Below are 230,686 nucleotides of genomic sequence, written 5' to 3' on the forward strand. Positions count from 1 at the left end.
GGGAAATCCTCGTTCGCCTTCTTTAGGCTTTTCGGCTCGCCGATATCGAGCCAGTATTCATGGACGGGGAATCCGCCGACCCGGGCATTGGCGGCCAGCAGTTTATCGACCACATCCGTCATGTTCATGAACCGGTCTTTTGGAATGTGATCCAACACCGACGGATGCACCGCGTAAAGGCCGGTGTTGATGAATTCCGTGCGCACGGGCTTTTCCTCAATCCTAACGATCCGGGTTCCCTCCAGCTCGGCGACGCCGTACTGGCTCTGGTCGCGTTGTTCTTTCAGCGCCACGGTGACGGCGTTGTCCTCGAAGGCGTGGAAATGCAAAAGTTCCTTCATGGCAACACCGGTCAGCAGGTCGCCGTTGATAACCAGAAAACTTTCGTCAGGGCGTTCGGGGATCAGCGACAGGGCGCCCGCCGTGCCGAGCGGTTCGCCTTCTTCGATAAAGGAAACGGCGCCATCGAATCGCGGCTCCCTGGCGATCGCCTCGCGGATCGCCTCGCCCTTATAGTTCAGCGTGATATGGATGGTCGAGAATTCGGCCTCGAGAAGCCGGTCCATCAGAATAAACAGGATCGGTTTGTCGCCGACGGGGATCAGCGGCTTCGGGGTCGAATCGGTCAGCGGTCGCAGCCGGGTGCCCAGCCCCCCAGCCATGATCACCGCTATTCCGCCCCGTCGCCGCCCGGGCGCCTGGTTCAACAGTTTGTCGATAAGATGAACGCCGACGATGCGGTCGTCTTCATCCAGAACCGGGATCTCATAACACTGGTGATGCTCCATCAGGCGCAGCACGTCGCTCGCCGCCATTGATGCCCGCACCGTCACCGGGTCGGTGACCATGATGTCTTCCACCGGGGCCTGAAAATCGACCTTTTTCAACAAAGCATATCGGATGTCGGCATCGGTCAGGATGCCGAGAAGCCGGCGCCGGTCATCGGCGACCAGAACGATGCGTTTATGGGCTTCGGCCAGAACCTCGACCGCCTTGATGATCGGGACACCGGGCGCGACGATGATGTCGTCGGCCGATTCGGGATAGAGATCGGGATGTGTCATGGCGCTAATACATCATACCTTGTAGAAAGCTTTCAACCAGTCCCACCACCATGTGCGGCTGGTCAGGGCGTACTGGTCGCAAAAATCCTGGCGGGCTTGCCGGGTAAACGGATCAAGCCACCATTTTGTCACGTCACCCCATACTTCGTTGACGTGTTCGGCTGCCGGTTCCGGGCCATCAAAGAGTATCTTGGCCGATCGCAGGGCCCCGAATATGGGTTCCGCTTGCCGACACAAGGGCCAGGCGTCATCAAGCCAGAAGCCAATCGTCGGAACGTTCGCCGCCATGGCTATATGGAGCGTCGTCATGGGGTGATCGAGAACCAACAGCCGACACCCGAGCATCGCCTCATGCAGGTCCCCTCTCTGAATATTAAGGTCGCCGACATTCCCGCGCATGAACGGTTCGTCATCGAGTGCGGAATCGGCTCTGGAATAGGGCCGGTACATAAGGGCGGCACGGGCACTTGACTGCAACGCCTGGACAAAAGCGACTTTATCGCGGCGGTATTCAAGCCATTCTTCCGGTTCGGGCGACGAAAAAATCGCCGGTGTGCCGGGGGTCATTCTGGTGCCGACAAGGATCAACGAGTCGTCGCGGGATGAATGCCTGTCGCGCAACTTGCTGAGAAATGGCGACGGCAGGGGCAAGGCATTGCAGCCGTGGTCTTCCTGCCGTTTCCATCCCCAGGTAATGAAAGCGTGGTGCGGATATTCGGCATGTGGCGCGGTGGCGATAATTCGTAACGTTCCGTAGGCGCCACCATGCTGGCTCATAATAATTTTTTGGCCCCTTTCGGCGGCCATCGCGACATGGAATCTTTCCTTTGTATTGACCGCATCGGGGGCGCCTATTTGCAGGCGGCCTTTTTTGAACTTTTGCTTTGCTGCTTCTTTTTCGAATTTCTCAAAATCCTGGCGCAACGGCCGGGGCATCGCAACATCAAGCAGCCAGTTCAGGATCGCAAGGTAGCCTGCCGGGAAATAGGTTTCGGGATCGCTGTCTCGTGGCAGGATCGACTTGTCCGGCGATTCCCGACACGGCAGGGCTTTCAAAAAAGCCGAAAACAACAGTTTTTCGAAGCCAACGCCGATGACGTTCGTAAAGGGCAGCCTGTCGAGATGGGAACGCAGTATTCGGCGAACAGGAACCATCCCTGACGACGTAATAACACGAGCCGCGTTCTTCCTTGGGAGCGGCACGGAAAGCGGGGCGTTTATGGCTTTCCAGGCTTGCGGTCGCATTTCCTGAAACACCTGCGAAAAAAACCAGGCCGAAAACTCAAGTCCACTGAACCCGCGATAAAAGAAGTCCTCATAATCAACGAAATCCCATTCAACGACCTTTTCATAGGCGGGAAAACTGAGCGCTTCATTGCCGTACCGTGAGATGAATTTCCGGGCATGGATAAATGTCCGCCAGGATTGATGAACAACGGTAATCACCCAGGGTGTTAAAATGATCCGCCAGAAGAGAGGGCCATACTGTCGGCCGTGTCTTTCGTTCAGAATTCGGGCCAGGCGCAAAATTTGATGTTCGATCAGCAGGTGGCAGCGGTCCGATGCGATAAGCTTTTCCGAGCCGTCAAACGTCGGCACGAAGGGCAAATTTTCCCAGCCGCCGTAGACGTCTTCCGCGCCGAGAAAATTCCACGGCCCCAACGGCAGGTCGTGCTCCGGATCAAAATCATTGGTAATTCTGTCGAGAACAATACGTCGCATGGGCGCTGTTGCCGTGATGTCCGACACCCTTAGTTGGCCTGTGTTGTCTTGAAGCGAAGGTTCTGATGGATGTCCCTAATCGCGTTTCGAACGGAATCGTATGCGTCGCCGGTCAGCCACGCCTTGGCACAGATATCGCGAAAGCCGTTAATTTCCCGGACTTCTTTTCCCGGCTCCCTCAGCACGTCAAACGAAGTCACGTCGGGTCGCGCCCGCTGGGTCTTCAGGCCCTCAATATCCGTTACGACGCCCGGCCGTTCCGCATAAAACATCGTGTATGCCACAACCTCCCGGGAGCCTTCCTCGGGCAGCTTATGCCGCCAGTCCGGGTCACCCTGAAGATAGGCCAGCCAGGCCTTGAACCCGTCACCGTTGACTGTCGAGTGGGGGCTTAATTCTAGGAGTGTCAGCTCCGTACCATTGACGATGACGTCAATGGTAAATAAGCCATTTTGAAGTCCCAGCGCCCGTGCCGCTTGTGCCGCCTGTGCATGCAGCGCGTGTTCCGTCGCGGCGGCAAGCGGGGCCGGTGATATGCCAAAAAAATTCTGACAGCGGCCATTCGGATGGATGTGCCGTTCGATGATTGTCAGGGGGTAGTAGCCGCCATCGACCATTAACCCATCGACATTGACAAGGTCGCCCTCGGCAATTTTCTGAATGACCGCCTCTTCGGCATGCTCAAAAACACCATCGAGCGCCTTGCGAATGGAATAGCGATCAGGAACCGAAAGCATACTGACACCACGGCTGTAATCCATGTTTGATGGCTTGATGACGATTGCCGCATCGGGATTTTCCAAAAACGTTGGATCGCCCTCGGGCGTCAGGCCTTCACGCGTTCCGCACCAGATCATCTCGGGAACACGAATTCCGGTTTTTTCCCAGATTTCCGCCGCCGTAACTTTATCGCTGGCCTTGCCGTAGGCCATGGACGGCCCTTGGACAAGACCCAGTTTATCGACGATTTCGCCGATCGCCGGATAAGCATGGTCGGCCCCCGCATAGGCGCCCAGAAGATCATAATCCTCCGCAAGCTTGCCGGCCAAGTCCATCAGGGAATCGGCGTCCGTGGCGCTTATGCCTTCGAACCGGTCGGCATCTTTGCGCGCCGGGGCGTCCGGTGAAATATCCGTCAATACGGACACGATCCCCTGTTCGCTAATGGCGCGGATACTGGCGCTTTGTGCGCCAGATCCCCCGATATACAAAAATGCCGGACGCTTCATCTTCCCGTCAGGCCCTAACGTTTGCAGAACCACAGGGGTCGCTGGGCATGGCCGGTGGCCAACCTGCCGATGCATTCCTCGCCGATAAAGTAGGCGACAAGGCCACTATCGGCATCACGCCGACACCAGATCGATGGCGCCTGATCGAGCTCCTGCGGACCGAAGGTCGCGAATTTCAGTGTCTCCGGCTCGACGACGATTCCGGTGGCCTCGATGGTCCATCCTGCATCTTCAAGCAACTGTCGAATAAACGGCACGGTCTCGCGGCCATCAAAAAGCACCGGAAGGTCGGGCCGGCCCCCTAACAGGTTTCCTGTTTGGAAAAACAGGTGGCTCGTTTTGTCACCTAGAATGTGTAGCGTCTCCAGCGCATACGCGCGCCAGCCGCCCATTTTCTTGACGGTATCGACATCGAACACTTCCCCGGCATGGTGCAGGACACTTAAATGTATCGATAAGTCCGCAACCGATAATTGTTCCGGTAATTTATCGACGATTAATTCGCCGCTTCGGCAAATAACCTTGTCATCCAGTCCGGCCAGGTCAGCAAGCGCCTCACAGGCTTCGGAATAAATTCCAAGCTGTTCGTAGGCGGTCGCCTCGATGCCGTACTCCGCGGCCAGGGAAAGGCTGAAAAACCCCAGATTCGCACCAATATCGATGGCCGAGGAAAGGCCATCGGGAAGCTGCTCGCGCAACCAGGTATAGCGCGGGGAATCGACCGGCAGGGTCGCCTTCCGGAAGTAGGAGCCAATCTGTTCCAGCTCGGGAATTCGCTCAAACAGCAGCGGCGGCAGTTCTTGATAATTGCCGAACCGGCCCTGATCGTTTTCAAGAATATCCTTAAGATGTTCGATGTTTTGTTGTCGTGTCCTAGTCAATTAACTCTTATCTTTCATGCTGATTAGGGCCGCTCACCCAACGACTGGCGGGCGTTATATTCCTTGCGTCACTTAAACGACAGGCGTCCTGGCGACGATGTCCCATGTCGCCAATATGTATCCGGCTTGCGGGAAAACGTGCTGACGTTCGTTGTGTTGCAGGTACTCGATTTCAAAACCTCCAAACAGGTCGCGTAAATGTTTTTCGTCGGAAAAATGAACGGTTCCCGCATTGGCGAACGCATAAGAGCTGTCGTCGTAGCCGGTCCGCGTGAAGCGGTCGTCCAGTTGCTGGCCACCGGTGTATTCCGTGTGCCTGATGGAAAACCAGTCCAAGCCAATGAACACGCCGCCGGGCGCGAGTCGTTCACCGACCAGCTCAAGGCAGCGGCGAATGTCGGCGGTCGGGTTGTGGCTGAGCGAGGCGCGTTCTATGACCGCATCGAACGGCCCGTCGAAGGGGATGTCTGTTGTGAAGTCGCAAACGTCAATGCGGTCCGTCCAATCGGGGAAATTAGCCTTCGCGGTTTCGGCCGCGTTGGCGCTGCCTTCGACCGCCCGGTAGTCTGCATCCAGGGTTTTGAAAAAGGGGATATTGGTGCCCGGCCCGCAGCCCAGTTCGAGAATACGAAAGTCCGGCCTCGCCGGTTTGGCGAAACGGTGGACGTAGGTAATGACGTTGCTCCACGGCCACCGGATGTCATGGCGGCCGGACGCATACAGGTGCTCCCACTCGTCGCGTGAAAAAGCCATTCGGCGCTATCTTTCAATCTGTTTCGAGCTGGCGGACGACCCGGTACGTCTCAGGCGGCGGCGAGATTACCCGACATCAAAATGTCCAGGCTGTCGCCGCCGCAATTGAAGAGCAAGTCGACGATGCTCAGATGGCTGATGAAATCGCCCTGTTGCTGGGCGTATACCGGATGGCGGTAGTCCTGGAACAGCGGCTTAATTCCGGCCGCTTCGAATGTCGCTTCGTCGGCGTAACCCCGACCCTGTTCGCCAAAAATGTATATGTCGGCATCCAGCTTCTTGCACATGTCAAGAACCAGGTCGCTTTTGGCCCCCTGCAGGTCTAGATCGCCCGCCGAAATGATCGGGGCGTTAATGCCTAGTTCGGACAGGAACCAGGCCAGCATCGATTCGTTGAGCTCGGTCAGAGTCTTCCATTGCCGGCTATAGACGTCTTCGAAGTACTCGGCGTAATTGCTGAAATGGGGCGCCTTGCCATAGTTATGCAGCAGAGTGTTCCAGTGCTTGTGCCGCCATTTGACATCGTTGTTGATTTCGATATCGCAAATCTTTTTTTCCAGATAGCCCTTGCGCTTCACCGGAACGGAAAGCCAGACCGGGCCCTGCGGCGTCTTCACCCGGTTCCGGTTGTTCCAGTCCTTCGGCTGATACTGGACCTGGTTGAACGAGACAAAACGGTCGGCAAGGGCGATCTTGTGGAACAACCCAAGCCACGGCAGATAGACCGGCTGGTGCGCCGTCAGAATCATTTAGGAGAAGCCTAAACGCCGGTCTCGGCCAGGAACACACTAGCGCCCAGATTGTGTTTGCGAATCTGTTCCCCGATCAGGGCCTCGACCTCGGCGCACGGAAATTCATCCATTTCCCGCTTTCGCCATTTGTCCTGCGCCAGTTTGACATAGGGCTCGATCTTCCGCCAATCGTCACCGGGGAAATTTTTGCGCGTGTTGTCCATGCGGAAGTTCAGCCCGGCGATCCAGTAGATCGGCGACACCATCAGGCGCAGGTCGCCCCATCCCTGCATCGTCGTCGGCGGCGTGAATTTGGGGAAGCCCTCCACCCCGTTGATTGCGTCCTCGTACATTGGGCTGCCCGGATAGGGCGCATAGTGGTACATCGATACCCGGGCGTCCGGGTCGGTATCGACGATCCAGTCAATCAGGTCGAAAGTATCGGCAAGCATTTCCGGCGTTTCGCGCGGCATGTAGGCGATAAAGCTGTACATAATTGAAATGCCGGAACCGCGAACGTTCCGCGCCGCTTGCTTGATGGCCTCGATGCCGTGACCCTTGCGGATCACTTTTTTCAGGAAATAGTCGTTGCCGGACTCGCAGCCTATTTCAATCGAGAAACATTTTGATTCGACGAGCGCATCGACCATTTCGTGGGTCAGGTAGGGGGAGCGGATATTGCCGTCCCAGCGCACGCCCAGATCATTCATTATTTTGCCGATGTCTCTGATCCGCTGGACCCGATCCATGCGCTGCGTCTTGCCGTCCTCACCCTTCCAGGAGCCGAAGCCGATATTCGGATCGGAGAACGAGATTTCCTTGAAGCCGATATCGTCGTGAATGGTCTTCAGTTCCCGGTCCAGCCGCGACACGTCCTGGGGCTCCCATGGCGAACGCAGGGCGCAGAACGAACACGGCATCGGACAGCCGCGCGACGTGAAGTACTGCATTTCCGTGCGTTCGAAATGAATGCGCGTCTGGTCGTTGTAGGCGAACAGGTCTTCGCCGTAGGTCGGCTCCATCCACACCTTGTCGACGAACGGCTCGGCCAGCACCTCGGCGCCACCGACGGTGCGCGGATGATAGCCGCCGACACCGGTGATAATCGACGGGTTCAGTTGCTTGGCGCGCTGCAGAATGCGAGCCGCGTGGCCGACCTGAAAACCGGTAAACGCGCTGACTCCGATCTCGCTAGAGTCCTTGATCAGGTCATCAAGCATCTCGGGCGAGTCGAAGCGTTCGTCAAAATAGGCCACCGTCTTGCCTTGGGCCTCGAAATAGGCGCCCGGATGCAGGATCGACAGTGGGGTCAGCTGCGTCGGGGAATCATCCGTCGGCTTTGGATAGGCGAGCAGCATATCTATTTTCTTCATCGCACGGTTCCTTACTTTTCTTGTCGAACTAATTTTGGACCAGAAATTCCGGGGCGTTAGTTGACATAGCTATGATCAAAACGGATTTCCATAAGTAAAAAGAAACCCTGAAGCCGGTTATCTTTTTTTCAGGATGTATCCTACTTCCGGGGAATATCCTTCGATGGGGTTAACCCCCATCTTCATCAAGTTTTCGGCAAGCTTATTGATTGGTGCATCGTAGGCCGGCTCCCCGTCTGACAGAACAGCATTAAAAATACGGGAAATAAAGTAGTACAGACTTTCGTAATCGATCTTTTTCTCAATTTCAAAAAGTGGAGACAGGAATTCAAGGAAATCATCTTCAAGATACTCGTTGAAGGAGTTGACCTGTATGGCCTCAAGATCGAGCTTTTCGCGAATTTCGTTGATGCGGGCAAGCGGGCCGCTAAAGCATTCCATCATGATGTACTTTCCGCCGTATTTAAGCAAACTGTGCACAAGTTGCACGGCATTCTTTTTTGCCGCTCCGCGAACATTTACAAGAAGCCTTTTCGTCAGAACGATGTCCTGCGCACCAATGTAATCCGCAACCATAGTGTCTTTTGAAGCATCAAACACATGGAAAGAAACATTGTTCAGGCCCATTTCAAGGCGGCGCTGCTCGGCCGTCTCTATCATGCTCTCGGCAAAGTCAAAGCCGACGAAATAGCCGTTCGAACGGGCTTCGGCAAGACGCAGAAGGGTCCGGCCATTACCGCAACCTAAATCGCAAACCGCCAAACCGTCCGCCACTTCTTCTTCCAGCATCTTGAACGGTAGCTCCTCTCCAATAGGGTCGAAGTTAACTGCCAATTTACTTGCGCCATGTTCGCGGCCCTGCTTTTCCCAAAAATCTTTCGACGAAGTTGAAGGGACAGAAGACATCAACCTTCACCTTCCAGATGATCTAGGCTGAGAAGCGTATTGGCTGCCAGATCCTGTGCAAGCGCTCGGCCCACCACGCGATCAATCTCATAGGGCATCAGGCCATCGCCAGGACGCTGATAGCGGATATCACTTTCCGACAGGATATACCCCGCCGCAAGATCCCGGTTAATGACGATTGAGCGGCGGGCCGCGCGGCGCATTTCAACCTCGCCCGACGTTGGTGTCAGGCTCGCCGAACCCATGCTGGCTTCCAGACGACGTACGTTGCTCACTAAATCGGTTAACTCTTCCGGATCCATTGAAAACCACTGATCAGGGCCCTGCATATTTTTATCGAGTGTAAAATGTTTCTCTATAATGTGTGCTCCCAGCATCGTCGCGCCCAGATCAGCCGTGATCCCTTCACTGTGATCTGAAAATCCGATAACATTGTCAGGAAACATCTCTTTCAGGCTGATTATCTGGTTCAGGTTAGCCTGCTCCGGCGGCGTTGGGTAAAGCGAAATGCAATGCAGAATGGCAATCTCATCGTTACCGACAGAACGAAACGCATCCAGCGCGCGCTTGATGTCATCTACATCTGCCATGCCGGTTGAAATGATCACCGGTTTGGCCTTGGCGCCGATGTATTTTAAAAATGGTGTGTAAACAAGGTCGTCGGAACCGATCTTGTATGCATTGACGCCCAGGCCCTCCAGCAGGTCAGCCGCCGCCGGATCCGTTGGTGTCGAGAACGCGACCAAGCCGCGCTGCCGCGCATGTTCCAACAACTTGCCGAAATCGCCGTAGTTGATTTCCAGCCGGGTAAACATGGCCAGCTGGGATTCCCGAACCACTTTGCCTTGCGAAATGTACTCGTAAATTTCGTCATCTCCGTTGACGAATTCCGAAGCGGAGAAAGTCTGAAACTTGACACAATCAGCACCAGCATCGGCGATGGCGTCGATCATCTTGTGGGCGATGTCCACGTCGCCGTTATGATTGACGCCAATCTCGGCGATAATGAAGCACGGATGGCCTTCACCGATGTTTCGGCCTTCGATTTTAATGTTGCTCATGCTGTTCGTGTGTCCGGCGCTATTGTTTCCTGCTCTGCGATTATCGGGCGGTCGCTCCAGATATTAAGAATCTCGGTGGCGATCCGTTTCGCCCCAAGCCCGTCAACCAGCGCCTTTCCGCAGGCGCTCATACGCCGACGGCTTTCGTTGTTAATCGATAACGATTGGGCGCGATCCCCAATGTCCGTATCGTCAACAGTACTCCAGAAGCCCAGATATTCTGCGGCACCGGCGGCGGCCAAGGCGGTTGCCACCGGAACCTGATCTTCGGACAGGCCCAGCAAAATCATCGGCACGCCTAGACAGGCCAGTTCGAGAGCGGTGCCGCCACTGCTGGCGATAGCCATATGGGACCGAGACATCAGCGTCGCCATATCCATGACATTCCGGTGAAGATGAACTGCGCTGTTTTCCGCCCCCACCGTTTCGGCGCGGCCGCAATAAGCGGGGCCGAGGATGACATCGATCTGCCAGTTGTCATTCAATCCGCTCAGGGCTTCTATGGTGCGCGCGCTTTGGTCGTCGTGATCACTACCGCCGAAGGTAACAACGATGCGGCGTGCATCTTCAGGCATTCCCGTGCGTGGCGGCATTTTGGTGAATTCGTCACGCAACGGCACGTAGTCACTGCCCAGACAAAACCGGCTGTTTGCAAGCCCCCGATAATCCAGGTTCGAAGCACCGGGTGCGGAATCGATGACCAGATTGCACGGGTAATCATCGAGCCGCTTGCCGTCATCGAACATTGCGATCCTGAACCCGGCCTCATGCAAAATACCCAGACCGGCGGTGCCGATTTCATAACTATCAAGCAGTAATGGCCCGTCGGATGGCGACAGGGCGTCAGCAAGACTCTCAATACCGGCATCGGAATTATTCAGGCGCGTGATCTGCAATCCAAGGGATTCTATCGGTGCGGCGTCGCTGTCCGCCGACATGACGAAACGAACTTTTACACTGTCTTCAATCAGGTGACGGCTTACTGCCAGGCACCGCATGACATGGCCATAGCCGACGCGCGCATTGCAATCTACGCGAACGGTAACCGTCGGCTTTGTCATGTCGCTTCTCCGGCGTGGGCATAACGTTTGGCATCGTGCGCCGAAGCGGCATCCGGGTCGTGGTCGGAATCATGGTGCATCTGATTAAGGGCAAAAATTTCCGGGTGCACGTCGAGCAACGCCAGGGTCTGGTCGACGCCGGGAATTTTCCCGGTCTTGGGCATGACGGCGAACAGGTTGCGCATGAATTCCAGGTCTTCGGGGAAATCCAGGGTCCAGCGGTGGTTAAGCATATCGCCGCCGGGACCGTCCAGGTTGGCTTTCAGGGCCTCAGCATGGCGGCGGATGTAGGGCGAGACATGTTCCCGGTCCATGGGTTCTGTCGCCTCGGCCGCTGCCCGTTCCAGCCAGGCAACGGTTATTGCCTCGCAATCCAGGCCATGCGGCCATGAGGGTGGCGTATTGTTACCGGCGTAATCGGTGTCACGTTGCGCGCGAAGGCGCAGCACATCGGCGCAGACATCCGGCGCGATCAGCGGGCAATCGCTGGTCACACGTAGAACGATATCCGCTTTAACCATGCGGGCCGCCTGCAGGTAGCGATCCAGCACGTCGTTTTCTGATCCGCGAAAAACGACGGCGTCGCATTGTTCGGCTTCTGCTGCAATGGGGTCGTTATCCGGGGATTCGGGGATGGCGCAACAAACAACATCGGCCCCGTCGATGGCCTGACAGCGATTCAGAACGTGAGCCAAAACCGTCTTGCCATGCAGATCCATTAGCACCTTTCCTGGCAACCGGGATGACCCGAGGCGGGCCTGAACAATGATGGCGGTGTTAGTCATCCAAACAGTCCTTCAGCGCGGCGACAACCCGTGTCGCGTCTTCAGGCTGCATGGCCGCCGACAGCGGCAGCGACAAGCAGCGTTCGTAGTATCGCTCGGCTCCGGGCAGGGAAAGATCACCATCAAGGTTGCGGTAATAGGGCTGTGTATGAACCGGAATGTAGTGAACTTGCGTGCCGATTCCGGCTTCGAGCAATTGGCGCATTACGTCTGCCCTTGAAACACCAGCCTTTTTAAAATCGATCAACACCACATACAGGTGCCACGCGGGCGTACAATCGACGCTGCGGGCCAGTGGCCTGACTATGGGGTCTAATCCGACCAAAGCCTGATCATAGGCGGCAACAACGGCGGATCGTGCGGTGACGAAGCGATCAAGTTTTCCAAGCTGGCTATTTCCCAACGCACAATGGATATCGCTGGCCCGGTAGTTGAATCCGGGTTCCGACATTTCATAATACCAGGGGTTGGCTTCGCCATTGTCATCGCAAGCCATGTCGCGCTGCCGAAATTCATCGGCGTTGTGGATCATGCCGTGGTTGCGCAACCGGCGCAAGCGAGCGGCCAATTCTGCATCGTTCGTCGTCACCGCCCCGCCCTCGCCCATGGCGATGGTCTTGACCGGATGGAACGAGAAGCAGGCCATTTCACCGTAACGGCAATCGCCAGTGCGCTCTGCATTGCCCCGGCGTGTACCGAAGGCGTGGCTGGCATCTTCGACAACCTTAATTGCATGTTTATCAGCAACCGCGCGAATCGCCGCCATGTCCGCCATCTGGCCCGCCAGATGAACCGGGAATACGGCACTAATACCGCCACCGACCCGCATGATGGCATCTTCCAGGCGGGCCGCATCCAGCAAGCCGGTGTCTGGGTCAACGTCGGCGAACACCACGTCGGCACCGACATAGCGGGCGGCGTTGGCGGTAGCAAGAAAGGTGACTGTCGGCACCACAACCTTGTCGCCTGGGCCTAGTTGCAGCGCCAGTGCCGCCAGGTGCAGCGCTGCGGTGCCGCTGGAACAACTGACCGCATGTGCGGCGCCGGTAGCGGCGGCCAGCGCGGATTCAAACGCGGCGACCGCAGGTCCGGTGGTCAGCAGTGCGCCCTTCAGTGTGGCGGTGACGGCGGCAATATCATCATCGTCAATGATTTGCCGTCCATAGGGAAGGAAAGACTGGTTCATGTCAGGTGTTCTATCAAGGGTGCGGCGTGGACATCAGTTCGCGCAGCGCCTCTGGCCCCAACCACTCATCGTTGCCGTCGCTGGTATAGGAAAAACCATCGGCGACCGGATCGCCTTGCGCTTGAGTATCTTCTTCGCCCGACCAAAATTTATAGGCCGGCATGATGACGTAGCGATCTCCAAGATCAAAGGTGGTGCGTGAATCATCCTCCGAAATCATGACCTCATGTAATTTCTCGCCGGGCCGGATGCCGATGGTATGGTGGGGCAGCTCGGGAGCAACCGCAGTCGCCATATCGGTAACCGTCATGCTGGGAATTTTGGGAACAAAAAGCTCGCCGCCCTTCATAAGTTCCAGGCATGAGAGGACAAAGTTTACGCCCTGTTCCAGGGTAATCCAGAATCGCGACATGCGTGGATCGGTGATCGGCAGGCTGTCGGCGCCCGCGGCAACAAGTTTCTGGAACAATGGCACGACACTGCCTCGCGAGCCGATAACATTACCATAACGCACGACCGAAAACCGGGCACCGGATGCGCCACTTAAATTATTGGCTGCGATAAAAATTTTGTCCGAAGCCAGCTTGCTTGCACCATACAGGTTGATGGGGTTGGCGGCCTTGTCCGTGGAAAGGGCAATCACCTGCGTCACATCTGTGCGAAGTGCTGCTTGAACGATATTTTCCGCGCCAAGAACATTGGTGTGAATACATTCCATGGGATTGTATTCTGCCGCAGGTACCTGCTTTAGGGCTGCTGCATGGATCACGATATTCACATCATGCATGGCCATTTCAAGGCGCGACCGGTCGCGCACATCGCCTATAAAATATCGTAGCGATGGATGGTCGGCGACCTTGGTTTCCTCTGCCATGTCGCTTTGCTTCAGTTCGTCACGGGAAAAAATGATCAGCCGTGATGGCTTATAATTATCGAGAATTTTCCTTAAGAAGCCGCGACCGAAAGACCCGGTGCCCCCGGTTATTAAAATTGATTTCCCGTCAAGGTCAGGTAAATTTTCGTCGAATGTTCTATATGGCGTATTTGCTGTCATGTAGTTTCCAATTTTGTTCCCTGTGCAGATTGGGCCTGAATTCAGGCACGCTACCGCAGTCCGGGTGAAAGGCTCTCCCGGACTGACGATGGGTAAAACGGATAAACGTCAGGCGTAGGCCTGAACGGTCTCCGCCGGGACGCGCACCCTTACCGAGCGTCCCATGATGTTTAGGAGAACAACGATTCTGTTTTCGTCATTCTCGGAATCAAATAAAGCATTGCGGCCGGCAAAGGGGCCGTGGTCGAGAGTGACCGCGTCGCCGGGCCGGAAGCGCTGAAGAGCATTTAGCAAGACCAATCCGTTTTCGGTTTCACGGCCGCGGATTTCGTCGATGATGCCATCGGGAATCGCAGCCGGCTGCGTTCCGTTACGAACAATCGACTGCACGCCAATGGTCGACAACACCGGCGTCCAATGGTCCACTTTAATGTCCAGCCTGACGAATAAATAGCGCGGGAATAGTGGCGCGCGGACGTAATCAATGCGCCGCGCATGTCGACGCTGACGGCTGTATTGCGGCAGATATGTCTCGAAGCCCTGGTTGTTCAGGTGGGCTTGGGCACGGGATTCTGCACGAGCATGGGTGTTGACTGCGTACCAGTCGATCATTGCAACCCGGCCTCCTCGTTCTGAACTATTCCGGCCATGCCCTGGCGGGAAATGTTGAGAATCGGAAGGGTCAGAACGTTGTTCTGCGGGTGTGCGCGCCGGGCGTCGTTATAGGTTTTCTGTGGGTTGGAGTAATTGGTAATTAAGACCGCGTCGACCCCGCCAAGAGCACTGATATCCGATACCACCGGCAGCTCGTGAAAATGTGTCGCCTCAGCGTCCGGCTGGATCAGGCCGACCGGCGTGATGTCATGTTCCGTCGCACAAAGAATGGCAATTTCCGCTAGGTCGCTGACGCCCCAAAAGGCTATTCGCCGCCAGTCACGCTCGACGCAGTGCTCATAGGCCTCGGTGCATTGGTGCCGGGCGATTCGCATGAAATTAAATGATTGGGTTAGATATTCGGCCGTCAGTCGACTTTTTTCGGCAAAACCGCTTGGCGTCAGGTAGTACATATAACGGTTTCGCGGTGCTTGCGAAATCTTGATAAAGCCTTTTTTGGCGCACCGCTTGAGATACGAATTGGCCAAGCCCAGCGCAATTCCCACTTCTCCTGCCAGGGAGCGCTGGGTGACGTTGCTTTTCTCATGTATCGCCCTCAACAGGTTGAGGGTGATTTCGTTCTCCCCCTCGGCGCTCGGTAACGGGGCACTTGTACTGGTCGATTTGGGCATGGTATGACTGATTTCCTTAAGCGTTCACGTGACGAACACTACATCGTTCACGATGTGAACGTCAATGCCGGTGTTGCTTACAGGCCTGTGAAACCGAGTGCTTCTGGTTTTCGACCGTATCGTGTGATAGTGTCCGCCCGGCTCGTTGTTCTCCTTTTATTCCCTGGAATTTTTTTCATCCGTGCTTTTTAATTCCTTTCCCTTCCTTTTTTTGTTCCTGCCGGTGGCATTCATTGGTGGATTCATGTTGTTTCGTGCCAATCACAACCGCGCGGGACTAGCCTTTATGGCGGCCTGCTCACTGTTTTTTTATGGTTATTGGAAACCGGCCCACCTTTGGGTGATTGTCCTTTCAATTCTGGTCAATTACCTGATGGGCGGCGCCATCGCCCCCCGGCGGGAGCCCCTAGTGCGCAGGCTATTGCTGGTCGCCGGAATAGCTTTCAACCTGGGCATGCTGGGATATTTTAAATATCTCGGGTTTTTCTCTCACATGTTCACAGTCGTCCAATTTGACAGCTTTTTCGACAACGTGGTCAACACCGCCCTACCGATCGGCATTTCCTTCTATACGTTTCAACAAATCGCCTTTCTCATAGACAGCTATAATAATATCAAGCACCGAGCGTATTCGTTCGTCGAGTACGTGTTCTTTGTTTCTTTCTTCCCACAGCTGATCGCCGGACCCATTGTTCACCACGCGGAAATCATGCCTCAACTGGAGCATCTGGCACAACGCCTACGTGGCGCGCGCTATGTCACGCGGTATCTGGTACCGGGAATGGCGCTACTTGTCATCGGACTGGCGAAAAAGGTTTTATTGGCAGACACCTTCGGCGTTTACGCCGACGGCGCTTTCGCCGTCGCCAGCCTGGATCGAATGACTTTTTTCGACGCCTGGGCCAGCGCCGTCGCCTACACTTTACAGATCTATTTTGACTTTTCCGGTTATTCGGACATGGCCATCGGTCTGGCTTTTCTTTTCGGATTGCATCTGCCAATTAACTTTAACGCCCCCTACAAGGCGGCCTCGATGATCGATTTCTGGCGCCGCTGGCATATCACTCTGTCGAGATTCCTGCGCGATTACCTTTATTTTCCTCTGGGCGGAAATCGCCGTGGTCCGGCCCTGCGCTATCTTAATTTACTGGCGACCATGATGATCGGCGGGCTTTGGCATGGAGCAAACTGGACGTTTTTATTCTGGGGCTTTTTACACGGTGCCCTGCTGGCGGTGAATCATGCCCTGCGCAGCGTTACCAGCCGCCGCCCGCCCGTCTGGCTTGCTGTCGGGGCGACGTTTATTATTATAGTTTTTACTTGGGTACCGTTCCGCGCTGAGGGGTTCGCGGTGGTGCAACGGTTTTATTATCTGATGCTCGGATTTGACGGTGTCGTAGTACCGCAAACGTACGGTGCGCTGATCCCCGCGTTAGGCGATTTTGCCACCGTGTTCAATATCCGGGCCGGTGATGTCGGCTTTTTCAGCGGCATCCGACAGGTGGCGTTTACCGCCGCCGGGCTAGCGATTGTGTTCTTTGGGCCAGTGGCGATGGCGTTGTTGGAACCGGCCCCGCGGCGACGCGCCTTGCGCTCGAAGCTGGTGCCGGTTGGTCTGGGCATTGCTGCGACATTGGTTTTTCTGGTGATGTGGGTACAGTCGAATGTTACGTTTCTTTATTTCCAGTTCTGAGCGCCGCCGCATCCGCATGCATCCCTTTATGCGCCGGATGATGGTGTCAGCTGCCGCGACGGCTGTCAGCGCCCTGGGCCTTAGCGGCGGGTTTCTTTATGTCGCCAATGAGATTGATGTTTTCTCTCCAGACGTGATCGAGAGGGCAGAGAACCTGTTGTGGGGGCCCGGATTTGGCCAACAGTATGCTGCGTATAAATTAAAACGGGCCGTTTACACGCGCCCCGACTTCCTGATCCTGGGATCGTCGCGTGTGACGCAATTCCGTGACGTCATGGCGCCAAAGGGTGTGCGATTTTATAACGCAGCCCTTGCTGCCTCCAGCCTGGGTGACGCCCGGGCCTTTTTGCTGTCGCTTTATAAACACCATCGTCCAAAAACCGTCCTGCTGGGGGTCGACCCCTGGTGGTTCCGGCCCGGGCGCAGTGGACCAACTCCGGCTGGCCCGGTCATGGATTTTAATTATCAGGCGTTGCTGTCGATGGCTATTACCAAAGGGATGACGCTTCGGGTTTTAAGCAGCCTTGGCGATGCGGCGTTTAATCGCCACGCCGATCCGTTGGGCGGACGCAAGCCGGTCGGTTATCACGCGACGCTGTCCGGCAATGGATTTCGTGCCGACGGCAGCTACCAATACGGCGACATTCTGAACGCACAGAAAACGCCGTCGGCCACCCGGCGGATGGGCCACGGTGAAGATTTCCATTTCTATCGGCAGGAAGTGATCGCGAGTCACGGACGATTTGCCTATACCGGCGCGCCAGACGACGCGGAACGGGATCTGCTTGATAAAATCATCGCTGAGGCCCGCGACCAAGATGTCGCGTTGATCCTGTTTTTTCCGCCGATGGCGGCGGCGGTGGATGAGACCATCAGGAAGACGCCGGCGCAAGATGCCTATTTTGCCGCCGTCAAGAAAACGGTTGCTGGTGCCGCCGCCAAGAACGGTATCGCATTTAACGATTTTCAGGATCTGGCCGTTCTCGGTATTGACGACCAACACACGCTCGACGGTATTCATGTGGACGAAATCGCCTCCCTGGCGATGTTGAATGCTATGATTAAAAGCAATTCAGTACTGGCCGCCCTGTACGATCAGGTGGCGATTGATAAGACGGAGAAACTGTTGGAAAACAGGCAAAATATGGCCGGACCGCATCGGATTATTCCATGACTCTGACGACAACTTGTTCTTATTGTCCAACTATGTAACATTCGAATCATGGTGAAAAAATGAAAATTATTGGCAGTATAGAGGCCCGGATGGGTTCGTCGCGGCTTCCGGGGAAGACCATGCAGCCTGTGTTTGACGACATGCCGCTCCTCGAAGCCGTTTTCCATCGCTTTCGTCAGTGCCGACAAATCGACGGACTGCTGGTAGCGACGTCGGTGGCGCCGGGCGATGATGTCATTGCCATCTGGTGTACCGACAACGATGTCGTTTGCCATCGCGGCTCCGAGGACGACGTGCTCGCTCGTGTTGTCGGCGCGGCCCGAGCCGCCGGTGCCGATGCCATTGTTCAGATGGGCGCAGATTCAGCTTACCTGGATGCCCTGCTGATTGATCAATTGATTGGCTTATACAAAGACGATGCTTACGACCTTGTTTGCAATACGTTGGAACTGACCTATCCCCTGGGAATTTACGGGCACATCGTTCGTGTCTCGAGCTTGGAAGATATAAATCGCCGTGATGATCTATCGCCAGCCGATCGCGAGGACGTGACCCGCTATATCTGGGAGCACAAAGAGCAATTCCGGCTGCTCAATATCAAGGCGCCGCCGGAGCTTCATTATCCGGAACTCCGCTTTACTGTCGACTACCCAGAAGATATGGTCTTGGCGCAAAATATCTACACCCACTTCGGCGGACTCCGCTTCACAACGGCGGACTTGATCGCGCTCTATCGCCGGGATCCGAGCCTGTTCGCCGATACACTCAAACTGAAACAGGAAGCGGCGCCGCATCTAAGTTTAATGCAGCGATGACGACAATGCCAAACAAACAACTTAGCGTCGCGCTGATCGGCGCCGGTCAAATCGCCGGCGGCTACGACACCAACCTCAGAGAAGGAGAGGACGGGGTCTACTCCCACGCGGGTGCCTACAAGGCCGACGGACGGTTTTCGTTGACAACGGTTTATGATCTCGACGACGCAGCGGCGCAAACCTTTCAGAGCTCCTGGAATGTAATAAAAATTGCCGGTGGTATCGATGACATCCTGGGTACTCATCATGACGTGGTCAGTGTCTGCGTTCCTGATGAGACTCATTTTGATATTGTCCACCGATTGATCACTACAGAATGCTGCAAAACGGTGTTCGTTGAAAAACCATTGGCGTCGTCTGCCGGTGACATCGCGACCCTTGATGCCATGTCCCGGGCGGCTGATATCAATGTCGTGGTCAACTTTCAGCGCCGCTTTGATTCCCTTTACGCAGAACTGGCCGCCGAATTCGCCGCCGACCCAACGCGCATTATTACCGTCAATGCCATGTATATGAATGGGTTCGAGCATGTCGGCGTCACCATGCTCGACACCCTGGACGCACTTTTTGGCGCGCCGGGGGCGGTGTATGTCTACAACGCGGTCATAAACCTGGAAAACAATCAACTGACCTATGAATTCGTCCTCTATTATGACAATTTCAACATCACCGTTAAAACGGTCGACAGTTCCATTCACGCCTACAATTATCATATCTTTGACATCGATATTTTTCTGGCCGACGGTCGCCTGACATTGAACCAAACTGGACGCTGGCTGGAACGCCGCACGGTCGGTGATTACGCCTATTCCGGCGTCAGTGTTTTTGAGGAAGACAGCAAACGCAGTGAAAAAACTGGGTGGGATAAGAGCATGATTGCGGCGGTCGATTACATCGCCAGGGTCACCCGCGGCGGTGCTCACACAATCAACACCCCGGCACAATCGCAGCGCACAAGACGTATCCTGGATGCCATCATCAAATCCGCTGAAACCGAAACAAAAATTAATGTGAATGAAATATCATGATCCAGAACAAAACCCTGTCCTTCCCCCCATATAATCCTATCGGCGAGGAAGAGGCGGCTGCCGCCGCCGCAGTCGTGCACGAAGGTATGCTATCGGATTATCTCGGCGCCGCCGACGTCAAGTTCTTTGGCGGTAAAAACGTTCGGGCGTTTGAGTCCACGTGGTCCGATTTTCACCAAGTCAGCCACACGGTCAGCTTCAATTCGGCGACATCAGCCCTTATCGCCGCCGTCGGGGCGATTGGCATCGTGCCGGGCGACGAGGTTCTGGTAATGCCGTACAGCATGTGTATTTCCGCCACAGCACCGCTGTTTTATGGCGGCATTCCAGTGTTCGTCGATATCGAACCCTATACCTTCTGCATGGACCCGGCGAAGATCGAGGAGAAGATAACCGATAAAACCCGCGCCATCCTGAGCGTTGACCTGTTCGGCCAATCTTCCGATATGGCCGCCCTGCGCCAGATCGCTGACAAATACGATCTCAAGATCATTACCGATGCGTCACATGTTCCAGGCTGTCCTTATAACGATGGCTTTGCCGGAACCTTTGGTGATATTGGCGTTTACAGCTTCAACCAGCACAAGATCATTCACTGTGGAGAAGGCGGAGCTGCCGTCACCAATGACGATGGACTGGCGTTGCGCCTGCAATTAATCCGCAACCATGGCGAGGCCATCGTTTCGGATATGAAAGTCAAAAATCTTCGCAATATGGTTGGTGGTAACACGCGATTTCCCGAAATCGAGGCGGCAATCATGGTCGAACAGCTGAAGAAGCTGCCGACCCTGTTGCGCCAACGAATCGATCTGGCCGATCGACTGAGCGAAGGCTTCCGGAAACTCGATTTTCTGACGCCGCCCACTCTTCGTCCAGGCAGCGGCCATGTCTATTACATCTATCCATTACTCTTCAACGAGGAGGCCGCGGGTATGGACCGGACGAGATTTCTGGAAAACGTGAAGTCCCTTGGCGCCCCCGTCTACCGATTTACCGGCGGTTACATCAAACCACTTTACCGGCTGCCGGTATTTTCCCGCAAGAATGAGTTCCAGGCGGGATATCCGTTCAACCTGGCCGACGATTCGGCGTCGGTGAATTATGGCGACGCCGGTTGTCCGGTCGTCGAGCGCCTGCATAACGAGGAAATGATTGTTCTCAGTTGCAACTACCCACCAATGACGGCGGCGGATATGGACCGGATCGTCGGTTTGTACGAAAAAGCCGCGTTGATGAAATAAGGCCCACGGACGATGAGCGATTCTCACGACCAGGTTGCCGACGATGAGGGCCTGCTTGATGCGATGCTGTCGGACTTGGCCGGCGTAGCGCAGTTATACCAGCCGACGAATTATTGGGATTACTACGCCGGGATTCTTGTGCCGGAACTCAGATCGCAAGGACTGCGTGATTTTCGCAACCGGCGCGGCTCCAAACTGGTGTCTTTTGGAGCGTCCGAGCCACGTGAACGCTTCCGCGACGTCAGTCTCGAGGGGATTCGTTTTCTCAACAACAAATTTTCCAAACGGCTACCGTTTTGGAGTAACCTTTTAAAATCCGCAAATGGGATTCTCAATAAAACCCTGGATAATTTGCCCGCAAACACGATTTGCCGGACGTCCATTGACGATATCTACGCCATGGCCTTTGAGCAGGCCCATGCCGTCGGCATGCGACGGGGATCAAAACCTCTTTCGGATATCGAATCTTCACGGTTAGGTCATCCCGGTGCCGGGTTCGAAGTGGATGGAAAGTTCTATACACCAAACTTCCTGCGGTATTATTTACGCTATACTTATTGTTCCCAGCACATGGATTTTTCCGGCAGAAAGGTCATTTCGGAACTTGCTTCCGGCTATGGCGGACAGGCGGAGGTCTTGAAAAAACTCCATAAGGATTTGACCATCCTGCTATTCGATTTGCCGCCGCAACTTTACGTTTGCGAGATGTATTTGAAATCTGTCTTTCCTGATGATGTGGTGTCCTTCCGCCGGACCCGGGAAATGACTTCTCTGGAAAATCTGAAAAAGGGGAAAATATACATTTTCGGCAATTGGCAGTTTCCGCTGCTGGCCGACATTCCCGTGGACTTGTTTACAAGCGCCATCAGCCTGGACGAAATTGATCGCCCCGAGGCCCTGAACTATCTCCGGATCGCATCGACGCGGGCGGAAAACGTCTACCTTGCCCAAAATATCGGCAACGTCACCCTTGCCGCCGCACCGGGAAAACCGGGGGTTTTGGAAAGAGTAGTTTGGCAAGACTACGAGAATTCATTGATGGAGAACTTTGACATACTGGCGAAATCGCCCTTGCTCAATCCTGGCAAGCCGGTCTCGTCCTATGATCCCCTGAACCCTCATCTGGAAGCATTCTGGCGGCGTAAGACAGAACATCAGGTATTCTGACAAATGCCCCGTAAAAGAAAAATTCTTCTTTTCAGTAGCGAGCCCGGGGGCGCCGAAGTGCTAATTCCGGTGTACCGGTCACTGGAATCTTCCGGTCACTACGATGTCACCGTATTGGCTCGCGCCTACGCCAATGACAGATTTGCACGAGCTGGCGTCCCCCATTTCGATAGCGGACAAATTGTCAGGGGACAGGTCGGCGTGCTGGGTGAATACGAACCTGAATACGCCATCACGTCGGCCACGAGTATTCCTGAAAAAGATTCTTCGGAGACTGATTTCTGGGCGAATTGCCGCGCCTATAACGTTCCCACGCTGGCTTTTCTCGACCAGTGGCAGAATTACTTGCTTCGTTTTTACGGCAAGGGGCCAACAGACCCGTCACAGCTTCCCGATCATATCAACTGCATCAACCGCATCGGCGAAGAAGAAATGCTGGCGGAGGGGTTTCCCGCCGAACGACTGGTGTTGTTTGGGCAGCCATACCTGACATCCGTCATCGAGCAGGCGAAAACACTCAGGCCCGCAGACATAAAACAAAAACTGGGCCTGGACAAAGCGCTCAGGACGTCTCTATTCGTTTCCGAGTCCCTTTCGGAATATTACGGAAAATCCCTGGGCTTCGATCAATTCGATGCCGCTGAAACGTTCCTGCGAATCGTTTCGCGATCCAACGTGGACGGGATCGCCCTGGTCAAGTTACACCCCAAGGACAATCTTAAAAAATTCCGCTATCTGGAAAAAAAATTTCCAGCCCTCCGTATAAAATTTCTGCAACAGGAAGTGACCGCCGTCGAAAGCATCGTCATGTCCGACGAAATCTACGGCATGACATCGATCATGCTGCTCGAGGCCTTCCTTCTGGGTCGCCCCGTCGTCTCGCTGCAACCAAATTTGAAAGTTGAAAACAGGCTTGTCCTGTCCCGTTACGGATATATCCGCACGGTCCTTCGTGAAGGCGATGACGCAACGCCGTTTGCGGTTGACAAAGAGCGCCGCAGGGAATTCAAATTTCACTATGATGCAGAAAAACTATTGGGTTTTCTCGACCACCAACTTGCCGATCAGACCATGTAACCGGCGTCGCCGCGGACCCTGTCAAGGCGACTCTTCCACCATTCGATGGTTTTGCTCAGGCCTTCTTCCAGGCTGACGCTCGATATCCAGTCACTGGCCGCCGTAAAGCGCGAGGCGTCCGCCATCAAGGCCATGACCTCGCTCTTCGCTGGTCTCTTTCGATGTTCCTCCTGGATGACCGGCTTATCGCAGCCAGTAATATGCCCCACCATCGTAACCATATCGGCGATGCTGACCATCCGACCGGAGCCCGCATTAAAAGCCTGACCCGTATGGCCGCCATCCAATTGCGCGGCGGCGAGAAAGGCGGAAACAGTGTCATCGACAAAATTAAAATCGCGCGTCGGCGTCAGTTCGCCGACACGAATTGCGCCACAGGACGGGTCGAGCGCCTGGCGGATGACGGTGCTGATCACCGCCCGCTCCGACTGGCGCGGGCCATAGGTATTAAACGGTCGCAAGGTCACCACGGGCAGATCGAACGACCGCGCAAACGAATCGACCATCATGTCGGCGGCGATCTTGCTGGCCGAATAGGGTGATTGCCCTTGCAAGGGATGGTCTTCGTTAATTGGCGTGAACTGCGCCGTACCATAGACTTCGCTGGTTGAGGTATTAACCACACGCGTGACGCCGGCACGCAAAGCCCCCTGCAGAATGTTGACCGTCCCCTGGACATTTGTCTGCACGTAGCTTGAGGGCGCATCGTAGGAATAGGGAATGGCAATCAGGGCCGCCAGATGCATCACCACATCTTGACCTTTACACAGTCCCGCCATTTGGTGCGGATCGCGGATATCGCCACGCACCACGGTCATAGATTCGCGTACGGCGACCGAACTGTCGTCGAGCCAGCCATTAGCGTCGAATGAGTTATACAAGGCCAGGGCCGTTACCTCGGCGCCGAGCCCAACCAGCCGCTCCGCCAAATGAGAGCCGATAAAACCATCGGCTCCGGTAACAAACACGCGGCGATTTTTCCAAAACATTTAAGATATCCTCCGATGCGCCTATGCGCGTTTTTTCACGTTTCCGCGCCGTGTGTCAATACAATGGCCGATTGCCTTGGCAACAGACTAGGAAAGGGATACTGTTCCCCGATTCAAACGGGTGCTCCGACCCCACCAAAGATAATATAGGCCTATGATCTCGACAACGGAACGAATTGCCCATTTGGCCGAGGGCCGCATTCTCGGCGTGAGCGCTTTTTTAACCCTTCCCCTCGCTATTCTTGCACCAAAGGGAGTGGCGTTGTTATTCGGGCTGACGGCTGTGTCCTCTTTCATTGTTGGACTGGCGCACAGACAAAAAAACCGGGGTCCGGTGGGACCGTCGCTGGCCCTTGCCGCCGCTTTCATCTTATTATCGCTCTCTAGCGCGATGTGGTCGATGACCCCAGAATCCAGCTTTAAGAAGGCCCTTGTGCTCGGCCTTGTCTTGTTTGGCGGCCTTGTTCTGACTTTTTCCGCCCGTCGGCTGAAAGGTGAAGCGAGGCGTGTATTTGAGATCGGCCTCATCGCCGGCGGGGTATTGGGATTTGGCGTCATCGCCATCGAAGTCGCCTTCAGCAGTCCCATTCTGGCCCTGCCGGGGACAATCATGGGGCGCCCGACAGAACAGAACATCGTCCTTCTTCGCGGTATCAACCAGGGTGCAGCGGTGGCGTCGGTGTTCATCTTGCCGTGGACAATCGCGCTCTGGCGGCACAAGGGAGTCTTGTGGGCCAGTGCAGGTTTTACGGTCTGCGTAACCGTACTGGCTTTTTGTCAGGCCGATTCCCACAAAGCTGCCCTCGTTATCGGAATGGCAGCCGCCCTCATCGCCTTCGTTGGCGGTAGACCGGTTTTGCGGGGGTTCTCGCTCCTGTGCGTTCTCGGCGTACTGTCGTCGCCCTGGCTCGTATCGGCGTTACCCGACCCGCTTCAGCCTGATAACAACGCAGCCGTCCTTCCGAATTCGTCACAGCACCGGCTCGTGATCTGGCAAACGACGGCGGGTCATATATTTGAACGCCCGTTCTTTGGCTCCGGGTTCGATACGGCGCGGGCGTTTTACGGCCCCGATCAGAAGGTTGCATATTTTTTCGGGGGCAAGGAAGCCGATACAAAATGGAGCAACCTGTTTGAACCAATCCCCTTGCATCCACATAATGGCACTCTCCAGGTATGGCTGGAGTTGGGGGCGGCAGGAGCCGCTCTGTTGGCGGCCGGCCTTTTCCTGATTGTTCGCCGACTGGCGGCGGTTTCAAATAATTTTGAGCGCTCAATCCTTTTTGGCACCTTTGTCACCGGCCTAGTGATTTTTAGCATCAGTTATGGTGCCTGGCAGGGTTGGTGGATGGGGGCCATCTGGCTGATGATGGCTTTTGCCGCCGCTTTCTTTACGGTGAATGCGGAATGAACGGGTTCTCAAACCTCATGTTCGACCTTGACGGCACCCTGATCAACAGCGCGGCTGATATCTGCGCTTCCGTCAATCGGGCGCTGAAAACCATGGGCCGCCCAGCGATCAGTATTGCCGAGACAAAGTCTCTGGTCGGCTTTCCCGCCCCCATCCTGGTCAAAAAGGCCCTGAATATGACCGGCCAGCCCGGCAGCCGAGACGAGATTGACTTCTTGCTATCCGGGTTCCTCGACAGCTACCGCCACAACCCAGGCGAACACACTGTGCTGTTCCCCGATGCGCGCGAAGTGCTGGAGCGTTTCTCAGGCGCTGGCTTCGGCCTTGGTATCTGCACCAACAAGCCACAGGCTACCTGTTTTCCGGTCCTCGAAGCCCTTGATTTGAAGCGTTTTTTCACCACCGTTATCTACGGCGACACGCTTGACTTTCGCAAGCCGGATCCACGCCATATCTTCCACACCCTGGAGGTCATGGACGCCAGCCTTGACAGCGCCGCCTTCATTGACGATAGCGAGGTCGACATTAAGGCCACCAATAACGCTGGCCTGCCAAGTATTCTGGTCACATTCGGTTATTGCCATGTGCCCCTTGATTCTCTTGGCGCCAACGCCCAGATCGATCATTTTAATCAGCTCGACGAAACCCTGAAAGTCATCGCCGGGCATTGAAAAAATAGCCTCTTACGATGACAGGGTGGTTGGTTATAAACTCCGGTCTATGGATATCATCGTGCTCGCCCTATTGTTTACCGTTGCCGCCGTCACTTTTGCCGGTACGGCGGCCCTGTTACCATTCCTTCGCGACCGTGCCATTCTCGATCACCCAAACGAACGTTCAAGCCATCAAACCCCAACGCCTAAAGGCGGCGGCATCGTAGTCCTTGTCGTGGTCCTTGTGGCCTGGATTGGGGTTGGGATTTTTTTCGAAAGCGGCCCCTTCCTGACCTGGATCATGCCGACTACGGTTTTCGTTCTGGCGGCGCTGTCCTGGGTTGATGATCTACGAGGCCTGCCGCCGGCGTTACGTTTGCTTTTTCAAATCACTGCTGTCTGTGTGGTGCTCGCTCTTAGGCCGGAACCCGTGCTCGTTTTTCAGGGGGTGTTGTCGGTTACTCTTGACGTTCTTGCCGCAGGGCTGCTTTGGGTGTGGTTTATCAACCTGTTCAACTTCATGGATGGGATTGACGGCATCACCGGCACCCAAGCCCTCGTCATTGGGCTTGGCATTGGTTTGATCGGCAGCAGCTCGTCTGCTTTGCTTGGCGTTATCATCGCCGGGGCCGCGCTTGGCTTCCTGAAATGGAACTGGCACCCGGCGAAAATCTTTCTCGGCGATGTTGGCAGTGTGCCGTTGGGTTTTCTTCTCGGCTGGTTGCTTCTTGATCTGGCCGCTGCCGGTCACTGGGCTGCGGCCCTTATTTTACCGGCCTATTATCTGACCGACGCGACGGTGACCCTGGTCAAAAGAGCGATCAGAGGTGAGAAAGTCTGGCAGGCTCACCGTCAGCACTTTTATCAGCAAGCTGTGCAGCGTGGCCTGTCTCACGCTGCCGTATCAACCGCCGTTTTTGCGGTTGGCGGCGTCCTTGTCGGTCTGGCGTGGAGTGCGGAACACGGCTGGGCACTGCCCGCCCTGGTCTCTGCCTGTTTGCTCAATGTTGCCTTTTTATGGTTTCTGGCGGTCGGTAAAAAGCCATGAAGATCTTATTCTTAAGTGAAAATTTCCCGCCAGAAAGCAACGCCGCAGCAACCCGGGTTTATGAGCGCGCTTGCTACTGGGCCGAATGGGGGCATCAGGTAACCGTGATAACGTCGGTCCCAAATTTTCCTGAAGGCAAATTGTTTGCAGGGTTTGAAAATAAATGGAAACAAGTCGAAACGATGTCCGGAATCCGGGTTGTGCGGGTCAAAACATACATTGCCGCCAATCGTGGCGTTGCCCACCGGACTCTGGATTTCCTGAGCTTCATGGCAACCGGGTTCCTTGCCGCCCTTAAAGAACAACGCCCCGACGTGATCGCCGCTACCTCGCCGCAATTCTTCACCGCCGTCGCCGGATGGGCGGCAAGCGCCACACGCGGCGTCCCTTTCGTTTTTGAGCTGGGTGATCTTTGGCCCGCCTCGATCAGTGCCGTCGGCGCCATGAAAAAAAGTTTCGCTCTTGGTTTGGTTGAAAAGCTGGAGCTGTTCCTTTACCGGCGCTCCGCCGCCATCGCCGCCCTGACAGGCTCGTTCAAAGACAACCTTGTCAGCCGCGGGATCGATGCTGACAAGATTTCTGTCGTCATCAACGGCGTTGACCTGTCCCGATACGCACCCCGGCCCCAGGATACGGCGCTCGCGGATGAATGGGGCTTTAAAGGAAAATTTGTCGCAGGCTACATCGGCACCCACGGCATGGCCCACGCCCTGGGCAATGTTCTGGATGCCGCCGAACGCCTGAAAGACAATGATACCATCCGTTTCCTGCTGGCCGGGGCCGGGGCCGAGCGCGACGCCCTGATGGCGGACGCCACAAGCCGCGGCCTGAACAATGTGGTTTTCATGCCGCGTCAACCGAAAGAAACAATGCCCGCCGTCTGGAGTCTCTGTGACGTCGCCCTTGTCCATTTAAAAAATTCCCCGGTTTTTGCCGGAGTCATTCCGTCAAAAATATTTGAGGCAGAGGCCATGGGCCTGCCTTTGTTGCTTGCCGCCCCCGAAGGTGAGGCTTCAAGCATTGTCTTAAGCGAAAAGGCAGGCCTTCATGTTGAGCCCGAAGATCCGGACGCCCTGGCCGCAGCGGTCAGACAATTGGCCAATGACGGAACTCTCTGCCAGACACTTGCCGCCGCCGCCCTGGCTGCCGCACCCAGCCACAGCCGCAAAACCCAGGCCCGTGAGATGCTTGATGTCTTGCAGACGGCGGCAAGCGGCGTAGCCCGGGGAGCCCTCTCATGAAGGTTCTGATCACCGGCGGCAGCGGCTTTGTCGGTCGCGCCTTGATCCCGCAACTGAACAAAGTTGGTCATGATGTTATTGTCAGTTCCCGTGATGGGGGGCTGATCTTACCCGGCGCGACGATAAAGTCCGTCGGCGAGCTTGGCCCTGAAACGGACTGGATAGATGCCCTGAATGGCGTTGATGCCGTCATCCATCTGGCAGCGCGGGTCCACGTCATGAATGAAACCGCTACCGATCCACTGGCTGAAAACAGGCGCGTCAACAGCGAAGGCACGGCGCGACTGGCCGGGCAGGCTGTCGAGCGCGGCGTTAAGCATTTTATTTTCTTGAGTACCATTAAGGTCAATGGCGAAGCCACGGGACCAAATCCATTTCACGCCGCAAGTTCCCCCGCGCCAAAAGACCCTTACGCCATTGCCAAGCTGGAGGCCGAGAAAGCGCTGCTCCGCATTGCCGAACAAACGGCCATGCAAGTAGACATCGTCCGCCCGCCGCTGGTGTACGGACCGGGTGTGCGCGGAAATTTTGCTTCGTTGCTGGCTGTATGCGCCAAAGGGCTGCCGCTTCCCTTGGCGAACATCGATAACCGTCGCAGTCTGATTTTCGTTGGCAATCTCGCCGCCCTCATTGGCCATATTCTGGATCACCCCAAATCAGGCGGCGGGGTTTATCTGGCCCGGGATGGTGAAGATGTATCGACGCCGGAGCTGTTTAAACGTATCTGTACAGCGCTTGGCGTAACGCCACGTATTTTTCCGTTTCCTCAATTTTTACTCGCTCTTGGTGGCGCTCTTTGCGGCAAATCCGCCGCCGTTTCCAGACTAACCCAATCGCTTGTTGTTGATGACAAGCCGACCCGAAGCGTTCTCGACTGGACGCCACCGTTCAGCATGGTACAAGGACTGCAGGAAACTGCAGACTGGTTCAAAAGCCAGCCTGAATACGAGAGATAATCCATGCCCGTGCGCATACCCCATCGCGGCTACCTTGTTTACGCCCACGACATTATCATGACGGTGATATCGTTTTACGCTTCCATCTATCTGCGCCTGGGCGAAAGATTCGATACCTTCTTCACCACCGAGACCCTGCTTCTGGCCGGGGGCCTGTTCGGACTCATCGCCGCCGGGGTTTATATGTATCTGAACCTGTACCGGGGCGTCTGGCGCTATGCCTCGATCAATGATCTTTTCGCCATCACCCGGGCCGTGACCCTGGTTATCCTGATTTTCCTGCTCGCCATGTTCTTGTGGTCGAGACTTCATAATCTGCCCAGGTCCTATCTGGCTATCAACTGGTTCGTGCTGATGGCCTTGCTTGGAGGTCCGCGCTTTCTGTACCGGTTGAGTAAAGACCGCCGCCTTGATTTGCGCCTGGAAGATGTCGGAGCCCCGCGTATCCCGGTGTTGCTTGTCGGCGCCGGTGACGCCACCGAAGAATTCATCCGCTCTATAGGCCGCACCGCAGACGCTAATTACCGGATTGTCGGCATTCTGTCTGAATCCGAGGGCCGGGTCGGGCGAAATATCCACGGCGTTTCCGTGCTGGGAACACTCGACAACATCACCGATGTCATCGCTGCCCTTGATAAAAGGGGTGAGCAGCCGCAACGCCTGATCCTGTCGAAGGAAGATCTCGATGGCGCAAAGGTCAGGTCTTTGCTGGACGCGGCCACCGAAGCCGGCATGACCCTTGCGCGGTTGCCCCGCCTGACCGACTTCAAAAGCGGCCCGGTCGACGCCACTGAAATGCGCCCGGTCGCCATTGAAGATCTGCTGGGCCGCCCGCAACACCCCCTTGACCGTGATGCCATGGCATCGCTTATCAAGGACAAGCGAGTGCTGATAACAGGGTCTGGCGGTTCTATCGGTTCCGAGCTTGTACGTCAGGTTTCCGACCTGGAGCCACGTGAACTAACCCTTGTCGATCATTCAGAATTTAATCTTTACACTATCGACATGGAAACCGGGGAACGTCACCCAAACCTTGAGCGCCGCGCCGTCATTACCGATGTTCGGGACGCCGAGGCGATCAGGCGCTTGTTTGAAGCGACCAAACCGGAACTGGTTTTTCACGCCGCCGCCCTTAAACATGTACCGCTGGTCGAAGCCAATCCTTGCGAAGGCGTCCTGACAAACGTTATTGGCACCGCCAACGTCGCCGATGCCTGCGAGGCTGCGGACGTTGACACCATGGTCATGATTTCCACTGACAAGGCGGTCAACCCGACCAACGTCATGGGCGCCTCCAAACGCATTGCCGAGCGCTACTGTCAGGGCCTTGATTTAAAGCGTGGCAAGAATGCCGGGACCCGTTTCGTTACCGTCCGCTTTGGCAATGTTCTGGGGTCAACCGGGTCGGTTGTGCCGTTGTTTCAGAAGCAACTTGCCGTCGGTGGACCGCTTACGGTTACCGACGCCCAGATGAAGCGTTATTTCATGACCGTCGGCGAGGCCGTTGAGCTTATTTTACAAGCCTCGGCCATGGAAGACGGCGAACATCTGCATGATGGCAAAATTTTTGTCCTCGATATGGGCGAGCCGGTTCTGATTATGGATTTAGCCCGGCAAATGATCCGCCTGGCTGGTCTTGTTCCCGATGAAGATATAGACATTAAAATTACCGGGCTTCGTCCGGGCGAGAAACTGTTCGAGGAAATGTTCCATGGCGGTGAGCCATTGGTTGAAACCGGACAGTCTGGCATCCTGCTGGCAGCACCCCGCGCCGCCGATGCCGCCATGATCGCCCTTGCCATTGAAAACCTGACCGCCGCCGCCCGTGATAACGACACCACCCGGGTGATGACACTGATTGGAGACCTTGTGCCCGAATATCAATCCGCGCCCACTGACCCTTAAGTAATTGGAGAAACCCTCGATGCAAGCCCAGATCCGCCGCGCCCTGATTTCCGTTTCCGATAAAACCGGACTCGTCGAATTCGGTAAATTCCTTGGCCAAAGCGGTGTCGAAATTCTTTCCACTGGCGGTTCCGCCGGTGTTTTACGCGACGCGGGCGTTGATGTTGTAGAAGTTTCCGAACACACAGGGTTTCCTGAAATCATGGACGGCCGGGTCAAGACCCTGCAGCCGACAATCCACGGCGGCTTGCTTGCGGTGCGTGGCAATCCTGAGCATGAAGCGGCGATGGAAAAACACAATATCGCCCCCATTGATTTGCTGGTCGTCAACCTGTACCCGTTTGAGGAGACAGTGGCGAGGGGCGCCGCCTTTGATGACTGCATTGAAAACATCGACATCGGTGGCCCGGCCCTGATCCGCGCCGCCGCCAAGAACCACGCCTTCGTCACCGTCGTCGTCGATCCGGATGACTACGGCCGGGTGATGGAAGAAATGAAAGCCGGCGATAGCGCCACCACACCCGCCTTTCGCAAACAATTGGCGGCCACCGCCTACGCCCGCACTGGTTCCTATGACGCCGCCATCAGCGGTTGGTTCGCAGGACAACTGGGCGACACCCTGCCACAACGCATTGCCTTTGGCGGGCTGCGCAAGCAGACCATGCGTTACGGCGAAAACCCGCACCAGGAAGCCGCCTTCTATGGCAACGGCGACAACCGTCCAGGAGTCGCAACCGCCCGGCAACTGCAAGGCAAGGAGCTTAGCTTTAACAATCTGAACGACACCGATGCCGCTTTTGAACTGATCGCCGAATTCACCGACACCGCCTGCGCCATCATCAAGCACGCCAACCCCTGCGGTGTTGCCCACGGGGCAACACTGAAAGAGGCCTACCAAAAAGCATTGGCCTGTGACACCGAAAGCGCCTTCGGCGGCATCATCGCCCTGAACCGGGCCCTTGACGGGGAAACCGCCACCTTGATCGCCGACCTGTTCGCCGAGGTCATCATCGCCCCTGAAATCGACGACGCGGCACGAGAAATTCTTGGCCAGAAAAAAAACCTGCGGGTGCTCGCCACCGGCGGTATGCCCGATCCCGACGCCACCGGTATGACCATCCGCTCTTTATCGGGCGGCTACCTGCTGCAGGGTCGCGACAACCGGGTCCTCGAAGATTTGAACGTCGTCACCATACGCCAGCCCAGCGAGAGGGAAATGACGGACCTGAAATTCGCTTTCACCGTCGCCAAACACGTCAAGTCAAACGCCATCATCTACGCCAAAGATGGCGCCACTGTTGGCGTTGGCGCCGGCCAAATGAGCCGCGTCAATTCCTCGCGTATCGCTGCCTGGAAAGCCGCCGACGCGGCAAGGGTTGCGGGTGACGAAACAAGCTGGGCCATTGGCTCGGTGGTTGCCTCTGACGCTTTCTTCCCGTTTGCCGATGGCCTGCTGGCCGCTGCGGAAGCCGGGGCGACGGCGGTTATCCAGCCCGGCGGCTCCATGCGGGACGACGAAGTGATCGCCGCCGCCGACGAAGCCGGTCTTGCCATGGTGATGACCGGTATGCGCCACTTCCGCCATTAATCGCCAGTCCAGAACGGGACATCAGGAGAGGCCATGTTGCAACCATCGCCAAAAAGTTTTGCTTTCAAGACGATCCGGCTGAAGCTGGTTGTTTATGTTGGTCTTATTTTGTTTGGCGGGTTTCTGGCGACAAATATTCTTAGTTACCAGATATCAAAAAACACCATCCGCAATACGGTTCTTGAAAATGAACTGCCCCTGTCCTCCAACACCATCTATTCGGAGATTCAGACCGATCTTTTAAGGCCGATCTTTATTTCATCGCTAATGGCCAATGATACTTTCCTGCGGGATTGGGTGATCAATGGTGAACAGGACCCGGATTTGATGGTCCGCTATCTTAAATCCATTCGCGATAAGTACAACGCCTTTACCAGCTATTTCATTTCGGCCAGAACCCTTAACTATTATCACTTTTCTGGCCTGGCCCGGACTCTCGTCGTGGACGATCCCAATGACGAGTGGTTTTTACGCGCCGCCAGGATGGACGAGGACTATGAAATCAATATCGACTTTAATGATGAGCAAGATAACGCCCTGACCATCTATATCAATTACCGGGTCCTTGATTTCCAAAATAATTTTATAGGCATCGCTGGCGTCGGCCTTGGCCTTGAGTCCGTCGCCAAAATGATCCGCGCGTATCAGGAAAATTTCAGGCGCACGATTTATTTCGTCGGCAAGGGAGGAGACATATATCTCGATTCAGCTGCCGCAGTTCGCAAAGTTGGGAACATCCATAAAATTCCAGGCCTTATGGATTTAGCCCCGAAAATTCTTTCTACCAATCGCGGCGCCTATACCTACAAACGTGGAAATGACACCATTCTGCTCACCACCCGCTATATCCCTGAACTCAAGTGGCACCTGCTGGTAGAGTTGAGCGAATCCCAGGCGACACAGGATTTGTGGGAAAGTTTCCTCACCAACCTTGTCATAGGGCTGGCTGTCATCATCCTGACTATTGTGCTGATCAGCTATACGGTTAACCTGTTCCAGTCACGGCTGGAGGAAATGGCCAGCACCGACAAACTGACCGGGCTTGGCAACCGTCAGACATTCGAGATTGTCATCAATCAGGCGCTTTCCCAGTTCGCCCGCAGCCCAACACCTTTTTCGCTGATTTTAATCGATGTCGACAAGTTCAAATTCATTAACGACACTTACGGCCACCTGGTCGGTGACCATGTCCTGCAAACGATGGCCGCCCTTACCCGCGAGAAAACGCGTCAGTCTGACATTCTTTGTCGCTGGGGCGGCGAGGAATTCATTATCCTGGCCCCCAACTGCGCCCTGGACGATGCCAATCGCCTGGCTGAAAATATTCGCAAATCGATCATGGAAAGCCGCTTCGTGCTCAAAAACCCGAGCCAGCAAATCACCATCAGTGCCGGGGTCGCGGAAATTATGGAGAATGAAGTGGCCGATCAAATCGTTGGCCGCGCCGACAAGGCTCTCTACGCCGCTAAGCAAAATGGTCGCAACCGGGTCGAAAATGCCTAGAGCCGATCACACTTTAAAAAATCGATCCGTTTTTGACGTTTCGTTCGAACACAATGTGTTCAAACGAAACGTCAACTGATCTAGAACTTGCGGTTGGCGATCAGTCCGGCGGACATCTGTTTCTGGCGAATGAACTGAGCCAATAAGTGCATCAGCGACTGGTGAACGTCCTCGATAACGCCGTAATTATCGGCCTGCACATGCAGGTGCACGCTTGCAAGGTCAGCCATGCGGCCGCCCTCAAAGCCGGTGAAGGCAATCACCGGCATTTTATTTTCACGCGCCCAACTCGCCGCCTTGACGACGTTTTCGGAATCGCCCGAGGCGCTGATCGTCAGCAGCGTATCGCCAAAATTGGCCAGGGTTTGCAGTTGATACTGGAAAATGTCGTCGTAGCTAAGGTCATTGGCGATAGCGGTGATCATCGACATGTTATCGGCAAGACTAACGACCCTGGCGGTCAGGTTGGTATCGGTTTGAACCAGTTTTGAGTGGTCACAGACAAAAGTCCCGGAAATCGCCGCCGAGCCGCCGTTGCCACAAACGAACAGGGTTTTGTTTTCCCGGTAAGTCTGTTCAATAACATCGGCCGCCTGAACAAGTGTGACCCGATCCACCGACGCCGCGGCGCTGGAAATTTGTTCAAAATAGGCATCGGAAAAGGCACCGATGTCTTCATATTTTTCGTCTGGAAACGTCATTTTTCGGATATCCCTGAAGCTAGCCGTAATGTGAGGGATTCTTCGCACCTTCGCAACGCTTTAAGGTTCCGGCACCCGGATTAACAAGATCATACCGAGGGCGAAAAAAACCAATATGGTCGCCATGCCCGCTCGTTGACTATCAAAAGCCACTGCCACCACGCCAAGCAGTGCCGGGCCCAGAAACGCCGTCGCCTTGCCTGAAAACGCGAACAGGCCGAACATTTCCGTCCTTAAATGTTCTGGGGCCAGACGGGCCATCATTGAACGGCTGGCCGCCTGGGCCGGACCGACAAACAGCCCCAGTGGCAATCCAAAAATCCAGAACAAGGTCTTGCCTTCAACAATCAGCAACGCCGTGCTGAGGACCGTCAGCCCAATAAGGGCGATCATGATCGTTTTCTTCGGCCCGATCGCATCGTCGACCCAGCCGAACGCGGCAGCACCGATGCCTGCCGTTACGTTCATGCCAATGGCGAAGATGATGATCTCATTTAGTTCCATACCAAAAGAACCAGCGGCGTAAATGCCGCCAAAAGCGAACAGCGTATTCAAGCCGTCCGTATAAATCATCCGGGCAATGAGAAACCTGACGATATCCCTATAGTCGCGAACCTGTCTTAATGTCGTCATCAGTTCATTAAGGCCGGTTTTCACCGAACACAGAAAAGAGCCGCCCCCCGAGGCCTTGTCCGGAGTGAAAAGAAACAGTGGTATCGAGAAGACCGCGTACCACACGGCGACCAGAACCGCCGCCGCCCGCACATGTTCTGCGGTTTCTTTTTCGAGCCCAAACCACGGCGTTTCGGGCTGAACAAAACCGACCAGGGTGAGGGCCAGGCAGAACAGGCCGCCAAAGTAGCCAAGGCCCCAACCCCAGCCGGAAATTCGGCCAATGTGGCTTTGCGGTCCCAATCCCGGCAACATGGCGTTGTAGAAAACCATGCCGGTTTCAAAGGCGAAATTGGCAAGGCCGACAGCAATCAGCGCCAGCAAAGCGAATGACGGGTCCGGCTCAACCAGCCACAACACCGAACTCAAAATAATACAAAGGGTCGTAAAAAAGCCGAGCCAGGGTTTGCGTCCGCCACCCTTGTCTGCAATCGCCCCGAAGACCGGGGCCGCAATGGCCACGGCCAGCGCCGACAGACTCATGGTGTAACCCCAGTGGGCGGTGCCGATGACTTTGTCGGCGGCGACCGAACTTGTGTAATAGGTGGCGAAAACGAAGGTGATAATCACCGTCGGAAAAGCCGAGTTAGCCCAGTCGTACAAACACCATGAAATCAGGGCGCGACGGTTGATCACTACCCAGCAGGCATTTCAGCCAACGTTCTGAGCTGACGGCTGGCGACGGCGATCATGGACAGGTCATTAATTTCCGTTGCCGACAATTCAGCGATCAGTTGTTCGGTGCGCTCAACGGCGATCCTGGTTTTATTTGCCCAGGCGGAAATGACAACATCAGTGTCGAAGTTCTTTCTCCGGCGCTTGCTGGCATCCATAACCTGCGAGGCGAGGGCCAGCTGATGGCCGTAAATTTCCTCGACCAGGGCCGCGACCGCCAATTTTTGCCAATGACTCCTGGTTTCCAGTTTGTCCGCTGCCGCCCTGAGCGAGCCCAGATGAAAGCGGGTGCCAATGGCAAAGTAAATACGCGCCGCTTCGCTGACGCTGACATTTCGACTGCTCGCCAGACGAATGATATCACAGCCCGAGAACATGTTAACCAGCCCGGTAACCTGCTTGGCCAGGGCCTTTGGCACACCGGCTTTAACGTAAGGCTTGCCGCGTTGGATAATATCTTTTTGATAGTGTTTGGGCAGACAGCTTCCCAGACAATCGTAAAGCGCGCCAAAGCCATCGGCGAATTCCGCAACGTGGCTTGAAATATCAAGGGGTCTGCGGCCATTGCGCAGGAACCAGAGCGTCACCCATTCGACCAGGCGGTTGGTATCGAGGCGCATACGTGTCTGAATAGCCGCCGGTACCTTGTTATCCAGTGCGTCGATTTCGTTCCAGATCGTCCGCATCCCCAAACAACGCCTGGCAATGATATAGGACCTGACCACTTCGCTTGGCGGCATTCCGGTACGTTCGACAAGCTGATGAATAAACGAGCCGCCGGCCCGGTTGATAATCGAGTTGGTTGCCTGGGTGGCGATAATCTCACGATTCAGCCGGTGGTTAATGATTTCCTTTTTGTAAGTCTCACGAAGTGGCGTTGGGAAATAGGTGACCAGGTCATCCAGCAATGCCTTGTCGTCGGGAAGGCTTGAGTCCAGAAGTTCATCGTTCACCCAGATTTTGGCGTAAGACATCAAGACCGCAATTTCCGGCCCGGTCAGGCCGGTTTTTGTCGCCCCGCGTTCGATCAGGGTTTCATCATCGGGAAGGAATTCAACTTCACGGTTAAGGCGCCCGCCCTTTTCCAGCATCCGCATCAAACGCACCTGATTATCGAAGACGCCCATACCTTCAAACAGGATCATATTGATCGCCTGGGTCTGGCGGTAATTATCGACCAGGACCTGCAGACCGATTTCGTTAGTCATTTTTGCAAGCAGGGGGTTGCGTTGTTTGATTGGCAAATCACCGCGGGCGACGACCTTGTCGATCAGAATCTTGATGTTGACCTCGTGATCCGAACAATCAACACCTGCCGAATTATCAATGGAATCCGCATACAGTCTGACTCCGCCCAATGCCGCCTCGATACGAGCCCGTTGGGTAACGCCCAGATTGGCCCCTTCGCCAACGACCTTGCAATTTAGTTCCGCCGCGTTGATGCGGATAGCGTCGTTCGCCCTGTCCCCAACATCAAGATGAGACTCACCGGTTTCCTTGATGTAGGTGCCAATGCCGCCGAACCACAGCAAGTCTGTTTTAGCGGTTAGCAAAATTCGGATCAGCTCATTGGGGGTAATGCTGGTTTTGGCAATGTCGAAACGTTTTCTGATTTCTTCGGAAAGCTGGATGGATTTTGCCGAACGTTCAAAAATACCGCCGCCTTTCGATATCAGTTTGGTATCGAAATCCGTCCACGACGAGCGTGGCAGTTTGAACATGCGTTTGCGCTCGACAATGGTCTTCGCCGCATCGGGATTGGGGTCGATAAAAATGTGCATGTGGTTAAAAGCGCCGATCAATTGGATGTGTGGCGACAGCAACATGCCGTTGCCAAAAACATCGCCGGACATATCGCCAACGCCGATGACATTGAAATCCTGTTTCTGGCAGTTGAAGTCCATCTCGCGGAAATGCCGCTTCACCGATTCCCAGCCGCCACGTGCGGTGATACCCATTTTTTTGTGGTCATAACCAGCCGATCCGCCGGAAGCAAAGGCGTCACCGAGCCAGAACCCGTAATCAATAGAAACCGAATTGGCGATATCGGAAAATGTCGCCGTTCCCTTGTCGGCGGCGACCACCAGATATGGGTCGTCGCCATCAATTCGCACCGTATCGGTCGGTGGCACGACCTTGTTGCCTTTCAGGTTATCGGTGATGTCGAGAAGGCCCGAAATAAAGGCTTTGTAACAAGCAATGCCTTCGGCCTGGAAGGCTTCACGGTCGGACATATCGGGCGCTTTTTTTAGCACAAAGCCGCCCTTCGAGCCAACCGGGATAATGACCGTGTTCTTGACTTGCTGGGCCTTGACCAGGCCGAGAATTTCAGTCCGGAAATCCTCCCGCCGGTCCGACCAGCGCAAGCCGCCACGTGCAACCATGCCGAAGCGCAGGTGGATACCCTCGACCCTGGGACTGTAAACAAAAATTTCCCTTAAGGGCCGGGGCAGCGGCAATTCGTCAACTTTCTGGCTGTCCAGCTTGAACGACAGGGACGGCTTGGGGGCGCCATCAACAGTTTGATAAAAGTTGGTCCGCAGCATCGCCATGATTAAATTGATGTAACGTCTTAAAATCCGGTCCTCGTCGGCGCTTTGAACTTTTTCCAGTTCCCCGTCCAGGCGTTTTTGCAGGATTTTCATACTACCCTTGCTGGCCGGGTCAAAACGGGCCTTGAACAACTCGACAATCTGGCGCGCCAGATGTGGATTATTGGCAAGGGTTTGCTCCATATAATTTTGCGAGAACGCAATACCGGCCTGACGCAGATATTTGCAACATGCACGCAGAACCATGACATCGCGCCAGCCCAGGCCACCAAGCAGAACGAGCGCGTTGAAGCCGTCACTTTCAACTTCGCCGGCCCAAATACGGGCAAAGGCATCCTGGAATTTATGCCTGATTGCGGCCAGATTGACACGCGAACCATCGCGGGTTTGAAGGCCAAAATCGTGAATCATGACAAGCCGTCCGCCATTCACGTCGGGGTGCACTTCATAGGGAAGCTCGTTAAGAACCCTTAGGCCCATGTCTTCGAGCATCGGCAAAACATCGGACAGGGGAATGGCCTGATCGGGTTGGTAAACTTTGAAGTAGACCTCGTCTTCTTCCGCCGCAACCGGGCGGTAAAGACTCATGCCCAGGTTTCCGGTTTCAAGGGTTTCCTCAATTCGCTCGATATCTTCAACCGCCTGGGTGGCGTTATACTGATCCTGATAGGCCGACATAAATGCCTGGCGGTAGCGCATAAAATAATGCTGGCCCTTTTCCTCGCTGTGGGCCGCCGTCAGCTTTTGCTGCAAACGATCGCCCCATGAATGGGCCACTTCGACAAGCTCCGCCTCGATCTTTGCCGCGTCATATTTTGGTATTTCACCGGGCGTTGTCTGAATGTTGATATGCAGGCGGGCAAGCGGCGAATCATCAAGCTGGGTGTAGAAAGACAGTTGCGTACCGTCGAAGGCGCGCTCCAGAACCACCTGAATCTGTTGGCGCAGGGCTGTCGTGTACCGATCACGCGGAATATAAACAAGGCACGATATAAAACGCTCGAAATCATCGCGGCGCAGGAACAGGGCGACCCGCTGACGTTCCTGTAAATGCAAAATGCCCAACGACGTTTCAAGCAACTGATCTTCAGAAACCTGAAACAGTTCATCGCGCGGATAGGTCTCGATAATATTTAGCAGGGCCTTGCCATCGTGGCTAGCTGGTGCAAAACCGGCGCTATCGAATGTTTTCTTCAGCTTCAGGCGCAGCAGCGGAATGTCCCGCGGGCTGCGATTGTAGGCGCTTGATGTAAACAGGCCGACAAAAACCCGCTGGCCAATAACCTTGCCTTTGGCGTCATAACGCTTGACGGCGATGGAATCCATATGGACAGGACGGTGAACCGTGGAAATGGCGTCTGCCTTGTTGACGATCAAAAGATCGCCCTTGCTGACAAAGGCGCGCACTTCGGGCGGCATGGAAGCCAGATTCTGCAGTTCTCTGAACATCACAACCGAGGATTTCCGAAGCACGCCCAGGCCGCTCTGACGGTTGACGATGACCGAGGCCGCCTTGCCATTGCCAATGAAATCGTATTCACGGTAGCCCAGGAAGGTAAAGTGATCACCATGCGCCCAACGCAGGAAGTCCTGTGCTTCGGATACATCTTCGCCAGCAACGCCCTTGGGGGCCGTATCGAGCTCATCGATAAGCGACGACATCGCCTGACGCATACCCATCCAGTCTTCGACGGCGGCGCGCACATCCTTGATAACTTTATCGAGACCCTTCTGAATTTCCAGCAGTCGCTTGCCCGACTGTTCGGTAACCTGCAAATGCATATATGACTCGCTGAGCGCACCCTTCGATGGTTTGCCCAGGGAAACCAGTCCCGTCACCTTGCCATTTTTGGCGCGCGTAACACCGATCACCGGATGAATGACCAAATGCACCGTCAATTCCTGACGGTTTAATTCGGATGTTATGGAATCGACCAGGAACGGCATGTCGTCATTGACGATTTCAATGACCGTATGATCACAATCCCAGCCATCAGCTTTCATGCTGGGGTTATAAACCCGCAACAGGGCTTTGCCGGACTTGCGAACGGATGCCTGTTTCCAATGCGCCAGTGCGGCCCCGAAAAGACTCTCGGGCGTCGTGTCGGCCAGATCACTTGGCGGCACATTTTCGTAATAACTGCGAATAAATTTGCCAACGGTTTTGGCGTTCGTCGCAGACAATCGAGACTTCGCTGCCCTGACCACTCGCGCAATCAACTGGCTCTTATCTTTTTCGGTCGCATCTAGCATAGAACAAGCACTCCCCATCGGATGGATTTTATCCTGCTACATTAGTATCGCCACCCTTACTAAAACATTACAACCAAAAAGAAACTTAGGGGTCGCCCTGTGCTTTTTGCACTGAAATAATACAGTAAAGGTTTGCCCCCCAGTGGGGCGGCGGGGTGAGCAGGGCCCAGCTTAGAAACCGGTGGATAATTGCGTCGGTCGTCATCCGCCTGGAGGAGCCGCGGCGTTGATCATAAAGCGCCTCAACCTGTAATCCGCAAGCTGTCGCCAGCTGCCTGAGGCTTTCCCCGTTATAGGCAGTTTTATGGGTCAGGTCGCCGAACTGGTAATTGATCCCCCAGGGCGAAGAGCCGTTGGGCACCTTAAGGACGATTTTGCCATCAGCGGCAAGCGCCCCCTTGATCAGTGACAACAAACGAAACCCTTCCTCTGGCGTAAAATGTTCCAGCACATCGAGCAGGACAATGCGGTCAAAAGACGCAGCCCCGTTTTGCAAATATTCCCAAACGTCAACGCATTCAAAGTGCGCTGCCACTTGCGACGGCTGCACCGCTTTTAATGCCGGGTCATGGTCGATGCCCTGAAAACTGGTCACGCCCTTGGCCGCCAGATATTCCAGAAAAGCGCCCTCGCCTGAGCCGATTTCAAGGCAACTCATGGCGTTGCTAAAGTCGGCAGGATTCCAGATTTCGCCGTCAAAGCGTGCGCGATCCTTGGCTGCCAGTGTCGGCGTTTGATAATTCTTGTAAGCGCAGTAGCTGGAATAAAAATCTATCGACATGGGCGCATCTTTCCGGGCTTTCAGTGCAAACCGTATCATTTATTAATGCACCATAACCCGAAGGCAAACAAAAGGGGCTAGTGATTTTTTAGTTATCCTTTTGGCCATTCGTTTCAACCACCAGGAAATCGATCAGCATCTCGAGGTCCCGGGGGTCGCTTACTTTCTGGATCGGCATTTTTGTTCCCGGTACAAATTTATCAGGTCCCTGGGAAAACAACTTGCGCACCGATTCGGGCGTCCAGGTGATGTTCAGGGAGCGGAGCGCTGAAGAGTAATTGTAATTGGCGACCGATCCGGATGGCCTTCCGAAAAGGTTTTCAAGATGCGGACCGGAACGATATTTTCCCTTCGATCCCAGGGCGTGACAGATGGCGCATTTACGGAACAATTGGGCTCCCGGATGGTCGCTCTGGAGCCACGGCTCCGGTTCGCGCATGGCCAGCTCACTTGCCTGTGGCCCTATCCTGTCACCGGTTTCCAGGTGCCAGATGCGCACCGTTTCATCCGAGCCCGAGGAAATAGCGAAACGCCCATCGGGGGAGAACGCCACCGCCCAGACCGGCCCGTCATGGGCCTCAATGGACCTCAACAGACGACCGCTGGTCAGGTCCCAGATATTGACCAGGCCATCGCGCCCACCCGAAAGAGCCTTATCGCCTTCGGCTGTGAACGCGGTCGAATAGACGGGCCCGTCGTGAGCGTTGAGGGTCAACATCGTGTTTCTGTCAGGCGGAAACCACAGTCGAATGCTGCCATCGATACCGGCAGACAGCAGGCGCGAACCATCGCCTGAGACGACAAGCCGGGTCACCGCCATTTCATGGCCGATGAACGCGTCGATATATTCCCCGGTTTCAGCCACCCACATGCGTATTCTGCCGTCCTTGTGTCCGGTAAAAAGCACTTCGCCGGCAAGCCCGAAGGCCAGGGTGTTGACATCCGACTGCAACTTCAGCCGCGAACGCTCGTTTCCGTCAGCAAGGTTCCACAGTCTTACCGTTCCGTCCCAACTGGCCGAGGCGAATGTTTTGCCGTCCGGCCGCAGGGCCAGGGCCATGACGTGCATGGTATGGCCGGTGAAGGTGCGCATGACGTTGCCGGTCTTAAGGTCCCACATCAGTACCGCGCCGTCCTTTCCGGCGCTTAAGGCGCGCTCGTCACCCGGCAGAAAAAGCACCGTATTGACCGGCCCGGTATGGGCGTTAAGGAGCTTAAGGTTTTGCTGGGTTCCGAAATTCCACAAGCGGACGCTGTAATCAAAACTCGCTGTCAGCACGTGGCGACCATCGGCGGAAATGGAAATGTCACGAACCATGCCGCCATGGCCAATCAGGTCGGCTTTGGCTGGGCCTGAAAGAAATAGAAACACAGCCATCAAGAAGATGCTCAGGCGGCGGCTGGGACATGTTGCCATCATCTGTTCCCTGTTGATTATCATGGAAGCAGAAAGTGATAATCATTCTAAACAGGAAGCAACGATCGCCTCAACCCAGAAACAAAGCCCGCGGAGGCTTTCCCCCGAGGGCATTGGATTGAGCGAGGGCTGCTTTTGTCCCTATGCAGATATGTTGACGAAAAAAATCACACCACATTTTGACTGGCCAAAAGGGCAATTATTGATCCTAAGCCACTGTTGCCCGCGACAAAGCCGTCATAATCTACTATAATACAGTGTTAATTAAGGGGTTATCCGTCTTAATCTACACGAAGAGGAAAGTCATGGATATCCGCACACTAAGAGAATTTTTCAAGTGGTGTACCGTCATCAATGTCGCCCTTTTTATCCTCTCTGCCATAATGATAATGACGGCCACGGATTTTATTTACGACGTCCATGGCCAATTATTTCACATCCCTCGAGAAGCCTTCGACGTAGTCCTTTATTCGTTCCTTGGGTTTTACAAGATCGTAATTCTGGTCTTCAATCTCGTTCCCTTTGTCGCTCTGCTGATCGTTGGAAGAAAATAGCACCCAACAAACAACTGTACCCGCTTGCCCTGTGGCCGTTGATTTCAATACATACCACCAACGCAGGCATTGCTTATGGTTTCTGACATCCCGAATACCTTAAGGGAATCTGATCCAGGTCAAATTTGGCTGAAGGAATATCCAATCCAATATGGGGGGTGTCGTTTCAATGCGCGAATGACCATCATTAGGTTAAGTGATGGCCGATTAATGATCCATTCTCCCAGCCCAATTGACGCCGTGACAAAAACGGAGATCGAAGCACTTGGGCCCGTGGCCTTCATAATAGCGCAGGGCAATTTCCATTATCTGAACGTCATATCAGCTCAGGACGTCTTTCCGGACGCGCAGACACATATATGTCCGGGCGTCGAGAAAAAGGATCCAAAAACAAAGCCCCCGGAGGCAATCCCCATTTAACCTGATAACAAGTTTGATTTTATCTGGGTTGTATAACAATATGGATTGGAGGCTAGGCCATGCTTTATCTTAGGTGTTGGTTGAAAAAATACCGCAGCGAATTAGTTTCTAGATTGGTTATATTCAGGGAACCGTTATCAATTAGAACTTGATTTCATTCATGTCTACCAACGGCTCAAATTTAACCAATCTTGACGCCATTCGCGACAGGATTGCCAATAGCGTCCTAATCGCGCTTTCATTCATTGTGCCTCCAGCCCTGATTGCCAGTCTGATGCGAATTCCGTCCATCGGTTGGCAGCCGGTCATGGTATTTCATATTGTCGCTGCAATTATTTTGATCTGCGCAACCCTGTTCCGGAATTCGATTACTTACAATGTTCGCGGCATAATCATTGTCGGTATTATTTTTCTGGTCGGAATTGGCGGGTTACTGAATTTTGCTCTTAATGGCGCAGGGGTTCCTGGGCTTATGGCTTCGTGCATTTTTGCCGCGGTTCTGTTCGGTACACGTGGCGGGCTTGTTGTCCTGTTGCTGGGGTTCCTTTCAATTGCAGTGATTGGCATGGCTTATTCGAGTGAGGCCATTACCTTGCATTTCGATTCAAACATTTACAATGTTCAACTTCGGTCTTGGCTGACAACCCTGCTTGGTTTTGCCCTATTTAGCGGCGGCGCGGTGGCGACAGTGATTGGACTCAACAAGGCACTGATGGGGATAATCAGAGCCAATGAGGACAATCTCTCGCAACTCGGGATTCAGGTGAAGGAAAGATCCAGATCCTTGACAGACGAAATCAGGGAAAGAGAAAAGGCCGAGCAAAACTTTCACTTGAGCGAGGAAAGGTACCATAAGATCATTGACGCCCAGACCGAACTAATTACGACGTTCACGCCAGACGGTACATTTACCTTTGTTAGCGATTCCTATTGCCGGTATGCCGGCAAACGCAAAGAAGACCTTCTCGGTCGCTCCCTGTACGAGCCCGTGCCGGAAGCGGAGGTTGAGTCCCTGAAGGAATATTTTACCTCTTTTTCACGGCAACATCCGAACAAAACGAATGAAAACCAGTTGCTATCCGGCGAAGGTGATTTGCGCTACTACGAGTGGTCCAATTCGGCGACGTTCGATGAAAATGACGAAATAATCGAGATTCAATCAGTCGGTCGCGATGTTACGGAACGCAAGGAAGTCGAAATCTTGAAATCGGAATTTATTTCTTTGGTCAGCCATGAACTGAGAACCCCATTAACATCCATTATGGGATCTATCAGCCTTATTGAAGGAGGGGCGCTGGGAAAAGTTCCCGAAAAAATGACCGATCTGCTCGCCATCGCCAAAGGCAACTCCGAAAGACTGATTAGCATTGTTAACGATATTCTCGATTTTGAAAAACTACAATCCGGCGGTATGGACTTTAACTTTAGGGAAATTGATCTGGTTGAATTGGTTGAAAAGGCCGTCACTTTAAACCACGGCTATGCCGATCAGTGTGGCGTCCGTTTCGTGATGGCCGAAACGACAGAAGAGTTCATTGTCAAAGCTGACAGTGAAAGACTGGAGCAGGTGGTATCAAACCTTCTATCCAATGCTGCGAAGTTTTCTGCAAAGGGCTCCGATGTCCATGTATCCGTACACAATAGGGACGGACAAGCCAGGGTAGAGGTCTCAGACACTGGAATTGGCATATCCGAGAAATTCAAAGATACAATTTTCGATCGGTTTAGCCAGGCTGATACCGGCGACAAACGGGCCGTTAAAGGGACTGGATTGGGGTTGAGTATTTCGAGGGCGATCATTGAGTGTCACGATGGGAATATTGACTTTGACTCCTGTGTTGGGGAAGGAACGACCTTCCACTTCACCCTTCCCATCGTCGTCTCTACGGATCATGAAAACGGCAATCAGACCCATGAGACCTAAATGATCGCTCTTCGACAGAATTTCCGTGCTCTATTTTACCGCTTGGAATATTTCCTTATGGCTAATAGCAGACCTATTCAGAGGCTGAATAATATGTCCGCCTTAAGAGGGCAAAGCAGGTTTAATTTTTAATCAAAAAATAGACAGGGGAGCCCCAAAAACAAAGCCCCCGGAGGCTATCCCCCGAGGGCTTTGGATGGAGCGGGCGATGAGATTCGAACTCACGACCTAAACCTTGGCAAGGTTTCGCTCTACCCCTGAGCTACGCCCGCATTTGTGTTGCGGTGGGGGATAATACTTAAAGCAGTGGGCTTTGCAAGCCCCATCATGACAGACACCAAAAAGGGGGGCTGGTCAGGACCTGCACGCGGTCTTATGATCGCCGCCATGGACGCCACATCAGAGACCATCCTCAAGCGATTGGAAGACTTGGGTATTGCTTCCCAAACCCACACCCACGTGCCGGTTTTCACGGTTGAGGAATCCCAGGCCCATTGCAGCCACCTTCCCGGCGGTCATTGCAAAAACCTGTTTCTAAAAGACAAAAAGGGGGCGTTATGGCTTGTTGTCACACTTGATGAGCGGCCCATCAACATGAAAGAGCTGCGCCACAAAATTGGCGCGCATCATCTATCATTTGGTAAGCCCGATCTGTTACGCGATGTTTTGGGCGTCGAGCCGGGGTCGGTCACACCGTTTGCCTTGATAAACGATAACGAGCACCAAGTTCGGGTTGTCCTTGATAAGGAGATGATGGCCATGGATTTGCTTAACTATCACCCCCTGATCAACACCATGACAACGGCCATTAGCCCCAATGATCTGCTGACCTTTATCCGTGACACCGGCCACGAACCCGATCTGGTCGAGCTTTAATAATGCCTTGCCCCTTGCGGCAGCGAAAGAAAGCCGCCATTTATGTGGCGCACTACCGGTTTATGACTTTAAGTGAAAGCGGCGAGAACGATGATTATCGAAGAAGACGGCACCCCAGTAAATAGCGCCCCCGCAGCTGGCGAGCTGATCAAGAACAGTGATGTCTCCACTTTTGTGGTTGATGTAGTTGAGCAATCCAAAACCGTGCCGGTGATTGTCAATTTCAGCTCACCGCGTAGCGAGCCTTGCATACAGCTAACCGCGACGCTGGAAAAACTGGTCAGCCTGGGCGGTGGCATCGTCAAGATGGTCAATGTCAATGTCGATGAAAATCAGCAACTGGCTGCCCAGTTGCAGGTGCAGACGGCGCCAACGGTTTTCGGATTTAAACACGGTCAGCCCATCGACGCCTTTGCCGGGGCCCAGCCCGAAAGTCAGGTCAAAGCCTTTATCAAACGCCTGACCGGTGACGTCAAGGCGCCCATCGAAGAGGCGCTTGAACAAGCCAAGGCGCTGCTTGATGACGGAGCGCCCGAACAGGCCAGCGCCATTTACGCGCAAGTCCTCGCCCAGGAACAATCCAGCGGCCCCGCCATTGCCGGTCTGATCCGTTGCTACCTTGCCGCAGGCGAGCTCGAGCACGCCAAATCCCTTATTGAAGGGCTAGAAGAAGCGACCCTCAAAGACGGCGACGTTCAGGCCGCCATGACGGCTTTGGAGTTGGCCGAAGATGGCGGCGCGGGTGGTGACACTGAAGAATTCCAGGCAAAGCTTTCGGCAAACGAGAATGATCATCAGGCCCGCTTCGATCTTGCCCTAAGCCTGTATGGCAGTGGCAAAGCAGAAGAAGCGCTTGAGCAATTGCTTGAAATCATCCGCCGGGATCGCGCCTGGAATGACGACGCGGCACGCCAACAGATGCTGAAGATTTTTGAAGCCCTGGGCCATTCTGATCCGGTAACCGCCGAGGCCCGTCGCAATCTTTCAACGGTACTGTTCTCATGAGAAAGGTCTTGCAGTCATGACCGGCACCTATGGGGATTTGGGGATCAGCGTCTTTCCTGATGTCATCGCCCTGTTTCCTTTAAGCGGCGCCTTGTTGCTGCCGCACGGCCACTTGCCTCTTAATATTTTCGAGCCACGTTATCTGAGCATGGTTGAAGATGCCTTGGGTAACGGACGCGTCATTGGCATGGTGCAACCGCAAGGCGTTTGCGCCGACCCTGTTCCGGACAACGCCCCGCTTTATCCAATCGGCTGCGCCGGGCGCGTTGTCTCCTTCGAGGAAACCGAAACCGGGCATCTGTTTATCGCCCTGCGCGGCCTTTGCCGCTTTCACATTGATAGCGAGCTTGCCCTGCAGCAGGGCTACCGCCGGGCCCAGGTCGATTACAGCGCCTTTGCCGCCGACATCCGCGAGGACGAAGGGACTATTCCTGATCGCCCGCGCCTGATTGGCGCGGTCCGGCAGTTTTTTGAACTGAAGGATATTGAAGTCGACTGGCAAGCCATTGAAGAAGCCAGCGATGAGACCCTGGTTACCTCGCTGGCCATGATCTGTCCACTGGCATCCAGTGAAAAGCAGGCGCTGCTGGAAACCCCGGGTTTATCAGAGCGCGGTGAATTGCTATCATCATTGATGGAGATGGCCCTGCTTGAAGATAGCGATCAGGCCGGGCTGTTTCGTCATTAATTTCTTTAGTCCAGGGCCTTATATTCTTTTTTTGACACCCTATATAAACGGATCAAAACCATGACCCAGCGTACCGTCGATGCCAAGTTGCTTGAAATTCTGGTCTGCCCCTTAACCAAGGGGCCGCTGACCTATGACGAGCAAGCCCAGGAATTGATTAGCGAGGGGGCCAAACTGGCTTATCCCATTCGCGATGGCATTCCGATCATGCTGGTTGATGAGGCCCGTGAGTTATCGTAACCCCGCCCTTTTTTCAGGACCCCGTTTTTAAATGAGTGACTACAGTCAGCAACACAAGCCCACCGAAATTCGCCTGAAATCCAAAGAAAAAATCCTCGAGCTGGATTTTGAAGATGGTGCAACTTTTTCCCTGCCCGCTGAATTGCTCAGGGTCGAAAGCCCGTCAGCTGAGGTTCAGGGCCATAGCCCGTCGCAAAAGCAGGTCGTCGCTGGCCGCCGTCATGTCGGCATCATGGGCGTTGAACCAGTCGGTAACTACGCCATTACCATCAAGTTCGATGACCTGCACGACACCGGCATCTACACTTGGGACGCCCTGTACGCCTTTGGCGAAAATCAGCAGGCGATCTGGGAAGGTTATTTAAGCGAATTGGAGTCAAAAGGTTTAAGTCGCGATCCTTAATAGTTCGCCCCTCTTTAAGGATCATGCCCCTCAGTCGCCGGGCGCTCACTCCGCTCGCTTGGCTGGGCCTCTGGAAGTCAAGATTCAAATGGCAACAGGAGCCATTTCCTGTTGCTTGGAAACCTGGTTCCCGCACTTTTTTCTTCAAGCCCGCGACTGCGGGCCGCCGCTTATGCGGCGAGCCAAGGGGTCGGAGACCCCGCCCGGCGCCTGAGGGGCCAATCTTAAAGCTCCTCCCCGCGCATCAATCTTGGCAAATCGCCTGCCAATCCCATGGCGTGCTCCATAAACACCTTCTTTAAGGGCGGCATCCTGTTGACGGCAGCGAGCCCCAGATCGCGGGCTAGCCTCACCGGCATGACATCGTTGGAGAACAGCCTGTTGAGGACATCGGTCATGGCCAGCATCAGGGTATTGTCGAAGCGCCGCCAGCGCTCATAAGACTCCAGTACAGTACCGGCACCGGGATCAAGACCCAGACGTCCGGCATCGGTCAGAACCTCGGCCAGCACCGCCACATCACGAAGCCCCATGTTCAGGCCCTGCCCGGCGATCGGGTGCATGGCGTGGGAGGCGTCACCTGCCAGCACCAACCGGTGGTCGGTGGCCTGCTCGGCGTATTGCAGGGACAGGGGATAGGCCCAGCGCGGCCCGACGACCTCGAGCTTGCCCAGAAAATCGCCAAACCGGTCTTTAAGTTCCGCCAGGAAAGCATCATCATCCAGGGCCACCAGTCCGGGCGCCAGGTCTTCACGCTCGGTCCAGACGATGGAGGAGCGATTGTTCGGTAAGGGTAAAATGGCGAACGGGCCCGCGGGCAAGAAGCGTTCGTGGGCAACATTGTCATGTGAGTATTCGTGGGCGACGGTGCAGACGATCCCGGTTTGCCTGTAGGACCAGTTTGTCAGTGCGATCCCGGCCTGTTCGCGCGTTGGCGAGTTGCGGCCTTCCGCGCCAATAATCAACCGCGCCTTGATCTTGCGACCATCGGCCAGGGTAGCGCGCACATTTCCGGGGTTGCGCTCGACCACGTCAATGCGGGCAGGGGCCAGTAATGTAAGATTATCCAATTCGGTAAAGCGACGCGCCAGTGCCGTTCGGATCGTCCGGTTTTCAACCATATAGCCAAAGGCTTCAGCACCAACGTCTTGGCGGTCGTAGTGGAGGAAGAACAGCGAATCACCATCGGAAACACGAATTTCCTTTATTGCCGCGCTCGCCGCCTCCATTGAGGCCCACAGACCCAGACCCTCGAGGACCCGCTGCGAGGAAAGCGCAATTGCCGAGGCGCGGCCATCAAATGCGGCATCCAGGCCATCAGCAGGGTCTTGCGCATCAACGACAAGCACCGACAAACCGCCCATGGCCAGACCACAAGCAAGGGTACCGCCAACCAGACCGCCGCCAGCAATCAGCACGTCCGCTTGCAATTCCTGGCCGGTATCACTGCCTAACATTCTATTTCCTGCCTATGTTTGCATAAAATTTAAGCATAATTATATTTCGCCTAATAAATAGGCAAGTTTGCGTCTCTGCCGGTTCAGAAATACCCGTAAGTATACGCCTTAATGAATTGTTTTTAAACACTATTTACTCGAAATCACGATTCTGGCACGGACCTTGAAATAGAAGACCCTGAAACCACTGTGCAGGGCTTTTACCCCTTGCGCAAGGGAACTTACAAAGCAAGGCCCGCCAACCAGGTGGGGTCGCTAAACCAAATATAGGGATCAAGCGTTATGAAGCTGATCATGGCCGTTATCAAACCCTTCAAGCTCGACGATGTCCGCGAGGTCCTATCTGGTCTCGGCGTCGAGGGCATGACGGTAAGCGAAGTCAAAGGTTTTGGCAGGCAAAAAGGCCACGCCGAAATCTATCGCGGGGCAGAGTACACCGTCCACTTTCTGCCCAAGGTGAAACTGGAAATCGCCGTAGCCGACGAAATGGTCGAGAGCATTGTCGAGGCCATCAAATCAACTGCCGAAACCGGCAAAATCGGCGACGGCAAGATTTTCGTCTACGACATTTCTTCGGCGGTCCGCATCCGGACCGGCGAAACCGACAACGAAGCCCTGTAGGCAAAGGATTAATTCAATGGATATTCAAAAAAACAAAAGCCGCCTTGCTGCTGTTGCCGCGATGGCCGCAGTGGCCACCACGGGGTTAACACTCCTCACCACATCTTCAGCCACGGCCGGAGAGCTCTCCGAAACCCAGTATATTCTCAACACTTTCTCGTTTCTTGTTCACGGCTTTTTGGTGATGTTTATGGCCGCCGGTTTTGCGATGCTGGAATCCGGACTGGTGCGCTCCAAAAACACCGCCACCATCTGTCTTAAAAATATCGCCCTTTATTCAATCGCCGGGCTGACCTTTTACGTTGTCGGTTACAACCTGATGTACGCCGGTGTGGACGGCGGTTATATGGGTAGCTTTGCAATCTGGGGCGGTGACAACGCCGACGCCCTGGCCGGAAACTTCGACGGTGGTTACGCCGCAGAATCCGACTGGTTTTTCCAGATGGTGTTCGTCGCGACAGCCGCCTCGATCGTCTCTGGCACGTTGGCCGAGCGCATCAAGTTGTGGCCGTTTCTGGCCTTCGTCGTCATCCTGACCGCCATCATTTACCCGATCCAGGGAGCCTGGCAATGGGGCGGCGGCTGGCTGGCAGAAGCTGGCTTTTCCGATTTTGCCGGTTCGACACTGGTTCATTCCGTCGGCGGTTGGGCGGCGCTCACAGGCGCTCTCATCCTCGGCGCCCGTAAGGGCAAATACACGTCAGGCGGCATCCACCCGTTACCCGGCGCGAACCTGCCGTTGGCGACGCTTGGCACCTTCATCCTGTGGCTTGGCTGGTTCGGCTTTAACGGTGGCTCACAATTGGCGCTGGCCAGCGCGGCTGACGCCATCGCCATCTCGACCATCTACATCAACACCAACATTGCCGCCGTCGGTGGCGTCCTGGCGGCGATGGTCCTGACCCAGCTTGTCTACAAAAAGGTTGATCTGTCCATGGCCTTAAACGGCGCCATCGCCGGGCTGGTTTCGATCACCGCCGGTCCCGACAGCCCGGCCATGGGACAGGCGTTACTTATTGGCGCGGTTGGCGGCGCCCTAGTCGTCTTCCTGGTGCCGCTGCTTGACAAGTTCAAGATCGACGACGTGGTTGGCGCCATTCCAGCCCATCTGGGTGCCGGAATCTGGGGCACGCTGGCGGTACCGCTTACCAATGCCGATGCCAGTTTTACGGCCCAATTAACAGGCGTCATCGCCATCGGTGGTTTTGTTATCGTCTCCTCAACGCTCGCCTGGCTGGCGCTCAAGTTCAGCGTCGGTATCCGGGTCAGCGAAGAAGATGAAATGCTGGGTCTCGATCAGGCAGAACTGGGCATGGAGGCTTATCCGGAATTTGGCAGGGGTTCTCAGTCCCTCTGACCCCCCCCTGACCCTTCCAAGGAGCACATGGCCCGTAAGGTGTAAGCCTTGCGGGCCATGTTTTGCTTAAATTTTGCCCACGAGGCCGACAGTTGCTTTAATTTTCAGCAATTTTACCCGTTTCGACTTTGCAACGAAGCCTTCTGTTTTTGTACTTTTCCCTTGTCGGCCAAGGGCTATAGGGCTTTGCCTGCGTATTGGCACGGTTCTTGTAATCTTTGCGCGCACAATTGTAATTTAGGTTGACCAAATTTCCCGGGGAGAAGAAACTATGGAAGCGATCAAATCGGGTGCGGATGTTTTTTTCGTGCTCATCGGTGCGGTCATGGTGCTGGCGATGCACGCGGGTTTCGCATTTCTTGAAGTCGGCACCGTGCGGCGCAAGAATCAGGTAAACGCACTGGTTAAAATCATCGTCGATCTGGCGATGTCGACCGTTGTCTACTTTTTTATCGGTTACATGGTCGCCTACGGCGTCAACTTCATGTATAGCGCCAAGGATTTGATCGGTGGTGCGGGGGAAGGTTACGCCTTTGCCGCCAGCGGCTATGATCTTGTGAAATTCTTTTTCCTGATGACCTTTGCCGCAGCGATCCCGGCGATTATTTCCGGTGGCATCGCCGAGCGCGCCAAGTTCTGGCCGCAGCTGGCCGCCACCGCCATTATCGTCGGTATCGTTTACCCGACCTTCGAGGGCATGGTCTGGGGTTCCAAATTTGGCTTTCAGGATATGATTGCCGCCTCCTTCGGCTTCGGCTTCCACGATTTTGCCGGTTCCATCGTCGTCCACGCGGTTGGCGGCTGGATGGCGCTGGGCGCTGTCATTATGTTGGGGGCGCGCATGGGGCGTTACCGCAAGGATGGCCGGATGATCGGCATTCCGCCGTCAAGCATCCCCTTTCTTGCCCTCGGTTCGTGGATACTGTCCGTCGGCTGGTTCGGCTTTAATGTGATGAGTGCGCAAGGCCTTGAAGGCGCCAGCGGTCTGGTCGCCATGAATTCGCTCATGGCCATGGTCGGCGGCATCCTCGCCGCCGTCGTCGTCGGACGCAATGATCCGGGTTTTGTCCATAACGGAGCCCTGGCCGGCCTGGTCGCCGTTTGCGCCGGCTCCGACATCATGCATCCCGTCGGCGCGCTGTTTGTCGGGGCCGCCGCCGGGGCCTTATTTGTCTGGGGCTTTAACCAATGTCAGAGTCGCTGGAAAATTGACGATGTGCTTGGTGTCTGGCCCCTGCACGGCATGTGCGGCCTGTGGGGCGGTCTCGCTGCCGGTATCTTTGGCCTGGAAGCCTTCGGTGGTCTGGGCGGTGTCAGCTTCATGGCGCAATTAGTCGGCAGTCTTGTCGGTGTCGCTTTTGCCACCGTTGCCGGTTTTGTCATCTACGGTGGTCTGAAAGCCAGTATGGGCATTCGCCTGAGTGAGGAAGAGGAATTCCAGGGAGCCGACCTGTCCCTGCACCAGATTGGCGCTTATCCGGAGGATGACGTGAGGAGTTAGATTTTATCCACTCGGATACTAGGTTATTGTCCCCGCATGATAAATTCCCTGCTCGACAACCTGACCGACTACCCCTTCGATCGCCTGCGTGACCTGCTTGATCCCCTGTCGCCGCCTGCCGGGATAACCCCGCTGGCCTTGTCCATCGGCGAGCCCAAACACACCCCGCCGGGATTGATCGGGGAAACCCTAAGCGCCAGCAATGACCTGTGGGGCCGCTACCCGCCAATCGACGGAACCGCTGATTTTCGGGACGCCGTCGTCCAGTGGCTGGGCCGGCGCTACAATTTGGCCGATGGCTTTATTGATCCGGATTGTCAAATCCTGCCTGTCGTCGGTACTCGCGAGGCGCTTTATCTGATCGCCATGCTGGCCGTCGATAGCGTCCGAAAGGGGCCGCGCCCGGCGGTACTGTTTCCCAATCCGCTCTATCATGTCTATTCCGGGGCTGCTGAAATGTCGGGCGCTGAAGCCATCACCATGGCCGCCACCCGGGACAGCGGCTTCCTCCCCGACCTGGACGCCCTTGACCAGCAGACCTTAAGCCGTACGGCATTGATGACACTGTGCTCCCCAGCCAATCCGCAGGGCGCTGTCGCCGATGCCGCCTATCTTGAGCGCGCCATCTCCCTGGCCCGCAGGCATGATTTCGTGCTCGCCATCGATGAGTGCTATAGCGAAATTTACAGTGACCGTCCGCCACCTGGCGGGGCCGAAGTGTGCGCGAGCCTGGGCGGTATGGACAATGTCCTGATCTTCCATTCCCTATCCAAGCGTTCCAGCGCGCCGGGCCTGCGCTCCGGTTTTGTCGCTGGCGACGCAAGACTGATCAAGCGCTTCAAATATTTGCGCAGTTTCGCAGGCGCGACCATGCCCATGCCGATTATGGCCGCGTCGAGCGCTTTGTGGCGCGATGAGGCGCATGTCGAAGAAAACCGCGCCCTTTACCGACAAAAGTTTGATCTTGCCGATCAGCTTATCGGGGGCCGCTATGGCTACAAACGCCCGGCTGGCGGCTTTTTCCTGTGGCTCGATGTTTCTGTCCACGGCGGCGGCGAAGAAGCGGCCAAACGATTATGGGCGGAAGCGGGCTTAAGGGTGCTGCCCGGAGCTTATATATCGAGGACGGAGGCGGACGGAACCAGTCCCGGCGACGATTACATCCGCGTCGCCCTCGTCCACCCCCCCGATGTGACAAAAACGGCGCTTCAGGGAATTCTCAAGGTTCTGCGTTAAGGTCTTGTAAACATTGGTGTCGTAGAACTTAGGGTATGGCTAGAACCCTGACCAATACTGGCGCCGCGTCAATCCTGCCCGAAAGCGTAAGTGCTTTTTTAAGGCGGCGATTTAGCGAAATTATCGGCCTCGCCCTTTCCCTAAGCGGCCTGTTGATTTTCGCCGCCCTGATCTCGTACGCGCCGGGCGACCCTTCGTTCAACAGCGCATCGGATGGCGGGCCCGTAAACCTGCTTGGTTTGGGCGGCGCTTATATGGCCGACCTGTTATTGCAGTCGCTGGGGTTGACGGGCGCGGTCCCGGCACTGGTACTTGGCGTCTGGGGCATCCAGACCATGCGAAAAAATCCGCCCGGTCTGATTTGGGCGCGGATTTGTCTGTTCCTGTTCGCGCTTATCCTGATCTCAATGAGTTTGGACGCCCTGCCGACCCCCGGCGGCTGGCCGCTGGCGACGCGTCTTGGCGGGGTCATCGGATCCGTGTTGCTTGAACGCTCAGCCACCTTACTGAACGCCGCAGCCGCCGGTCTTGGTTTTAAAGCCGCCATTGAAGGCTGGATGCTGGGGTTATTCCTGGCCCTGCCCGCCACCGCTTCGCTTGTCACCGTGCTTGGCTTAAGCGCCGAGGAATGGCGACAGACGGGAAACTGGTTGCTAGGCACAACCTTGCGCGGCTGGCAGTTGCTGCGTCGCGGGGCACGCCGTCTGCTGCCCCTAGTGACCCCGCGCACCGCCACAGAACCTGCACCAACAACGACAAAGCGGGCCGCAGCAAGCCCGCGTGTGGAGCCAAAAAAATCAGCACCGCCAGCGGTTTCCCAAAAAGCGGCGAAACCAAAGGCCGGACGCAAGGCCGCCGCCAAGCGTCAACGCACCCTTGATCTTGTTCCCGGCGAAGAGTTTGAATTACCGCCTCACGATTTACTCGAATCACCGCCTGAAGCGACGGAAGCGACAAAGGTTAACAAGGACGCCCTGCAACAAAACGCCCGCTTGCTGGAAACGGTTCTCGATGATTTTGGCGTTCGCGGCGACATCATCAAGGTCCGCCCGGGTCCGGTTGTCACCCTGTACGAGCTTTCACCGGCACCCGGCACCAAGACATCCCGGGTTATTGGCCTGAGCGACGACATCGCCCGCTCCATGAGTGCCGTATCGGTGCGCGTCGCCGTCGTGCCGGGTCGCAATGTCATAGGCATTGAGCTACCTAATGTCGAACGCGAGATGGTTTACCAGCGCGAACTGCTGGCTTCTGATCCGTTTGAGCGCGCGCCCGGCAAGCTCAACCTGGCTTTGGGTAAAGACATCGGCGGCCTGCCGGTAACGGTTGATCTGGCCCGGATGCCGCACTTGCTGATCGCCGGCACCACCGGGTCGGGTAAATCCGTCGGCATCAATACGATGATCCTGTCCCTGCTTTACCAATTGCCGCCGGACCAATGTAAATTCATCATGATCGATCCGAAAATGTTGGAGCTTTCGGTTTACGAGGGCATTCCCCATCTGTTGACTCCGGTCGTCACCGAACCCTCGAAGGCGGTGATGGCACTGAAATGGGCGGTTCGGGAAATGGAAGAACGCTACCGCGCCATGTCGCAACTGGGCGTTCGTAACATTGCCGGATATAACGCCCGCCTGAGCGAGGCGACTAAAAAGGGCGAAACACTGACCCGGCGGGTGCAAACGGGCTTCGATACGGACGGCAAGCCGATCATGGAAGATCAACCCCTTTCAATGGACCCCTTGCCGTTTATTGTCGTGGTGATTGATGAAATGGCCGACCTGATGCTGGTTGCCGGCAAGGATGTAGAAGCCGCCGTTCAGCGTTTGGCGCAAATGGCCCGGGCCGCCGGTATCCATATGATCATGGCGACCCAACGCCCGTCGGTTGATGTTATCACCGGCACCATCAAGGCCAATTTCCCGACCCGTATCAGCTTCCAGGTGACGTCCAAAATCGACAGCCGGACCATTCTGGGTGAACAGGGCGCTGAACAACTGCTCGGCCAGGGCGACATGTTGTATATGGCGGGCGGCGGGCGGATCACCCGTGTCCACGGACCTTTTGTTTCCGACGAGGAAGTGGAGCATGTTGTCAGCTTCCTTAAAGCCCGGGGAACGCCTGAGTATCTGGATGACGTCACCGAAGAAATCGCCACCGAGAACATTGGCCTGAGCGGCTCCGGCAAACCTTCCGGCGATGAGCTTTACGATGAAGCGGTGGCCCTGATCGCCCGCGAAGGCAAGGCATCAACAAGTTTTATTCAACGTCACCTGCAAATAGGCTATAACCGGGCTGCCCGGATTATCGAACGCATGGAGAGTGAAGGCGTTGTCTCAAAAGCCAATCGTGTCGGCCGTCGCGAAGTCCTTATCGGGGAAGTCGGCGAAACCGTCCTATAAGTCCTTGTTTCTGAAATCTTTCGCCGTCGTTCTGCTGACCCTGTCGCTGGCAGGCAAGGCACCGGCTGAGGTCGCGCCTTTGGCCCTTAAGGGTGCCGACAAAAGTGATGTCCTGCGCGTTCAGAAATATTTAAACGGCCTTATCACTCTGAAATCGCGGTTCCTGCAAGCATCATCGACAGGCAATTTCGCCGAAGGGACCTTTTACCTGTCGCGTCCGGGAAAAATGCGCATCGAGTACGACCCGCCGGTCCAGTTCCTGATCGTCGCCGATGGCACCTGGTTGATTTATCACGACAAGGAACTGGAACAGATCACCCACATTCCCCTCGGCACGACTCCGGCCGATATCCTGGTCCAGGAAAACCTGTCCCTGCTTGCCGGAGAGCTGATTGTCACCAAGATTGAGCGTGGGCCGGGCATTATCGGTGTCACGCTGGTGCGCGAAGAGGACGACGGTGGCCAGTTGACATTAATTTTCAGCGACAAACCGCTACAGCTAAAAAAGTGGATTGTCCTTGATCCACAAGGGATCAAGACGTCCGTCTCGTTGTTATCGACCCAGCGTGATGTTTCTTTTGACCCGAAACTTTTCAACGTCAAGCTTAAGCACGGCACCTGGACTCCCGGTGATAAATAAGCCTTGAAGCGGCATCCGCATATCACCAAATAAGGAAAACGGGAGGAACCTCTCATCCCGCCGGGATGGCTCCCCTGCCATTCTGTAGGGCTCTGTTATTTAGAGACCCCAAACGCCCGGCAAGCCCCCCTGCCGGGCGTTTTTTTATGGGGCCAGCCGATAGCCGCCGGGTTCGGTAAGCAAAATGCGGGCGTTAGAAGGGTCTTCCTCGATTTTCTGGCGCAAGCGATAAACGTGGGTTTCCAGTGTATGTGTGGTAACCCCGGCATTATAACCCCAGACCTCGTCCAGTAGCACATCACGGCCAATAACCTTGCCGCCGGTCCGGTACAGGTACTTCAAAATCGCCGCCTCCTTATCGGTCAGACGAACTTTTTTATTGGTTTCGGTTTCCAGCAACAATTTGGCTCCCGGCTGGAAACTGTAGGGGCCGATGTTAAACACCGCATCATCGCTGCGTTCGTGCTGACGTATATGGGCCCGCAACCGGGCCAGCAAAACGCCAAGGCGGAACGGTTTGGTAATGTAATCGTTGGCCCCTGCGTCCAGGCCCAATATTGTGTCGGCGTCAGTGTCGGCACCTGTCAGCATAATAATCGGCGACTTGACGCCGCCGCGGCGCATCAGCCGGCAAACTTCCCGGCCATCCATGTCGGGAAGGCCAACATCTAGAATGATAACGTCAAAATAATCACTTTTTACAAGTTCAAGCGCCGCCGTCCCGCTGGTCGCAATGACCGGGACGAATTCCTCGTGCAACTGCAACTGCTCGCTGAGCATTTCCAGCAGCGGCGTTTCATCGTCGACAATCAGAACCTGTTTTCCGGTGCTCATATTTTTTCCTGTCCAAAGGATATATAATGGTTTTAAACCGCTTCAAGCCAAGATCACAAAACATTTAATTGCGCCTTTAAGGGTTTTCCTTTTGGGGGTATGGTCCCGGTTACTGGAAATTTGGCCTCATTAACATGCCGCACCGCTTCAAACTCATCCAAATGCCTGCCTCACGCGAACCCGTATCCCTGCTGGCTGTTGACCGCTGTGTGTCGGAGTTGCGCCGTGGTCGCATGGTCTGTGTGCGTGGTGGTGGCGGTGTTTCGGCCCTGGTTCAGGCGGCAGAGGCTGTCACCGATGACGGGCTGGAAAAGCTCAAAACAGTTGCCCAGCAACAACCGGTGCTGGCCATTACCCTCAGGCGTGCCCTGATTTTAAGCCTGATCGACGCCGCAGACCAAAAGTCCCCGGCCATTGCACTAAGCTGTGCCAAGGGCTGGCAAGCCGAAGCTGTCCTTGAATTGGCCGATCCGCTTTCCAACTTTGATTTTGAAAAAGGTCATTCCGGCGATCTAGATGTGAAGAGCGCAAAAACCTACGGCTGCGCCGCCGCCGCCATCGGGCTTGCCAAGATTGCCCGCCTATTGCCAGCCGCCATGGTTGCCGAAATCAGCGATCCCGATGCCGAAGATGTTGATGCCTGGGCGATTCGCCATGGCTTGCTGGTCGTCGATGCCGGGGACGTCTTCCAGTACGAACACACCCAGGCGCGAACCTTGAAAGCAGTCAGCGAGGCAAGCGTACCACTGCTCGATTCCCAGGACGCCCGCATTATCGCCTTCAGGCCCGATGATGGCGGCCTTGAGCATCTTGCCATTATCATTGGTGCCCCGGATGACAAGCGGCCGGTCCTGACGCGTCTGCATTCGGAATGTTTTACCGGCGATTTGCTGGGCAGCCTCAGGTGTGATTGCGGCGATCAGTTGCGCGGCGCAATCAATGAAATCGCCTCTGCCGGTGGTGGCGTTCTCTTGTATCTGGCCCAGGAAGGGCGCGGCATCGGCTTGGTAAACAAATTGCGTGCTTATGAACTTCAAGATCGCGGTTTCGATACCATGGACGCCAACGAGCAACTGGGATTCGACGCGGACGAGCGAATCTATCTACCCGCTGCCGAAATGCTCAACCAGCTTGGTTTTTCTTCGGTTCGACTATTGACCAATAACCCGGCAAAGATCGAAGCCTTAAGCGCCTGCGGTGTGGAAATCGTTGAGCGGGTCGAACACGCCTTCCCCGCCAACCAGCACAATGAGCAGTACCTGAAAACTAAGGCAGCGCGTGGCGGCCACCTGATTTAAGGCCGGACAGGCGCTTTTTGCCCTGGTGTGGCGGCAGTTCTTGCCGCCGGGCCCGGTTTTCTTCGCGATTTTTCCGACAACTTATTGATTTATATGATTTTTTAGTTGGCACGCCGCTTGCGTATTAACAGGCGACATTAAAATGTGATCAAACTGAAGTGAACACAAGAAATGATAGACGGGCCAATCGAAACAACAAGCTCCCAATCCGTATTGCCGACGCCAAGAACGTCGCTGCAAAACATTGGCGAGAAACGCGATAAGGACGAAGAGGGCCGTGAAGGCAATTCGTTCCAGGCCTTTGGTGCGGATGGTTTTACTTTCCTCGACTTCCTCGACATCATCAATCCTTTGCAACACATTCCTGTGGTCAGCACTGTCTATCGGGAAATGACCGGTGACGAGATCGATCCCGGTGCCCGCATTGCCGGGGGCACCCTGTTTGGCGGGCCAATCGGTGCGACCGTTGCGCTGGTTGATGTCGCCGTCGAACAAAGCTCTGGACAGGACATGGGCGATCATATGATGGCCCTGTTCACGGGCGAGGATGAACAAGGTGACGGCGTCGTCCTTGCCAATTCGCCTCCGCCTGCCGATTTTGTTACCGCCGCCGGGGTCAGCGCCGAAGAACTGGCGGACGCCGCAGGACCCATTACCACCAATGCCGAGGTTCTTGAGTGGGCGCGGCGCGAAACCAGCCGCATGTCGGTAAATGATGATCAGGCGCGCCTGAAAACACCGGCCGCAGAGACCGTTGATATTGCCACCAATGTAGAAGTCCTGAACTGGGCCCGCAAGGAAGCCGCCTTGTCTCTTTCCGATGTTGAAACTGCCGATGCGACAACCCTGGATCAACGCAAAGCCGAACAGCAACTGAACACGCAAGACAAACAGGCAGCCCTGAGCACCGCCATCGCCCTGGGCCGCGATCAGTCGCAACTTAACGGCGCTGCCGCCCCGCTTGGTGGCTGGTTCTCCGAAACCATGCTGATTGCCTTGGCTAAATATGATGATAGCGCCCAACTGGGCAAGCCCGCCGCCGACCGGCGCGTCGAGGAATCCAGCAACCAGACCGAATAATCTTCGATCGTTCCCTGATTTCAGATAAAATCCCCATATGGAAATACTTGTCGACAGCCATGGCTTCGCCTCCTGGACCGACGCTGCAGGAACGCCTCATAAAGCACGTTGCGCCCTTGGGCGCAGTGGTATCGGTGATAAGATTTCAGAAGGCGACGGCCACACCCCTATCGGTCGCTTTCCCTTGCGCCGTGTCATGGTTCGAGGCGACAGGGTCCCGGCTGTGCACACTGCACTGCCGGTTTCACAATTAAGCAAAGCCGACGGCTGGTGCGATGATCCGGCCTCTGCCGATTACAACAAGCCCGTCACCCTACCCCATCCGGCGCGCCATGAAGAGCTGTGGCGGGACGACGCCGTTTATGACGTGATCGTCGAAATTGGCTGCAACGATGACCCTGTGGTGGCCGGCAAAGGCAGCGCAATTTTCATGCACGTCGCCAAGCCCGGCTATACCCCGACAGAAGGCTGTGTCGCCTTGGCTCTGAAAGACTTGCTGGCGTTGTTGACGGCTTGTGGCACAGACAGTGTGCTTGTTGTTGATCGTTAGGGTAATTGCCCCTCATTAGAGTTCAAGTCCCTCAAGCGCCCGGCGTTCGCTCCGCTCTCTTGGCTTTTTAGGCCTCTGGAAGTCAAATTTCAATTGGCAGCAGGTACCCGGATTATAAAAACCGGGCTGCTGTTGCCATGCCAGTCTTGACTTCCAGAGGCCTCGCCACCCGAAGGGTGCGAAGCCAAGAGGCCCGAGGCCTCGCCCGGCGCTTGAGGGGCTTAAACACTAATGAGCGGGAACTCTATTCCCTTTCCCCGAAGATCGCCGTGCCGACGCGGACATGAGTTGCGCCAAAACGCACGGCGACAGGATAATCGGCGCTCATGCCCATGCTCAGTTGCTCAAGGCCGTTACGTTCGGCAATTTGCGCCAGCAAGGCGAAATGCAGGGAGGGCTCTTCGTCAACGGGCGGGATACACATCAAGCCGCGCACGGGAAGCTTTAACTGATCACGGCAAAGGGCGATAAAATCATCGGCCTCAAGGGGTTTCACCCCGGCTTTCTGATCCTCCTCGCCGGTATTGACCTGTATCATGCAGTCGGGCCTTAGACCTGTTTCTTCCATAATGCGGGCCAGGGCGCGGGCCAGTTTCGGCCTGTCAACGGTTTCGATAACATCAAACAAGCCAACAGCCTGACGCACCTTGTTGCTTTGCAGCGGGCCGATTAGATGTAGGCGCACATCGCTATGGTCGCGCTTTAATTGCGGCCATTTATCGACCGCCTCCTGAACCCGGTTTTCGCCAAAAATCCGCTGACCGGCTGCCAGCACTTCAAGGATCGCCTCTGCCGGCTTGGTCTTTGATACCGCGACCAAATTGACAGAGCCCGGGTCACGCCCGGCTTCCTGCGCGACGGCGGTAAGTTCGTCGCGGACCCGATCAAGGTTGCCGGGGCGGTCAGTTTCGTTATTATTTTCGCCAGTCATCGGGAAATCTCGTGTCATGAAAGATCAGTAAAAACCGTTGCGAACCCTAACAGACCCACAGCACAGGCGAAAGCTGCCGTTAACGATTTTAATGACTGACAGCGCCCGCCTGAAAAACCCGCTACCGGCGGCGCGCGCCCTCGCCCCCGGTAGCGCCGTCATCCTTCGCCATTACGATGACAAAAACCGGGCCGGGCTGGCGCGCCAACTCATCGCCCTTTGTCGGCCCCGCCATATTCTTGTCCTTGTTGCAGGTGACGCCCGCCTTGCCCTGTCCACAGGCGCTGATGGCCTGCACCTGCCCGAGGCCATGATGGCCCGGCGGCGCCAGCTATTGCGCCCCTCGATGTTGCTTTCGGTCGCCGCTCACTCGCCAAAATCCCTTGCGAAGGCGGCGAAGGCGGGTGCGGATTTCGCCTTGCTATCACCGGTGTTGCCGACAAAAAGTCATCCTGGGGATAGCACAATCGGCATCCTTCGTTTTGCCGCCTGGGCGTTACGAGCCCCACTTGCTGTTTACGCGATGGGCGGTATCAATGATCAAAATGTCCGTCGCCTTGGCGGCTCCGGGGCTGTCGGCTGGGCAGCCATTGAGGGTTTAAGCAAAAATCTGGATGTGGCGCGTTGATAACTGGCTATAGTGCCGCGCAAATCTTTCGTATATTAAAGGGATTGAAAATTGAGGAGTTTGCTTCGGCATGAATGATTTAGTCACAAAGAACCGCGACATGCTCAATTCTGTTGCCTCGACGCGGTACCTGCTGCTCGTTCTGTGCGCCGCCGCCAGCCTGTTTGTTAGCGCTTGCACCGAAGGTGAGCCTGCCGGTGAAGGCCCGACAACAACAAGCGGCGTCAACATGAAAGATCAGAGCACAAATGGCGGCCTTTTTGGAGAAGGCGGCATTTTCGCGGATGATCCTTACGCCGACGGTCGCTCAATCGGGGTGAACAGCTTTTTGTGGCGGGCCTCGCTTGATACGATTTCCTTTATGCCCGTCAGTTCTGCCGACCCTTTCGGCGGCGTCATCATCACCGATTGGTATTCCGCAGGACAGGCGCCCAACGAACGCTTCAAGCTGAATGTCTATATTCTTGGGCGGGCGCTGCGGGCCGACGGGGTCCGGGTCGCTGTTTTTCGCCAAGTTCTTAATGCCCAGGGCGGCTGGCGCGATATGGCCATCGGTGACACGACGGCAACAAAAATCGAAGACTCCATCCTGACCCGGGCGCGCCAGCTCAGGAATGAAATTTTACGGGCCCAATAGCGGAAATCAATCAACGCACATGTCGAACTATAATTCCAGGGAGACCGAAGCCAAGTGGCAGGCGGCGTGGGAAAGCAAAGGCGCTTTCAATGTCACCGAGGATCCTTCCAAACCAAAATACTACGTGCTGGAAATGTTTCCCTATCCATCGGGCCGCATTCACATGGGTCACGTTCGCAACTACACCCTGGGCGACCTGGTTGCCCGCTATAAAAAAGCGCGCGGCTTTAACGTCCTTCACCCCATGGGCTGGGACGCCTTTGGCTTACCGGCGGAAAACGCCGCCATCGCCAACAATGTGCCGCCCGCCCAGTGGACCCGCGACAACATCACATCCATGCGTAGCCAGCTTAAAAGCATGGGCCTGTCTTATGACTGGAACCGTGAGCTCGCCACCTGCGAGCCGGACTATTACCGTCACGAACAAAAAATGTTCCTGGATTTTCTGGAGGCCGGTCTGGTCTACAGAAAGGAATCCTGGGTCAACTGGGACCCGGTTGAAAACACCGTCCTTGCCAACGAACAGGTCATTGATGGCAAGGGCTGGCGTTCCGGCGCCGATGTGGAAAAGCGCAAGCTGTCCCAATGGTTCCTGAAAATCACCGAATACGCCGATGATTTACTCGAAACCATTAAAGAACTGGAACGCTGGCCGGACCGGGTCCGCCTGATGCAGGAAAACTGGATTGGCCGCTCCGAAGGGGCGCATATTCGTTTCAAGATCGTCGATCGTGATGACAGTCTGGAAGTTTTCACAACCCGTCACGACACCCTGTATGGTGCGTCGTTTATGGCCATTGCCGCCAATCACCCGCTGGCCCAGGAGCTGGCCGGGAGCAACCCCAAGCTGGGCGACTTCATTGTCGAGTGCAATCGTCTGGGAACCAGCGAGGCCGCCATCGAAACCGCCGAGAAAATCGGCGTCGATACGGGCCTTGAGGTTGTTCACCCATTCGATCCGGAAAAGAAACTGCCTGTCTATGCGGCCAATTTTGTTCTCATGGATTATGGTACCGGCGCGATCTTCGGTTGCCCGGCCCACGATCAGCGCGATCTGGATTTCGCCCGCAAGTACGATCTGGACGTGACCCCTGTCGTCGCCCCAAGAGATGCCGATCCGGCCACCTTCAGCGTAGTGAGCGAAGCCTTTGTAGAAGATGGTGTGCTGATCAATTCGGATTTTCTTGATGGCATGAGCGTACCCGAAGCCAAGGCCGCTGCGGCGCAAAGGCTTGTTGATACCGACAGCGGAGAATCTACCGTAAACTTCCGTCTGCGCGACTGGGGCGTATCGCGCCAGCGCTATTGGGGCTGCCCGATCCCTGTCGTCCATTGCGACGGGTGCGGCATCGTTCCCGTTCCGGCCGATCAATTGCCCGTCGCCCTGCCCGAAGACGTCAATTTCGACAAACCTGGCAATCCGCTGACGCATCACCCGACCTGGAAGCATGTGGATTGCCCAAAATGCAACAAACCGGCTGAACGCGAAACCGATACATTCGATACGTTTTTCGAATCATCCTGGTATTTTGCTCGCTTCTGCTCAGCCCAGTCTGATCAGGCCTTCACCCGTGAGGCGGCGGATTACTGGCTGCCTGTCGATCAATATATCGGCGGCATTGAACATGCCGTGCTGCATTTACTGTATTCGCGCTTTTTCACCCGCGCCTTAAAACAATGTGGCTATCTGGGCATTAAAGAGCCATTCGCCGGGCTGATGACCCAAGGCATGATCTGCCATGAGACCTACAGGGACGATACGGGTAACTGGTTGTTGCCCGAGGAGGCGGAGGCCGCTTCTGGCCCGATCACCCGTGGCCGTTCGGAAAAAATGAGCAAGTCAAAAAAGAACGTCGTCGACCCGGAAAACATCATTAGTGAATACGGCGCCGATACGGCCCGCTTGTTCATGTTGTCGGACAGCCCGCCCGATCGCGATCTTGACTGGACCGACAGTGGCATTGATGGGGCCTGGCGCTACGTCAACCGTTTATGGCGGATGATGAGTGAACCTAAGGTAGCACTTGCAAATACCGGCAGCCCCCAACCAGACACGCTTTCAGAAGCCGCCGATGCGGCGCACCGGGCCATCCATAAAACCGTCGCAGCTGTTTCAGGCGATCTTGATAAATTTCACTTCAACAAAGCCGTTGCCCGCATTCGGGAGCTGACAAATGTTCTCGACGCCCTTGAGTGCGACGAGGCTGGTGTCGATTGGGTTTTGCGGGAAGGCTATGAAACCGTTGTCCGGTTGATCGGGCCGATGATGCCCCATATCGCCGAGGAGTTATGGCAACAACTGGGTCACGACGTTATGCTGACCGACACCGCCTGGCCGGAAGTTGACGAAACCCTGCTTGTCGAAGACACTGCGACTGTCGCCATTCAGGTCAACGGCAAACTGCGTGGCACCGTCGACCTGCCCAAAGGTTGTGACGCCAAGGAAGCAGAAAAAATCGCCCTTTCTCTGCCACGTGTTGCCGAGGCCGTTGAAGGCAAGGACATTCGCAAAGTGATTGTCGTGCCCGACAGGATTATCAATGTTGTCATCTGAGTCACCCCGCCAGCGCCTTGTTCGGTTTTGCGTCGTCATCCTTGTCGCTCTGCTTGTTGGCGCTTGTGGTTTCCGGCCCCTTTACGGCAGACACGGCGCGGGCATTGTTCCCGCCGAGCAATATCTCGCCCGCATAGAAATCAGGCAAATTGAAAATCGCATTGGTCAGCAGCTGCGCAATAATCTGCTCAGCCGCCTAAACCCAAAGGGTTCGCCGGACCGACCGTTGTATTCCCTGTCAATCACCATCTCAGAGTCCGTTTCCAGCCTGGGGATTAAGAAATCGGCTGTCGTGACGCGTGGGAATCTTAGGGTTTCGGCGGAGTACACAATGGTAAAGTTGCATTTAAATGAAGAGGTGGCGGACGAGAAAGAAGCCCTGGCCAGCGGGTCTGTGCTGGCGACCAGCAGCTACGATATTCCCCAGGCCCAGTATGCAGTCCTGGCAGCCCTTAAGGACGCCCGGGCCCGCGCTGTCAAAGAGCTTGCCGACGATATCAGGACCCGGCTTGCCGTTTATTTTAAACAAAACCCCGAAAGCTTATAGCCTTCAGCAAAAAGGCCCCTTCACGTGAAAATAACCGGCGCTCGCCAAGACAGTTTTATTGCCAAACCCGACCCGGCCATCGTCTGCGTTCTGCTTTACGGGCCTGACCGGGGGCTGGTTAGCGAACGGGCCCGAAAATTATCGGCCACCGTCGTCGAGGCCCCTGACGATCCCTTTCGCGTCGTCGAAATGACGGGCGCCAATCTGAAAGCTGACCCGGCCCGGCTTCTTGACGAGGCCCAGTCTATGGCTTTTGGTGGCGAGCGCAGATTGCTTAAGCTGCGTGACATTGGCGACGCCGCGAGTAAGACACTCAAGGAATTTCTTCACGTCGCAACCGCTTCGGACGCCCTGCTTGTTGTCGAGGCGGCTGAGCTCGGTCCACGCTCAAGCCTTCGTAAACTCTGCGAGAGCGAAAAAAATGCTGCCGCCATCGCCTGCTATAGCGATGATACAGGCAGCCTTACCAGGGTCATCGGCGAAACCCTTGGCGCCCACGACCTGAAACCATCCCGTGACGCCGTGGCCTATTTGACCGGTAGCCTGGGTTCGGATCGCAGCGTCAGTCGTGGCGAACTTGAAAAACTTGCCCTTTATATGGGCGGACCGGGCACTGTTGAGCTGGGTGATGCCATGGCCGCTATTGGCGACAGCGCGGCAACGGCGCTTGATGATATCAGCCTGTCGGCTGGCTCCGGTGATCGGGCCGGGCTCGACAAAGCCTTGTCCAGGGCCTTCGACGAGGGCTCACACCCTGTTCAGATCCTGCGCGCTGTCGCCCGTCATTTCCTGCGCCTGCATTTGGCTGCCGGACTGGTCACTGGCGGCAAAAACCCCGATCAGGCAATGAAATCACTGAAACCGCCCGTCATGTTCATGCAGGCAGATCGTTTTCGCACACAGCTGCAACGCTGGAAACCCGCTCACCTGAACGAGGCGCTGGATATTCTCAGTGAAGCGGAAATGGACTGTAAAACCACCGGCATGCCCGTAGAGGCTGTTTGTAGCCGCGCCCTGATGCGGATCGCCCAGGCCGCGCGCCATTGATTCGGCTACAAAACTAATATTCAGCTGCTGCCGTCGCCGGTAATTTCGGCATCGCGGATCACACCCAGATCATCATCAGGGACACCAGCGCCCAGCAGCGGTTTTTGTTTGTGACTCAGGCGGGCAAGCACATCATCAAGCTGGGCCAGATCTGTGTAATGAACGGTCAGGGAGCCATGGCCGTCTTTAAAGCGAATATCAACTTTCAGGCCAAGCAGGTCCGACATGTCCCGCTCAAGGGCTAAAGTATCGGGGTCTTTCGATACGGTCCGGGCCGCAGGCTTGCTGCCGCCGGTATTTTCTTTTTTCACCAACTGCTCTGTTTGGCGGACGTTAAGTCCTTGTTTTAAAACGGTTTTTGCCAACGCAACGGGATCGTTTGCGGTTAAAAGGGCGCGACCGTGTCCGGCGCTCAGCTGCCCGGTATCAATCATCTTCTTAAGCGCGTCCGGCAAGCCCAATAGCCGCATGGTGTTGGCGACATGACTGCGGCTTTTGCCCATGGCCTTGGCCAGGTCTTCCTGGGTATGGGTGAATTCGTCCATCAGGCGCTGATAGCCCTCTGCCTCTTCAAGCGGCGACAGGTCCTGTCGTTGCAGGTTTTCGACCAGTGCAATTTCCAGGGTTTCCTGATCGTTCAGGTCCTTGATAATCACCGGCACTTCATGCAGCTTGGCCCTTTGCGCCGCTCGCCAGCGCCGCTCACCGGCAATGATCTCGTAAGCGTTTGGCCCCTCTTCGTCGCCAAGACGGCGGACCAGCAAAGGCTGCAGGATGCCCTTTTCAGATATAGAGCGGCTCAGCTCCTCAATCTGTTCGTCGTCCATAATATGGCGCGGCTGATACTTGCCCGGCTGCAGAAATTCGATCGCTATGGTCTTGGTCGAGCGAACCTTGTCGAGAGCGGCATAATCCTCGCCGCCATCACCCAACAATGCCGACAGGCCGCGCCCGAGTTTGCGTTTTTTATCTTCTGGCGGGGTCATTTCGCCTGCTCCTTACGTTCGCGTCTGATCACTTCCCCGGCCAGATGCAGGTACGCCTGGGAGCCGGCACAGGCCAGATCATAAACAAGAACCGGGCGACCGTAAGACGGGGCCTCCGAGATCCGGACATTGCGCGGGATCACCGTGTTGTAGACCTTGTCGCCAAAAAATTCACGGACATCACTGGCGACCTGATCAGACAGGTTGTTGCGCTTGTCAAACATGGTCAGGACAATGCCCTGTAATTCCAGATCCGGGTTAAAGCCGTTGCGGATACGCTCAATTGATTTCATCAGGTGACTGATGCCTTCAAGGGCGAAAAATTCACACTGCAGTGGCACCAGCACCGCTTGCGCCGCAGCCAGGGCGTTGATCGTCAACAAGCCCAGGGCAGGCGGGCTATCAATCAGAACATAATCATAGAGGCCGTTCTCTCCGCCCGCGTCGGCGACTGGTGCCAATGCCCGTCGTAAACTGAATTCACGCCCCTCCACATCGACAAGCTCAATCTCGGCGCCGCTCAAATCCATCCCCGAGGGGACAATGTCAAGGCCCGGAATATCCGTCGGCTGAATGGCTTCGGCAAGGGTAATCTGTTCCATCACCACATGATAGGTATTGCGGGTGCGGGCCTCCCGACTGACTCCCAGGCCGGTGCTGGCGTTGCCTTGCGGATCAAGGTCAATAAGCAGGACCTTCTTTTTGATCGCCGCCAGCGCCGTCGCCAGATTTATCGCTGTCGTTGTCTTGCCGACGCCGCCCTTTTGGTTGGCGATGGCAATAATGCGCGTCTTGCCGCCTTGCCATCCCAAGGGTGTCGTTGCAGCCGTAGAGTGGGTTTTCGCCGTGTTTTCAGCCATCATGTCAGCCAGCACGCCTTGCTATTTTTTCCAATTTGAGGATCGTCCCGGAAGGATCCGTTTGACTCTGGATTTTAGACACCTGCATCATCCAGTTTTTCACCGTAAGGGTCAATTCCTGATCGGCTTTTTTGCCCTTCAAAAACAAACAAACCGAACCATCGCCAAGGAACGGTTCGGCCAGGCCTAGTAATTTGTCCAATGGGGCCAGGGCGCGCGCGGTGACGACATCGACGCAGTCCGGCGCAACCTCTTCAATGCGGCGGCTTTCAAGGCGCACCGTCGCGTCTGTCCCGGTCACCCGCATGGCCTCGGCCAAAAAGGCGCATTTTCGTCCATCGCTCTCCACCAGCGTCACCTGGGGCCCGCCCATGATCGCCAGCACCAGGCCCGGAAAACCGGCGCCGCTGCCAAAATCCATGATCCGACAGTCCGGTTTCGGCAGCAAAGGAAATAGCTGAGCCGAATCAAGCATATGGCGCTGCCACAGGTCGGGGATGGTTGCCGGTCCGACAAGGTTGATCTTCTTCTGCCATTTTTCCAAAAGATCCGCATAAAGCTGCAAACGGCCCAGGGTTTCTGCCGTGACGCCGGTCAATTCCTGAAATTGTTTCACGTGAAACATTACGCTGAAAGCTTGTCACGACGGCGGACATGGGTCAGCAGGGTTGTCAGCGCCGCCGGGGTGACGCCGGAAATTCTTCCGGCCGCCGCCAGGGTTGCCGGTCGCGCCTGTTCCAGTTTGCTAACGGCCTCGCTGGACAGGCCGGGCAGGGCGGCAAAATCAAGGTCACCGGGGAGTTCGAGCGCCCCGTCACGGCGGAAGGCGCTGACATCGGCCTCCTGCCTTTTCAGGTAACTGCTGTAACGGGCGTCAATTTCCATTTGTTCGGCAATCTTGCCCTCAAGTTCGGCCAGCTGCGGCCACAGGGTGGCGAGGGCGGCGCGATCAATACCCGGATAAGCGAGCAGTTCGCGGGCGCTGCGGCGGACCCCGTCCTGATTAACCCTGATGCCGTGGTCGGCAAGCAGGTTGGGGGTTGCCGACAGGCCATCGAGCAAGGTGCGGGCTGCTTCAAGGGCTTGGGATTTGTCCGTAAACGCTTTGCTTCTGGCAGGGTCGACAAGGCCCAGCGCCATGCCTTTACGGGTCAGTCGCTGGTCTGCGTTATCGGCCCGCAAGGCCAGTCGGTATTCGGCACGCGATGTAAACATCCGGTAGGGCTCTTCGGTGCCAAGGGTAACAAGGTCGTCGATCATCACGCCGATGTAAGCATCGGCACGGTCCAGGGTGAAAAAATCAACGGCTTTGTTGCCGACGCGTCCGGCCAGCAAAGCGGCGTTAACGCCGGCCATCAGGCCCTGCGCCGCGGCTTCTTCATAGCCGGTGGTGCCGTTGATCTGTCCGGCCAGAAACAGGCCCGCGGCTTTACTGACCTGCAGGGCGGGAGTCAATTCGCGCGGATCGACAAAATCATATTCGATGGCGTAACCGGGCTGCATCATGACCGCCCGCTCAAGGCCGGGAATGGTTTTCAGCAAGGCCAGCTGGATATCTTCCGGAAGCGAAGTGGAAATGCCGTTGGGATAGACGGTCGGGTCGTCCAGCCCTTCCGGTTCAAGGAAGATCTGATGGCGGTCGCGACCGGCGAAGCGCACCACCTTGTCTTCAATGGACGGGCAATAGCGCGGCCCGGTGCCTTCGATCTGGCCAGAATACAAGGGCGCCCGGTCAAGGTTTTCTGAAATCAGGGCATGGGTGGCCGCCGTGGTGCCGGTGATATGGCAGGGGATTTGCGGAATGTCGATCTTGTCGGTAAGGAAGGAGAACGGGGTCGGCGGGGTGTCGCCCAGCTGTTCCTGGAGGCCGGAATAATCAATGGTGCGACCATCAAGGCGGGGCGGGGTGCCGGTTTTCAACCGCCCGAGCCTGAGGCCCAACCGTTCGATACTTTCGGCGAGACCGATAGTCGGCGCTTCGCCAACCCGGCCCGCCGCTGTTTTCCTCGTCCCCAGGTGGATAACGCCCCTGAGAAAGGTCCCCGTTGTGATGACCACGGCGGCGGCTTTTATCTCCACCCCGTCAGCCGTCACCACGCCCGATACGCCGCCATCTGAATCAAACATCAGGTCTTCTGCTGCCGCCGCGACAATGCTCAGCCCGGATTGCGCGGACAGCAACGCCTGGACGGCGCGCTTATAGAGTTTTCGGTCGGCCTGGGCGCGGGGCCCCTGAACCGCCGGCCCCTTGCGCCGGTTGAGCATACGAAACTGGATCCCGGCGCGGTCAATGGCACGCCCCATAATACCGTCCAGGGCATCGACTTCGCGCACCAGCTGTCCCTTGGCGAGGCCGCCAACGGCAGGGTTACAGGACATTTCGCCAATGGTGTCGGTGCGATGGGTCAGAAGCAGAGTCGCCGCGCCCATACGGGCCGCCGCCGCCGCCGCTTCCGTTCCGGCGTGACCGCCGCCGATCACAATAACATCATATGACTGTTTCAAGGCTTCAACCATGGCCGGAATGTAGGCACGACGGTCCCCGGAGTCAAAGCATTCAAGCGCCAGAATGTTTCACGTGAAACATTGGCAACAGAACCTGCCGAAAATGATTCCGTTTTGTTCTTCGATTCGGACTCGCAACGTCGACGCGCCCTCGATTCGGCTGAGCAACGGTTACTTGCCGATGCAGAATTCCGAAAAAATAACGTCAAGCAGGTCTTCCACATCGACGCGCCCGGTAATGCGGCCCAGTTCCCGTGAGGCCAGGCGCAGGTCCTCTCCCATTAATTCAGGCTCTCCGGCCTCAGCAGCGCGGGCGAGAGCCTGACGGCAGGTGGTCAAGGCGCTGCGGTGGCGCTGCCGGGTCAGCCCGGCCCCTTCGCCAGCCATTCGTTCGGCCGCTTCGCTTTGCAAAGCGTCCAGCAGGGTATCAAGGCCGCTACCGGTTTTCGCAGAAACCGCAAAGGCCGGGCACTTTTCGATGTGCCCGGGCAGGGGGCTGGTAACCAGATCAGCTTTGTTGAGGACGACAAGGGTGTCGGCGTCAATCAGGTCAAGGGTCAGGGCGTCCAGGCCGCCGTCCGTGTCCAGGTCTGTGGCATCGAACACCGCCAGCTTCATGTCGGCGTCACCGGCCCGCTCGCGCGCCCGGCGCACCCCTTCTGTCTCGATGCTGTCCCTGGCCTCGCGCAATCCCGCCGTATCGGCTGCGATGACCGGATAGCCGCCAAGATCGAGATGGACATCGATAACATCGCGGGTCGTCCCGGCAATATCACTGACAATCGCCGCGTCGCGTTTGGCGAGCCGGTTGAGAAGGCTCGATTTACCGGCGTTTGGCGGACCAACAATGGCCAGATAAAGCCCGGCACGCAGGCGCTCACCGCGGTGGCCGTCATCAAGATGGGCGGCGATTTGCCGATTCAGATCGGCCGTAATGGCAAGCGCCTCGCCAAGCAGATCATCGGGGATATCTTCATCTGAAAAATCGATATCGGCTTCAGTCAGGGCCTGGGCCCGGGTCAACTGTGCTGCCCAGCCATCATACAGACGGCCCAGCTCACCGCGAGACTGGCGCTGGGCCTGGCGGCGCTGGGCGTCTGTTTCGGCGTCAATCAGGTCGGCCAGGCCCTCTGCGGCAGTCAGGTCAAATTTGCCGTTCTCGAAAGCCCGGCGTGAGAATTCCCCGGCTTCGGCAGGGCGCAAACCCGGTAGCCCCGAAAGGGCGTCAACGATAGCGCCGATCACCGCCGGGCCGCCATGAAGATGCAGCTCAACCACGTCCTCGCCGGTGAAGCTGGCGGGGGCCGGAAACCAAAGGGCGAGGCCGTCATCGAGAACGGTATCTTTATTTTTGGGACACCGGAAGCTGGTTCTTGTCGCCTGACGCGGTGACGGCAAGGGTCCGGCGCTCAGACGTTGCAGCGCCTTACCTGAACCGGGACCGGACAGGCGAATGACCGCGATACCGGCGCGCCCGGCTCCGCTGGCCAGCGCAAAAATGGCCTCCTCCACGCTCATTCATCATCCTTAAGCATCAGGCGCTCGACCGGTTTGCCATCCTGAAGGTGTTGCTCAAGAATTTCATCAACATCATCGCGGGTTTCCATGCGGTACCAGATGCCTCCCGGATAAACCACCACCACCGGGCCCAGCTCGCAGCGATCAAGGCAGCCGGCGGAATTGATTCGGATTCCCAACAACCCCAGTTCCTTGGCCCGGACCTTCATGTAGTCGCGTAATTTAACAGAGCCCCGCGCCGCGCACGAGCCGCGCGGATGTGTCTCGGGTCGTTGGTTCGTGCAGCAAAAAACATGCAGCCGATAATAGCTCATTTTGTGTCTTTGCCTTCTTTGCCGGGAGTCATTTGTGAGAAGAACATTTTCTGCATCTGCTCGAAGCTTTCCATACCGGCGGGCAGCCAGGTTTTGAACAGGGCGTCCGGGCCCATTGAATCAAGGCCCTCTTTCATGCGCTGTTCCACTTCATCCATCATCGCCTTTTGCATGGGCTGGACATCAGGCAGGCCGAAGAAGGCGCGGGCCTCTTCAGGGGTGCAATCAATATCGAAGGTAATTTTCATCAGTCTTGCTCCATAATTAATTTAGGACTTGTTTCTGAACCCGTAACACACAAAATGTAAATCACAAAAAGCTGATATAAGAGATTCCCCATGAACCGCAATCTATTAGACCAGGAAACCAGCCCGTACTTGCTGCAGCACCGCGCCAATCCGGTGCATTGGCAACCGTGGGGCGAGGACGCCCTGCAGGCGGCCAGGAAAGGCAATAAGCCGATCCTGCTATCGATTGGCTACTCGGCCTGCCACTGGTGTCACGTCATGGCCCATGAGAGCTTCGAGGATGAGGCCATCGCCGGGGTCATGAACGATCTTTTCATCAACATCAAGGTCGACCGGGAAGAGCGCCCGGACCTGGATGTCATTTACCAGTCGGCGCTGGCGCTGATGGGCGAGCAGGGCGGCTGGCCTCTGACCATGTTCCTGACCCCCGAAGGAGAGCCCTTTTGGGGTGGCACCTATTTTCCGGCAACTCCACGTTACGGTCGTCCGGCCTTTCCTGATTTGCTGAAACAGATATCCAATACCTACGACAGCCAACGGGATCGCATCGCCGAAAGCGTCGTGGCGCTGAAGACGGCCCTTGAACAGCTCTCCAAACCAGCCGGTGGGCCGGGCTTGAGCTTCCCCCTGCTCGACGAGGCCGCCGCCATCGCCCAAAGTGCGACTGACTCCGTTTGGGGTGGCACCCAGGGTGCGCCGAAATTCCCGCAGGTCAGTTTTTTTCAGTTTCTCTGGCGCTCATCCTTGCGTACCGGCAGGAAAGATTACGCAGACAGCGTCACACTTTTGCTGGAACGCATGTGCCAGGGCGGCATCTACGACCACATCGGCGGAGGATTCGCCCGCTATGCCACCGACGAGATCTGGCTGGCCCCGCATTTCGAGAAGATGCTTTACGACAATGCCCAGCTCATTGAGCTGATGGCCGATGTGTGGCGGGTGACGAAGAACCCGTTGCTGGAAATCCGCATCGCTGAAACCATCGACTGGTGCCTGCGCGAGATGATTGTTGAAGATGACACTGGGGAAGGTTTCGCTTTCGCCAGCGCCCTTGACGCCGACGCCGAAGGCGAAGAAGGGCGCTTTACGGTCTGGAGCGCGGCTCAGATCGACAGCGTGCTGGGCGAGCGATCCGAACACTTCAAAGCCGTCTATGATGTCACCCCGGGCGGTAACTGGGAAGGCAAGAACATCCTCAATCGTAACGCCAGCGACGATACCCGCAGGCTCGGAGACAACGCCCTTGAGGAAATGCTGACAGGTTGCCGCGCGGCGTTGCTGAAAGTCCGCGACGATCGCGTCTGGCCCGAACGTGACCACAAGGCGCTGGCCGACTGGAACGCCATGATGATCGCCGCCCTCGCCCACAGTGGCAACCTGTTGGGTCGCCGCGACTGGACCCATCATGCCGAGGCGGTGTTCGACTTTGTTTGCCGCAACATGATTGAAGACGGCCGCTTTCGTCATTCCTGGCGTGACGGAAAAGCCCGCCATACCGCCGTGCTCGATGACTACGCCCACATGATCCGGGCCGCCCTGGTCCTGTATGAAGCGACGGCAAATGGTGTCTATCTGGATCAGGCCGAAGCCTGGATGGCCATCGTCAACGGCCGCTATTGGGACGCAGACGGTGGCGGTTATTTTCTCAGCGCGGATGACACCACCGATGTTATCACCCGCTCCAAAACCATCGCCGATAACGCCGTGCCCTCTGGTAATGGCGTGATGGCGGAAGTCCTGGCCCGGCTTTACCTGTTAGGCGGCAAAGAAGATTACCGGGAACAGGCGGAGCGGTTGATCCGCACATTCTCAAGCTCACAGGCCCGCAATCTGGTCAGCTTGCCCGGCCTGATGATGGGTTATGAAATCCTTGAGCGCGCTTTATGCATCGTCATCGTTGGCGATGATGACGGCCTGTTGCGCGCCGCCCGCGAAGCAGCGCCGCCGTGGCGGGTGATCCTGAGGCTCGCTCCCGGAGCTGATTTGCCGCAAGGCCATCCGGCCCACGGCAAAACCGGGACGGGCCAACCCACAGCCTTCGTTTGCACAGCCGGCACCTGCAGCTTGCCGGTGACCGCCGCAGAAGACTTGAGAGATCATCTGGCAAAGCTGTAGACTGTCGGTCATGTATTTCCAAGCCATCAAAAGCCCGATTGGTCCGCTCACCCTGTTTGCCGATGAAGAGGCCCTTGTCGCCCTTGAGTTCGGGCAAGGGCCGGAAGGTGCGGGCTCGGCCCTTCTTAAGGACGCACAAGCACAGCTGAAAGCCTATTTCGCGGGCAAGCTGAAACGTTTTGACCTGCCCCTGAACGCTCCTGGCACGCCGTTTCAAAAATCTGTATGGCACCTTATGCGCGAAATTCCTTATGGCGTTACGCGCAGTTACGGCGATCTGGCCTATGATCTGGACAGCGGCCCGCGTGCCGTCGGCGGCGCTTGTGGCAAAAACCCCATTGCCATTATTGTCCCCTGTCACCGGGTGGTCGCTGCGGGAGAAAAAATAGGCGGATTTAGCGGTGGCACGGGCATCGATACCAAAACATCGCTACTGCGCCTTGAGGGCGTCACCTTTTAAACTTTCAAACAATCGATAGGAACAAGACCATGACCAAGGCCATTTGTATTCACGAAACCGGCGGACCCGATGTTCTCAAATGGGAAGACGTCGATGTTGGCGAGCCCGGCCCCGGTCAAGCGCGCGTTCGCCATACCGCCGTCGGCCTGAACTATATCGATGTCTACGGGCGCACCGGCTTGTACCCACTACCCGCGCTACCCCATGCGCTGGGCATGGAGGCCGCAGGGACAGTCGAAGCCATTGGCGAAGGCGTCAGCGAAGTCGCCGTCGGTGATCGCGTCGCCTATGTCATAGCGCCTCCCGGCGCCTACGCCCAGGAGCGGCTGGTTCCTGCCGACAGACTGGTCAAATTGCCCGACAACATTTCAGAGGATACGGCGGCGGCGATGATGCTGCAGGGCATGACCGCCCAATACCTGTTGCGCCAGACCTATAACGTCAAGCCGGGCGATAGCATCCTGATCCACGCCGCGGCTGGCGGCGTCGGCCTGATCGTCTGCCAGTGGGCCAAACATCTGGGGGCCACGGTCATCGGCACCGTCGGCAGTGATGAAAAGGCGGAGCTGGCGAAAGCCCACGGTTGTGACCATGCAATCGTTTACACCCGTGAAAACTTCAAGGACCGGGTTGAAGAGATCACCGACGGCGAAGGCGTCAACGTGGTTTATGATTCCATCGGCAAGGACACCTTCATGGACTCACTGGATTGCCTGAAGCCGCTGGGCATGATGGTCACCTTTGGCAATGCCACCGGCCCGGTCGATCCGTTTTCGCCCGGCCTTTTGGCGCAAAAAGGCTCGTTGTTCATCACCCGGCCAACCCTGTTTACCTACATGGCCAAACGCGAAGATCTGATGGCCATGGCCGCAGACTTGTTCGAGGTGGTTTCATCGGGGGTGGTGAAAATCGAGATTAACCAGACCTATGACCTGAAAGACACGGCCCAGGCTCACACCGACCTTGAGGCCCGCAAAACAACGGGTTCGACGATCCTGAAACCCTGATCGATTCGGCAGGAAAACAAAAAAGGCCGGAGCCCCTGACTTTAGGGTTCCGGCCTTAAATTTGTTCTGAAATCACCTAGTTGGCGATTTTCGGCTTCAGGGTCTGCAGGATTTGCAGCGACTGGCCCATCTTCGACATGTTGCTGGTCTTGTGGCCGTCATCATGGATCGCCATGCCAGCCATCAGGTCCTTCATCAGGACGTCCTTTTGCTCGGCGCTCAGGTGCTGATTGTTCTCCAGCGCCTTGACGGCGGCAGGGTAGTCTTCGGTGCCGCTACAGGCCAGTGCTGACGTTGAAACCGTCAGGGCCATGATCGCGGCGGTTAAGAAGTAACGCATGGAAAAATCTCCTAAGTGTTCATCGAGTCAAAGAAATCATCGTTGGTCTTGGATTCCTTGAGCTTGCCATTAAGGAACTCCATCGCATCGACAACACCCATGGGCATCAGGATACGACGCAGGACCCACATTTTAGATAGGGTGCCCTGATCAACAAGCAATTCTTCTTTTCGGGTTCCGGACTTGGTAATGTCGATGGACGGCCAGACACGCTTGTCGGACAATTTGCGATCAAGGATGATTTCCGAGTTACCGGTGCCCTTGAATTCTTCAAAAATAACCTCGTCCATACGCGAGCCCGTATCGATAAGAGCGGTGGAAATGATCGTCAGCGAGCCGCCTTCCTCGATATTCCGGGCTGCGCCAAAGAAGCGCTTCGGCTTTTGCAGGGCGTTGGCGTCAACACCACCGGTCAGCACCTTGCCCGAACTGGGTACACAGGTGTTGTAGGCGCGGGCCAGTCGGGTGATGGAATCTAGCAGAATAATAACGTCGCGCTTGTGCTCAACCAGTCTCTTGGCCTTGGAGATGACCATCTCGGCAACCTGAACGTGGCGGCTGGCGGGCTCATCAAAGGTCGAGCTGACAACCTCACCTTTGACCGAGCGGGACATGTCGGTGACTTCTTCTGGGCGCTCATCAATGAGCAGCACGATCAGGTAGCATTCGGGATGATTAACGGCGATGGCTTGGGCGATGTTTTGCAGCATTACCGTTTTACCGGTCCTGGGCGGGGCGACAACCAGGGCGCGCTGCCCTTTGCCGATTGGTGAAATCAAATCGATGATGCGCGAGGTACGGTCCTTGGCCGTCGGGTCATCGACTTCCATTTTCAGGGCTTCGTCCGGATAAAGCGGCGTCAGGTTATCAAAATTAATGCGATGGCGAACCTTGTCAGGCTCTTCAAAATTGATCTCGTTGACCTTAAGCAGGGCAAAATACCTCTCGCCGTCCTTGGGTGAGCGGATCTGGCCCTCAACCGTATCGCCGGTACGCAGGGAAAAGCGCCTGACCTGGCTTGGACTAACATAAATGTCATCGGGGCCGGGAAGGTAGTTGGCCTCGGCGCTACGCAGGAAGCCGAAGCCATCCTGCAGCACTTCGATGACGCCATCGCCAAAAATGGCGACGTCGTTTTCGGCGAGCCTTTTGAGAATGGCGAACAACATGTCCTGTTTGCGCAATGTGGAGGCGTTTTCAATTTCGAGTTCTTCGGCATAAGCGAGAAGCTCTGCCGGAGGTTTGGATTTCAGTTCTTTGAGATTCATGGGAGCTCTTTTTTTGGAAGTTGAACGGCTTTGGGAAAAGCCATTGCGGGGGTGTAAGGAAAGGCGCGTAAAGAGAAGCGGGTACGTGCGAAAAGCACAAATTTCAAACGGCAGGATAAGACTGGAGGTCGGTTATACCGCGTGAAGAGGATTGGAAGACGCTTGCAAAGATGGTAGCGCGTCGGAAGATATAGTCAAATAACCAATGCCCGCCGCAATTGCAAGCCTGTATTTAACGGTTCACCAAGGTTTCAGAACCGCCACCAAAACAATAATGATCATCAGGATCGTTGGCACCTCGTTGGCAATGCGGAAAAATTTCTCCGGTTTTGTGTTTGCGTCGACCTCGAAAGCGCGCCGCCAGCCACCCATCATCATGTGAATGACCATCAGGCCGACGACACACAGCAACTTGACGTGCAACCAGCCAGCGCTCCAATCCGTTGAGCTGTCGGCTAAAAGCAGGCCGCCGAACAACAGTGAAGACAGCATCGCCGGGTTCATAATGGCCCGAAGCAGACGGCGCTCCATGATTTTGAACGTTTCCGAAGCCTCCGAGCCTGCCTCCGTCCCGCAGTGATAGACAAACAGCCGTGGCAGATAGAGCAAGCCCGCCATCCAGGCAATCACCGAAATAATATGACCGGCCTTGATCCACAAATAGGCATCACCTGAAAATTCCATCGGCTTATTTCCTTATGCTTAACGGGCAACACACGACCCCGGGGGCGCACGCCCCGCCCACTTCGGAGCAGGATATCGTAACCGCTTCACCCTTGTCACCCGCCTTGATGGCGTCCATGGCCCGATCAACGCAGTTTTTCAGGCCGCCGATAAAGCGTGCCTCCGTGCCCACCGTCGCCACCCGGTGGTAGGCGCATACGCCCAACTGGTCAGCCAGTTCGCGATATTCGATATCAAGTTCGACGAGGGTTTCGGAATGTTCCGAAACAAATGCGATGGGAACGATAACAACGGGGACGCCGTCGTTTGCTGCACGGGCGATTTCATCCTCCGTAGACGGACCGATCCACTGAAGCGGGCCAACCCGGCTTTGATAACAAACAACCCAGTCCAAGTCCGCCTGGGCCAGGTTTGCGACAATGGCCGTCGCCGTCATTTCCACGTGGCGGGGATAGGGATCGCCCGCATCGACAATTTTTTTTGGCAACCCGTGAGCCGAAAATAAAATCCTCGGCTTGCCGGCGCTTGATGCCTGGTTGATCTCGCTTTCAACCAGCCTTGCAATGGCGGTGATAAACCCCGGTTCGTCCGGATAGCAACACACCGTTGTGGTGGTCGCGTCCAGTCCCGCTTGCTTTGCCGCCCGTTTCCAGTCAGTCAGGCTCGAGCCCGTTGTGGTGGTCGAAAATTGCGGGTAGAGCGGCAGCAAGACGACCCGGTCAGGCGCGAAGTTCCTGACCGCACGGGCTGTCTCGTCGCTCATGGGATGCCAGTAGCGCATACTGATAAAGGCCTTGATTTCGTCTGGCCCGGAAAACAGTTGTTCCAGGGCCCGCGCCTGCTTACCGGTTAAATCCAGCAGCGGCGATTTGCCGCCCAGGTGCTGGTATATTTTCAGGGCGATGGGCGCTCGCCGGAAAGATATCCAGCGGGCGAGAAGCCAGCGAATGGGGCCGGGCGCGCCGATAATGGCCGGATCACTAAAAAGATTTCGCAGAAATGGTCGAACAGCTGCCGGCTTGTCCGGTCCGCCGAGATTAAAAAGGACGATGGCGACCTTCATGAAGAACTCATTTTCCCCAGCCCTGAATGATGGCGGCCAGTCGTTCAACATGTTCAGGTGGTGTCTCGGGTAGAATTCCGTGCCCCAGATTGAAAATATGCGGTCCCCCGGAAAATCCTTCAAGGATGGCGCGGATTTCTTTTTCCATGGACGCGCCGCCGGCAATCAGGGCCATGTTGTCCAGATTGCCCTGGACCGTACACAGGGGTTGCAAGTGTTTCGCCGCCCAACTGACCGGAACACTGTTATCAAGACTGACGCCATCAACACCGGTTTGTTTAACAAAATCCTGATACAGGATACCGGCGCCTCGCGGAAAGCCCATAACCGGCACGCCGGGACAGGCTTTATTCAGTCTCTTAACAATCTCGGTTGTCGGTTGTGTGACCCAACGCTGAAATTGACTTTCACTTAAAACGCCGGCCCAGGTATCGAAAAGCTGAATGACTTCCGCACCGTTCTCAACCTGTTTGATCAGGTAGGCCGATGTCGCCTCGACAAGGAGATCAATGAGCTTGCCGAAACCTTCCGGGTCCGCGTAGGCCCAGGTCCGGGCCCGCGGGTAATCTTTCGACCCCTTGCCTTCGACCATATAGGTGGCAACCGTCCACGGCGCCCCGGCAAAACCGATTAATGTGGTTTGTTCAGAAATTTCAGAAGATAGCCGACTGACGGTTTGATAAACCGGGTCTAGATGATCATGCAATCCATCCAGAGACAGTTTTCCTATATCGCCAATAGACCTAACAGGTTCAAGAACCGGTCCTTCACCTTCGCGAAATTCGACTTTTTGGCCAAGCGCGTCGGGAACCACCAGAATATCACTGAACAGAATCGCCGCATCAAAGTCATATCGCCTGAGCGGCTGCAAGGTTGCCTCGACAGCCAGATCCGGCGAATAACAAAAATCAAGGAAGTTTTTAGAATTTTTTCGCAGTTCCCTGTATTCGGGCAGGTAGCGACCGGCCTGGCGCATGAGCCAAAATGGTGGCCTCGTTAAACTCTCGCCTTTCAGGGCACGAAGAAAATATTTATTTTTTGTATCCATGGTCGGGAACGTAACCGAGATCGCTCTTCTCATATACCTTAAATATATATTTTATATAAAAAGGTAGTAGTTGTTGTAGTGGGCTTAAAGTCGGGGATTATTTCTTTTCAACAGGTTTCCCCCAATGCTGCTTTATCAAACGAAAAGATATCTGAAATTTGTGGAAAAGGTGTGAGCAATGGCGATGATAAAAAATGGTTACATTTTGACAATCTTCTCCCTGCCTTGAAGCCCTATATAACTTTTACTGTTGCCTGTTCAGATGGTGGAACGATGATTTAAAAAACCTGAAATAATAATAATATAGGGGAAAACAAATTTGGTTTGCCGTGTTTTCCGGTGTATTCCCCTATCATGGAAAACATACAATGCCTTGTATGAGCAATGGCATGAAAACAAGTGGTTCGGGGATGGAAAGATCAGTTTTGTAAATATCCCGAGATGCACACATTCTATCCCCAGTGTCGGTTAATGGAATCCGGACACCGGGAAGCGCCGGAAAGAGCGATTGATGGTCAGTAAACATTTTCATTTACATCTGGTTTCAGACGCCACAGGCGAAACCGTCAATCTGGTGGCGCGCGCCACCCTGGTGCAATTCGATAATATTGAACAAACCGAACATGTCTGGAATATGGTCCGCAGCGAAGGTCAGATCAGGGATATCATTGAAGGGGTAAAGGAAAATCCCGGATTCGTGCTGTACACCCTTGTCGACAATGAAATGCGAACCATGCTGGAAAACAGCTGCCGGGAACTAAAGGTCCCCTGCATCCCCATTCTTGATCCGGTGGTTAATGCCTTGGGATCATATCTTAAGGCGGAAATTCAGGCAGCACCCGGGCGTCAGCATGTTATGGACGCGGAATACTTTGCCCGTATAGAGGCCTTGCATTTTGTTCTCAGCCACGATGACGGCCAGGCGACCCGCTCGCTTAACGAGGCCGATGTGATCATCGTCGGGGTTTCCAGGACCTCCAAAACACCAACCTGTATTTACCTCGCCAACAGGGGCCTGAAAGCCGCCAATGTCCCCATTGTTCCGGGCTGCGCCCTGCCTCCGGAATTGTTGCAGTCAAAAAAACCACTGGTTGTTGGCCTGACAAATGATCCCAGGCAGTTGGTGCAAATCCGGCGCAATCGCTTACGCTCATTGGGCCAGGACGAAGAAACCGATTACATTGATCCCGAAACGGTTTCCAGTGAGGTCAGGGAAGCCAAGCGCCTTTACGCAAATCAGGGCTGGCCGGTGATCGATGTGACCCGAAAATCCATTGAAGAAGTTTCGGCAAAGATCCTGCAGCTTTATAACCGACGCCTTGATCAACATTCCTGAAGGGTGTGAAGGGAAGAGCCAGCATCATGAAGCATGGGAAACTTAAATCCGGCGTCATAGGCTGGCCCATTGATCATTCCCTGTCACCGCGGCTGCATGGTTTCTGGTTGCGCGAGCACAAGATCAATGGCTCTTATAAAGCCATCGCTGTTGAACCAAAGGCCCTGCCTGCCACCCTGAAGACCCTGGCCGAAAACGGCTATGCCGGTTTGAACGTGACCGTCCCCCATAAAGAAGCGGTTATTGCCCATCTTGACGAGATCACTGATCAGGCCCGCAGGATCGGCGCGGTCAATACGATTGCTGTCGATGACAAGGGGCGTCTCATGGGCTCCAATACGGACGGATTCGGCTTCATTGAAAACCTCAAAAAAGGCCATCCGGGATTTAGTGCGGCCAGCGGCCCCGCCGTCGTGCTTGGGGCCGGGGGCGCTGCGCGGGCCATTGTTGCCGCCCTGATCGATGAAGGCGCGCCCTCCATTACGCTGCTAAACCGGACCCGCAAGCGGGCCGAACGCCTGGCCGAGGAATTGGGCGGCCCGGTTCGGGTCGTCGACTGGGACGCGCGCAACGCAGCGATCAAAGACGCCGCCCTGCTGACCAACACGACGACGTTGGGGATGACGGGTAAAGCGGCACTGGATATTTCCCTGGACGCCCTGCCCATCGAGGCACTGGTCAATGACGTTGTTTACGTACCCCTCGAGACGCCGCTTTTGGTAGCGGCGCGGGCTCGCGGAAACGCCACGGTCGACGGCCTGGGCATGTTGTTGCATCAGGGCCGTCCCGGTTTCGCCGCCTGGTTCGGGGTTGATCCGCAGGTTACGGACGACTTGCGCCGCCACGTTCTGTCCGGGACAGGCGGATGATCATTCTTGGCCTGACTGGCTCCATCGGCATGGGCAAGACGGCGGCGGCAACGGCTTTTCGCAATCTTGGTGTGGCGGTCCATGATGCGGACAAAGCCGTTCACGGCTTAATGGTTCCGGGTGGCCTCGCCACCGCGACCGTTCTGTCCGCCTTCCCGGGCGTTGAAAAAGAAGGCGGTGTTGATCGCCAGGCCCTGGGGGCACTGGTTTTTGGCAAACCAGCCAAATTGCAAAAACTGGAAAAAATCCTGCATCCCCTGGCCCGGCAAAAACAGGCGGAATTTTTGGCTGTTGCCGCCAGGCGGAGACAAAGGCTTGTTGTCCTGGATATTCCGCTGTTGTTTGAAACCGGTGGGCACGAACGCTGCGACGGAGTCGTTGTCGTCAGCGCCCCGGCGCTTGTTCAAAAACAGCGCGTCATGGCCCGCCCGGGCATGACGCGGAAACGCTTTGATTCCATTCTAAGCCACCAGATTTCTGACCCTGACAAGCGCCGGATGGCCGACTTTGTTGTTTTGACCGGCCTTAGCCGTCATCACAGCTTGCGTCAAATCGCCAACATTGTCACTGTAACGAAATCCTGGAAGCCCCGTCAGTGGTCGGCTCGAAACAACAGCAAGCGGATGATCATGTTCTAATGCGCGAAATTATTCTTGATACCGAAACGACAGGCTTTAACCCCTTGGGGGGTGACCGGATCGTTGAAATCGGCTGCATAGAACTGGTCAACCACCTGGCCACCGGCAGGGTTTATCAGCAATACATTAATCCTGAGCGCGATATGCCCGCCGAGGCTTTCTCGGTGCATGGCCTGTCCGAGGAATTTCTTTCGGAGCAGCCTGTCTTTGCCGACATTGCCGATGACTTCCTGGAATTTATCGGCGATGACACGCTGGTCATCCACAATGCGCAATTTGATATGGGCTTTATCAATGCCGAGCTCGCCCGTCTTGAACGTCCAGCGGTACCCATGCAGCGGGCCGTTGATACGGTGCGCATGGCGCGCAAGAAATTTCCCGGTGCTCAAGCCAGTCTGGACGCCCTGTGCCGACGCTTTCAAATCGATAACTCCAACCGCACATTACATGGCGCGCTGCTGGATTCAGAGCTGCTGGCGGAAGTTTATCTGGAACTCATTGGCGGGCGGCAGCCGGATCTGGCGCTGGTTGAAAACGCCAGAATGGCGGCAAAAGTCACCCCTGAAGAAACAGTCCCGCCTGCCGGCGTCCGTGAGCCCCGGCCTCACGCGGAAAGGCCTGAAGAGCTAAAAGCGCACGAGGCTTTTATTGATGGCCTGGAAAACGCCGTCTGGCGCGGCGCGAGCGACTAGATCAGTTCACGTTTAGTTTGAACACGTTGTGTTCGAACGAAACGTGAAAAACTGATCGACTTATTAAACAGCGAGCCGATACACACACTTAAACTGAATCAAGTAGTGATTCCGTTTAAGTGTGATCGGCCCTAGCCCTGGTCTTTGTTGTTGCCTTTATCGGGCGACTGGGAAGTCTGGTTATCCGCCCCAGCCTTTTCACTAACCTGATTTTGGAACATGGCGACAAAGTCGACCGGAGCCAGCATCAGCGGCGGGAAGCCGCCGTCGCGTGAACAGTCGGCCACGATGTTACGGGCAAACGGGAACAGCAGGCGCGGGCATTCGATCAGCAAGATGGCCTGAAGATGTTCTTCGGGCACGTTGATGGTGAACAGGCCGCCATAAACAAGTTCCGAAATAAACGCCGTTTCCTCGCCCACTTTACAGGTTGCCCGAATGTGCAGCTGAACCTCGAAAAAGCTGTCCTGAACCGGGTGAGCGTTGACGTCGACATTGATGGTGACATCCGGCGCATCTTTTTGAAGTTTGCCGAAAATGCCTGGAGTCGAAGGCGCTTCAAAGGATAAATCCTTGATGTACTGAGCATTGATCTGGATAGGCGGCGCGGCGGGTGCGTCTTGTCCATCTGTCGGCTGTTCGGTCTGGTCGCTCATAGAAGGGTCTCCCGTTGCAATGCGGCTTCATTCATTTGCAACAGTGGATAACACGCATTCATCAGAAAAAACAACCGTCCCATCATGATCCGCCGGGCGGCGGAAGCGGATGGTCGGAATCAGGGCCGCTCTCTTCGCCGTGAACTTCCTGATATTCACCTTCAATAATAGTGGAGTCGTATCCTTGCGGCGGATTTTGTGTGTGCATTTGAAAATCACCACGTGCCTTAAGGCGGCGCGCCATCAGGCCTCGCAGAATCAAGCGAAAGGGCGGCATAAATAAAAGAAGGCCAACTCCGTCGGTGACAAACCCCGGCGTCAACAAAAGTGCCCCGGCAACCAGCAGGCACAAACCATCGAACAGCTCGGCCACCGGCAAACGCCCCGCGTCCATGCTTTCGCGAACCCGAACCAGGGTCGCAAGGCCCTGATGGCGCAACAGGGTAGAGCCGATAATGGCTGTCAGAATGACGACGCCGATGGTTGGCCACAGGCCCAGCCAGACGCCGGCCTCGATAAAGACCGCGATTTCAATGATCGGTACGGCGATCATGGCCACGAGAATTATCAGTCCCAAGGGAGCCTCCAAAAACCTTTCCCGATATTTATGCCCGCTTACCCTTGCCCGCAAGGTCAAGACACCTTATTTAGTGACCTGAGCGCCACTTGTCGTTAACGTACAGGGGGTTAAGATTTAATCAGGGCCCGCTGCCGCTCCAGGCGACGCGCCTGCACATTGACAGTTTAGTATACCTATCATGAACGACGGCTTTCAGTTTTTCGACATTATTCTTTTCGCCATGATCGCGGTTTTCTTGATCTTGCGGCTGCGTAGCGTTCTTGGCCGCCGTGATGGCCACGAAGGCAATATATCAGATTTCATTAGCCGCCTTTCACAGAACAATAAAGACAAGGAAGACGCCGCCGGTAACGATAACATCATCCACCTTGATAAAAAGGACGATGAAGATTTCAAGCCGGCCGCTGCAACAATTGAGGAAGAAGAGCAGTCACCGCTTCTGAACGGCTTGCGCACCATTGCCGCCGCCGACAGCGATTTTGATCCGGATGAATTTATTTCCGGCGCCCGCATTGCCTTTGAATATATTCTGGGCGCCTACGCATCGGGCGACTCAAAGGCCCTTAAGCCGCTTTTGAGCAATGACGTGTTCGCCAATTTCGAGAAATCCATTCGCGACCGGGAAGACGCCAACCAAACCATGGAAGAAACGCTGGTCGGCATTCGCAAGGCCGACCTTGTCGAAGCTGGTATGGAAGGCTCGATCGCCCAGATTACCGTCAAGTTTGTTAGCGATCAGGTGCATGCGCTCAGCGACGAGGAGGGCGCTATTGTCGAGGGCGATCCCAACAAAATTGTCAGCGTCACCGATTTCTGGACTTTCATCCACGATACCCGCTCGCGCGATCCCAACTGGTCGCTGGCGGCGACTCGCAGCCTGGATTGATCCCATGAAGGGCTGGAGCCTTGCACTTATTGTGATGGTTGGGGCATGTACCCCTGTCGCGGTCTTGCCTCCTGGCACGTCAACACCTGTACCCGAAAGCGCGCCTGTGGCCGCTCAACCGCCAGCCCAAAAACTGGTGTTGAAGAAAACCTCCTTCAATAAAATAACCGGCTGGTCAGGGGACAGACATGATCAGGTGATTGGCACATTACTGCGCTCGTGCGCTAAATTTGCAAAAATGCCCGCCGATCTTTCCCTTGGCTCTATTGGCGGCGTCGCCGGGGACTGGACAGCACCTTGCCAGGCCGCCGCCGCCCTGCCCGTCGGCAATACGGAATTGTCGCGTGCTTTTTTCGAGGCCCACTTCCAGCCCTACCTGGCAACCGCCGATGGCCGCCCTGAAGGCTTGTTCACGGGCTACTTTGAAATCGAACTTAAGGGCTCCTGGTTGCGCAAGGGGCCCTATACAACCCCCATATACGAACGCCCGCCCGAACTGGTTGATGCAAACCTGGGTGACTTTAATGCCGAACTAAAGGGCAAGCGCCTTTCGGGCAAGGTTGTTGCCGGACGGTTTGTTCCCTTTGATGATCGCGCGGCGATTGATGCCGGAGCCCTTTCGGGCCGGGGTCTGGAAATGATCTGGGTTGATAGTCCCGTTGACGCTTTTTTCCTGCATGTTCAGGGATCGGGCCGGGTCATAATGGATGACGGCTCTATCGTTCGTATCGGTTTTGCGGCCAAAAATGGCCATGCCTATAAGTCAATCGGCCGGGAACTGATAAAAAGCGGCGCCCTGACTCGTGAACGGGTGTCCATGCAATCGATCAAGGCCTGGCTGCACGATAACCCGGAAAAAGGGGCGGCGCTTATGGCCTCCAACCCGTCGTTTATCTTTTTCAGGGTGATTGATGGGGCGCTGAAGTCCTTGGGTCAACAACAGGGCCCGATTGGCGCGCAAGGCGTGCCGCTGACGCCGGGCCGCTCGCTTGCCGTTGATCGCGGATATTTCCCTTTGGGGATTCCCATCTGGCTTGACACCACCGACCCGCTGGACCCCGGCGCGCCCTTAAGACGGCTTGTCATTGCCCAGGATACGGGCAGCGCCATCAAGGGGCCGGTGCGTGGCGACCTGTTTTGGGGATTTGGGGCTGCGGCCGCTACCCGCGCCGGATTGATGAAACAGCCGGGCCACTATTTCCTGCTGCTGCCACGACAATGAGCGACGCGAACACAAAAAACGTTGGCCTGTTTGTCACTTGTCTGGTTGATCTGATGCGCCCTTCTGTCGGCTTCGCCGCCGCCCGGCTGCTTGAGAAAAACGGCTGCACGGTGCATGTTCCGGGCAGCCAGACCTGTTGCGGCCAGCCCGCCTACAACGCCGGTGACAAGGCAGATGCCCAGGCACTGGCCCGCAACGTCATCACAGCCTTTGAACAGTTCGATTACATCGTCGCGCCTTCGGGTTCATGTGCGGGCATGATCAAGGAACATTTTCCGGCCCTGCTAGCGGAAGACGCAGACATGAGCGCCCGGGCCGGGGCAATGGCAGCCAAAACTTACGAACTGATGGAATTCCTGCACGACGTTCTGGGCGTTAGCGATACCGGCGCCACATTCCAGGGCACCGTTACCTATCAGGACAGTTGTGCGGGCCTGCGCGAACTGGGTATCAAGGAGCAACCGCGGGCGTTGATGGCGGCGGTCGATGGACTTTCCCTCAAGGAGCTTGATGACGGCGAGAGCTGTTGTGGGTTCGGTGGCCTATTTTCGGTCAAATATCCGGATATTTCGGGAAAAATTGTCGACGACAAGGCTGTGGCCATTGAAAAAACCGGGGCCGATGTTCTGCTTGGCGGCGATCTTGGCTGTCTGATGAACATCGCCGGGCGCTTGCAGCGCCGCGACTCAACCGTCAAAGTGCGGCATCTGGCCGAGGTTCTGGCCGGGACGACGGGCGAGGTTCCGCCAATCGGCGAAACGAAAGAGTAGCGGGGGAACTCATGCAATCTACCTCCCGCCAATTTTCCAGCAACGCCCGTAAGGGGATCGCCGACGAAAAATTGCAGGCGGCCCTGTCCAAACTCAGTCACGGCTTTCCCGTAAAAAGACTGGCGGCGATGGCGCGGTTGCCGGAATTTGAGGCGTTGCGCGACGATGCCCAGGCCATCAAAGAGCACACGCTGGCAAATCTCGGGACCTATCTGGAAACCTATGAAGCGAAAGTTCTGGAAAGTGGCGGTCACGTCCATTGGGCCACCGACGCCGCGGAGGCCTGCGAGATTATTTTTGGTGTCTGTCGCGACGTTGACGCGAAGACCGTGACCAAGGGGAAATCAATGATTTCCGAAGAGATTGCGGTCAATGAGTATCTGCAGCAAAACGGCGTCCAGCCCATTGAGACCGATCTAGGCGAATACATTATTCAGCTGCGCGGCGAGCCACCCAGCCATATCATTGCCCCGGCCATTCATTTATCCAAAGACCAGGTCGAGCAAACGTTCAGGGAAGAGCATCAAGACCTGCCCGCCGACCGCAATCTTGAGGAGCCCCGCGCCCTGCTCGAAGAAGCCCGGGCCATGCTGCGGCGCAAGTTCATCGCCGCCGATGTTGGCGTCACCGGGGCCAATATGGTCATTGCCGAAACCGGCACCTCGATTATCGTTACCAACGAAGGTAACGGCGATCTGACGCAAACCCTGCCGAAAACCCATATCGTCATCGCCAGCATTGAAAAAGTGGTTCCGACGCTGGAAGACGCGACGACCATCCTGCGGGTGCTGGCGCGTTCGGCGACGGGGCAGGAAATGTCGGTTTACAATACATTTTCCACCGGCCCAAGGCGTCCGGACGATCTGGACGGGCCTGAAAATTATCACGTCGTTTTGCTCGATAATGGCCGCAGCAAGATGCTGGGTGGCGAATTTCACGAAATGCTGCGCTGTATCCGCTGTTCGGCCTGTCTTAACCATTGCCCTGTCTACAAGGCCATTGGCGGCCACGCATACGGCTGGGTTTATTCCGGGCCCATGGGGGCGGTGTTGATCCCGGGATTGCAAGGGCTTGCCGAATCTCACGATCTGCCCGGCGCTTCGACTTTTTGTGGCAAGTGTGAAGATGTCTGCCCCATGCGTATTCCGCTGCCGCGTATGCTGCGCAGCTGGCGGGAAAAGGCTTATACGGCCCGATTAGGGTCGACAAAGGCTCGTTTTGGCCTTGCCGCGTGGGCATTTCTGGCCCGCCGTCCGGTTCTTTACCGGCCCCTTATGGCTATCGGGGTTGCTGTGCTGGCCCTGTTTGGTCGACGTGGTCGATTTTCCAGCTTGCCACTTGCCGGGGGATGGACCTCAAGCCGTGACCTGTCCGCGCCCGAAGGGCGCACGTTTTTGTCCCAGTGGAAGCGGGGGAAACGCTGATGGGGTCACGAGAATCAATCTTAGGAAACATTGCCAAGTCATTGAAAGAAAGTGCCTTATCGCCTTCATCAAAACAGGAAATTGAGGCCCGACTCAGCGCCCACGACAAAAATACCGTGCCAAAACGTGGTCAGGGCGATCATGAGGCGCAAATGGCGCTTTTTATTGCGGAAGCAGAACGGGTAAACGCGACAACGGAGCATCTGGTCGGGTTGGAGCAGGTCGGCGAGGCGGTGTTGCGTTACCTGGCCAGCCACAATCTGCCCGGCTCCGTAAAGATTGCCCCGCACGCCCTTTTGGATAACGTTAACTGGTCGAAACACCCCACACTGGACGTGGTCCAGGGCCCTGCAGAGGACAGTGATCAGGCGAGTCTGTCCGTGGCCCGTGCGGGGGTCGCCGAAACCGGGACCCTGGTCCTTCATTCCGGCCCTGAAAGTCCGACAACTCTTAATTTTTTACCCGACAATCATATCGTTCTGCTTCCCCAATCACTGCTTGTCGGCGCCTATGAAGAGGCCTGGGACTTGCTGCGTGAGGACTCAAGTGACATGCCGCGGACGGTTAATTGGGTCACCGGACCCTCGCGCAGTGCCGATATTGAACAAACCTTACTGCTTGGGGCGCATGGCCCAAGGCGCTTGCATATCTTGATTTTAAATGACAAAGAAACCACCTAAAGCTCGAAAAACAAGCAATAAATCAGGCTTGAATGAAGCCGATGATGAGGACCTTTGGGGCCATGTCGCGGCCTCTGTGCAGCCGCTTGACGGGCACCTTAAAAACCGCACTCCGGACGTTGAAAGCAAGCCCGAATCCCCGGGAGCGGGGCCGGCAAACAAAAAACCAGCCTCTCGCAGTTCTTTTGCGTCTGCGCAAACGCCGCCCGTCCGCCCGTCGCTGCCGGAATTAAGCCTTTCCAGCCAGCCCGGAATCGACAAAAGCACGGCAAAAAAGCTGAAAAAAGGCCAACAGCGGATCGAGGCCCGCATCGATTTGCATGGCATGACCCAGGTTGAGGCCCACCGGGCTCTTGATAGCTTTGTTGATGGCGCCTACCAGGCCGCAAAGCGGTGCGTTCTGGTGATTACCGGCAAGGGTCTTAAACCGGATGGAGCGGTCGGGGTCATTCGCGCCGCGGTGCCGCGCTGGCTCAACGAGCAACCAAACCGAAGCCGGGTGCTTGCTTTTACCCACGCAACCCCCAAGGATGGCGGCGAGGGGGCGCTTTACGTCATGCTGAAGAGGAAACGATGACTCCGTTTGGGCAAAAAGTCAGACAACTGCGACAGGAGCGGGGCATTTTGATGAAAAAAATGGCGGCCGACCTGGGTGTTTCCAATGCCTATCTGTCGGCCCTTGAGCACGGCCACCGGGGCCGCCCCGCCGCCGGTTTGGTGCGTCAGATTTGTGATTATTTCGAGCTCATTTGGGACGAGGCCGAGGACATCAAGCGCCTCGCTCACTTGTCGCACCCGCGCGTTACCGTCGATACCGCAGGCTTAAGCCCGCAAGCGACGGAGCTTGCCAACCTGCTGGCCGAAAATATCGGGGAGTTGGACCCGGACACACTGCAATGGATTGTCGATGAAATCAAAAGCCGCAAAACCACACCAAAAGGGCCCACCCATTAAAGGGTTGGTGTAAATCTGAGCGACATACAGGACAGGCCGCCGTCAACCTTTGCGGCCTCGCTGATATCCAGCTGAACCACTGCAAACCCGGCCCTGGCAATCAGTTCTGCAGATCTTGGGAGCCCGTCAGGGATCAACATCCTGTCGTTGACGGCAATGGAGTTGGCAGCGGCTTCCTCGCCTTCGGGAAGAACGAGGGTTTTATAGGCATCGAAAAATCCTGCTGTGGCCATGGCTTTGGTGACAACGATGGTTTCACCATCAAGCAGCCCGCAGGCGGTTTTGAAGTGCAGGACCCCGGGTGGTGTCTGCAAAATCCGCACAGCCCACCCCCAGTCACGGACACAATCCTGCAAGGCACCGGCTCCTGCGGCATCGGTTCGTTTTGAAAGGCCGACGATAATCTCGCTCTCGGTGATCATAATATCGCCGCCTTCGATAAAGCCATCCTCGCCGACGTTGCGGACATCATCAAAATAGGGGCCAAGTACATCGGCCATGACCGCAGACTCGCCGGTTCGTGTCTCCGCTCCGGGCCTTAGGGTGACAGCGCCTTCAGGCAGGCAGAGGGCGGAATCTTCAATAAAAACCGAATCCGGGAATGACTCCCAGGCGGGCAAAATATCAACGTGGACCCCGGCCTCTTTCAGGGCCTGAATATAACGCCCATGTTGGTCGGTGAAGCGCTCGTGATCTGGATTGCCAGCATCAAGGGCGCGCAAACCCCCGGCGATGCTTTTACCCGGTTGGCGCACAATGGCGTTGCTGAAGTGGGTGCTGTGGCCCATTACAGGATGAACTTGCGCAGGTCGGCATCTTTGGCAAGCTCGCCGACTTTATCGCGCACGTCACCGGCCTCAATGGCGTAGGTCTCGCCGCCTTTTTCCGAAGCATCAAACGAGATGTCTTCCAGCAGCTTTTCCAACACCGTGTGCAGGCGGCGGGCGCCAATGTTCTCAACCCCCTGGTTAATTTCCTCGGCCAGATCGGCAATAGCGCCAATGGCGTCGTCGCTGAAGGTCAGGGTCACGTCCTCAACGGCCATCAGGGCCGTGTACTGCTTGATCAGGCTGGCTTCGGTTTCCATCAGGATGCGGACGAAGTCATCACGGGTCAGCGAGCGTAGCTCGACCCGCGTTGGCAGACGGCCCTGCAATTCGGGCAGCAGGTCCGACGGTTTGGCGATATGAAAAGCGCCCGAAGCAATAAACAGGATGTGATCGGTCTGGATGGTGCCGTGCTTGGTCGATACGGTGGTGCCTTCAATCAGCGGCAACAGGTCGCGCTGAACCCCTTCGCGGCTGACATCAGCGCCAGCGCGGTCGGAACGGGCAGTGATTTTGTCAATTTCGTCAAGAAACACGATGCCGTTGTTTTCAACATTGCTGAGGGCTTCCTTGATGATCTTGTCCTCATCGAGCAACTTGTCGCCCTCTTCGGCAACCAGCACTTCATAGGAGTCGACCACCGACATGCGTTTCGGCTTTGTTTGCTGACCGAAGGCCTTGCCCATCATGTCACCGATGTTGAGCATCCCCATTTGTGCCCCGGGCATTCCGGGAATATCGAAAGTAGGCATGCCGGAACCTGCAGACTCGGCAACATCAATTTCGATTTCGCGCTCATCAAGTTCACCTTCACGCAGCATTTTGCGGAACTTCTGGCGGGTTTCTTTTGATGCGCTGTCGCCGACCAGGGCGTCGATGACTCGTTCCTCGGCATGATTTTCGGCCTTGGCAACAACCTGGACACGCATTTTTTCACGCACCATGTGAATGGAGATTTCAACAAGATCGCGGATCATTTGTTCGACATCGCGGCCAACGTAGCCGACCTCGGTAAACTTGGTCGCCTCGACCTTGATGAAGGGTGCTTGTGTCAATTTCGCCAGACGACGTGAAATTTCTGTCTTGCCGACACCGGTCGGACCGATCATCAGAATATTTTTCGGCAGCACTTCCTCGCGCAGGTCGTCATCCAGTTGCTGGCGGCGCCAGCGGTTGCGAAGGGCGACGGCGACGCAGCGCTTGGCGTCGTTCTGACCAATGATATAGCGATCAAGTTCAGAAACGATTTCGCGCGGGGTAAAACTGGCAATGGACATCTAGAGACTCTCGATAATGACATTATTGTTGGTGTAGACGCAGATATCGGCGGCGATGGCCATGGCCTTGCGGGCGATGGCTTCGGCATCCATATCGTCGCGATCAATCAGGGCGCGGGCTGCGGCCAGGGCGTAGTTGCCGCCCGAGCCGATGCCGATCAGGCCGTCCTCGGGCTCCAGCACGTCGCCGGTTCCGGTAAGGACCAGCGACACATCCTTGTCGGCGACGGCCATCATCGCCTCAAGGCGGCGCAGGTAGCGGTCGGTGCGCCAGTCCTTGGCCATCTCAACGCAGGCCCGGGTTAATTGTCCGGGATATTGCTCAAGTTTGCCTTCCAGGCGCTCAAACAGGGTAAAGGCATCGGCGGTGGCCCCGGCAAAACCGGTGATCACGGAGCCGTCGCCCAAAGTGCGCACCTTGCGGGCATTGGCTTTGATAACCGTATCGCCAAGGCTGACCTGGCCGTCACCGGCAATAACGACAACGCCGTTCTTGCGCACCGTCAGGATGGTTGTGCCGCGCCAGCCGGGAAATTTTTGATCTGCCATGATGGATGTCCGTAAAAATAAGTGTGAGCTGAGGATTTAGGCCTACAAAGGGGTTCGGTCAAGTGCTCAGCGTGCGATGATGGTAACGCCGACGCCGATCATTACCGAGCCAGCACCCCGGCTCATAACCTTCAGCGCCTTTTCGCTTTTTATCAATGTCCGTGCCCGCGCCGCTGCGACGGCAAAGGAAACAAGAACACAAACCAGCACGCCAAGGACGATGGCAATGGCCAGCGCCGCGTCAAGCGGGGCAAGCGCGCCAAGGTCAATAAAGCTCGGCAAAATACCGACATAGAAAATAATCACCTTGGGGTTGGACAGGGTTATCAGGAGGCCGCTGACAAAACCGCGCAATCCGTCGTTGCCGGCAACATCGGCCCCATCAAGGGAGGCGAGCCCGGCGCGCCATGCCTTGATGCCTAAATAAATCAGGTAGCCGGCGGCGCAAAGCCGAATAACCGTGAACGTCGTCTCAAAACGGCTGGCAATTAGCGATAAGCCGCCGATAACAAGAATCAAAAACGCCAAATCCCCGCAGACCATACCAGCAATAAAACCAATGCTGCGGCGCAGGCCTTTTGACAAGGTGTGACCAACCAGCGCTAGGATACCCGGGCCGGGTGAGACCATGGCGATAAAACAAATGATGGCCAGGGCCAGGGCGCTTTGTGCGGACATGTCCAATCCCTACCAATCCTTTGCAAAATCCGCAAGGGGGGACTTCCGGTTTGCGTTGCCACCTGTTACAAGGGCGTGAAGGATTTATCCATTTAGCGAGGTCGCCCATGCGCAAGGCCACAGTAGAGCGCAATACAAACGAAACGAAGATCTCCGCATCGGTTGATCTTGACGGCACCGGAAACTATTCGGTGGCGACCGGTATTGGCTTTCTTGACCACATGCTCGAGCAGTTGTCGCGCCACAGCTTGATTGATCTTGAGGTCAAGGCCGAAGGCGACCTGCACATCGACTTTCACCACACCACAGAAGATACCGGCATTGCCGTTGGCGAGGCATTTTCAAAGGCGCTTGGCGACCGCAAGGGAATTTCACGTTTCGGTCAGGCGCTATCGCCCATGGACGAAACCCTGACCCGCATCGCCCTTGACGCGTCCAACCGGCCTTATCTTGTCTGGAAAGTGGAATTCGCGCGCGACAAGGTTGGCGACATGGATACGGAACTGTTTAAAGAATGGTTCGCGGCTTTCGGTCAGGCCGCCGGTCTGACATTGCATGTGGAATGCCTGTACGGCGACAACAATCACCATATCGTCGAATCCTGCTTCAAGGGTCTGGCCCGGGCGTTACGTCAGGCCATTGAGATTGATCCCCGCAAGGCTGACGCCGTGCCGTCGACCAAAGGTGTGCTCGGCGGCTCTCTCTAGTCGAAGAATTAAGACCATGAAGACACGTATCTACACCGTGCACCTGCTTGATAATGCCGACCCGGTGCTGGTCAAGCAGGGCTTTAACTGGCCCGCCTTTTTCTTTGCCGTGCCGTGGGCCCTGTTTCATCGCATGTGGTGGGTTGCCGCGGGTTTTGTTGTTTTGCAAATCGTCTTGGCGGCAATTTTTGTTAGTGCCGGCCTGAACGACACGCAGCAAGCCATTGTCAGCTTTTTGCTGGCCATTATCATTGCCACCTCTGCCGACGCGTTGCGCACGCACGCCCTTGCGAGGCGCGGATACTTACTGACAGAGGTGGTCGTTGAAGAAAACAGCGACAGGGCGCTCAGACGCTTTCTCGAAGCCCGGCCCGAAGTGACGGCAAGACTGGCGGGGCCACATTCATGAGCGTCGTCATTATTGATTATGGTTCGGGCAATCTGCGCTCGGCGGCGAAATCCTTTGAGCGCGGGGTCAAAGATGACGGCCTGTCGCTGGATGTGATTGTCAGCGCCGATCCCGATCAGGTCAGGGCGGCGTCCCACATCGTACTTCCGGGGGTTGGTGCGTTCGCCGATTGTCGGGCCGGGCTTTTGGCCCTTGATGGAATGGTCGACGCACTGAAAGAGGCCGTCATAAGCGAGGCCAAGCCGTTTTTCGGAATTTGTGTCGGTATGCAACTGATGGCAACGATGGGTCTTGAGCACGGCGAATATTCGGGACTGGACTGGATCGCCTCGAAGGTTCAGGCCCTGTCACCTGACGACAAGACACTTAAAATTCCACACATGGGCTGGAACGAATTGATGGTCGGCGACCATAGGCACCCCGTTCTTGAGGGCCTTGGCGAGAAGCCACATGTCTATTTCGTTCACAGTTATCATATGGTCTGCGAGAACGCCGCAGACGTTCTGGCAAGCACAAACTATGGTGGCCCGGTAACGGCAATGGTGGGCCGCGACAATATGGTCGGCAGCCAGTTTCATCCGGAAAAAAGCCAGCGCGTCGGCCTTAAAATTATTGGTAATTTCCTCAAATGGAAGCCTTGAAAAAATGATTTTCTTTCCCGCCATTGATCTCAAAGACGGCCAGTGTGTGCGGTTGCTTCGCGGCGACATGGAAAAGGCGACGGTGTTTAATGATGACGCCGGGGCGCAAGCCAAATCCTTTGAAGATAAGGGGTGCGGGTGGCTGCATGTGGTTGATTTAAACGGCGCATTCGCGGGCAAGCCGGTTAACGGCGAAGCGGTCAAGGCGATCCTGGACGCCATCACGATACCGCTACAGCTGGGTGGCGGCATTCGCGACATGGAAACCATCGCCTACTGGCTTGATGCCGGTGTCAGGCGGGTTATTCTGGGCACGGTGGCTTTGCGTGATCCGGATCTTGTCCGCCGTGCGTGCCAGCAGTATCCGGGCCGGGTCGCCGTTGGCATCGATGCCCGCGACGGTTTTGTCGCCGTCGAAGGCTGGGCCGAGGTTTCGCAAATGAAAGCTTTCGAGCTGGCCGATCTTTTTGAAGACGCCGGAGTCGCCGCCATTATTTATACGGACATCGGTCGCGACGGGGCCATGGAAGGCCCCAACATTGAAGCCACGACGGCGCTGGCCGCAGCCCTATCAACGCCGGTGATCGCTTCGGGCGGGGTTTCGTCCATGGCCGACCTCAAACTGTTGAAAGACGCCGGCGGCGGATTGCTTGAAGGGGTTATCAGCGGCCGTGCTGTTTATGATGGCGAGATTGATGTCGGTGAAGCTGTCCGGTTTTTGCAATGCTGAAGGCGCGCATTATTCCGTGTCTTGATGTGGAAGGCGGGCGCGTCGTCAAGGGCGTCAACTTTGTTGATCTTGTCGATGCCGGGGACCCGGTCGAACAGGCGCGTATTTACGATAAGGCCGGGGCTGACGAGCTGACGTTTCTCGACATAACCGCCTCACACGAAGGCCGCGACACCATTTTCGATGTCGTCTCGCGGACCGCCGAGCAGTGCTTCATGCCGCTGACCGTCGGCGGCGGCGTGCGCACGGTTGATGATATTCGCAAGCTGTTGCTGGCCGGGGCCGACAAAGTCTCCATCAACACGGCGGCTGTTCACAATCCGGACTTTGTCCGCGAGGCGGCGCAAAAATTCGGCTCCCAGTGTATCGTCGTTTCCGTTGACGCCAAATCAGTCGGCACCGACAAGTTTGAAATTTTTACCCACGGCGGTCGCAACGCAACGGGCATTGACGCGATCGGCTGGGCGGAGCGCATGACGTCTTTGGGGGCCGGGGAAATTCTCCTCACATCCATGGACCGGGACGGCACCAAACAGGGCTTTAACCTGCCACTGACCCGCGCCATTTCCGATGCGGTAACCGTGCCGGTGATTGCCTCAGGCGGTGTCGGCACGCTAGAGCACATGGTCGAAGGTATCCGCGATGGCCATGCCTCGGCAGTGCTGGCGGCCTCGATTTTTCATTTCGGCACCTATAGTATTGAGGAAACCAAGGCCTATATGGCGGCGGCGGGAATTCCTGTGCGCCTGAAAAATGAAGGCGACGAATAATGAATGAACAGACCATCGACAGCCAGATTCTGGAGCGCCTGTTTCAAACCATCAAGGGCCGCCACGGGGAAAACCCCGACACGTCCTATACGGCAAAACTGTTCGCAGAGGGGCGTGGCGAAATCGCCCGCAAGGTAGGCGAGGAAGCCACCGAAACCATTGTCGCCTCGCTTGACGAAAGCGAAGAAAAAGTGGTTATGGAAAGCGCCGACCTGCTTTATCACTTGCTCGTGCTGTGGGCCGATGTCGGTATTGATCCATCCCACGTGTGGGCAGAGCTGGCGCGCCGGGAAGGCACCTCGGGGATCGACGAGAAAAACGCGCGGGGGAAATAAAATGGCCTATGACAACGACAACATCTTCGCAAAAATTCTTCGCGGCGAAATTCCCTGTGACAAGGTGTTCGAGGACGAGCACGCGCTGGCCTTTCGTGACATCAATCCACAAGCACCGCTGCATGTGCTGGTTATTCCCAAGGGCGCTTACGTCAACATGGATGATTTTTCGGCCCATGGCTCGGACGCCGAAATTGCAGGCTTTATCCGCGCCGTGGGCCAGGTGGCGCGCGAGCTGGGCATCGTCGATGCCGGATTTCGCACCCTGGCCAACAACGGACCCGATGCCCATCAGGAAGTGCCGCACCTGCACATCCATATTTTTGCCGGTCGCGATCTGGGCCGCATGATCAAAAACTTCAAAGACTGATGAATTCCGGTCCACAGGCCAGCAATCGAAACCTTGTCGGTATCAGCTATATTCTGATGGGTGTCGGCTTTTTGGCGACCATGGACAGTGTCGCCAAGGTTCTGGTCGGGGCCGAATATTCGGTGATGCAAATTCTTGCTATCCGCGGTTGGATCATCGTTTTTGTGATGCTGCTGGTCTTGCCCAAAATGGGCGGTCTGGCGGCGCTCAAATCAAAGCAACCGGTCAAGCATCTGATCAGAGTGGTGATCGGGTTTGCCTCGCCGTATTTTCTCTTCCGTTCCTTTGAGGTGCTGGGCTTGGCCGATGCGACGGTGATTTTCTTTGGCGGCGCGACTTTTTTGATGACCGCCCTGTCGGCGCTGTTGTTCAAGGAGCCGGTTGGCCGGCATCGTTGGGGCGCGGTGGTTGTTGGTTTCAGCGGCGTTATATACGCCGCCCAGCCGACCAGCGGGGTTTTTCAGATCGAGGCCCTTTACGCTATTGCCTCGGGCGCGTCCTACGCGATCATGGTGCTGGCGACCCGCTGGCTGGGCGCTGCCGAAGGAACATTCAAGCCGGTGTTTTATTTTAATCTTGGCGTCGCCTGTATGGGGTCGCTGGCTTTGCCGGTCGTGTTCAAGCCCATGCCGACGGGCGACATCATCACCATTTTGACCATGGCCGCCTTGGCCGTCGGCGGCCACTTTTGCATTACCCGGGCTTTTCACACAGCCCCGGTCAGCCTGTTGGCGCCGTTTGAATTCAGCGCCCTGATCTGGGCCGCAGGGCTTGGCTACCTTATCTGGTCGGATATTCCGGCGACCAATGTTCTTGTCGGGGCCGCTATCATTGTCTCAAGCGGGGCCTATCTTGTTCACCGTGAGGCGCTGGCAGAACGAGCCCAGAAAAGAGCAACAGAAGGGCTGGTGGTCGCCGACCCGCTGATCATCGCAAGCCCCGTCAGCGTCGAGGAGAAGGCGGGCGATTAAGCCCTCAGCTTGACCGCGTTACGACCGATCATCAGCCGCCGGTACGACAGGGCTTCGGCAATGTGAATGCGGGCGCTGGGGGCGTTTGGGTCTCCACCGCTGCTGACCGCGTCCAGATCAGCCAGGGTGCGGGCGACCCGAATGATACGGTGGTAGCCGCGCGCCGATAGGCGCATGCGCTCGGCGGCCTCCGTCAAAAGGGCGCGCCCGGCATCATTCGGGGTGGCGCATTCATCCAGCAAGGCGCCATCGGCTTCTGCATTGGTGCGGACAATGGGGTGGTGGGCGTAGCGTTGCTTTTGTATTTTCCTGGCCGCAGCGACCCGCGCCGCCACCTGGGCGGAGCATTCTGCTGGCGGCGGCAATGATAAATCAGCGGCGCTGAGCGCGGGGACATCAACATGCAGGTCGATACGGTCATACAGGGGACCGGAGATTTTCGCCTGATAATCCTCGGCGCAGCGCGGGGCCCGAGAGCAGGCCTGGGCCGGGTCTTCCAGATAGCCACAGCGGCACGGGTTCATCGCCGCGACCAGCTGGAAGCGGGCCGGGTATGAGACATGGGCATTGGCCCGGGCAACGGTGACCCGGCCTGTTTCCATGGGCTGGCGCAGAGCTTCCAGGGCGGCGCGCTGGAATTCCGGCAACTCGTCAAGAAACAACACGCCAAGATCGGCCAGCGAAACCTCGCCCGGCTTGGCCTTGTGGCCGCCGCCGACCAGCGCCGCTTGCGAGGCTGAATGATGGGGATCGCGAAAAGGCCTTCTTCCGGTCAGGCCGCCACCGTCCAGCACCCCGGCCAGACTCTGGATCATCGAGGCCTCAAGAATTTCCTCTGCGTCCAGTGGCGGCAGTAGACCCGGAAGCCGCGCCGCCAGCATCGATTTTCCCGATCCGGGCGGTCCTGTCATCAGCATGTTGTGACCACCAGCCGCGGCCACTTCCAACGCCCGCTTGGCGCTTTCCTGACCCTTGATGTCGATCAGGTCGGGGTACAGGGTGTCATCATCGGCCTTGCCCGGCTTTGGCGGTGACAAAAGTTGCGTGCCCTTGAAATGATTTATCAGGGCCAGCAGGTCAGGGGGGCTCAGGATATCCATGTCACCGGCCCAGGCCGCCTCAGATCCTTGTGAGCCAGGGCAAATCAGGCCCAGATCACGACTGTTGCAATGGATGGCGGCGGGCAGAACGCCGTTGACCGGGCTGATCGAGCCATCCAGCGCCAATTCACCCAAAGCGGCAAAGCCCGAAATATCTTCAATGGGCAGCACTCCCATGTCGGCGAGGATGGCGACGGCGATGGCGAGATCAAAGTGGGATCCTTCCTTGGCCACGTCGGCCGGGGCCAGATTGACAGTGATCCGTTTGGGCGGCAGCGCCAGGCCAATGGCGCCTAAGGCCGCCCGAACCCGCTCGCGGGCTTCTGAAACCGCCTTGTCGGGCAGCCCGACAATGGTGAAAGCCGGAAGGCCCGAGGCCATCTGAACCTGCACATCAATGTCCTGAACATCGATGCCGCGAAAAGCGACGGTATTGATACGGGCAACCATAACAGCCAACCTGCTCCTTCTTTCACACGCGTAAGACGTAAAGGAGCATAGCTGGAACGAAAAGAGAACACCAGAACTTTCGTCTACCGCAATCGCGCTTCAATGGCGTCCCAGAGCTGGGTTTCCAGTTTGACCCCGTCGAAACGGTTGATTTCCTGGATGCCGGTTGGCGAGGTGACGTTTATCTCTGTCAGATAGTCGCCAATGACGTCAATACCGGTGAAAATAAGGCCGCGGCGTTTTAGTTCCGGGCCGATGGTCTGGCAAATCTCGATTTCCCGTTTGGTTAGCTCCGATGGCAGCGGTGTACCGCCAGCGTGCATGTTGGCGCGCACATCGCCTTCGGGCGGCACCCGGTTGATGGCCCCGGCAGGCTCGCCGTCAATCAGGATAATGCGCTTGTCGCCTTTGCGGACATCGGCAAGGTAAGCCTGCACCATCACCGGCTCACGCGAGATGGCGGCGAACATTTCAAGCAGAGCGTTTAAGTTGTCGTCCCCGGGCGGCACGTGAAAAACACCGGCCCCGCCGTTTCCGTACAAAGGCTTGATGATGATGTCTTTGTGGGCATCGCGAAAATCCTTGATGGCAAGCGGGTCGCGGCTGATCAGGGTTGGCGGCATCAGGTCCGGGAAAAGGGTTGCGAACAATTTTTCCGGGGCGTTGCGCACGGACGCCGGATCATTGACGACCAAGGTGTCCGGGTGGATGTGATCGAGCAGGTGGGTGGCGGTAATGTAGGACATATCAAAGGGCGGGTCCTGACGCATCAGGACCACGTCAACCTCACCAAGGTCGATCACCTCAGGCGCCCCCAGGGTGAAATGATTGTCCAGTTCCGGACGAACACTTAAAGGCCGCGCCCGGGCCGTCACCAGGCCGCCCATGAAAGACAGAACTTGCGGGCCATAATGATAAAGCCGGTAGCCGCGGGCCTCGGCCTCAAGGGCGAGCACGAAGGAGCTATCGGCGTTGATGTCGACGGCCTCTATGGGATCCATCTGGATGGCGACGCTGCGGGATTTTGTCATTTTGGTTTAAGCATCCTAATTCAACCTGCCGCGCAGTTCCTGCAACAGGATCGAGGTCCGGTAGCGCGAGGCGTCGATCCCGGCGGTTTCCAGGTATTGTTCCAGCGCCGCGACGGCTTCGGCAACCCGGTCAAGACGGGCGTTGAGGATGCCTGCTTCGCGCCACAGGGCGGGCTCTGCCGGGGCCAGCATCAGCAGGGTCTCGACAACTTCGAGCGCCCCTTCAAGATTTTCAGAACGCAAATGAAGAACTTTGGCGTTACGCCGGGACCTTAAAATAATCGCCCGGTTGCTCATGGCCCCGGTATGGCGGGGCTGGATTTCAACCTGCGGACCGGAAACCGCCTTGTAAATATCGCGCAGATCAAAAGGTTCCATGACCTTGCCGCCATCGAAGGGATCAAGAATGCGGCGCTGGCCGGCAAATTCAAGCCGCACCAAAAAGCGCGGCGGAAAATCAAGGCCGTCAATTTCCCAGCCCAGCGCGCGGGAGACATGGATGTAGATGATGCCAAGCAAGGTCGGCAGGCCCTCGCGGCGATCAATCACCCGCATCAGGTTGGCGCATTCGGCATCTTCATAGGCGTCGTCACTGCCGCCGTAACCGGCGCGGCGGGCGATCACCTGTTGCAGGGCCTGGATACGCATATCCAGCCCGCGCTTGGGGCTGTCGGCTTCTTTGCCGGCGTAAGCCGCGACATCATCGGTGAGTTTTTCCAGATGGCGCGCATAGATAGCGGGATCAATGCCCGGCCGTTCGGATTTGGCCAGAACCAGCGCGGTCTCGGTCAGGCCAAGCTCATGATCGCCCAGTTTGCCAAAGGCGTTGAGGCGACGACGGATTTCCGGCGACGGCTTCATGCCCCCGCCCCCTTGATATCGGCCTTGAGCTGTACATAGGAAACCACCCGCCTGACATAGGAAATGTTGCGGGCCTGGGCGATCACCCGGTCCAGTTCAGCCTGATCCTGGGCGATGCCAAGCAGGAAGACCACCCCGCGTACAGTCTCAATAGCGTAGTTGACGGCCAGAACCTCACCGTCAAAGGTCAACCTTGATTTAAGTTCTGCGGTGATGGCGGTGTCGCGGGCGACTTCGCTAAAGCTCGGCGCTTCACCAACAACAATCTCGTTCATCACATCCTTGATGCCGTCTGCCTTCCAGGCCATGCCGACGGCGTCGGCGCGCTCCTGCTCGCTACGGGCGACCCCGGTCAGCAAGGCCCGGCTCTCATAAACTTCGATGCTCATATGGACGACCATGTTCTTGTCGCGCTGGACCCACAGTTTAAAAATCCGGGCTTCGATGGCACCGTCGCGGGCGACCCCTTCGATGCCCCGTTCCTGGTAGGCGGCAACCCCGGTCGCGGCCCCTGCGCCAAGGGTCAGGCTGACCGGATCGCAAGCGCCAACAGCAACAAGCGCCAGCAGAAGAAATAATCGGAAGGAGCGAATCATGGGAGTAAGTGTAAAGTTAGATGGGTTTTCAGACAAAGCCATTTTACGCGCCCTGTATCCACGCACCCGTAAGGTGCCGGGGCCAGCTTCGCGGACTTTGCACTATCAGGTCAAAGCGGGCATCGCAGGTTGACAGTTGATGATTCTGGGCCAGAAAGGCCAGTGCCGTACGCTCGATACGGCGGCGCTGTTGGGGACCCAGGGCGTGAAGGGCGTCATCCAGTGACTTGCGCGCCTTGACCTCGATAAAGGCCAGAATGTTACCGCGCCGGGCGATGATATCGATTTCACCACCAGCAGCCTGATAGCCGCGCTGCAGGATTCTGTAGCCCGTTAGCCGTAAACGCCAGCAACTGAATGCCTCGGCAAATTTACCAAAACGCTGGGCCGATGTTTTGGCAACCGTCATGAACGCGGACCTTTAAGTTCCAGGGCGCGGGCGTAGACGTCGCGCTTGACCGCGCCGGTGGCCGCCGTGACAGCCACTACCGCGTCTTTTAGGGACAAGGTCTCAAGGGCGTCGCCAAGCAGGCGGTCGATATCTTCCGGGGTTGCTTGCTTCTCGGTGCTCAGGGGCGGGGCGACGACAATGGTGACCTCGCCCTTGGGCGGGCCAGCAGTGTCATAGTGGGTGGCAAGGTCGTCGAGGGGGCCCCTGCGGACTTCCTCAAATTTCTTGGTCAGCTCGCGGCCGATGGCGGCTTCGCGCGGGCCCAGCACCACCGCCATGTCGTTTAGGGATTTGGCCAGCCGTTTCGGGCTTTCCAGAAACACCAGACTCGAAGGGATGGTTTTCAGTTCCGTTAATTCTGCCTGCCGCTTACCGGATTTGTTAGCCAGAAACCCTGTGAACAAAAAACGGTCTGTCGGCAACCCGGCCAATACCAAGGCGCTGAGCACCGATGAGGGTCCCGGCAGGTGGGTCACAAAAAGACCACCCTCATAACATGTGCGAACCAGCCGGTAACCGGGGTCCGATATCAGCGGCGTTCCGGCGTCCGACACAAGCGCCACGGTTTGGCCTTCTTTGAGGCGTTTGATAACCTGCGGCCCGGCCGTACCGGCATTGTGTTCGTGATAGGCCATAAGCGGGCGGGCAATATTGTGAATGGCCAAAAGCTTGGATGTCACACGGGTGTCCTCGCAAACAATGACATCGGCGGCGTGCAAGGCATCTAAAGCCCGCAGGGTGATATCGCGGGCATTGCCGATTGGCGTTGCAATAATATAAAGTCCACTGGGCCAGCGCCCGGCGACATTTACAGAAGAACGAGAGTGCCCAGATGAGAGGTCCGAACGCTTTGAATTGCGGTTTTGTTTTGCCCCGGATTTTGTCATTTCGAATGCCTGCATTGATGGCGCTGTTGATTGCGGCGGCGACGCTGCTGATTGTCGGCTGTGAGTCTCCACGACTTCCCTCTGTGTTACAAGGTTCCAGCGTTCCGGTGCCCGCGTCAACCAGTTCCGGGAAACCTGCGAAGCAGGCGGCCCAGCCGGCCCCTCAACCGCAGATGACAGAGCTTCCGGCCCCTGCCCCGACCCCGGCCATCAAGGATGATCGTCAAATTCCGTCGCTTGTTCCCTATTTAACAGGCCAGGCGCCTGCCACGTCACAAACCGCACCCGGCCAGCACGTGCCGATTACGCCGATGGCGACATCATCAACCGTCAGGGTGGCGTTGCTGGTTCCCTTAAGCGGCCCGAACGAAAAACTGGGCAGGGCGATGCTGAATGCCGCGCAGCTGGCGCTGTTTGATTTTTCCGACCAGCGTTTTGAGCTGCTTATTCATGATACCGGCGGCACCCCCGAAGGGGCGTTGGAGGCGGCCCGTTTTGCCATTGGTGACGGGGCGTCGGTTATTCTGGGGCCGCTTTTGGGGACCTCGGTCAGCGCCGTCGCTCCCCTGGCCCGGGTCGCCAATGTCAAGGTTATCGGCTTCTCAAGCGACCGCACGGTCACCGGCGATGGCGTTTACACCATGGGATTTTTTCCGGAAACCGAAGTCAGCCGGGTCGTCAGTTATGCTGCCGCCCAGGGCCTCGGCCGTTTTGCCGTCCTTGCCCCCAGTGGCCCTTATGGCGAAACCGTGCTCGAGGCGCTCAGGCAAGCCGCGGTGCGCGGCGGTGGCGAGGTTACCAGGGTGCAGTTTTATGACCCGTTGACCGAGGATTTCTCAGGCATCGTACGTGAATTGGCCGATTACGACAGGCGCCGTCAGGCGCTCCTCAACCAGCGCGCCGAGCTGGCTGAACGGGACGATGATATTGCACGCAGAGCATTGAAAAGACTGGAAAAATTACAAACCATCGGGGAATTGCCCTTTGACGCCCTGTTGCTGGCGGATGGCGGTGCGCCGCTCCTCTCAATCGCGGCGCTGTTGCCATTTTATGACGTCGATCCAAAAAAAGTGCGGATGCTCGGCACCGGCCAATGGGACACCCCGGGCCTTGGTTCTGAACCGGCCTTAAGCGGCGGCTGGCACGCCGGACCGCCGCCGGACGCGCGAGCCGAATTTATCGCCCAGTATGAAAAAGTTTACGGCAACAAGCCCCATCGACTGTCGACGCTGGCTTATGATGCGACGGCGCTGGCGGCGGTATTGGCCCGGGCCGAAGGCGGACCGAACTTCTCGGACGCTGTGCTGACGACAAAAAGCGGCTTTTGGGGCCGCGACGGCATCTTCCGCTTCCTGCCCGATGGCAGCGTTGACCGGGGTCTGGCGGTGTTACAGATCGAGCCCAGGACAACCAAGGTCATCAGCCCGTCACCGGATGCCTTTAGTGAGGCAAATTAGGCCCCTCAGGCCAGCAATTCGGCCAGCACGGCGTTCAGGCACAGTCTGCCTTTTTGGGTTGTGCACAGGCCGTTTTCGTCGCAGATCAGGAATTCAGCCTCAATCAGGCGCTGCAGGGCGTTTTCGTCAATGATGGCCCTGACACGGGAGAAGCGCTCCCCATCAATGCCCTGGCTTAAGCGCAGGCCCGTCAAAAGCAGCTCTTCGGCCCGGCTGGCGGCGCTTAGAGTGTGGCGTTTGGCGGTGGCGTGGCCGTCTTTATCGACTCTTTCAAGCCAGCGGGCCGGATCATGGATTTGATAAAGGGCGTCTGTGGCGGCGCTGCCCGATAAGCGCCCATGGGCGCCCGGACCGATACCGACGTAATCGCCACCCCGCCAGATCGCCAGATTATGGCGGCATTCCTGATTTTCCAGCGCATAATTTGAAATTTCATAAGCATTAAAACCCTTTAACGCCATTTGCTCATGTGTCAGTTCATAAAAATCAGCGCCGCTTTCTGAATCTGCCTCGGCGACGCCGTCACAGAAGAACGGCGTCCCCTCTTCGATGCTCAACTGGTACAGTGAAAGGTGTCCTCCGGCCAACTCAAGCGCTTGATTTAACTCATTTTTCCAGTCCGCTGTCTGTTGGCCGGGTAGTCCGTAAATGAGATCGAAGGAAAAACGCTCAAATCTTTCCGACGCCAGAGAAATCGCCTTCATTGCGTCATTTGCGGAGTGCTCTCTTCCAAGGAATTTCAAAGACTTATCATTAAAACTTTGCACGCCAAGTGAAAGACGATTAACCCCGGCATTGGCAAAATCCGCAAGTTTCCCCGCCTCGACCGATGTGGGGTTGGCTTCAAGCGTAATTTCCAGAGTCTCCGAGCACGTCCAGAAGCCTTTTGCCGCCGAAATCAGGGCCGCCGTTGTGGCCGGGGCCATGGTCGAGGGGGTGCCACCGCCAAAAAACACAGTTTCAAGCCGGTTTTGACGGGTTTCAGCAGCAAAATGGGCCATTTCAGCCAATAACGCCCGCCGCCAGCGCTCTTCATCGACGGGACCGACCGAAACATGGCTGTTAAAGTCACAATACGGGCATTTTGACAGGCAAAAAGGCCAATGAATGTAAAGGGATAGGCCTTGAATCATGAGACAGGATCAAAGCAGGCATCGACCAGCTTTCTAAACGCTTCGGCGCGGTGGCTGATGGCGTGTTTGGCGGCTGGATCCATCTCGGCGAAGGTGATGTGGTGGCCGGTGGCCATGAACGTTGGGTCATAACCGAAGCCTTTATCTCCCCGCGGCGGCCAGACCATGGTGCCCTGGACATGTCCCTCGAATGATTCCATGTGGCCATCGGGCCAGCAGAGGGTCAATGCACAGGCGAAGTGGGCGCTTCTATTGTTTTTATTTTCAATGGCTTGCTCAACTTTCTTCATAGCGATACCGAAGTCTTTTGCCGGCCCCGCCCAGCGCGCCGAATAGATACCCGGTTCGCCGCCAAGGGCGTCAACGGCGAGACCGCTGTCATCGGCCAGTGCGGGTAAATTTGAGGCCAGCGCTGCCGTCCGGGCCTTGATTTCGGCGTTGGCGATGAATGTCAGGCCGTCTTCGACGGGCTCCGGCAAGCCTAAATCCCCGGCGGAAACCACCTCGACACCAAAAGGCGATAAAAGATCGCCAATTTCCCGGACTTTTCCCGGGTTATGGCTGGCGATGACCAGTTTTGGTTCTTTAAATGGTCGCGGCATGGGCGCTCCATATTTATTGCCCCTCAAGCGCCGGCCCGCAGTCGCGGGCTTGGGGAACCAAGTTTATCGGTAACAAAAAATGGCTCATCCCACCATTTATATTTTGACTTCCAGAGACCCAGCCAAGAGAGCGGAGCGAACGCCCGGCGCTTGAGGGGCCTGAACCTTTATGATGGGCATTAACTAAACCAACGCCTCGCGTTGCGCCGCCACCAGTTCATCGACGCCCTTGCGGGCCAGAACCATTAATTCACTGAATTGTTCCGGCGAAAAGGGTTCTTCCTCTGCGGTTCCCTGAATTTCGACGATTCCCTGCCCGGCGGTGAGGACGAAATTGGCGTCGGCCTCGGCCGTGCTGTCCTCGTCGTAATCCAGGTCCAGGATCGCGTCTCCCTTGTATAGGCCGCAGGAAATGGCGGCGACCTGATCGGTCAGGGGCACGGATTTCAGGACACCCAGGTCAACCATCCGCTGAAAGGCCAGATGCAGGGCCACATAAGCGCCGGTGATGGAAGCCGTGCGTGTGCCGCCATCGGCCTGAATGACGTCACAATCGACGGTCACCTGCATTTCACCCATCGCCTGAAGGTCTGTGACGGCGCGTAAAGAACGCCCTATAAGGCGTTGAATTTCCTGTGTTCTGCCTGACTGCTTTCCGCGTGCCGCCTCGCGGCCCATGCGCGAACCGGTGGAGCGCGGCAACATGCCGTATTCGGCGGTGACCCAGCCTTTGCCGGAACCCCGCATCCACGGCGGCACCCGTTCTTCAACACTGGCCAGACACAACACATGGGTTTCGCCCATTTTAATCAGGCATGAGCCTTCGGCATGTTTGTTGACGCCCGTTTCCATGGAAATAGCGCGGAGTTCATCAGGCTTACGGCCGGAAGGTCTCATGAAATTCGTTCCTTTATTGACTTCAGAATGGCGCACGCTAACCTCCCTGCGTTGACGGGGCAAGGTCTGGTCACTACATTCCGGCAATCATATTTATTAAAAGCCAAAGATCATGATTCCTGAACTGGACGAGCGCTCGCGCGTTATCTTCAAACAAATTGTCGACGCCTACGTGACGACAGGCGAGCCCATCGGCTCGCGCACCCTGTCGCAGCGCCTGAATTCATCGCTGTCCCCGGCGACGGTTAGAAACGTCATGGCCGATCTGGAAGATGCCGGTTTGTTGTTCAGCCCCCATGCGTCTGCTGGACGGATGCCGACGGACGCCGGTATCCGGCTGTTCGTCAACGGCTTGCTTCAGGTCGGCAACCTGAGCCGCGAAGAGCGCGAAAGCATTGAAGGCCAGTGCCATGTGGAAGGCACCTCGGTAGAGGGCTTGCTGAAAGAGGCGACGACGGTGCTTTCGGGGCTTTCCCATTGCGCCGGGCTGGTGACGGCACCAAAAACCGACGTGCCCTTGAAACACATCGAAATTGTCGCCCTAAGCCCGGGCCGGGCGCTGGTCGTGCTGGTAACCGAAAACGGTATTGTTGAAAACCGCATTATCGAAACCGCCCACGATCTGCCGCCATCGGCGCTGGTCGAGGCCAGTAATTTTCTCAGCGCCCGTCTGGTTGGCCGCACCATTGTCGAGGCCACGGGCCAGATCATGGCGGAACTGGACCAGCACCGCGTCAATCTTGATGCCCTGACCCAAAGCGTCGTCGCTTCGGGGCTTGCCAGTTGGGCAGGCGATGATGAAGGGGGTACCCTTATTGTCAGCGGCCAGGCAAATTTGCTGGAAGATGTGCACGCGGCCTCTGACCTTGAGCAGATCCGCTCTTTGTTTGAAGCCCTTGAGACCAAGGAAACAATGCTTAAATTACTGACACTTGCCGACGGCGCCGAAGGGGTGCAAATATTCATCGGCTCGGATAATCAGTTGTTTGGGATGTCCGGTTGCTCGATGATTGTTGGCTCCTATCGCGATGGACGGGAACAGGTTGTTGGTGCCATCGGGGTTGTCGGACCGACGCGAATGAATTATGCCCGCATTATTCCGATGGTCGATTATACCGCCAAGCTTGTCGGTCGCCTTGTCGGCAATCGGTAAATGAAAAAAAGAATTTAAGAGAGTTAAAGCCACCATGTCCCCAAGTACAGAAATAGACACTGAAAAAGACATCGAACAAGAATTAGAAAACGAAACCGCCGATGAGGCGCCGGAAACGGAGCCGAACGACGGCGAAGGTGAAGCCCTGGCCGAAGACGATGAGCCGCTTTTCGGGCCCGATGCTTCGGACGAAGAACTTGAGCTTCTTGATGGCGAGGAACCCGAAGGGGATTTAAGCGCCCTTGAAACCGAACTGGCCGAGGTCAAGGATCAACTGCTTAGGGCCGTCGCCGAAACCGAAAATGTCCGCAGACGCGCCCAGCGTGAAAAGGAAGACGCCGGAAAATACGGTATCGCCTCTTTCGCCCGTGAGATGCTTTCGGTCTCCGATAATCTTGGCCGGGCGCTGGATAGCGAGCGCGCTGATGAAGAAAAGAAGGCCAACGCCGACTTGAGCATCGAAGAATTGCTCGAACGGTTTGGCAATTTTATTGAGGGCGTGCAGATGACGGAAAGCTCTCTGCAAAAGACCTTCGAGCGCATTGGCATCAAAAAGCTCGATTCCATCGGCCAGCCTTTTGATCCGAAATTACACCATGCGATGTTTGAATTAGAAGACCCTGGCCAGCCTTCAGGTACTGTTTTACAGGTCATCGAAGCGGGTTATGTCCTGCAGGATCGCTTGCTGCGTGAAGCCAAGGTTGGCGTTTCCAAGGGCGGACCAAAGGCCGAGGCAGGCGCCCCCGAACAGGAATCCGATCCGACTGAAGCCGAAGACGCCGCCAGTGCTTACGAGCAACCGGTGGAGACCGGGGCGAAAGTCGATAAAGAGTTATAAGAGGAAAAAACCATCGACAAGGTTGCGTCGTTTGACTGTGCACCATATATAACGCCCGGAAGCCGCTTTGTTCCGTTTATCGGGACAGGCATTTCCAGGAACAGTTTTGACAAGGGGATTTCCCGCCCGCAAGCGCCCTGATGGGGCTTACCCGAGGAAATCTGCCGTAAAGCAAGAAGGATAGAACATGAGCAAGGTTATCGGAATCGACCTTGGCACCACCAATTCCTGTATCGCCCTGATGGACGGTAAGGAAGCCAAGGTCATTGAAAACGCCGAGGGCGTTCGCACAACACCGTCAATTGTCGGCTTTACCGAGGGCGGCGAGCGGCTTGTCGGACAACCAGCCAAGCGCCAGGCGGTGACAAACCCCGAAAACACCCTGTTCGCGATCAAGCGTCTGATCGGTCGCCGTTTCGACGACCCCTTAACCGAAAAGGACAAGGGCCTTGTTTCCTATTCAATCGTTTCTGGCGACAGTGGCGATGCATGGGTTGAAGCCGGTGGCAAAAAATACAGCCCGTCCCAGGTCAGCGCCTTCATCCTGCAAAAGATGAAAGAAACAGCGGAAAGTTTCCTTGGCGAGGACGTTACCCAAGCGGTGATTACGGTCCCCGCCTATTTTAATGATTCCCAGCGCCAGGCAACCAAGGACGCAGGCAAGATCGCCGGTCTTGAAGTGCTGCGTATTATCAACGAACCTACCGCGGCGGCGCTTGCTTATGGGTTGGACAAGAAAGAAACCGGCACCATTGTCGTTTATGATCTTGGCGGTGGCACCTTCGATGTTTCGGCCCTGGAAATCGGCGACGGCGTGTTCGAGGTCAAGTCAACCAACGGCGACACCTTCCTGGGTGGTGAAGATTTTGACGCCCGCATCGTCGAATATCTTGCTGACGAGTTCAAAAAAGACAGTGGCATCGACCTGCGCGAAGACAAGCTGGCCCTGCAACGCCTGAAAGAAGAAGGCGAGAAGGCCAAGATCGAACTGTCCAGCGCCATGCAGACGGAAATCAACCTGCCGTTCATCACCGCAGACGCTTCGGGACCGAAGCATCTGAACATCAAGCTGACCCGCGCCAAGCTGGAAGCCCTGGTTGATGATTTGATCGTCCGCACCATCGAGCCCTGCAAGAAGGCATTGAAAGACGCCGGTTTGACGGCTGGCGATATCGACGAGGTGATTCTTGTTGGCGGCATGACCCGTATGCCCAAGGTCATTGAGATGGTGAAAGAATTCTTCGGTCGCGAACCCCACAAGGGCGTCAATCCCGATGAAGTCGTCGCCATAGGTGCTGCCATTCAGGGCGGTGTTCTGCAAGGCGATGTCAAGGACGTGCTGCTGCTCGACGTGACGCCGCTGTCTTTGGGTATCGAAACCCTGGGCGGGGTGTTTACCCGCCTGATTGATCGCAACACGACAATCCCGACCCGAAAAAGTCAGGTCTTCTCGACCGCCGAAGACAGTCAGACCGCGGTCACCATCCGGGTCTTCCAGGGCGAGCGTGAAATGGCTGCCGATAATAAAATACTGGGCCAGTTTGATCTGGTTGGTATTCCACCTTCGGCACGTGGCATCCCGCAAATCGAAGTGACCTTCGACATCGACGCCAACGGCATTGTCAATGTCTCGGCAAAAGACAAGGCCACGGGCAAGGAACAGCAGATCAAGATTCAGGCCTCCGGCGGACTGACCGACGATGATATCGAAGGCATGGTCAAGGACGCCGAATCCCATGCTGATGAAGATAAAAAACGCCGCGATGTTGTTGACGCCCGTAACCACGCCGATGGCCTTGTTCATTCAACCGAGAAGAATTTGAAAGAATACGGCGACAAAATCGACGAAGCCGACAAGACGGCCATTGAAGCGGGCATTCAGGAGCTTAAAGACCTGCTCGCCAGCGAAGATCCGGACGCCGAAGCAATCAAGGCGAAGACCGACACCTTAAGCGAACAGGCGATGAAACTTGGCGAGGCCATGTACAAGGAAAGCCAGGCCGAAGCCGAAGCCGCGGGTGGTGAAGGCACTTCGGGCGACGAGGCATCTGCAGGTGAAGGTTCTGATGACGCCGATGTCGTTGACGCCGAATTCGAGGAAGTCGATTCCGAGGCTGACGCCAGCAAAGAAAAGTCTGAAGACGAAGAAGATAAAAAGGACGGCTAAAACCCGTTCGCAGAAATTGAAAACAAGCCACCCCGGCGGGTCTTACTGATCTGCCGGGGCGGTTGCGCATTAAGGTTCTAACATGTCCAAGGAAGATTTCTACACGCTCCTGGGGGTATCGCGGGACGCGGATACGGATGAAATCAAGAAGGCTTATCGCAAGCTGGCCATGAAATATCATCCGGACCGTAATCCGGGGGACGAGGAAGCTGAACGCAAGTTCAAGGAAGTCAACGAGGCCTATGAGGTCTTGAAGGACGAGGAAAAACGCGCCGCTTTTGATCGTTTCGGCCATGCAGCTTTCGAGCAAGGCGGTCCCGGTGGCGGTGGCGGTGCCGGATTTGGCGGTTTCGCCGATATCTTCGATGAAATGTTTGGCGACTTTGGCGGCGGCGGCGGCGGCGGCCCCAGGGGTGGTGGCGGTCGCGGTTCTGACCTGCGCTACAACATGGAAATTACCCTCGAAGAAGCCTTTGAAGGCAAGAAGAGCAACATCCGGGTGCCCACATCGGTGGTCTGCGATAGCTGCACCGGTTCGGGCGCTGCCGGTGGTGCTGCGCCGGTTTCTTGCTCGACGTGCGGCGGCCATGGCCGGGTTCGCACCCAGCAGGGGTTCTTTACGGTTGAGCGGACCTGCCCGTCCTGTCAGGGCACCGGTCAGGTTATTAAAGAACCCTGCACGTCGTGTGGCGGGCAGGGCCGCACTCATAAGGAAAAAAACCTGTCGGTCACCATTCCGGCCGGGGTCGAGGACGGCACCCGCATTCGCCTTGGTGATGAGGGTGAGGCCGGTTTGCGCGGCGCTCCTGCCGGTGACCTGTATATTTTTCTATCCGTCAGTCCACACCGCATGTTCAGGCGCGATGGCGCTAACATTCATTGCCGGGCGCCGATCCCCATGACCACGGCGGCCCTGGGTGGCTCCATCGAAGTGCCGACGGTTGAGGGCAAGTTGACCCGCATTTCCATTCCCGCTGGCGCCCAGTCAGGACAGCAGTTTCGCCTGAAGGGCAAGGGGATGCATATCCTGCGCTCCAACGCGCGCGGCGACATGTTCGTACAGGTCGCCGTTGAGACGCCTGTCTCGCTTAACCCTAAGCAAAAAGAACTGCTCAAGGAGTTTGAAGAAGAGAGCGACCACCAGCAACACAGCCCTGAATCCCACGGTTTCTTTGACAAGGTCAAAGAACTTTGGGAGGATTTGAAAGAATAGGGAGTCTTTGGTGTTGCCCCTCAGGCACCGGGGTTAAGGATCAAGCCCCTCAGTCGCCGGGCGCTCAATCCGTTCGCTTGGCTGGGCCTCTGGAAGTCAAGTTTCAAATGGCAACAGGAGCTTTATCCTTAAAAAACCGGGCTCACACACTTTTTCTTCAAGCCCGCGACCGCGGGCCGCCGCTTATGCGGCGAGCCAAGGGTTCGGAGAACCCGCCCGGCATCTGAGGGGCTTGAACTCTTAAAGAGCACACCTTCTCGTTTCGTGTTATATGATTTTGGCAAAGTTTTCTAAGGGGAGCGCGGTTATGAAAGTCGGAATCGTTGGATGTGCTGGCCGCATGGGCCGGATGTTGGTGGCCGAAACGCTGGCCACGGACGGCTGCGCCTTAATCGGCGGCACGGAACATGCCGAAAGCCCGTTTCTGGGCTCGGATCTGGCGGCCCTGGCCGGTATCGATAATGCCGGTCTGGTTGTTGGCAGCGATACCAACGCGCTTTTTGCCGAAGCCGATGTGGTCATTGATTTCACCTTGCCGCAAGCAACCATCGACCACGCCGACGCGGCGGTCAAAAGCGGTACGGCGCTGGTTCTGGGCACCACCGGGCTTGGCGTCGCCGAACAGATGGCCATTGAGAAAGCAGCCGAAAGCGTTACCGTTATTCAGGCCGCCAATTATTCCGTCGGTGTCAACCTGCTGATGGCGCTGACAACGCAAGTGTCCGGGCTTCTGGATAACGACTACGATATTGAAATCGTTGAAATGCACCATCGCCACAAAGTTGACGCCCCCTCGGGCACGGCCCTGGCTTTAGGTCAGGCGGCGGCGGATGGTCGCGGCGTCGATTTGCAAAGTGTGTCCGAACGGGTCCGCGATGGTCATACCGGCGAGCGGACTGCGGGCGACATAGGCTTTGCCACCTTGCGCGGCGGTGATGTAGTCGGCGAACATTCGGTTGTTTTTGCCGCCGAAGGGGAACGCATTGAGCTGACTCACAAGGCTTCAAGCCGAACCTTGTTTGCGCGTGGCGCTGTGCGTTCTGCACTGTGGTGCGAGGGCAAGCCTGCCGGCCTGTATTCCATGGCCGACGTGCTCGGCCTTTAAGGATCTTTTGGCGCGCCCTCTTTTAAGGAAGCCAGCGCCTCGTTCAACTGCCGGGCAATCACATCACAGTCATTGGCGGTCAGCAATGAGCCGACGATCATACGCTCACCGTGGGATGAGATTTCGATATGGCCGTAACGGCGGTCGGTTGAGTCGGAAATGACACGCACCCAGTAGGGGTCGAACGATTTTTCGGCATGGAAACGACCGGGCCCTTTCACGTGCAGGGTGTTGGCCTTCAGGGTTATGGTTTCGATGCGGTTGCCGGTTTTGATGAACATTCTGATGATGCCCAGGATCAGAATAAACTCGGCCCCGTAAAAAACCGATAGGGGCCAAACGCCGAAGTAAGCCGCGCCGCCGCCGATTACGGACCAGAAAAAACCAAGCACCAGCAGCACGATAAAACCGGCCCCGGGTTTGGCGCTGCGCTGGGGTTTTAGGGTGGCTTGAAACAAAATATCGTCTGTTGGCGCATCATCCATGTTTTTAAAATAAACTTTTCAGTCTTGCCATTGCCACGTTAAATTCAAAACCGCCATGAAAAAAACTGACATCGAAATATTTTACCAGACCCTGTCCGATGACAACCCGGATCCCAGGGGCGAGCTTGACTGGGTCAACACCTACACCTTGCTTGTCGCCGTCGTGCTATCGGCGCAGGCTACCGATGTCGGGGTTAACAAGGCGACGGGGCCGCTTTTCAAGAAAGTCAAAACACCCGCAGCCATGCTCAAGCTGGGCGAGGAAGGTTTGCGCGGCTATATCAAGTCCATTGGCCTGTTCAACACCAAGGCCAGGAATGTCATCAAACTGTCACAGATGCTGGTTGATGGTTACGCAGGCAAGGTGCCCGAGGATCGCGGTGAGCTGGAAAAACTTCCGGGCGTTGGTCGTAAAACCGCCAGCGTCGTTATGAACATCGCCTTTGGCGCGCCGACCATCGCTGTCGATACTCATATTTACCGGATTTCCAACCGCACCGGGCTGGCACCGGGCAAAAACGTACTGGCGGTAGAGGCGAAGCTGGAAAAAGTCACCCCGGCCCACTGGAAACTGCACGCCCATCACTGGCTGATATTGCTCGGGCGTTATGTCTGTAAAGCGCGCAAGCCCGAATGCTACCGCTGCCTTGTCCGCGATGTCTGCGCCTTCAAGGGCAAGACGACGCTTTAATATTTCCCTGTCGCCATACCTGTCTTGGCTTCCAGAGACCCAAAAAGCCAAGCGAACGGAGCGAGCGCCCGGCGCATGAGGGGCAAAAAGTAATGCTTTAGCGCGCTAAAGCCTCAAGCAGGCATTCGGCACCCGACACTTCCTCGATGCTGTGGCCGCGGGCTTCTACGTGGCTGACCCGGTAGGTGTCTTCACCCAGATATAAAAAGACGTCGAGCAGGCAGCCGGATTTTCTGTATTGCCAGATTTCCGCCGGTGGATCACGGCGTTTGAAGTCGGGGTTACCCAGCATTTGCTGGATGGCTGTCGCGGCAAGACCAACCAGCCGTTCCGGTCCTGGGGCGTCCGGGCCTTCCAAACCATCGCGCATGGCCCGTTCCGGCGGCTGCATGGTGACTCGTGGTAAACTGGCGAGATCATCGACGGGGTGGGTGGTGTTGGTGGGTGCATCCGTTTGTGGGGTTTGCGATGTTTCGGTTGTTTCAGGGCCTGCGCAGGCGACCAGAACGAAGACCAGAAACAAGGCCGGGATTTTAAAGAGAGCAGACACGTTCACGCCGGATCAGTATCCGTGTCATCTTTTTCAGGTGTCACCTGGGCTGGTGCGTCAAGGGCATGCATGTCGCCGGAAACTTCGCCGCCGGCTTCAATAATGATGCTGCCGTAGTGGACCGAACCGCTTATTCTGCCGCCACTGCGCACGGTTAATTTGTTGCTGACAACCAATTCACCATCTACATGACCGCTGATGTCGGCATCTTCAACCTCGGCGCTGCCCTTGAAAACGCCGCTTGGGGCAACTTCGATCAAACGCGCTCCGGCCAGACTGACCTCCACGTGGCCCTCGACCACCAGTCGTTCACAGGCGGCGATTTCTCCGGACAGGCGGATGTCGCGTCCGACCACCAGTCTTTTACTGTCGCTATCGCCGGCGCGGTGACGGTCAAGGCGGTTGGGCACCGATGGAATATCAACGGGCCTTTTCTGACTGGCCGCACTGGCCCCGCCCGCGTTCAGGTTTGGCGCTTTGGTTGGTGGTTTGGACGGTGTGTGTGTTCCCTTGGAAGCGAACGGTTTGAGCGGCGGCGCGTCATCGCTGCTGTCGTTATCGTCGCTATCCTTATTTCGCCGGAACATGACATCTTCTCCTTAGGCGCGGTTGCGGAAGTCCTCGAACAGATGGACCATCATACCGGTGGCGATAATCGGCGCCAGTAAATTGACGACAGGCACCGTCAGCAAAAAGGCAATCAACGCTCCGGTCATGAACAATTTAAAGCCGTTACGCTTACGAAGCGCCGTCGCCTCGGCGGGGCCTAAGCGCCTGAGCGCCACCAGTTCAAAATATTCACGTCCCAAAAGATAGCCGTTCACGCTGTAGAAAACAAAAGGGAAAAGTGGCCCGGCTAACAACAGCGGCAGCATCAAAATATTGAGCGCGAGCATAATCGCCAGGAATCTGAGGGTGGTCAGGACCGTATCGCCTAAGGCCTGGCCGTGGGCGGCCCCCAGACCGGGATAGTGACGGGCCTCTACGGCGCTTGCGATTTCTTCGAGAAAAAGACCAATAACGGCGCTGATGGCGGCCGGGAACAAAAGCCAGGTCAAAACCCCGGTCGCCAGCCCGCCAAGCCAGTCGATAGCGGTTTCAAGCCAGCCGATGGAAAAAAGCGCGGTGTTGGCGAGCAGGAATCCAATGACCACCCACAGTAAAATGAAAACGCCCGCCGCCGCCGCCAAAGCGAACCAGATGACCCTGCGCGCCCTGGGGTCGGAAATTTGCTGCGCGGCCTTGATAAATGCACTGATCACTTGGAATGTTGCCTCGTCTAAGTGTGTTTAACATTTACAGGATGTGTAGACTTAAATACGCTCCTGCGGCAAGGGCTTTAACCCTTGCCCGTAAAGGCTTTGTCGCTATACTGCGCCGCCTTATACCCAAAGCACCATCAAGTTTAAGGAACATCCCATGAGTGAGACCCGTTTTGACGTGGTCGGCATCGGCAACGCCATCGTTGACGTTCTGGCCCATGCCAATGACCAGTTCATTAATGAAAATAATCTGATCAAGGGGACCATGAGTCTGGTTGATGAGGAAACCGCCCAATCCGTATACGACAAAATGGGTCCGGGTATAGAGTGCTCCGGCGGCTCGGCGGCCAATACCATTGCCGCAATGGCCTCGCTTGGCTCAAGGGGCGCTTTCATCGGCAAGGTCAGGGATGATCAACTGGGTACGGTTTTCCGCCACGACATAACGGCCCTTGGCATTACTTTTGAAACCGAAGCAGCCAGTGATGGGGCCTCGACCGCCCGCTGCATGATCCACGTCACCCCGGACGCCCAGCGGACCATGCAGACTTTCCTCGGTGCCTGCGTCAGTCTTGGTCCCGATGATATTGACGAAGGCATCATCAGCGCCGCCGCCGCAACCTATCTTGAGGGCTATCTGTGGGATCCGGATCAGGCAAAGCAGGCCTTTCGCAAGGCGGCGACAGTCGCCGAACAGGCCGGTCGCCAAGTGGCGCTCAGTTTGTCCGACCCGTTTTGTGTCGATCGTCACCGCGATGACTTTCTCGATCTGGTGAAGAACCACGTTAATGTGGTGTTCGCCAACGAAGAAGAAATCATGTCGCTTTATCAGGTTGAAAATTTTGATGAGGCCTTGCAAATGGTTCGCGCCGATTGTGATATCGCCGCTTTGACCCGCAGCGAAAAGGGCTCGGTTATTGTCCGTGGTGATGAGGTTCATATTGTTGACGCCGAACCGGTCGACCATGTTGTCGATACAACCGGCGCCGGCGATGCCTACGCGGCGGGTTTCCTGCATGGATTGACCACCGACAAACCCCTTGATGTGTGCGCCCGTTTGGGCGGCATCGCGGCGGCTGAAATCATCAGCCATGTGGGCGCCCGCCCGGATGTTTCCTTAAGTGATCTTGTTGAAAAGAAACTGAACTAAAATGAAACTTCGTAATATCGCCATCATTGCCCACGTTGACCATGGTAAGACAACACTGGTTGACACACTGCTGCGCCAGTCCGGTTCGTTTCGTGATAACCAGCGGGTCGAAGAGCGGGCCATGGATTCGGGCGACCTTGAGCGCGAGCGCGGCATCACTATATTGGCCAAGTGCACCTCGGTTGAATGGCAAGGCGTGCGCATCAATATCGTCGACACCCCGGGCCATGCGGATTTTGGCGGCGAGGTCGAGCGTATCCTGTCCATGGTTGATGGCGTCCTGTTGCTGGTAGACGCCGCTGAAGGGCCAATGCCGCAAACCAAGTTTGTCACCGCCAAGGCCCTGAAACTGGGCCTCAGGCCGGTTGTCGTTATCAACAAGGTCGACCGTCCCGATGGCCGTCCCTACGAAGTGCAGGACGAGGTCTTTGATCTCTTCACGGCCCTGGATGCCAGCGACGAACAGCTTGATTTTCCAACCATTTTCGCCTCTGCCAAAAATGGCTGGGCGGCTATGGAGCCGGAAGGCGCGCAGGAAAACATGCATGATATTTTCAACCACATTCTAAGCCATGTGCCCGAACCGGAAATCGATCTGGATGCCCCGTTTTCCATGTTGGCCACGACCCTGGAATCCGATCCTTTCCTGGGTCGTATTCTGACCGGTCGCATTCAGTCGGGCACGATCAAGGCCAACGACCATATTCACGTTCTCAACCGGGATGGTGAAGAGGTTGACCAGGGTCGCGCCACCAAGCTTTTGGCGTTTCGGGATTTGCGCCGCGAGCCCGTCGATAGCGCGTCCTCTGGTGATTTGATCGCCATTGCCGGCCTGACAAAGGCAACTGTCGCCGATACCCTGTGTGCGGTGGAGGTCGCTGAGCCTTTGAAGGCCGACCCGGTTGATCCGCCGACCCTGGCCATGACGTTTTCCATTAACTCCTCGCCCATGGCCGGCAGGGAAGGCTCGAAGGTGACGTCGCGGATGATCAGGGATCGCTTGATGTCTGAAGCCGAAGGTAACGTCGCCATCCGCATTTCCCAGGCCGACAACACGGATTCCTTTGAGGTCGCAGGTCGTGGTGAGTTGCAGTTGGGTGTACTGATTGAACAGATGCGGCGCGAAGGTTTTGAGCTTTCAATCTCGCGTCCCCGCGTGTTGTTTCAGGAAGACCCCGATACGGGCAAGACGCTGGAGCCTTTTGAAGATGTCCAGATCGATGTGGACGAGGAATTCTCCGGCATCGTTGTTGAGGCGATTTCGGTACGCAAAGGCAAGATGACCGAAATGCACCCCTCAGGCGGCGGCAAGGTTCGACTTTCCTTCATCGCCCCGGCCAGGGGATTGATCGGTTATCATGGCGAATTCCTGACAGAAACCCGGGGCACCGGTGTGATCAGTCGCACCTTTCACAGTTACGGTCCCCACGCCGGTGACATTACCGGGCGACGCAACGGTGTTCTTATTTCAAACGCGCCGGGCAAAACGGTGGCCTACGCCCTGTCCAATCTTGAAGGGCGCGGGTTTCTATTCCTTGGTTCCGGCATTCCGGTTTACGAGGGCATGATCATTGGTGAGCACGCCAAGAACGGCGACCTTGAGGTCAATCCCATGAAGGGAAAGCAGTTGACCAATGTGCGGGCCTCGGGAACGGACGAGGCGGTGCGCCTGACGACGCCCAGGCAAATGAGCCTGGAAGAGGCGATCGCCTATATTGCCAATGATGAACTCGTTGAAGTCACGCCTGATAATGTTCGGTTACGCAAGCGCCACCTTGACCCCCATGAACGCAAACGTGTCGAGCGTGGGCGCGAAAAGCGCGGATAGTCATCATATGATGGTCAGGGGCACGCCCGGTCAGTTTGTCATTCTTGAGGCCATGCCCACGGTCGATGATTTTTACGAGCTGTACTGGAACAGGTGTCCCTTTGTTGTGCGCGGGGCCATTTCCAAAGACGTCATCGATGGCTTGATCGGGGCTGACGAACTGGCCGGGCTGTCCATGGAGCAAGCGCCTCTTTCGCGCATGGTAAAGACGGCGGGTCCGGGCAGAGCGTGGTCGTGCCGCTTTGGTCCTTTCACGGAGCAGGATTTTAAAAATACCGGCGAGAAGGACTGGAGCCTTTTGGTCCAGAACGTCGAGCAGTTCCACCCTGAAACGGCCGTGTTGCTTAGCCACTTCAATTTTGCGCCGCGTTGGCTGATGGATGACATCATGGTCAGTTATTCGGCCGTCGGCGGCTCGGTTGGTCCGCATATTGACAGCTATCACGTGTTCCTTGTGCAAGGTCAGGGCAAGCGAATATGGAAAGTCGCCGACCAGACCATGGCGCAGGAAACCTACATAGGGGGGCTTGATCTGAAAGTACTCGATGGTGATTTTGTCGGCCAGGACGTTGAGGTCAGCTGTGGAGATGTGCTTTACCTGCCGCCGAAATTTGCCCATCAGGGGACCACTCTGGAGGCGTCGCTGACATTCTCGGTCGGCTTTCTTGGGCCAAAACTTTCCGAATTGTTCAGTGGTTACGGGCATTATTTATCCATGCGCGAAGACCTTGATCAACGCTATGCGGGTGACGGTATTGTTGGTGATAGTGCTGGTTTTACGCTGGCCAGCGGCGTCGTTGACGACGTCCGGGGATGCTTTGCCGGACAGCTGGAAACCATGGATTTCAGGCGCTGGCTGGTGCAATTCTTCACCGAGTCCGGGCACGAGGATTTTGGTCACTATAGCGAGCGCGAAGAGATGATCGAGGCCAGCGCGCTGAAAGGAAAATTTGAGCAGGGCGCAAGTCTGATCAAGCCGCATTATGTAAAATTTGCGCTCATACAAACGGCTCCAGAAACCGTCTGTTTGGGGTTTGATAGCCACAACTTTATTGTTGAGCAATTCACCCTTGCCGCGCTTAAGACATTAATGAAAGAGCAGCCCGTCAACATTAAAAGCAATCCGGAAATTATAACGCACGCCGGCGCTCTTGAATTACTGCTCGACCTCTATAACCATCAGGGTCTGGAATTCGGACCAACTTGCACGTAAAAAAGAACAATGAGCGATTCGCCCGAACACAACACATCCATTTCCGGCCACCATTTTGTCAGCAGCGCCTTTTGGCGGATGTTTCCCGAGGGCATGAGGCGGCGCTGGTGGCTATTCAGGCTGTTCGATCTGATCGCCAGGTATCTGCCCGTCTTTAAAGCCCGGCGGGGATTGCTGGTGGTGCGCATGGACGGTATCGGCGACATGGTGCTGTTCAGAACAAGCCTTGAGCATTACGCCGAAGTCTTCGGGGTTGATAAATCCGAAATAACGGTGCTCGGCTGCGAGAGTTGGGGAGATATTACGACGGAAGTGTTTGCCGATTACCGGGTACTGATCATCAATGAGCACGCCTTTGCCCGTTGGCCATTATACCGGTTTTGGGTTTCCCTGAAGGTTCGGGCGCTTAACCCGGCGGTTAGTGTTTGTGACAGCTATTTACGCCGCGCGATGATGGCCGACAGCCTTGTCTGGGTGTCGGGTGCGCCCAAGGCGATATCGTCACTGCCATTCATCGGCGAGAGAACACGACCTGAATACCTTTATTATCTAAGCCAGGTGGACAAGGTTGTGCCCACCGGCGACTATCCAACCCACGAAATTATCCGCCACTATAATTTTCTATCTGCCATTTCAGGACGTGAAATTAAACCCGAAGCGCCTCATATTTCGTGGCGTGACACGTTGCCCCTAAAAGATCTCATCCCCCCCGGCGTCTCTTACGCGGTCCTCAATCCCGGCTCTAATGAATATGGCAGACGCTGGCCGCTGGCAAAATATCAGAAGCTGGCAGCGTCGCTGGTCGAGAGAGGGCTGCATGTGGTTTTCGTTGGCGGTGGCGGTGAGCGGCCAGGCGTTATTGATACCGGCGACGGGCGTATTATTGATCTGATCGGCAAGACCAATTTGCAGCAACTGCTTGATCTTATGAACCACGCACAATTGGTGGTCAGCAATGACACCGGTCCGGCGCATCTTTCCATAGCCCTGGGAACGCCGACACTGGTTGTTGTCGGCGGCGGTCATTTTGGCTGCTTTGTGCCTTACCCTGAAAACGTACGCCCGGATCATGCCCGTTTTGTCTATCACAAGATGGATTGTTATCACTGCTTCTGGAACTGTCCGAAGCGGGCAAGCAAGTTTGACGTCTTTCCCTGCGTCGAGGCTGTCAGCATCGAACAGGTTTGCGATGAGGTCGAAACCCTGTTGGTGCCCGATCCATGAAAACCTGGATCCAGGCTTCGAAAATTTATTTGGAGCGCCGGGTACTGGTTATCATGCTGCTCGGCTTTTCAAGTGGCTTGCCGTTGCTGCTGGTTTTTCAAACGTTGTCTGCGTGGTTACGAGAATCCAACATCTCACTGACCATGATCGGCTGGTTCAGCCTGGCCAGCACCGCCTACGCCTTGAAATTTTTATGGGCGCCATTGGTCGATAAAGTGCCACTGCCGATCCTGTGCAGGGCCCTGGGGCAACGTCGTGGCTGGTTGATTTTCTCGCAAATCCTGATCGCTTTTGCCATGCTCGGCCTTGGCAGCGCTGATCCGGCGGACGATCTTGCGGGGATGGCGCTTTGGGCGGTGGCGCTGGCCTTTGCTTCGGCGACCCAGGATATTGCCGTCGATGCCTACCGCATTGAAAGCCTTGATGAGGAACAGCTTGGCGCCGGTTCGGCCAATTATGTTCTCGGCTATCGCATCGCCATGTTGGCGGCAGGTGCCGGCGCTTTATTTGTTGCCGATGTGTGGGGCTGGTTTATCGCATACGCGCTGATGGCCTCGCTAATGGGGGTCGGCGTTTTGACCGTTTTATTAAGCCCTGAACCGGATCACACGGCCAGTCCCCAAACCCGGCAACGCGAGCAGAAAGTCGTCGCCTTCATGGATCGCCACGCCCACCTGCCGACCATGCTGCACGGGGCTATGGTCCGGATTTATGAAGCGGTGATTTGCCCGTTTGCCGATTTTATGAGCAGGCCACACTGGTTGATGATTCTGCTGTTTGTCGCGCTTTACAAGTACGGCGAGGCCTTGCTTGGTGTTATGGCCAACCCGTTTTATCTCGATCTGGGTTTTTCAAAATCTGAAATCGCCGCCGTCTCCAAGGGTTATGGGCTGGCTATGACCCTGATTGGCGGTTACGTGGGCGGTGTTATGGTGGCGCGCCTGGGCATCATGCGGGCCTTGCTTTATGCCGGGATTTTCCAGTGCCTGGCCAATCTGGCATTCGCCCTGCAAGCCATGGTTGGCTATTCGGTGCCGATGCTGGCCGTTACCATCAGCATCGAGAACCTGACCGCCGGGATGGCGACCTCGGCGTTCATCGCCTATCTTTCAAGTTTGTGCAACGTCGCCTATACGGCGACCCAGTACGCCCTGTTGTCATCATTGATGAATGTTACCCGCACCGTATTCGCCGCTGGTGGTGGCTGGCTGGCGGAGAGCCTGGACTGGACCGGTTATTTTGTGCTGACAACGTTTGCTGCCGTGCCGGGCCTGATTGTTCTGGTTTGGCTCATGAAGCGAGAGCCTGCCCGAGAGCCTCTGCTACAGTAGTGTATGGAATGCGCGCCATCTCGCGGCCGCCAAAGTTTTTTGCTTCGATGATGGTTAGCCTCTCGCTCATAGGCATGAACTTTTCAGGCACCGTCGGCCCGAACAGGGATACCAGCGGCTTGTCCCCCAGCGCAATCATGTGACCAACGCCTGAATCATTGGACACAGATGCGCTCATCCGTTCGGCCAGCGCCATGGTGAAAAGCGGATCAAAACCGTTGTCCTTTTGTTGCAGGGGAAACAATGCGGAAGCCACCTGGGCGCGTACCGGGTCCATCCATTCCGGCTCCTGGGGGCCCAGGAAAAATACCGGAATGCGACCTTGTTCGGCCTGGGTCTGGGCAAGGCGGATAAAGTTTTCCAGATCCCAGCACTTGGGTTTGCCGCCGCTGCCCGGCGCAAAACCGACATACGCGGCCCCCACCGGTAGTAATTTCAGGGCGTCGACCCGGTACTGGGGGCTGGGCTCCAGATCGAGGCCGCGTGGTGTTGGGAAGTGTTCACCACTGGCCAGTTCGAGCAGGTCAAGAAGCTGACGTTGCATGGATTTGGGAAACTTATAACCGCTTGGTGGTTTATTAGAGGACAACAAAAACCGCGCTGCGGGCGAGATAAAGGTCTTGTGGGGGATGCGCCACAGGGACAGGGAGGCCCAAAAGATTTTCTGACTGTCGATGACAAGATCGAAGCGCCGACCGGCTAACGGCATTTTCAGCAACTCGGACGGGTGCAGACCGATACCGGCGTATTCGATCACCTCGTCAATCAGTCCCTCAACAAGAGGCGCCAGAACCGATGCGTAAACACTGGTTTCCTTACCGGCAAGCCAGGTTATATGGGCATCGGGGAATGCCTTCCTGAGACCACGCACGAACGGCAGTTTAAGCAAACCGTCACCGACCCGATCGAGACCGACATAGACGAGGACACTTTCAGGTTTGTTGGTGTTCATGGTAAACCGTTTCAGAAATATGCTCTCCATCGGTTATCATATTGCGGTCAAAGTAACCAAGTTTCTATGGATTTTTTGTTGCGACGATAAGTCCGGGCCGTTAAACACTGCCTATACATTAGTTTTTTTTAATATAAACAAGCAGGATTCTTAAGCGCATGGATATCAGTAAAATACCGGTCGGGGAAAACGCCCCGTACGATGTGAATGTTGTCATCGAAATTCCGATTGGCGGCAATCCGGTCAAATACGAACTCGATAAGGCTTCGGGCGCTATGTACGTCGACCGCTTCCTGCACACGGCGATGTACTACCCGTGTAACTATGGCTTCATCCCCCATACCCTGTCCGACGACGGCGACGCAGTTGACGCCGCCATAATGGGGCAAATTCCGGTCATGCCGGGTTGTGTCATTCGTTCCAGGCCGATCGGGGTGTTGTTGATGGAAGACGAGAGCGGCATTGACGAGAAAATTCTCTGTGTGCCGGTCGATAAACTGCATCCCTATTATGCCAATGTCGGTTCTTACCGGGATTTGCGTCAGGTGCAGCTCGATCAGATCGAACATTTCTTCACCCACTATAAAGACCTGGAAAAAGGCAAATGGGCTAAAACCAAGGGTTGGGGTGAGGCCGAAGAAGCAATGGAACTGATCCGCATCGGCATGCAGCGGGCCCAGGATTAAACGGTTTTTTCCATGAACCTTATCCACGGCCTCCGGTTTGACAATATTCGTGGTGATATCTTTGGTGGCCTGACGGCGGCCGTCGTTGCCCTGCCGCTGGCCCTGGCTTTCGGCGTCGCTTCGGGCGCAGGCCCAATGGCCGGATTGTGGGGGGCCATTCTGGTCGGCTTCTTCGCCGCCTTGTTCGGCGGCACCCCAAGCCAGATTTCCGGGCCGACCGGGCCGATGACCGTGGTCATGGCGGTGATCATCACCAAATACGCCCATGATCCGGCCATGGCCTTCACTGTGGTGATGATGGGCGGGGCCTTGCAGACCGTCTTCGGCGCGTTGCGCCTGGGCAGTTATATTTCGCTGGTCCCGTTTCCGGTGATATCCGGGTTTATGAGCGGCATTGGCTGCATCATCATCATCTTGCAAATTGCCCCGCTATTGGGACAGGCGACGCCGGGCGGCGGCACCTTGGCGGTGCTGGCGGCGCTGCCGGAAATTTTCGCGGGCATCAGATTTGAGGCGGTGCTGATCGGGACCGGTGCGCTGGCCATCGTCTACCTGACCCCCAGGCCCATTGACCGACTTTTGCCATCCCCCTTGATCGCCCTTGTGGTTGGCACGGTTGCCGTCTGGGCGTTGTTTCCGGGTGTGCCGACTTTGGGGGAAATTCCCGTCGGTTTCCCCGACCCGCAACTGCCAACCCTTAGCATCAAGGCGTTGCCCGACATGATCGGCTCGGCCCTGATTCTGGCCCTGCTGGGCTCAATCGACAGTTTATTGACATCGTTGATTGCCGACTCGGTCACCCATTCCCATCACAAGTCAGACCGTGAACTGATCGGCCAGGGCATCGGTAATATGATCGCCGGCGCTTTTGGCGCCATTCCCGGCGCTGGGGCGACCATGCGCACTGTTGTCAATGTACGGGCCGGCGGGGCGAGCCCCTTGTCGGGCATCCTTCATGCTATTGTCTTGCTCGCCGTGGTGCTCGGGCTGGGGCCGCTGGCCGAGAAAATCCCCCACGCCGTGCTGGCTGGCATCCTGTTCAAGGTCGGCATTGATATTGTCGACTGGTCCTATATCAGGCGATTGCCGGGCGCTCCCAGGGCGGGTGTGGTGTTGATGTTCGTTGTCCTGGGCCTGACCGTCTTTGTCGACTTGATCATGGCGGTGGCTGTCGGTGTCGTCGCCGCCAGCCTGCTGTTCGTCAAACGCATGTCGGACCTGCAACTCGAAAGCATCCGTGCCTCTGATGGCTCCCACGGCCCGGTTCCCATGAGCGCCGAGGAGGAAGCGGCGCTCGCGGCCGCCGCTGATACAGTGCTGCTCTATCACTTTAGCGGCCCGGTCAGCTTTGGTGCGGCAAAGGGTCTGGCCCGGCGCGTTGTTCCCGGCGACAGCCACAAGGCATTAATCATGGACATGACAGACGTCACCTTTGTCGATACCAGCGCCTCTATGGCGCTGCAGGATATTATCGTCAAATGCACAGGCCAGGGCCTGCGGGTTTATATCGCCGGTTTGCGTGAACCGGTCGAAAGGGTGTTAATAAAGCTGGCCGTGCTTGATGGCCTGCCTGCCGACCAGCGGCCCTCATCGCGCCTGCAGGCCATTGAGGCGGCGACAAGGAACATCAATGACAATTCATCGCATTGACGTCATAGAAGCCGACATCACCACCCTTGATGTGGATGTTATCGTCAACGCCGCTAACGAAAGCTTACTGGGCGGCGGCGGTGTTGACGGGGCTATTCACGCCGCCGCAGGGCCAGGTTTGCTGGAAGAATGCAAGACCATCCCCGGCGGCTGCCCGACCGGCGAGGCGCGCCTGACCCATGCTCATGCCCTGCAAGCAAAGTACATCATTCATACCGTCGGTCCCATCTGGCAGGGCGGCGAAGCCAACGAAGACGGCTTGCTGGCCCAGTGCTATCGCCGCGCGCTGGGGTTGATGGTGGGTAACAATCTGACAACAATCGCCTTCCCGGCTATTTCAACCGGTGTCTACCGTTTTCCGCTGGACCGGGCAGCAAGCATAGCCCTGAGCACAACAGCCGCTTTCCTGACTGGCGATGACCGCATCAAAAAAGTAACGTTCTGCTGCTTCGGCGAGCCCTCACTCAACGCCCACGAAAAGGCGCTTGCCGGGCTCGCCCCTTAAAAAAGCTAACCCGCGTTGACCGCCTCAAGCGCCTTGAATAAAAGCGCCGCCAGCAGGGCTGCGGCCGGGACGGTGACGATCCAGGCTGTGGCGATGGTGGTCAGGTGTTGGCGGCGGACAAGCATTCGTTTTGCTGATTTTTTGATTTTCTTGGCTTGCAACTCCATCAGCATTTCGTCGGCTTCGGCAGCGGCCCCGCTCAGTTCGTCGCTGCCCAGGGCGTTTGGTTTGACAAGTTTGCGCTTGCGGTTGGTGATAAACTCCCGGTACAGCCCGACCCCGAAGACGCCCCCGACGGCGATGTGGGTCGATGATACCGGAAGCCCCAGCCCCGAGGCGATAATCACCGTGATCGACGCGGCCAGGGCGACGCAGAAGGCGCGCACCGGGTTTAGTTTGGTGATTTTCTCGCCGACGGTTCTGATCAGTTTTGGCCCGAACAGCACCAGCCCGGCAGAGATACCCGCCGCACCGACCAGCATCACCCATAAAGGGATGTCGACCTTGGAGGCGATATCGCCGCTGGTTGACGCTGAAACAATGGCAGCTAAAGGTCCAACCGCGTTAGCAACGTCGTTAGCGCCATGGGCGAAGGACAGCAGGGCGGCTGAGCCAATCAGCGGGATCACGAACAACTGATTGACGGATTTTTTACGGTTTTCCATGGTCGCCGAACGTTTGTCGACCCACAACTTGACGATGAAGTACACCGCCACGTAAGCAATCGCGCCGATGACCATGATGCTGACTGCGTCGACTTTGATGATTTTCTTCAGGCCCTTCATCACCAGATAGACTGAAAAAGCGGAGCCCATGATGCCGACGACGACCGGCACCCAGCGCCGGGCTGCGGCGATTTTGTCTTTCTGGTTGAGCACCGTGTATTTCAAGAAGGCTAGAAACAGGGCGGCGATAATGCCACCCATCAGCGGCGAGATCACCCAGCTTGCAGCGATCTTGCCCATGGTCGGCCAGTTAACGGCCTCCATGCCGGTGGCGGCGATGCCAGCCCCCATGACGCCCCCGACAATGGAGTGGGTGGTCGATACCGGTGCGCCAACATAAGTCGCCAGATTAAGCCACAGGGCGGCAGCCAGAAGGGCGGCCATCATTGCCCAGATGAAGACTTGCGTATCGGGCATCAGCGACGGATCGATAATGCCCTTCTTGATGGTTTTGATGACATCGCCACCAGCCAGAATGGCCCCCGATGATTCAAACACGGCGGCGATCACCAGTGCGCCAACCAGGGTCAGGGCTTTTGAGCCGACCGCCGGGCCCACATTGTTGGCGACATCGTTGGCGCCAATGTTCAGGGCCATGTAACCACCAATGATAACGGCGGCGATGACGTAGGCGCTGTTATCGATGGAGCCCGTCTGCATGGAGGCGAAGATCCAGACGATGACGAGGAACAGGATGCTCAGGCCGACTTTAACAAACTTCTGGCCGGACTCCTGTGTTGCCTTTTCAAGGCGGACAATTTTCTTGAGGTCTTTGTCGAGTGACGTTTTCTTTTTAAAAGCATGCTCATTCATGCGGTTTCTCTCTTTTTCATTTGCTGTACATATCGAGGCATCTTTGACCCGATTGGCAAACAAAAAACAAGGCTGTTCTTTTGACCTGAAAGTGGTAACTTTAAAAGTTCCAGCCTAGGTGATTCGCATGTCCCTATACATGCGGGTGGGGGCTGGTTTTTTTATGTCCGCAAGTCCAGCAAAACAGTCACTTTTAAGTGGCGTCGTGAGCGGCCAGCGCCGCCATGTTGACCATGTCCGAAACCGTCGCACCCATGGGTACGATCTGCGCCGGCTTTGATAGCCCCATCAGCATTGGCCCAATGACCGTACCGCCGCCCAATTCGTGGAGCAGGTTTGTGGCGATTTGCGATGAGTGAAGCCCCGGCATAATCAGCACGTTGGCAGGCTCTGACAGGCGGCAAAACGGATAATGTTTCAGAAGCTCTGAATTGAGCGCCACATCGACACCCATCTCGCCGTCGTATTCAAATGAAACCTGGCGTTCGTCAAGAACATGAACGGCGTCGCGAATAATTTCAGCGCGCTCCAGCATGGGGTTGCCGAAATTGGAAAACGACAACAGCGCCACCCGCGGTTCATGGCCCATACGGCGGGCTACGGCTGCGGTCTGAATGGCGAAATCGGCGAGTTGGTGCGGATCGGGTAATTCGTGGACCGAGGTGTCGGCGACAAACAACGTGCGATCGCGGGCCAGCACCAGCGACAGGCCGAAGATGTACTCATCTGGCCGGGGGTCAAGGACGCGGGTGATTTCGTCAAGGGCGACATAATAATTTCGCGTCAGTCCGGTCAGCATGGCGTCGGCGTCGCCAAGGGCAACCATACAGGCGGCGAAAAGATTGCGCTCCTGATTGACCATGCGCTGGCAATCCCTGTAGAGCGCACCCTTGCGCTGCAAGCGCTCGTACAGGAAGTCCGTGTAGTCTTTGTTTGAGGTGCTTAAGCGGGCATTGTGAATTTCAAGACCATCGATTTTGGGCAGGCCCAGGGATTTCATGGTTTCAAGAACCTTGTCCTCACGGCCCAGCAGGATTGGTACGCCATAGCCTGAGTTGAAAAAGGACGCGGCGGCGCGAATACTTTTTTCTTCCTCGCCTTCGGCAAAAACAACGCGCCTTGGGTGGGCGCGTACTGATTCAAAAATCGCCTGCAGGCTTGCGGCCGTTGGATCAAGGCGGGCAGACAGCTCATTGCCGTAGGCTTCCATATCGATAATCGGTTTGCGGGCGACGCCGGAATTCATCGCCGCATTAGCAACGGCTTGCGGCACGGCCTTGATCAGGCGCGGATCAAAGGGAGCCGGGATCATGTATTCGGGGCCGTACTGCAAAGAACGTCCGTAAGCCGCACCGACTTCATCGGGGACGTCTTCACGGGCCAGTTCGGCAATCGCATGTGCGGCGGCGATTTTCATTTCATCATTGATGGTGGAGGCGCGGACATCCAGTGCGCCGCGGAAAATATAGGGAAATCCGAGAACATTGTTGATTTGATTGGGATAGTCAGAACGACCGGTGGCGATCAGTGCGTCCGGCCTTGCCGCCTTGGCGTCTTCGGGCAGGATTTCCGGATCCGGGTTGGCCATGGCGAAAATAATAGGCTTGTCGGCCATGGACTTGACCATTTTGGGGCTGACCGCGTCCTTGACCGAAAGACCCAAAAAGACATCGGCGTCGACCATGGCGTCTTCAAGGGTGCGCGCCTCCGTGTTGATGGCGTGGGCAGATTTCCACTGGTTCATGCCGTCTTTGCGATCTTGATGAATGACCCCTTTTGAATCGCACATGATGACATTGTCGTGGAGCACACCCATGCTTTTGATCAACTCGACACAGGCAATGGAAGCAGCACCCGCGCCGTTGGCGACGACCTTGACCGAGGACATATCCCGGCCGGTCAGATCAAGGGCGTTAATCAGTCCTGCGGCGGTGATGATGGCGGTGCCATGCTGGTCATCATGGAAAACCGGAATGTCCATGATTTCGCGCAATTGCTGCTCGATAATGAAACATTCAGGGGCCTTAATATCCTCAAGATTAATGCCGCCGAATGTGGCGCCCAGGAATTTAACGCAGTTTACGAACTCATCGACGTCTTCCGTGCTGACTTCAAGATCGATACCATCAACATCGGCAAAGCGCTTAAACAGCACCGCCTTGCCTTCCATCACCGGTTTTGAGGCGAGCGCACCCAGATTGCCCAGTCCCAGCACGGCTGTGCCGTTCGAGATAATGGCGACGATGTTACCCTTGGCCGTGTAGTCGTAGGCAAAGGAGGGGTCGCGCTCGATTTCAAGGCACGGTGCGGCGACACCCGGCGAGTAGGCAAGGGAAAGGTCGCGTTGTGTGGTAAGCGGTTTTGTCGCCTGAATTTCAAGTTTTCCGGGCCGTCCCCGGGCGTGAAATTTCAGGGCTTCGGCATCGAGGTTGTTGTTTTTTTTATTGGCCATAATGGTCAGTATCCATTGGTGTAATTATGCGGGCTCGTGAATGTGGACATTGCTGGCGCCCGTGTCGCCCAAGACCCGGGTCGCGATGTCTTCACGGTCTTTGCTATCGGCGCGCACCCACAAGATGACGCTTCCGGCCTCCAGCGAGCGGGCGAAATCTTCGGTGTGGGGACTTGATGTTACCCCTTCGATTACTTCCTTGGCGGCGATAACGCCGGTGGTCGCGCCGATCAGGCCGGCAACCGTCGCGGCCATCGGCCCGCCAGCCAGAAAAATTGCCCCCGAAGCGACCAGCGGCGCCTCGAATTTCAACTCGCCGACAAGCGCGGTCAGGACGTCGCGCCAGGGTTTGGCTGGCTCACCCGCAGCATCAAGTGATTCATGGGATGACAACAGACTCAGGTCCGAATGCTCGAACCCGGCCTTACGCAAGGCATTGATGGCGGCCTCGAAAGTGTCTCGTTCGGCAAACAGGCCCACGACCTCACGGGCTGATGTGGCTGAAGAGTTTTCGGTCACGATGTATTTTCCTTAAAAGTCCCAGGGTGTTCGGCCTATTGTGCCCAACGATGACACTGAATCCTAGTCTAAAGAGGGAAAATCATCATCGCCCGAGTAGCCGCCGCCAAATCGGGTGTGATAAGGTAGCCCAACTTTTACTGTCCCGGATCATGCCAGTGCCCAAGTCAGCGCCAAAGACCAGCTCCCTTGAAAGCGCGCCCGCGCAGACAGATACCCCGGCCAAAGCCCCCTCCATGGCATCAAAAACGGACGGGGTGACGCCGATGATGGTTCAGTTCATGGAAATCAAGAACGCCCATCCCGATTATATCCTGTTCTACCGGATGGGGGATTTCTACGAACTGTTCTTTGATGATGCGATCAAGGCCGCCGCCGCCCTAGATATCACCCTGACCAAGCGCGGCAAGCATCTGGGCGAGGACATTCCCATGTGCGGGGTGCCGGTTCACAGCCACGAGAGCTATCTTGAAAAACTGATTTTTAGCGGCTTCAAGGTTGCCGTCTGCGAACAGGTTGAAGACCCGCTGGAAGCAAAAAAGCGTGGCCCCAAGGCGGTTGTCAGACGCGCCGTTCAGCGTCTGGTGACACCGGGAACCCTGACCGAAGAGACATTGCTCGATGCGCGCCAGCATAATTATCTGGCCGCCATTGCCGAAGCTGGCGGAAAACTCGGCTTATCCTGGATCGAAATATCAACCGGGGAATTTTTGTGCCAGCCCATACAGGCGGACTATCTGGCTGCCGCCCTGGCCCGCATTGGGCCCGGCGAGGTGCTGGTTTCAGACACCTTGATCGAAAAACCGACGCTGTTTGAAACCCTGGCGGACTGGCGCGACAAGCTGTCGGTCCTGCCCCCTGCCCGTTTCGATAGCGCCAATGGCGAAAAGCGCCTGCAATCCCTGTTCGGGGTTAAGACCCTTGAGGCCTTTGGCGACTTTGGGCGGGCCGAACAGGCCGCCGCCGCCGCCCTGGTTGATTACGTTGAGCTAACCCAAAAAGGGCAGCTGCCCCGCATCGCGCACCTGAAACAGTTGAGCACAACCCAGGTTATGGAAATCGACGCGGCGACCCGGCGCAATTTGGAACTGACCCTGACCCTGAGCGGCGAACGCAAGGGTTCGCTGCTCAGTATCATTGACGCGACCTTGACCGGCGCTGGCGCCAGATTGCTGGCGTCCCACCTTGCAGCGCCGCTTCGCGAACCGGCAGAGATCGACACCCGCCTCGACATGGTGCAATTCTTTATGGATGGCGAGAGGCTCTGCGAGGATGTGCGTGGCGGCCTCAAGCGCTGTCCCGACATCGCCCGCGCCCTCTCAAGGCTGACACTTGGCCGTGGCGGTCCACGTGATCTGGGGGCTGTCCGTGATGGTCTGGCCATGAGCGCAACGTTAAGGGCTGTTCTTGAGGACCCGACCGTTTCCGGCGTTCCCCAGGGCATCGAGGCCGCCGTGCGTGGCCTTGGTCATCATGGCGAGTTGATTGAACGGCTGGCCCGGGCGCTCTCCCCCGACCTTCCGCTGTACGTCCGCGATGGCGGCTTTATCGCCGAAGGATATGCCGCCGAGCTTGATCAGTTTCGCTTGCTCAGGGATGAAAGTCGGCGCCTGATCGCCGGTCTGCAAAGCCGTTATGTTGAGGCCACTGGAATCTCAGCATTGAAAGTCAAACACAACAATGTGCTTGGCTATTTTGTCGAGGTTCCGGCCAAGCATGGCGACACCGTACCGTGCGGCCCGGAAGACGCTTTCATCCACCGCCAGACCATGGCCAACGCCATGCGCTTTTCTACGATTGAGTTAAACGAACTGGAGCAAAAGATTGGCCGCGCCGCCGATCAGGCGCTGGCCCTGGAGCTCAGCTTGTTTGATGATTTGCTTGGTGAAATCACCGGCCGGGTTGAAGACATTGCTCTTAGCGCCTCCTCCCTTGCCAGCATAGACGTTGCCACAGCTCTTGCGCATCTGGCCCGGCAGCGGCGCTATACCCGCCCCCGGGTTGATGCTTCCATGGAATTTGATATTCAGGGCGGCCGCCACCCGGTGGTCGAGGCGGCGTTGCAACAACGCGGCGAGGCGGCCTTCGTCGCCAATGATTGCCGGCTTGGCGGGGACGGCGCGGACGATGGCCACTTGTGGCTTCTGACCGGCCCCAATATGGCCGGCAAAAGCACCTTCCTGCGCCAGAATGCCCTAATTGCCGTGCTTGCCCAGATGGGCTCATTCGTACCCGCCGACAGCGCCCACATTGGTGCCGTCGACAGGCTGTTCTCGCGGGTTGGGGCGGCGGATGATCTGGCTCGCGGGCGCTCCACATTCATGGTTGAAATGGTCGAAACGGCGGCCATTCTTAATCAGGCCGGGCCGCAGGCGCTTGTCATCCTTGATGAAATCGGCCGTGGCACTGCCACCTTCGACGGCCTGTCCATCGCCTGGGCGGTGATCGAGAATTTGCACGAGGTCAACCGCTGCCGGGCCCTGTTTGCGACCCACTACCATGAACTGACGGCGTTGACGGCACGGTTGGACCAGCTTGCCTGTCACACGATGAAAGTCAAGGAATGGCAGGGCGATGTGGTCTTTCTGCACGCCGTCGGCCACGGCGCTGCCGACCGATCCTACGGTATTCATGTGGCGGGTCTGGCCGGGTTGCCAGGTGCTGTGATTACCCGGGCTGAAGAAATTCTTGAAAGCCTGGAAGCCGGTGAACAGTCTTCGGCCCTGACCAAATTGGCCGATGACCTGCCGCTGTTTCAGGCCAGCCCGCAAGCCGCTGCCAAACCCAGCGGGCCCTCTCCGTTTGATGAGGCGCTGGCTGAAATCCATCCGGACGAACTGACACCGAAGGAAGCCCTCGAGGCGCTTTATCTTCTTAAAGGCTTGCTGAAGAGTTAGGCCATGTCCGCAACCCTTAAAAAGATTCCCCGCCAACGTGATATCATCGACCGCAAGGCGTTGTTCGCCCGCTTTACCGAGATGGCCGCCTGGTCAGGCATCGGCACCCGCAATCGCGGCGAGGTGCTTGTTCTTTTCAAGGAAACGCTGGCCGCCGGTAATGCCGAAATCAGGCGACGATTCGAGCATGAACGGGTCAAGGGCGCCGATACGGTGCGGGCCCAGTCGTTCCTGATCGACCAGTTGATCCGGGTGCTTTACGACACCGCCGTGACGTATGTTTATCCGGTCGCCAATCCAACAATCGGCGAGCAGATTTCCATCATCGCCACCGGCGGCTACGGGCGCGGCGAACTGGCCCCGTATTCAGATATCGATCTGATGTTTTTGCTCAATTACAAACGCACTCCCCGTACCGAGCAGGTCATCGAATACATGCTCTACATGCTGTGGGACTTAGGGCTAAAGGTCGGCCATGCGACCCGTTCTGTCGAGGAGGCGGTGAAACTTTCCCATGATGATCTGACCATTCGCACGTCGCTGCTGGAGGCCCGCTACCTGTGGGGAGATGAAGCTCTATACAAGCGCTTCAAGGAGAAATTTTCCGCCGATATCGAAGCGTCGTCCGGCCCTGCCTTTGTTGATGCGAAGCTGGCCGAAAGGGACGAACGTCACGAACGCATGGGCGATACCCGTTATGTGCTGGAGCCCAACGTCAAGGAAGGCAAGGGCGCTTTGCGGGATGTTCAGACCCTGTTCTGGATCGCCAAGTATCTGTACCGGGTTGAAGCCGTCGAAGAGCTGATTGAAAAGGCCGTGCTGACCAAGCGCGACGCCAAGCGCTTTGCCAAGGTGCAAAACTTCCTGTGGACGGTGCGTTGCCACCTGCACTATCTGGCTGGCCGCCCCGAAGAACGCCTGACCTTTAATGTTCAGAGCGAACTGGCCGCGCGCATGGCCTACAAGGACCACGCTGGCTCCCGGGGCGTTGAGCGCTTCATGAAGCATTATTTTCTGGTCGCAAAGGACGTTGGCGATCTGACCCGGATTATCTGCGCGGTTCTTGAATCCGAACATAAAAAAAAGCGTTTCCGTTTGCCCAGGCTGTCGTTCCTGCGTCGTGATGTGCAGGGTTTCAGGTTTGATGTTGATCGCCTCGCCCTGGAAACGCCAGACGCTTTCAAGAAAGACCCGATCAAATTGCTGACCCTGTTTGCCGAAGCCCAGCGCCTTGAGCTTGATATCCACCCCAGTGCGCTAAGGTCGGTTACCGAATCCCTGCGCCTGATTGATAAAGTTATGCGCCGTGAGGAGGCGGCCAACGCCGTGTTCATGGATATTCTGACGTCCCGGAAAAACCCGGAACTGGCGCTCAGGCGATTGAACGAAGCCGGTGTGTTTGGCCGTTTTATCACCGAGTTCGGCCGGGTCGTCGCCCAGATGCAGTACGACATGTACCATGTCTATACGGTTGACGAGCACACCATCCGCGCCATCGGCATTCTTGCCCGTATCGAGGAAGGCAAGCTCGCCGATGATCACCCCGTCGCCACCTCGGTGATCCGCGAACTGCAATCCCGTCGCGCCCTTTATGTGGCCGTCCTGCTGCATGACATCGCCAAGGGCCGGGGCGGCGATCATTCGGAAATTGGCGGCACCATTGCCCGCAAGCTGTGCCCGCGCCTGGGACTTAACGAGTGGGAAAGCGATACCGTTGTCTGGCTTGTCGAACAGCATTTGAGCATGAGCCGCACCGCCTTTAAACGCGATGTCGATGATCCCAAGACGATCAGTGATTTTGTCGAGGTGGTGCAATCACCCGAACGTTTGCGCCTGCTTTTGATCCTGACGGTGGTTGATATCCGAGCCGTTGGCCCCGGCGTCTGGAATGGCTGGAAGGCGCAGTTGCTGCGTGATTTGTATTATAGCGCCCAGGAAACCATGGCCGGGGGGACCACCGCCGAGGTTCGCTCCAAACGGGTCGCCCGGGCCAAGGAAAAACTGGTCGCCGAACTTGCCGATTGGAAAGCGGAGGATATCGATGCCCATATCGCCAAGGGCTATGATGATTACTGGCTTTGCTATGATGAGGTGGCCCACGCTCACCACGCCCGCATGATTGCCGGGGCTGATGCCAAGGGCCGCGACATTACCATCGAAAATCGTCTCGATCAGGAACGCGAAGTAACCGAAGTGGTGATCTACACCCACGACCATCCAGGCGTCTTCGCCCGCATCGCCGCCGCCATGTCGCTGACCAATGCGACAATTGTCGACGCCCGCATTTCCACCCTGGCAAACGGAATGGCCCTGGATACGTTCTGGATTCAGGACGCGGACGGCGGTCCTTTTGATAGAAAAGAACACCTGAAACGCCTGAAGGGGCGTATTGCCGACGCCCTGAATGGCAAGTTACAACCTGCCCAGGAACTGAAAAAACTGCGTGAGCGGGCCATTCCCAGCCGCACCGGCGTCTTCAAGGTGCCGCCGCGGGTGTTGATCGACAACACGGTCAGCGCCAAGTACACGGTGATCGAGGTCAACGGGCGGGATCGTCAGGGATTCTTGAGCGACGTCACCGGGGCGCTGACCGGCATCGGTCTGCAAATTGCCTCGGCCCATATTTCCACCTACGGCGAGCGCGTCGTCGATGTCTTCTATGTCAAGGACGTGTTTGGTCTTCGTGTTGACCACGACAGGAAAACCGAGCAAATCAAGAAGGCGCTTCTCGAAGCGATCACTCCGCCTGAGGATAAAAAACAGGCGGCCACCGTCACCAGTTAGACGCTGCCGCCTTTTCAGGGCCACAAATAACCTTTAATCAGGGGTCATGACTTTATTGCGTTCCATCGCCACGGTCGGCTCAATGACCATGGTCAGTCGTGTTTTTGGCTTTGTTCGCGACATTCTGATTGCCGCCGTGCTGGGCGCCGGCATGTTGGCGGATGTGTTTTTTGTCGCCTTCAAATTTCCCAACCTGTTCCGTAGGCTTTTCGCCGAAGGGGCGTTCAACATGGCGTTTGTGCCGATCTTCGCCGGTATTCTGGAAGAAGAAGGCGAAGAGGCGGCCAGGCAGTTTGCCGATCAGGCCCTGGCGGCGCTGTTGTGGGCGTTGCTGGTGCTGGTCATTGTTCTGGAACTGACGATGCCGTGGGCGATGATGGTGTTTGCGCCAGGGTTCCTTGCGGAGCCTGAAAAATTCGACCTTGCCGTCGCCCTGACCCGCATTACCTTCCCCTACATCATTTTTATCTCGCTGGTCTCGCTAATGGCCGGTGTGCTCAATTCCTTTGGCAAATTTGCCGCCGCCGCGGCGAGCCCGATTTTACTGAACATTTGCCTGATTGGCGCGGTGCTGATTTTCGCGCCACTGGCCAAAACCCCGGCCCATGCATTGGCGTGGGGTGTTTTTGTCGCAGGTGTTGTTCAGTTCGGCTGGCTTGCGGCGCACTGTCGGCGGGTTGGATTTCAACCCCGTTTGCGGATGCCTGCTCTCAGCGACAACGTCCGCTTGCTGGTCAGGCGGGCCTTGCCGGTCGCCCTGGGGGCCGGAATTTATCAAATAAACCTGCTGATCGACACCATCATCGCCTCGTTCCTGCCTGCGGGTTCGATCTCCTATCTGTTTTTTGCTGACAGGGTTAACCAATTGCCGCTGGGGGTTGTCGGTGTCGCCGTTGGCACCGCCTTGCTGCCGATGCTGTCTCGGCAAATCAGGGCCGGTGACGACGGCGCTGTGCAACACAGCCAAAACCGGGCCGTCGAATTTTCCTTGCTGCTTACCCTGCCCGCCGCTTGCGCGCTTTTTGTCATTGCCGACCCGCTGGTTCGGGTGTTGTTCGAGCGCGGTGCCTTTGGCGAGCCACAAGCCGCTGCGACGGCTGCAGCGCTGAGTATTTTCGCCTTGGGCCTACCGGCCTATGTTCTGGTCAAGGCACTGGCGCCGGGCTTTTTTGCCCGCGGCGATACGGCCAGCCCGGTAAAAATCGCGGTCTGCGCCATGGTCGTTAATGTTGCTCTCTCACTGATCCTGATGGGGCCGTTTCTGCATGTCGGCATTGCCATGGCGACGGCGGCGTCAAGCTGGCTCAATGCAGGCTTGATGGCCTATGTTCTGCATCGCAGAGGACATCTGGTCATTGACGCCCGACTGAAAGAACGCCTGCCGCGCACGTTGCTTGCCAGCGTCGGCATGGGAGCGGTGCTTTATTTTTCCATGCCGGGGCTGGCTCCCTGGCTGGTCGGGGCAGAGCTTGAACGCGGGCTTGCCCTTGGTGTGTTGATTGCCGCCGGCCTTGCCAGCTTTGCCGTGCTCGCACAGCTGAGCGGTGCGGCCCGTCTTGATGATATAAAAAGTCTGCGTCGCCCTTGACCGATAGTGTCCTGCCCCATAAGTTCGCCGTCTTCATTTAAGGTTTTTGAAATTATGAGCAGAATTTTTTCCGGCGTGCAGCCGACAGGCGATCTTCACCTTGGCAACTATTTGGGCGCGATCCGCAACTGGGTACGCTTGCAAGATGACTATGAATGCCTGTTCTGTGTCGTCGATATGCACGCCATCACCGTCTGGCAGGATCCGGCCGAGCTGCGCGCCAGCACCCGCGAGGTTACCGCCGCCTTGCTGGCTTCCGGTATCGATCCCAAGCGCCATATCGTCTTCAACCAATCCCAGGTGCCGGGACATGCCGAACTTGCCTGGATTTTCAATTGCGTCGCCCGCATGGGATGGCTCAACAGAATGACCCAGTTCAAGGAAAAAGCCGGTAAGCACAAGGAAAACGCATCGATCGGTCTGTATGCCTATCCATGCCTGATGGCCGCCGATATTTTACTCTACAAGGCGACCCACGTGCCGGTCGGCGAAGATCAAAAGCAGCACCTGGAATTGACTCGCGACATCGCCCAGAAGTTCAACAATGACTTTAAGAAAGAACTATTTCCTGTTGTTGAACCTTTGATTTTTGGCGCAGGAACCCGGGTAATGTCATTGCGCGACGGAACCAGCAAGATGAGTAAATCCGACCCTTCACAGCAATCACGCATCACCATGACCGATGATGCGGACACCATCGCCAGGAAAGTCAGAAAGGCGAAAACCGATCCGGACGCCCTGCCGGATAGCCCGACCGGCTTTGTCGACAGGCCCGAAGCGGCAAACCTTATGGGCATTTACGCGGCTTTATCAGATACTGACATTAGCAAAGTCTGCCAAGACTTTGGCGGTCAACAATTTTCCACATTCAAGCAAAGTCTGGCCGATTTGGCGGTTGCCAAGCTGTCACCCATTCAGGATGAAATGCGCCGCTTGATGGACGACCCGGCTTATGTTGAAGGGGTTCTGGCTGACGGTGCAAAAAGGGCCCAGGCCATGGCCGCGCCGATCCTTAAGGAAGTGCGTGAAACGGTCGGGTTTCTGTAAGTAGATAAATCAGCCCTGAATCGAGCGACCCCTTGAAATTTTTCTCATTTAGGCCCATCTAGTAGCTTCCAGTTAACGAGGCTTTTTCAGGCCAACCCGTTCAACGTTGTAAAGGTTAAGATTGAAAATGTTTATTCAGACCGAAGGCACCCCCAATCCGGCGACCCTTAAATTTTTGCCAGGCTGCGATGTGATGAACGCCACCGGCCAGGGCGGCGCTAATTTTACTGGTGCCGAAATGGCGACGCGCTCTCCATTGGCTCTGCGGTTGTTTGAGCTGGATGGCGTCAACGGGGTTTACCTGGGCGGTGATTTTATCACCATCACCAAGACCGACGCCAAAGAATGGGAAACCATGAAGCCGTTGGTTCTCGGCGTCATCATGGAACACTTCACCGCCGGCAAGCCAGTGATCGAAAACAGCTCTGCTGATGATGATGACGACGATGATGCGGCCGATGGCAGCATTGAAGGGCAAATCAAGGAGTTGCTCGATACCCGCGTTCGTCCGGCCGTCGCCCAGGATGGCGGCGACATCGTTTTCCACTCCTTTGAGGACGGTGTTGTTTACCTGACCATGCAAGGCGCCTGTTCGGGCTGCCCGTCATCAAGTGCAACGCTCAAGCACGGTATAGAAAACATGCTGCGTCATTACATTCCTGAAGTCACGGAAGTGCGGGCCTCCGAATAATCATATAAATAGTGTGGCATCCATGCATCTGTTGCAGGGGTGATATGCGGTTGCGGTTGCTGAATCTGCGTGACTCCGGGCCGCAAAATTGACTACTATCCGATCCTTCGCCGGCCATTCTTCCACTCGATATACGCGCTTTGGGCACAATATTTAGCGCGTTATTTGATTTTCTCACAATATAGTGTATATATTGTGGCGATTTTGAAGAGACGGAACGGGCTTATTTATGGGGCATGAACAACCAGAATCGAGCCAAAGTGACGTGGTTCGGCCAATTCCAGAGAAAATGATGAATTTTGAACGTGGCGCACTCGCCCTCGTCGGGGGCTTTGTATCTGTCTTGATTGCGGCGGCCTGGATCAGCCCGCCAGCAAGCGGCAGTGCTGCGCCGCGCGCTTCCCTGAACAAGGCTGAGCCGATGATTCTGACCGGCGGCCTGGCACCCGGTGCTGTGACAAGCGAAATCATCAAGCCGCTTGAAGTAAGTCAGGAGTTAAAGGATTTCGATGTAGCCTCGGGTCCTGTCGCGGCGACCGCGAGAAGTTTGCACACGACCTTTGGCCGTCTTGGCTATCATCTTGACAAGGTCAAGTCCGGCGATAAACCAGTGCCGCGTGTTTTCCTCGCCACCCTTCCTGAAGACCTGGCCCAGGTGCCCGAGAACAAGCAACGCAAAGCGCTGTTTTTTCAGACCATGTTGCCGTTGGTGTTGCAGGTAAACGAAGAGATTCTTGCCGATCGGGCGCGTTTGTGGAAACTGCGCTACAGCACCGGCCTTGGCATAAAGCATAGCGCCGCCGAGCGTTTGTGGCTTCGGGTGATGACCGAACGCTACGGTGTTAAGGCTGGCGATATTGACGCCTTGATCAGCCGTATCGACATTATCCCGCCAGCCCTTGCCCTGGCCCAGGCGGCCGAAGAAAGCGGCTGGGGGACGTCACGCTTCGCCAAGGAAGGCAACGCCATTTTCGGTCAGTGGACATTTGCCTCAAGCACCGGCTTGACCCCGCTTAAGCGCGATCAGGGCAAGAAGCATCAGGTCAAAGCCTTTGATTCGCTGATTGATTCGGTCCGCGCCTATACCATGAATTTAAACAGTCACCGCGCCTACAAGGGTTTCCGAAACACCCGTCAGGCTATTCGTCGCGCCGGAGCGCCCCTCGACAGCCGGGTGTTGGCCGGCAAGCTGCATAAATATTCGGAACGCGGTCAGGCTTATGTGGCGGCGTTGCGTAATCTTATTGAATACAACGGCTTAAGCCCCCTCGATGGGGCCCGTCTTGATGACGGCGCGCCTGACGAAAAAATCGCCTCGGCGATATAAGAAAACCGCCTCATTAAGGTTCAAGCCCCTCAAGCCCCTCAAGCGCCGGGCGGGTTCTCCGAACCCTTGGCTCGCCGCATAAGCGCCGGCCCGCGGTCGCGGGCTTGGGGAGAAATATTTTCAATGGCGATAGAATATTCTCCTGTCGCTATTTATATTTTGACTTCCAGAGGCCCAGCCAAGCGAACGGAGTGAGCGCCCGGCGCTTGAGGGGCTTGAACCTTAATGAGGGGCTATCACTATTTCTTAAAAAACTGACGTCCGAACCAGTACCAGCGGTCATTTTTGGCTGGCAGGGTGCAGTTAAACCGGGTGCGACCCCGCGGCAGGGCTTTTTGCATTCTGATTTCAATGCGCGTCTGACCAGCTTCCCCGGCAAGTCGTGAAACGTCCAGCTTGCCTTCGTGAGAACCGAAACATGATAATCGGTTCAGGCTTTTTGTCAGGGCTTCATCGCCATTGATGGTGAAACCGAAAGCCGGCGGGTTGTCATCTTCCACATCAATCAACTGATCGTTCGGGGTAACGTCAACGATGTTCAGGGCCAGGGCGTTAGCGGCCAGCTTGAAGCGTTTCATGTCGCCGTAGGTTTCGTTCAGGGCAAAGCGTGGCAAATAATAAATATCCGGGGTTTTGGCCGCGACTCCCGAATGTTGGCCAAGCCCGGCCTTAAAGCCGGTTGAGCGGACAAGGTCGATAACACGTTCGCTGGCCTCGCCATAAGGATAGGCGATGAAGGCGGGTTTTGAGCCAAGCTCTTTCTTGAAGCGGGCGTTGGATTTATCCAGATCGCGGCGATTGGCGAGAACGCTGGAACTGGCCATGTGCAGGTGAGAGGCAGTCTGACTGCCGATACCGGCGCCGTCCTGTTGCAACTCACGGATTTGATCCCAAGACATATAGCCGCGAATGCCCCGGTCGACAGGATCGGTGGCGACAAACAGCGTAAAGGGAAAACCCAGCGCCTTGAAGCGCGGCCAGGCTTTCTCGTAAACGGACAAATAGGCATCATCAATGGTGATGGCGACGGCTTTATCGGGAAGTTCTTCGCCATCATGCAGAGCCTTGATAATGTCGGCCAGCGCCATCACCTGATAGCCACCGGATTTTAATTCCTCAAGATGAGCCTCAAACTGGGCGATTTTGATGGAGGTTGTCGGGAAATCATCCTCACCAAAACGGTGATACATAAAGATAACGGCCGAATTGCCGGCATGGGCCGGAAGCGGCACAACGCACAGGCCAAGCACAATGATAAAAAAAACTGACAGAATATGTCGCAGCACATTAAACCCCTTGATGACACCACATTCTCCACCGTAATGGTTAATGCAAAGCAAATGAAGGACGAAGCCCAATGAAAGCCGATGATGCGACCCTCGATTTGTTGTTTAACAAGGCCCGGACAAGAAATGGCTGGACCGACAAGCCATTGCCCGAAGGGATGCTCGAGGATATCTGGAACCTGACCCGCATGGCCCCGACCAGCGCCAATTGCTCACCCGCCCGCATTGTTTTTGTGACAAGCGACGAGGCCAAGGAGAAACTGCGACCGGCCCTGATGGACGGTAATGTGGCCAAGGTGATGGCCGCCCCGGCAACGGCGATCATCGGCTACGATATGGAATTTTATGAACACCTGACGAAACTGTTTCCGCACACGGACGCGCGCTCCTGGTTTGCCGGGGATGATGAACTGATCCAGACAACGGCGTTTCGCAACGGCACCTTGCAGGGCGGTTATTTTCTGATGGCGGCAAGGGCTCTGGGGCTTGATTGCGGCCCCATGTCCGGCTTCGATAACGTCATGGTCGATGCGGATTTCTTTGCCGGAACGACGGTTAAATCGAATTTTATCTGTTCCATCGGCTACGGCAATGATGACCATCTGTACGGGCGCAGCCCCCGCTTCAGTTTTGATGAAGTATGCCGGGTTGAATAATTGGCCTTTAGCCCATCATCGGCTGATCCAGAACATGATCATTCATGACCTCGTAGGAACGGCTGTCGAAAAGCTGGTAGTGCCACCACTCTTTCAGGTAACAGTCCCAACCCGCCGCCGTCATTAAACCCAACAGGCGATAGCGATTTTCCTGAGCGACCGGGGAAATATCGGTATTGCCGTGATGAGACAGCGGCGTGAAGGCATCAAACGCGGTGCCCATATCAAGGGCTTCACCGGAACCGGCATCAACAAGCGTCAAATCAATGGCGACACCCCGTGAATGGGGCGAACCCCGGTTAGGATCGGTCAGAAAATCCGGGTCCGGGGTATGATCCCAAAGTTTGAACTGGGCCTCGGACGGGCGGAAGGCGTCAAAGATCTGAAAACGCCACCCCTGAGCACGGGCGAGGTCAATGGCGCGCCGTAAAAGCACTTCGGCATCACTGTGCAGGTAGCATCCGGGTCGAGTGTAGACCGGCTGGCCGGTGAAGTTGTCAGCGGTGGCGTACATTATGGTGATCGCCACATCGTGGCTTTCGGTGGAAATGGGGATCAGTGTCATATTTAAGACGAACCTTGTCGTTGACGAGATTCCCAGTATAACCCTCACAGTAACAAACGGAGCAAGGCAAGATGCGTATTTTGGCCATGGACACGGCGACCAGCGCCTGCTCGGTGGCGCTGTCAATTGACGGCGCTATCGTCAGCCATCGCCTCATCGAAATGGTCCGTGGTCAGGCAGAGGCCCTGGCCCCGATGATCGCCGATGTGCTGGAGGAAGCCGATATTGACGCAAGCGAACTTGATTTGCTGGCCGTAACGGTTGGGCCCGGCGCGTTTACGGGTTTGCGTATTGGCCTTGCCACGGCCCGCGCCATGGCGCTGGCCACTGATGTGCCCTGTCTTGGCATAAGTACGACGGAAGTTATTGCCCAGGCCGTTCCCGAACTGACATGGCCCGATGGCTCTTTACTGGTGGCGCTGGATTCGAAGCGTTCCGACATTTATGTGCAGCTGTTTTCAAAACCGGGTCAGGGGGTTGGGGAACCGCAAGCCATTGAACCTGAAAACCTGAGCCAGTGGCTGGGCGCTGTTTCGGGCCCCATTGGAATTGTCGGTGATGCCGGGCCTGTTGCGCTTGCCGCCCTGGTCGAAAAAGAAATTGATGTTTCCCCAGTAGACGCCCCCGGCGTTCCTGATGCCCGGGCGCTGGCGGCCGTTGCGGCGCGGCGCTGGAAAATTGGTGATCCGGCGCCAACGCCGAGCCCATTATACCTGCGCCCGCCGGATGCCAAATTGCCCCGCGATGGCGGCAAGCTGCGCCCATGAACAGCCAAATTATCGAGGCTGGCATCGCCCACGCCGAGGTTTTGGCAACCCTGCACGGCGACTGTTTTGACAGCGCCTGGGATCGTCAGGCGATCATCGACATTCTCGCCATGCCGGGTGTCTGTGCGCTGATTATCAGCACTGATCATCAGCCACAGGGCTTTGCCTTGTTCCGCCTTGCCGCCGACGAAACCGAAATTATCAGTATTGGCGTTTCACCGAAGGGCCGTCGGGAAGGACAGGCAGGGCGGCTCTTGCGGGCGATTATCGACCAAGCGAGCAGGCAGGGAGCGGAAAAAATATTCCTTGAGGTCGGTGAAGATAATGTGGCGGCTCGCGGACTTTATGAGAAGAGCAGCTTCACCCTGGTTGGAAGGCGAAAAGGGTATTATAACCACGGCGCGAAAAAAACCGACGCTTTGATTTACAGTCTTGAAATAACAGCCAAGTAATAAAGATAAATAATTATAAGTCGCGCAGACTCTAAAATTACCTTTTACGGATCAGCAAACGATGAATTCCATCGTTAACCGCGGTCTCGGCTTCGGGTTCAAGACTGACCACTTCATGGCCCATATCGAGCACGGAACGGGGCACATTTTCAAGCGGTTCTGCGCCTTGCAGCCGCACTTCGGCCAATTCTCCCGGGGCCATTTTCTCAATCACCAACTTGGTCCGAACGAAGGTCATGGGACAGGTTTCCGGCGTGATATCCAGGAAGTAATCGGCATTTGGCTGATTCTTGCTTTGATTGTTTTTATTCATGCTATTAACTTGCGATTGGTGTGTGTGTTCTTTATATAATGCTAAATCATTAATTTAATGGAATTTTTTGAAAATGAGCGACAAGCCAAACATAAACGAGGTGCTGGAACTGACGACCGAGATCGTCTCGGCCCATGTCGGCAACAATACGGTTGCTGTCAATGACCTGCCCAATCTGATACAGGAAGTATATAAAACCCTGTCATCTATTGGAAGCGATCAGGGCACGGCAGAACGTCCTCGCCCGGCAGTTGCTGTTAAAAAATCGATATTTCCTGATTACATTATCTGTCTGGAAGATGGCAAAAAACTTAAAATGCTGAAACGCCACCTGAAAACATCTTACAATATGTCGCCTGAAGAATATCGTGAACGCTGGAATCTGGGTGCGGATTATCCGATGGTTGCGCCGAATTACGCGAAACACCGCTCCAATCTGGCGAAGAAAATCGGGCTTGGCACAAAACCCCGCAAGGGTCGCGGCAAAGCAGCTTAGGGAAGCTGTCTTCAGAAGTGAAAGTTTATGAACCTTAAATGACGGCGATATCACGGATCGAGCAGATCTGCATTGACAAGGGCATGAAGATGACCGGCCAGCGCCGGGTTATCGCCCGGGTTCTTTCGGAATCAGACGATCATCCCAATGTTGATGAAGTGCATAAAAGGGCCTCGGACATTGACCCGAAAATTTCCATTGCCACGGTCTACCGTACCGTTCGCCTGTTCGAGGAGGCGGCGATTCTTGAAAAGCATGATTTTGGCGATGGCAGCGCTCGTTATGAAGAAGCCACCGACGATCATCACGACCACCTGATCGATATTCGCAGTGGCGCGGTTCTTGAATTCCATAACGAGGAGATCGAGGCCCTGCAACGCAAGATCGCTGAAAGCCATGGTCTCAAACTTGTTGGCCACAGGCTCGAACTTTACGGCGTCCCCATAGGCGACGATGAAAAGGAGTGATCCAAGGCACGTGCGCAACCAGCTTGACACACCCAAACACAGTGTTACCATTTTGTCAGATAACATGCCCTCGCAAGCCAGGACTCATTGGTATAAGGACGGGCCTGACACTTGACCAAGAAACTGCATATCAAGACCTACGGCTGTCAGATGAACGTTTATGACTCGGCCCGGATGACTGATGTCCTGATGCCTTTGGGATATCAGGTGACGGACAACCCAGATGATGCCGATATGGTTGTTCTCAATACCTGCCATATCCGTGAAAAAGCGGCCGAAAAAGTATACTCGGAACTGGGCCGCCTGAACCGAACCAAGCAACGCAAACAAGACCAGGGATCGGATATGATCCTGGCGGTTGCCGGCTGCGTCGCCCAGGCCGAGGGTGAGGAAATGCTGCGCCGGGCACCATTTGTCGATCTGGTTTTCGGGCCGCAAACCTATCACGATCTGCCTGAAATGATCGCCCGTCTCTCGCGCCAGGGCGGGACCGTGCTGAATACGGATTTCACGGTTGAGGCAAAGTTTGATCACTTGCCTGATACGACGGCGGACAGTGGCGCGCTTGATGGCGCATCGGCTTTCCTGACCGTTCAGGAAGGCTGTGATAAATTTTGCGCCTTTTGTGTTGTTCCCTATACACGGGGCGCGGAATTCTCGCGCAGGCCTTCTGAAATCCTTGAAGAAACCCGCAGGCTTGTTGATCTTGGCGTTAAGGAAGTGACTCTGCTGGGGCAGAACGTCAACAGCTATCATGGGCTTGGCGATGATGACGAGTGGGGGCTTGGCCGCCTGATCCGGGCGACAAGTAAAATCGCCGGGATTGAGCGGATCAGGTACACCACGTCTTATCCGGCTGATGTTGATGATGCGCTGATTGCTGCCCACCGGGATGTGGAACAGCTGATGCCGTTCCTGCATTTGCCGGTTCAGTCGGGATCGGACCGGGTCCTTAAGGCTATGAACCGCCGCCACGGCGCCGATGAGTATCGGGCGTTGGTCGAAAGGTTGCGTTCGGCGCGTCCAGACCTGGCCCTGTCGTCGGATTTTATTGTCGGCTTTCCCGGTGAAACCGATGATGATTTCAAAGCGACCATGAAGCTGGTCGAAGATATCGGTTTTATTCAGGCTTACTCGTTTAAATACAGCCCGCGACCGGGAACCCCGGCGGCCATTCTTGAAAATCAAGTCGACGAGGCTGTTAAAAGTGAGCGACTGGCCATTTTACAAGACGCCCTGAACGCCCGGCAACTGGCCTTCAATAAAAGCTGTGTCGGGGCCGTGATGCCGGTTCTGCTCGACAGGCCGGGGCGAAAGGTCGGGCAGATAGTTGGCCGTAGCCCCTATATGCAGCCGGTCCACGTCACCGCATCTGAGGAACTGTTCGGAACCATCGCCGATATACGCATCGATGAAGGCAAAGCCAACAGCCTGGCCGGATCATTACCAGAAAGACAAAACCTGGCTTTCGTAAATTCCGACAAAAAACCAGGCCTGGCTTCCAGAAACCCCAAACAACAAAAAGAGAACGCCGCATGACACCACCGACCAAGCCGCGCAGTTTGCAGGACAACGCCGATGACAGCCGCAAGTTGACCTTTGATGATAACAGTCTTGCCATGCAGCTTTTTGGCGCCCATCAGGCGCACCTGACAATTATTGAGCAACAACTTGGTGTGACCGCCCAGTCTGTTGGGAACGAGGTGACGCTGATCGGCGAGGCCGACGCCATTAACGCCGCCGCCGAAGCACTCGACGGATTATACGGGCGTCTTAAAAAAGGCATGTCAGTTGATCGCCACGAAGTCGAGGCGGTGCTGCGGATGGCGTCCACATCCGGATCGCAGGTCACAGACGCTGATATCGAGATCAAAACCCGCAAGCGGACGATTTCTCCACGCACCCCGACCCAGGCCAAATATCTTCAGGCTATTGATGAAAATGAACTGGTTTTCGGAATTGGCCCGGCCGGTACGGGAAAAACATATTTGGCCGTTGCCAAGGCGGTTGAGCGGCTTGTCAGGGGTGACGTCGAGCGGATCATCCTGTCACGCCCCGCCGTCGAGGCCGGTGAACAGCTGGGCTTCCTTCCCGGGGACATGCAGGAAAAAGTCGACCCCTATTTGCGTCCGCTCTATGACGCCTTGCACGACATGATGCCGGGAGAACAAGTGGCCAAGCGACTGGAGAGCGGTGAAATCGAAGTGGCACCCCTGGCCTTCATGCGCGGACGTACCTTGGCCAATGCCTTTGTTATTCTTGATGAAGCCCAGAACACGACGGCCGTTCAGATGAAAATGTTTTTAACCCGGCTGGGCGAAAATGCCCGCATGGTGGTGACTGGCGATTTGACACAGGTCGACCTTCCCCGGGGCATCCGCTCGGGTTTGCGTGATGCCTCTGACATTCTCAGCCAGACCAAGGGCATCGGTTTTACCCGTTTTGGCAAGGACGATGTGGTTCGCCATCATCTGGTGTCAAAGATCGTCGGTGCTTATGACGAGGCCGAAATGCGCCGCCAGGCAGCGGCCCGGTACGAGAAAGGCAACGGCGCGAAAAGCGATGAGTGAACTGGACATTGACGTTTCAATTTCCGAGCCTGAGTGGACGACAGCTTTGGGTAATGTCGAGGAATTGTGCCGCGTCGCTGTAAAAGCCTGCCCGCATCCGGATGCCGGACCCGGCGAAGTCAGCATTTTGCTCAGTGATGATGAACAGGTTCGCCAACTCAATCGGGATTATCGTCATCAGGACAAGGCGACAAACGTGTTGTCATTTGCAAACAGTGAAGATACGGAATCTTTAGAATTTGCGCCTAGGCTACTGGGTGACATTGTCATCGCTTATGGCGTGACAAGTGTCGAGGCGGAAAATGAAGGCAAAACACTGGCCGACCATCTAACCCATCTGGTCATACACGGCATGTTGCATTTGCTTGGCTATGATCATCAGGACGATGCAGAAGCGGGGGATATGGAAGCCCTTGAAGTCAGCACCCTGGCTGGCCTTGGCATCGGCAACCCATACAGCGAACAAGCGGATTTGAAATGAACGACCCGGCGTCACTGAAATCTTCCAACGACAATGGAAATGCTGAAGCGGACGAACCCTCCAGCGGGCCGCTCGACTGGCTGAAAACCCTGTTCGGAATAAAAGCCGCCGAAGGGTCTGCCCGCGACGTGCTTGAGGAATTGATTGAAGAGCGCGAAGAAGCCGAAGTGCCTATTGATGCCGAAGAGCGTTTGCTGATGGCTAATATTCTTGAGCTTAAAGGCAGAACCATCCATGACGTTATGGTGCCCAGGGCCGATATTGTTTCTATCGAATGCGAAACCGGCCTGTCGGAATTAATTGATCTTTTAACCCGCGAAGGCCATTCCCGGGTGCCGGTTTTCAACGAGAACCTGGACGATTCTATCGGCATGATTCATATCAAGGACGTGCTCGCCTGGCGTGGCAAAGACGAAGATTTCGCCTTGCGCCAGATCGTTCGCAAGGTTTTGTTCGTACCACCTTCCATGCAGGTGTTGGAGCTGTTGCTGGAAATGCGCGCCACCCGCTGCCACATGTCTTTGGTGGTTGATGAATTTGGCGGTATTGACGGGCTGGTGACAATTGAAGACCTGGTAGAGGAAATTGTCGGCGAGATCGAAGATGAACACGACCGCACGGATGAACCGGCCATGGTTGACGGCCCGAACGCCACCATCGTCGCCGATGCACGGGTGCCAATTGAAATGCTGGAACAACGTCTTGGCATCATCGTCAGTGATGAAGAGCGCGAAGATATCGACACGCTGGGCGGGCTTGTCTTTTTGCTGGCTGGCAGGGTGCCGGTGCGCGGCGAGTTGATCAGTCATCCTTCGGGAATTGAATTTGAAATCCTTGACGCCGATCCCCGGCGCATCAAAACAGTGCGCCTGCGCGGCGCAGAGGCCCTGACCCCGCCCTACTTGGGTGATGGTTAATTTTGTGAAGAGCAGGCTTTATCTCAGGGTCATTGCGCTGGGCGGATGGCGGCGCTGGGCGCTGACCTTTTTGCTGGGGGTTCTGGCTGCGGGGGCTATGGCGCCCTTGCACGGGGTGTTTCTGCTGGTTCCGGGCTTAAGCGGATTATTGTGGCTGGTGTTCTCCAAGGGCACGGCGCGGGCCGCTTTTGGCGTTGGTTGGTGGTTTGGCTTTGGCCATTTTTCAGCTGGTTTATATTGGGTTGCCAACGCCTTGCTGACCTATCCTGATCGTTTTGGCTGGATGGCGCCCTTTGCAGTGTTTGGGCTGGCCGCGGTGCTGGCCTTGTTTCCCGCCTGCGTTACCGTGCTGACAAGACTGTCGGCCCGTCGGTGTAGCGGTATTGGGCGGGTCCTTGTCTTTGCCGCCCTGTGGACGACTTTCGAGTGGCTGCGAAGCTGGGTCTTTACCGGCTTTCCCTGGAACCTGATCGGCAGCGTCTGGGCTTTTTCCGATCCGATGATTCAATTGTCGGCACTTGCCGGTGTTTACGGTCTTGGCTTGCTCACGGTCATTGTCGCCGCGATGCCAGCGCTTTTGGCCGGTGGCGACGAATGGGCGGTCAAGGGAAGCCCATTACGACCGCTGACACTGGCCGTCCTCGCCCTTGTCGTTGTCTGGGCCGGTGGGGCGGTGCGATTATCAGGGGCGACGGCGGACAGGGTTCCCGATGTGCGTCTGCGATTGGTGCAGCCCAACATTGATCAAAAACTGAAATGGGATCGTCAATACCGATCAAGTCATTTCAATGATCAATTGGCCATGAGCGTGGCCCCGCCTTCCCCCGGTGTGGAGCAACCGACACATGTGATTTGGGCCGAAACGGCGACTACCTTCTTTATCAGCAAGGATGGAAATGTACGCAAGGCCCTTGCCGGGGCGACACCCAAGGGCGGCCTGCTGATGACCGGCGCGCCGCGCACAAGCTCGCAAAGTGAGCCTGTCTATCGGGTCTGGAACAGTTTTCAGGTGATTGACGAAGAAGCCCGCATTGTCGGGACGTATGATAAATCTCACATGGTTCCGTTCGGCGAGTATATGCCTTTTCGCAAGGTCTTGAATTTAGCCAAAATAACCGACGGGGCGACGGATTTCTCGCCAGGCCCGGGCCCTAAAACCCTGCGTCTAAAAGGATTGCCGCCCGTCTCGCCGCTGATTTGCTACGAAGTAATTTTTCCGGGCGAGGTTGTCGATCAACGGGACCGGCCGGAATGGTTGCTCAACCTGACCAATGATGGCTGGTACGGTGTCAGTTCCGGGCCTTATCAACATTTCGCGGCTGCCCGCTTTCGGGCGGCAGAACAAGGTTTGCCCCTTGTTCGGGTCGCCAACACGGGAATATCCGGTGTCGTCGATGGCTACGGGCGTGTCATTGCCAAACTGGGGCTGTCCGAACAGGGCGTTCTTGATAGCGCCTTGCCATCAGCACTTGGGCCAACGCTTTATGGGCGGCTGGGTGACTGGATTGTTATATTGCTGGTCCTGCTTGTTTCCGGGGCCGGTCTTTTAATGAAGCCTGGGCGACGTGCAGGTTGAGCGATAGCGTTATAAATATTACCGGTAATAATTAAATATTCTTGAATAACATTGTGTGGGAGATCATATTAGAGGCGGATGGGTGAGAATGATCTGGTTGCATGAATTGTGCTGGCAAGCGACCTGTTTTAAGCGGCTGAAAGTGCGTCTTGAAGTCTTTGTCGCCAGCACGTGTTCCTGAAACCATATATAAAGGGTAGAAAATAAAGATGAGTAAAGCAGCAGTTAAACGTAAACCCCGTGCCCCCAAACCAGATGACGCCCTTCTGGGCGTTCCCCGCGCCGTCGACATGCATGTCGGCGCCCGTTTGAGATTGCGCCGAACATTGCTTGGCATCAGTCAGGAAAAACTTGGCGATTCCGTTGGCCTGACCTTTCAGCAAATTCAGAAGTACGAACGCGGTGCCAACCGGGTTGGCGCTTCCAGAATTTATGAATTCTCCCGTGTCCTCGATGTTCCGGTATCATATTTCTTTGATGAAATGAATGATGTCACGAAGGCAACCCGGGGCCGTCGTATTGACCTCAAGGGCCTGACAGATGGCGATCAGGTGGAACTGGAATCTGACCCGCTGGCACGTCGTGAGACCTTGGAGTTGGTTCGTGCTTACTATAAAATAAACGATCCAAAAATTCGCAAACGGCTGTTTGAATTGACAAAAACTCTGGCCAATAGCCAGGTCATTTCCTGAAAAAAGCAAACGGCGGATAAACCCCCTGTTTATGCACGGATTTATGGCTGTTGGGCAGTCGCGAATAATGCTTGACCGGTCTTCAAAATCTTGACAAAAGAACGTCATCGACAAGCCTGTAAAGGCTTGTCGACTTGGTCGTGGATGGATTTGGACTACTTGCCGCCACGTTAAATATTGCGCTAAGTGGGCTATATGATTTAAACGGCATGACCGTTTCGGCCCTTGGTCCAGTTGGACAATTCTACAATGATTCGGAGGGATCGAACGTGTCAAATACCGACTATCTGTTTACCAGTGAATCTGTTTCCGAAGGCCATCCTGACAAGGTTAGCGATCGGGTATCGGACGCTATTGTTGACGCCTTTCTGGCCGCCGATCCGTTATCGCGGGTGGCTTGCGAGACCTTATGCACAACCAATCGCATCGTTCTTGCCGGCGAAGTCCGTGGCCCCGAGCCGCTGGTTAACTCAAAAGGCGAAGTCGACAAAGAGCACATGGAACACATCGCCCGTCAGGCCGTCAAGTCCATCGGTTACGAACAGGACGGTTTCCATTGGCAGCACGCCGACGTCAGCGTTCACTTGCATGGCCAGTCCGGCGATATCGCCATGGGCGTCGATGCGGCAGGTAACAAGGATGAAGGAGCAGGCGATCAGGGCATTATGTTCGGTTACGCCTGCACCGAAACCGACAGCCTGATGCCGGCGGCTATTCATTTTTCCCATGGTATCTTGCGCTCCATGGCTGAAGCCCGTCATTCCGGCACGACTCCGGGCTTGTTACCGGATTCAAAAAGTCAGGTGACCTTGCGCTACGTTGATGGCAAGCCGGTCGGCGCGACATCCGTGGTGGTTTCGACCCAGCACACCGAAGACTTAAGCCAACAGGACATCCGTGAGCTTGTTCGCCCGCATGTTGAAGGCATTCTGCCGGATGGCTGGATGTGTCCGGAAGATGAATTCTATGTCAACCCGACTGGCCGTTTTGTCATTGGCGGGCCTGATGGCGACGCCGGGCTAACCGGTCGTAAAATTATTGTCGACACCTATGGCGGTTCCGCCCCCCACGGCGGCGGCGCGTTTTCCGGTAAAGACCCGACCAAGGTTGACCGTTCTGCCGCCTACGCTGCGCGTTACCTGGCCAAGAACGTGGTTTCCGCCGGCATCGCCGACGGCTGCACAATTCAACTCGCTTACGCCATCGGCGTTTCCAAGCCGCTGTCTGTCTATGTCGATACCCACGGTACAGGCGAAGTCGATGAGGCAAAACTTGTAGCCACCTTGTGCGAGATGGTTGATTTGAGCCCGCGCGGTATTCGCGAGCATTTGAAACTGAGCCAGCCGATCTATGAGCGCACCGCCGCGTATGGTCACTTTGGCCGCGAGCCGGAAGCTGACGGCGGCTTCTCGTGGGAGAAAACCGATCTCGCCGATGCCCTCAAATCGGCCTTCTGACAAACCGGACTGGCACGGGCGCAGGCATGGAAAAAAACTGCGCCCCGGCCACAAGGAACTTGTCGAAAAACGCCTGCCGGCCTTAAGGGTTACGGCCCAAAGCCCCGATCCTGACTTTGCCGCCACCATGGCGGAGACTCCGACCCATGTATGGCTGGAAATCGGCTTTGGCGGCGGTGAACATCTGGCCGCCCAGGCCAGGGCTCATCCTGATATTGGCTTTATTGGCGCCGAACCGTTTGTTAACGGGGTCGCCAAGCTGCTCAGTGCCATCGACGGCGAGGATTTGAAAAATATCCGTATCTGCGACGATGACGCCAGGCCCCTGCTCGACGCCATGGCCGAAAAATCTGTCGACAGGGCGTTCGTTTTGTTTTCCGACCCGTGGCCGAAAAGGCGTCAAAACAAGCGCCGCTTTATTGTGAAGGAAAACCTCGATCGCCTGGCCCGGGTCATGAAAGATGGCGCCCAGTTGCGCTTTGCCAGCGACCATATGGACTTTGTTTCATGGTCCCTGCAGCGCCTGATTGCCCATCCCTGTTTCAGTTGGCAGGCGCGAACGGCCGGTGACTGGCGGACGCCGCCGCAAGACTGGCAACCGACTCGATATGAGGAAAAAGCCCTGGCCCGTGGCGAACGCCCGGCCTACCTGCTTTTCAACCGCCTGCCCCGCTCGCCCAAATAACCAAAAAAACCTTGTGTTTTAAATGCCATCGGGTGTATATGTGCGCCTCAATCACGTAGGAATTATTACGTGTCTCGTTAGGTTCGGCATTGATCGAAATTGATGGGGTGGGCCTTGCGGCCCGCCTTTTGTTTTTGTGGAACGTGTTAAAGGCCCTTTAGTCGTATGGAACTTGTCCATCGTATCGAGGAAATGATCTCGCCTACCGTTGAAGCGATGGGCTTTAGGCTGGTCAAGGTGGATTACACAGGCGGTCGCAAGCCGCGCCTTCAGATTATGGCCGAAGAGGCAGACACAGGCCGCATGAATGTTGAGGATTGCGCAACCATCAGCCGGGCCGTTTCGGCGATACTGGATGTGGAAGATCCGCTTGCCGGGACGTATGCTCTTGAAGTCTCCTCACCAGGCATCGACAGACCCCTGACCAGGCCCGGGGATTTCGAGAAATTTGTCGGCTTTGACGCCAAAATTGAAACCAGCCGCGCCATTGACGGACGCAAACGCTTTAAAGGGCGGCTGGCGCAGGTAAATGACGAGATGGTCAGGATCGAGACCAAGGAGAAGGCTTACGATCTTGCCCACCAGGATATTAATAGTGCGAAACTGCTGCTCAGCGACGATTTGATCGCGGCAGCCCAAGGACAGCGAAAACAATGAATGAGACAATGAGCGAAACCGATGCAGTCCATGCCCGCCCGGAACTTTTGCAGGTTGCCGAAACAGTAGCGCGCGACAAGGGAATTGAGCAGGACGAAGTTCTCGAAGCGATGGAACAGGCCATTCAAAAGGCCGGGCGTTCCAAGTATGGCCACGAGCACGACATTCGCGCCACAATTGACCGTAAGTCTGGCGAAATCACTCTGGCCCGGTTCGTCGAGGTTGCCGAGGAAATCGAAAACGAAACTACCCAGACAACTCTGGAAGAAGCCCGCAAAACCAAGGCTGACGCCGAGCTTGGGGAGTTTCTGATTGATCCCCTTCCGCCCATTGATTTTGGCCGCATCGCCGCCCAGACCGCCAAGCAGGTGATTGTCCAGAAAGTCCGTGACGCCGAACGCAAGCGTCAGTACGAGGAATACAAAGAACGTTCCGGCGAAGTCGTCAATGGCCTGGTCAAGCGCGTCGAATTTGGCAATATCATTGTTGATCTTGGCCGCGCCGAAGCCTTGTTGCGTCGCGACGAGGCTATTCCACGCGAACACTTTAACAATGGTGACCGTATCCGGGCATATATCGTTGATGTCCGTGAGGAAATGCGGGGCCCGCAGATTTTCCTGTCCAGAACACACCCCAAGTTTATGGCCATGCTGTTTGCCCAGGAAGTGCCGGAAATTTATGACGGTATTATCGAGATTAAGTCGGTGGCCCGGGACCCCGGCTCACGCGCCAAAATCGCCGTGCTGTCCAACGATTCCAGCATCGACCCGGTTGGCCCGTGTATTGGTATGCGCGGTTCGCGCGTTCAGGCCGTCGTCGGTGAATTGCAGGGTGAAAAAATTGATATCATCCAATGGTCCATGGACCCGGCCACTTTCATCGTTAACGCCCTTGCCCCGGCAGAAGTCGCCAAGGTCGTTCTTGATGAGGAAAACAATAAAATCGAAGTCGTCGTTCCCGATGAACAGCTCAGTCTGGCTATTGGCCGGCGTGGCCAGAATGTCCGTCTGGCGTCGCAGCTTTCGGGCTGGGACATCGATATCCTGACCGAGGCCGAGGAATCCGAACGCCGCCAGCAAGAATTTATCAGCCGTTCCCAGATGTTTGTTGAAGCTCTGGATGTTGATGAAGTGATCGCCCACCTGCTGGTCACTGAAGGGTTCTCGTCGATCGAACAGGTTGCTTTCGTGCCCGTTGATGATCTGGTTGAAATTGAAGGTTTTGACGAAGATGTCGCCGAAGAATTGCGCGAAAGGGCTCGCGGCTTCCTTGAAGCGAGAGATCAGGAACTGGCGAAGCGTCGCAGCGAACTGGGTGTCAGCGATGACATCGCCGCCATTGCCGGGATCACACCGGTGATCATGGTGGCGCTTGGCGAAGGTGAAATTAAAACCCTCGATGACCTTGCCGACCTTGCCGGTGATGAATTGCTCGAGTTGCTGCCAGCTGATGTTTCCATGAGCCAGAACCAGGCCAATGAAATTATCATGGCCGCCCGTGCCCACTGGTTCCCGGGTGAGGATCTTGGGGCAAGCGAGACAGCTGAAAGTGAAGAAGCCGTGGCAGACGAAGCCGCAATTGAAGACGTGAAGGACGAGTAGAGGGCTGGCAAAATATGGCCGGGCGAAAAAATCCCCGCGTGAAGCAGAAAGGGGAAACATCGCTGCGACGCTGCATTGTCAGTGGCGCTGAAATGTCGAAAGACAAGATGGTGCGCTTTGTTGTTGGCCCGGGCGATGAAATTGTCGCCGATGTAGAAGCCCGTCTGCCGGGCCGGGGTTTTTGGTTGAGTGCTGAGCGTGGTATGATACATACGGCGTGCGCCAAAAACCTGTTTGCCAAGGCGGCGCGCGCAAAGGTCAACATCCCCGCCGATCTGGCTGATCGGGTTGAGGGCTTGCTGGCCAAGAGGTGCCTGAACCATGTTGGCTTGGCACGACGCGCCGGAGAGGCGGTTTCGGGTTTCGGTAAGGTCGAAGCCTGGTTAAAATCCGGCAAACCTGCCGGGGTGTTGATGGCTGCCGCTGACGGGGCCGAGGACGGGTTGGCGAAAGTTCGGGCATGGGCCGCAAAGACGCCGGTCATTGTCGCCCTCGACGCCAACGAATTGGGCCAGGCGTTTGCCCGCGAACGGGCGGTCCACGTGATCGTCGCGCCGGGTCGATTGGCTCATAACCTGCTGGTTGATGCCGGCAGACTTGAAGGGTTAAGAAAGACCGGGGCGAAAGCCCAGGCAACGACGACGTAGCTGGCTAAACTGGCCGCCCTTATGGGGTGGATTAATGAACGGAATACTGATGAGCGAGACCATAGACAAAGACAAGAAAAAGAAGCCCCTGGGCCTGTCGCGCCCGGGCACGTTGGAATTGAACAAGACCATTGAATCCGGTCAGGTTCGCCAGAGCTTCTCCCATGGCCGCTCGAAAATGGTCCAGGTTGAGGTTCGCAAGAAACGAACCTTTGCCCAGAATGACTCAGGCCGCATGTCCGAGGTCAAAGATGAGCCTGAACTGGTCTTAGAGCCGGTTGAAGAAGTCGTCGAAGTTGAAGAGAAACAGCCCGAAGTCGAAGCAACGCCTACTCCTGGCGCATCCCTGACGGGCGAAGAAAAGGCTGCCCGCGCCCGCGCCCTGCAGGACGCCAAGGTTGCCAGCGAAGAAGCTGCCGTCCTTGCTGCAATGGCGCCGCCGGCACCGGATCCTGAGCCTGATCCTGAGCCTGAGCCGGAACCAGAAGCCGCCCTGTCCGCTGAAGACGAGGCCGCTGCTGCTGCTGCCAAAGTCCAGGCCGAAGAAGAGGCCGCTCAGCGCAAGAAAGAACAGGACGCCGCCAGCGCTTCTGCTGCTGCGCAAAAGCTGGAAGCCGCGCAAAGTGGTGAAGGAGATGCCGCAAAGCACCGGCCAAAGCACGCCGTCCCCCGTGAAGAAGAAGTTAAACGTCCAACCCCCAAACAGCGTGGCGAGAAACGCCGTCGTTCAGGCAAGTTGACCATCGCCGAGGCTCTGGTTGACGGCGAAGAGCGGACCCGCTCGCTGGCCTCTGTCAAGCGAGCCCGCGAGAAGGAAAAGCAGAAACAGAAAAAAGTTCTCTCCGAGGGCAAGAAGATTATCCGTGATGTCGTCATTCCCGAATCCATCACCGTTCAGGAACTGGCCAACCGCATGGCCGAACGCGCCCACGATGTTATCAAGACATTGATGAAGATGGACGTCATGGCGACGATCAACCAGCCCATCGATGCCGATACGGCAGAACTTGTGGTTAGCGAATTTGGCCATAATCTGAAACGGGTCAGTGACAGCGATGTTGAAATCGGACTCAAGGACGGCGGTGATGATGATTCTCTTGAAAGCATGGAGCCTCGCGCCCCTGTCGTTACCGTCATGGGCCACGTTGATCATGGTAAAACGTCACTTCTGGACGCCCTTCGTGAAACCGATATTGCGGGCCGCGAAGCCGGCGGCATCACCCAGCATATTGGCGCCTATCAGGTAACCCATGACAGTGGCGAGAAAATCACTTTCGTTGACACCCCGGGTCACGCGGCCTTTTCGGACATGCGCGCTCGCGGCGCCAAGGTCACCGACATTGTTGTGCTGGTTGTCGCTGCTGACGATGGCATCATGCCGCAAACCGTCGAGGCGATCAGTCATGCCAAGGCTGCCGGTGTGCCGATCATTGTTGCCATTAACAAAATGGATGTGAGCGGCGCAGATGCCAGTCGTGTGCGTCAGGATCTTTTGCAGCACGATCTGGTGGTCGAGGAAATGGGCGGCGAAGTGATTACCGTCGAAGTTTCGGCCAAGGAAAAAACCAATCTGGACAAGCTCGAGGAAATGATCCTCCTGCAAGCCGAATTGCTTGACCTGAAGGCCAACCCGAACCGTCCGGCGGAAGGCGTTATTATCGAATCGAAAATGGAAACAGGTCGCGGTTCCGTGGCCACCATTTTGATCCAGCGCGGCACCTTGAAGACAGGTGATATTATTGTGGCTGGCGGTGAATGGGGACGGGTCCGCGCTTTGATAGATGATCACGGCCAGCAAATTGATGAAGCCAAACCATCCATGCCGATCGAAGTGCTTGGCCTAAATGGTGCGCCCGATGCCGGTGATGAAGTGAGCGTGGTTGAAAACGATTCCCGCGCCCGCGAGGTTACCGAATTCCGTCAGCGTCGCGTGAAAGACGCCCGTCATGTTGCCGGTGCGCGTGGCACCCTGGAGGAAATGTTCGAGAAAATCGGCCAGGGCGAAGTGCAGACCCTGCCGGTGGTTCTCAAGGCCGATGCACATGGTTCTGTTGAGGCGATTACTGCCGCCCTTGATAAAATGGCGACCGACGAAGTTAAGGTGCAAATGCTGCATTCGGGCGTTGGCGGCGTTAACGAAGCCGACATCACGCTGGCCAACGCCAGTGGCGGTTTTGTCATCGGCTTTAACGTTCGCGCCAATCCTCAAGCCCGCGACCTGGCAAAGCAGGACGCCGTTGAGATTCGCTATTACTCGATCATCTATAATGTCATTGATGACTTGCGTAGCGCCCTGTCTGGCATGTTAGCCCCCACCTTGCGCGAGAACCTGCTTGGTTATGCTGAAATTCTTGAAGTCTTCGGCGTCTCAAAAGTTGGTAAAGTTGCCGGGTGTCTGGTCAGTGAAGGCATGGTCAAACGTGGCTCAAGTGTACGTCTGCTGCGCGATGACGTGGTTATCCATGAAGGCGAGCTCAGCCAGCTCAAGCGTTTCAAGGACGACGTCAAGGAAGTCAAGGAAGGTACCGAGTGCGGTATGGCCTTCGCAAATTATGAAGACCTGAAGATCGGCGACCGGATCGAATGTTTCGATGTTGAGGAGATCGCCCGCGAGCTTGAAGCGTCTTAAGAAATAACTTCACGTCAGCTGGCTAAGTAGCCATGAACAAGCGTAACGCCCGCGCGCCATCACAGCGCCAACTTCGTGTCGGCGAAGAAATTCGTCATGCCATTGCCCACGTTCTTGAGCGCGGCGAGGTTCGTGATCCTGATCTGGCCGGGATTGCCATCACGGTGACCGAAGTGCGGGTCAGTCCCGATCTGAAAAACGCCACTGCTTATGTGGTTCCGTTAGGCGGTCTTGGTGATATGGCCGGGATCGTTGACGCCCTGAATCGTATCAGTTCGTTCTTGCGTCACCGGGTCGTTCAGGATGTCAAGTTACGCAGCGCCCCCAGGCTGTCATTCCTGGCAGATACCTCGTTTGATGAAGCCGGTCATATCAACGACCTCCTGCATTTGCCTGAAGTCGCCCGCGATTTGGAAAGCGACGACGACGATGGGGCGTAAACGCAAGGGCGATCCGGTCCATGGCTGGTTAATTGTCGATAAGCCCCTGGGGCTTACCTCAAGCACTGTCGTGGGCAAGGTGAAGCGGTTGTTTAACGCCGCCAAGGCCGGTCATGGCGGCACCCTGGATCCCCTGGCAAGCGGCGTTTTGCCCATAGCTTTTGGCGAGGCCACGAAAACCGTCTCTTATGTCATGGACGGCATCAAGGTTTATCAATTCACCGTTCGCTGGGGCGAAAGCCGGACCACCGACGATGGTGAGGGCGAGGTAACCCGGACCAGCGATGTGCGTCCCGATGAGGCGGCGATCAACGATGCGCTGAAATCCTTTGTTGGTGATATCGAGCAAGTCCCGCCGGCGTATTCGGCAATCAAGGTTGATGGCAAACGGGCTTACGATTTGGCCCGCAACGATATCGCCGTTGAACTGAAACCCAGAACCATCCATATCGAGCGCTTTGACCTGATTGATATGCCCGGCCCGGACCACGGGACCTTTGAAGTGGTCGCCGGAAAAGGCTCTTATATGCGCGGCCTGGCCCGTGATTTGGCTTTAAAATTAGGCACTTGCGGGCATATCTCGGCCCTCAGGCGGCTCAAAGTCGGTCCTTTTGATGAAAAGGTTGCGATTTCGCTGGATAAACTGGAGACCCTGGGGCATAGTGCGCCGCTCGCGGACCAATTGCTTGCTGTTGAGACCGCGCTGGACGACATCCCGGCGCTGGCCCTGACAGAAGAAGAGGCCCGCAACCTGCGGCACGGAAGGGCGATTTCCATCCTTCCCGTCGCAAACCGGTCATCCCTTGAAAAAGTCGACCCTGACGCAGTTTATTGCGCCATGGCCGATGGGAAACTGGTTGCTTTAACCAAGATCGCAGGCGGCGAGATTCGCCCCTTGCGGGTATTGAACTATTAACTTAGTGCAACCTGCCTTCGAAAGAAGGCAGACAAGTTGCCCTAATATTTTAAAATCGATCAAATTATCTGCCATCAACTGGCTTCATTTGATAGCAGTTTGATCTAATAATGGAGTACACGATGTCGATTACCGCTGACAAGAAGTCAGAGCTCATTGGCGAGTTCGCGACAGTTAAAGGCGACACAGGTTCGCCAGAAGTCCAGGTAGCGATCCTGACCGAACGGATCAACAACCTGACTGATCACCTGAAAACCCACAAAAAAGATCACCACTCCCGCCGCGGCCTGCTGATGATGGTTGGCCAGCGCCGGCGTTTGCTTGATTACCTCAAAAGCAGAAAAGTTGACCGCTATGAGGAACTGATCAAGCGCCTCGGGCTTCGCCGTTAAGGCTTTAGTCCAGGGGCCACCCCGCGACCGCTTGCACTTTATTAATGAATGCGGCGCGGTGTTTTTTATCAATCCGGATGAAGTGGCCCCAAATGACAACCCCGCTTAAAGGAAGGCCTTGGCGGGTATGATAGATGAAGGATAAGAGAAAGATGTTTAAAGAGTTTAGAAAAGAAATTGAATGGGGCGGACGTACCCTGGTTTTTGAAACCGGGAAAGTCGCTCGTCAGGCCGATGGGGCCGTCATGGTCACCTACGGCGACACAAAAGTTTTGTGTACGGTTGTTGGCGAAAGTAAGCCGAAGCCGGGATTGGACTTTTTCCCGCTGGGTGTTCACTACCTGGAAAAAGCCTACGCCGCCGGTAAAATTCCGGGCGGTTACCTGAAACGTGAAGGTCGTCCCAGCGACGCCGAAACCCTGACTTCCAGGCTTATTGACAGGCCGATCCGTCCGTTGTTCCCAAAGGACTACAAATGTGAAACCCAGGTCATTCTGACGTGCGTTTCCCATGACATGGAAAACCAGCCCGACATCGTCGCCATGATTGGCACATCAGCCGCGCTGACCATTTCCGGATTGCCGTTCATGGGCCCCATTGGCGGTTGCCGCGTTGGTTACATAAATGGCGAATACGTGCTCAACCCGCAGGTTGATGATATGGAGACTTCGGACCTGGACTTGATTGTCGCCGGTACCACCGAAGGCGTTCTGATGGTTGAATCAGAAGCTTCCGAGCTTTCCGAAGAAGTCATGCTCGGCGCTGTTGCTTTTGGTCACACGGCGTTCCAGCCGGTTATTGAAGCCATTATCGAAATGGCTGAAGCCTGCGCCAAGGAACCCCGCCCGCTGCCCGAACCGGTAGAAGGTGCGGCTGAAATGGCCACCATGATTGGTGATAAAGCCGAAGCCGGTTTGCGTGACGCTTACGCTGAAACCGACAAGATGGAGCGTCAGACCAAAGTTTCCGCGGCCAAGACGGCTGTTAAAGAAGAGCTCCGCGAAGATGAAAGCGTCGATCAGGAATTGCTCGAAAAAATCATGGGCGACGCCTTCAAGAAAATCGAAAAGCATATCGTGCGCCGCGATGTTTTGAAGACCGGCCTGCGTATTGATGGTCGCGACACCAAGACCGTGCGGCCCATTGCCGCCGAAGTAGGTGTCCTGCCACGGGCCCACGGCTCAGCCCTGTTCACCCGCGGTGAAACCCAGGCTGTGGTTGTCGCCACTTTGGGTACGGGCCAGGACGAGCAGCGTGTTGACGCGCTGGCTGGTGAATACTTTGAAAACTTCATGCTGCATTATAACTTCCCGCCGTATTCGGTTGGTGAAGCCGGTCGCTTCGGCTTTACCGGGCGACGTGAAATTGGTCATGGTAAACTCGCCTGGCGGGCTATCCATCCGGTGATGCCATCGAAGGATGACTTCCCCTACACCATTCGCGTGGTTTCCGAGATTACTGAATCCAACGGCTCCTCGTCGATGGCTTCGGTTTGCGGCACCTCCTTAGCCATGATGGACGCCGGTGTGCCGATGGCGCGCCCTGTCGCCGGTATCGCTATGGGCCTGATCAAGGAAGATGACGGCCACGCTGTATTGTCTGATATTCTTGGTGATGAAGATCATCTGGGCGATATGGACTTTAAGGTTGCCGGCACGGATCAGGGTATTACCTCGCTGCAAATGGACATCAAGATCACCTCGATCACCCAGGACATCATGAAGGATGCCCTGGCCCAGGCTAAGGATGGTCGTTTGCACATTCTGGACGAGATGGCCAAGTCCATCGATACGTCACGCGCCGAGGTTAGCTCAAACGCACCGCGTATTACCGCTTTCAAGATCAACAAAGACAAGATCCGCGAAGTGATTGGACCGGGTGGCAAGATGATTCGCGAAATTTGCGAAACAACCGGCGCCAAGATCGACCTTGAAGACGATGGAACGGTTAAGGTTGCCGCTGTCGATGAAAAGGCCGCTGAAGCCGCGATCAAGTGGATCAAGGATTTGACCCAGGAACCTGAAGTCGGCGCGATTTACACCGGCAAGGTCGTCAAAACCGTCGACTTCGGCGCTTTTGTCAACTTCATGGGTGCCAAGGACGGGCTCGTTCATATCAGTGAACTGGCTCCCGAACGGGTTGGCAAGACCACCGATGTCGTCAACGAAGGCGATATGGTCAAGGTCAAGCTGATTGGCATCGATGACCGCGGCAAGGTCAAGCTGTCCATGAAATCAGTCAATCAGGAGACTGGCGAGGAAATCGCTAAATAAAGCCTTCAATTTGCTAGGTTATGAAAAGGGCGGATGAAGTTATTGCATCCGCCCTTTTTACTGTCCCGGGGGCTTTGAATTCTATATTGTGCCCAAACATAAGCCCTTAAGTTTAAGTCTTAGGAGTCCTGTTGAAGTCTCTCGAACCTGTACTGATTTCCGGCCGTGAAGTTCTCCCGATTATCGAAGGTGGCAAGGGTGTTGCCGTGTCCAACGGCCTGAGCGCCGGGGCCTTTGCGGCGGCGGGTTGTGTCGGCACGGTGTCCGGCGTCAATGCGGATTCCTATGATCAAAACGGCGACGTTATCCCTCAGGTTTATCACGCCAAGACTCGACGCGAGCGTTGGCACGAACTGATTGCCTACGCCATTGATGGCGGCATTGCCCAGCTTCAGATCGCTCACGAGAAATCTGCTGGTAATGGCTGCATTCACGTCAACGTTTTGTGGGAAGCTGGCGGCACCCCGCAAGTTCTCGAAGGCATTCTTGAGGGCGCCAAGGGAATGGTCCACGGCGTCACTTGCGGCGCCGGCATGCCCTACAAAGTCGCTGAAATTGTCTCAAGTTACGGCGTCTATTATCACCCGATCATTTCATCAGCCAGGGCCTTTCGGGCGTTGTGGAAGCGGGCCTACCACAAATATGCTGAATTCCTTGGTTCTGTTGTCTACGAAGACCCGTGGCTGGCCGGGGGTCACAATGGCCTGAGCAACGTCGAAGATCCCGAGAAGCCACAGGATCCCTATCCGCGCATTGTTGAATTGCGCAAGATCATGCGCGAGTTCGGACTTGATAACACACCCATCGTTATGGCGGGCGGGGTTTGGTATTTGCGTGAATGGCAAGACTGGCTGGATAACCCTGAATTAGGCCCCATCGCTTTTCAATTTGGCACTCGCCCCTTGTTGACCAAGGAAAGCCCGGTTTCCAAAGCCTGGCAGAAGCGGCTGCTGACATTGAAAGAAGGCGATATTTTCCTTAATAAATTCAGTCCCACCGGCTTTTATTCATCTGCCGTGCGCAACAATCTGCTCAACGAACTTGAAGGACGGACCCTGCGCCAGGTGCCTTACAGCCGTGCAGCCGAAGGCGACATGAGCGAAGCCTTGCCGGTCGGGGCACGCGGGCGACCAATCTATTTAACGGCCGGTGACAAGGTCCGGGCGGAAGCCTGGATTGCCGAGGGTTACGATGAGGCTATGAAAACACCGGACGATAGTGTGATTTTCGTGGCCCGGGAAAAATCCCGCGAGATTGTCACCGATCAACAAAATTGCATGGGCTGTTTGTCCCAGTGCCGCTTCTCCAACTGGTCCGAAGGGGAATCCGGGACGACCGGAAAGCGTGCCGATCCGCGCTCGTTCTGCATTCAGAAAACCCTGCAGGATATCGCCCACGGCGGTTCGATTGAGGACAATTTAATGTTCTCGGGTCATAACGCATTTAAGTTTGGCAGCGACCCGTTTTACGAAAACGGTTTTGTTCCAAGCGTGCAACAACTTGTTGATCGTCTTGTCAGTGGCGATTGAAGGTATGGAAAAGGCTTTCTTTTCAAACCCATAAAAAAAATATGGTTACAAGCGACTTTCAAAGTTGGATTATTCCAAACTAATTGTTAAAGTCATGGAAACAAATAGAATCTTGCCACCCTTTAGGGTGGGTACAACAAAAAAATGGAAACAACACATGCGTCCTTATAGTCATTTTCTCGATCAAATCAGATTAGCGGGTCTGCGCCCGACGCGGCAAAGACTGGCCCTGGCCAAATTATTGTTCAGCGGCGAAAACCGTCATGTAACCGCCGAGTCTCTGCACGGGGAAGCCCAGGCGGAAAAAATGCGGGTTTCATTGGCGACCGTCTACAACACCTTGCATCAGTTCACCAGCGCCGGGCTGTTGCGCGAAATCGTTGTCGACGCCCAACGCTCGTACTTCGACACCAATACCGGCGATCACCATCATTTCTATTTTGAAGAAAATGGCATGTTGACCGATATCTCTGACGACATGATGTCGCTCACCAAGGTCCCGGAAGCTCCCGAAGGTATGGCGATCAAAAGCGTTGATATCGTCGTGAGAGTTGTGGAAAAAACTCAATAAAATCAACTATTACAATAAGTTATGGAATAGTTTAGAATTAATTGACTTTCCTTGCGCTTGACGACATATTGATGCCTGAAATTCGTTGCTACTGACGGCACAGGCCACAGACAGAATTAATCTTGAACAAAAGGAAGCATGAGATGCCCGCACTGAAAGATTCACAAACCGAACAAAACCTCAAAGACGCCTTCGCCGGTGAATCCCAGGCTAACCGTCGTTACCTGTATTTCGCCCAAAAGGCTGACATTGAAGGCTACAACGATGTCGCTACGGTTTTCCGTTCGACCGCCGAAGGCGAGACCGGCCATGCGCACGGTCACCTGGAATTCTTGGAAGAAACCGGCGATCCGGCGACCGGACTGCCGATTGGCGCCACCGGTGACAACCTGAAGGCTTCCGTCGCTGGCGAAACCCACGAATACACCGACATGTATCCGGGCATGGCCAAGACAGCTCGCGATGAAGGCTTCGATGAAATTGCCGACTGGTTTGAAACCCTGGCCAAGGCTGAAAAGTCTCACGCCGGACGTTTCCAGAAAGCCCTCGACACTCTCTAATCGGGCTTTCGCTACAAGGTTCAGGCGGGGAGTCCAGCAGTGGGCTTCCCGTTTTCGTTTTGGGATATATCAGGACACCATAAGGAGAGCCAATCTATGGGCGAAGGTAGCCTGGAAGCACCGACCCGTCACGCTATTGACTGGCGCAGTGCGGATTTCACCAACCCTGAAAAGCTGGAGGCGGAGCTGCGGCGCGCTTTTGACATCTGTCACGGGTGTCGGCGCTGCTTTAATCTGTGCGACAGCTTTCCCAAGCTATTCGATCTTGTTGACGAGTCCGAAACCGGTGAGCTCGATAGTGTTTCCAGCACTGATTTCAAGCCGATTATCGATGCCTGCACCCTTTGTGATATGTGCTTCATGGTCAAGTGCCCGTATGTGCCGCCCCATGAGTTTGATCTTGATTTCCCGCATTTGATGCTGCGTGCCCGGGCCGCGCAGTTTAAAAATAATGACATTCCCAAAATCCAGCAACGCCTGGGGGAAACGGACAAGAACGGCAAGCTCGGCTGTTCGGTTTCCGGCCTCGCCAATTGGGCCGGCAATTGCTCAAACGGCCTGACCCGGCCGCTTCTGCAAGCTGTTACCGGCATCGACAAGAACGCCGCCCTGCCCCGTTTTAATAAAAAACCATTGGCCACGCAGGATCAAACCTTCAACATCAACACCGAGGCCCCGGCTTACGGGCACCGCAAGGCGGTTATCTACACGACTTGCACGGGCCAATATCATAATGATGAATTGGCTTTGGCGACGGCGCGGGTGCTGGCTAAGAACGGTGTCGAGACGCAGATGCTTTATCCCGGTTGTTGCGGGATGCCGCAACTGGAACACGGTGATATTGCCCGGGTCGCCGAAAATGCCAAAAAAATCGCCACCGATCTTGGGCCCTGGATTGATAAGGGATATGACGTTATCAGCCCGGTGGCGTCCTGCTCGTTGATGTTGAAATTTGAATGGCCGCTGATTGAGCCTGAAGACGAAAACGTCAAAAAATTATCGCAAGCTACCTTCGATGCCAGTGAATATCTGGTCGGGATTGCCGCCAAGGAAGGCATGGCCGAGGGCCTGAAGCCGCTTGCCGGTGGGGTCACGCTTCATATCGCCTGCCACGCGCGAGCCCAGAACATGGGTCGCAAGGGGGCCGAGCTCCTCAACCTGATCCCCGATACGGACATCAACGTGATCGAACGATGTTCCGGCCACGGTGGCTCGTGGGGGATCTATAAAGATAACTTTGAGGTCGCCCTGAAAGTTGGAAAACCGGTCGCCCGCGACACCGCAAAACAAGGGTCAGGGTACGTGGTTTCAGAATGTCCACTGGCCCGCGAACATATTTTGCAGGGTGTGGAAAGGCTGGACGCCAACAAACCGGCTGCGGCCCGCGACCAACTCCAGCACCCGATTCAGCTGATGGCGCTTTCTTATCAGGATTAAATGACAATGGCCAAAACACTAAGCCGCGACGATATTATAGATATGGACACTTACGCCAGCGAGCGGGCAGAGCGCCGCCGCGCCATCACGGCACTGAAAAAAGATCGCCGCCTTGGCATTGGCCCCGACGCCACCTGTTATTTTGAAAGCTACGCCACCATGTGGCATCAAATTCACGAGATGCTGTACATTGAGAAGGGCGGCGAAGCGCAGATCGAAGACGAGCTCAACGCCTACGCGCCCATGGTGCCAAACGGAAGAGAACTTGTCGTCACCCTGATGTTTGAAATCGATGACCCGGATCGCCGCGCGGCCTTGCTAAACGGGCTTGGCGGGGTCGAGGAAATGCTCAGCATCGAAGTTGGCGGGGATGTTATCAAGGGCGTCGCCGAAGATGATATCGACCGGACCACCGCCGATGGCAAGGCCTCAGCCATCCAGTTTCTGCATTTCCCGTTCAGTGATCAGCAGGTCGCCGACTTTAAAAATAATGAAAACAAAATAATTATTTCCATTGGTCACGAAAAATACGGCCACATGGCGGTCATGCCAACAGCCATGCGCGAAGCTCTTATTAAAGATTTTGATTAAATCTTTTGCATCTTATTAAGGTTCAAGCCCCTCAGTCGCCGGGCGTTCGCTCCGCTCTCTTGGCTTAGGCCTCTGGAAGTCAAGTTTCAAATGGCAACAGGAGCTTTATTCGTAATAACCTGGCTCACACACTTTCTTCTACAAGCCCGTGACTGCAGGCCGCCGCCCCTGCGGCGAGCCAAGGGTTCGGAGAACCCGCCCGGCGCCTGAGGGACCTGAACCTAAATGAGGGGTAGAACTATTTCAGCACTTCGTCCCGGTAGGCGCCCCAGAATTCTACTTTTCTGAGCCAGCCCTTGATGCTTTCCGCCTCGACCCGGCACCAGCCGCCGCCGGTTGGGCATTGATCCAGGGTGGCGATGGCACTGGATTCGATCAGCGCCACGGGTGGGCTTTTGGTGTCGGCGCTGCTGCGTAACGAGCGGCGCTTGCCGGTGATGATCACCGTGCGCTTGCCCGACAGCATAGACTGGTGAACCCAGCCCTGGGTGCTTTGCCAGTCGCGAATTTTGCGCCAGGTGCGATATTCGGCGATGATTTCAACAGGCAGGTTCTGGCGCTGGTAAACCCATTCTACGGGATACTGGACGCCCGGACCGGTGCGCAGATTGACCTGATCGGCGCGCAGGCTAACGAAGCGGGGTAACGGCAGACCGGTTTCATCAGCGAACGCTTGTCCGGCAAAGATAAAAACGGCAGACAAAAGCATCAGTGAAACGCTGCAAACACATAAAAAGCGGGGTAAATTGAAGCTCATAAGAGCATTAGTAGGCGAGCCTGCGGGGTTCGGTCAAGGGCCGGGATCGTGATACCGGTTGCAGGGGTCAGGGGTTGCCGGTTAAGTTCATAAAATAAGGTCGAGAGAGGATATTCCATGTCATCAAAAAAACCGGTCGTTGTCGTTACCCGCAAACTTCCCGACAGCATTGAAACGCGCATGATGGAACTGTTTGATGTCCATCTTAATCTTGATGATACGCCGATGGACAAGGCCGACCTGATCGAGGCGGTTAAGAAGGCCGACGTCCTTGTCCCTACCGTTACCGACCGGATTGATGCGAAGATACTATCCCACGCCGGTGAAAATTTGCGCCTGATCGCCAATTACGGCACCGGCGTCGATCATATTGATCTGGCCAGCACCCGCCAGCGCGGTATTACCGTCACCAACACCCCGGATGTTCTGACCGAAGATACCGCCGACATGACCATGGCCTTGATGCTGGCCGTGCCCAGGCGGGTGGCGGAAGGTGAGAGGGCGTTGCGTTCGGATGACTGGCAAGGCTGGTCGCCAACCTGGATGCTGGGTCACCGAATCTATGGCAAAAGGCTGGGCATCATCGGCATGGGCCGCATTGGTAGTGCTGTCGCCCGACGGGCCAGGGGATTTGGCCTTTCGGTGCACTATCACAACCGGCGCAGGGTCCACACGGAGATCGAGGAGAGCCTGGAGGCCACATATTGGGAAAGCCTGGACCAGATGTTGTCGCGGGTCGATATTGTCTCGGTCAATTGCCCCCATACACCGGCCACATTCCATTTGCTGTCAGCCCGGCGCTTGCAGTTGATGCAACCTCATTCCTATATTGTCAACACGTCGCGCGGCGAGGTCATCGACGAGAACGCCCTGACTCGCTTGCTCATTGCCGGTGACATTGCCGGGGCCGGACTGGATGTGTTTGAGCATGAACCGGCGGTCAACCCGAAATTGCTTAAGCTCGACAACGTGTTGTTGTTGCCGCACATGGGCTCTGCCACCGTCGAAGGACGTATCGACATGGGCGAGAAAGTTCTGGTCAATATCAAGACCTTTGCCGATGGTCACAAGCCACCGGACCGGGTATTAGGCGACGCCTTCTAGCAAACCTCATGGGAAACACGGACATCACTTTCAGACATGCCGTCGATGACGACCTGCCGGCCATTGTCGCCCTGCTTGCTGATGACGATATTGGTCAGCAGCGCGAAGACCCGAGCCTGCCGTTGGCGGCGCCGTATTTGAAGGTTTTTGAGACCATCAAGTCTGACCCTAACCAGAATCTCATCGTTGTGGAGGATGCAGGGGGGAACGTGATTGGCACCTTTCAGCTGTTTTTTCTGGCAGGCTTTGCCCGCATGGGCGCATGGCGCGGCGAGATAGAGGCGGTCAGGATCGCCAAACAGCATCGTGGATCAGGGCTTGGCCAGCAGATGATTGAGTGGGCGATCAGCCAGTGCCGGGAGCGGGATTGCAAGCTGGTTCAGCTGACCATGGACAAGAACCGCATAGACGCCCATCGGTTTTATGAAAAGCTTGGCTTTGAAGCCAGCCACGAGGGTTTCAAGCTTAAACTTTAGATAAAAACCATCTGGCCGCGGGCTTTGGCGTCGCTCAGGAACGTGACCATGCCGCCGGTCTCGATGGGGATGTCCTCGCGCATGGGCGCGCCTTCCAGATCCATCGCCCTTAAGCCCATGTCACAGACCATGAATTTGACACCAAGGCTGGTGCAAGCCTGTAGCAAATCTTCAAAATCGCCGACGGTGCGCTTCTTGAAACCATCATCCACGTCACCCGCTGTTTCACCGTCACGGCCAATTTCGCCTGCCGGAAGGTTGCGCCATGACGGGTTGGCAAGAAGCGCACGGCTGGCCCCCATAGTGAAGAAAAGGGTTGCCGGAATGTCGATTGCGGCGGCCGCACTGGCCATCACAAGGGCGTAGTGAATTTTATCAAAATCGCCGGAAAAAACCACGATCGACAGTTTTTCAGGGCGCTCTTCGGTCATGATTTATGGCCTGAAAGATCGGTGATCTTCGGGCTTTCGCCACAAAGCGGACAGCCGGGATCGGCCTTGACGCGGATTTTCCTGAACTCGGAGGACAAGCCCTCGTAAATCATCAAGCTGCCAGCCAGACTGTCGCCGATGCCCAGCAATTCCTTGATAATTTCGGTTGCCTGCAGGGAACCGATGGTCCCGCACAAGGCACCCAGCACCCCGGCTTCGGCGCAGCTTGGGATTTGCCCAGGCGGCGGGGCTTCAGGGAACAGGCAGCGGTAACAAGGCAGTGCATGACCGTCGGCATCTTTCTGATGGGGCTTGAAGGTGTAAACTTGACCGTCGAAACGCAGGATGGCGGCCGACACCAGGGTCTTTTTTGCAAAATAACAGGCGTCGTTGACCAGGAAGCGGGTGGCGAAATTATCGCTGCCATCGGCGACCAGATCATAATCACCAATCAGTTCCAGGGCATTATCGGCGGAGATGCGTTCGTTATGGGCGGCGATGTTGACCTCCGGATTGATCGCGGCAATGGTTTTTTTTGCGCTCTCAACCTTGGCCATCCCGACACTGGCTGTGGAGTGGACGATTTGTCGCTGCAGGTTGGACAGATCGACCCGGTCATCGTCAATGACGCCAATGGTGCCAACCCCGGCGGCGGCAAGATACAGCAGTACAGGTGACCCCAGACCCCCGGCGCCGACGACAAGGACTTTCGACTCCAGCAGCTTTGACTGGCCTGCGCCACCCACATGATCGAGCAGAATGTGACGGGCGTAGCGCTGAATTTGTTGTTCGTTAAAGTCCAAGGGTGTCGCCTTCGCTGATGGTTATTCCTGACCCAGACCGTCAAACAGGGCCGTCGATAAATAGCGCTCGGCGAACGAGGGCAGGACGACGACGATCATCTTGCCTTGCATTTGCGGGCGGGCGCCGATTTCAAGGGCTGCCGCCAGCACCGCACCCGAGGAGATGCCAACCGGAAGCCCTTCGCTGCGGGCGACAAACCGGGCCGTCGCCATGGATGTTTCATTGCCGATCTTGATAACTTCGTCGATCATTTCCTGATTCAGGTTAGCCGGGATGAAGCCGGGGCCAATGCCCTGAATTTTATGGGGGCCAGGAACACCGCCGGACAGCACGGCGCTATCTTCGGGTTCGACGGCGACTATTTGAATAGCCGGATTGCGGGCCTTCAAGACCTCGGCAATGCCGGTCAGGGTGCCGCCCGTGCCGACGCCGCAGATTACCATATCGACCTTGCCGTCACTGTCGTTCCAGATTTCCTCGGCGGTGGTGGTGCGGTGAATGTCCGGATTGGCGGGATTATCAAACTGCTGCAACATAACAGCGCCGGGAGTGTCACGGATCAGTTGTTCAGCCCGCTCGATTGCCCCCTGCATACCTTTGCCGGCAGAGGTTAAGTCGATTTCCGCACCAAGCAGGTAAAGCATCTTGCGGCGCTCCACGGACATACTGTCAGGCATGGTTAGAATCAACCGGTAACCCTTGGCGGCACAGACAAACGCAAGGGCGATGCCGGTATTGCCCGATGTCGGCTCAACCAGCACCGCGCCGGGACCGATGCGGCCGTCGGCTTCGGCGGCGTTGATCATGGCAAGGCCGATGCGATCCTTGACCGAGGCCAGCGGGTTAAAAAATTCACATTTGCCGATGATTTCCGCCTTGCAATCGCTACCCGCAGAAAACCGCGACAAGCGAACAAGCGGCGTCGCGCCAATGGTATCGGTCAGATTGTTATAGATTTGGCCACGAAATGAAGTCTTTTCAGGGGCGGTCGTCTGGTCAGTCATTGGGTGCCCCTTTGCTAAATTGAAAAATCAAGATTTTGGCGGCCTTCGCTGACGATGTTTGTCTCTGCCGCATTGTCGCACAAATCATCAATGGAAATGTTATCCAGTTCGCTCATGACGCCCTCTTGCAAGCGAATCCACATGGGCCTGACCACCTTGACGCCCAGTTCCGACCCGCCGGCATCAAGAATGGGATCGTCGCTGGTTTCAAGGTCACGCACCACCCGGACAATATCGCCGACAGATATACGGCGTCGTTCGCGGGCAAGCCGGTAGCCGCCGCGCGGTCCGCGCACCCCGATCAGAATGTTCGAGCGAACCAGTTGCTGCAACGCCTGTTCCAGATAGCGGCGGGGAATTTCCTGGCGGCGGGTAATCTCGCGGCTCTGCACAGGCTCACTGGCGGCGTGGTAGGCGATGTCGAGAACCGCCTCAATCGCGTAGAGCATTTTTTTCGATAACCGTAACATCAGTTCCCCCCCGTAGAGCCAAATCCACCCTCTCCGCGGTCGCTTTGCGTCAGCTCGGAAACCTCTTCCCAGGTAGCCTGGCTGACCGGTGCTATGATCATTTGAGCGATCCGCATTCCCCGTTCAACGATAAATGTTTCGGTTCCATGATTAATCAGAATGACGCCGATTTCTCCGCGGTAGTCGGCGTCAATGGTTCCGGGGCTGTTGAGCACCGCGATCCCGTGTTTAAGAGCCAATCCGGAACGCGGCCTGATTTGCGCCTCGAAGCCAGGCGGTAGCGCGATGGCGATGCCGGTGCTGACCATGCCACGCTCGCCGGGGTTCAATGACTGCGGGCCATCGTTGGCGGCCAGCAGATCCATGCCGGCGCTGCGTGTGGTGGCATATGCGGGTAAATCCAGGCCATCATAATTGCGCAGCCGTTTAACCTGAACACTATGCGTACTCACGATTGGGGACCTTCCAGGATGTCGGCAATGCGGTCGGCAAGTTTGTCGGCGACGGCCTGTTTGGACATTTTCGGCCAGTCCTCGACGCCCTGATCTGAAATCAGATGAACCGTATTGTCCTGGCCGCCAAAAGTTCCTGTATCGGACGAGACGTCATTGGCGAGTATCCAGTCACAGCCTTTGGCAAGCCGCTTTTGGGTTGCGTGATCGATAAGATCATTCGTTTCGGCAGCGAAACCGACCACGATAGCCGGGCGTTTATTGCCTGCGGCGGAAAGCGTGGCAAGAATATCGGGGTTTAAGGCCAGCTCCAGCGGCTTCGGAGCGGAACCGTTTTTCTTTAATTTGGATGGCGCTGCATCGGCGCTTCGCCAATCTGAAACGGCGGCGGCGCAGACAGCGATATCGGCGGGCAGGGCGCCCTCACAGGCGGCCAGCATCTCGCGGGCGCTTTGCACATGAATGACAGAAACACCGTACGGGTCAGGCTCGTTGCTGGGCCCCGACACCAGTGTCGTATCGGCGCCCAGCCCGGCCAGGGCGGCGGCGATGGCGTGACCTTGCTTGCCCGAAGATCGATTGGCGATGTAACGGACCGGATCGATGGGCTCAAAGGTCGGGCCGCTGGTCACCAGGGCGTGCTTGCCCACAAGCCGTTTCCCGGATTTAAAAAATTTTTCTATGGCCCCGGCGATGTCTTCGGGCTCGCTCATGCGACCCAGTCCAAATTCTCCACACGCCATCTCGCCTTGTTCGGGGCCGATGACCATGACGCCCCGGTCCCGCAGGGTTTGCAGGTTTTGCCGGGTCGCCGGATGTTCCCACATGCGCACGTTCATGGCAGGGGCCACCATGACCGGCTTGTCGGTCGCGAGCAGCGCGGTGCTGGCCAGGTCATCGGCCAGTCCTGCAGCCATGCGGGCCAGAATATGGGCGGTGGCCGGGGCGACAACGACCAGATCGGGGCTGCGCGAAAGCTCGATATGGCCCATTTCGTTCTCGTCGGTCAGGGAAAACAGGTCCTCATAGACTTTCTCACCACTGAGGGCGGCCAGCGACAGGGGCGTCACAAATTCCGCCCCGCCACGGGTCAGAATGCAGCGGGTGGTGATGCCTTTTTTGCCTAAATTCCGGATCAGTTGCGGACACTTGACCGCCGCGATACCGCCCGAAACGATTAGTAAAACACTGTTTTCCACAGTTCTGTGAGCCTTCATAATATTTAACGGGAAATTGGTGTGGTTAATGTAAGACCCAACAGGCCGATTGGCAAGAGGCGAATGCTTTTACTAAGCGCCTTTAGCTCAGGGCTAGCGCGACAAAGACGGCCAATACAGCCGCCGCGATGGCCAGGGTCAAGGGGCCGACGCTGAAACGATTGCCGCCCTCAAGGGCGCGGATGGTTTCCGGGTGCAGACGAATGCGACCGTTGGCAAGCTCGGCCGCACCCCGGTCCAGGTTCTCAAGCAGCCGCGGCAATCGGGCAAGCCCGTCGCGCAGGTCTCCGGCGGCCTCGGCAAGCCGGGCTTCGGGCCCCAGATGGGTGATCACCCACTGCTCAATCAGCGGTTTGGCCATCAGCCACATATTGGCCTCCGGGTTCAGCTTGCGACCGGTGCCTTCGGCGGTCAGCATGGTTTTTTGCAGCAACAACAACTGCGGCTGGGTTTCCATGTTGAATGTCTTGGTTATGGAAAACAGTTGCCCCAGTAGCTTGGCGATGGAAATTTCGTTCTGCGGCAAATCCAGAATCGGCTCGGCGATGGAACGGCAGGCCTGGGTGAAGGTATCGACGGGCTGGTCGGACGGGATCCAGCCAGCCTCGAAATGAATTTCAGCGGTACGCCGGTAGTTGCGGGTCAGGAACGACATCAGCAATTCGCCCAGATGGCGGCGTGTCTTGGCGTCAAGCCGCCCCATAATGCCGAAATCGACAGCGGCCAAACCACCGTCGGCGCGAACGAACATATTGCCCGGATGCATGTCGGCATGGAAAAAACCGTCTCGAAACACTTGCAGGAAAAAAGCGCTGGCGGATTTTTGCAACAGGTCGTTTGTATCGTGCCCGGCGGCTTTCAGGGCATCGATATCATCGATGGGAATACCGTGGACCCGCTCGGTGACCAGAACCTTCTGGCCGGTCAGTTGCCAATCCACGGCGGGCACGGCGAAACTGTCATCATCTTTGAAATTTTCATGCAGCTCGGCGGCTGCGGCGGCTTCAAAACGCAGGTCCATTTCCATCTCGATGGATTTGGCCAGGGTGCGCACGGTTTCGACCGGGCGTAAACGCCGGTATTCGGGTTTTGCCGCTTCTACAAGTTCGGCGACCCAGAACATTAGATCGACATCACGCTGGAATGCCTCCTCAATATTGGGGCGTAGGACCTTGACGGCGACTTCCCGCCCGTCGTGGGTGAGCGCGAAGTGGACCTGAGCGATGGAGGCGGCGGCAATCGGCTGCTCGTCGAAATCTTTAAACAACGCGGCCATGGGCTTGCCAAACTCGGACTCGATAATGGTCCGGGCCTGGGCGCCGGGGAACGGCGGCAGGCTGTCTTGAAGTTCGGACAGATCGGCCGAAAATTCTTCGCCCAGCAAGTCTGACCGGGTCGACAGGGCTTGTCCCAGCTTGATAAAACTCGGCCCCGCCTGTTGCAGGGCAAGGGCCAGGCGCTGGCCGGGCCTGCCGCTACCCCGGCGCGAGAACAGTCGGGCCAGGGCGATCGCCGGGCCGCCGATTTCCAGCTTTTCAAGCATCATCAACGCATCATGGCGGGCCAGAATGCGGGCAATGGAAAACAGCCGGGTAATATTTCTGTATGACCGGTTCATCAAATTCGCCAGGCGGAATGAATGGCGGCAATACCGCCGCTGAGATTGTCGTAGGTGACATGCTCCAACCCGGCATCGGCAATCATCGCGGCGAAGGTTTCCTGATCGGGAAACTGGCGAATACTTTCGGCCAGATAGCGATAGGAGTCTTCGTCCTGGGCGACGACCTTGCCCAGCCACGGTAACAGCTTGAAGGAATAGTTGTCATACAGGCCTTCCAGCAACGGCAGCACAACCTGACTGAATTCAAGGCACAGGAAGTGGCCGCCGGGCTTCAGCACCCTGCGGGCTTCCTTCAGGGCTTTTTCAATATGGGTAACGTTGCGAATGCAAAAGGCGGTGGTGTAGGCGTCGAAGGCATTGTCGGGAACGGGAAGATTTTCAGCGTCGCCGTTGATCCATTCGATGCCCGTGAGCAGGCCCTGATCGATGGCCCGATCGCGGCCGACGTCGAGCATTTCATCGTTGATATCGCACACACTGACATGGCCACCGCCACTTTTAAGGTACTTGAAGGCAATATCGCCGGTGCCGCCACCAACGTCGATCAGCTTCATATTTACTTGCGGGTTGAGGCGCTTGATAAAGGTTGATTTCCATAGCCGATGAACGCCCATGCTCATCAGGTCGTTCATCAGATCATAGCGCGAGGCGACATTATCGAAGACACCCCTGACCATGGCCGCCTTGTCGTCCGCGTTGACGGTGGCGAAGCCGAAATGGGTGGTCTCTTCGTTGTTGTCCGGATTTGATTTTCTGCCCATGGCGGCACCATAGCCGAAGCCGAAGAAAGGCGCTAGGTTGGCGTCACCGCAAAAGAAAAAGTTTTTTGATGCCCGAATTACCCGAAGTTGAAACGGTCAGGCGCGGCCTGGCCCCGGTCCTTGAAGGATGCCGTCTTGCCCGCGCCGTCGCCCGCAGGCCCGACCTGCGCCTCCCCCTGCCTGAAGACTTCGGCCAGCGCCTGACCGGACGCACGGTGCTCAGGGTTGGCAGGCGAGCCAAGTACCTGCTGATAGAGCTGGACGACGGGGCAACGCTGATTTCCCATCTGGGCATGTCGGGCAGTTTTCGTATCTATACAGAGACACCGCCGGTGCTTGCCAAGCATGATCATGTCATTCTGACCACTGATCAGGGGGTCGAGATCCGCTACAATGACCCGCGTCGCTTCGGATTTATGGTCATGGCCGAACCTGACCAACAGGAGAGCCATCCCATGATCAGAGACATCGGTCCCGAACCGCTGGACGGGGACTTTACGGCCCAGGTTCTGGCCCGCTCCCTGCACGGTCGCAAGGCGCCGATCAAGGCGGCCTTGCTGGATCAGTCGGTGGTTGCGGGCCTTGGCAATATTTATGTCGCAGAGGCGCTCTTTCAGGCCGGGATATCGCCAAAGCGCAAAGCCGCCACCATCGCTGGCGTCAGGGCCGAAAAACTGCACCGGGCAATTGTCGATGTTCTGACCAGAGCCATTGAGGCCGGCGGTTCATCAATCAGCGATCATCGCCAGACCGATGGTGAACTTGGCTACTTCCAGCACACCTTCGCCGTTTACGGACGGGCCGGGCAAGCGTGCCCGGGATGTGATTGCGATATAAGTAAAACAGGCGGTATCGCCCGCATTCAGCAATCGGGTCGTTCGACATTCTATTGTACGAAACGTCAAAGGTAGTGGTATGACGGGAGCCATGAAAATCCGATACCATTTATTAACAGCATTGCTGCTCCTGGTCTTCGCCGTCGGGCCACAAAGCGCCATGGCCGAAGATCAGTTCCTCAGCGCTATTGAAGACCTGCCCCTGATGGACGGATTAAACGAAGTCGAAGGCGAAGGGATGGCTTTTGATAGCTCCTCCGGACGTATTGTCGAAGCCCTGACCATGGGTAAAGTTGATAAAAACGATGTTATCGCTTTTTACAGCCAAACCCTGCCGCAGCTGGGTTGGTCGGAAACCGCGCCGGGCCAGTTCAGTCGTGAAGGTGAAATTTTAATACTGGAATTTCCGCCAATGTTGGCTATATCAGGCGCGTCATCGGCGCCGCTTGGCGTCCGCTTCATGCTTTCACCCGCCCAATAAGGAGAAGCCACATGGCTTACGAAAACATCATTGTAGAAACCAAAGGCCGGGTTGGCTTGATCACCCTTAATCGCCCGAAGGCGATGAACGCCCTTAACGCGGCCTTGATTGGCGAGATGGCACAGGCCCTGGACACCTTTGAGGCTGACGCAGATATCGGCGCCATTGTCCTGACCGGTTCGGAAAAGGCTTTCGCCGCTGGCGCTGATATTCTCGAGATGAAGGACAATACCTATGCCGAAAATTACCTGAAGGATTTCATTACTGTTGGCTGGGAGAGGATCACCACGTGCCGCAAGCCGGTGATTGCCGCCGTTGCCGGATATGCCCTGGGGGGCGGTTGCGAAGTCGCCATGATGTGTGACTTCATTCTTGCCGCCGAGAATGCCAAATTTGGCCAGCCGGAAGTCACCATTGGTACGATACCCGGGGCTGGCGGCACCCAACGCCTGACCCGCGTGGTCGGCAAGTCGAAAGCCATGGAAATGTGCTTAAGTGGCCGCATGATGGACGCCGAAGAGGCCGAGCGTTCGGGCCTGGTCAGCCGGATCGTCGATGCCGACAGCCTGGTCGAGGAAGCCGTCAAGACCGCCGAGGCCATTGCCAAGCTGTCCCAACCGATTGTTTTAATGGCCAAGGAAGCCGTCAACAGCGCCTACGAAACGACCCTTGCGCAAGGGGTACATTTCGAGCGTCGGTTGTTTCACGCAACATTTTCAACCGAAGACCAAAAGGAAGGAATGGCCGCTTTCGCCGAAAAGCGCCAACCGGCATTCAAGAACAAGTAACCAAAACCGCCTGACAGGGCGCAGTTGCAGGCTTGACGCCGTCCGCAGGGGCCTATATAAGCCTGCCTTCAATTGCACAAACACAGTTAGATTTACGGACCCACAAGACAATGGCAAATCACGAACAGGCAAAAAAGCGCATTCGCCAGATTGAACGCCGCACCGGTGTTAACAATGAACGCCGCACCCGCACCCGCACCATCATCCGCAAGGTCGAGGAAGCGATTGATGCCGGCAATCAGGCTGACGCTCTTGCCGCTTTTAAAGAAGCGCAACCGGTCATGATGCGCAGCGCCCAGAAGGGAATTTTTCACAAGAATACAGTGTCGCGTAAGTTGTCGCGCCTGTCGGCTCGTATCAAGGGCATGGCTGCCTGAACAAGCCCCCCCTTGTCGGCATCAAGTCGGCGTTATAATTTTAAAGGCCGCTGCCCATCGGGAGCGGCTTTTTTCGTGGCCGCTGTTTGGGCCCATTTTTTTGGCGGGGACTCGAAGACGGGGATCATGTCAAGGCAATTATTTTCAACGTTCCCCTTACGATCACGTTGCATGTGAGCGTGTGGCTCTGTAGTTTGTAAATCAAGCGGGAGGCAACTCTCGTGGCGTCTGACAGTTAATTCAAAGTATTCGACTCTCTTACATCAAGTATAAATTTTTCTAATGTTTAGGCATTTCTAGAACACTTTGTTTGATAAGTTAAGATCACGAGTATTTTGAAGAAAACATACGGACAAGAGGGAATATAAAAGAACAATAAATCCTGTCAGGATTTTAGCGATTGGGGAGATTCTTTTCAAAATGTTCTAAACGCAAGACATGTATTTTTCGATAGTCCTGATTCAACTGATCGGGAACGGAATTTGGTCTTGGTTTATAGCTGCGAAAATCAGTCTCCAGGTGGTGAGTTGTCTGATTGATTAAAAAGACAATTCGGGTAAAAAAAATAAACAAGTGTTCGTGACGGTTTTGCGATTATCCAAAAGACCGGACGAATGGAAAAATAATAGAGGGGTATTTCAGCATCTGGCCGTATTGATACGAACGGTCATCAAGAAATAATTTAAACCAGATTTTTTGCCCGGCGCCTGGCTGGCGGGATGAACACCACGAGGTTGGAGATACGCCAAATCGTACAGGGTGTTCTTTCAAAACACGGGACGAAAATTCTGGAGGCAGATGTTTTGCTGGTGATTGTTTCTTTTTATGGATGTTGACTCCTAGGGGCCTGGACGTAAATGACGAACGAAACAATTGATGGGCCGCACGAAGATAATTGGCGGCAGGTCTGTGAAAACCTCAGATCAGAAATAGGCGAGGCGGCTTATCAAAGCTGGGTCAAGCCTATGACCATCAGGGGCGTCGCCGATGGCACCGCCCGTATATCTGTTCCCACCCGTTTCATGCGCGACTGGGTTGTCGCCCATTATGTTGATCGCCTTGGCGTCCTATGGAACGCCATTGACCAGGGCGTAGACATCGTCGATATCTCAATTCAGCCCGAACGCTCCCTGAAAGCCTCCGGCGAGGATGCAAAGACATCCATCCCGGCCGCCGCCGCCGCCGCGACCACTGCCGCCATTGATATGGCCCAGGGTGATTCGCCTCGGGCTTCGGATATTGGCAAGGTCGGGATCAGCGGTCCGCTGGATACGCGTTATACCTTTGATAATTTTGTCGTCGGCAAACCTAACGAGTTTGCTTATGCCGCAGCCCGTCGCGTTGCTGAAGCGGCCGCCGTTCCGTTTAACCCGCTGTTCCTTTACGGCGGCGTCGGTCTTGGCAAAACCCACCTGATGCACGCCATCGCCCAGCATATTTGCAGTCAGGATCCCAAGCGCACGGTTATTTATTTGTCAGCTGAAAAGTTTATGTACCGCTTTATCCGTGCCCTGAAAGAACAAAATACCGTCGATTTCAAGGACATGTTCCGCAATGTTGACGTGTTGATGATCGATGATGTCCAGTTCATTGGCGGCAAGGGCGCGACCCAGGAAGAATTTTTCCATACCTTTAATGCGCTTGTCGATCAGGGCCGCCAGATTGTTATTTCCTCCGATAAGTCACCTTCTGACCTGGAAGGCATGGAGGAGCGTCTGCAATCCAGGCTTAATTGCGGCCTGGTCGCAGATATTCACGCCACCACGTACGAGCTGCGTCTGGGTATTCTTGAATCCAAGGCCGACCAGCTGAAGGTAGACGTGCCCCAGAAGATGATGGAATTTCTTGCCCACAAAATCACTGCCAATGTGCGCGAACTTGAAGGTGCCTTGAATCGGGTTGTCGCCCATGCCCAGCTTGTCGGTCGTGAAATCACCCTGGAGACGGCCCAGGAAGTCCTGCATGATCTTCTGCGCGCCAATGACCGCCGCGTCACCATCGAGGAAATCCAGAAACAGGTCGCCTCGCACTTCAATATTCGTGGTTCGGACATGCATTCGGCCCGGCGCGCCCGTTCCGTTGCCAGGCCCCGTCAGGTCGCCATGTATCTGGCTAAACAACTGACTTCGCGCTCGCTTCCCGAAATCGGCCGTAAATTCGGTGGCCGCGATCACACCACCGTTATGCACGCAGTGAAGAAGGTTGAAGAGCTGCGTGAGTGTGATTCGTCGTTCGCCGAAGATGTCGAGCTTTTAAGGCGTATGCTGGAAGGCTGATTGCCTTTCCAGGCAGCCAAAAATTCCTTTGTTTGAAGTGCGGATAAAGGCTTCTGATTTGAGGCCCGTTTGCTATACTGTAGGGGTCCTCATAGGGGGGGCTGGATTCGCTCCATTATCGGTCTTTCAGGCGGTTATAATGACTTGCGGGCGAACTCTGATAAATCAAATTTGAACGTTAAAATTAAAGACTTAAACATGAAATTTACCATTGAACGAGCGGCGCTGTTAAAATCTCTGGGACATGTCCAGAGCGTTGTAGAACGCCGTAACACCATTCCCATTTTGTCCAATGTCAGGATCGAAGCCGGCGAAGGTCGTCTTAGCCTCAACGCCACCGATATGGACCTTGATATCGTCGATCAGGTTGCCGCCGATGTCAGCCAGCCCGGTGCGACCACGGCGCCAGCCCATACCCTTTATGAAATCATCCGCAAGCTGCCCGAAGGGTCGCAGGTTGAATTTGACAGCGACGGTGAGGGCCAACTGACGATCAAGTCGGGGCGTTCGCGTTTTACCCTGACGTGCCTGCCCACAGATGACTTTCCGGTTATGTCCGGTGGCGACATGGGTCACACCTTTTCCCTGCCTGTGGCTGAAATTCGCGGCCTCATTGACCGCACCCGTTTCGCCATTTCGACGGAAGAGACCCGTTATTACCTGAACGGAATTTACCTGCACGCCGCCGAACGCGATGGGGCCAAGGTGTTGCGCGCGGTGGCCACCGATGGTCACCGGCTAGCCAGTGTTGAAGGGCCGCTCCCCGGCAACGCCGAGGGTATGCCCGGTGTCATTGTTCCGCGCAAGACGGTTGGCGAATTGCGCAAGCTTATTGAAGAAACCGTCGACGAGGTTGCCGTTGAGCTTTCGGAAACCAAAATCCGCTTCACTTTTGATGGCGTCATTCTGACCTCGAAACTGATCGACGGAACCTTCCCCGATTACGAGCGGGTGATCCCGGCTGGTAACGACAAGGAAATGGTCGTCAGCTGCAAGACGTTCGCCGAGGCTGTTGACCGTGTTTCGGCTATTTCGTCAGAGAAATCACGGGCCATCAAACTGGCCTTGAGCAGCGGTATGCTGGTGCTTTCCGCCTCCAGCCCTGAATCGGGAACGGCGACGGAAGAACTGGAAGTCGATTATCAGGGTGATGCCGTCGAGATTGGCTTCAATTCGCGCTACCTGCTCGATATTACCCATCAGATTGAAGGCGATAACGCCCGGTTCACCCTGGCCGACGCCGCCTCGCCGACGATCTTAAGTGAAACCGATGACACCAGCGCACTTTATGTGCTGATGCCCATGCGAGTGTAATGATCAATTGTTCAGGACTGGTTAGACAGGAACCCCAGGTTGGCGCCGCCAGCGTATCTGTCGCTCGTCTGACTCTGACAGATTTCCGTTGTTATCCCAGCCAGCGCATGGAAGCCGGCCCTGGCCCTGTTGTTCTCAGCGGGCCAAACGGGGCAGGTAAAACCAACGTCCTTGAGGCGCTGTCGTTTCTTGTTCCCGGGCGCGGATTGCGCGGCGCCAAACTGGCCGATATCACACGCCGCGATGCGGGTACCAGTGAAGCCGTTGATAAACCCTGGGCCGTCGCGGCGAAGCTGCAAACCCCGAACGGGCCGGTAGATATCGGTACCGGCAGAGAGGTTCAAGCTGCGGGTAAACGCGAAAAACGGATCGTTCACATTGATGGTGCGGCGGTGCGCTCACAAGCGGTGTTGTCGGAATACCTAAGCGCCCAGTGGCTAACACCCCAAATGGACAGATTGTTTGTCGAAGGCACATCGGCGCGCCGGCGTTTTCTTGATCGCCTTGTCTTTGCGGCCGATCCGGCCCACGCGGGCCGGGTTTCGGCTTATGAGCACGCGATGCGCGAACGGGCTCGCCTGTTGCGTCACGGTCAACCGGGTAGTGGCCGCGCCGCCGATCCGGAGTGGTTGAGCGTGCTTGAACAAACCATGGCCGGAAAAGGTGTCGCCGTCAGCGCCGCCCGACTGGAGATGGCGGCAAGGCTCGATGAAATGGCAGGCTCTGCCGCCGAAAACGGTGCCTTTCCGGGGGCTTCGGTCAGCGTCACCGGGACGCTTGAGCAGTGGCTCAAGGAAGGCCCTGCCCTTGATGCCGAAGACCGCCTGAAACAGGCCTTGCAGCAGTGCCGGGGAGCAGAGGCTGAAGGGGCATCTGTCCCGCACGGCCCGCATCGCAGCGATATGGCGGTGCGCCATCTGGGCACCGGGCAAGCAGCAGAGCTGTGCTCGACCGGCGAGCAAAAAGCCTTGTTGATTGCGCTGATTTTGGCCAATGCCCGCTTGCAGGGACGTGAGCGCGGTTCGCTCCCGATGCTGTTTCTTGATGAAGTGACGGCGCACCTAGACGAAACCCGTCGCGAAGCCCTGTTTGAAGAAATTCTGGGTCTGGGCATTCAAGCCTGGATGACCGGCACCGATACCGCCCTGTTTGCCCCCTTGAAGGGTGATGCACAGTTTTTTGGCGTCGCCGACGCCGTTATAACGCCTCAGTAATTTAAAAGAGATAACCATGACAGATGAGCCGACAAACGAAGAAGCACCTGAAACCGGAGACGATGTCTACGATTCAGAATCCATTAAAGTGCTTAAAGGACTGGAAGCGGTTCGCAAACGCCCGGGCATGTACATCGGTGACACGGACGACGGTTCGGGGCTCCACCATATGGTTTACGAAGCCGTCGATAACTCCATTGATGAAGCGCTGGCCGGCCATTGTGACCGGGTCGATGTTATTCTCAACGCCGATGGCTCGGTCACCGTTGGCGATAATGGTCGCGGAATCCCTGTCGATATTCATGCCGAGGAAGGTGTTTCGGCTGCCGAAGTGATTATGACCCAGCTTCATGCGGGTGGAAAATTTGATCAAAACTCCTACAAGGTATCGGGTGGGCTGCACGGGGTCGGTGTTTCGGTGGTCAACGCGCTTTCGTCATGGCTTGAACTGCGCGTCTGGCGCGATGGCAAGGAGCATGTGGTCAATTTCGCCCACGGCGACACGGTAAAATCTTTGGAAGTGATTGGTGACGCGCCACCCGCCGACAATAAGGAAGGACCCAAGACCGGCACCGAACTGACGTTTATGCCGTCAACGGATACCTTCACCATGGTTGAATTTGACTTCGCCACCCTTGAGCACAGATTGCGTGAACTGGCATTCCTTAATTCCGGGGTCTATCTGCGCCTGACCGACGCCCGCCATGTCGATGAAAACGTCGTCGACCTGCATTACGAAGGTGGCCTTAAGGCTTTCGTTGAATTTCTTGATAAATCCAAGAACGCCATTAACCAGGAACCGCTTGTCGCCTTTGGCGAGAAGGACGGCGTTTCTGTCGAGATATCCTTGCAGTGGAACGACAGCTATCACGAAACCACCCTGCCCTTCACCAATAACATACCCCAGCGCGATGGCGGCACTCATCTGGCCGGGTTCCGTGGAGCGATGACCCGGACGATCAACAAATACGCCAATTCCAGCGGTATCGCCAAAAGGGAAAAGGTGGCCATTACTGGCGATGACGCGCGCGAAGGGTTGACGTGCGTGCTGTCGGTCAAGGTCCCCGATCCCAAGTTCTCGTCCCAAACCAAGGACAAGCTGGTGTCGTCGGAAGTGCGCCCGATTGTCGAAAGCATTGTCGGGGATCAACTTGATCAATGGTTTGAGGAACACCCCGGCGAAGCCAAGGCGGTGATAGGTAAAATTGTCGAAGCCGCCGCCGCCCGTGAGGCGGCCCGCAAGGCGCGCGAACTGACCCGCCGCAAGGGGGCGCTGGATATGGCCTCACTACCGGGAAAACTTGCTGATTGCCAGGAACGCGACCCGGCCCTTTCAGAATTGTTCATCGTCGAGGGTGACAGTGCTGGTGGTTCAGCCAAGCAGGGACGGCATCGCAAAAACCAGGCGATCTTGCCCTTGCGCGGTAAAATTCTCAATGTCGAGAGGGCCCGCTTCGACAAGATGCTGTCCTCGGCGGAAATTGGCACCCTGATCGCGGCCATGGGCACCGGTATCGGACGCGATGATTTCGACCCGGACAAGTGCCGCTACCACAAGATTATCATCATGACCGATGCTGATGTTGACGGCAGCCATATCCGAACCCTGCTGCTGACTTTCTTCTATCGTCAGATGCCCGAACTGATCGAGCGCGGTTATCTGTATATCGCCCAGCCACCCCTGTACCGGGCCAAACGCGGGCAATCGGAAGTCTATCTAAAAGATGATGAAGCGCTGGAGAATTATCTGCTTTCTTCAGCCGTTGATGATGGAACGGTGTTGACCACGTATGACGGCACCCAACTGGCCGGGGCCGACCTGCGCCAGCAGGTAGAGGAAGCGCGCCACGTTAATACGTTGATTGAACGCCTGTCGCGCCACGTCCCAATCAGAATTGTCGAGCAGGCTGCCATCATGGGAGCGCTCAATCCGCAAATTCTGTCCGATGATGGCCACGCCAAGGAAATCGGTGAATATGCCGCCACCCGCCTCGACGCCCTTGAAGATGTGGCCGAGCGCGGTTGGGTCGGTACGGTTCTGGATGATGGCGGGCTTGCCTTCTCGCGAACTCTTCGCGGCGTTGAAGAGCGCCACATCATTGATAGCGCTCTGATAAAAAGTGCAGAAGCGCGCAAGCTGGATGAAAAAGCCGGCGCCTTACAAAAACTCTTTGCCCGCCATGGCAAACTTTTGGTCAAGGACAAGGAATTCGATATCACCGGTCCGGTGTCGCTTTTTGAATCCATTATGCTTGCCGGGCGCAAGGGGATTGGTATGCAGCGCTACAAGGGACTGGGTGAAATGAACCCGGAACAGCTTTGGGAAACCACCCTTGATCCCAACGTCCGCTCGTTGTTGCAGGTCAAGGTCAATCATGCTGATGCGGCCGAGGAAGTGTTCTCGACCCTGATGGGCGATATGGTCGAACCGCGACGGGATTTCATTCAGGCAAACGCACTGAAGGTAGCCAACCTGGACGTTTAATCTTAGGACTCTGCATGGAAACCGAAAACCCCGAAAACCCCGAAACGCCGGAGACGACGATCTCGTTCGAGAAAGCTTTCTTCGGAAAAGTCGAGGGTAGCTATTTCAAGCTTCTTGAGGATACCGGCGACGCGGTCATGATCATGCCCCTTGAAGGCGGTGATGTGTCGCTGAAGTTGGGCGGCATCAAACACGAACTTGAGCTGGGGCCTGACGATCACGACAGCAAAACCCTCGATACGATAGCCGAAGCGTTGAAATATGTGCGCGGCATCCGCATCGGTGACCCGGTGCCCAGTGAATTGTTAAGCGGCGAGGCATCGTGGGAAGTCTCCGACAAGGACCGGGCGACCGCCCATAACAGGGTGACCATGCAACTGGTGTCGTGGATGTCCGGCGACGAAACGCTGGTCACCGAACCCGATCAGCTGGCGCAAATTGTAGAAGATCCAAAAACCCGTGAGAAAATCAATGCGGCCTTTGTTGAAGCAGCTGAAAGTCTAGGGCTGGGCAAGGACCGAACCGAAGACGTGGTATCGCTGGTCGGTAATCTGGCCGAAGAGCTTTCCTATATCGAAACCCTGCGCAGCAAACTTCACAAGGTTGAGGATATTCATAAAAACGTGCTTGAGCTTGAACAAAAATACAAAACCGAATTAAGCATTATGGAAACCATCGCGCCGGTCACACGGCTGTTCAAGATCGCCCTTGAAGGCCTGCAGGAAAGTTTTCAGGAGATTGACGCCCAGACAGGGGAAATCCTCGCCGTACTGAAAAATATTGCGGCACAAACCAAGTTTATTCGCACCACCCGTGATGACCTGCACCGCAGGCTATGGGCCTGGGAAGGGTTGATTGAGGATTGGAGCATGGCGATTGTCAAACGCTCGCCACAGAATGAGCATCTTCTTGCCGAGCTGTACCGCTTTCTGGCTCAGCGTTTCCTGCCGACCCAGGAATGGGAACTGTTTACCAAGGCCCAGGACAAGACCGAAAAGCTCTCGACCCAGAAAATGTGGTGATGGCGAAAAGAAAGGTCATCCCCGAAAAAAGCCTGCTTCGCGGGCTTGTCATGAAACTGGCGACCCTGGTGGTCTGGGGCGTTATTGCGGTTGGCGGGCTACTTGCCTTCTACGCCTACGATCTGCCCGATGTGGATAAGGCCCTGGCCGCAACGCGCCGCCCGACGATCACCATAAGGGCCGGGGACGACAGCCATCTTATGACCTTGGGCGATATTCACGGGCTGCCCGTTGGTCTCAATGAATTGCCACCGGCTCTTTCCCAGGCCGTGTTGGCGACGGAAGATCGGCGTTTTTATTCTCATTTCGGTATCGACTTGATTGGTTTGGCGCGGGCAACTTACGCAAATATCAATGCCGGTCGTATTGTTCAGGGGGGCTCGACTCTGACCCAGCAGGTCGCCAAAAACCTGTTTTTGACACCGGAACGAACCTTGAAAAGAAAAGTTCAGGAACTGCTGCTGGCCTTGTGGCTGGAGCAGAAGTTTTCCAAAGATCAAATTTTGACGGTTTATCTAAACCGGGTTTATCTGGGTGCCGGAACTTACGGGGTCGAGGCGGCGGCAAAGCGCTATTTCCGAAAATCAGCGCGCTCTTTAAACACCTATGAGGCGGCGATGCTGGCCGGATTGTTGAAAGCGCCTTCACGCTACAACCCGGCGGCAAGCCGGAAACGAGCCCACGAGCGCACTGCTCAGGTTCTCGCCAACATGGTTGCCGCAGGCTACCTGACGGAGGGTGACAGGGCTTCTCTAAAAGCCGGGGCGGGTTCGGTCAAGCCTGTCAAAACATCACGTAAATCCCGATATTTCAGCGACTGGGTTTTGGCCCGGGTCTCTGATTTCGTGTCGCCGGGTGATACGGACATTATTGTCCGCACGACTCTCGACCGGGCTCTTCAGGCGGACGCAGAAAAGGCCATTGCCCGGGGCCTTAAAGGCGGGAAATCCCTGAACGTCGGCCAAGCGGCGCTGATCGCCATGAGCACCGACGGGGCGGTTCGGGCTATGGTTGGCGGCGCCGATTATGGACTCTCACAATTTAACCGGGCGACACAGGCACGGCGGCAGCCCGGCTCGGCCTTTAAACCGGTTGTTTTTCTTGCCGGTCTCGAAGATGGCCTGTCCCAGAACAGCCCCCTGATTGACGAGCCTTTGACGATTGAGGATTGGAGTCCAAGAAATTTTTCCCGAAAGTATCTGGGGCCCATCAGTATGGCCGAGGCACTGGCCAAGTCGGTCAATACAGTGGCCGTAAGAATTTCGGAAAAAGCCGGTCGCGAGACGGTCATTAACACTGCCCGCAGGCTTGGCATTACCTCTGACTTGCTGGCAGCACCCAGTCTCGCCCTCGGTGCCAGCAGCGTCTCTCTCATTGAAATGACCGCCGCTTACGGGGTTTTTGCCAGTGGTGGTTATGGGCTGTGGCCTTACGGTATTGAAGAAATTCTCGACGGCGAAGGACGTGTTCTTTACCGGCGGCAGGGATCGGGACCGGGTCGCGTGATCGATAAGGCATACGCCGGGGCGATGAACGAAATGCTCGCCGGGGTTTTGGAAACCGGTACCGGCAAAGCGGCAAACTTCAAGCGTCCCCTGGCCGGTAAAACCGGGACCAGCCAGAATTTTCGTGACGCTTGGTTTATCGGCTATAGCGCCGATCTGATCGCCGGTGTGTGGATGGGCAATGACAACCAGAGAGCCATGAAAAATGTTACTGGTGGCGGCATCCCTGCCCGAACATGGCGGCAGTTCATGATCGCGGCACATGCCCGCACCCCTGTCCGGGCCCTACCCGGCATTGGCAAACAGCTTCCCGTCAAGGAAGCGGAGCAAGCGCCTTCCGTGCCACTTAAAGATAAAAAGAAAGGTTTCTGGGATACCGTGTTGGGCGTCTTTACCGGCACTGAAGATTAGGGCTTTTCACCAGCCAGCTTGGCAATTGTATCTGTTGTTGAATGTCCGGGGGCCAGTTCGGCCAGCACAACACGCCCGCCATAGGACTTGACGATGTCGGCGCCGACGACCTTGTCGACGGAATAATCCGCACCCTTGATCAGAACATCGGGACGGAGTTCCTCAATCAGTTTAAGCGGCGTTTGTTCGGAGAAAATAATCACCAGATCGACCGATGCCAGTGATGCCAGCACGGCGGCGCGGGCGGCTTCGGTCTGGATCGGGCGGTCATCGCCTTTCAGCAATTTGACCGAGGTATCGCTGTTCAGTCCGACAACCAGTTTCCCTGAAGCCTCGCGGGCCTGATTTAAAAGCGAGATATGACCAGGGTGGAGCAGGTCAAAACAACCGTTGGTGAAGCCGACGGTTTGGCCACTGCGACGCCATCTGTCGATCTGGTCGAGTGCCGGTTTCAGGGCCATGACCTTGGCCTCGGCATTGTCGCGATCCTGATGGTGCAGGCCCGCTATGACGTCGGCTGCGAAAGCCACGGCGGTGCCGACTTTACCAACGACGATACCGGCGGCAATGTTGGCAAGGGTGGCGGCGTCTTCAAGATCGCCACCAGCGCCCAGTGCCGCGCTGAGTGTGGCGACAACCGTGTCGCCCGCTCCGGAGACATCGAAAACATCCCGCGCCTCGGTTTTCAGGTGGGACAGGGAGCCATCCCGGTTGAGCAGGGTCATGCCGTCCTTCGAGCGGGTGGCCAACACTGTGCCAAAATCGAATTGGTCGATCAGTGATTGTGCGGCCAGAGTCGCTTCCTCATCACTGCCCGTTGCCATCGCCGTCGCCTCGCCCAATTCGTGCCGGTTGGGGGTGATCACGTCGGCACCCCGGTAGCGGCTGTAATCGGTTCCTTTTGGATCGACGATAACGGTCTTGGAGGCGTCCTTGGCCGCCTTGATAAGCTGCTGGGTAGCCTTTTCGGTGAGTACCCCCTTGGCGTAATCCGATAAAATAACGGCGTCACAATCGGCCAGCGCCTGGCTAGCGGCGGCAATCAGCTTGGCTTCCATATCGGCGCTTAAGGGAAACACGGTTTCCAGATCAGTGCGCAGCATTTGCTGGGCGCCTGCCAGGTAGCGTGATTTTGCCGATGTTCGTCTGCCGCCGTCATCGACCAGGGGCAAGTCGGTGATGCCTTCCTCGGCGATCAGTCTTTCGATTTCGCCGCCGTTATTGTCTTTGCCGATAACGGTGACAAAACGCACAGCTGCGCCCAGTCCGACAAGATTGCGAACAACGTTTCCAGCGCCGCCGAGCATGGTCGCTTCGCGTTCCAGTTTTAAAACAGGGATCGGCGCTTCGGGCGAAATCCGGCCAACGGACCCATAATGGAAATGATCAAGGATGACATCGCCGACGCAAAGGATCTTTGCGGAGCTAAAGGTTTCAACCAGGGAGATGAGACTGGCACGGGAACTCATAACAGGTCGAGTTCCTTCTCCAGTGCGCCACACAGCATGTGACCGATGAGAATATGCATTTCCTGAATACGGGCTGTTTCGGTGCAGGGGACAATGATAAGCGGTGTGGCGAGGCCCGTCATGCGGCCCCCGTCACGACCGGAAAAACCGGCAGCAACAGCGCCCTTGTCTTTTGCCATGCTCAGGGCCCGGATGACGTTTTCGCTGTTTCCCGATGTGGAAATGGCGATCACCACATCATCTTTCCCGACCAAAGCCTCGACCTGGCGGGCAAACAGATCATCAAAGCCGAAATCATTGCCGATGGCGGTCAAGGCGGATGTGTCGGTGGCAAGCGAGATGGCCGGGATAGGCAGCCGGTCCTTGATGTAGCGGACGCTCAGTTCGGTCGCCAGATGCTGGGCGTCTGCAGCGCTTCCGCCATTGCCAAAGAAGACAATCTTGCCGCCCTTGCCGTGCGCCGCCACGCAAGCTGCGAGCAATTGCGAGAATGGCTCCGCGATCATTTGTCGGGTCGCCGCAAAGGCTTCCGCGTGGGCATCCATCTCGGCATCCATGTAGGCAGTCAGGTCCATGTTGCTTCCTTCTTAAGAAAGATCAATCCGGTGTCCATCGCGCAAAGATTCCATGATAGCGACGGTCGCCAGCGACGTTTCAATTAATTCAGCCTCGTCAATAGGGGCCGGGCCACCACTGGTGACGGCGCTGACAAAACTCGCCAGCGAAGATTTAAAGCCCTTGTCCTGGGCGCGCGCGCACGGCTTGTTGAGCTTGCCGTGCTCGGCAATGGTATAGGACTGGAAATTATCGATGGTGACAACACTGCCACCGGCGTACGCCTCGATCAATTCCTTGGAGTAGACGCTGTCACCCAAACCCGTATAGGCGATGGTGGCAAGTGAGCCGTCGGCAAAGCGCAGGCCGACGTTGAGATCATCGCAAGCCCCACCTGTGACCTGGCCTGCATCGGCCTGAACCGAAACAATCGGCGAGCCGATGAAATAGCGGGCGAGGTCGACAAAATGGCAGACTTCGCCAAGAATGCGCCCACCCCCTTCGTCGGCGGCGTGAACCCAGCTTTCAGGCGGAATGTGGCCGGCGTTGATTCTGAGCAACAAATACTTGGTGCCCTGATGACGCTCAAGCCTGCCGCGGACCATTTCGGCCATCGGCGCGAAACGGCGGTTAAAGCCGATCTGGAAAAACCCGGCACTGTTGTTTCGTGCTTCGATGACGGCATTGATGCCCTCACGGCTTAGGGCAAGCGGCTTTTCAACCAACACCGACTTGCCCGCTTGCAGGGCCCGGGCGGTAAGGTCGGCATGGCTGTCGTGGCGGGTGGCGATCAGGATGGCGTTAATATCGGGATTTTCAAGTACCGCCTCGCTATCGGCCGTGGCATTAAGGAAGCCAAAGGTATCACCGGTTTTTTCCGCCGATGCGCCGCGCTGGGTGGCCACGGTGTGCAAGGTGACGGCGGGCATCTTTTTTAATTCCGGTAGCAGTACCGATCTGGCAAAGCCACCCGCACCGATAACACCCAGAACGCATTTGTTTTCCGTGTTGGTCAGTTTGGGGGCGGGGAAAGTGGTTTGTTGCTGCGGTGCGTCGGTTCGGTAGGTCAGGACGACGCCAAGATGAGGGATCGCCCCACTGGTGACCAGATCGTAGGCTTTTTCCGCCTCCTCAAGCTTGAAGGTATGGCTGGTCAGGGCGTCGACGTTGAGGCGACGCTCAAGGGATGGTGACATCAGGCGCAGACACTCGCACAAGTTTTCAGTTTCCGTCCAGCGCACCCAGCCTTCCGGATACTTGACGCCGCGGCCCTCAAAATCAGGGTCATAGCGGCCCGGCCCGTAGGAGCGCGAAACCACAAGATTCAATTCCTTTTGCATGAATTCCCGGTAGGGGAACTCGGTACCCGTCAGGCCGACCATGCAGACCCGGGCCCGGTCGCGGGCGATAACCCCGGCAACTTTGAACGGCTCGCTGGATTCGGTGGCTGCCGAGATGATGATGCCATCCATGCCGCGCCCTGCGGTCAGGTCACGAACAGTTGTCTCGACATCGTCGCCACCCAGATCATAAGTCGCTTCGGCACCCATGCGGCGGGCCAGGTCGAGGCGTGGCACATTGTAATCAAGGGCCAGAACCCGAACGCCCGAAAGGCATAACAGGCGAATGACCAACTGGCCCAACAACCCCGCACCGATCACCGCGACGCTTTCGCCGAACGATGCACCAAGATTGCGCACCGCGTGCATGGCGATGGAGGACAAGGTGCCGAAACAGGCTTCTTCATAAGACACATCGTCGGGGATCGGGGCCGCCAGAGCTTCCGGAATGACGTTCAGTTCGGCGTGGTTGGCAAGCCCGGCGCCAGCGACGGCGACACGTTGACCGACCCGGAAACGTCCTTCAAGGCCCGCGCCAACAGCAACCACATCACCGGCGGCTGAATATCCCAGCGGCAGTGGCTCATCGAGGCGGGCGAGGACGGAGCGGATGGTTGCGGCGACACCGTCGCGTTTCGCTTTGGTCAGAACTATTTTGACCAGATCGGGTCGTTCGCGGGCCTTGCCGGCAAGACTTTTGCGGGCGAATTCGACAACCATACGTTCGGTACCGGCTGAAATAAGCGAGGCACGGGTGCTGACAAGGATATTGCCGGCCTTGACGGTCGGTTCGGGAACTTCTGTCAGGTTTAGCTTTCCGGTCCGGGTGCTTTGAATAACTTGTTTCATTGCAGTGTTTTACTCTGATTTCATGGGCAGATGCAAAGACAGCTTTATTGTTTCTGGCGCGGTTGGATAAAAAAAATTGCGAAATCGGACTTTGTCATGCCCGGTTTAGGAATCTAGACTGTCGGTTACCAATGATTCGAATATGTAACCTGGTACAACCGGGGCAGATAAATAATGAATATTTTATGGTTGCCATCTTTTGAAACGGGCATCGCTGATATCGACGATGATCATCGGGAACTGGTTGAGTCGGTCCAGGAAATCGAAAAAAACCTGGCGGCCGGCGATATTAAAAAATGCTCAGACCTGTTTCATCAATTTATCGAACAGGCGGCGCATCATTTTGAAAAGGAAGAAGCTTTTCTGGATTCGATTGATTTTCCCCGCCTTCAATTCCACAGCGCCGTCCATATGCGGCTTCTGGAGATGGGCAAGGAAGCCCTGAAAATTATCGAGACCAATCTTGACCAAGAAGCCGCGAAAAAATGCCTTGAGGAAATGATTTATTTTCTGCTTGAAGATGTTATCAAGGCTGACGCTGAATTTAAATCCTACGCCCAGAAAAAGGGCATTTTCTGATAAGTCCGTCATATGTGTGGTATTGCTGCCCTTTATTCCTATGCCGCTGATGGTCCGCCCGTCCAGCAGGACGTGCTTGCGGCGATCAATCAGGCGATGGTCCGCCGTGGCCCCGATGGCGAGGGCTTGTGGATGTCGGATGACAGGCGAGCAGGGCTTGCACATAAAAGACTGGCGATCATCGATTTAAGCGCCGACGGGGCGCAGCCGATGATCATGGAAACCCCGCAAGGTCACCTGTGTATTTCCTTTAACGGCGAAATTTATAACTTCAGGGAATTACGCCGCCAGCTTGAAACCGACGGGGTGCGCTTTGTCAGCAACTCCGATACGGAAGTCCTGCTGCACCTATACCAGCGTGATGGCCGGGCGATGACGAAACACTTGCGCGGCATGTTCGCCTTCGCCATCTGGGACGAGCAGCGTCGGGGAATGCTGTTGGCGCGCGATGGTTTTGGCATCAAGCCGCTTTATTATATGGATGACGGCAAAACCATTGGCGCCGCCTCACAGGTCAAGGCGTTGCTGGCGGGTCAAAAGGCGGCGGGACGATCCCGCCCGCAATTCGATGCCGCCGGGCATGTCGGGTTTTTCCTGTTTGGATCGATTCCCGAACCGCACACTTTATATAAAGACATTCGGGCCCTGCCGGCGGGCACGACAATGTGGATTGATGGAAATGGAGTAGGCCAACCTGAGGCGTTCTTCGATGTTTCGGACGCTTTGGCCAGCGCTGACGCCAATGCCGCCACCATCGATCTGGCGGAAGCCTTGCGGGACAGTGTCAGACATCATTTTGTCGCCGATGTTCCGGTCGGGGTGTTTTTGTCCTCGGGGCTGGATTCCACGACCCTGGTTGGCTTGTCTTCGGAATTACAAGGGGCCGGGCTGGATACCCTGACCCTGGGTTTTGAGGAATTCAGCGGTACGGAAAATGACGAAGTGCCACTTGCAGAAGCCGTCGCCGCAAGCTACGCCACGCGTCAACATACGGTGCGCGTTTCCGGCAGGAATTTTGCTAATGACCTGAGCGATGTTCTTGAAGCCATGGACCAGCCGAGCATCGACGGGGTCAATACCTACTTCGTCGCCAAAGCGGCGGCGGGCGAAGGATTAAAAGTGGCGATTTCCGGTCTTGGCGGTGATGAATTGTTTGCCGGATATAACAGTTTTTCACAAATCCCGGCCCTTGTTGGCGGCCTTGGCGCGATCCCTGGCATCGGTGGTGTAGGCCGAATCCTGCGAAGCCTGACGGCCCCCTTGGGGGGCACGATCATGGGTCCGAAAGTGCCCGGGCTGTTTGAATATTGTAGCGGTTATGGTGATGCGTATTTGCTGCGTCGCGGCCTTTTCATGCCCTGGGAACTGCCTACGGTGATGGATGGTGATATGGCCCGCGAAGGGCTTGCGACATTAAACGCCCGTCAACGCCTGAAGAATTGTCAGGCACAGGTTAGCGCCCCCAAGGCCAAGGTAGCGGCCCTCGAGATGGCCTGGTACATGCGCAACCAATTGCTGCGGGATGCGGACTGGGCGGGCATGGCCCACGGTTTGGAAATCAGGGTGCCCTTGGTGGATGTGCAACTGTTCTCGCAGCTTGCCGGTGCGATCGCTCGAGGTCAGGGGCCGGATAAACAGGCGATGGCGGCAACCCCGAAAAAGCCCTTGCCAGGTCAGGTGTTAAGAAGGCCGAAAAGTGGATTTTTTGTCCCCGTACGTGACTGGCTAGGAGGCGACGGTGTTCAGGAAAGGGGTCTGCGCGGTTGGGCCAAAAAAGTCTATCAAGCGCAAATTCTATAAAATATCCCTGAAATAGGCGATGGTCCGCTCAAGGCCTTCTTCAAGTTCGATGGTTGGTTGCCAGTCCAGAGTCTCTTTAGCCATGGAAATATCGGGGCAGCGCTGTGTCGGGTCATCCTCAGGTAGCGGCTTTTCGATCAAGTTTGATGATGAGCCGGTTAACTTCAACACTGTTTCGGCCAGTTGGCGAATGGTGAACTCATTGGGGTTGCCAAGGTTCATCGGCCCGGTTAAGGGGTCATCGGCGGCCATCAGGCGCACGAAGCCTTCAATCAAATCATCCACATAACAGAACGAACGAGTCTGCTGGCCTTCCCCGTAAATGGTAATCGGCGCGCCTTTCAGGGCCTGGACGATAAAGTTGGAAACCACACGCCCGTCATCGGGCAGCATCCGTGGGCCGTAAGTGTTAAAGATGCGGGCGACCCGGATACTTAAGTCATGCTGGCGCAAATAATCGAAAAACAGGGTTTCGGCGCAGCGCTTGCCTTCGTCGTAGCAGGCCCTGGGACCAGTGGTTGAAACCGAACCCCGGTAGCTTTCGCCTTGCGGATGAACTTCCGGATCGCCGTAGATTTCACTTGTCGAGGCCTGAAAAATTCTGGCTCCGGTCCTGTTGGCGAGATCAAGCATGTTGATGGCGCCGTGGACCGATGTTTTTGTCGTTTGCACCGGGTTGGTCTGGTAGTGGATGGGCGAGGCGGGGCAGGCCAGGTTGTAAATTTCATCGACTTCGATGTACAGCGGAAAGGTGACGTCGTGGCGCTGGATTTCAAAATACGGATTGTCCATGAGGGCGAGAATATTATCGCGGGTTCCGGTATAGAAGTTATCAATGCACAGGACATCGTGGCCATCCGACAGCAATCGCTGGCACAGATGAGAGCCTAAAAATCCTGCGCCCCCGGTCACTAAAACCCTTTTTCTATTGCTCACGCTGATCTCTCTTGAACGTTAAAGGCGGTTTGAAACTTCGAGAACCTATCACCGCAGTGGCTTAAGTCCAAGCCGCCTTGAAAATACCGGTCATGTAGAAAGAAACCACCGCTCCTGGCCTTCAAGAACAAGGCATGTCAGCACATCGGTTCGCCAGGCACCGGTATCGATACCAATTCGGTTGGCTCTGATCGAAGGCAGACTGGCGACGGAATGACCGTGGATGATCACTTTGCCGAAATCGGCGTCGGATTTCAGGAACTCATCCCTGATCCAGATCAGATCGGGTTCTTTTTGCGCCTCCAGGCTGACGCCGGGCTTGATTCCAGCGTGGGCGAACGCATAGTCCCCTTCCAGGTAGATTAAATCCAGAGACGCCAAAAATTCTATATGCGACCCTGGCATGGCGGCGCGCATTTCAGTACGGGCTTTCTCCACGACTGCGTCGGTAACCCTGGACATGGCAAGATTCTTCACGTTCAGACCGTAACTTTTCAGGGTTTCCCGGCCACCGTTTTTCAGCCACGAGATCATTGCCCCCTCGCCATCAAGAAACTGCAACAGCATGTCTTCGTGATTGCCCTTCAGGCAAATCATCTGAAATCCCGCAGGCGGCGGCATACTCAAGAGATCCAGCACGCGCTTTGAATCCGGCCCCCGGTCAACATAATCACCCAAAAATATCAGAATTTTGTCATCTTCCGTGGGTGCGTCTTCGGCGTCGACCCCGATCATTTCCAGCAATTGCTCGAGCAGATCAAAGCGCCCATGGATATCCCCGATGGCGTAAAGGCGTTTTCCCGGCGGCAGGGCGGGATTCGCGGGTGTGATGCCCTGTTGTATCATGATCATTGGGGAATATATGATGGCATGGGGTTAAAATCGCAATATTTAGCTAAAAGGTAAACAAAGCCTTTTGATAAGTGACTATTAACGCTTTTCCCGTAACGTCATTTGTTTATATGTGCGGCTTTCAAGGACTTTAGAAGAAAGATGGTTCAAACGGGCACCGTCATGACCTTTCCCGGCTCGGAAACGACGAGCGAGGAAACACAGCTTATTACCCGGTTACGGTTTATCGAGGATGACCGTTCGGGGCACTACGTCGTGCATATTCATCTTTCGGGCCTACGTGCCTCTAACCGAAAGCCGCACTTTATAAATATTGCCGCCAAAACGTTCGATGATTTGCTGAGCAATTTTGATGTTACCCTTTTCAAGCTGAGCAATGCCGATCTGGTGTTGTTGTGCAAGGACGTACCGGTTGAGGAAATTGACCCGCCCATGCACAAGGCGCGTCAGCTATTTAGTGAAGATCCGTTGACTGATAGCGAAGACGGTTCAATCGATGATCGTTTTTCGACCTGGTATGATCTTGTTCAGCAGGGTGACTTTGCCTCGTTTGTTGAAAACATCGAGCTGCTTTCCGAACAGGCTGCTGAACGGTTGCGCAAGGCCAGTGAAATGCTTTCCTCGAATTCCCTGCCAGGGGAGGATATGCGTCCTGCCGATATCACAGAGATTACGCTGCGTCTGCAAACGGTCGAGATCGAAGATATCATTCATTCCCAAACCGCCGTCGTTATCGAACCGGAGGGAAAAGGAAAAATTTTGTTTCGCGAACAGTTTGTCACCATGGTGGAGTTGCAAAAACGCGTTGCACCCAATATCAACCTGTTTGCTTCCAGCTGGTTGTTTCAATACCTGACTGAAACCATTGATCGACGCTTGCTTGGCGTTATCGGTCAGCGTGATTTTGAATTTTTAACCGATTCGATCAGTTTGAATCTTAATATTTCGACGGTTTTGGGGCGGGAATTTCAACGTTTTCATCAAACGGTCGGGGCTCATTCCTCCAGCATCGTTGTTGAGTTACAACTGATTGACGTTTTTTCTGAGATGGGTGCCTTTGCGGACGCCCGCGATATGCTTCAGGAAAATGGCTACCGGGTTCTTATTGACGGCCTTAATCCTCTATCTTTGCAATTTTTAGACCCGGCCCTGCTGGAAGCTGACATGATCAAAGTGAACTGGGGACCGGAGTTCATCAATGAAGATTCTGCCGATCGGGTCGGGGACATGACCCAGGTGGTGAAAAATGTCGGAAAGGACAATGTCATTCTGGGGCGTGTCGATTCTGAGGAGGCGGTAGTCTGGGCCTTGGGCCTTGGGATCAACCGTTTTCAGGGTTTCTACGTTGATACCCTTGTCGATGCGATGATGGTCAAGGGGATCCTCTGAAGATGGCTGAGGCTGAAAACAAGCATCTGGCAAGTCAGGAAAAGCTGTTACTCGATTATATGCAGCGGCTTGAGGACCAAAAGGACGAGCATTTGGCCGTCCATCTGCATCTGTCGGCCTTAAAGCCCTACAATCGCCGCGACCATCATATACGGGCCGCTGAAAGCAGTTTTGAAAACCTGATCAAATCGCTTCATGGACAACTGTTCATGACCAAAAATTCTGACATGTTCTTCTTCTTTAAAGCCACAGCCCAGGCGCAAGCCGAAACCGTGGTCCAGAAAGTGCGTTTCCTTTTTAGTGATGATCCACTTCTTGAAAATGAAGCGGCCGACGAGAACAGGTTTTCCACCTGGTACAACATCGCTCATCAGTATGAAGAACTTCTTCATCTGATTGAAGGCATACTCGAGTCCGAGGACAAGCGTAAGAAAGAAACCCGCGCTCGCATGGACACGCGCACCTCCCTGAAAGTTCGTCAAAAGGAAGGTGAACCGATAACGCCGGAAATTTTGGCGCGGGTCGAAAGCGCTCTGGAGCGAACTGATCTTTCCAATCTGGTGCGCCGTCAGTTTATTTGTTCGATTGATGGTCAAATGATCCCCGAGCAGGCATTTTCTGAAATGTTCATTTCCATCGCAGATCTGCGCGAGACGATGGTGCCCGGTATTAACCTGCTGTCCAATCGCTGGCTGTTTCAGCATTTAACTGAAAGTCTGGATAAAAGGATGCTGTCGTTGTTATCAAAAAACGATGCTCTGACGATTTCCGGCGATATCAGTTTTAACGCCAATGTAACGACGCTTCTGTCAGACGGGTTTCAGGAATTCGACGAAAATATTATGGCTTCACGCCGGGGCTCGATGATCATTGAATTGCAGAAGGTCGATATTTTCGCCGACCTGGGGGCTTACCTGTTCGCCCGTGAATTTGTTCAGGATAAGGGTTACCGGGTTTGTCTGGATGGTCTCACCCACAACACGATGGCCATGGTTGACCGGGAAAGGCTGGGGGCTGATCTGGTTAAGCTGGTGTGGCATTCGGATATGGTAGACGGGGGCCCTGACATGCACGAAAAAGTGCGCTCCGTGGTCAAGCGGGCCAATCCGTCAAAAGTTATTCTGTGCCGTGTCGATACCCGCGAGGCGATCGACTTTGGCCACTCGGTCGGCATCAAGATGTTCCAGGGGCACTTTGTTGAAAACCTGATTGCCGAAGATGGCCGCAGACGCGAGTTGTTGCGCCTGAAACGACGTATGGAACGCGCCGAAGAAGGCCCCGAATTCAGCGAAGACGACAACTAATCCTTGTCACTGACCCCGGCTTCGGCAAATGTTGCCATGCCGCTGTGACAGGCGACGGCAGCCTTAAGCAAACCAACGGCCAGGGCCGCACCGGATGCTTCTCCAAGACGCATCTCAAAATTAATCAGCGCCGTTTTGTCGAGTTTTTGCAGCAGGCGAAGGTGGCCGGGCTCACTTGATACATGGCCGACCTGACAATGATCGAGCGCCCCCGCCATGGTTGCTTCCAGAACACTGGCCGCGGCGCTGCAAACATAGCCGTCAAGCAGCACCGGCACTCGTTTCATGCGCGCCGCAATGATCGCCCCGGCAATGGCCGCCAGTTCCCGACCGCCCAATCTCATCAGTGTATCCAGTCCGTCACCGCCGGTGTGGCGTTTGACGGCGTCTTCGACGCAGCCAATTTTCAGGGTCATTGCCTCGCCTTCGACACCGGTTCCCGGTCCGGTCCAGTCGGCAGCCTGTCCACCGTAGAGGGCGTGGCAAATGGCGGCGGCTGATGTCGTGTTGCCAATACCCATTTCGCCAAGGCACAAAACATCACAATCGTCCTCGACCACTGCCATGCCGCGGGTAATGGCCTGGATGGTTTCGGCCTCGCTCATGGCCGGGCCTTGCGTGAAGTCAGCAGTCGGATTGTCAAGTTCCAGGGCGTCAACGTTCAGGGTAATGTCGAAGGTCTTGCACAACTGGTTGATGGCCGCCCCGCCTGCCTTGAAGTTGCCGACCATCTGTTCGGTAACGGCGGCAGGATAAGCCGAAACGCCCCTGTCGGTGACGCCGTGATTACCGGCAAAAACATGGGTCCGCGGGTTTTCCATACGCGGCGGGTGACGACCCTGCCAGGCGGCCAGCCAATGAGACAATGCCTCAAGTCTTCCCAAAGACCCCGGTGGTTTGGTTAATTGCGGTTCGCGCTGTGCGGCCTGGGCCATGGACGCCGCGTCAGCTTCGGGAAGGGTCGATAATAAAGCCCGGACATCGTCCAGGGTGTTGATAGCGGGAAGGGATGTCACGTGGGATTGACCTTTCAGAGTGCGAGATGGATTTCTTTTTGTCGGCCATTAACCTATAACCGAATTTGAATTTCCGACACCGCTAATTTTGTAAAAGGACAGCCTGTGGCGAATGGCCAAAACAATCTGAATATTCTGGGCCGCTGGCTACAGGATATTTTGCAGACAGCTGCCTTTTTGACCCGTCTGCCGGTGCCTTTGAGTGCAGATTCCAAAGCCCGCCCGCTGGCTAACGTGGCCTGGGCCTTTCCGGTTGTCGGGTTGCTTGTTGGCGGTTTGGCCGGTTTGGCCTTGCTGCTTGGCTTTCAGTTTGGCCTGCATCCCCTGGTCTGCGGATTGTTCGCCATTGGCCTGCAGGTCCTGATCACAGGCGCATTACATGAAGACGGTCTGGCCGATGTCGCCGATGGTTTTGGCGGTGGTGCCCGGGTGTCCGATAAATTGCGCATCATGCGAGATTCATCGATAGGCAGTTATGGCGCGCTGGCGCTGATTTTTTCAATCACCGTGCGGGCTGGCGCCCTGGCCAGCATGATGACCCCGACAACCGCGGTTCTTGCCCTGATCACCGCAGCAGCGGTTTCCCGGGCAATGATGGTCGCCCTGATGAGCCAAATGGAGATGGCCAGAACGGACGGGCTAGCCGCCGCGGCGGGAAAGCCGGCCCATGATAAAATGCTGGTCGCCCTGGGGCTTGCCGCTGTTTCGGCGTTCCTGCTTCTGGGTGCCGCCGGGTGGAGCGTTCTCGCCGTTGCCGCTATCGCCGCCTTGGCTGTCGGCTGGTTGGCGAAACGTCAAATCGGCGGCCTGACCGGCGACGTTCTGGGAACCACACAACAAGTGACAGAAGCGGCAGCGCTGCTTTGCGTCGCCGTGGTGATTTAGTTATGTCATCAGTCCAGGTCACACGCTGGTGGTGGGTCCGCCACGCCCCGGTTCGGGATCATGTCGGCGTCCTTTACGGCCAGCGCGATGTCCCCTGCGATACCTCTGACAGGCGCTCTTTTGAAGGGCTGGCCGGGAAAGTGCCCGAAGGGGCGGTGTGGGTGACGTCCCATTTGAGTCGCGCCATCGATACGGCGGCGGCGATCCTTGATGCCGGCAGCCCGGTTCCGGTTGACCCGGGCGATCCGATCGCCGAACCGGATTTTGCCGAGCAAAGCTTTGGCGACTGGCAGCACAACAGCTGGGATGATCTGCACGCCGCAGACAGCCCGGAATTTAAAACCTTTTGGGAAAACCCCGGCTGCAACGCACCGCCCGGTGGTGAAAGTTTCGCCGATCAAATGGCCCGCACAGCCAAAACAATTGACCGCATTAACGGTGAGTTTCAGGGTCGGGATATCGTCGCTGTGACCCACGGCGGCACCATCCGCGCCGCCGTTGCCCACGCCATGCAGACCGAGCCGGTGATGGCGCTGGCGGTCACCGTTGATAATCTGACCCTGACCCGTCTTGATCATTTCTCGACGGGTCTGTTCAAGGGCCAGGGCGGGGATTGGCGCATCCTTGGCGTCAACCTGCCGCCGGTTTGATAAAGGAATGTGATTTTTGAACAACAAAACCACAACCGCCCTGCCGCCACTGACCTTGATTCTGGGCGGCCAGCGTTCGGGCAAAAGCGCCTACGCCGAAAGCCTGATCGGCGAGGGCTGCAAGGCTGTCTATCTGGCTACAGGGCAAGCTCTTGACGATGAAATGAACGCCCGCATCGCCCTTCATCGCGCCCGTCGCGGCGATCACTGGTCGACCCTTGAAGAACCGCTCGATCTGGCAGCTGCGCTAAAGGGGGCCCGTCAGCCGCTACTGATCGACAGCTTGGCCATGTGGGTCGCTAATCTTTTGCAAGCAGGTCGGGATGTCGAGGCGGAAACTTTAGCCCTTGTTCAGGCGCTGGAAAGTATTAAATCTGCTGTTGTTATTGTTTCGGATGAAGTTGGTCTCGGCGTCATTCCGGAAAATGCCCTGGCTCGTGAATTTATTGACGCCTTGGGTTTGGCTAATCAACAAATTGCCGCCAGGGCTGAGCGGGTGATTCTGATCACCGCCGGGCTGGCGCAGGTATTAAAAGGATAACTTCAGGCACATGAAAACTCCCGCCACCGTCATCACAGGCTTTCTCGGGGCCGGCAAAACAACCATGATTCGCCACTTGCTGGAAAACGCAGGCGGCAGGCGTATCGCCCTGATCATCAATGAGTTCGGCGATATGGGCTTTGATCGCGAACTTCTGAACAGTTGCGGCATCGAAGGCTGTGCGGAGGGCGACATTGTTGAATTGGCCAATGGCTGCATCTGTTGCACCGTCGCCGATGATTTCCTGCCAACGATGGAAAAACTGCTCGATCGCGACCTGCCACCCGATCACATTATTATCGAAACTTCGGGTCTGGCCCTGCCCAAACCATTGGTCAAGGCCTTCAACTGGCCTGAAATTCGGGCGCGCCTGACCGTCGATGGGGTTATCGCGGTGATCGACGCACCGGCTGTTGCCGAAGGCCGCTTTGCCGACGATGAACAAGCGCTTGAGCCCGCTCCGGATCATGACAATCCGCTGGAAGAAGTTTTTGAAGACCAGTTGTTGTGCGCCGACCTGGTGGTCCTCAACAAAGCCGACGTGGTTGACGCCGAAGCCATCAAAGACATTGCCGAAGGCCTGTGCTCCCACATGCGGGCCGGGGTCAAGGCGATCCCGGCGGTTAAGGGTGCCCTCGACATCAATGTGCTGCTCGGTCTGTCGGCTGCCGCTGAAGATGGTATCGAGGCGCGCAAGTCTCACCACGACAGTGAGGATGATCACGATCACGACGACTTTGAAAGTTTCACCGTCACTTTAAGCGACGTTACTGACCTTGGCGGTTTTGAGGAACGTCTCGCTCAATTGACCGAGGCTCATGATATTTTACGCCTGAAAGGGTTCATCCATGTGCCGGGCAAGGACATGCGTCATGTGGTTCAGGGTGTCGGCCCGCGCATCCAGCGTTATTTCGACCGCCCTTGGGGCGAGGGCGAGGAGCGCCTTGGCCATTTGGTTGTCATAGGCCAGCGTGGTCTGGATCGGGACGCCATCGAAGCGGTATTACTGAGCTAACCCATGCATCTGTTGGCAGCCACACCGGGAGGCGTTTCGGACGGATCGGAAGCCGTTGATCTGGGCCAGAACGCTGGCGACATTGTTGTCTTGAGCGCCGCCGATAGCGAACTTTCGGGCCTTGCCGACGCCTACGCAGAGATGGACGCCAGCGCGCCGTCCTTACGTCTGGCCAATCTGCTCAACCTTGGCCACAACATGTCGGTCGACCTTTATGTGGAAAGCGTCATGTCGGGGGCCAAGCTGGTCATCGTGCGGCTGCTTGGCGGGCGCGGTTACTGGCCTTATGGGGTCGAGCAAGTCGCCGCAGAATGTTTCAGAAAGGGAACGCCGCTGGCCTTGCTTCCCGGTGACGATCAGCCCGACGCGGAATTGGTTACTTTATCAACGCTAGAGTCCGCCGCCTGTCACCGGTTGTGGCAATACTGCGTTCACGGCGGCCCCGCCAACGCGAGGCAGTTTCTTCACTATGCTGCTTCATTGCTTGATCAAAATTCTGACTGGCTGGAGCCGCAGCCGCTGCTCAGGGCGGGTCTTTATATGGCCGGTGGCGACAGTGTCGATCTGGATGACATCCGCACGAGCTGGGTTGCAGACCAACCGACGGCGGCGCTGGTGTTCTACCGGGCGCTGGTCCAGGGCGGAAACCTGAAAGCGGTCGAGGCGATGATTTCAGGTCTTGCGAAGGCCGGTCTCAACCCGCTGCCGGTCTTTGTCGCCAGCCTGAAGGACCCGGTCGCGGCGGCGACGCTGGAACAATTGCTGGGTGACGCCACGCCAGCAGTGATTTTGAATGCCACCGGCTTCGCTGTTTCAAGCCCGGGGGCCCGGCGCACCCCGACGCCGTTTGACGGCTCGGGTGCGCCTGTCTTGCAGGTGGTCTTTTCAAGTTCAAGCCTTAAGTCCTGGCAGGATGGCTTGCATGGCCTGAGCGCTCGCGACATCGCCATGAACGTGGCCCTGCCGGAAGTCGATGGCCATGTTCTTAGCCGCGCCGTCTCGTTCAAGGGTTCAACCCGCCGGGACGAAAAAACCCAGACCGATATCATTACCTATGAGCCAGTTTCCGACCGTGTTGATTTTGTCTGCGCGCTGGCCGCCCGCTGGGCCCGCCTCGCCGCAACGCCGTGCGAAGAACGTCACGTCGCCATCATCCTTGCCAACTATCCCAACAAGGATGGGCGCATCGGTAATGGTGTCGGCCTTGACACACCGGCCGGGATCGTCACCGCGCTGGGCGCCATGAAGGCCGCCGGTTACAGCATCGACGACATGCCGGAGGATGGGCAAGAACTGATCGCCCGACTGCTTCAAGGCCCAACCAATCAGGGGCCAGTTGGCGAGATTTGCGAAACCCTGTCCATGGCCGATTACCAGCAATTCTTCGCCGGGCTTCCCGCAGCAGTTCAAAAGACGGTTAGCGAACGCTGGGGGGCGCCCGAGAACGATTTGATGTATATGCCCGGCGACGTCGATTGCGGGCGCTTCGCCATCCCGGCTTATCGCCTGGGCAAGATCGCCATCGGTCTGCAACCGGCGCGCGGTTACAACATTGATCCGCAATCCAGCTACCACGATCCGGACCTTGTGCCGCCGCATGGCTATCTGGCGTTCTATGCCTGGCTGCGCGGCGAATTTGACGCCGACGCGGTTATTCATTTTGGCAAGCACGGCAATCTGGAATGGTTGCCGGGCAAGTCGCTGGCTTTGTCGGAAGGTTGTTTCCCGGAAGCCGCCCTGGGTCCCCTGCCGCACCTGTATCCGTTCATCGTCAACGATCCCGGCGAAGGCACGCAAGCCAAGCGCCGGGCCTCTGCCGTTATTATTGATCACCTGACGCCGCCGCTGACCCGGGCCGAAAGCTACGGACCATTGGCCGATCTTGAAGGTCTGGTTGATGAATTTTACGAGGCTTCCGGGGTTGACCCCAGGCGTCTGAAAGTTCTGCAAAAGGAAATCCTGACCCTGTGCGCGGCCATCGGTCTGGACGCGGATTGCGGCATGGACACGGCGGAAAGCGACGAAGAGGCATTGGGCCAACTGGATAATTATCTTTGCGAACTGAAGGAAATGCAGATCCGTGATGGCTTGCACATCTTTGGTCAAATTCCAGAAGGTCGATTGCTCACCGATCTTCTGGTTGCCCTGTTGCGGGTGCCAAGAGCGGCGGGTGAAGGTGGAGACGCTTCGATCCTGCGCGCCCTGGCCGCTGATCTGGGGCTTGCTTTCGATCCCCTTGATTGCGACATGGGCGTCACCTGGGATGGCCCGAAACCGGAAATCCTGACAGGGGCGGGCAGTTGGCGTAGCCACGGCGACACCATTGAGCGGCTCGAAGAACTGGCGGCCCGGCTGGTCGCCGGTGAGCAAAAAGCCGATACCAACTGGTCCGGTACGTTGTCGGTTTTGGGGGCTCTGGAAGACAGGATCAAACCCGCTGTCGAAGCCTGTGGTGCTTCTGAGTTGGCCGGGCTTCTGCGCGGTCTCGATGGTCGTTTTGTCGAGCCGGGGCCTTCGGGCGCACCGACCCGTGGCCGCCCCGACGTGCTGCCCAGTGGTCGTAATTTCTATTCCGTCGATACCCGCACCGTGCCGACCCCGGCGGCCTGGACACTGGGCTGGAAGTCGGCTTCACTTTTGATTGAGCACCACCGCCAGGAACATGGCGCGTGGCCAAAGACCATGGCGCTCAGCGCCTGGGGCACGTCGAACATGCGCACCGGCGGTGATGATATCGCGCAAGGTCTGGCCCTGATGGGTGTCAAGCCGACATGGGACGCGGCCTCGCGGCGGGTCACCGGTTTTGAGGTGCTGCCGCTGTCCATTCTTGATCGGCCCCGCGTCGATGTTACCTTGCGCGTGTCGGGCTTTTTCCGCGATGCCTTCCCCGGCCTGATCGATTTGTTTTCCTCTGCCGCCAGCGCCGTCGCCGCTTTGCAAGAAAGCCCCGCCGAAAACCCGCTGGCTGCAAAGGTTGGCGAGGATCGGGCCGACCTTGTGAAAAAGGGCATGGACGCCGAACAGGCCGAAAAGCGCGCTGCTTACCGGGTTTTCGGCTCCATGCCGGGTGCCTACGGTGCCGGTTTGCAGGCCCTGATTGACGAGAAGGGCTGGCAGACAGAAGCCGATCTTGCCCGCGCCTACGTCGCCTGGGGTGGCTACGCCTACGGTGAAGGGGCGGCGGGTGAAGCGGCGCACGGACTTTTTGAAACCCGACTGAAAAATGTTGAAGCGGTGATCCACAATCAGGATAACCGGGAACATGATCTTCTCGACAGCGATGACTACTATCAGTTTGAAGGGGGCATGACGGCGGCGGTGCGGGACCTGTCGGGCAGCCAGCCAAAGGTCTATCATAACGATCACTCGCGCCCCGAAACTCCACGCATCCGCACCCTTGAGGACGAGATCGCCCGTGTCGTGCGGGCCCGCGTCGTCAACCCCAAGTGGATTGAAGGGGTCATGCGTCACGGCTACAAGGGGGCGTTTGAAATGGCCGCCACCGTCGATTACCTGTTCGCCTTCGCCGCCACCGCCCACTGTGTACGCGACCACCATTTCGACGCCGTCTTCGAGGCTTATCTTGCGGACGAGACTGTCAGGGACTTTATTCAAGCCCACAATCCGGACGCCCTGAAGGATATGATCGAACGCCTGCTTGAAGCCCAGGCCCGCGAAATCTGGACTCCGCGCTTGAACAGCACCCACGCCGCCTTAACTGATATGTTAGCTTAACCATAACAAACAGGAACATCCCATGGTCAACACCGACAACGCCCGCCACAGCGAAAAGATGGCCAAGAAAAAAGCTGCCCGTGACAAGATTCTGGCAACCAAGACCGAAGAGAAAGGTCTGCTGATTGTCCACACCGGCAAGGGCAAGGGCAAATCGACAGCGGCCTGGGGCATGGCCATGCGGATGATCGGCCACGGTAAAAAGGTTGGCATCGTGCAGTTTGTCAAAGGCGCCTGGGAAACCGGCGAGCGCGATGTTTTCGAGGCCTTCCCCGAACAGGTGACGATCAAGGCCATGGGCGAAGGCTTCACTTGGGAAACCCAAGATAGGGAGCGCGACGTTGCGGCGGCGGAAGCGGCCTGGGCGGCGGCTAAGGAAATGATCGCTGATGAGGGTTTTTCCATGGTCATTCTGGACGAAATCAACATCGCCCTGCGCTACGAATATCTGGACATCAAAGACGTGGTCGAAGGCCTGGGTGCCCGCCCGCCCATGCTGCACGTTATCGCAACAGGCCGAAACGCCCACGACGACCTGATCGAAGCCGCCGACCTTGTCACCGACATGACCCTCGTCAAACACCCCTTCCGCTCCGGCATCAAGGCCCAGCAGGGGGTTGAGTTTTAGGGGATTACTTCACGGTATTTCCGCTACAATGCCAGGGTTCGGCGATTCGCCGTGTGCTCAGGGGATATCAGATGAAAAAGCCGTTATTTTTAGCCGTCCTGTTAACATTTGTTGTCAGCCTTGCCGGTTGTGCCGAGATGCGCCGTGATGAGCGCTCGACGGCTGTTGATCTGGTTAATCAGGCGACCGAGACGGTGTTACGCTTCAAGGGTATGCCGGACCTGCAAAGGTTTGCCGAATACATGCCAACGGCGCGCGGCATCATTGTCCTGCCCAGCGTCATCAAGGGCGGTTTCATGCTTGGCGGCGAGGGTGGTAACGGGGTGATGATGGTGAAAATGGATGATGGCTCGTGGAGCCACCCGGCCTTCTACATTCTTGGTGCCGCCAGCTTTGGCATTCAAATGGGCTTGCAGGATACGGAAATCGTGCTGGTCCTGCGCAGCAACAATGCGGTCGCCGCCGTCCTTGATCATCAGGGTAAGCTGGGCGCCGATGCCGGGATTACCATCGGCACCGTCGGCCAGGGCGCTGAAATTTCGACGACCACCAACATCGGCGTTGATGTTCTGGCTTTCGCCAATTCAAAAATCGGCCTGTTTGGCGGTGCAGCCCTTGAGGGGGCGGTGCTGGCCCGCCGCGTTGATTTGAACGAAGCCTACTATGGTCAGGGCGTGACACCCAAGGGCATCCTCTATCAGGGTCAGGGACAAAACCCCCAGGCCGACGGGTTGCGGGCCGCGCTGACAGGCCCCTGACGTTCTGATGACCAAAAAACCGGCAAAGCCTGTTCCGGCAGCCCGTGCCCTGATGTTTCAGGGTACCGGATCGGATGTCGGCAAGTCATTGCTGGTGGCGGGGCTGTGCCGGGCTTATGCCAAACGCGGTCTCAAGGTGCGGCCCTTCAAACCCCAGAACATGTCCAACAATGCCGCCGTCACCATTGAAGGCGGCGAGATCGGTCGCGCCCAGGCCCTGCAGGCAAAGGCCGCCGGGGTCGCCCCTTCCATTCATATGAATCCGGTTTTGTTGAAGCCGGAAACCGAGACCGGGGCCCAGGTCATCGTTCAGGGCAAACGCGAGGGGACCATGAAGGCCGCCGACTATCACGCCCTCAAACCAAAGCTGATGAAACGGGTGCTTGAAAGTTTCCGGCAAACAGCAATAGAGGCGGACCTGGTCTTGATCGAAGGGGCGGGCAGTGCGGCGGAGGTCAATTTGCGCGACGCCGATATCGCCAACATGGGCTTTGCCCTGGCCGCCGATGTGCCGGTTGTTCTGATCGCCGATATTGACCGGGGCGGCGTCATCGCCTCCATCGTCGGCACCGATCTGCTGCTTGAGCCGGAAGAGCGAAAACTGCTGGCCGGTTACATCATCAACAAGTTCAGGGGCGATGCGTCGCTGTTCAGCAGCGGCAACGACATCATCACCAAAAAAACCGGCCTGCGTTCTTTTGGTCTGGTTCCTTTTTTCAATGACGCCCGGCTGCTTCCCAAAGAAGACGCCATGGCCCTTGACGGGCGCGACGAGGAGCAAGGCCGGAAGGAGCCGCAAGATATTCTGATTGTCGTACCGAGGCTTTCCCGGATCGCCAATTTTGATGATCTTGATCCGCTGATGGCTGAACCGGATGTGGTGGTCAACATCATCGAGCCCGGCGTTGTTCTGCCAGCTGATGCTGATGTCATTTTGATTCCTGGCTCCAAGGCGACCATCGCCGATCTGGATTTTATAAAACGTCAGGGCTGGGATGTTGATATCGCCGCTCACGTGCGCCGCGGCGGTATCGTCATCGGCCTGTGTGGCGGCTATCAGATGTTGGGCAATAGGCTCTCTGATCCGGACGGTATCGAAGGGGTGGCAGGCGAGGTTGACGGCCTCGGCCTGCTCGATGTGGAAACGGTTCTTTCCGACGACAAGGCTCTTGAGACCGTTTCGGGTGTCGATATCGCCAGCGGCGAGAAAGTTCATGGCTATGAAATGCACTTAGGCTTAAGTGAAGGGCCAGACCGGGCCAATCCCTGGATCATGCTGGATGATGGTCGCAGCGAAGGCGCGCGCAGTTCGGACGGCCGGGTGCTGGGGTCATACCTGCACGGGATTTTCGCCGCCGATTCCTTCCGTCACGCTTTTTTAGCGAGCCTTCGCTCCGGTCGGGTTCATGAAACCGCCCACGACCTGCGGGTTGAGAAAACCCTCGACGCGCTGTCCGATCATCTGGAAAAGCACCTGGACCTGAACCATCTTTATGATTGTGCGCGGCCAGTCAGTTAACCAGATACGCCGCCAGCGCCGAAAGTGTCAGCACCGCCATGGCTGTTGATATCAGGATCGCGCTTGAGGCGCGCAGCACGTAAACACCGAAACTCTGGGCGACGATATAGACGTTTCCGGCAACCGGAGCCGCCGCCGTTAGAATGGCCGCGGTTGCCCAAAGCGGCTCGATATCAAAAATCATGGTCATGGAAATCCACATGGCGGCCGGATGGATGAATAATTTGAAGATACTCATGGTGGCGGCCTCGCCAAGCCCTTCGGACAATGGCCGACTGGCCAGGGTGGCGCCCAGGGCGAACAATGCGCACGGCCCTGCCGCCTTGCCCAAAAGTCCGGTGAAAGAAGCCAGCGGGGCGGGAAGGTCAAAACCGCTGGCGGCATAAACAACGCCGGCCATAATCGACAACACAAACGGATTGAGCACGACGCCCCTGACAACATTGCGCGTGAAATCCAGCCAGACGCCGGTGGCGTGGCGATCAATTTCCAGAAGCGCAATGGATAGCGGCACCAGGACAATCAGGTCGACAAGCCATCCCAGCACCACCGGCAAGGCGGCATCGATTCCCAACAGGGCGGTGATCAGCGGCAACGCCAGATAGCCCACGTTACCAACACTGGCGGCCTGTCCTTGCAAGGCCGCCATGCCAAGGGTGGTTTTGAACAGGAGGCGACTCAAAAAAGCGGCGGCGACGAACACGGCGATGCTGGCGCTTAAGTAAGCGCCCATAAAACCGGGGTTGACGATGTCAGCCAGCGGCTTTTCGGCAAGGGAGGAGAAAATCAGGCAGGGCAGGGCGAAGTAGAAGACAAAGGCGTTCAGGCCCTTGATGCCTTCATCGCCAAGCAAGCCTTTGCGACCGGCCAGATATCCGCAGCCGATCAGGGCGAAAAACGGCAGCGTGATGGTAATGATGTTTTGCATTAGCCACTCATGCGAACAATAACCAGCGCCGCTACCCAGGCCCCGTTGATCAGGGAGGCTGTGACATAAAGATAGAGCATCCGGGAAATGTCCTTAGCCGTGGCGCGGGCTGTGCCGTCGCCGATCCACGGATCATCGATGACGTTCTCAAGGTAGCGCCGGGGGCCGGCCAGGGCCAACCCAAGCGCCCCCGCGGCGGCTCCTTCAGGCCAGCCAGCGTTCATGGAGCGGTGCTTGCCGGAATCCCGAAGCATAATTTTCAAGGCCTTCAACGGACTGGCCCCAGGGGTGAAGATGGCGGCCAGGGACAGGAACAAGCCGGACAGTCGGGCCGGGATCAAATTGAGCACATCATCAAGCCTGGCTGCGGTCATTCCGAAAGCCCGGTACTTGGGGGTCATGTGGCCGATCATTGAATCCATGGTGTTGACCGCCTTGTACACCATCAGCCCCGGCAACCCGAACAGCACGTACCAAAAGACAGGGGCAATCAGGCCGTCGGAGAAATTTTCGGCGCAGGATTCGGTGGCGGCGCGGGCGACGCCGTGCTCATCAAGATACTTGGGGGCGCGACCGACGATATGGGAAACTGCCTCACGTCCTTGCTCCAACCCTTGATTCAGACCAAGAGCAACGGCCCGGACACTGTCATAAAGACCACGTCCGGCAAGCAGGGCGGTCAGCAGGAACAGCTCGGGCACCCAGCCGAAATCATGATGTTGGGTCAGCCAGGAAGCACACCAGCCAATAAACCCGGCGAGACCGCAAATAAAGACCACGACCAGCGCCCCGCGCATGGCCCGGTCAATGGCGGAACGGTTATCGCGGTTGAGTTTGCGGTCGCACCAGTCGATCAGCGCCCCGATCATTTCCACGGGATGGCGAAATAACTTGAACGGCATTCTGGCATCACCCAGATAGGCGTCCAGCAACAGGGCAATTAACAGCAGGGAGAGCGGGTCGAAACCATGCTCTGTGCTTGCGAATCCAAAGGTAAACATGGGCGACAGTTTGGGAGTCCCAAAACATTGCGTCAAATGAAATACGGATGCTGACAAAGATGAGCTTCGGGCCTATAGTCGCCAGCTCGAAACTGCGCCCAACTTTTTCGACCGGAGGCAATGACCAGTCGACGTCCGGCGCAGCAATTTTATTAACGCACGAAGGCTAGGACCAGGCGTATGGACGATTTCCCCCAAGACCCTAAAACGGGTGTGATGATATGTGGCCACGGCAGTCGCGACGAAGGCGCTGTCAGTCAATTCAATACATTGGCCGGGCACCTGAAAGAAAAGCTGCCCCAGTACGATATTGAAAGCGGCTTCCTTGAGTTTGCCTCCCCTGTGTTGCGCACCGGCCTTGACGCCCTGAAAGAACGCGGGGCTGAAAGAATTCTCTGCTTGCCGGGCATGTTATTCGCCGCCGGTCACGTCAAGAACGACTTGCCCAGCGAGGTCAATGAATTTGCCGCCGAAAATCCCGATATCGACGTCCGCTACGGTCGCGAACTGGCCATCGACCGGCGCTTGCTGAAAGCCGCGGCAGAGCGCATCGAAGAAGCCGAAGCCTTGGCAGATACCAAAGTCCGTCGCGCCGACACCTTGCTGATGGTGGTCGGTCGCGGCACCAACGATTCGGACGCCAATTCCAATGTCTGCAAGATCGCCCGCATGTTGTGGGAAGGCATGGGCTTTGGTTGGGCAGAGGTCAGTTATTCAGGTGTCACCACGCCGCTCGTCAACGCCGGTCTCGCCCACGCCGTGAAGCTTGGTTACAAGCGGATTATCGTCTTCCCGTACTTTTTGTTCACCGGCATTCTTGTTCAAAGAATATACGACTGGGCCGATGAAGCCCAGGCCGCCCATCCGGAAGTGGAAATCCTCAAAGCCGGATACCTGAACGACCATCCGCTGCTGATCGACACCTTCATCGACCGGGTCGGCGAAATGTTGAGCGGCGAGAACGTCATGAACTGTCAGCTTTGCAAGTACCGGGAACAGATCATCGGTTTCGAGGCTGACGTTGGTCAGCCACAGGTTGGCCATCATCATCATGTGCGGGGCATCGGCACCGATCATGATCATGATCATGCTCACGATCACCATCATCATCATCACGCAGATGGCGACAAGGGGAGCTGACCCGTGGCCGCAACTCCTGTCCGTTTTGATTACCTGAAAGACCCGATCGCGATTTACAAACAATCGTTCGCGATGATCGATAAGGTTATCGAGGCGGAGATCCCTAACCATATTTATGCCGTCGCGGCGCGTCTGGTTCATGCCTCTGGGATGGCGGATATTGTCGATGATCTTGCTTTTTCTGAAAACGCCGGAAGCGTTGGTGTGCAAGCGTTGGCGGCTGGGGCGACGGTTTTGTGTGACGCGGAAATGGTCTCCGCCGGCATTATCCGAAAGCGCTTGCCCGCGAATAATCAGGTGATCTGCACCCTGAATGATCCTTCCACCGCGACAAGCGCCAAGGACCTTGCAACCACCCGTTCAGCCGCCGCCCTCGATTTGTGGACGCCCTATCTGGAAGGTTCCGTTGTCGCTATCGGCAACGCGCCAACGGCCTTGTTTCGCTTGCTTGAGCTGATTGGAGAGGGGGCTCTGCGCCCGGCGCTCATTCTGGGTTTCGCCGTCGGCTTTGTCGGGGCCGCCGAATCCAAGCAGGCGCTGATTAATCAGGCGGAGGCACTGGGGGTTCCCTTTATCACCCTTAAGGGCCAGCGTGGCGGCAGCGCCATGGCTTCGGCGGCGGTGAATGCCCTTGCTGGAGGTAATGAGACATGAGCCCCTGGATTACCGTTATTGGCATCGGCGAGGACGGCCTTGAAGGGTTAAGCGCCGCCCGTCTGGATCAGATCAATGCCGCAGATGTGCTCATCGGCGGTGCCCGTCATCATGGAAAAGTCGATAACCCTGAGGCCGAACTTCTCGACTGGGGCAAGGGTTTCGATACGGCGCTCAAGGAAATCGAAAAACGAAAAGGTAAAAACATCGTCGTGCTGGGTTCTGGCGATCCCATGAACTACGGGATCGGCGCTGTACTGGTGCGCCATTTCGGCACCGACGCTGTGATCATCCATCCGGCGCCCGGCGCGTTTTCACTTGCCGCCGCTCGTATGGGCTGGTCGATTCCTGATACTGAAACTCTGACCATTCATGGCCGTCCGCTTGAAACCCTAAACCGTTATGTCATGCCCGGGGCTCGTTTGCTGGTGTTGACCCAGGACGGCGATACCCCGGCAAAAGTGGCGAGACTGTTAACCGAAAAGGGATACGGCGAAAGTCGGATAACGGTTCTGGAACATCTTGGCGGGAGCAAGGAAAACAAACTCGAGGGCACGGCTGCGACCTGGAATTTTGAACGCGCCGCAGACCTTAATACGTTGGCCATCGATTGTATTGCCGGGATTGATGCGCCCGCCTTATCACGGACACCGGGTTTGCCTGACGAGGTTTTCGAGAACGATGGCCAGCTGACCAAGCGGGAAGTGCGGGCCGCCACACTGGCGCAATTGCAACCGTTGCCGGGGCAGGTGTTGTGGGATATCGGTGCGGGTTCAGGCTCCATTTCCATCGAATGGCTAAGGCTTGGCGGCCATCGGCGCGCCATCGCCATCGAGAGAAACCCTGAGCGCGTCGCCGCTATCAAACGCAACGCCGATACTTTGGGGACACCCGACCTGATTGTCGTCGAGGGTGATTTCGATGTCGTTAAAGGTGATTTGAAATATCAGCCCGACGCCATTTTCGTGGGTGGCGGGGCATCAAGCCCGCAACTGTTAAAGGCGGCCTGGACGGCGCTTAATCGTGGTGGGCGCTTTGTCGTCAATGCGGTCAGCATAGAAGCCGAACAAGCGCTGCTTGCTTTTAGGGCAGAATTTGGCGGGGATTTAAGTCGCCTTTCCATCGAGCGTGCCGGGCCCATCGGGTCTTTAAGTGTTTTCAGGCCGCTTATAACAGTGACCCAGCTCGTTCACAGGAAATCAACATGACCGGCCTGCTTTATGGTCTTGGCCTTGGCCCCGGTGATCCTGATCTTGTCACCATCAAGGCGGCGGCGATTCTGGCCGAAGTTGCGGTGATTGCCTATGTCACGCCTTTAAAAAATGGTGCGCCCGGCGATTCTTTTGCCCGTGCTATTGCCGACCCGCACCTTGCAACAGAGAAAACCGAAATCACCATTTCCATTGCAATGAGCGAAGACCCGGCCCCGGGCCAACTGGCATACGATCAGGCATCAAGGGAAATCGCCGGACACCTTGATGCGGGCCGGGACGTCGCGGTTTTGTGCGAGGGTGATCCGTTGCTTTACGGCTCGTTCATGTATGTGCTGGAGCGCCTGAAGGAAACTTACGAAGTTGTCACCGTGCCGGGGGTCAGTTCCTTAAGCGCGGCTGCTGCTGCGGCCAGTCAGCCGCTGGTCTCACGCCATCAAAGCCTTGCCTTGATCCCGGCGACCTTGCCCGCCGATCAGATCAGAATGCGTCTTGAGGCGGCGGACGCGGCGGCCATCTTCAAGGTTGGCCGCAACATGGCCAAAGTCAAACAGGTGCTTGACGCCCTTGGACGCATGGACGGGGCGATTTATGTAGAGCGCGCTTCGCTGCCCGATGCCAGGGTTTTGCCACTTGCCGATGCACCCGATGACGCCCTTTATTTTTCAATGATACTGACGACGGAAACCTGAATTCATGACGGTAGTACTGGTGCTCGATCAGGGCGCGCTTGAGCTGGCAAAGACTCTTAAACAAACCCTGCAAGGGGCGCGCATTCACGGGCTCGCCCACAGGGTCGAGGGTACCGATGAAACCTTCACCGACACCGCGCCCCACTTGCGTAAACTCTTTCAGTCCGGCGAGGCGATCATCGGCATTTGTGCAACCGGCATTCTGGTTCGCGCGCTGGCCCCGGTTCTTGTCGATAAACAAAATGAGCCGCCGGTCATAGCGATGGCGGCGGATAGCTCGGTGGTGGTGCCGCTGCTGGGTGGGCACAACGGCGGCAATCGTCTGGCCGCTGAAATCGCTGAAATGACCGGTTCAATAAATGCCATGACCACGGCGGGTGATGTAAGACTGGGTGTCGCCCTTGATGATCCGCCGAAGGGTTGGCGCGTCGCGGGCCGCGCCAACGCCAAAGAGATCGCGGCGCGCCTGCTGGCGGGAACGCCGGTGCGGCTGGATGTGGACTGTGGCGATGCCGATTGGCTCATCCGTTCGCAGGCGTCTTTTGATCAAAATGTACCGGGTCCACGTCTACGGGTTACCGCCGAAGATATTTCGGATGAGACCGAAGATCTTGTCCTGCACCCGCCGGTGCTGGCCCTTGGTGTTGGATGCGAGCGTGATTGCGAACCGGCAGAACTTATGACTCTGGTCGAAGAAACATTGGCGGAGGCCGGTTTATCGGCAGGGGCGGCGGCGTGCGTTGTCTCGCTTGATGTAAAAATGGACGAGCCCGCCGTTCACGCTGTTGCTGCAGGCTTTGGTGTTCCGGCACGTTTTTTCACAGCCGAAGAACTGCTGGTTGAAACGCCGCGCCTTGCCAATCCGTCAGACGTTGTCTTTAACGAAGTTGGCTGTCATGGGGTTAGCGAAGGGGCTGCACTGGCAGCCGCTGGCGCGAATGGGACCTTGCGGGCCGAGAAGAAACGCTCGAAACGGGCAACCTGCGCCATCGCCTACAATGAAGTTGGCATTGACGCAGACGCGGTTGGCCGGGCGCGTGGACGCTTGAGCATTGTCGGCATTGGTCCCGGTTCGGACGCCTGGCGCACACCCGAAGCCTCCGCCCAATTGGCGGCGGCGAGCGATGTTGTTGGTTACGGGCTTTATCTTGACCTGGTCGCCGATTTAATCGCCGGTAAGGAGCGTCATGTTTCTGAACTGGCGCAGGAAGAAGACCGGGTTCGTCGGGCCCTTGATCTGGCCGGTGAAGGACGTAACGTCGCCCTTGTTTGTTCCGGCGACGCCGGAATTTACGCGCTGGCAACGCTGGCGTTCGAGTTGATGGACAGGGAAGACCGGGCCGACTGGAACCGCACGGAAGTTTCCGTAACCCCCGGCGTATCGGCCTTGCAGGCCGCAGCCGCCCGCATTGGCGCGCCTATCGGTCATGATTTCTGCACCATCTCCCTGTCGGACCTGTTGACACCGTTTGATGAAATCGAGCGCCGCCTGCACGCCGCTGCCGATGGGGATTTTGTCGTCGCTTTTTATAATCCGGTGTCAAAGCGCAGGCGCACCCAGCTGGCCCGGGCCCAGCAGATTCTTGTTGCCAAGCGCGGGCCCGATGCGCCGGTGGTGCTGGCCCGTAATCTTGGACGCGAAGGCGAAGACATTAATGTGATCAGACTAGGCGAGCTGACCCCGGACCATGCCGACATGTTGACAATGGTGCTGGTCGGAAACTCTCAGTCGCGCCACATAACACGTGGCGGGCGGCAATGGGTTTACACGCCGCGCGGGTACGCTGCTAAAATGACATGACGTTTTTAAATAGGAGATTTTCCATGAAGATGATTATCAGCCTTCTTGTTTTTCTTTTCACCGCGCTGCCGGTGGCGGCGCAGACAGCCAGTGGCAGGATTCCCGATACGGTCTTTGGCGCGGAAGAGAAGAAAATTATTTCTGATTATCTGAAAAACAAACTGGGATTGCCCGACACCGCTAAATCTGAAGAGGACGCGGAAGACGAATCCGGGAAAAAAGATAAATCAAAGAAGAACAAAAATAAGAACAAGGGCAAGAATAAGAAAAAACAGATGCCCCCTGGTCTTGCTAAACGCAATGAACTGCCGCCGGGGTTGGCCAAGCGCCATACCTTGCCCCCGGGCTTACAGGTCAGGGAATTGCCCGATGATCTTGTCGACCAGTTGCCGCCGACCGAAAAGGGGCTGGAGAGGATCATCGCCGATGGAAGCGTGGTGTTGCTCGAAAAGGCGACAGGCCGGATTCTCGATATCATTTTGGGCGATAAAAAATGATCGTTCATTTTATCGGCGCCGGGCCCGGTGCGGCTGATCTGATTACGGTTCGCGGTTTGAACCTGATCAAGGCTGCCGGGGTTGTTCTTTATGCCGGATCCCTTGTGCCGGAGGCTGTCGTGGCCGAAGCCTCCGAAAGCGCCCGCGTTGTTGATACCGCTCCCCTGCATCTTGATGAAATTGTCGATGAAATAAAGACCGCCCATGAGAACGGCCTGGATGTGGCGCGGGTTCATTCAGGCGATCCATCCCTATACGGGGCCGTCGCCGAACAAATGCGGCGTCTAGACGAACTTGGCATCGATTACGATGTGACCCCCGGGGTTTCGGCTTACGCCGCGGCTGCGGCGGCCATGAAAACAGAACTGACGCTTCCCGGCGTCAGTCAAAGCGTCATTCTGACCCGTACGGCGGTGCGTTCTTCGGACATGCCGGAGCGCGAAGATCTGGCAACGTTGGGGCAAAGTGGCGCGACCCTGGCCATCCATCTGTCGGTCAATAATATGGCTAAGGTGGTCCGTGATCTGGTTCCCCATTACGGCGAGGATTGCCCCGTCGCCGTTGTTTACCGGGCCAGCTGGCCCGATGAAATGATCCTTCGCGGCACCCTGGATGACATTCGAGTCAAGGTTAAGGCGGCAGGCATCACCCGCACAGCATTGATCATTGTCGGAAGGGTGTTGGGTGAAAATGCGTTTGAAGATTCAAGATTGTACGCCGCCGATCACCATCATGTGCTGAGGCCGAAAGAAGCCTAAACTCGACTTTCCAGCCACAATAGGGCCTCGCTTTCGGTATCGACAGCTTCTCCCGGCTCAGGCAGCGGGCGACGTAGCAGGACGATGGGAATGCGATTGCGGATGGCGGCGGTGATTTTTGCCACCGTTCCCTCGCCGCCGCTTTGTTTGGCAAGCAGGCTGTCGATTTTGTGCTCTTCCATCAGGGCCAGTTCATCATCAAGCCGGTAGGGCGGGCGACCGGTGATCAGGGTGATATTGTCTCCTGCTAGCGGCTCCGCAGGTTTTTCAATAACGCGGACGACAAAGTGGATGTCCGGGAAATCAGCCAAAACGTCGAGGCTGCTTTGGCCGGTTGTCACCAGTACCCGTTTGGCAAAGTCTGACAACAACTGCACGGCCTCGTTCATATCGTCTGCCTCAAGCAATTTCGCCCCCGGCGGTAAATTCCATGCTGGACGAGCCAGTGTCAGGCGTGGTGTTTCAGTTGCTTGGGCAGCATCGTAGGCGTTTGCCGAAATGGTGGCGGCAAAAGGATGAGTGGCGTCGATCAAAAAATCGACGCTCTCGTTTTTGATAAAGTCGGCCAGCCCCGGGCCACCGCCAAAACCACCAATGCGAACGTTTGCTTTCAAGTCGCGCACCGGCTTGACCCGCCCGGCAAGTGAATAAATGACCTCAAGACGTCCGGCAAACTGGTCGACAGCCAGATCTGCCAGTTTGGCGGCCTCGCCTGTGCCACCCAAAATCAACAAGCGTTTGATTTTAGCCATCGGAATCTCCTTGTGCGCGACCGACCAGCCCGCCGTCTCTGTCAAAAACGCAAATCTCGACAGACAGACCTCCATCAACCGCCGACAGTGCCACATCGTGGGCGCGCCGGGCAATCAGGTCGGCGAGGGGGAGGTTTTGTGACCTGGCAATCTCGAGCACAGCCATGGCTGTGGTTGCCTTTTTGGTATCGGCAAGGCTTTTGTCGTCGCCACCCAGTTCATTCAGGCAGTCGGCAAGTTTGTTAAAATCGAGTTGTGAGCGGGCCGAATGCAGGTCCATGTTTCCCTGCGCCAGTTTGGTCAACTTGCCAAAACCGCCGGCCAGGGTCAGTTTCTTGACGGGATGATGACGCAGGTATTTCAAAAGCCCCCCGGCGAAGTCTCCCATATCGATCAGGGCGCTATCGGTAAGGTTATAAAGCGCCTTGATTGCGGCTTCGGATGTGCTGCCGGTAGTTGCTGCAATGTGGGTAAGGCCGGTTGCCCTGGCCACATCAATACCGCTGTGAATGGAATGAATCCATGCCGAACAGGAATACGGCCTGACAATGCCGGTGGTGCCAAGGATCGACAGTCCGCCGATGATGCCAAGGCGGCCGTTCATGGTCTTTTGCGCCAGTTTTTCGCCGCCGGGGATGGCGATGGTGATGTTAAAATCCGCCGGTATATTAAAATTTGATGCAATAGCCTCTGTAACCTCGGTGATCATTTTGCGTGGCGCAGGGTTGATGGCGGGCTCACCCGCGGGAACGGGCAGACCGGGCAGGGTGACGGTTCCAACGCCCTGGCCTGCTTCAAATGTGACGCCGCTTCCGGCTTTGCCCGGACAGACGGTGACAATGATTTCGGCCCCGTGAGTGACATCCGGGTCATCCCCGGCATCTTTGATGATGCCAGCGCTGGCTTGGTCCCTTTCCAGGGAATGCTGCGAGAGGGTAAAGGTCGGTTTCTTGCCGCCGGGAAGGCTGATTGTCACGTCATTGTCAAAATGACCTTGCAACAGGGCCTGAAGCGCCGCCTTGGTGGCGGCCGTGGCGCAGGCACCGGTTGTCCATCCATAGCGAAGTTTCCCCGCTGGCTTAAACTGATCGTCATTCATAGGCAATATAGTACAGCTTTCCCGGAATCCCGATCATGGTTTTTTAAGCAGAAATTCAAAATAAGTGTGGTTTGCCCTTGATGGTGGGGCCGGGGCGACTATCATGTGTGGCTGACAGTAATTAGAAATTTGAAAAACCATGGCTGACAATAAACCAGGCGAATCCAAACAAGAAACAACCAAGGGCGAGGAATCCAAAAAAACCGTGGATTCCAAAAAAACCGCGGAGTCCAAAAAGGCTTCCAAAATGCCATCTCGTCTCATGACCTATATTGCCCTGATGGTCCTGATCAGTATCTTTATTCTGGTCTGGCGGCACTATATCGAGCCTACCTATTTTGCCGAATTCAGAGCGCCCGCCGGGGCGCAGGTTCAGACTGTCGGAACCCCAAAAATTGGCGGTCCTTTCAATCTTGTCAATCAGGATGGAGTCAACGTCAGCGAGACCGATTTCATGGGCCGTTATATGCTGATCTATTTCGGCTACACCTATTGCCCGGATGTCTGCCCGACATCGCTCTCAGAGATGGCCGACGCATTGGATATGCTGGGTCCGAAGGGCGACAAAATCACCCCGGTCTTTATCACCATCGATCCGGAACGGGATGACGCGAATGCGATGAAAACCTACGTCGGTTATTTTCATCCCCGACTGGTCGGCTTGACGGGAACTGTCGAGCAAGTCAAGGCTGCGGCAAAGGCTTACAAGGCTTATTTCGCCAAAGCGGGCGATGGTTACAACGATGACGACTACACAATGGATCATTCCTCGATCACCTATCTGATGGGCCCGGATGGTGAATTTATCACTCATTTTGGCCATGGGGTTGACGCTGAACAAATAGCCGAGAAACTATCGGACCTCCTTTAATGAATAAAACGCCAGGCCTCCCAAATGGGCTGATTATCGCCGCACCCTCATCGGGAAGCGGCAAAACCGTGCTGACCCTGGGGCTGCTTAGGCATTTGTCGCGTGTTGGCGTTCCGGTGGCATCGCTTAAGGCCGGTCCCGATTATATCGATCCGGCCTTTCACACAGCGGCAACCGGCCAGCCGTGTTACAACCTTGACCCGTGGGCTATGCGACCGGCGTTGCTAAGCCATACTGCGGCCCTTGGGGCCCGTGAAGGGGGGGCCGCGACAGTCATTTGTGAAGGAGTCATGGGACTTTTCGACGGCGCTATTATGGAACAAGGCTCGACCGCCGATTTGGCTGAAATTACCGGCTGGCCGGTAATTTTGATTATCGATGCGGCGGCGCAGGGCGCTTCGGCCGGGGCCGTGTTACGTGGCTTTGCCACCCACCGCCCACAATTTTCTCCTGCAGGGGTGGTCTTCAACCGGATCGGTGGGGATCGTCACCGCGATGTGTTGAGCAAGGCGGCACAAGCCGCAGCCCCCGATATAAAAGTACTTGGCTTCGTCCCCCGTAAGGGCGACTTGCAGTTACCTGACCGTCACTTGGGGCTGGTGCAGGCGCGCGAGCATCATGACCTGGAAAATTTTCTCGATACGGCAGCAAATCTTGTCGCTGAAAATATCGATGTCGACGCCTTGCTGGCTCTCGCCCAACCCCTGAAGCCATCCGTTGGTGAGGAGCCCGGATTTATCAAGCCGCTGGGACAACGCATCGCCATCGCCGATGATGAAGCCTTTTCATTCCGTTATCCGTTAATTCTGGAAGGCTGGAGGGCTGCGGGGGCAGAGCTTTCGTTTTTCTCGCCCCTTGATGATGAAGCGCCAGCCAAGGATGCCGACGCCGTCTACCTGCCTGGCGGCTATCCTGAATTGCATGGTTATCGTTTAGGCACAGCCAACGTCTTCATGGGCGGTCTTAAAGAAGCCGCCGACAGGGGGGCGGTGATATTTGGTGAATGCGGTGGATACATGGTTTTGGGCAAGGGGCTCATTGACGCCGATGGCGAGCGCCATGTGATGGCGGGATTGTTGCCGCTTGAGACCTCGTTTGCGAAAAGAAAGCTGCATCTGGGCTATCGTCAGGTTGAACTGGACGCAGGCGCATCTCTTGGTTCGGGTGGCGTGTTGGGGGATCCGGGACAGCGTTTTCGCGGTCACGAATTCCATTATGCGTCAGTGATTAATGAAAGCCCCGGGGCGCCGTTGTTTAAATCGAAGAACGCCGC

General features: G+C 56.2%; 219 protein-coding genes and 1 tRNA gene (2 of these 220 only partly in view). 138 read left to right on the forward strand and 82 right to left on the reverse strand.

The window, feature by feature from the left end:
• The 15 genes from HOL66_01555 to HOL66_01625 all read right to left on the reverse strand — a co-directional run.
• Positions 1 to 1,064, reverse strand: partial view of a CBS domain-containing protein gene (locus HOL66_01555; protein MBT5242911.1) — the 5' portion only. 25 nt of this gene lie to the left of the window's left edge; the window shows 1,064 of its 1,089 coding nt (coding positions 1-1,064); its start codon is at positions 1,062 to 1,064; its stop codon lies beyond the left edge, outside the window.
• A 12-nt stretch (positions 1,065 to 1,076) separates the two neighbouring features.
• On the reverse strand, positions 1,077 to 2,813 hold the full coding sequence (locus tag HOL66_01560) for a hypothetical protein (GenBank protein ID MBT5242912.1): 1,737 nt from the start codon (positions 2,811 to 2,813) through the stop codon (positions 1,077 to 1,079).
• A 2-nt stretch (positions 2,814 to 2,815) separates the two neighbouring features.
• On the reverse strand, positions 2,816 to 4,015 hold the full coding sequence (locus HOL66_01565) for a hypothetical protein (GenBank protein MBT5242913.1): 1,200 nt from the start codon (positions 4,013 to 4,015) through the stop codon (positions 2,816 to 2,818).
• A 14-nt stretch (positions 4,016 to 4,029) separates the two neighbouring features.
• Positions 4,030 to 4,896: a hypothetical protein gene (locus HOL66_01570; GenBank protein ID MBT5242914.1), complete on the reverse strand. Its 867-nt coding sequence runs from the start codon at positions 4,894 to 4,896 to the stop codon at positions 4,030 to 4,032.
• Positions 4,897 to 4,968: 72 nt separating this feature from the next.
• Complete coding sequence (locus tag HOL66_01575) at positions 4,969 to 5,649, reverse strand: class I SAM-dependent methyltransferase (protein ID MBT5242915.1); 681 nt, start codon at positions 5,647 to 5,649, stop codon at positions 4,969 to 4,971.
• A 50-nt stretch (positions 5,650 to 5,699) separates the two neighbouring features.
• Entirely contained in the window at positions 5,700 to 6,398 is a 699-nt protein-coding gene (locus tag HOL66_01580; protein MBT5242916.1) for a WbqC family protein, read from the reverse strand.
• Positions 6,399 to 6,409: 11 nt separating this feature from the next.
• Entirely contained in the window at positions 6,410 to 7,753 is a 1,344-nt protein-coding gene (locus tag HOL66_01585) for a radical SAM protein (protein MBT5242917.1), read from the reverse strand.
• Between the two features lie 117 nt (positions 7,754 to 7,870).
• Entirely contained in the window at positions 7,871 to 8,659 is a 789-nt protein-coding gene (locus HOL66_01590; GenBank protein MBT5242918.1) for a class I SAM-dependent methyltransferase, read from the reverse strand.
• Positions 8,659 to 9,720, reverse strand: a complete 1,062-nt coding sequence (locus HOL66_01595; GenBank protein ID MBT5242919.1) for an N-acetylneuraminate synthase — start codon at positions 9,718 to 9,720, stop codon at positions 8,659 to 8,661. Before HOL66_01595 ends, HOL66_01590 begins: the two co-directional genes overlap by 1 nt.
• The gene (gene pseG, locus HOL66_01600; GenBank protein MBT5242920.1) at positions 9,717 to 10,781 is read right to left on the reverse strand and encodes a UDP-2,4-diacetamido-2,4,6-trideoxy-beta-L-altropyranose hydrolase; all 1,065 of its coding nucleotides are present in this window, start codon (positions 10,779 to 10,781) and stop codon (positions 9,717 to 9,719) included. Before pseG ends, HOL66_01595 begins: the two co-directional genes overlap by 4 nt.
• Entirely contained in the window at positions 10,778 to 11,566 is a 789-nt protein-coding gene (locus HOL66_01605) for a glycosyltransferase family protein (protein MBT5242921.1), read from the reverse strand. The genes pseG and HOL66_01605 overlap by 4 nt, the downstream gene beginning before the upstream one ends.
• Positions 11,559 to 12,752: a UDP-4-amino-4,6-dideoxy-N-acetyl-beta-L-altrosamine transaminase gene (gene pseC / locus HOL66_01610; protein ID MBT5242922.1), complete on the reverse strand. Its 1,194-nt coding sequence runs from the start codon at positions 12,750 to 12,752 to the stop codon at positions 11,559 to 11,561. Before pseC ends, HOL66_01605 begins: the two co-directional genes overlap by 8 nt.
• A gap of 13 nt (positions 12,753 to 12,765) precedes the next feature.
• Positions 12,766 to 13,806 (reverse strand): UDP-N-acetylglucosamine 4,6-dehydratase (inverting), encoded by a 1,041-nt coding sequence (pseB, locus tag HOL66_01615; GenBank protein ID MBT5242923.1) that lies wholly within the window; start codon positions 13,804 to 13,806, stop codon positions 12,766 to 12,768.
• A gap of 108 nt (positions 13,807 to 13,914) precedes the next feature.
• Positions 13,915 to 14,418, reverse strand: a complete 504-nt coding sequence (locus HOL66_01620) for a transcriptional activator RfaH (protein MBT5242924.1) — start codon at positions 14,416 to 14,418, stop codon at positions 13,915 to 13,917.
• A complete protein-coding gene (locus tag HOL66_01625; GenBank protein ID MBT5242925.1) occupies positions 14,415 to 15,092 on the reverse strand; it encodes a winged helix-turn-helix transcriptional regulator in 678 nt (225 codons plus the stop codon). The genes HOL66_01620 and HOL66_01625 overlap by 4 nt, the downstream gene beginning before the upstream one ends.
• Positions 15,093 to 15,273: 181 nt before the next feature.
• Here HOL66_01625 and HOL66_01630 point away from each other — a divergent pair, with 181 nt between their 5' ends.
• Genes HOL66_01630 through HOL66_01660 form a run of 7 tightly spaced genes read left to right on the forward strand, consistent with a single transcriptional unit; the run spans position 15,274 to position 23,287 of the window.
• Positions 15,274 to 16,785, forward strand: coding sequence for an MBOAT family protein (locus tag HOL66_01630; protein MBT5242926.1), 1,512 nt, complete (start codon positions 15,274 to 15,276; stop codon positions 16,783 to 16,785).
• Positions 16,757 to 17,959, forward strand: a complete 1,203-nt coding sequence (locus tag HOL66_01635) for a hypothetical protein (protein ID MBT5242927.1) — start codon at positions 16,757 to 16,759, stop codon at positions 17,957 to 17,959. Before HOL66_01630 ends, HOL66_01635 begins: the two co-directional genes overlap by 29 nt.
• Before the next feature lie 59 nt (positions 17,960 to 18,018).
• Positions 18,019 to 18,774, forward strand: coding sequence for an NTP transferase domain-containing protein (locus tag HOL66_01640; GenBank protein MBT5242928.1), 756 nt, complete (start codon positions 18,019 to 18,021; stop codon positions 18,772 to 18,774).
• Positions 18,775 to 18,779: 5 nt separating this feature from the next.
• Entirely contained in the window at positions 18,780 to 19,802 is a 1,023-nt protein-coding gene (locus tag HOL66_01645) for a Gfo/Idh/MocA family oxidoreductase (GenBank protein ID MBT5242929.1), read from the forward strand.
• Complete coding sequence (locus tag HOL66_01650) at positions 19,799 to 21,043, forward strand: DegT/DnrJ/EryC1/StrS family aminotransferase (protein MBT5242930.1); 1,245 nt, start codon at positions 19,799 to 19,801, stop codon at positions 21,041 to 21,043. The genes HOL66_01645 and HOL66_01650 overlap by 4 nt, the downstream gene beginning before the upstream one ends.
• 12 nt (positions 21,044 to 21,055) lie before the next feature.
• Positions 21,056 to 22,210 (forward strand): putative sugar O-methyltransferase, encoded by a 1,155-nt coding sequence (locus HOL66_01655; protein MBT5242931.1) that lies wholly within the window; start codon positions 21,056 to 21,058, stop codon positions 22,208 to 22,210.
• Positions 22,211 to 22,213: 3 nt separating this feature from the next.
• Entirely contained in the window at positions 22,214 to 23,287 is a 1,074-nt protein-coding gene (locus tag HOL66_01660; GenBank protein MBT5242932.1) for a hypothetical protein, read from the forward strand.
• On the opposite strand, the gene HOL66_01665 is transcribed toward HOL66_01660, so the two are convergent.
• Positions 23,275 to 24,276, reverse strand: coding sequence for an SDR family NAD(P)-dependent oxidoreductase (locus HOL66_01665; GenBank protein MBT5242933.1), 1,002 nt, complete (start codon positions 24,274 to 24,276; stop codon positions 23,275 to 23,277). The genes HOL66_01660 and HOL66_01665 overlap by 13 nt on opposite strands.
• Positions 24,277 to 24,430: 154 nt before the next feature.
• Here HOL66_01665 and HOL66_01670 point away from each other — a divergent pair, with 154 nt between their 5' ends.
• From HOL66_01670 to HOL66_01705, 8 genes are all read left to right on the forward strand, one after another.
• On the forward strand, positions 24,431 to 25,687 hold the full coding sequence (locus HOL66_01670; protein ID MBT5242934.1) for a hypothetical protein: 1,257 nt from the start codon (positions 24,431 to 24,433) through the stop codon (positions 25,685 to 25,687).
• On the forward strand, positions 25,684 to 26,358 hold the full coding sequence (locus tag HOL66_01675) for an HAD-IA family hydrolase (GenBank protein ID MBT5242935.1): 675 nt from the start codon (positions 25,684 to 25,686) through the stop codon (positions 26,356 to 26,358). The genes HOL66_01670 and HOL66_01675 overlap by 4 nt, the downstream gene beginning before the upstream one ends.
• A 61-nt stretch (positions 26,359 to 26,419) precedes the next feature.
• Entirely contained in the window at positions 26,420 to 27,388 is a 969-nt protein-coding gene (locus HOL66_01680; protein ID MBT5242936.1) for a glycosyltransferase family 4 protein, read from the forward strand.
• Entirely contained in the window at positions 27,385 to 28,629 is a 1,245-nt protein-coding gene (locus HOL66_01685; protein MBT5242937.1) for a glycosyltransferase family 4 protein, read from the forward strand. The genes HOL66_01680 and HOL66_01685 overlap by 4 nt, the downstream gene beginning before the upstream one ends.
• On the forward strand, positions 28,626 to 29,585 hold the full coding sequence (locus HOL66_01690) for an SDR family oxidoreductase (protein MBT5242938.1): 960 nt from the start codon (positions 28,626 to 28,628) through the stop codon (positions 29,583 to 29,585). Before HOL66_01685 ends, HOL66_01690 begins: the two co-directional genes overlap by 4 nt.
• A gap of 3 nt (positions 29,586 to 29,588) precedes the next feature.
• Complete coding sequence (locus HOL66_01695) at positions 29,589 to 31,490, forward strand: polysaccharide biosynthesis protein (protein ID MBT5242939.1); 1,902 nt, start codon at positions 29,589 to 29,591, stop codon at positions 31,488 to 31,490.
• A gap of 19 nt (positions 31,491 to 31,509) precedes the next feature.
• On the forward strand, positions 31,510 to 33,078 hold the full coding sequence (gene purH, locus HOL66_01700) for a bifunctional phosphoribosylaminoimidazolecarboxamide formyltransferase/IMP cyclohydrolase (GenBank protein ID MBT5242940.1): 1,569 nt from the start codon (positions 31,510 to 31,512) through the stop codon (positions 33,076 to 33,078).
• A 33-nt stretch (positions 33,079 to 33,111) separates the two neighbouring features.
• A complete protein-coding gene (locus HOL66_01705; GenBank protein ID MBT5242941.1) occupies positions 33,112 to 34,581 on the forward strand; it encodes a GGDEF domain-containing protein in 1,470 nt (489 codons plus the stop codon).
• Positions 34,582 to 34,661: 80 nt separating this feature from the next.
• Here the strand turns inward: HOL66_01705 and HOL66_01710 are convergent, their stop codons facing one another.
• The 5 genes from HOL66_01710 to HOL66_01730 form a co-directional block, all read right to left on the reverse strand.
• Positions 34,662 to 35,282 carry an SIS domain-containing protein gene (locus HOL66_01710; GenBank protein ID MBT5242942.1) on the reverse strand — a complete coding sequence of 207 codons (621 nt, stop codon included), beginning with the start codon at positions 35,280 to 35,282 and terminating at the stop codon, positions 34,662 to 34,664.
• 60 nt (positions 35,283 to 35,342) lie between these two features.
• Positions 35,343 to 36,590, reverse strand: a complete 1,248-nt coding sequence (locus HOL66_01715) for an MFS transporter (GenBank protein ID MBT5242943.1) — start codon at positions 36,588 to 36,590, stop codon at positions 35,343 to 35,345.
• Positions 36,590 to 41,434 carry an NAD-glutamate dehydrogenase gene (locus HOL66_01720; GenBank protein MBT5242944.1) on the reverse strand — a complete coding sequence of 1,615 codons (4,845 nt, stop codon included), beginning with the start codon at positions 41,432 to 41,434 and terminating at the stop codon, positions 36,590 to 36,592. Before HOL66_01720 ends, HOL66_01715 begins: the two co-directional genes overlap by 1 nt.
• An 85-nt stretch (positions 41,435 to 41,519) precedes the next feature.
• Positions 41,520 to 42,254 carry a class I SAM-dependent methyltransferase gene (locus tag HOL66_01725; GenBank protein ID MBT5242945.1) on the reverse strand — a complete coding sequence of 245 codons (735 nt, stop codon included), beginning with the start codon at positions 42,252 to 42,254 and terminating at the stop codon, positions 41,520 to 41,522.
• A 49-nt stretch (positions 42,255 to 42,303) separates the two neighbouring features.
• Positions 42,304 to 43,593: a hypothetical protein gene (locus HOL66_01730; protein ID MBT5242946.1), complete on the reverse strand. Its 1,290-nt coding sequence runs from the start codon at positions 43,591 to 43,593 to the stop codon at positions 42,304 to 42,306.
• Positions 43,594 to 44,261: 668 nt separating this feature from the next.
• On the opposite strand from HOL66_01730, the gene HOL66_01735 reads away from it, so the two are divergent.
• Both HOL66_01735 and HOL66_01740 read left to right on the forward strand, forming a co-directional pair.
• A complete protein-coding gene (locus HOL66_01735) occupies positions 44,262 to 44,606 on the forward strand; it encodes a DUF4336 domain-containing protein (protein MBT5242947.1) in 345 nt (114 codons plus the stop codon).
• 160 nt (positions 44,607 to 44,766) lie between these two features.
• On the forward strand, positions 44,767 to 46,530 hold the full coding sequence (locus tag HOL66_01740) for a PAS domain-containing sensor histidine kinase (protein ID MBT5242948.1): 1,764 nt from the start codon (positions 44,767 to 44,769) through the stop codon (positions 46,528 to 46,530).
• A 197-nt stretch (positions 46,531 to 46,727) separates the two neighbouring features.
• Here the strand turns inward: HOL66_01740 and HOL66_01745 are convergent.
• Positions 46,728 to 46,802, reverse strand: a tRNA-Gly gene (locus HOL66_01745).
• A 115-nt stretch (positions 46,803 to 46,917) separates the two neighbouring features.
• On the opposite strand from HOL66_01745, the gene HOL66_01750 reads away from it, so the two are divergent.
• The 5 genes from HOL66_01750 to HOL66_01770 all read left to right on the forward strand — a co-directional run bounded on the left by HOL66_01750 (position 46,918) and on the right by HOL66_01770 (position 49,742).
• Positions 46,918 to 47,406, forward strand: coding sequence for a prolyl-tRNA synthetase associated domain-containing protein (locus HOL66_01750; GenBank protein MBT5242949.1), 489 nt, complete (start codon positions 46,918 to 46,920; stop codon positions 47,404 to 47,406).
• 90 nt (positions 47,407 to 47,496) lie between these two features.
• Positions 47,497 to 48,411, forward strand: coding sequence for a tetratricopeptide repeat protein (locus HOL66_01755; protein ID MBT5242950.1), 915 nt, complete (start codon positions 47,497 to 47,499; stop codon positions 48,409 to 48,411).
• Between the two features lie 16 nt (positions 48,412 to 48,427).
• Positions 48,428 to 49,099, forward strand: coding sequence for a peptidase S16 (locus HOL66_01760; GenBank protein ID MBT5242951.1), 672 nt, complete (start codon positions 48,428 to 48,430; stop codon positions 49,097 to 49,099).
• 60 nt (positions 49,100 to 49,159) lie between these two features.
• Positions 49,160 to 49,339, forward strand: coding sequence for a Trm112 family protein (locus HOL66_01765; protein MBT5242952.1), 180 nt, complete (start codon positions 49,160 to 49,162; stop codon positions 49,337 to 49,339).
• Between the two features lie 31 nt (positions 49,340 to 49,370).
• Positions 49,371 to 49,742 carry a DUF971 domain-containing protein gene (locus tag HOL66_01770; GenBank protein MBT5242953.1) on the forward strand — a complete coding sequence of 124 codons (372 nt, stop codon included), beginning with the start codon at positions 49,371 to 49,373 and terminating at the stop codon, positions 49,740 to 49,742.
• A gap of 224 nt (positions 49,743 to 49,966) precedes the next feature.
• Here HOL66_01770 and HOL66_01775 read toward each other — a convergent pair whose 3' ends face one another.
• Entirely contained in the window at positions 49,967 to 51,199 is a 1,233-nt protein-coding gene (locus tag HOL66_01775) for a UbiH/UbiF/VisC/COQ6 family ubiquinone biosynthesis hydroxylase (protein ID MBT5242954.1), read from the reverse strand.
• A gap of 282 nt (positions 51,200 to 51,481) precedes the next feature.
• Between HOL66_01775 and HOL66_01780 the strand changes: the two genes are divergently transcribed.
• The 6 genes from HOL66_01780 to HOL66_01805 all read left to right on the forward strand — a co-directional run bounded on the left by HOL66_01780 (position 51,482) and on the right by HOL66_01805 (position 58,956).
• Entirely contained in the window at positions 51,482 to 51,820 is a 339-nt protein-coding gene (locus tag HOL66_01780; GenBank protein ID MBT5242955.1) for a P-II family nitrogen regulator, read from the forward strand.
• Between the two features lie 16 nt (positions 51,821 to 51,836).
• The gene (locus tag HOL66_01785) at positions 51,837 to 53,177 is read left to right on the forward strand and encodes an ammonium transporter (protein MBT5242956.1); all 1,341 of its coding nucleotides are present in this window, start codon (positions 51,837 to 51,839) and stop codon (positions 53,175 to 53,177) included.
• A 271-nt stretch (positions 53,178 to 53,448) separates the two neighbouring features.
• Positions 53,449 to 54,678, forward strand: a complete 1,230-nt coding sequence (locus HOL66_01790; protein ID MBT5242957.1) for an ammonium transporter — start codon at positions 53,449 to 53,451, stop codon at positions 54,676 to 54,678.
• A gap of 36 nt (positions 54,679 to 54,714) precedes the next feature.
• A complete protein-coding gene (locus tag HOL66_01795; GenBank protein MBT5242958.1) occupies positions 54,715 to 55,914 on the forward strand; it encodes an aminotransferase class I/II-fold pyridoxal phosphate-dependent enzyme in 1,200 nt (399 codons plus the stop codon).
• A gap of 35 nt (positions 55,915 to 55,949) precedes the next feature.
• Positions 55,950 to 58,316: a cell division protein FtsK gene (locus tag HOL66_01800; GenBank protein ID MBT5242959.1), complete on the forward strand. Its 2,367-nt coding sequence runs from the start codon at positions 55,950 to 55,952 to the stop codon at positions 58,314 to 58,316.
• Complete coding sequence (locus tag HOL66_01805) at positions 58,264 to 58,956, forward strand: outer membrane lipoprotein carrier protein LolA (protein ID MBT5242960.1); 693 nt, start codon at positions 58,264 to 58,266, stop codon at positions 58,954 to 58,956. Before HOL66_01800 ends, HOL66_01805 begins: the two co-directional genes overlap by 53 nt.
• A 144-nt stretch (positions 58,957 to 59,100) precedes the next feature.
• Here HOL66_01805 and HOL66_01810 read toward each other — a convergent pair whose 3' ends face one another.
• Complete coding sequence (locus tag HOL66_01810) at positions 59,101 to 59,790, reverse strand: response regulator transcription factor (protein ID MBT5242961.1); 690 nt, start codon at positions 59,788 to 59,790, stop codon at positions 59,101 to 59,103.
• 134 nt (positions 59,791 to 59,924) lie between these two features.
• Between HOL66_01810 and ribA the strand changes: the two genes are divergently transcribed.
• The 3 genes from ribA (at position 59,925) to HOL66_01825 (ending at position 62,718) form a co-directional block, all read left to right on the forward strand.
• Entirely contained in the window at positions 59,925 to 61,088 is a 1,164-nt protein-coding gene (gene ribA / locus HOL66_01815; protein ID MBT5242962.1) for a GTP cyclohydrolase II, read from the forward strand.
• Between the two features lie 171 nt (positions 61,089 to 61,259).
• Positions 61,260 to 62,168 (forward strand): hypothetical protein, encoded by a 909-nt coding sequence (locus tag HOL66_01820; protein MBT5242963.1) that lies wholly within the window; start codon positions 61,260 to 61,262, stop codon positions 62,166 to 62,168.
• A 37-nt stretch (positions 62,169 to 62,205) separates the two neighbouring features.
• Positions 62,206 to 62,718 carry a L,D-transpeptidase family protein gene (locus HOL66_01825; GenBank protein ID MBT5242964.1) on the forward strand — a complete coding sequence of 171 codons (513 nt, stop codon included), beginning with the start codon at positions 62,206 to 62,208 and terminating at the stop codon, positions 62,716 to 62,718.
• A 244-nt stretch (positions 62,719 to 62,962) separates the two neighbouring features.
• Here HOL66_01825 and HOL66_01830 read toward each other — a convergent pair whose 3' ends face one another.
• Positions 62,963 to 63,649 (reverse strand): YggS family pyridoxal phosphate-dependent enzyme, encoded by a 687-nt coding sequence (locus HOL66_01830; GenBank protein ID MBT5242965.1) that lies wholly within the window; start codon positions 63,647 to 63,649, stop codon positions 62,963 to 62,965.
• Positions 63,650 to 63,740: 91 nt separating this feature from the next.
• On the opposite strand from HOL66_01830, the gene HOL66_01835 reads away from it, so the two are divergent.
• The 5 genes from HOL66_01835 to HOL66_01855 all read left to right on the forward strand — a co-directional run bounded on the left by HOL66_01835 (position 63,741) and on the right by HOL66_01855 (position 69,062).
• Entirely contained in the window at positions 63,741 to 64,277 is a 537-nt protein-coding gene (locus tag HOL66_01835; protein ID MBT5242966.1) for a thiamine phosphate synthase, read from the forward strand.
• 100 nt (positions 64,278 to 64,377) lie between these two features.
• Positions 64,378 to 64,914, forward strand: coding sequence for a DUF3576 domain-containing protein (locus HOL66_01840; GenBank protein ID MBT5242967.1), 537 nt, complete (start codon positions 64,378 to 64,380; stop codon positions 64,912 to 64,914).
• Between the two features lie 19 nt (positions 64,915 to 64,933).
• A complete protein-coding gene (locus tag HOL66_01845; GenBank protein MBT5242968.1) occupies positions 64,934 to 67,468 on the forward strand; it encodes a leucine--tRNA ligase in 2,535 nt (844 codons plus the stop codon).
• Complete coding sequence (locus HOL66_01850) at positions 67,455 to 68,015, forward strand: hypothetical protein (protein MBT5242969.1); 561 nt, start codon at positions 67,455 to 67,457, stop codon at positions 68,013 to 68,015. Before HOL66_01845 ends, HOL66_01850 begins: the two co-directional genes overlap by 14 nt.
• 24 nt (positions 68,016 to 68,039) lie before the next feature.
• Complete coding sequence (locus tag HOL66_01855; GenBank protein ID MBT5242970.1) at positions 68,040 to 69,062, forward strand: DNA polymerase III subunit delta; 1,023 nt, start codon at positions 68,040 to 68,042, stop codon at positions 69,060 to 69,062.
• 20 nt (positions 69,063 to 69,082) lie between these two features.
• Here HOL66_01855 and HOL66_01860 read toward each other — a convergent pair whose 3' ends face one another.
• The 7 genes from HOL66_01860 to HOL66_01890 form a co-directional block, all read right to left on the reverse strand.
• Entirely contained in the window at positions 69,083 to 70,048 is a 966-nt protein-coding gene (locus HOL66_01860; protein MBT5242971.1) for a ParB/RepB/Spo0J family partition protein, read from the reverse strand.
• The gene (locus HOL66_01865; protein MBT5242972.1) at positions 70,045 to 70,908 is read right to left on the reverse strand and encodes a ParA family protein; all 864 of its coding nucleotides are present in this window, start codon (positions 70,906 to 70,908) and stop codon (positions 70,045 to 70,047) included. The genes HOL66_01860 and HOL66_01865 overlap by 4 nt, the downstream gene beginning before the upstream one ends.
• A gap of 4 nt (positions 70,909 to 70,912) precedes the next feature.
• On the reverse strand, positions 70,913 to 71,533 hold the full coding sequence (gene rsmG / locus HOL66_01870) for a 16S rRNA (guanine(527)-N(7))-methyltransferase RsmG (protein ID MBT5242973.1): 621 nt from the start codon (positions 71,531 to 71,533) through the stop codon (positions 70,913 to 70,915).
• Entirely contained in the window at positions 71,533 to 73,413 is a 1,881-nt protein-coding gene (gene mnmG / locus HOL66_01875) for a tRNA uridine-5-carboxymethylaminomethyl(34) synthesis enzyme MnmG (GenBank protein ID MBT5242974.1), read from the reverse strand. Before mnmG ends, rsmG begins: the two co-directional genes overlap by 1 nt.
• 171 nt (positions 73,414 to 73,584) lie before the next feature.
• On the reverse strand, positions 73,585 to 74,931 hold the full coding sequence (gene mnmE, locus HOL66_01880; protein ID MBT5242975.1) for a tRNA uridine-5-carboxymethylaminomethyl(34) synthesis GTPase MnmE: 1,347 nt from the start codon (positions 74,929 to 74,931) through the stop codon (positions 73,585 to 73,587).
• Positions 74,928 to 75,245, reverse strand: coding sequence for a (2Fe-2S) ferredoxin domain-containing protein (locus HOL66_01885; GenBank protein ID MBT5242976.1), 318 nt, complete (start codon positions 75,243 to 75,245; stop codon positions 74,928 to 74,930). The genes mnmE and HOL66_01885 overlap by 4 nt, the downstream gene beginning before the upstream one ends.
• Positions 75,242 to 75,493 carry a hypothetical protein gene (locus HOL66_01890; GenBank protein MBT5242977.1) on the reverse strand — a complete coding sequence of 84 codons (252 nt, stop codon included), beginning with the start codon at positions 75,491 to 75,493 and terminating at the stop codon, positions 75,242 to 75,244. Before HOL66_01890 ends, HOL66_01885 begins: the two co-directional genes overlap by 4 nt.
• Positions 75,494 to 75,583: 90 nt before the next feature.
• Between HOL66_01890 and HOL66_01895 the strand changes: the two genes are divergently transcribed.
• Genes HOL66_01895 through HOL66_01905 form a run of 3 tightly spaced genes read left to right on the forward strand, consistent with a single transcriptional unit; the run spans position 75,584 to position 79,075 of the window.
• Positions 75,584 to 77,608 carry a thioredoxin domain-containing protein gene (locus HOL66_01895; protein MBT5242978.1) on the forward strand — a complete coding sequence of 675 codons (2,025 nt, stop codon included), beginning with the start codon at positions 75,584 to 75,586 and terminating at the stop codon, positions 77,606 to 77,608.
• 10 nt (positions 77,609 to 77,618) lie between these two features.
• Positions 77,619 to 78,068 carry a methylated-DNA--[protein]-cysteine S-methyltransferase gene (locus HOL66_01900; GenBank protein MBT5242979.1) on the forward strand — a complete coding sequence of 150 codons (450 nt, stop codon included), beginning with the start codon at positions 77,619 to 77,621 and terminating at the stop codon, positions 78,066 to 78,068.
• 29 nt (positions 78,069 to 78,097) lie between these two features.
• Positions 78,098 to 79,075 (forward strand): quinone oxidoreductase, encoded by a 978-nt coding sequence (locus HOL66_01905; GenBank protein ID MBT5242980.1) that lies wholly within the window; start codon positions 78,098 to 78,100, stop codon positions 79,073 to 79,075.
• Between the two features lie 76 nt (positions 79,076 to 79,151).
• Here the strand turns inward: HOL66_01905 and HOL66_01910 are convergent, their stop codons facing one another.
• The 5 genes from HOL66_01910 to HOL66_01930 form a co-directional block, all read right to left on the reverse strand.
• Positions 79,152 to 79,415 carry a hypothetical protein gene (locus tag HOL66_01910; protein MBT5242981.1) on the reverse strand — a complete coding sequence of 88 codons (264 nt, stop codon included), beginning with the start codon at positions 79,413 to 79,415 and terminating at the stop codon, positions 79,152 to 79,154.
• An 11-nt stretch (positions 79,416 to 79,426) separates the two neighbouring features.
• Positions 79,427 to 80,683: a transcription termination factor Rho gene (gene rho, locus HOL66_01915; GenBank protein ID MBT5242982.1), complete on the reverse strand. Its 1,257-nt coding sequence runs from the start codon at positions 80,681 to 80,683 to the stop codon at positions 79,427 to 79,429.
• Positions 80,684 to 80,923: 240 nt separating this feature from the next.
• Positions 80,924 to 81,367, reverse strand: coding sequence for a protoporphyrinogen oxidase HemJ (hemJ, locus tag HOL66_01920; protein ID MBT5242983.1), 444 nt, complete (start codon positions 81,365 to 81,367; stop codon positions 80,924 to 80,926).
• Positions 81,368 to 81,371: 4 nt separating this feature from the next.
• Positions 81,372 to 82,430 (reverse strand): ferrochelatase, encoded by a 1,059-nt coding sequence (gene hemH / locus HOL66_01925; protein ID MBT5242984.1) that lies wholly within the window; start codon positions 82,428 to 82,430, stop codon positions 81,372 to 81,374.
• A gap of 7 nt (positions 82,431 to 82,437) precedes the next feature.
• Positions 82,438 to 83,478, reverse strand: coding sequence for a uroporphyrinogen decarboxylase (locus HOL66_01930; protein MBT5242985.1), 1,041 nt, complete (start codon positions 83,476 to 83,478; stop codon positions 82,438 to 82,440).
• Positions 83,479 to 83,989: 511 nt separating this feature from the next.
• Here HOL66_01930 and HOL66_01935 point away from each other — a divergent pair.
• From HOL66_01935 to dnaQ, 4 genes are read left to right on the forward strand one after another with little or no spacing between them, the layout of a single operon-like run.
• Entirely contained in the window at positions 83,990 to 84,814 is an 825-nt protein-coding gene (locus tag HOL66_01935) for a kinase/pyrophosphorylase (protein MBT5242986.1), read from the forward strand.
• A gap of 26 nt (positions 84,815 to 84,840) precedes the next feature.
• The gene (locus tag HOL66_01940; protein ID MBT5242987.1) at positions 84,841 to 85,683 is read left to right on the forward strand and encodes a shikimate dehydrogenase; all 843 of its coding nucleotides are present in this window, start codon (positions 84,841 to 84,843) and stop codon (positions 85,681 to 85,683) included.
• Positions 85,680 to 86,321: a dephospho-CoA kinase gene (locus tag HOL66_01945; GenBank protein ID MBT5242988.1), complete on the forward strand. Its 642-nt coding sequence runs from the start codon at positions 85,680 to 85,682 to the stop codon at positions 86,319 to 86,321. Before HOL66_01940 ends, HOL66_01945 begins: the two co-directional genes overlap by 4 nt.
• Entirely contained in the window at positions 86,321 to 87,013 is a 693-nt protein-coding gene (gene dnaQ / locus HOL66_01950) for a DNA polymerase III subunit epsilon (GenBank protein MBT5242989.1), read from the forward strand. Before HOL66_01945 ends, dnaQ begins: the two co-directional genes overlap by 1 nt.
• 131 nt (positions 87,014 to 87,144) lie before the next feature.
• On the opposite strand, the gene secB is transcribed toward dnaQ, so the two are convergent.
• Together secB and HOL66_01960 are read right to left on the reverse strand one after the other, a co-directional pair.
• Positions 87,145 to 87,669 (reverse strand): protein-export chaperone SecB, encoded by a 525-nt coding sequence (gene secB / locus HOL66_01955; GenBank protein MBT5242990.1) that lies wholly within the window; start codon positions 87,667 to 87,669, stop codon positions 87,145 to 87,147.
• An 82-nt stretch (positions 87,670 to 87,751) separates the two neighbouring features.
• Positions 87,752 to 88,222: an FxsA family protein gene (locus tag HOL66_01960; protein MBT5242991.1), complete on the reverse strand. Its 471-nt coding sequence runs from the start codon at positions 88,220 to 88,222 to the stop codon at positions 87,752 to 87,754.
• Between the two features lie 205 nt (positions 88,223 to 88,427).
• Here HOL66_01960 and HOL66_01965 point away from each other — a divergent pair, with 205 nt between their 5' ends.
• From HOL66_01965 to HOL66_01995, 7 genes are read left to right on the forward strand one after another with little or no spacing between them, the layout of a single operon-like run.
• Positions 88,428 to 89,135 carry a Tim44 domain-containing protein gene (locus tag HOL66_01965; GenBank protein ID MBT5242992.1) on the forward strand — a complete coding sequence of 236 codons (708 nt, stop codon included), beginning with the start codon at positions 88,428 to 88,430 and terminating at the stop codon, positions 89,133 to 89,135.
• A 4-nt stretch (positions 89,136 to 89,139) separates the two neighbouring features.
• On the forward strand, positions 89,140 to 90,357 hold the full coding sequence (locus HOL66_01970) for a murein transglycosylase A (protein MBT5242993.1): 1,218 nt from the start codon (positions 89,140 to 89,142) through the stop codon (positions 90,355 to 90,357).
• Positions 90,354 to 91,127 carry a (Fe-S)-binding protein gene (locus HOL66_01975; GenBank protein MBT5242994.1) on the forward strand — a complete coding sequence of 258 codons (774 nt, stop codon included), beginning with the start codon at positions 90,354 to 90,356 and terminating at the stop codon, positions 91,125 to 91,127. The genes HOL66_01970 and HOL66_01975 overlap by 4 nt, the downstream gene beginning before the upstream one ends.
• Before the next feature lie 11 nt (positions 91,128 to 91,138).
• Complete coding sequence (locus HOL66_01980; protein ID MBT5242995.1) at positions 91,139 to 92,551, forward strand: iron-sulfur cluster-binding protein; 1,413 nt, start codon at positions 91,139 to 91,141, stop codon at positions 92,549 to 92,551.
• Complete coding sequence (locus HOL66_01985) at positions 92,551 to 93,231, forward strand: lactate utilization protein C (GenBank protein ID MBT5242996.1); 681 nt, start codon at positions 92,551 to 92,553, stop codon at positions 93,229 to 93,231. Before HOL66_01980 ends, HOL66_01985 begins: the two co-directional genes overlap by 1 nt.
• Positions 93,212 to 93,808 (forward strand): hypothetical protein, encoded by a 597-nt coding sequence (locus tag HOL66_01990; protein MBT5242997.1) that lies wholly within the window; start codon positions 93,212 to 93,214, stop codon positions 93,806 to 93,808. The genes HOL66_01985 and HOL66_01990 overlap by 20 nt, the downstream gene beginning before the upstream one ends.
• Positions 93,805 to 94,185, forward strand: a complete 381-nt coding sequence (locus HOL66_01995; GenBank protein ID MBT5242998.1) for a helix-turn-helix transcriptional regulator — start codon at positions 93,805 to 93,807, stop codon at positions 94,183 to 94,185. Before HOL66_01990 ends, HOL66_01995 begins: the two co-directional genes overlap by 4 nt.
• Here the strand turns inward: HOL66_01995 and HOL66_02000 are convergent.
• The 4 genes from HOL66_02000 to HOL66_02015 all read right to left on the reverse strand — a co-directional run bounded on the left by HOL66_02000 (position 94,182) and on the right by HOL66_02015 (position 97,516).
• Entirely contained in the window at positions 94,182 to 94,973 is a 792-nt protein-coding gene (locus tag HOL66_02000) for a dimethylarginine dimethylaminohydrolase (protein MBT5242999.1), read from the reverse strand. The two genes, HOL66_01995 and HOL66_02000, sit on opposite strands and share 4 nt — an antisense overlap.
• Positions 94,973 to 96,289 (reverse strand): ATP-dependent protease ATPase subunit HslU, encoded by a 1,317-nt coding sequence (gene hslU / locus HOL66_02005; GenBank protein ID MBT5243000.1) that lies wholly within the window; start codon positions 96,287 to 96,289, stop codon positions 94,973 to 94,975. Before hslU ends, HOL66_02000 begins: the two co-directional genes overlap by 1 nt.
• Positions 96,290 to 96,838, reverse strand: a complete 549-nt coding sequence (hslV, locus tag HOL66_02010) for an ATP-dependent protease subunit HslV (GenBank protein ID MBT5243001.1) — start codon at positions 96,836 to 96,838, stop codon at positions 96,290 to 96,292.
• A 66-nt stretch (positions 96,839 to 96,904) separates the two neighbouring features.
• A complete protein-coding gene (locus tag HOL66_02015) occupies positions 96,905 to 97,516 on the reverse strand; it encodes a LysE family translocator (protein MBT5243002.1) in 612 nt (203 codons plus the stop codon).
• A gap of 107 nt (positions 97,517 to 97,623) precedes the next feature.
• Between HOL66_02015 and hisB the strand changes: the two genes are divergently transcribed.
• Genes hisB through HOL66_02055 form a run of 8 tightly spaced genes read left to right on the forward strand, consistent with a single transcriptional unit; the run spans position 97,624 to position 102,449 of the window.
• Positions 97,624 to 98,223, forward strand: coding sequence for an imidazoleglycerol-phosphate dehydratase HisB (hisB, locus tag HOL66_02020; protein MBT5243003.1), 600 nt, complete (start codon positions 97,624 to 97,626; stop codon positions 98,221 to 98,223).
• 16 nt (positions 98,224 to 98,239) lie between these two features.
• Positions 98,240 to 98,632 (forward strand): DUF2628 domain-containing protein, encoded by a 393-nt coding sequence (locus tag HOL66_02025; protein MBT5243004.1) that lies wholly within the window; start codon positions 98,240 to 98,242, stop codon positions 98,630 to 98,632.
• The gene (gene hisH / locus HOL66_02030; GenBank protein MBT5243005.1) at positions 98,629 to 99,273 is read left to right on the forward strand and encodes an imidazole glycerol phosphate synthase subunit HisH; all 645 of its coding nucleotides are present in this window, start codon (positions 98,629 to 98,631) and stop codon (positions 99,271 to 99,273) included. Before HOL66_02025 ends, hisH begins: the two co-directional genes overlap by 4 nt.
• Positions 99,274 to 99,277: 4 nt before the next feature.
• Entirely contained in the window at positions 99,278 to 100,003 is a 726-nt protein-coding gene (gene hisA / locus HOL66_02035) for a 1-(5-phosphoribosyl)-5-[(5-phosphoribosylamino)methylideneamino]imidazole-4-carboxamide isomerase (protein ID MBT5243006.1), read from the forward strand.
• A complete protein-coding gene (gene hisF, locus HOL66_02040; GenBank protein ID MBT5243007.1) occupies positions 99,997 to 100,773 on the forward strand; it encodes an imidazole glycerol phosphate synthase subunit HisF in 777 nt (258 codons plus the stop codon). Before hisA ends, hisF begins: the two co-directional genes overlap by 7 nt.
• On the forward strand, positions 100,773 to 101,108 hold the full coding sequence (locus HOL66_02045; GenBank protein MBT5243008.1) for a phosphoribosyl-ATP diphosphatase: 336 nt from the start codon (positions 100,773 to 100,775) through the stop codon (positions 101,106 to 101,108). Before hisF ends, HOL66_02045 begins: the two co-directional genes overlap by 1 nt.
• 1 nt (position 101,109) lies before the next feature.
• Positions 101,110 to 101,478 (forward strand): histidine triad nucleotide-binding protein, encoded by a 369-nt coding sequence (locus HOL66_02050; GenBank protein ID MBT5243009.1) that lies wholly within the window; start codon positions 101,110 to 101,112, stop codon positions 101,476 to 101,478.
• The gene (locus tag HOL66_02055; protein MBT5243010.1) at positions 101,478 to 102,449 is read left to right on the forward strand and encodes a DMT family transporter; all 972 of its coding nucleotides are present in this window, start codon (positions 101,478 to 101,480) and stop codon (positions 102,447 to 102,449) included. Before HOL66_02050 ends, HOL66_02055 begins: the two co-directional genes overlap by 1 nt.
• On the opposite strand, the gene HOL66_02060 is transcribed toward HOL66_02055, so the two are convergent.
• From HOL66_02060 to rsmI, 6 genes are all read right to left on the reverse strand, one after another.
• A complete protein-coding gene (locus HOL66_02060; GenBank protein MBT5243011.1) occupies positions 102,446 to 103,999 on the reverse strand; it encodes a YifB family Mg chelatase-like AAA ATPase in 1,554 nt (517 codons plus the stop codon). The genes HOL66_02055 and HOL66_02060 overlap by 4 nt on opposite strands.
• 83 nt (positions 104,000 to 104,082) lie before the next feature.
• Positions 104,083 to 105,030: a glutathione synthase gene (gene gshB / locus HOL66_02065; protein ID MBT5243012.1), complete on the reverse strand. Its 948-nt coding sequence runs from the start codon at positions 105,028 to 105,030 to the stop codon at positions 104,083 to 104,085.
• Positions 105,031 to 105,045: 15 nt separating this feature from the next.
• Positions 105,046 to 105,891: a tetratricopeptide repeat protein gene (locus tag HOL66_02070; protein ID MBT5243013.1), complete on the reverse strand. Its 846-nt coding sequence runs from the start codon at positions 105,889 to 105,891 to the stop codon at positions 105,046 to 105,048.
• A complete protein-coding gene (locus tag HOL66_02075; GenBank protein MBT5243014.1) occupies positions 105,888 to 106,529 on the reverse strand; it encodes a BON domain-containing protein in 642 nt (213 codons plus the stop codon). Before HOL66_02075 ends, HOL66_02070 begins: the two co-directional genes overlap by 4 nt.
• A gap of 1 nt (position 106,530) precedes the next feature.
• Positions 106,531 to 106,896 (reverse strand): YraN family protein, encoded by a 366-nt coding sequence (locus tag HOL66_02080; protein ID MBT5243015.1) that lies wholly within the window; start codon positions 106,894 to 106,896, stop codon positions 106,531 to 106,533.
• On the reverse strand, positions 106,893 to 107,840 hold the full coding sequence (rsmI, locus tag HOL66_02085) for a 16S rRNA (cytidine(1402)-2'-O)-methyltransferase (protein ID MBT5243016.1): 948 nt from the start codon (positions 107,838 to 107,840) through the stop codon (positions 106,893 to 106,895). The genes HOL66_02080 and rsmI overlap by 4 nt, the downstream gene beginning before the upstream one ends.
• On the opposite strand from rsmI, the gene HOL66_02090 reads away from it, so the two are divergent.
• Complete coding sequence (locus tag HOL66_02090; protein ID MBT5243017.1) at positions 107,831 to 109,282, forward strand: penicillin-binding protein activator; 1,452 nt, start codon at positions 107,831 to 107,833, stop codon at positions 109,280 to 109,282. The two genes, rsmI and HOL66_02090, sit on opposite strands and share 10 nt — an antisense overlap.
• Positions 109,283 to 109,287: 5 nt before the next feature.
• On the opposite strand, the gene HOL66_02095 is transcribed toward HOL66_02090, so the two are convergent.
• From HOL66_02095 to rph, 3 genes are all read right to left on the reverse strand, one after another.
• Complete coding sequence (locus HOL66_02095; GenBank protein ID MBT5243018.1) at positions 109,288 to 110,415, reverse strand: coproporphyrinogen III oxidase; 1,128 nt, start codon at positions 110,413 to 110,415, stop codon at positions 109,288 to 109,290.
• Positions 110,412 to 111,017 (reverse strand): RdgB/HAM1 family non-canonical purine NTP pyrophosphatase, encoded by a 606-nt coding sequence (gene rdgB, locus HOL66_02100; GenBank protein ID MBT5243019.1) that lies wholly within the window; start codon positions 111,015 to 111,017, stop codon positions 110,412 to 110,414. Before rdgB ends, HOL66_02095 begins: the two co-directional genes overlap by 4 nt.
• Positions 111,018 to 111,200: 183 nt before the next feature.
• Positions 111,201 to 111,914 (reverse strand): ribonuclease PH, encoded by a 714-nt coding sequence (gene rph, locus HOL66_02105; GenBank protein ID MBT5243020.1) that lies wholly within the window; start codon positions 111,912 to 111,914, stop codon positions 111,201 to 111,203.
• 112 nt (positions 111,915 to 112,026) lie between these two features.
• On the opposite strand from rph, the gene hrcA reads away from it, so the two are divergent.
• The 5 genes from hrcA to HOL66_02130 all read left to right on the forward strand — a co-directional run bounded on the left by hrcA (position 112,027) and on the right by HOL66_02130 (position 118,390).
• Positions 112,027 to 113,067 (forward strand): heat-inducible transcriptional repressor HrcA, encoded by a 1,041-nt coding sequence (hrcA, locus tag HOL66_02110; protein ID MBT5243021.1) that lies wholly within the window; start codon positions 112,027 to 112,029, stop codon positions 113,065 to 113,067.
• Positions 113,068 to 113,101: 34 nt separating this feature from the next.
• Positions 113,102 to 113,905 (forward strand): nucleotide exchange factor GrpE, encoded by an 804-nt coding sequence (grpE, locus tag HOL66_02115; protein MBT5243022.1) that lies wholly within the window; start codon positions 113,102 to 113,104, stop codon positions 113,903 to 113,905.
• A 187-nt stretch (positions 113,906 to 114,092) separates the two neighbouring features.
• Positions 114,093 to 116,072: a molecular chaperone DnaK gene (gene dnaK, locus HOL66_02120; protein MBT5243023.1), complete on the forward strand. Its 1,980-nt coding sequence runs from the start codon at positions 114,093 to 114,095 to the stop codon at positions 116,070 to 116,072.
• An 82-nt stretch (positions 116,073 to 116,154) separates the two neighbouring features.
• Positions 116,155 to 117,285, forward strand: coding sequence for a molecular chaperone DnaJ (gene dnaJ, locus HOL66_02125; protein MBT5243024.1), 1,131 nt, complete (start codon positions 116,155 to 116,157; stop codon positions 117,283 to 117,285).
• Positions 117,286 to 117,592: 307 nt separating this feature from the next.
• The gene (locus HOL66_02130; GenBank protein ID MBT5243025.1) at positions 117,593 to 118,390 is read left to right on the forward strand and encodes a 4-hydroxy-tetrahydrodipicolinate reductase; all 798 of its coding nucleotides are present in this window, start codon (positions 117,593 to 117,595) and stop codon (positions 118,388 to 118,390) included.
• Here the strand turns inward: HOL66_02130 and HOL66_02135 are convergent.
• On the reverse strand, positions 118,387 to 118,875 hold the full coding sequence (locus tag HOL66_02135) for a DUF2244 domain-containing protein (protein MBT5243026.1): 489 nt from the start codon (positions 118,873 to 118,875) through the stop codon (positions 118,387 to 118,389). The genes HOL66_02130 and HOL66_02135 overlap by 4 nt on opposite strands.
• A 55-nt stretch (positions 118,876 to 118,930) precedes the next feature.
• Between HOL66_02135 and nth the strand changes: the two genes are divergently transcribed.
• A complete protein-coding gene (nth, locus tag HOL66_02140; GenBank protein MBT5243027.1) occupies positions 118,931 to 119,566 on the forward strand; it encodes an endonuclease III in 636 nt (211 codons plus the stop codon).
• Between the two features lie 97 nt (positions 119,567 to 119,663).
• On the opposite strand, the gene HOL66_02145 is transcribed toward nth, so the two are convergent.
• From HOL66_02145 to HOL66_02155, 3 genes are read right to left on the reverse strand one after another with little or no spacing between them, the layout of a single operon-like run.
• Positions 119,664 to 120,122, reverse strand: a complete 459-nt coding sequence (locus HOL66_02145; GenBank protein MBT5243028.1) for a hypothetical protein — start codon at positions 120,120 to 120,122, stop codon at positions 119,664 to 119,666.
• Positions 120,119 to 120,703 carry a polymer-forming cytoskeletal protein gene (locus HOL66_02150; GenBank protein MBT5243029.1) on the reverse strand — a complete coding sequence of 195 codons (585 nt, stop codon included), beginning with the start codon at positions 120,701 to 120,703 and terminating at the stop codon, positions 120,119 to 120,121. The genes HOL66_02145 and HOL66_02150 overlap by 4 nt, the downstream gene beginning before the upstream one ends.
• 12 nt (positions 120,704 to 120,715) lie before the next feature.
• Entirely contained in the window at positions 120,716 to 121,378 is a 663-nt protein-coding gene (locus tag HOL66_02155; protein ID MBT5243030.1) for a hypothetical protein, read from the reverse strand.
• A gap of 157 nt (positions 121,379 to 121,535) precedes the next feature.
• Between HOL66_02155 and HOL66_02160 the strand changes: the two genes are divergently transcribed.
• From HOL66_02160 to HOL66_02180, 5 genes are all read left to right on the forward strand, one after another.
• A complete protein-coding gene (locus HOL66_02160) occupies positions 121,536 to 122,528 on the forward strand; it encodes an adenosine kinase (GenBank protein ID MBT5243031.1) in 993 nt (330 codons plus the stop codon).
• Position 122,529: 1 nt separating this feature from the next.
• The gene (typA, locus tag HOL66_02165; protein ID MBT5243032.1) at positions 122,530 to 124,356 is read left to right on the forward strand and encodes a translational GTPase TypA; all 1,827 of its coding nucleotides are present in this window, start codon (positions 122,530 to 122,532) and stop codon (positions 124,354 to 124,356) included.
• 7 nt (positions 124,357 to 124,363) lie between these two features.
• Complete coding sequence (locus HOL66_02170; GenBank protein MBT5243033.1) at positions 124,364 to 125,569, forward strand: cupin domain-containing protein; 1,206 nt, start codon at positions 124,364 to 124,366, stop codon at positions 125,567 to 125,569.
• A gap of 78 nt (positions 125,570 to 125,647) precedes the next feature.
• Positions 125,648 to 126,793 (forward strand): glycosyltransferase family 9 protein, encoded by a 1,146-nt coding sequence (locus HOL66_02175; protein ID MBT5243034.1) that lies wholly within the window; start codon positions 125,648 to 125,650, stop codon positions 126,791 to 126,793.
• Positions 126,790 to 128,124, forward strand: coding sequence for an AmpG family muropeptide MFS transporter (locus tag HOL66_02180; protein ID MBT5243035.1), 1,335 nt, complete (start codon positions 126,790 to 126,792; stop codon positions 128,122 to 128,124). The genes HOL66_02175 and HOL66_02180 overlap by 4 nt, the downstream gene beginning before the upstream one ends.
• Here HOL66_02180 and HOL66_02185 read toward each other — a convergent pair.
• Positions 128,084 to 129,076 (reverse strand): glycosyltransferase family 9 protein, encoded by a 993-nt coding sequence (locus tag HOL66_02185; GenBank protein MBT5243036.1) that lies wholly within the window; start codon positions 129,074 to 129,076, stop codon positions 128,084 to 128,086. The genes HOL66_02180 and HOL66_02185 overlap by 41 nt on opposite strands.
• A gap of 158 nt (positions 129,077 to 129,234) precedes the next feature.
• Here HOL66_02185 and ppa point away from each other — a divergent pair, with 158 nt between their 5' ends.
• The 3 genes from ppa to HOL66_02200 are packed head-to-tail and all read left to right on the forward strand — an operon-like array spanning position 129,235 to position 131,917.
• Complete coding sequence (gene ppa / locus HOL66_02190; GenBank protein ID MBT5243037.1) at positions 129,235 to 129,762, forward strand: inorganic diphosphatase; 528 nt, start codon at positions 129,235 to 129,237, stop codon at positions 129,760 to 129,762.
• A gap of 12 nt (positions 129,763 to 129,774) precedes the next feature.
• The gene (locus tag HOL66_02195) at positions 129,775 to 131,412 is read left to right on the forward strand and encodes a SulP family inorganic anion transporter (GenBank protein ID MBT5243038.1); all 1,638 of its coding nucleotides are present in this window, start codon (positions 129,775 to 129,777) and stop codon (positions 131,410 to 131,412) included.
• Positions 131,399 to 131,917, forward strand: coding sequence for an O-acetyl-ADP-ribose deacetylase (locus tag HOL66_02200; GenBank protein ID MBT5243039.1), 519 nt, complete (start codon positions 131,399 to 131,401; stop codon positions 131,915 to 131,917). The genes HOL66_02195 and HOL66_02200 overlap by 14 nt, the downstream gene beginning before the upstream one ends.
• Positions 131,918 to 131,922: 5 nt before the next feature.
• Here the strand turns inward: HOL66_02200 and HOL66_02205 are convergent, their stop codons facing one another.
• The 3 genes from HOL66_02205 to HOL66_02215 form a co-directional block, all read right to left on the reverse strand.
• A complete protein-coding gene (locus HOL66_02205) occupies positions 131,923 to 133,455 on the reverse strand; it encodes an inorganic phosphate transporter (GenBank protein ID MBT5243040.1) in 1,533 nt (510 codons plus the stop codon).
• A gap of 193 nt (positions 133,456 to 133,648) precedes the next feature.
• Entirely contained in the window at positions 133,649 to 135,907 is a 2,259-nt protein-coding gene (locus tag HOL66_02210) for an NADP-dependent malic enzyme (protein ID MBT5243041.1), read from the reverse strand.
• A gap of 24 nt (positions 135,908 to 135,931) precedes the next feature.
• Positions 135,932 to 136,426, reverse strand: a complete 495-nt coding sequence (locus tag HOL66_02215) for a hypothetical protein (GenBank protein MBT5243042.1) — start codon at positions 136,424 to 136,426, stop codon at positions 135,932 to 135,934.
• A gap of 266 nt (positions 136,427 to 136,692) precedes the next feature.
• Between HOL66_02215 and mutS the strand changes: the two genes are divergently transcribed.
• The 6 genes from mutS to HOL66_02245 all read left to right on the forward strand — a co-directional run bounded on the left by mutS (position 136,693) and on the right by HOL66_02245 (position 146,760).
• The gene (gene mutS / locus HOL66_02220) at positions 136,693 to 139,323 is read left to right on the forward strand and encodes a DNA mismatch repair protein MutS (protein ID MBT5243043.1); all 2,631 of its coding nucleotides are present in this window, start codon (positions 136,693 to 136,695) and stop codon (positions 139,321 to 139,323) included.
• Between the two features lie 3 nt (positions 139,324 to 139,326).
• Complete coding sequence (locus HOL66_02225; GenBank protein MBT5243044.1) at positions 139,327 to 142,107, forward strand: [protein-PII] uridylyltransferase; 2,781 nt, start codon at positions 139,327 to 139,329, stop codon at positions 142,105 to 142,107.
• 46 nt (positions 142,108 to 142,153) lie between these two features.
• The gene (gene murJ / locus HOL66_02230; GenBank protein MBT5243045.1) at positions 142,154 to 143,695 is read left to right on the forward strand and encodes a murein biosynthesis integral membrane protein MurJ; all 1,542 of its coding nucleotides are present in this window, start codon (positions 142,154 to 142,156) and stop codon (positions 143,693 to 143,695) included.
• Between the two features lie 54 nt (positions 143,696 to 143,749).
• Positions 143,750 to 144,742 (forward strand): tryptophan--tRNA ligase, encoded by a 993-nt coding sequence (gene trpS, locus HOL66_02235; GenBank protein ID MBT5243046.1) that lies wholly within the window; start codon positions 143,750 to 143,752, stop codon positions 144,740 to 144,742.
• 127 nt (positions 144,743 to 144,869) lie between these two features.
• Positions 144,870 to 145,433, forward strand: coding sequence for a NifU family protein (locus tag HOL66_02240; protein ID MBT5243047.1), 564 nt, complete (start codon positions 144,870 to 144,872; stop codon positions 145,431 to 145,433).
• A gap of 289 nt (positions 145,434 to 145,722) precedes the next feature.
• Positions 145,723 to 146,760, forward strand: coding sequence for a hypothetical protein (locus HOL66_02245; GenBank protein ID MBT5243048.1), 1,038 nt, complete (start codon positions 145,723 to 145,725; stop codon positions 146,758 to 146,760).
• A gap of 239 nt (positions 146,761 to 146,999) precedes the next feature.
• Here the strand turns inward: HOL66_02245 and HOL66_02250 are convergent, their stop codons facing one another.
• On the reverse strand, positions 147,000 to 148,046 hold the full coding sequence (locus HOL66_02250) for a polysaccharide deacetylase family protein (GenBank protein MBT5243049.1): 1,047 nt from the start codon (positions 148,044 to 148,046) through the stop codon (positions 147,000 to 147,002).
• Between the two features lie 71 nt (positions 148,047 to 148,117).
• Here HOL66_02250 and HOL66_02255 point away from each other — a divergent pair, with 71 nt between their 5' ends.
• Entirely contained in the window at positions 148,118 to 148,702 is a 585-nt protein-coding gene (locus tag HOL66_02255; protein MBT5243050.1) for a malonic semialdehyde reductase, read from the forward strand.
• Positions 148,703 to 148,709: 7 nt separating this feature from the next.
• Here HOL66_02255 and ddpX read toward each other — a convergent pair whose 3' ends face one another.
• Complete coding sequence (gene ddpX, locus HOL66_02260; GenBank protein MBT5243051.1) at positions 148,710 to 149,267, reverse strand: D-alanyl-D-alanine dipeptidase; 558 nt, start codon at positions 149,265 to 149,267, stop codon at positions 148,710 to 148,712.
• A gap of 71 nt (positions 149,268 to 149,338) precedes the next feature.
• Here ddpX and tsaB point away from each other — a divergent pair, with 71 nt between their 5' ends.
• Positions 149,339 to 150,034 carry a tRNA (adenosine(37)-N6)-threonylcarbamoyltransferase complex dimerization subunit type 1 TsaB gene (gene tsaB / locus HOL66_02265; protein MBT5243052.1) on the forward strand — a complete coding sequence of 232 codons (696 nt, stop codon included), beginning with the start codon at positions 149,339 to 149,341 and terminating at the stop codon, positions 150,032 to 150,034.
• Complete coding sequence (locus tag HOL66_02270) at positions 150,031 to 150,486, forward strand: GNAT family N-acetyltransferase (protein MBT5243053.1); 456 nt, start codon at positions 150,031 to 150,033, stop codon at positions 150,484 to 150,486. The genes tsaB and HOL66_02270 overlap by 4 nt, the downstream gene beginning before the upstream one ends.
• Before the next feature lie 37 nt (positions 150,487 to 150,523).
• Here HOL66_02270 and HOL66_02275 read toward each other — a convergent pair whose 3' ends face one another.
• Positions 150,524 to 150,799 carry a sulfurtransferase TusA family protein gene (locus tag HOL66_02275; protein ID MBT5243054.1) on the reverse strand — a complete coding sequence of 92 codons (276 nt, stop codon included), beginning with the start codon at positions 150,797 to 150,799 and terminating at the stop codon, positions 150,524 to 150,526.
• Between the two features lie 73 nt (positions 150,800 to 150,872).
• Here HOL66_02275 and HOL66_02280 point away from each other — a divergent pair, with 73 nt between their 5' ends.
• From HOL66_02280 to HOL66_02390, 23 genes are all read left to right on the forward strand, one after another.
• A complete protein-coding gene (locus HOL66_02280) occupies positions 150,873 to 151,295 on the forward strand; it encodes a MucR family transcriptional regulator (GenBank protein MBT5243055.1) in 423 nt (140 codons plus the stop codon).
• Between the two features lie 38 nt (positions 151,296 to 151,333).
• Positions 151,334 to 151,762 (forward strand): transcriptional repressor, encoded by a 429-nt coding sequence (locus tag HOL66_02285; GenBank protein MBT5243056.1) that lies wholly within the window; start codon positions 151,334 to 151,336, stop codon positions 151,760 to 151,762.
• A 111-nt stretch (positions 151,763 to 151,873) separates the two neighbouring features.
• Positions 151,874 to 153,301 carry a tRNA (N6-isopentenyl adenosine(37)-C2)-methylthiotransferase MiaB gene (miaB, locus tag HOL66_02290; GenBank protein ID MBT5243057.1) on the forward strand — a complete coding sequence of 476 codons (1,428 nt, stop codon included), beginning with the start codon at positions 151,874 to 151,876 and terminating at the stop codon, positions 153,299 to 153,301.
• Entirely contained in the window at positions 153,298 to 154,332 is a 1,035-nt protein-coding gene (locus tag HOL66_02295) for a PhoH family protein (protein MBT5243058.1), read from the forward strand. Before miaB ends, HOL66_02295 begins: the two co-directional genes overlap by 4 nt.
• Positions 154,325 to 154,813, forward strand: coding sequence for an rRNA maturation RNase YbeY (gene ybeY, locus HOL66_02300; GenBank protein ID MBT5243059.1), 489 nt, complete (start codon positions 154,325 to 154,327; stop codon positions 154,811 to 154,813). Before HOL66_02295 ends, ybeY begins: the two co-directional genes overlap by 8 nt.
• Entirely contained in the window at positions 154,810 to 155,730 is a 921-nt protein-coding gene (locus HOL66_02305; protein MBT5243060.1) for an HlyC/CorC family transporter, read from the forward strand. The genes ybeY and HOL66_02305 overlap by 4 nt, the downstream gene beginning before the upstream one ends.
• Positions 155,723 to 157,306 carry an apolipoprotein N-acyltransferase gene (gene lnt, locus HOL66_02310; protein MBT5243061.1) on the forward strand — a complete coding sequence of 528 codons (1,584 nt, stop codon included), beginning with the start codon at positions 155,723 to 155,725 and terminating at the stop codon, positions 157,304 to 157,306. The genes HOL66_02305 and lnt overlap by 8 nt, the downstream gene beginning before the upstream one ends.
• Positions 157,307 to 157,515: 209 nt before the next feature.
• Complete coding sequence (locus tag HOL66_02315; protein ID MBT5243062.1) at positions 157,516 to 157,998, forward strand: helix-turn-helix transcriptional regulator; 483 nt, start codon at positions 157,516 to 157,518, stop codon at positions 157,996 to 157,998.
• A 269-nt stretch (positions 157,999 to 158,267) separates the two neighbouring features.
• Positions 158,268 to 159,455 carry a methionine adenosyltransferase gene (locus HOL66_02320; protein MBT5243063.1) on the forward strand — a complete coding sequence of 396 codons (1,188 nt, stop codon included), beginning with the start codon at positions 158,268 to 158,270 and terminating at the stop codon, positions 159,453 to 159,455.
• Positions 159,433 to 160,140 carry a tRNA (guanosine(46)-N7)-methyltransferase TrmB gene (trmB, locus tag HOL66_02325; GenBank protein ID MBT5243064.1) on the forward strand — a complete coding sequence of 236 codons (708 nt, stop codon included), beginning with the start codon at positions 159,433 to 159,435 and terminating at the stop codon, positions 160,138 to 160,140. The genes HOL66_02320 and trmB overlap by 23 nt, the downstream gene beginning before the upstream one ends.
• 165 nt (positions 160,141 to 160,305) lie before the next feature.
• Positions 160,306 to 160,797: a ribosome maturation factor RimP gene (gene rimP, locus HOL66_02330; GenBank protein MBT5243065.1), complete on the forward strand. Its 492-nt coding sequence runs from the start codon at positions 160,306 to 160,308 to the stop codon at positions 160,795 to 160,797.
• 8 nt (positions 160,798 to 160,805) lie between these two features.
• Positions 160,806 to 162,398: a transcription termination/antitermination protein NusA gene (gene nusA, locus HOL66_02335; GenBank protein ID MBT5243066.1), complete on the forward strand. Its 1,593-nt coding sequence runs from the start codon at positions 160,806 to 160,808 to the stop codon at positions 162,396 to 162,398.
• A gap of 14 nt (positions 162,399 to 162,412) precedes the next feature.
• Positions 162,413 to 163,045, forward strand: a complete 633-nt coding sequence (locus HOL66_02340; protein MBT5243067.1) for an RNA-binding protein — start codon at positions 162,413 to 162,415, stop codon at positions 163,043 to 163,045.
• A 49-nt stretch (positions 163,046 to 163,094) separates the two neighbouring features.
• Positions 163,095 to 165,674, forward strand: a complete 2,580-nt coding sequence (infB, locus tag HOL66_02345) for a translation initiation factor IF-2 (protein MBT5243068.1) — start codon at positions 163,095 to 163,097, stop codon at positions 165,672 to 165,674.
• Between the two features lie 32 nt (positions 165,675 to 165,706).
• A complete protein-coding gene (gene rbfA, locus HOL66_02350; GenBank protein MBT5243069.1) occupies positions 165,707 to 166,114 on the forward strand; it encodes a 30S ribosome-binding factor RbfA in 408 nt (135 codons plus the stop codon).
• Positions 166,104 to 167,030 carry a tRNA pseudouridine(55) synthase TruB gene (truB, locus tag HOL66_02355; protein MBT5243070.1) on the forward strand — a complete coding sequence of 309 codons (927 nt, stop codon included), beginning with the start codon at positions 166,104 to 166,106 and terminating at the stop codon, positions 167,028 to 167,030. Before rbfA ends, truB begins: the two co-directional genes overlap by 11 nt.
• Before the next feature lie 122 nt (positions 167,031 to 167,152).
• On the forward strand, positions 167,153 to 167,422 hold the full coding sequence (gene rpsO / locus HOL66_02360; protein MBT5243071.1) for a 30S ribosomal protein S15: 270 nt from the start codon (positions 167,153 to 167,155) through the stop codon (positions 167,420 to 167,422).
• A 152-nt stretch (positions 167,423 to 167,574) separates the two neighbouring features.
• Positions 167,575 to 169,695 carry a polyribonucleotide nucleotidyltransferase gene (pnp, locus tag HOL66_02365; GenBank protein MBT5243072.1) on the forward strand — a complete coding sequence of 707 codons (2,121 nt, stop codon included), beginning with the start codon at positions 167,575 to 167,577 and terminating at the stop codon, positions 169,693 to 169,695.
• 131 nt (positions 169,696 to 169,826) lie between these two features.
• A complete protein-coding gene (locus HOL66_02370; protein MBT5243073.1) occupies positions 169,827 to 171,224 on the forward strand; it encodes a nitronate monooxygenase in 1,398 nt (465 codons plus the stop codon).
• A gap of 157 nt (positions 171,225 to 171,381) precedes the next feature.
• The gene (locus tag HOL66_02375) at positions 171,382 to 171,795 is read left to right on the forward strand and encodes a transcriptional repressor (GenBank protein ID MBT5243074.1); all 414 of its coding nucleotides are present in this window, start codon (positions 171,382 to 171,384) and stop codon (positions 171,793 to 171,795) included.
• Positions 171,796 to 171,938: 143 nt separating this feature from the next.
• Positions 171,939 to 172,355 (forward strand): rubrerythrin, encoded by a 417-nt coding sequence (locus tag HOL66_02380; protein MBT5243075.1) that lies wholly within the window; start codon positions 171,939 to 171,941, stop codon positions 172,353 to 172,355.
• Positions 172,356 to 172,451: 96 nt separating this feature from the next.
• Positions 172,452 to 173,792, forward strand: a complete 1,341-nt coding sequence (locus HOL66_02385) for a glycerol-3-phosphate dehydrogenase (GenBank protein ID MBT5243076.1) — start codon at positions 172,452 to 172,454, stop codon at positions 173,790 to 173,792.
• Positions 173,793 to 174,383: a DUF3501 family protein gene (locus HOL66_02390; protein ID MBT5243077.1), complete on the forward strand. Its 591-nt coding sequence runs from the start codon at positions 173,793 to 173,795 to the stop codon at positions 174,381 to 174,383.
• A 238-nt stretch (positions 174,384 to 174,621) separates the two neighbouring features.
• On the opposite strand, the gene HOL66_02395 is transcribed toward HOL66_02390, so the two are convergent.
• Positions 174,622 to 175,140, reverse strand: a complete 519-nt coding sequence (locus HOL66_02395; GenBank protein MBT5243078.1) for a hypothetical protein — start codon at positions 175,138 to 175,140, stop codon at positions 174,622 to 174,624.
• Between the two features lie 117 nt (positions 175,141 to 175,257).
• On the opposite strand from HOL66_02395, the gene HOL66_02400 reads away from it, so the two are divergent.
• Both HOL66_02400 and HOL66_02405 read left to right on the forward strand, forming a co-directional pair.
• Positions 175,258 to 176,244 (forward strand): D-glycerate dehydrogenase, encoded by a 987-nt coding sequence (locus HOL66_02400; GenBank protein ID MBT5243079.1) that lies wholly within the window; start codon positions 175,258 to 175,260, stop codon positions 176,242 to 176,244.
• 8 nt (positions 176,245 to 176,252) lie between these two features.
• A complete protein-coding gene (locus HOL66_02405; GenBank protein MBT5243080.1) occupies positions 176,253 to 176,720 on the forward strand; it encodes a GNAT family N-acetyltransferase in 468 nt (155 codons plus the stop codon).
• Here the strand turns inward: HOL66_02405 and HOL66_02410 are convergent.
• From HOL66_02410 to ubiE, 8 genes are all read right to left on the reverse strand, one after another.
• Positions 176,717 to 177,154 carry a hypothetical protein gene (locus tag HOL66_02410; protein MBT5243081.1) on the reverse strand — a complete coding sequence of 146 codons (438 nt, stop codon included), beginning with the start codon at positions 177,152 to 177,154 and terminating at the stop codon, positions 176,717 to 176,719. The genes HOL66_02405 and HOL66_02410 overlap by 4 nt on opposite strands.
• Complete coding sequence (moeB, locus tag HOL66_02415; protein MBT5243082.1) at positions 177,148 to 177,954, reverse strand: molybdopterin-synthase adenylyltransferase MoeB; 807 nt, start codon at positions 177,952 to 177,954, stop codon at positions 177,148 to 177,150. The genes HOL66_02410 and moeB overlap by 7 nt, the downstream gene beginning before the upstream one ends.
• Positions 177,955 to 177,975: 21 nt before the next feature.
• Entirely contained in the window at positions 177,976 to 178,959 is a 984-nt protein-coding gene (gene cysK / locus HOL66_02420) for a cysteine synthase A (GenBank protein ID MBT5243083.1), read from the reverse strand.
• A 14-nt stretch (positions 178,960 to 178,973) separates the two neighbouring features.
• Positions 178,974 to 179,429 carry an Rrf2 family transcriptional regulator gene (locus HOL66_02425; GenBank protein MBT5243084.1) on the reverse strand — a complete coding sequence of 152 codons (456 nt, stop codon included), beginning with the start codon at positions 179,427 to 179,429 and terminating at the stop codon, positions 178,974 to 178,976.
• Positions 179,429 to 179,881, reverse strand: a complete 453-nt coding sequence (gene dut, locus HOL66_02430; GenBank protein MBT5243085.1) for a dUTP diphosphatase — start codon at positions 179,879 to 179,881, stop codon at positions 179,429 to 179,431. The genes HOL66_02425 and dut overlap by 1 nt, the downstream gene beginning before the upstream one ends.
• Positions 179,878 to 181,098: a bifunctional phosphopantothenoylcysteine decarboxylase/phosphopantothenate--cysteine ligase CoaBC gene (gene coaBC, locus HOL66_02435; GenBank protein ID MBT5243086.1), complete on the reverse strand. Its 1,221-nt coding sequence runs from the start codon at positions 181,096 to 181,098 to the stop codon at positions 179,878 to 179,880. Before coaBC ends, dut begins: the two co-directional genes overlap by 4 nt.
• 82 nt (positions 181,099 to 181,180) lie before the next feature.
• A complete protein-coding gene (gene ubiB, locus HOL66_02440) occupies positions 181,181 to 182,716 on the reverse strand; it encodes a 2-polyprenylphenol 6-hydroxylase (GenBank protein MBT5243087.1) in 1,536 nt (511 codons plus the stop codon).
• Positions 182,716 to 183,480 (reverse strand): bifunctional demethylmenaquinone methyltransferase/2-methoxy-6-polyprenyl-1,4-benzoquinol methylase UbiE, encoded by a 765-nt coding sequence (gene ubiE / locus HOL66_02445; protein ID MBT5243088.1) that lies wholly within the window; start codon positions 183,478 to 183,480, stop codon positions 182,716 to 182,718. The genes ubiB and ubiE overlap by 1 nt, the downstream gene beginning before the upstream one ends.
• A gap of 68 nt (positions 183,481 to 183,548) precedes the next feature.
• On the opposite strand from ubiE, the gene mutM reads away from it, so the two are divergent.
• From mutM to HOL66_02495, 10 genes are all read left to right on the forward strand, one after another.
• On the forward strand, positions 183,549 to 184,391 hold the full coding sequence (gene mutM, locus HOL66_02450; GenBank protein MBT5243089.1) for a bifunctional DNA-formamidopyrimidine glycosylase/DNA-(apurinic or apyrimidinic site) lyase: 843 nt from the start codon (positions 183,549 to 183,551) through the stop codon (positions 184,389 to 184,391).
• 16 nt (positions 184,392 to 184,407) lie between these two features.
• Positions 184,408 to 184,797 (forward strand): hypothetical protein, encoded by a 390-nt coding sequence (locus HOL66_02455; GenBank protein ID MBT5243090.1) that lies wholly within the window; start codon positions 184,408 to 184,410, stop codon positions 184,795 to 184,797.
• A gap of 11 nt (positions 184,798 to 184,808) precedes the next feature.
• Positions 184,809 to 185,585: an enoyl-CoA hydratase gene (locus tag HOL66_02460; GenBank protein ID MBT5243091.1), complete on the forward strand. Its 777-nt coding sequence runs from the start codon at positions 184,809 to 184,811 to the stop codon at positions 185,583 to 185,585.
• A gap of 110 nt (positions 185,586 to 185,695) precedes the next feature.
• Positions 185,696 to 185,962, forward strand: coding sequence for a 30S ribosomal protein S20 (gene rpsT, locus HOL66_02465; protein MBT5243092.1), 267 nt, complete (start codon positions 185,696 to 185,698; stop codon positions 185,960 to 185,962).
• 857 nt (positions 185,963 to 186,819) lie between these two features.
• Entirely contained in the window at positions 186,820 to 188,238 is a 1,419-nt protein-coding gene (dnaA, locus tag HOL66_02470; GenBank protein ID MBT5243093.1) for a chromosomal replication initiator protein DnaA, read from the forward strand.
• Positions 188,239 to 188,436: 198 nt separating this feature from the next.
• A complete protein-coding gene (locus HOL66_02475; GenBank protein MBT5243094.1) occupies positions 188,437 to 189,552 on the forward strand; it encodes a DNA polymerase III subunit beta in 1,116 nt (371 codons plus the stop codon).
• Positions 189,552 to 190,766 (forward strand): DNA replication/repair protein RecF, encoded by a 1,215-nt coding sequence (gene recF / locus HOL66_02480; GenBank protein MBT5243095.1) that lies wholly within the window; start codon positions 189,552 to 189,554, stop codon positions 190,764 to 190,766. The genes HOL66_02475 and recF overlap by 1 nt, the downstream gene beginning before the upstream one ends.
• 16 nt (positions 190,767 to 190,782) lie before the next feature.
• Complete coding sequence (gene gyrB / locus HOL66_02485; protein MBT5243096.1) at positions 190,783 to 193,251, forward strand: DNA topoisomerase (ATP-hydrolyzing) subunit B; 2,469 nt, start codon at positions 190,783 to 190,785, stop codon at positions 193,249 to 193,251.
• Between the two features lie 14 nt (positions 193,252 to 193,265).
• Complete coding sequence (locus HOL66_02490) at positions 193,266 to 194,273, forward strand: hypothetical protein (GenBank protein ID MBT5243097.1); 1,008 nt, start codon at positions 193,266 to 193,268, stop codon at positions 194,271 to 194,273.
• Positions 194,273 to 196,189, forward strand: a complete 1,917-nt coding sequence (locus tag HOL66_02495) for a PBP1A family penicillin-binding protein (protein MBT5243098.1) — start codon at positions 194,273 to 194,275, stop codon at positions 196,187 to 196,189. Before HOL66_02490 ends, HOL66_02495 begins: the two co-directional genes overlap by 1 nt.
• Here the strand turns inward: HOL66_02495 and rfaE1 are convergent.
• From rfaE1 to HOL66_02510, 3 genes are read right to left on the reverse strand one after another with little or no spacing between them, the layout of a single operon-like run.
• A complete protein-coding gene (rfaE1, locus tag HOL66_02500; GenBank protein MBT5243099.1) occupies positions 196,186 to 197,658 on the reverse strand; it encodes a D-glycero-beta-D-manno-heptose-7-phosphate kinase in 1,473 nt (490 codons plus the stop codon). The genes HOL66_02495 and rfaE1 overlap by 4 nt on opposite strands.
• Entirely contained in the window at positions 197,655 to 198,233 is a 579-nt protein-coding gene (locus HOL66_02505) for a D-sedoheptulose 7-phosphate isomerase (GenBank protein ID MBT5243100.1), read from the reverse strand. The genes rfaE1 and HOL66_02505 overlap by 4 nt, the downstream gene beginning before the upstream one ends.
• 12 nt (positions 198,234 to 198,245) lie before the next feature.
• Positions 198,246 to 200,402, reverse strand: a complete 2,157-nt coding sequence (locus tag HOL66_02510) for a Gfo/Idh/MocA family oxidoreductase (GenBank protein MBT5243101.1) — start codon at positions 200,400 to 200,402, stop codon at positions 198,246 to 198,248.
• A gap of 174 nt (positions 200,403 to 200,576) precedes the next feature.
• On the opposite strand from HOL66_02510, the gene HOL66_02515 reads away from it, so the two are divergent.
• Together HOL66_02515 and asnB are read left to right on the forward strand one after the other, a co-directional pair.
• The gene (locus tag HOL66_02515; protein MBT5243102.1) at positions 200,577 to 200,981 is read left to right on the forward strand and encodes a hypothetical protein; all 405 of its coding nucleotides are present in this window, start codon (positions 200,577 to 200,579) and stop codon (positions 200,979 to 200,981) included.
• Positions 200,982 to 200,993: 12 nt separating this feature from the next.
• On the forward strand, positions 200,994 to 202,781 hold the full coding sequence (asnB, locus tag HOL66_02520) for an asparagine synthase (glutamine-hydrolyzing) (protein MBT5243103.1): 1,788 nt from the start codon (positions 200,994 to 200,996) through the stop codon (positions 202,779 to 202,781).
• On the opposite strand, the gene HOL66_02525 is transcribed toward asnB, so the two are convergent.
• Entirely contained in the window at positions 202,776 to 203,723 is a 948-nt protein-coding gene (locus tag HOL66_02525) for an SDR family oxidoreductase (protein MBT5243104.1), read from the reverse strand. The genes asnB and HOL66_02525 overlap by 6 nt on opposite strands.
• Before the next feature lie 84 nt (positions 203,724 to 203,807).
• On the reverse strand, positions 203,808 to 204,569 hold the full coding sequence (locus HOL66_02530) for a serine/threonine protein phosphatase (GenBank protein MBT5243105.1): 762 nt from the start codon (positions 204,567 to 204,569) through the stop codon (positions 203,808 to 203,810).
• A gap of 141 nt (positions 204,570 to 204,710) precedes the next feature.
• Here HOL66_02530 and HOL66_02535 point away from each other — a divergent pair, with 141 nt between their 5' ends.
• Together HOL66_02535 and HOL66_02540 are read left to right on the forward strand one after the other, a co-directional pair.
• The gene (locus HOL66_02535) at positions 204,711 to 205,958 is read left to right on the forward strand and encodes an EAL domain-containing protein (GenBank protein MBT5243106.1); all 1,248 of its coding nucleotides are present in this window, start codon (positions 204,711 to 204,713) and stop codon (positions 205,956 to 205,958) included.
• A 2-nt stretch (positions 205,959 to 205,960) separates the two neighbouring features.
• Positions 205,961 to 207,262 carry a hypothetical protein gene (locus HOL66_02540; protein MBT5243107.1) on the forward strand — a complete coding sequence of 434 codons (1,302 nt, stop codon included), beginning with the start codon at positions 205,961 to 205,963 and terminating at the stop codon, positions 207,260 to 207,262.
• Here the strand turns inward: HOL66_02540 and cobT are convergent.
• Positions 207,259 to 208,260, reverse strand: a complete 1,002-nt coding sequence (gene cobT / locus HOL66_02545; protein MBT5243108.1) for a nicotinate-nucleotide--dimethylbenzimidazole phosphoribosyltransferase — start codon at positions 208,258 to 208,260, stop codon at positions 207,259 to 207,261. The two genes, HOL66_02540 and cobT, sit on opposite strands and share 4 nt — an antisense overlap.
• 123 nt (positions 208,261 to 208,383) lie before the next feature.
• Between cobT and cobS the strand changes: the two genes are divergently transcribed.
• The 8 genes from cobS (at position 208,384) to HOL66_02585 (ending at position 218,009) form a co-directional block, all read left to right on the forward strand.
• Complete coding sequence (cobS, locus tag HOL66_02550) at positions 208,384 to 209,163, forward strand: adenosylcobinamide-GDP ribazoletransferase (GenBank protein MBT5243109.1); 780 nt, start codon at positions 208,384 to 208,386, stop codon at positions 209,161 to 209,163.
• 2 nt (positions 209,164 to 209,165) lie between these two features.
• Positions 209,166 to 209,813, forward strand: a complete 648-nt coding sequence (locus HOL66_02555; GenBank protein MBT5243110.1) for a histidine phosphatase family protein — start codon at positions 209,166 to 209,168, stop codon at positions 209,811 to 209,813.
• 49 nt (positions 209,814 to 209,862) lie between these two features.
• Positions 209,863 to 210,354: a bifunctional adenosylcobinamide kinase/adenosylcobinamide-phosphate guanylyltransferase gene (cobU, locus tag HOL66_02560; GenBank protein ID MBT5243111.1), complete on the forward strand. Its 492-nt coding sequence runs from the start codon at positions 209,863 to 209,865 to the stop codon at positions 210,352 to 210,354.
• A gap of 10 nt (positions 210,355 to 210,364) precedes the next feature.
• On the forward strand, positions 210,365 to 211,369 hold the full coding sequence (gene cobW, locus HOL66_02565; GenBank protein MBT5243112.1) for a cobalamin biosynthesis protein CobW: 1,005 nt from the start codon (positions 210,365 to 210,367) through the stop codon (positions 211,367 to 211,369).
• 3 nt (positions 211,370 to 211,372) lie between these two features.
• Complete coding sequence (cobN, locus tag HOL66_02570; protein MBT5243113.1) at positions 211,373 to 215,104, forward strand: cobaltochelatase subunit CobN; 3,732 nt, start codon at positions 211,373 to 211,375, stop codon at positions 215,102 to 215,104.
• 22 nt (positions 215,105 to 215,126) lie between these two features.
• Positions 215,127 to 215,732 carry a cob(I)yrinic acid a,c-diamide adenosyltransferase gene (gene cobO / locus HOL66_02575; protein ID MBT5243114.1) on the forward strand — a complete coding sequence of 202 codons (606 nt, stop codon included), beginning with the start codon at positions 215,127 to 215,129 and terminating at the stop codon, positions 215,730 to 215,732.
• Between the two features lie 71 nt (positions 215,733 to 215,803).
• Positions 215,804 to 216,490, forward strand: coding sequence for a lipid-binding SYLF domain-containing protein (locus tag HOL66_02580; protein MBT5243115.1), 687 nt, complete (start codon positions 215,804 to 215,806; stop codon positions 216,488 to 216,490).
• Between the two features lie 7 nt (positions 216,491 to 216,497).
• Positions 216,498 to 218,009, forward strand: coding sequence for a cobyric acid synthase (locus tag HOL66_02585; GenBank protein MBT5243116.1), 1,512 nt, complete (start codon positions 216,498 to 216,500; stop codon positions 218,007 to 218,009).
• On the opposite strand, the gene HOL66_02590 is transcribed toward HOL66_02585, so the two are convergent.
• Together HOL66_02590 and cobD are read right to left on the reverse strand one after the other, a co-directional pair.
• Complete coding sequence (locus HOL66_02590) at positions 218,002 to 218,937, reverse strand: AEC family transporter (GenBank protein ID MBT5243117.1); 936 nt, start codon at positions 218,935 to 218,937, stop codon at positions 218,002 to 218,004. The genes HOL66_02585 and HOL66_02590 overlap by 8 nt on opposite strands.
• Complete coding sequence (gene cobD / locus HOL66_02595) at positions 218,937 to 219,938, reverse strand: cobalamin biosynthesis protein CobD (protein MBT5243118.1); 1,002 nt, start codon at positions 219,936 to 219,938, stop codon at positions 218,937 to 218,939. The genes HOL66_02590 and cobD overlap by 1 nt, the downstream gene beginning before the upstream one ends.
• A 216-nt stretch (positions 219,939 to 220,154) precedes the next feature.
• On the opposite strand from cobD, the gene HOL66_02600 reads away from it, so the two are divergent.
• Genes HOL66_02600 through cobM form a run of 7 tightly spaced genes read left to right on the forward strand, consistent with a single transcriptional unit; the run spans position 220,155 to position 226,691 of the window.
• Entirely contained in the window at positions 220,155 to 221,078 is a 924-nt protein-coding gene (locus HOL66_02600) for a sirohydrochlorin chelatase (GenBank protein MBT5243119.1), read from the forward strand.
• Positions 221,079 to 221,081: 3 nt separating this feature from the next.
• Positions 221,082 to 221,732 (forward strand): precorrin-8X methylmutase, encoded by a 651-nt coding sequence (locus tag HOL66_02605; protein ID MBT5243120.1) that lies wholly within the window; start codon positions 221,082 to 221,084, stop codon positions 221,730 to 221,732.
• Positions 221,729 to 222,940, forward strand: coding sequence for a precorrin-6y C5,15-methyltransferase (decarboxylating) subunit CbiE (gene cbiE, locus HOL66_02610; protein MBT5243121.1), 1,212 nt, complete (start codon positions 221,729 to 221,731; stop codon positions 222,938 to 222,940). Before HOL66_02605 ends, cbiE begins: the two co-directional genes overlap by 4 nt.
• A complete protein-coding gene (gene cobI / locus HOL66_02615) occupies positions 222,937 to 223,635 on the forward strand; it encodes a precorrin-2 C(20)-methyltransferase (GenBank protein ID MBT5243122.1) in 699 nt (232 codons plus the stop codon). The genes cbiE and cobI overlap by 4 nt, the downstream gene beginning before the upstream one ends.
• Before the next feature lie 4 nt (positions 223,636 to 223,639).
• Positions 223,640 to 225,436 (forward strand): precorrin-3B C(17)-methyltransferase, encoded by a 1,797-nt coding sequence (gene cobJ / locus HOL66_02620; GenBank protein ID MBT5243123.1) that lies wholly within the window; start codon positions 223,640 to 223,642, stop codon positions 225,434 to 225,436.
• 23 nt (positions 225,437 to 225,459) lie between these two features.
• Positions 225,460 to 225,933 carry a hypothetical protein gene (locus HOL66_02625; GenBank protein ID MBT5243124.1) on the forward strand — a complete coding sequence of 158 codons (474 nt, stop codon included), beginning with the start codon at positions 225,460 to 225,462 and terminating at the stop codon, positions 225,931 to 225,933.
• Positions 225,930 to 226,691, forward strand: a complete 762-nt coding sequence (cobM, locus tag HOL66_02630; GenBank protein ID MBT5243125.1) for a precorrin-4 C(11)-methyltransferase — start codon at positions 225,930 to 225,932, stop codon at positions 226,689 to 226,691. Before HOL66_02625 ends, cobM begins: the two co-directional genes overlap by 4 nt.
• On the opposite strand, the gene HOL66_02635 is transcribed toward cobM, so the two are convergent.
• Positions 226,688 to 227,443: a cobalt-precorrin-6A reductase gene (locus HOL66_02635; GenBank protein MBT5243126.1), complete on the reverse strand. Its 756-nt coding sequence runs from the start codon at positions 227,441 to 227,443 to the stop codon at positions 226,688 to 226,690. The two genes, cobM and HOL66_02635, sit on opposite strands and share 4 nt — an antisense overlap.
• Complete coding sequence (locus HOL66_02640) at positions 227,436 to 228,542, reverse strand: cobalt-precorrin-5B (C(1))-methyltransferase (protein MBT5243127.1); 1,107 nt, start codon at positions 228,540 to 228,542, stop codon at positions 227,436 to 227,438. The genes HOL66_02635 and HOL66_02640 overlap by 8 nt, the downstream gene beginning before the upstream one ends.
• Positions 228,543 to 228,822: 280 nt before the next feature.
• On the opposite strand from HOL66_02640, the gene HOL66_02645 reads away from it, so the two are divergent.
• On the forward strand, positions 228,823 to 229,413 hold the full coding sequence (locus HOL66_02645; protein MBT5243128.1) for an SCO family protein: 591 nt from the start codon (positions 228,823 to 228,825) through the stop codon (positions 229,411 to 229,413).
• Positions 229,413 to 230,686, forward strand: partial view of a cobyrinate a,c-diamide synthase gene (locus HOL66_02650; protein ID MBT5243129.1) — the 5' portion only. The gene runs 94 nt beyond the window's last position; only the first 1,274 of its 1,368 coding nucleotides appear in the window; its start codon is at positions 229,413 to 229,415; its stop codon lies off the right edge, out of view. The genes HOL66_02645 and HOL66_02650 overlap by 1 nt, the downstream gene beginning before the upstream one ends.

The sequence above is a fragment of the Rhodospirillaceae bacterium genome (assembly GCA_018662005.1).
GTDB lineage: Bacteria > Pseudomonadota > Alphaproteobacteria > Rhodospirillales > JABHCV01 > JACNJU01.

Coding starts and splice junctions, on each gene's coding strand:
- HOL66_01690 (MBT5242938.1), top strand. CDS start 28,626: ATGAAGGTTCTGATCACCGGCGGCAGCGGCTTTGTCGGTCGCGCCTTG.
- hslV (MBT5243001.1), bottom strand. CDS start 96,838: ATGGCAGATCAAAAATTTCCCGGCTGGCGCGGCACAACCATCCTGACG.
- HOL66_01625 (MBT5242925.1), bottom strand. CDS start 15,092: ATGCCCAAATCGACCAGTACAAGTGCCCCGTTACCGAGCGCCGAGGGG.
- HOL66_01665 (MBT5242933.1), bottom strand. CDS start 24,276: ATGTTTTGGAAAAATCGCCGCGTGTTTGTTACCGGAGCCGATGGTTTT.
- HOL66_02460 (MBT5243091.1), top strand. CDS start 184,809: ATGGCTTACGAAAACATCATTGTAGAAACCAAAGGCCGGGTTGGCTTG.
- HOL66_01605 (MBT5242921.1), bottom strand. CDS start 11,566: ATGACTAACACCGCCATCATTGTTCAGGCCCGCCTCGGGTCATCCCGG.
- trmB (MBT5243064.1), top strand. CDS start 159,433: ATGCCCTCAAATCGGCCTTCTGACAAACCGGACTGGCACGGGCGCAGG.
- HOL66_02050 (MBT5243009.1), top strand. CDS start 101,110: ATGGCCTATGACAACGACAACATCTTCGCAAAAATTCTTCGCGGCGAA.
- HOL66_01765 (MBT5242952.1), top strand. CDS start 49,160: ATGACCCAGCGTACCGTCGATGCCAAGTTGCTTGAAATTCTGGTCTGC.
- HOL66_01965 (MBT5242992.1), top strand. CDS start 88,428: ATGAACGACGGCTTTCAGTTTTTCGACATTATTCTTTTCGCCATGATC.
- rsmG (MBT5242973.1), bottom strand. CDS start 71,533: ATGTTTCACGTGAAACAATTTCAGGAATTGACCGGCGTCACGGCAGAA.
- HOL66_02315 (MBT5243062.1), top strand. CDS start 157,516: ATGAGTAAAGCAGCAGTTAAACGTAAACCCCGTGCCCCCAAACCAGAT.
- rsmI (MBT5243016.1), bottom strand. CDS start 107,840: ATGCAGGCATTCGAAATGACAAAATCCGGGGCAAAACAAAACCGCAAT.
- HOL66_01810 (MBT5242961.1), bottom strand. CDS start 59,790: ATGAGCACCGGAAAACAGGTTCTGATTGTCGACGATGAAACGCCGCTG.
- HOL66_02170 (MBT5243033.1), top strand. CDS start 124,364: ATGATGGTCAGGGGCACGCCCGGTCAGTTTGTCATTCTTGAGGCCATG.
- HOL66_01635 (MBT5242927.1), top strand. CDS start 16,757: ATGTTACGTTTCTTTATTTCCAGTTCTGAGCGCCGCCGCATCCGCATG.
- HOL66_02385 (MBT5243076.1), top strand. CDS start 172,452: ATGGGCGAAGGTAGCCTGGAAGCACCGACCCGTCACGCTATTGACTGG.
- HOL66_01960 (MBT5242991.1), bottom strand. CDS start 88,222: ATGATCGCCGTACCGATCATTGAAATCGCGGTCTTTATCGAGGCCGGC.
- dnaK (MBT5243023.1), top strand. CDS start 114,093: ATGAGCAAGGTTATCGGAATCGACCTTGGCACCACCAATTCCTGTATC.
- HOL66_02150 (MBT5243029.1), bottom strand. CDS start 120,703: ATGTTCCGGCGAAATAAGGATAGCGACGATAACGACAGCAGCGATGAC.
- HOL66_01770 (MBT5242953.1), top strand. CDS start 49,371: ATGAGTGACTACAGTCAGCAACACAAGCCCACCGAAATTCGCCTGAAA.
- HOL66_02055 (MBT5243010.1), top strand. CDS start 101,478: ATGAATTCCGGTCCACAGGCCAGCAATCGAAACCTTGTCGGTATCAGC.
- HOL66_02195 (MBT5243038.1), top strand. CDS start 129,775: ATGAACCTTATCCACGGCCTCCGGTTTGACAATATTCGTGGTGATATC.
- gshB (MBT5243012.1), bottom strand. CDS start 105,030: ATGACAAAATCCCGCAGCGTCGCCATCCAGATGGATCCCATAGAGGCC.
- HOL66_01840 (MBT5242967.1), top strand. CDS start 64,378: ATGCTCAATTCTGTTGCCTCGACGCGGTACCTGCTGCTCGTTCTGTGC.
- HOL66_02645 (MBT5243128.1), top strand. CDS start 228,823: ATGGTCCTGATCAGTATCTTTATTCTGGTCTGGCGGCACTATATCGAG.
- HOL66_01720 (MBT5242944.1), bottom strand. CDS start 41,434: ATGCTAGATGCGACCGAAAAAGATAAGAGCCAGTTGATTGCGCGAGTG.
- HOL66_01800 (MBT5242959.1), top strand. CDS start 55,950: ATGGCTAGAACCCTGACCAATACTGGCGCCGCGTCAATCCTGCCCGAA.
- HOL66_01640 (MBT5242928.1), top strand. CDS start 18,019: ATGAAAATTATTGGCAGTATAGAGGCCCGGATGGGTTCGTCGCGGCTT.
- truB (MBT5243070.1), top strand. CDS start 166,104: ATGGGGCGTAAACGCAAGGGCGATCCGGTCCATGGCTGGTTAATTGTC.
- HOL66_01695 (MBT5242939.1), top strand. CDS start 29,589: ATGCCCGTGCGCATACCCCATCGCGGCTACCTTGTTTACGCCCACGAC.
- HOL66_01865 (MBT5242972.1), bottom strand. CDS start 70,908: ATGGCTGAAAACACGGCGAAAACCCACTCTACGGCTGCAACGACACCC.
- HOL66_02495 (MBT5243098.1), top strand. CDS start 194,273: ATGGCGAAAAGAAAGGTCATCCCCGAAAAAAGCCTGCTTCGCGGGCTT.
- HOL66_01750 (MBT5242949.1), top strand. CDS start 46,918: ATGGACGCCACATCAGAGACCATCCTCAAGCGATTGGAAGACTTGGGT.
- HOL66_02270 (MBT5243053.1), top strand. CDS start 150,031: ATGAACAGCCAAATTATCGAGGCTGGCATCGCCCACGCCGAGGTTTTG.
- rbfA (MBT5243069.1), top strand. CDS start 165,707: ATGAACAAGCGTAACGCCCGCGCGCCATCACAGCGCCAACTTCGTGTC.
- HOL66_01620 (MBT5242924.1), bottom strand. CDS start 14,418: ATGATCGACTGGTACGCAGTCAACACCCATGCTCGTGCAGAATCCCGT.
- rpsO (MBT5243071.1), top strand. CDS start 167,153: ATGTCGATTACCGCTGACAAGAAGTCAGAGCTCATTGGCGAGTTCGCG.
- cobO (MBT5243114.1), top strand. CDS start 215,127: ATGGTCAACACCGACAACGCCCGCCACAGCGAAAAGATGGCCAAGAAA.
- HOL66_01655 (MBT5242931.1), top strand. CDS start 21,056: ATGAGCGATTCTCACGACCAGGTTGCCGACGATGAGGGCCTGCTTGAT.
- HOL66_02640 (MBT5243127.1), bottom strand. CDS start 228,542: ATGAATGACGATCAGTTTAAGCCAGCGGGGAAACTTCGCTATGGATGG.
- infB (MBT5243068.1), top strand. CDS start 163,095: ATGAGCGAGACCATAGACAAAGACAAGAAAAAGAAGCCCCTGGGCCTG.
- HOL66_02075 (MBT5243014.1), bottom strand. CDS start 106,529: ATGGCTTTGTCTGAAAACCCATCTAACTTTACACTTACTCCCATGATT.
- HOL66_02160 (MBT5243031.1), top strand. CDS start 121,536: ATGAGTGAGACCCGTTTTGACGTGGTCGGCATCGGCAACGCCATCGTT.
- cobD (MBT5243118.1), bottom strand. CDS start 219,938: ATGTTTACCTTTGGATTCGCAAGCACAGAGCATGGTTTCGACCCGCTC.
- HOL66_02555 (MBT5243110.1), top strand. CDS start 209,166: ATGTCATCAGTCCAGGTCACACGCTGGTGGTGGGTCCGCCACGCCCCG.
- HOL66_02455 (MBT5243090.1), top strand. CDS start 184,408: ATGAAAATCCGATACCATTTATTAACAGCATTGCTGCTCCTGGTCTTC.
- HOL66_01775 (MBT5242954.1), bottom strand. CDS start 51,199: ATGTTAGGCAGTGATACCGGCCAGGAATTGCAAGCGGACGTGCTGATT.
- ribA (MBT5242962.1), top strand. CDS start 59,925: ATGCCGCACCGCTTCAAACTCATCCAAATGCCTGCCTCACGCGAACCC.
- HOL66_01760 (MBT5242951.1), top strand. CDS start 48,428: ATGACCGGCACCTATGGGGATTTGGGGATCAGCGTCTTTCCTGATGTC.
- asnB (MBT5243103.1), top strand. CDS start 200,994: ATGTGTGGTATTGCTGCCCTTTATTCCTATGCCGCTGATGGTCCGCCC.
- HOL66_02130 (MBT5243025.1), top strand. CDS start 117,593: ATGAAAGTCGGAATCGTTGGATGTGCTGGCCGCATGGGCCGGATGTTG.
- HOL66_02375 (MBT5243074.1), top strand. CDS start 171,382: ATGCGTCCTTATAGTCATTTTCTCGATCAAATCAGATTAGCGGGTCTG.
- HOL66_02505 (MBT5243100.1), bottom strand. CDS start 198,233: ATGGACCTGACTGCCTACATGGATGCCGAGATGGATGCCCACGCGGAA.
- HOL66_02280 (MBT5243055.1), top strand. CDS start 150,873: ATGAGCGACAAGCCAAACATAAACGAGGTGCTGGAACTGACGACCGAG.
- ubiB (MBT5243087.1), bottom strand. CDS start 182,716: ATGAACCGGTCATACAGAAATATTACCCGGCTGTTTTCCATTGCCCGC.
- HOL66_02395 (MBT5243078.1), bottom strand. CDS start 175,140: ATGAGCTTCAATTTACCCCGCTTTTTATGTGTTTGCAGCGTTTCACTG.
- pseG (MBT5242920.1), bottom strand. CDS start 10,781: ATGACAAAGCCGACGGTTACCGTTCGCGTAGATTGCAATGCGCGCGTC.
- HOL66_02295 (MBT5243058.1), top strand. CDS start 153,298: ATGACACCACCGACCAAGCCGCGCAGTTTGCAGGACAACGCCGATGAC.
- pnp (MBT5243072.1), top strand. CDS start 167,575: ATGTTTAAAGAGTTTAGAAAAGAAATTGAATGGGGCGGACGTACCCTG.
- HOL66_02405 (MBT5243080.1), top strand. CDS start 176,253: ATGGGAAACACGGACATCACTTTCAGACATGCCGTCGATGACGACCTG.
- HOL66_02090 (MBT5243017.1), top strand. CDS start 107,831: ATGCCTGCATTGATGGCGCTGTTGATTGCGGCGGCGACGCTGCTGATT.
- HOL66_02625 (MBT5243124.1), top strand. CDS start 225,460: ATGAAGATGATTATCAGCCTTCTTGTTTTTCTTTTCACCGCGCTGCCG.
- HOL66_01980 (MBT5242995.1), top strand. CDS start 91,139: ATGCAATCTACCTCCCGCCAATTTTCCAGCAACGCCCGTAAGGGGATC.
- purH (MBT5242940.1), top strand. CDS start 31,510: ATGCAAGCCCAGATCCGCCGCGCCCTGATTTCCGTTTCCGATAAAACC.
- HOL66_01575 (MBT5242915.1), bottom strand. CDS start 5,649: ATGGCTTTTTCACGCGACGAGTGGGAGCACCTGTATGCGTCCGGCCGC.
- HOL66_02490 (MBT5243097.1), top strand. CDS start 193,266: ATGGAAACCGAAAACCCCGAAAACCCCGAAACGCCGGAGACGACGATC.
- HOL66_01890 (MBT5242977.1), bottom strand. CDS start 75,493: ATGAAAATTACCTTCGATATTGATTGCACCCCTGAAGAGGCCCGCGCC.
- HOL66_01595 (MBT5242919.1), bottom strand. CDS start 9,720: ATGAGCAACATTAAAATCGAAGGCCGAAACATCGGTGAAGGCCATCCG.
- cbiE (MBT5243121.1), top strand. CDS start 221,729: ATGAGCCCCTGGATTACCGTTATTGGCATCGGCGAGGACGGCCTTGAA.
- HOL66_01740 (MBT5242948.1), top strand. CDS start 44,767: ATGTCTACCAACGGCTCAAATTTAACCAATCTTGACGCCATTCGCGAC.
- HOL66_01860 (MBT5242971.1), bottom strand. CDS start 70,048: ATGACCCCGCCAGAAGATAAAAAACGCAAACTCGGGCGCGGCCTGTCG.
- dnaJ (MBT5243024.1), top strand. CDS start 116,155: ATGTCCAAGGAAGATTTCTACACGCTCCTGGGGGTATCGCGGGACGCG.
- HOL66_01735 (MBT5242947.1), top strand. CDS start 44,262: ATGGTTTCTGACATCCCGAATACCTTAAGGGAATCTGATCCAGGTCAA.
- hemJ (MBT5242983.1), bottom strand. CDS start 81,367: ATGGAATTTTCAGGTGATGCCTATTTGTGGATCAAGGCCGGTCATATT.
- HOL66_01825 (MBT5242964.1), top strand. CDS start 62,206: ATGGAAATACTTGTCGACAGCCATGGCTTCGCCTCCTGGACCGACGCT.
- hisA (MBT5243006.1), top strand. CDS start 99,278: ATGATTTTCTTTCCCGCCATTGATCTCAAAGACGGCCAGTGTGTGCGG.
- HOL66_01725 (MBT5242945.1), bottom strand. CDS start 42,254: ATGATACGGTTTGCACTGAAAGCCCGGAAAGATGCGCCCATGTCGATA.
- mutS (MBT5243043.1), top strand. CDS start 136,693: ATGATGGTTCAGTTCATGGAAATCAAGAACGCCCATCCCGATTATATC.
- cobW (MBT5243112.1), top strand. CDS start 210,365: ATGAAAACTCCCGCCACCGTCATCACAGGCTTTCTCGGGGCCGGCAAA.
- HOL66_01845 (MBT5242968.1), top strand. CDS start 64,934: ATGTCGAACTATAATTCCAGGGAGACCGAAGCCAAGTGGCAGGCGGCG.
- HOL66_02390 (MBT5243077.1), top strand. CDS start 173,793: ATGACAATGGCCAAAACACTAAGCCGCGACGATATTATAGATATGGAC.
- pseC (MBT5242922.1), bottom strand. CDS start 12,752: ATGAACCAGTCTTTCCTTCCCTATGGACGGCAAATCATTGACGATGAT.
- dnaA (MBT5243093.1), top strand. CDS start 186,820: ATGACGAACGAAACAATTGATGGGCCGCACGAAGATAATTGGCGGCAG.
- secB (MBT5242990.1), bottom strand. CDS start 87,669: ATGAGCGACCAGACCGAACAGCCGACAGATGGACAAGACGCACCCGCC.
- dnaQ (MBT5242989.1), top strand. CDS start 86,321: ATGCGCGAAATTATTCTTGATACCGAAACGACAGGCTTTAACCCCTTG.
- hisH (MBT5243005.1), top strand. CDS start 98,629: ATGAGCGTCGTCATTATTGATTATGGTTCGGGCAATCTGCGCTCGGCG.
- HOL66_01990 (MBT5242997.1), top strand. CDS start 93,212: ATGACAAAGAAACCACCTAAAGCTCGAAAAACAAGCAATAAATCAGGC.
- HOL66_01590 (MBT5242918.1), bottom strand. CDS start 8,659: ATGTCTTCTGTCCCTTCAACTTCGTCGAAAGATTTTTGGGAAAAGCAG.
- HOL66_02245 (MBT5243048.1), top strand. CDS start 145,723: ATGATGAATTTTGAACGTGGCGCACTCGCCCTCGTCGGGGGCTTTGTA.
- HOL66_02425 (MBT5243084.1), bottom strand. CDS start 179,429: ATGTTACGGTTATCGAAAAAAATGCTCTACGCGATTGAGGCGGTTCTC.
- HOL66_02380 (MBT5243075.1), top strand. CDS start 171,939: ATGCCCGCACTGAAAGATTCACAAACCGAACAAAACCTCAAAGACGCC.
- HOL66_02540 (MBT5243107.1), top strand. CDS start 205,961: ATGGCTGAGGCTGAAAACAAGCATCTGGCAAGTCAGGAAAAGCTGTTA.
- HOL66_02255 (MBT5243050.1), top strand. CDS start 148,118: ATGAAAGCCGATGATGCGACCCTCGATTTGTTGTTTAACAAGGCCCGG.
- HOL66_01790 (MBT5242957.1), top strand. CDS start 53,449: ATGGAAGCGATCAAATCGGGTGCGGATGTTTTTTTCGTGCTCATCGGT.
- HOL66_01785 (MBT5242956.1), top strand. CDS start 51,837: ATGGATATTCAAAAAAACAAAAGCCGCCTTGCTGCTGTTGCCGCGATG.
- HOL66_02025 (MBT5243004.1), top strand. CDS start 98,240: ATGAAGACACGTATCTACACCGTGCACCTGCTTGATAATGCCGACCCG.
- typA (MBT5243032.1), top strand. CDS start 122,530: ATGAAACTTCGTAATATCGCCATCATTGCCCACGTTGACCATGGTAAG.
- hslU (MBT5243000.1), bottom strand. CDS start 96,289: ATGTCCATTGCCAGTTTTACCCCGCGCGAAATCGTTTCTGAACTTGAT.
- HOL66_02510 (MBT5243101.1), bottom strand. CDS start 200,402: ATGAAACAAGTTATTCAAAGCACCCGGACCGGAAAGCTAAACCTGACA.
- rho (MBT5242982.1), bottom strand. CDS start 80,683: ATGAATCTCAAAGAACTGAAATCCAAACCTCCGGCAGAGCTTCTCGCT.
- HOL66_02205 (MBT5243040.1), bottom strand. CDS start 133,455: ATGAATGAGCATGCTTTTAAAAAGAAAACGTCACTCGACAAAGACCTC.
- HOL66_01580 (MBT5242916.1), bottom strand. CDS start 6,398: ATGATTCTGACGGCGCACCAGCCGGTCTATCTGCCGTGGCTTGGGTTG.
- cobI (MBT5243122.1), top strand. CDS start 222,937: ATGACCGGCCTGCTTTATGGTCTTGGCCTTGGCCCCGGTGATCCTGAT.
- HOL66_01730 (MBT5242946.1), bottom strand. CDS start 43,593: ATGGCTGTGTTTCTATTTCTTTCAGGCCCAGCCAAAGCCGACCTGATT.
- HOL66_01585 (MBT5242917.1), bottom strand. CDS start 7,753: ATGAAGAAAATAGATATGCTGCTCGCCTATCCAAAGCCGACGGATGAT.
- rph (MBT5243020.1), bottom strand. CDS start 111,914: ATGAGACCTTCCGGCCGTAAGCCTGATGAACTCCGCGCTATTTCCATG.
- HOL66_02600 (MBT5243119.1), top strand. CDS start 220,155: ATGATATGTGGCCACGGCAGTCGCGACGAAGGCGCTGTCAGTCAATTC.
- HOL66_01905 (MBT5242980.1), top strand. CDS start 78,098: ATGACCAAGGCCATTTGTATTCACGAAACCGGCGGACCCGATGTTCTC.
- HOL66_02070 (MBT5243013.1), bottom strand. CDS start 105,891: ATGAAGCCGTCGCCGGAAATCCGTCGTCGCCTCAACGCCTTTGGCAAA.
- HOL66_02285 (MBT5243056.1), top strand. CDS start 151,334: ATGACGGCGATATCACGGATCGAGCAGATCTGCATTGACAAGGGCATG.
- trpS (MBT5243046.1), top strand. CDS start 143,750: ATGAGCAGAATTTTTTCCGGCGTGCAGCCGACAGGCGATCTTCACCTT.
- rfaE1 (MBT5243099.1), bottom strand. CDS start 197,658: ATGAGTTCCCGTGCCAGTCTCATCTCCCTGGTTGAAACCTTTAGCTCC.
- HOL66_01895 (MBT5242978.1), top strand. CDS start 75,584: ATGAACCGCAATCTATTAGACCAGGAAACCAGCCCGTACTTGCTGCAG.
- hemH (MBT5242984.1), bottom strand. CDS start 82,430: ATGAAGGTCGCCATCGTCCTTTTTAATCTCGGCGGACCGGACAAGCCG.
- recF (MBT5243095.1), top strand. CDS start 189,552: ATGATCAATTGTTCAGGACTGGTTAGACAGGAACCCCAGGTTGGCGCC.
- HOL66_02135 (MBT5243026.1), bottom strand. CDS start 118,875: ATGGATGATGCGCCAACAGACGATATTTTGTTTCAAGCCACCCTAAAA.
- HOL66_01685 (MBT5242937.1), top strand. CDS start 27,385: ATGAAGATCTTATTCTTAAGTGAAAATTTCCCGCCAGAAAGCAACGCC.
- pseB (MBT5242923.1), bottom strand. CDS start 13,806: ATGACAGCAAATACGCCATATAGAACATTCGACGAAAATTTACCTGAC.
- HOL66_01710 (MBT5242942.1), bottom strand. CDS start 35,282: ATGACGTTTCCAGACGAAAAATATGAAGACATCGGTGCCTTTTCCGAT.
- HOL66_02000 (MBT5242999.1), bottom strand. CDS start 94,973: ATGGGCCACAGCACCCACTTCAGCAACGCCATTGTGCGCCAACCGGGT.
- HOL66_01565 (MBT5242913.1), bottom strand. CDS start 4,015: ATGAAGCGTCCGGCATTTTTGTATATCGGGGGATCTGGCGCACAAAGC.
- HOL66_02275 (MBT5243054.1), bottom strand. CDS start 150,799: ATGAATAAAAACAATCAAAGCAAGAATCAGCCAAATGCCGATTACTTC.
- coaBC (MBT5243086.1), bottom strand. CDS start 181,098: ATGAAGGCTCACAGAACTGTGGAAAACAGTGTTTTACTAATCGTTTCG.
- grpE (MBT5243022.1), top strand. CDS start 113,102: ATGTCCCCAAGTACAGAAATAGACACTGAAAAAGACATCGAACAAGAA.
- HOL66_01850 (MBT5242969.1), top strand. CDS start 67,455: ATGTTGTCATCTGAGTCACCCCGCCAGCGCCTTGTTCGGTTTTGCGTC.
- rimP (MBT5243065.1), top strand. CDS start 160,306: ATGGAACTTGTCCATCGTATCGAGGAAATGATCTCGCCTACCGTTGAA.
- lnt (MBT5243061.1), top strand. CDS start 155,723: ATGGTTAATTTTGTGAAGAGCAGGCTTTATCTCAGGGTCATTGCGCTG.
- HOL66_02225 (MBT5243044.1), top strand. CDS start 139,327: ATGTCCGCAACCCTTAAAAAGATTCCCCGCCAACGTGATATCATCGAC.
- HOL66_01995 (MBT5242998.1), top strand. CDS start 93,805: ATGACTCCGTTTGGGCAAAAAGTCAGACAACTGCGACAGGAGCGGGGC.
- HOL66_01820 (MBT5242963.1), top strand. CDS start 61,260: ATGATAGACGGGCCAATCGAAACAACAAGCTCCCAATCCGTATTGCCG.
- rdgB (MBT5243019.1), bottom strand. CDS start 111,017: ATGCCGCGACCATTTAAAGAACCAAAACTGGTCATCGCCAGCCATAAC.
- HOL66_01970 (MBT5242993.1), top strand. CDS start 89,140: ATGAAGGGCTGGAGCCTTGCACTTATTGTGATGGTTGGGGCATGTACC.
- cobJ (MBT5243123.1), top strand. CDS start 223,640: ATGACGGTAGTACTGGTGCTCGATCAGGGCGCGCTTGAGCTGGCAAAG.
- murJ (MBT5243045.1), top strand. CDS start 142,154: ATGACTTTATTGCGTTCCATCGCCACGGTCGGCTCAATGACCATGGTC.
- HOL66_01940 (MBT5242987.1), top strand. CDS start 84,841: ATGAAGCATGGGAAACTTAAATCCGGCGTCATAGGCTGGCCCATTGAT.
- nusA (MBT5243066.1), top strand. CDS start 160,806: ATGAGCGAAACCGATGCAGTCCATGCCCGCCCGGAACTTTTGCAGGTT.
- HOL66_02580 (MBT5243115.1), top strand. CDS start 215,804: ATGAAAAAGCCGTTATTTTTAGCCGTCCTGTTAACATTTGTTGTCAGC.
- HOL66_01885 (MBT5242976.1), bottom strand. CDS start 75,245: ATGAGCTATTATCGGCTGCATGTTTTTTGCTGCACGAACCAACGACCC.
- cobN (MBT5243113.1), top strand. CDS start 211,373: ATGCATCTGTTGGCAGCCACACCGGGAGGCGTTTCGGACGGATCGGAA.
- HOL66_02635 (MBT5243126.1), bottom strand. CDS start 227,443: ATGGCTAAAATCAAACGCTTGTTGATTTTGGGTGGCACAGGCGAGGCC.
- HOL66_01780 (MBT5242955.1), top strand. CDS start 51,482: ATGAAGCTGATCATGGCCGTTATCAAACCCTTCAAGCTCGACGATGTC.
- HOL66_02060 (MBT5243011.1), bottom strand. CDS start 103,999: ATGGTTGCCCGTATCAATACCGTCGCTTTTCGCGGCATCGATGTTCAG.
- HOL66_01795 (MBT5242958.1), top strand. CDS start 54,715: ATGATAAATTCCCTGCTCGACAACCTGACCGACTACCCCTTCGATCGC.
- ddpX (MBT5243051.1), bottom strand. CDS start 149,267: ATGACACTGATCCCCATTTCCACCGAAAGCCACGATGTGGCGATCACC.
- HOL66_01675 (MBT5242935.1), top strand. CDS start 25,684: ATGAACGGGTTCTCAAACCTCATGTTCGACCTTGACGGCACCCTGATC.
- HOL66_02015 (MBT5243002.1), bottom strand. CDS start 97,516: ATGTCCGCACAAAGCGCCCTGGCCCTGGCCATCATTTGTTTTATCGCC.
- HOL66_02185 (MBT5243036.1), bottom strand. CDS start 129,076: ATGAACACCAACAAACCTGAAAGTGTCCTCGTCTATGTCGGTCTCGAT.
- HOL66_01660 (MBT5242932.1), top strand. CDS start 22,214: ATGCCCCGTAAAAGAAAAATTCTTCTTTTCAGTAGCGAGCCCGGGGGC.
- HOL66_02590 (MBT5243117.1), bottom strand. CDS start 218,937: ATGCAAAACATCATTACCATCACGCTGCCGTTTTTCGCCCTGATCGGC.
- HOL66_02180 (MBT5243035.1), top strand. CDS start 126,790: ATGAAAACCTGGATCCAGGCTTCGAAAATTTATTTGGAGCGCCGGGTA.
- HOL66_02535 (MBT5243106.1), top strand. CDS start 204,711: ATGGTTCAAACGGGCACCGTCATGACCTTTCCCGGCTCGGAAACGACG.
- hisB (MBT5243003.1), top strand. CDS start 97,624: ATGCGCAAGGCCACAGTAGAGCGCAATACAAACGAAACGAAGATCTCC.
- tsaB (MBT5243052.1), top strand. CDS start 149,339: ATGCGTATTTTGGCCATGGACACGGCGACCAGCGCCTGCTCGGTGGCG.
- HOL66_01945 (MBT5242988.1), top strand. CDS start 85,680: ATGATCATTCTTGGCCTGACTGGCTCCATCGGCATGGGCAAGACGGCG.
- HOL66_02240 (MBT5243047.1), top strand. CDS start 144,870: ATGTTTATTCAGACCGAAGGCACCCCCAATCCGGCGACCCTTAAATTT.
- HOL66_01985 (MBT5242996.1), top strand. CDS start 92,551: ATGGGGTCACGAGAATCAATCTTAGGAAACATTGCCAAGTCATTGAAA.
- HOL66_02530 (MBT5243105.1), bottom strand. CDS start 204,569: ATGATCATGATACAACAGGGCATCACACCCGCGAATCCCGCCCTGCCG.
- HOL66_02045 (MBT5243008.1), top strand. CDS start 100,773: ATGAATGAACAGACCATCGACAGCCAGATTCTGGAGCGCCTGTTTCAA.
- HOL66_01835 (MBT5242966.1), top strand. CDS start 63,741: ATGACTGACAGCGCCCGCCTGAAAAACCCGCTACCGGCGGCGCGCGCC.
- HOL66_01650 (MBT5242930.1), top strand. CDS start 19,799: ATGATCCAGAACAAAACCCTGTCCTTCCCCCCATATAATCCTATCGGC.
- HOL66_01900 (MBT5242979.1), top strand. CDS start 77,619: ATGTATTTCCAAGCCATCAAAAGCCCGATTGGTCCGCTCACCCTGTTT.
- HOL66_02400 (MBT5243079.1), top strand. CDS start 175,258: ATGTCATCAAAAAAACCGGTCGTTGTCGTTACCCGCAAACTTCCCGAC.
- HOL66_02095 (MBT5243018.1), bottom strand. CDS start 110,415: ATGATTCAAGGCCTATCCCTTTACATTCATTGGCCTTTTTGCCTGTCA.
- ubiE (MBT5243088.1), bottom strand. CDS start 183,480: ATGGGCAGAAAATCAAATCCGGACAACAACGAAGAGACCACCCATTTC.
- HOL66_01705 (MBT5242941.1), top strand. CDS start 33,112: ATGTTGCAACCATCGCCAAAAAGTTTTGCTTTCAAGACGATCCGGCTG.
- HOL66_01670 (MBT5242934.1), top strand. CDS start 24,431: ATGATCTCGACAACGGAACGAATTGCCCATTTGGCCGAGGGCCGCATT.
- gyrB (MBT5243096.1), top strand. CDS start 190,783: ATGACAGATGAGCCGACAAACGAAGAAGCACCTGAAACCGGAGACGAT.
- HOL66_02210 (MBT5243041.1), bottom strand. CDS start 135,907: ATGGCCAATAAAAAAAACAACAACCTCGATGCCGAAGCCCTGAAATTT.
- ppa (MBT5243037.1), top strand. CDS start 129,235: ATGGATATCAGTAAAATACCGGTCGGGGAAAACGCCCCGTACGATGTG.
- rpsT (MBT5243092.1), top strand. CDS start 185,696: ATGGCAAATCACGAACAGGCAAAAAAGCGCATTCGCCAGATTGAACGC.
- HOL66_01935 (MBT5242986.1), top strand. CDS start 83,990: ATGGTCAGTAAACATTTTCATTTACATCTGGTTTCAGACGCCACAGGC.
- HOL66_02515 (MBT5243102.1), top strand. CDS start 200,577: ATGAATATTTTATGGTTGCCATCTTTTGAAACGGGCATCGCTGATATC.
- hisF (MBT5243007.1), top strand. CDS start 99,997: ATGCTGAAGGCGCGCATTATTCCGTGTCTTGATGTGGAAGGCGGGCGC.
- HOL66_02585 (MBT5243116.1), top strand. CDS start 216,498: ATGACCAAAAAACCGGCAAAGCCTGTTCCGGCAGCCCGTGCCCTGATG.
- HOL66_01755 (MBT5242950.1), top strand. CDS start 47,497: ATGATTATCGAAGAAGACGGCACCCCAGTAAATAGCGCCCCCGCAGCT.
- nth (MBT5243027.1), top strand. CDS start 118,931: ATGAAAAAAACTGACATCGAAATATTTTACCAGACCCTGTCCGATGAC.
- HOL66_01975 (MBT5242994.1), top strand. CDS start 90,354: ATGAGCGACGCGAACACAAAAAACGTTGGCCTGTTTGTCACTTGTCTG.
- cysK (MBT5243083.1), bottom strand. CDS start 178,959: ATGACTGACCAGACGACCGCCCCTGAAAAGACTTCATTTCGTGGCCAA.
- mnmE (MBT5242975.1), bottom strand. CDS start 74,931: ATGAGCGTGGAGGAGGCCATTTTTGCGCTGGCCAGCGGAGCCGGGCGC.
- HOL66_02080 (MBT5243015.1), bottom strand. CDS start 106,896: ATGACGGTTGCCAAAACATCGGCCCAGCGTTTTGGTAAATTTGCCGAG.
- mutM (MBT5243089.1), top strand. CDS start 183,549: ATGCCCGAATTACCCGAAGTTGAAACGGTCAGGCGCGGCCTGGCCCCG.
- cobM (MBT5243125.1), top strand. CDS start 225,930: ATGATCGTTCATTTTATCGGCGCCGGGCCCGGTGCGGCTGATCTGATT.
- ybeY (MBT5243059.1), top strand. CDS start 154,325: ATGAGTGAACTGGACATTGACGTTTCAATTTCCGAGCCTGAGTGGACG.
- HOL66_01910 (MBT5242981.1), bottom strand. CDS start 79,415: ATGCGTTACTTCTTAACCGCCGCGATCATGGCCCTGACGGTTTCAACG.
- HOL66_02340 (MBT5243067.1), top strand. CDS start 162,413: ATGGCCGGGCGAAAAAATCCCCGCGTGAAGCAGAAAGGGGAAACATCG.
- HOL66_01645 (MBT5242929.1), top strand. CDS start 18,780: ATGCCAAACAAACAACTTAGCGTCGCGCTGATCGGCGCCGGTCAAATC.
- HOL66_01830 (MBT5242965.1), bottom strand. CDS start 63,649: ATGACTGGCGAAAATAATAACGAAACTGACCGCCCCGGCAACCTTGAT.
- HOL66_02475 (MBT5243094.1), top strand. CDS start 188,437: ATGAAATTTACCATTGAACGAGCGGCGCTGTTAAAATCTCTGGGACAT.
- HOL66_02175 (MBT5243034.1), top strand. CDS start 125,648: ATGTTTCCCGAGGGCATGAGGCGGCGCTGGTGGCTATTCAGGCTGTTC.
- hrcA (MBT5243021.1), top strand. CDS start 112,027: ATGATTCCTGAACTGGACGAGCGCTCGCGCGTTATCTTCAAACAAATT.
- HOL66_02305 (MBT5243060.1), top strand. CDS start 154,810: ATGAACGACCCGGCGTCACTGAAATCTTCCAACGACAATGGAAATGCT.
- HOL66_01930 (MBT5242985.1), bottom strand. CDS start 83,478: ATGGATACAAAAAATAAATATTTTCTTCGTGCCCTGAAAGGCGAGAGT.